Annotated in this window: 185 protein-coding genes and 8 tRNA genes (2 of these 193 cut by a window edge); 72 read left to right on the top strand and 121 right to left on the bottom strand. The window is 36.7% G+C overall.

All coding sequences use genetic code 11. The features are described 5' to 3' along the window. The 3 genes from dnaG to rlmN all read right to left on the bottom strand — a co-directional run. A protein-coding gene (gene dnaG / locus LB076_RS00570; RefSeq protein WP_066336330.1) for a DNA primase crosses the window boundary here: on the bottom strand, nucleotides 1-1045 show its 5' portion. The gene continues 923 nt to the left of window position 1, outside the view; 1045 of the gene's 1968 nt are visible here — the first part of the coding sequence; it begins with the start codon at nucleotides 1043-1045; its stop codon lies off the left edge, out of view. Between the two features lie 134 nt (nucleotides 1046-1179). Continuing rightward, nucleotides 1180-2157, bottom strand: coding sequence for a polyprenyl synthetase family protein (locus LB076_RS00575; RefSeq protein WP_066336327.1), 978 nt, complete (start codon nucleotides 2155-2157; stop codon nucleotides 1180-1182). 67 nt (nucleotides 2158-2224) lie between these two features. Next, complete coding sequence (gene rlmN, locus LB076_RS00580; RefSeq protein ID WP_066336323.1) at nucleotides 2225-3268, bottom strand: dual-specificity RNA methyltransferase RlmN; 1044 nt, start codon at nucleotides 3266-3268, stop codon at nucleotides 2225-2227. A 71-nt stretch (nucleotides 3269-3339) separates the two neighbouring features. On the opposite strand from rlmN, the gene LB076_RS00585 reads away from it, so the two are divergent. Next, a complete protein-coding gene (locus LB076_RS00585) occupies nucleotides 3340-3981 on the top strand; it encodes an O-methyltransferase (RefSeq protein ID WP_066336322.1) in 642 nt (213 codons plus the stop codon). A gap of 114 nt (nucleotides 3982-4095) precedes the next feature. Here LB076_RS00585 and LB076_RS00590 read toward each other — a convergent pair whose 3' ends face one another. The 5 genes from LB076_RS00590 to xrtF all read right to left on the bottom strand — a co-directional run bounded on the left by LB076_RS00590 (nucleotide 4096) and on the right by xrtF (nucleotide 8275). Further along, entirely contained in the window at nucleotides 4096-4776 is a 681-nt protein-coding gene (locus LB076_RS00590; RefSeq protein WP_066336320.1) for a DedA family protein, read from the bottom strand. Between the two features lie 240 nt (nucleotides 4777-5016). Continuing rightward, a complete protein-coding gene (locus LB076_RS00595; protein WP_066336307.1) occupies nucleotides 5017-6372 on the bottom strand; it encodes an MBL fold metallo-hydrolase RNA specificity domain-containing protein in 1356 nt (451 codons plus the stop codon). Between the two features lie 46 nt (nucleotides 6373-6418). Continuing rightward, nucleotides 6419-7249 carry a restriction endonuclease gene (locus LB076_RS00600; RefSeq protein WP_066336304.1) on the bottom strand — a complete coding sequence of 277 codons (831 nt, stop codon included), beginning with the start codon at nucleotides 7247-7249 and terminating at the stop codon, nucleotides 6419-6421. A 59-nt stretch (nucleotides 7250-7308) separates the two neighbouring features. Beyond that, nucleotides 7309-7752, bottom strand: coding sequence for an exosortase F system-associated membrane protein (locus LB076_RS00605; protein ID WP_066336302.1), 444 nt, complete (start codon nucleotides 7750-7752; stop codon nucleotides 7309-7311). Then, nucleotides 7733-8275, bottom strand: coding sequence for an exosortase family protein XrtF (gene xrtF / locus LB076_RS00610; protein ID WP_066336296.1), 543 nt, complete (start codon nucleotides 8273-8275; stop codon nucleotides 7733-7735). The genes LB076_RS00605 and xrtF overlap by 20 nt, the downstream gene beginning before the upstream one ends. A gap of 74 nt (nucleotides 8276-8349) precedes the next feature. Here xrtF and LB076_RS00615 point away from each other — a divergent pair, with 74 nt between their 5' ends. The 6 genes from LB076_RS00615 (at nucleotide 8350) to LB076_RS00645 (ending at nucleotide 14417) form a co-directional block, all read left to right on the top strand. After that, a complete protein-coding gene (locus LB076_RS00615) occupies nucleotides 8350-8805 on the top strand; it encodes a GAF domain-containing protein (protein ID WP_066336295.1) in 456 nt (151 codons plus the stop codon). 152 nt (nucleotides 8806-8957) lie between these two features. Then, the gene (gene rpsO, locus LB076_RS00620) at nucleotides 8958-9224 is read left to right on the top strand and encodes a 30S ribosomal protein S15 (RefSeq protein WP_066336287.1); all 267 of its coding nucleotides are present in this window, start codon (nucleotides 8958-8960) and stop codon (nucleotides 9222-9224) included. A 217-nt stretch (nucleotides 9225-9441) separates the two neighbouring features. Continuing rightward, nucleotides 9442-11583 carry a polyribonucleotide nucleotidyltransferase gene (locus tag LB076_RS00625; RefSeq protein ID WP_066336286.1) on the top strand — a complete coding sequence of 714 codons (2142 nt, stop codon included), beginning with the start codon at nucleotides 9442-9444 and terminating at the stop codon, nucleotides 11581-11583. Between the two features lie 254 nt (nucleotides 11584-11837). Then, nucleotides 11838-12701, top strand: coding sequence for a sigma-70 family RNA polymerase sigma factor (locus tag LB076_RS00630; RefSeq protein ID WP_026707723.1), 864 nt, complete (start codon nucleotides 11838-11840; stop codon nucleotides 12699-12701). A gap of 311 nt (nucleotides 12702-13012) precedes the next feature. Beyond that, nucleotides 13013-13675: a ribulose-phosphate 3-epimerase gene (gene rpe / locus LB076_RS00640; protein ID WP_066336282.1), complete on the top strand. Its 663-nt coding sequence runs from the start codon at nucleotides 13013-13015 to the stop codon at nucleotides 13673-13675. A 220-nt stretch (nucleotides 13676-13895) separates the two neighbouring features. Continuing rightward, on the top strand, nucleotides 13896-14417 hold the full coding sequence (locus tag LB076_RS00645; RefSeq protein ID WP_066336281.1) for a tetratricopeptide repeat protein: 522 nt from the start codon (nucleotides 13896-13898) through the stop codon (nucleotides 14415-14417). 244 nt (nucleotides 14418-14661) lie between these two features. Here the strand turns inward: LB076_RS00645 and LB076_RS00650 are convergent, their stop codons facing one another. The 16 genes from LB076_RS00650 to LB076_RS00725 form a co-directional block, all read right to left on the bottom strand. After that, nucleotides 14662-15261, bottom strand: coding sequence for a hypothetical protein (locus LB076_RS00650; RefSeq protein ID WP_232505662.1), 600 nt, complete (start codon nucleotides 15259-15261; stop codon nucleotides 14662-14664). A gap of 452 nt (nucleotides 15262-15713) precedes the next feature. After that, nucleotides 15714-15787 (bottom strand) — tRNA-Arg (locus tag LB076_RS00655). Nucleotides 15788-15865: 78 nt separating this feature from the next. Beyond that, a complete protein-coding gene (locus LB076_RS00660) occupies nucleotides 15866-16315 on the bottom strand; it encodes a GatB/YqeY domain-containing protein (RefSeq protein WP_066336435.1) in 450 nt (149 codons plus the stop codon). Between the two features lie 192 nt (nucleotides 16316-16507). Beyond that, nucleotides 16508-18460 (bottom strand): cell division protein FtsZ, encoded by a 1953-nt coding sequence (gene ftsZ, locus LB076_RS00665; RefSeq protein WP_066336274.1) that lies wholly within the window; start codon nucleotides 18458-18460, stop codon nucleotides 16508-16510. A gap of 59 nt (nucleotides 18461-18519) precedes the next feature. Continuing rightward, nucleotides 18520-19905, bottom strand: a complete 1386-nt coding sequence (gene ftsA / locus LB076_RS00670) for a cell division protein FtsA (RefSeq protein ID WP_066336273.1) — start codon at nucleotides 19903-19905, stop codon at nucleotides 18520-18522. A 7-nt stretch (nucleotides 19906-19912) separates the two neighbouring features. Continuing rightward, nucleotides 19913-20635 (bottom strand): cell division protein FtsQ/DivIB, encoded by a 723-nt coding sequence (locus LB076_RS00675; protein WP_066336271.1) that lies wholly within the window; start codon nucleotides 20633-20635, stop codon nucleotides 19913-19915. Beyond that, nucleotides 20622-21971 (bottom strand): UDP-N-acetylmuramate--L-alanine ligase, encoded by a 1350-nt coding sequence (murC, locus tag LB076_RS00680; protein ID WP_066336432.1) that lies wholly within the window; start codon nucleotides 21969-21971, stop codon nucleotides 20622-20624. The genes LB076_RS00675 and murC overlap by 14 nt, the downstream gene beginning before the upstream one ends. A 23-nt stretch (nucleotides 21972-21994) precedes the next feature. Beyond that, the gene (gene murG, locus LB076_RS00685) at nucleotides 21995-23086 is read right to left on the bottom strand and encodes an undecaprenyldiphospho-muramoylpentapeptide beta-N-acetylglucosaminyltransferase (RefSeq protein ID WP_066336269.1); all 1092 of its coding nucleotides are present in this window, start codon (nucleotides 23084-23086) and stop codon (nucleotides 21995-21997) included. 26 nt (nucleotides 23087-23112) lie between these two features. Next, nucleotides 23113-24432 (bottom strand): FtsW/RodA/SpoVE family cell cycle protein, encoded by a 1320-nt coding sequence (locus tag LB076_RS00690; RefSeq protein ID WP_066336267.1) that lies wholly within the window; start codon nucleotides 24430-24432, stop codon nucleotides 23113-23115. 35 nt (nucleotides 24433-24467) lie between these two features. Next, on the bottom strand, nucleotides 24468-25799 hold the full coding sequence (gene murD / locus LB076_RS00695; RefSeq protein ID WP_066336264.1) for a UDP-N-acetylmuramoyl-L-alanine--D-glutamate ligase: 1332 nt from the start codon (nucleotides 25797-25799) through the stop codon (nucleotides 24468-24470). 1 nt (nucleotide 25800) lies between these two features. Next, a complete protein-coding gene (gene mraY / locus LB076_RS00700) occupies nucleotides 25801-27030 on the bottom strand; it encodes a phospho-N-acetylmuramoyl-pentapeptide-transferase (protein ID WP_066336252.1) in 1230 nt (409 codons plus the stop codon). Nucleotides 27031-27036: 6 nt separating this feature from the next. Continuing rightward, nucleotides 27037-28500, bottom strand: a complete 1464-nt coding sequence (locus tag LB076_RS00705; protein ID WP_066336249.1) for a UDP-N-acetylmuramoyl-L-alanyl-D-glutamate--2,6-diaminopimelate ligase — start codon at nucleotides 28498-28500, stop codon at nucleotides 27037-27039. Then, nucleotides 28497-30500 (bottom strand): penicillin-binding protein, encoded by a 2004-nt coding sequence (locus LB076_RS00710; protein ID WP_066336247.1) that lies wholly within the window; start codon nucleotides 30498-30500, stop codon nucleotides 28497-28499. Before LB076_RS00710 ends, LB076_RS00705 begins: the two co-directional genes overlap by 4 nt. Beyond that, nucleotides 30491-30838: an FtsL-like putative cell division protein gene (locus LB076_RS00715; protein WP_066336429.1), complete on the bottom strand. Its 348-nt coding sequence runs from the start codon at nucleotides 30836-30838 to the stop codon at nucleotides 30491-30493. Before LB076_RS00715 ends, LB076_RS00710 begins: the two co-directional genes overlap by 10 nt. Nucleotides 30839-30845: 7 nt before the next feature. Continuing rightward, entirely contained in the window at nucleotides 30846-31754 is a 909-nt protein-coding gene (rsmH, locus tag LB076_RS00720; protein WP_176699286.1) for a 16S rRNA (cytosine(1402)-N(4))-methyltransferase RsmH, read from the bottom strand. After that, complete coding sequence (locus LB076_RS00725; RefSeq protein WP_066336243.1) at nucleotides 31729-32202, bottom strand: division/cell wall cluster transcriptional repressor MraZ; 474 nt, start codon at nucleotides 32200-32202, stop codon at nucleotides 31729-31731. Before LB076_RS00725 ends, rsmH begins: the two co-directional genes overlap by 26 nt. Nucleotides 32203-32591: 389 nt before the next feature. Between LB076_RS00725 and LB076_RS00730 the strand changes: the two genes are divergently transcribed. Both LB076_RS00730 and yihA read left to right on the top strand, forming a co-directional pair. Beyond that, a complete protein-coding gene (locus LB076_RS00730; protein ID WP_066336238.1) occupies nucleotides 32592-33356 on the top strand; it encodes an alpha/beta fold hydrolase in 765 nt (254 codons plus the stop codon). A 43-nt stretch (nucleotides 33357-33399) separates the two neighbouring features. After that, nucleotides 33400-34014 (top strand): ribosome biogenesis GTP-binding protein YihA/YsxC, encoded by a 615-nt coding sequence (yihA, locus tag LB076_RS00735; protein WP_066336236.1) that lies wholly within the window; start codon nucleotides 33400-33402, stop codon nucleotides 34012-34014. Between the two features lie 117 nt (nucleotides 34015-34131). Here the strand turns inward: yihA and LB076_RS00740 are convergent, their stop codons facing one another. The 7 genes from LB076_RS00740 to LB076_RS00765 all read right to left on the bottom strand — a co-directional run bounded on the left by LB076_RS00740 (nucleotide 34132) and on the right by LB076_RS00765 (nucleotide 39729). After that, the gene (locus LB076_RS00740) at nucleotides 34132-34728 is read right to left on the bottom strand and encodes a phosphatase PAP2 family protein (RefSeq protein WP_066336232.1); all 597 of its coding nucleotides are present in this window, start codon (nucleotides 34726-34728) and stop codon (nucleotides 34132-34134) included. Then, nucleotides 34728-35054, bottom strand: a complete 327-nt coding sequence (locus tag LB076_RS00745; RefSeq protein ID WP_066336230.1) for a Sec-independent protein translocase subunit TatA/TatB — start codon at nucleotides 35052-35054, stop codon at nucleotides 34728-34730. Before LB076_RS00745 ends, LB076_RS00740 begins: the two co-directional genes overlap by 1 nt. A gap of 109 nt (nucleotides 35055-35163) precedes the next feature. Next, nucleotides 35164-37404 (bottom strand): M1 family metallopeptidase, encoded by a 2241-nt coding sequence (locus LB076_RS00750; protein WP_066336228.1) that lies wholly within the window; start codon nucleotides 37402-37404, stop codon nucleotides 35164-35166. A 65-nt stretch (nucleotides 37405-37469) separates the two neighbouring features. Next, a complete protein-coding gene (locus LB076_RS00755) occupies nucleotides 37470-37973 on the bottom strand; it encodes a DUF6702 family protein (RefSeq protein ID WP_066336226.1) in 504 nt (167 codons plus the stop codon). Continuing rightward, complete coding sequence (gene bamP / locus LB076_RS00760) at nucleotides 37970-38725, bottom strand: BamP family beta-barrel-assembly machinery protein (RefSeq protein ID WP_066336224.1); 756 nt, start codon at nucleotides 38723-38725, stop codon at nucleotides 37970-37972. The genes LB076_RS00755 and bamP overlap by 4 nt, the downstream gene beginning before the upstream one ends. A gap of 81 nt (nucleotides 38726-38806) precedes the next feature. Next, nucleotides 38807-38965 carry a hypothetical protein gene (locus LB076_RS13810; protein WP_157776662.1) on the bottom strand — a complete coding sequence of 53 codons (159 nt, stop codon included), beginning with the start codon at nucleotides 38963-38965 and terminating at the stop codon, nucleotides 38807-38809. Then, nucleotides 38953-39729: a carboxypeptidase-like regulatory domain-containing protein gene (locus LB076_RS00765; RefSeq protein WP_066336221.1), complete on the bottom strand. Its 777-nt coding sequence runs from the start codon at nucleotides 39727-39729 to the stop codon at nucleotides 38953-38955. The genes LB076_RS13810 and LB076_RS00765 overlap by 13 nt, the downstream gene beginning before the upstream one ends. A 143-nt stretch (nucleotides 39730-39872) precedes the next feature. Here LB076_RS00765 and pepE point away from each other — a divergent pair, with 143 nt between their 5' ends. Continuing rightward, the gene (pepE, locus tag LB076_RS00770) at nucleotides 39873-40580 is read left to right on the top strand and encodes a dipeptidase PepE (protein WP_078055303.1); all 708 of its coding nucleotides are present in this window, start codon (nucleotides 39873-39875) and stop codon (nucleotides 40578-40580) included. Between the two features lie 38 nt (nucleotides 40581-40618). On the opposite strand, the gene LB076_RS00775 is transcribed toward pepE, so the two are convergent. From LB076_RS00775 to LB076_RS00785, 3 genes are all read right to left on the bottom strand, one after another. Beyond that, nucleotides 40619-40691: transfer RNA gene (locus tag LB076_RS00775), tRNA-Gly, on the bottom strand. 133 nt (nucleotides 40692-40824) lie between these two features. Then, a tRNA-Gly gene (locus tag LB076_RS00780) sits at nucleotides 40825-40897 on the bottom strand. Nucleotides 40898-41226: 329 nt separating this feature from the next. Further along, nucleotides 41227-41967 (bottom strand): murein L,D-transpeptidase catalytic domain family protein, encoded by a 741-nt coding sequence (locus tag LB076_RS00785; protein WP_066336218.1) that lies wholly within the window; start codon nucleotides 41965-41967, stop codon nucleotides 41227-41229. A 259-nt stretch (nucleotides 41968-42226) separates the two neighbouring features. Here LB076_RS00785 and gpmI point away from each other — a divergent pair, with 259 nt between their 5' ends. The 11 genes from gpmI to pruA all read left to right on the top strand — a co-directional run bounded on the left by gpmI (nucleotide 42227) and on the right by pruA (nucleotide 57287). Continuing rightward, nucleotides 42227-43744: a 2,3-bisphosphoglycerate-independent phosphoglycerate mutase gene (gpmI, locus tag LB076_RS00790; RefSeq protein ID WP_066336215.1), complete on the top strand. Its 1518-nt coding sequence runs from the start codon at nucleotides 42227-42229 to the stop codon at nucleotides 43742-43744. A 104-nt stretch (nucleotides 43745-43848) separates the two neighbouring features. Next, nucleotides 43849-44526 (top strand): TetR/AcrR family transcriptional regulator, encoded by a 678-nt coding sequence (locus LB076_RS00795; protein ID WP_066336212.1) that lies wholly within the window; start codon nucleotides 43849-43851, stop codon nucleotides 44524-44526. Nucleotides 44527-44529: 3 nt separating this feature from the next. Next, on the top strand, nucleotides 44530-46194 hold the full coding sequence (locus LB076_RS00800) for a peptidase domain-containing ABC transporter (RefSeq protein WP_066336210.1): 1665 nt from the start codon (nucleotides 44530-44532) through the stop codon (nucleotides 46192-46194). 3 nt (nucleotides 46195-46197) lie between these two features. Further along, nucleotides 46198-47547: an HlyD family secretion protein gene (locus tag LB076_RS00805; RefSeq protein WP_066336208.1), complete on the top strand. Its 1350-nt coding sequence runs from the start codon at nucleotides 46198-46200 to the stop codon at nucleotides 47545-47547. After that, nucleotides 47547-48944: a TolC family protein gene (locus tag LB076_RS00810; RefSeq protein ID WP_066336205.1), complete on the top strand. Its 1398-nt coding sequence runs from the start codon at nucleotides 47547-47549 to the stop codon at nucleotides 48942-48944. The genes LB076_RS00805 and LB076_RS00810 overlap by 1 nt, the downstream gene beginning before the upstream one ends. 43 nt (nucleotides 48945-48987) lie before the next feature. Next, nucleotides 48988-49806, top strand: coding sequence for a type I methionyl aminopeptidase (gene map, locus LB076_RS00815; protein WP_066336204.1), 819 nt, complete (start codon nucleotides 48988-48990; stop codon nucleotides 49804-49806). 54 nt (nucleotides 49807-49860) lie between these two features. Continuing rightward, the gene (locus LB076_RS00820; RefSeq protein WP_066336202.1) at nucleotides 49861-50631 is read left to right on the top strand and encodes a class I SAM-dependent methyltransferase; all 771 of its coding nucleotides are present in this window, start codon (nucleotides 49861-49863) and stop codon (nucleotides 50629-50631) included. 146 nt (nucleotides 50632-50777) lie between these two features. Next, nucleotides 50778-53684: a DEAD/DEAH box helicase gene (locus tag LB076_RS00825; protein WP_066336201.1), complete on the top strand. Its 2907-nt coding sequence runs from the start codon at nucleotides 50778-50780 to the stop codon at nucleotides 53682-53684. Between the two features lie 97 nt (nucleotides 53685-53781). Next, the gene (locus tag LB076_RS00830; protein WP_066336199.1) at nucleotides 53782-55032 is read left to right on the top strand and encodes a type IX secretion system plug protein; all 1251 of its coding nucleotides are present in this window, start codon (nucleotides 53782-53784) and stop codon (nucleotides 55030-55032) included. 81 nt (nucleotides 55033-55113) lie between these two features. Continuing rightward, nucleotides 55114-55500, top strand: a complete 387-nt coding sequence (gene apaG, locus LB076_RS00835; protein WP_066336196.1) for a Co2+/Mg2+ efflux protein ApaG — start codon at nucleotides 55114-55116, stop codon at nucleotides 55498-55500. A gap of 158 nt (nucleotides 55501-55658) precedes the next feature. Continuing rightward, on the top strand, nucleotides 55659-57287 hold the full coding sequence (gene pruA, locus LB076_RS00840; protein WP_066336194.1) for an L-glutamate gamma-semialdehyde dehydrogenase: 1629 nt from the start codon (nucleotides 55659-55661) through the stop codon (nucleotides 57285-57287). 128 nt (nucleotides 57288-57415) lie between these two features. Here the strand turns inward: pruA and rsmG are convergent, their stop codons facing one another. Then, nucleotides 57416-58045: a 16S rRNA (guanine(527)-N(7))-methyltransferase RsmG gene (gene rsmG, locus LB076_RS00845; RefSeq protein ID WP_066336192.1), complete on the bottom strand. Its 630-nt coding sequence runs from the start codon at nucleotides 58043-58045 to the stop codon at nucleotides 57416-57418. 115 nt (nucleotides 58046-58160) lie between these two features. On the opposite strand from rsmG, the gene LB076_RS00850 reads away from it, so the two are divergent. From LB076_RS00850 to LB076_RS00870, 4 genes are all read left to right on the top strand, one after another. Continuing rightward, nucleotides 58161-59258 (top strand): fatty acid desaturase family protein, encoded by a 1098-nt coding sequence (locus LB076_RS00850; protein WP_066336190.1) that lies wholly within the window; start codon nucleotides 58161-58163, stop codon nucleotides 59256-59258. A 61-nt stretch (nucleotides 59259-59319) separates the two neighbouring features. After that, a complete protein-coding gene (locus LB076_RS00855) occupies nucleotides 59320-60507 on the top strand; it encodes a pyridoxal phosphate-dependent aminotransferase (RefSeq protein ID WP_066336187.1) in 1188 nt (395 codons plus the stop codon). A 302-nt stretch (nucleotides 60508-60809) separates the two neighbouring features. Next, the gene (locus LB076_RS00860; RefSeq protein ID WP_066336184.1) at nucleotides 60810-61262 is read left to right on the top strand and encodes a ferritin-like domain-containing protein; all 453 of its coding nucleotides are present in this window, start codon (nucleotides 60810-60812) and stop codon (nucleotides 61260-61262) included. 354 nt (nucleotides 61263-61616) lie between these two features. Further along, a complete protein-coding gene (locus LB076_RS00870) occupies nucleotides 61617-63158 on the top strand; it encodes a S28 family serine protease (RefSeq protein WP_066336179.1) in 1542 nt (513 codons plus the stop codon). Nucleotides 63159-63281: 123 nt separating this feature from the next. Here LB076_RS00870 and LB076_RS00875 read toward each other — a convergent pair whose 3' ends face one another. Next, a complete protein-coding gene (locus tag LB076_RS00875) occupies nucleotides 63282-64145 on the bottom strand; it encodes a helix-turn-helix domain-containing protein (protein ID WP_066336177.1) in 864 nt (287 codons plus the stop codon). 87 nt (nucleotides 64146-64232) lie between these two features. On the opposite strand from LB076_RS00875, the gene LB076_RS00880 reads away from it, so the two are divergent. The 3 genes from LB076_RS00880 (at nucleotide 64233) to fabD (ending at nucleotide 66535) form a co-directional block, all read left to right on the top strand. After that, nucleotides 64233-64595: a DUF983 domain-containing protein gene (locus tag LB076_RS00880; RefSeq protein WP_066336175.1), complete on the top strand. Its 363-nt coding sequence runs from the start codon at nucleotides 64233-64235 to the stop codon at nucleotides 64593-64595. 140 nt (nucleotides 64596-64735) lie between these two features. Beyond that, entirely contained in the window at nucleotides 64736-65452 is a 717-nt protein-coding gene (locus LB076_RS00885; protein WP_066336173.1) for a pirin family protein, read from the top strand. Nucleotides 65453-65659: 207 nt separating this feature from the next. Next, nucleotides 65660-66535, top strand: a complete 876-nt coding sequence (fabD, locus tag LB076_RS00890; RefSeq protein WP_066336170.1) for an ACP S-malonyltransferase — start codon at nucleotides 65660-65662, stop codon at nucleotides 66533-66535. Between the two features lie 110 nt (nucleotides 66536-66645). Here fabD and galE read toward each other — a convergent pair whose 3' ends face one another. Together galE and LB076_RS00900 are read right to left on the bottom strand one after the other, a co-directional pair. Next, entirely contained in the window at nucleotides 66646-67662 is a 1017-nt protein-coding gene (galE, locus tag LB076_RS00895) for a UDP-glucose 4-epimerase GalE (RefSeq protein WP_066336166.1), read from the bottom strand. A gap of 43 nt (nucleotides 67663-67705) precedes the next feature. Further along, nucleotides 67706-68836, bottom strand: a complete 1131-nt coding sequence (locus tag LB076_RS00900; RefSeq protein WP_066336164.1) for a DegT/DnrJ/EryC1/StrS family aminotransferase — start codon at nucleotides 68834-68836, stop codon at nucleotides 67706-67708. A 179-nt stretch (nucleotides 68837-69015) separates the two neighbouring features. Between LB076_RS00900 and LB076_RS00905 the strand changes: the two genes are divergently transcribed. After that, nucleotides 69016-70257 (top strand): 3-deoxy-D-manno-octulosonic acid transferase, encoded by a 1242-nt coding sequence (locus LB076_RS00905; RefSeq protein ID WP_066336424.1) that lies wholly within the window; start codon nucleotides 69016-69018, stop codon nucleotides 70255-70257. 398 nt (nucleotides 70258-70655) lie between these two features. Further along, complete coding sequence (locus LB076_RS00910) at nucleotides 70656-70880, top strand: hypothetical protein (RefSeq protein ID WP_066336163.1); 225 nt, start codon at nucleotides 70656-70658, stop codon at nucleotides 70878-70880. Between the two features lie 107 nt (nucleotides 70881-70987). Here the strand turns inward: LB076_RS00910 and LB076_RS00915 are convergent, their stop codons facing one another. The 4 genes from LB076_RS00915 to mutS all read right to left on the bottom strand — a co-directional run bounded on the left by LB076_RS00915 (nucleotide 70988) and on the right by mutS (nucleotide 74403). Continuing rightward, entirely contained in the window at nucleotides 70988-71335 is a 348-nt protein-coding gene (locus LB076_RS00915) for a YegP family protein (RefSeq protein WP_066336161.1), read from the bottom strand. A gap of 89 nt (nucleotides 71336-71424) precedes the next feature. Then, a tRNA-Leu gene (locus LB076_RS00920) sits at nucleotides 71425-71510 on the bottom strand. Between the two features lie 78 nt (nucleotides 71511-71588). Then, nucleotides 71589-71661, bottom strand: a tRNA-Gly gene (locus tag LB076_RS00925). Between the two features lie 129 nt (nucleotides 71662-71790). Continuing rightward, on the bottom strand, nucleotides 71791-74403 hold the full coding sequence (gene mutS, locus LB076_RS00930) for a DNA mismatch repair protein MutS (protein WP_066336159.1): 2613 nt from the start codon (nucleotides 74401-74403) through the stop codon (nucleotides 71791-71793). Between the two features lie 160 nt (nucleotides 74404-74563). Between mutS and LB076_RS00935 the strand changes: the two genes are divergently transcribed. After that, entirely contained in the window at nucleotides 74564-74998 is a 435-nt protein-coding gene (locus tag LB076_RS00935; protein ID WP_066336156.1) for a DUF1573 domain-containing protein, read from the top strand. Nucleotides 74999-75070: 72 nt separating this feature from the next. Then, complete coding sequence (locus LB076_RS00940) at nucleotides 75071-75601, top strand: RNA methyltransferase (RefSeq protein WP_066336153.1); 531 nt, start codon at nucleotides 75071-75073, stop codon at nucleotides 75599-75601. Here the strand turns inward: LB076_RS00940 and folK are convergent. After that, a complete protein-coding gene (gene folK / locus LB076_RS00945) occupies nucleotides 75591-76736 on the bottom strand; it encodes a 2-amino-4-hydroxy-6-hydroxymethyldihydropteridine diphosphokinase (RefSeq protein WP_066336151.1) in 1146 nt (381 codons plus the stop codon). The genes LB076_RS00940 and folK overlap by 11 nt on opposite strands. A 134-nt stretch (nucleotides 76737-76870) precedes the next feature. On the opposite strand from folK, the gene sppA reads away from it, so the two are divergent. Together sppA and LB076_RS00955 are read left to right on the top strand one after the other, a co-directional pair. Further along, nucleotides 76871-78631: a signal peptide peptidase SppA gene (sppA, locus tag LB076_RS00950; RefSeq protein WP_066336148.1), complete on the top strand. Its 1761-nt coding sequence runs from the start codon at nucleotides 76871-76873 to the stop codon at nucleotides 78629-78631. A 217-nt stretch (nucleotides 78632-78848) separates the two neighbouring features. After that, on the top strand, nucleotides 78849-81497 hold the full coding sequence (locus tag LB076_RS00955) for an AsmA-like C-terminal region-containing protein (RefSeq protein ID WP_066336145.1): 2649 nt from the start codon (nucleotides 78849-78851) through the stop codon (nucleotides 81495-81497). 98 nt (nucleotides 81498-81595) lie between these two features. Here the strand turns inward: LB076_RS00955 and LB076_RS00960 are convergent, their stop codons facing one another. Continuing rightward, complete coding sequence (locus LB076_RS00960; protein WP_066336142.1) at nucleotides 81596-82393, bottom strand: DUF2797 domain-containing protein; 798 nt, start codon at nucleotides 82391-82393, stop codon at nucleotides 81596-81598. Between the two features lie 96 nt (nucleotides 82394-82489). Between LB076_RS00960 and LB076_RS00965 the strand changes: the two genes are divergently transcribed. After that, on the top strand, nucleotides 82490-84007 hold the full coding sequence (locus LB076_RS00965; protein WP_066336140.1) for a GH3 auxin-responsive promoter family protein: 1518 nt from the start codon (nucleotides 82490-82492) through the stop codon (nucleotides 84005-84007). A gap of 39 nt (nucleotides 84008-84046) precedes the next feature. Here LB076_RS00965 and serB read toward each other — a convergent pair whose 3' ends face one another. The 4 genes from serB to LB076_RS00985 form a co-directional block, all read right to left on the bottom strand. Further along, nucleotides 84047-85282: a phosphoserine phosphatase SerB gene (gene serB / locus LB076_RS00970; protein WP_066336138.1), complete on the bottom strand. Its 1236-nt coding sequence runs from the start codon at nucleotides 85280-85282 to the stop codon at nucleotides 84047-84049. 156 nt (nucleotides 85283-85438) lie between these two features. Continuing rightward, entirely contained in the window at nucleotides 85439-86671 is a 1233-nt protein-coding gene (clpX, locus tag LB076_RS00975; protein ID WP_066336136.1) for an ATP-dependent Clp protease ATP-binding subunit ClpX, read from the bottom strand. Between the two features lie 88 nt (nucleotides 86672-86759). Then, on the bottom strand, nucleotides 86760-87434 hold the full coding sequence (gene clpP, locus LB076_RS00980) for an ATP-dependent Clp endopeptidase proteolytic subunit ClpP (protein ID WP_066336133.1): 675 nt from the start codon (nucleotides 87432-87434) through the stop codon (nucleotides 86760-86762). 399 nt (nucleotides 87435-87833) lie between these two features. Continuing rightward, nucleotides 87834-89159: a trigger factor gene (locus LB076_RS00985; protein WP_066336126.1), complete on the bottom strand. Its 1326-nt coding sequence runs from the start codon at nucleotides 89157-89159 to the stop codon at nucleotides 87834-87836. A 395-nt stretch (nucleotides 89160-89554) separates the two neighbouring features. On the opposite strand from LB076_RS00985, the gene LB076_RS00995 reads away from it, so the two are divergent. The 3 genes from LB076_RS00995 (at nucleotide 89555) to LB076_RS01005 (ending at nucleotide 92157) form a co-directional block, all read left to right on the top strand. After that, on the top strand, nucleotides 89555-90400 hold the full coding sequence (locus LB076_RS00995) for an alpha/beta hydrolase (RefSeq protein WP_066336119.1): 846 nt from the start codon (nucleotides 89555-89557) through the stop codon (nucleotides 90398-90400). Between the two features lie 23 nt (nucleotides 90401-90423). Further along, complete coding sequence (locus LB076_RS01000) at nucleotides 90424-91122, top strand: DUF4386 domain-containing protein (RefSeq protein ID WP_066336116.1); 699 nt, start codon at nucleotides 90424-90426, stop codon at nucleotides 91120-91122. A gap of 132 nt (nucleotides 91123-91254) precedes the next feature. Then, nucleotides 91255-92157, top strand: a complete 903-nt coding sequence (locus LB076_RS01005) for an IS1595-like element ISFlsp2 family transposase (RefSeq protein WP_066336114.1) — start codon at nucleotides 91255-91257, stop codon at nucleotides 92155-92157. Here LB076_RS01005 and LB076_RS13580 read toward each other — a convergent pair. Further along, nucleotides 92124-92330, bottom strand: a complete 207-nt coding sequence (locus LB076_RS13580) for a transposase (RefSeq protein ID WP_232505663.1) — start codon at nucleotides 92328-92330, stop codon at nucleotides 92124-92126. The genes LB076_RS01005 and LB076_RS13580 overlap by 34 nt on opposite strands. A 329-nt stretch (nucleotides 92331-92659) precedes the next feature. Here LB076_RS13580 and LB076_RS01010 point away from each other — a divergent pair, with 329 nt between their 5' ends. The 13 genes from LB076_RS01010 (at nucleotide 92660) to LB076_RS01070 (ending at nucleotide 121149) form a co-directional block, all read left to right on the top strand. Then, entirely contained in the window at nucleotides 92660-97402 is a 4743-nt protein-coding gene (locus LB076_RS01010; RefSeq protein ID WP_066336111.1) for a hypothetical protein, read from the top strand. 45 nt (nucleotides 97403-97447) lie between these two features. Then, nucleotides 97448-99577 (top strand): fibronectin type III domain-containing protein, encoded by a 2130-nt coding sequence (locus tag LB076_RS01015; protein WP_066336104.1) that lies wholly within the window; start codon nucleotides 97448-97450, stop codon nucleotides 99575-99577. Between the two features lie 5 nt (nucleotides 99578-99582). Continuing rightward, nucleotides 99583-107121, top strand: a complete 7539-nt coding sequence (locus LB076_RS01020) for a T9SS type A sorting domain-containing protein (protein WP_066336100.1) — start codon at nucleotides 99583-99585, stop codon at nucleotides 107119-107121. Between the two features lie 86 nt (nucleotides 107122-107207). Further along, on the top strand, nucleotides 107208-108611 hold the full coding sequence (locus LB076_RS01025; RefSeq protein ID WP_232505664.1) for a PKD domain-containing protein: 1404 nt from the start codon (nucleotides 107208-107210) through the stop codon (nucleotides 108609-108611). A gap of 58 nt (nucleotides 108612-108669) precedes the next feature. Continuing rightward, a complete protein-coding gene (locus LB076_RS01030; RefSeq protein ID WP_066336098.1) occupies nucleotides 108670-109032 on the top strand; it encodes a four helix bundle protein in 363 nt (120 codons plus the stop codon). After that, nucleotides 109029-114779: a hypothetical protein gene (locus tag LB076_RS01035; protein WP_066336097.1), complete on the top strand. Its 5751-nt coding sequence runs from the start codon at nucleotides 109029-109031 to the stop codon at nucleotides 114777-114779. The genes LB076_RS01030 and LB076_RS01035 overlap by 4 nt, the downstream gene beginning before the upstream one ends. Nucleotides 114780-114781: 2 nt before the next feature. Next, on the top strand, nucleotides 114782-115237 hold the full coding sequence (locus tag LB076_RS01040; protein ID WP_066336094.1) for a hypothetical protein: 456 nt from the start codon (nucleotides 114782-114784) through the stop codon (nucleotides 115235-115237). Nucleotide 115238: 1 nt separating this feature from the next. After that, on the top strand, nucleotides 115239-116216 hold the full coding sequence (locus LB076_RS01045) for a hypothetical protein (RefSeq protein WP_066336091.1): 978 nt from the start codon (nucleotides 115239-115241) through the stop codon (nucleotides 116214-116216). A gap of 2 nt (nucleotides 116217-116218) precedes the next feature. Then, on the top strand, nucleotides 116219-116908 hold the full coding sequence (locus LB076_RS01050; RefSeq protein WP_066336090.1) for a hypothetical protein: 690 nt from the start codon (nucleotides 116219-116221) through the stop codon (nucleotides 116906-116908). Nucleotides 116909-117067: 159 nt separating this feature from the next. Next, nucleotides 117068-117634 (top strand): REP-associated tyrosine transposase, encoded by a 567-nt coding sequence (locus LB076_RS01055; RefSeq protein WP_066336081.1) that lies wholly within the window; start codon nucleotides 117068-117070, stop codon nucleotides 117632-117634. Further along, nucleotides 117624-117914: a hypothetical protein gene (locus LB076_RS01060; RefSeq protein ID WP_066336075.1), complete on the top strand. Its 291-nt coding sequence runs from the start codon at nucleotides 117624-117626 to the stop codon at nucleotides 117912-117914. The genes LB076_RS01055 and LB076_RS01060 overlap by 11 nt, the downstream gene beginning before the upstream one ends. 2 nt (nucleotides 117915-117916) lie before the next feature. Continuing rightward, nucleotides 117917-118600 carry a hypothetical protein gene (locus tag LB076_RS01065; RefSeq protein WP_066336073.1) on the top strand — a complete coding sequence of 228 codons (684 nt, stop codon included), beginning with the start codon at nucleotides 117917-117919 and terminating at the stop codon, nucleotides 118598-118600. Between the two features lie 134 nt (nucleotides 118601-118734). Then, nucleotides 118735-121149: an outer membrane beta-barrel family protein gene (locus LB076_RS01070; protein ID WP_232505665.1), complete on the top strand. Its 2415-nt coding sequence runs from the start codon at nucleotides 118735-118737 to the stop codon at nucleotides 121147-121149. 431 nt (nucleotides 121150-121580) lie between these two features. Here the strand turns inward: LB076_RS01070 and LB076_RS01075 are convergent. From LB076_RS01075 to LB076_RS01130, 12 genes are all read right to left on the bottom strand, one after another. Continuing rightward, a tRNA-Glu gene (locus LB076_RS01075) sits at nucleotides 121581-121652 on the bottom strand. A gap of 232 nt (nucleotides 121653-121884) precedes the next feature. Beyond that, entirely contained in the window at nucleotides 121885-124314 is a 2430-nt protein-coding gene (locus tag LB076_RS01080; protein ID WP_066336071.1) for a heavy metal translocating P-type ATPase, read from the bottom strand. A gap of 83 nt (nucleotides 124315-124397) precedes the next feature. Next, entirely contained in the window at nucleotides 124398-124958 is a 561-nt protein-coding gene (locus LB076_RS01085; protein ID WP_066336060.1) for a helix-turn-helix transcriptional regulator, read from the bottom strand. 74 nt (nucleotides 124959-125032) lie between these two features. Further along, entirely contained in the window at nucleotides 125033-126247 is a 1215-nt protein-coding gene (locus LB076_RS01090) for an efflux RND transporter periplasmic adaptor subunit (protein ID WP_066336057.1), read from the bottom strand. Nucleotides 126248-126249: 2 nt separating this feature from the next. Continuing rightward, nucleotides 126250-127497, bottom strand: a complete 1248-nt coding sequence (locus LB076_RS01095; RefSeq protein ID WP_066336054.1) for a heavy metal-binding domain-containing protein — start codon at nucleotides 127495-127497, stop codon at nucleotides 126250-126252. Continuing rightward, nucleotides 127494-128753, bottom strand: a complete 1260-nt coding sequence (locus LB076_RS01100) for a TolC family protein (protein WP_066336050.1) — start codon at nucleotides 128751-128753, stop codon at nucleotides 127494-127496. The genes LB076_RS01095 and LB076_RS01100 overlap by 4 nt, the downstream gene beginning before the upstream one ends. Then, nucleotides 128740-130677 carry an efflux RND transporter permease subunit gene (locus LB076_RS14105; protein ID WP_066336048.1) on the bottom strand — a complete coding sequence of 646 codons (1938 nt, stop codon included), beginning with the start codon at nucleotides 130675-130677 and terminating at the stop codon, nucleotides 128740-128742. The genes LB076_RS01100 and LB076_RS14105 overlap by 14 nt, the downstream gene beginning before the upstream one ends. A gap of 7 nt (nucleotides 130678-130684) precedes the next feature. Then, complete coding sequence (locus LB076_RS14110; RefSeq protein WP_066336046.1) at nucleotides 130685-131965, bottom strand: efflux RND transporter permease subunit; 1281 nt, start codon at nucleotides 131963-131965, stop codon at nucleotides 130685-130687. A 50-nt stretch (nucleotides 131966-132015) separates the two neighbouring features. Next, nucleotides 132016-132588 (bottom strand): DUF3347 domain-containing protein, encoded by a 573-nt coding sequence (locus LB076_RS01115; protein WP_066336039.1) that lies wholly within the window; start codon nucleotides 132586-132588, stop codon nucleotides 132016-132018. 132 nt (nucleotides 132589-132720) lie between these two features. After that, complete coding sequence (locus tag LB076_RS01120; RefSeq protein WP_066336037.1) at nucleotides 132721-133092, bottom strand: hypothetical protein; 372 nt, start codon at nucleotides 133090-133092, stop codon at nucleotides 132721-132723. Between the two features lie 96 nt (nucleotides 133093-133188). Next, entirely contained in the window at nucleotides 133189-133533 is a 345-nt protein-coding gene (locus tag LB076_RS01125) for a phage holin family protein (protein WP_066336035.1), read from the bottom strand. A gap of 34 nt (nucleotides 133534-133567) precedes the next feature. Beyond that, nucleotides 133568-134332, bottom strand: a complete 765-nt coding sequence (locus LB076_RS01130) for an alpha/beta fold hydrolase (protein WP_066336029.1) — start codon at nucleotides 134330-134332, stop codon at nucleotides 133568-133570. A 200-nt stretch (nucleotides 134333-134532) separates the two neighbouring features. Here LB076_RS01130 and LB076_RS01135 point away from each other — a divergent pair, with 200 nt between their 5' ends. Further along, on the top strand, nucleotides 134533-135900 hold the full coding sequence (locus tag LB076_RS01135) for a hypothetical protein (RefSeq protein ID WP_066336027.1): 1368 nt from the start codon (nucleotides 134533-134535) through the stop codon (nucleotides 135898-135900). Between the two features lie 54 nt (nucleotides 135901-135954). On the opposite strand, the gene LB076_RS01140 is transcribed toward LB076_RS01135, so the two are convergent. The 3 genes from LB076_RS01140 to LB076_RS01150 form a co-directional block, all read right to left on the bottom strand. Beyond that, nucleotides 135955-136794, bottom strand: coding sequence for a DUF4249 domain-containing protein (locus tag LB076_RS01140; RefSeq protein WP_232505666.1), 840 nt, complete (start codon nucleotides 136792-136794; stop codon nucleotides 135955-135957). A gap of 21 nt (nucleotides 136795-136815) precedes the next feature. Continuing rightward, nucleotides 136816-139107, bottom strand: coding sequence for a TonB-dependent receptor (locus LB076_RS01145; protein WP_232505667.1), 2292 nt, complete (start codon nucleotides 139105-139107; stop codon nucleotides 136816-136818). Nucleotides 139108-139361: 254 nt separating this feature from the next. After that, entirely contained in the window at nucleotides 139362-140075 is a 714-nt protein-coding gene (locus LB076_RS01150; protein ID WP_066336020.1) for a pyridoxine 5'-phosphate synthase, read from the bottom strand. Nucleotides 140076-140190: 115 nt separating this feature from the next. Here LB076_RS01150 and LB076_RS01155 point away from each other — a divergent pair, with 115 nt between their 5' ends. The 8 genes from LB076_RS01155 (at nucleotide 140191) to murI (ending at nucleotide 148479) form a co-directional block, all read left to right on the top strand. Then, nucleotides 140191-140847, top strand: a complete 657-nt coding sequence (locus tag LB076_RS01155; RefSeq protein WP_066336018.1) for a CBS domain-containing protein — start codon at nucleotides 140191-140193, stop codon at nucleotides 140845-140847. 50 nt (nucleotides 140848-140897) lie between these two features. Beyond that, the gene (locus LB076_RS01160; protein ID WP_066336016.1) at nucleotides 140898-141782 is read left to right on the top strand and encodes an NAD kinase; all 885 of its coding nucleotides are present in this window, start codon (nucleotides 140898-140900) and stop codon (nucleotides 141780-141782) included. A 174-nt stretch (nucleotides 141783-141956) separates the two neighbouring features. Then, nucleotides 141957-142640, top strand: coding sequence for a type IX secretion system protein PorG (gene porG, locus LB076_RS01165; RefSeq protein ID WP_066336012.1), 684 nt, complete (start codon nucleotides 141957-141959; stop codon nucleotides 142638-142640). A 4-nt stretch (nucleotides 142641-142644) separates the two neighbouring features. Next, nucleotides 142645-143385, top strand: a complete 741-nt coding sequence (gene uppS / locus LB076_RS01170) for an undecaprenyl pyrophosphate synthase (protein ID WP_066336009.1) — start codon at nucleotides 142645-142647, stop codon at nucleotides 143383-143385. Further along, entirely contained in the window at nucleotides 143318-146044 is a 2727-nt protein-coding gene (locus LB076_RS01175; protein WP_066336007.1) for a BamA/OMP85 family outer membrane protein, read from the top strand. The genes uppS and LB076_RS01175 overlap by 68 nt, the downstream gene beginning before the upstream one ends. A 34-nt stretch (nucleotides 146045-146078) precedes the next feature. Continuing rightward, nucleotides 146079-147053, top strand: coding sequence for an OmpH family outer membrane protein (locus LB076_RS01180; RefSeq protein ID WP_066336005.1), 975 nt, complete (start codon nucleotides 146079-146081; stop codon nucleotides 147051-147053). A 32-nt stretch (nucleotides 147054-147085) separates the two neighbouring features. Beyond that, the gene (locus LB076_RS01185; protein ID WP_066336001.1) at nucleotides 147086-147586 is read left to right on the top strand and encodes an OmpH/Skp family outer membrane protein; all 501 of its coding nucleotides are present in this window, start codon (nucleotides 147086-147088) and stop codon (nucleotides 147584-147586) included. 116 nt (nucleotides 147587-147702) lie between these two features. Further along, a complete protein-coding gene (murI, locus tag LB076_RS01190; RefSeq protein ID WP_066335999.1) occupies nucleotides 147703-148479 on the top strand; it encodes a glutamate racemase in 777 nt (258 codons plus the stop codon). Between the two features lie 27 nt (nucleotides 148480-148506). Here murI and LB076_RS01195 read toward each other — a convergent pair whose 3' ends face one another. Continuing rightward, nucleotides 148507-149025 carry a gamma carbonic anhydrase family protein gene (locus LB076_RS01195; protein WP_066336419.1) on the bottom strand — a complete coding sequence of 173 codons (519 nt, stop codon included), beginning with the start codon at nucleotides 149023-149025 and terminating at the stop codon, nucleotides 148507-148509. Nucleotides 149026-149275: 250 nt separating this feature from the next. Between LB076_RS01195 and LB076_RS01200 the strand changes: the two genes are divergently transcribed. The 4 genes from LB076_RS01200 to LB076_RS01215 all read left to right on the top strand — a co-directional run bounded on the left by LB076_RS01200 (nucleotide 149276) and on the right by LB076_RS01215 (nucleotide 152040). Beyond that, nucleotides 149276-150175, top strand: coding sequence for a NifU family protein (locus tag LB076_RS01200; protein ID WP_066335997.1), 900 nt, complete (start codon nucleotides 149276-149278; stop codon nucleotides 150173-150175). Between the two features lie 96 nt (nucleotides 150176-150271). Further along, entirely contained in the window at nucleotides 150272-150472 is a 201-nt protein-coding gene (locus LB076_RS01205) for a dodecin family protein (protein WP_066335995.1), read from the top strand. 220 nt (nucleotides 150473-150692) lie between these two features. After that, the gene (locus LB076_RS01210) at nucleotides 150693-151106 is read left to right on the top strand and encodes a hypothetical protein (RefSeq protein ID WP_066335993.1); all 414 of its coding nucleotides are present in this window, start codon (nucleotides 150693-150695) and stop codon (nucleotides 151104-151106) included. Between the two features lie 100 nt (nucleotides 151107-151206). Beyond that, nucleotides 151207-152040: a mechanosensitive ion channel family protein gene (locus tag LB076_RS01215; RefSeq protein WP_066335990.1), complete on the top strand. Its 834-nt coding sequence runs from the start codon at nucleotides 151207-151209 to the stop codon at nucleotides 152038-152040. 2 nt (nucleotides 152041-152042) lie between these two features. Here the strand turns inward: LB076_RS01215 and tsaB are convergent, their stop codons facing one another. The 3 genes from tsaB to LB076_RS01230 all read right to left on the bottom strand — a co-directional run bounded on the left by tsaB (nucleotide 152043) and on the right by LB076_RS01230 (nucleotide 155591). Continuing rightward, on the bottom strand, nucleotides 152043-152711 hold the full coding sequence (tsaB, locus tag LB076_RS01220; RefSeq protein WP_066335971.1) for a tRNA (adenosine(37)-N6)-threonylcarbamoyltransferase complex dimerization subunit type 1 TsaB: 669 nt from the start codon (nucleotides 152709-152711) through the stop codon (nucleotides 152043-152045). A gap of 141 nt (nucleotides 152712-152852) precedes the next feature. After that, nucleotides 152853-154148 (bottom strand): efflux RND transporter periplasmic adaptor subunit, encoded by a 1296-nt coding sequence (locus LB076_RS01225; RefSeq protein WP_066335967.1) that lies wholly within the window; start codon nucleotides 154146-154148, stop codon nucleotides 152853-152855. A gap of 6 nt (nucleotides 154149-154154) precedes the next feature. Beyond that, a complete protein-coding gene (locus tag LB076_RS01230) occupies nucleotides 154155-155591 on the bottom strand; it encodes a TolC family protein (RefSeq protein WP_066335965.1) in 1437 nt (478 codons plus the stop codon). A 290-nt stretch (nucleotides 155592-155881) separates the two neighbouring features. Here LB076_RS01230 and LB076_RS01235 point away from each other — a divergent pair, with 290 nt between their 5' ends. Beyond that, nucleotides 155882-157285 (top strand): DUF4403 family protein, encoded by a 1404-nt coding sequence (locus tag LB076_RS01235; protein ID WP_066335959.1) that lies wholly within the window; start codon nucleotides 155882-155884, stop codon nucleotides 157283-157285. A gap of 15 nt (nucleotides 157286-157300) precedes the next feature. Here LB076_RS01235 and LB076_RS01240 read toward each other — a convergent pair whose 3' ends face one another. From LB076_RS01240 to porU, 13 genes are all read right to left on the bottom strand, one after another. Then, nucleotides 157301-157537: a hypothetical protein gene (locus LB076_RS01240; RefSeq protein ID WP_066335957.1), complete on the bottom strand. Its 237-nt coding sequence runs from the start codon at nucleotides 157535-157537 to the stop codon at nucleotides 157301-157303. Beyond that, complete coding sequence (locus tag LB076_RS01245; protein WP_066335955.1) at nucleotides 157530-158069, bottom strand: DUF420 domain-containing protein; 540 nt, start codon at nucleotides 158067-158069, stop codon at nucleotides 157530-157532. Before LB076_RS01245 ends, LB076_RS01240 begins: the two co-directional genes overlap by 8 nt. A 5-nt stretch (nucleotides 158070-158074) precedes the next feature. Beyond that, on the bottom strand, nucleotides 158075-158761 hold the full coding sequence (locus tag LB076_RS01250; RefSeq protein WP_066335954.1) for an SCO family protein: 687 nt from the start codon (nucleotides 158759-158761) through the stop codon (nucleotides 158075-158077). 1 nt (nucleotide 158762) lies between these two features. Then, nucleotides 158763-159413 (bottom strand): hypothetical protein, encoded by a 651-nt coding sequence (locus LB076_RS01255; RefSeq protein ID WP_066335952.1) that lies wholly within the window; start codon nucleotides 159411-159413, stop codon nucleotides 158763-158765. 75 nt (nucleotides 159414-159488) lie between these two features. Beyond that, complete coding sequence (locus tag LB076_RS01260) at nucleotides 159489-159839, bottom strand: cytochrome C oxidase subunit IV family protein (RefSeq protein ID WP_066335950.1); 351 nt, start codon at nucleotides 159837-159839, stop codon at nucleotides 159489-159491. 17 nt (nucleotides 159840-159856) lie between these two features. Next, nucleotides 159857-160885, bottom strand: a complete 1029-nt coding sequence (locus tag LB076_RS01265; protein WP_066335949.1) for a cytochrome c oxidase subunit 3 — start codon at nucleotides 160883-160885, stop codon at nucleotides 159857-159859. 42 nt (nucleotides 160886-160927) lie between these two features. Then, nucleotides 160928-161515: a cytochrome c oxidase subunit 3 gene (locus LB076_RS01270; RefSeq protein WP_066335946.1), complete on the bottom strand. Its 588-nt coding sequence runs from the start codon at nucleotides 161513-161515 to the stop codon at nucleotides 160928-160930. Nucleotides 161516-161517: 2 nt separating this feature from the next. Then, a complete protein-coding gene (cyoE, locus tag LB076_RS01275) occupies nucleotides 161518-162420 on the bottom strand; it encodes a heme o synthase (RefSeq protein ID WP_176699285.1) in 903 nt (300 codons plus the stop codon). A 155-nt stretch (nucleotides 162421-162575) separates the two neighbouring features. Further along, nucleotides 162576-164690 (bottom strand): gliding motility protein RemB, encoded by a 2115-nt coding sequence (locus LB076_RS01280; protein ID WP_066335941.1) that lies wholly within the window; start codon nucleotides 164688-164690, stop codon nucleotides 162576-162578. Between the two features lie 567 nt (nucleotides 164691-165257). After that, the gene (locus tag LB076_RS01285) at nucleotides 165258-166892 is read right to left on the bottom strand and encodes a pyruvate dehydrogenase complex dihydrolipoamide acetyltransferase (protein ID WP_066335939.1); all 1635 of its coding nucleotides are present in this window, start codon (nucleotides 166890-166892) and stop codon (nucleotides 165258-165260) included. 7 nt (nucleotides 166893-166899) lie between these two features. Continuing rightward, nucleotides 166900-167898 carry a pyruvate dehydrogenase (acetyl-transferring) E1 component subunit alpha gene (gene pdhA / locus LB076_RS01290; protein ID WP_066335937.1) on the bottom strand — a complete coding sequence of 333 codons (999 nt, stop codon included), beginning with the start codon at nucleotides 167896-167898 and terminating at the stop codon, nucleotides 166900-166902. Between the two features lie 454 nt (nucleotides 167899-168352). After that, the gene (gene porV, locus LB076_RS01295; RefSeq protein WP_066335936.1) at nucleotides 168353-169531 is read right to left on the bottom strand and encodes a type IX secretion system outer membrane channel protein PorV; all 1179 of its coding nucleotides are present in this window, start codon (nucleotides 169529-169531) and stop codon (nucleotides 168353-168355) included. A gap of 40 nt (nucleotides 169532-169571) precedes the next feature. Further along, a complete protein-coding gene (gene porU / locus LB076_RS01300; RefSeq protein WP_066335935.1) occupies nucleotides 169572-173414 on the bottom strand; it encodes a type IX secretion system sortase PorU in 3843 nt (1280 codons plus the stop codon). Nucleotides 173415-173622: 208 nt separating this feature from the next. Here porU and gldJ point away from each other — a divergent pair, with 208 nt between their 5' ends. After that, on the top strand, nucleotides 173623-175299 hold the full coding sequence (gene gldJ / locus LB076_RS01305) for a gliding motility lipoprotein GldJ (RefSeq protein ID WP_066335933.1): 1677 nt from the start codon (nucleotides 173623-173625) through the stop codon (nucleotides 175297-175299). A gap of 69 nt (nucleotides 175300-175368) precedes the next feature. Next, nucleotides 175369-176655 (top strand): UDP-N-acetylmuramoyl-tripeptide--D-alanyl-D-alanine ligase, encoded by a 1287-nt coding sequence (locus tag LB076_RS01310; RefSeq protein WP_066335931.1) that lies wholly within the window; start codon nucleotides 175369-175371, stop codon nucleotides 176653-176655. A 112-nt stretch (nucleotides 176656-176767) separates the two neighbouring features. On the opposite strand, the gene LB076_RS01315 is transcribed toward LB076_RS01310, so the two are convergent. From LB076_RS01315 to LB076_RS01350, 8 genes are all read right to left on the bottom strand, one after another. Beyond that, nucleotides 176768-176842: transfer RNA gene (locus LB076_RS01315), tRNA-Val, on the bottom strand. Nucleotides 176843-176929: 87 nt separating this feature from the next. Next, a complete protein-coding gene (locus tag LB076_RS01320) occupies nucleotides 176930-178150 on the bottom strand; it encodes a bifunctional folylpolyglutamate synthase/dihydrofolate synthase (protein WP_066335930.1) in 1221 nt (406 codons plus the stop codon). A 55-nt stretch (nucleotides 178151-178205) separates the two neighbouring features. Further along, nucleotides 178206-179003, bottom strand: a complete 798-nt coding sequence (locus LB076_RS01325; RefSeq protein ID WP_066335929.1) for an energy transducer TonB — start codon at nucleotides 179001-179003, stop codon at nucleotides 178206-178208. Nucleotides 179004-179036: 33 nt separating this feature from the next. Continuing rightward, entirely contained in the window at nucleotides 179037-179429 is a 393-nt protein-coding gene (locus LB076_RS01330) for an ExbD/TolR family protein (protein ID WP_066335922.1), read from the bottom strand. A gap of 70 nt (nucleotides 179430-179499) precedes the next feature. Continuing rightward, entirely contained in the window at nucleotides 179500-180204 is a 705-nt protein-coding gene (locus LB076_RS01335; RefSeq protein WP_066335918.1) for a MotA/TolQ/ExbB proton channel family protein, read from the bottom strand. Between the two features lie 207 nt (nucleotides 180205-180411). After that, nucleotides 180412-181638 (bottom strand): Glu/Leu/Phe/Val dehydrogenase dimerization domain-containing protein, encoded by a 1227-nt coding sequence (locus LB076_RS01340; RefSeq protein ID WP_066335915.1) that lies wholly within the window; start codon nucleotides 181636-181638, stop codon nucleotides 180412-180414. Nucleotides 181639-181722: 84 nt separating this feature from the next. Next, the gene (locus LB076_RS01345) at nucleotides 181723-182310 is read right to left on the bottom strand and encodes a chalcone isomerase family protein (RefSeq protein ID WP_066335914.1); all 588 of its coding nucleotides are present in this window, start codon (nucleotides 182308-182310) and stop codon (nucleotides 181723-181725) included. A gap of 107 nt (nucleotides 182311-182417) precedes the next feature. Beyond that, nucleotides 182418-183485 carry an anhydro-N-acetylmuramic acid kinase gene (locus tag LB076_RS01350; RefSeq protein WP_066335913.1) on the bottom strand — a complete coding sequence of 356 codons (1068 nt, stop codon included), beginning with the start codon at nucleotides 183483-183485 and terminating at the stop codon, nucleotides 182418-182420. Between the two features lie 224 nt (nucleotides 183486-183709). Here LB076_RS01350 and LB076_RS01355 point away from each other — a divergent pair, with 224 nt between their 5' ends. Together LB076_RS01355 and LB076_RS01360 are read left to right on the top strand one after the other, a co-directional pair. After that, complete coding sequence (locus LB076_RS01355; protein ID WP_066335912.1) at nucleotides 183710-184849, top strand: acyl-CoA dehydrogenase; 1140 nt, start codon at nucleotides 183710-183712, stop codon at nucleotides 184847-184849. 147 nt (nucleotides 184850-184996) lie between these two features. Next, nucleotides 184997-185779 (top strand): DUF3050 domain-containing protein, encoded by a 783-nt coding sequence (locus LB076_RS01360; protein ID WP_066335909.1) that lies wholly within the window; start codon nucleotides 184997-184999, stop codon nucleotides 185777-185779. Nucleotides 185780-185867: 88 nt separating this feature from the next. On the opposite strand, the gene LB076_RS01365 is transcribed toward LB076_RS01360, so the two are convergent. From LB076_RS01365 to LB076_RS01395, 7 genes are all read right to left on the bottom strand, one after another. Next, entirely contained in the window at nucleotides 185868-186185 is a 318-nt protein-coding gene (locus LB076_RS01365; protein WP_066335907.1) for a 2Fe-2S iron-sulfur cluster-binding family protein, read from the bottom strand. 170 nt (nucleotides 186186-186355) lie between these two features. Next, on the bottom strand, nucleotides 186356-186595 hold the full coding sequence (locus LB076_RS01370; RefSeq protein ID WP_066335902.1) for a NifU family protein: 240 nt from the start codon (nucleotides 186593-186595) through the stop codon (nucleotides 186356-186358). Between the two features lie 34 nt (nucleotides 186596-186629). Further along, the gene (locus LB076_RS01375) at nucleotides 186630-187760 is read right to left on the bottom strand and encodes an Mrp/NBP35 family ATP-binding protein (protein WP_066335900.1); all 1131 of its coding nucleotides are present in this window, start codon (nucleotides 187758-187760) and stop codon (nucleotides 186630-186632) included. Nucleotides 187761-187974: 214 nt separating this feature from the next. Beyond that, nucleotides 187975-188304, bottom strand: coding sequence for an MGMT family protein (locus LB076_RS01380; RefSeq protein WP_066336416.1), 330 nt, complete (start codon nucleotides 188302-188304; stop codon nucleotides 187975-187977). A gap of 11 nt (nucleotides 188305-188315) precedes the next feature. Next, nucleotides 188316-188942 (bottom strand): LysE family transporter, encoded by a 627-nt coding sequence (locus tag LB076_RS01385; protein WP_335583362.1) that lies wholly within the window; start codon nucleotides 188940-188942, stop codon nucleotides 188316-188318. A 60-nt stretch (nucleotides 188943-189002) separates the two neighbouring features. Then, entirely contained in the window at nucleotides 189003-189680 is a 678-nt protein-coding gene (gene trmB / locus LB076_RS01390; protein ID WP_066335895.1) for a tRNA (guanosine(46)-N7)-methyltransferase TrmB, read from the bottom strand. Nucleotides 189681-189783: 103 nt separating this feature from the next. Continuing rightward, nucleotides 189784-190287, bottom strand: a complete 504-nt coding sequence (locus LB076_RS01395) for a nuclear transport factor 2 family protein (protein ID WP_066335889.1) — start codon at nucleotides 190285-190287, stop codon at nucleotides 189784-189786. A gap of 159 nt (nucleotides 190288-190446) precedes the next feature. Between LB076_RS01395 and LB076_RS01400 the strand changes: the two genes are divergently transcribed. After that, nucleotides 190447-192033 (top strand): L,D-transpeptidase family protein, encoded by a 1587-nt coding sequence (locus tag LB076_RS01400; protein ID WP_066335887.1) that lies wholly within the window; start codon nucleotides 190447-190449, stop codon nucleotides 192031-192033. A 92-nt stretch (nucleotides 192034-192125) separates the two neighbouring features. Here LB076_RS01400 and LB076_RS01405 read toward each other — a convergent pair whose 3' ends face one another. The 17 genes from LB076_RS01405 to LB076_RS01490 all read right to left on the bottom strand — a co-directional run bounded on the left by LB076_RS01405 (nucleotide 192126) and on the right by LB076_RS01490 (nucleotide 219727). Continuing rightward, entirely contained in the window at nucleotides 192126-192440 is a 315-nt protein-coding gene (locus tag LB076_RS01405; RefSeq protein ID WP_066335885.1) for an HPF/RaiA family ribosome-associated protein, read from the bottom strand. Between the two features lie 223 nt (nucleotides 192441-192663). Then, nucleotides 192664-194778 carry a prolyl oligopeptidase family serine peptidase gene (locus tag LB076_RS01410; RefSeq protein ID WP_066335879.1) on the bottom strand — a complete coding sequence of 705 codons (2115 nt, stop codon included), beginning with the start codon at nucleotides 194776-194778 and terminating at the stop codon, nucleotides 192664-192666. 235 nt (nucleotides 194779-195013) lie between these two features. Next, a complete protein-coding gene (locus LB076_RS01420; protein WP_232505668.1) occupies nucleotides 195014-195313 on the bottom strand; it encodes a VanZ family protein in 300 nt (99 codons plus the stop codon). Between the two features lie 79 nt (nucleotides 195314-195392). Then, nucleotides 195393-195773 (bottom strand): glycine cleavage system protein GcvH, encoded by a 381-nt coding sequence (gcvH, locus tag LB076_RS01425; RefSeq protein WP_066335877.1) that lies wholly within the window; start codon nucleotides 195771-195773, stop codon nucleotides 195393-195395. 85 nt (nucleotides 195774-195858) lie between these two features. Next, the gene (sov, locus tag LB076_RS01430; RefSeq protein WP_066336405.1) at nucleotides 195859-203019 is read right to left on the bottom strand and encodes a T9SS outer membrane translocon Sov/SprA; all 7161 of its coding nucleotides are present in this window, start codon (nucleotides 203017-203019) and stop codon (nucleotides 195859-195861) included. Between the two features lie 24 nt (nucleotides 203020-203043). Beyond that, nucleotides 203044-203625, bottom strand: a complete 582-nt coding sequence (gene ruvA, locus LB076_RS01435) for a Holliday junction branch migration protein RuvA (protein ID WP_066335874.1) — start codon at nucleotides 203623-203625, stop codon at nucleotides 203044-203046. A 72-nt stretch (nucleotides 203626-203697) separates the two neighbouring features. Beyond that, nucleotides 203698-205983 (bottom strand): NADP-dependent malic enzyme, encoded by a 2286-nt coding sequence (locus LB076_RS01440; protein WP_066335871.1) that lies wholly within the window; start codon nucleotides 205981-205983, stop codon nucleotides 203698-203700. A gap of 262 nt (nucleotides 205984-206245) precedes the next feature. Continuing rightward, entirely contained in the window at nucleotides 206246-207169 is a 924-nt protein-coding gene (gene queG, locus LB076_RS01445) for a tRNA epoxyqueuosine(34) reductase QueG (protein WP_066335868.1), read from the bottom strand. A 101-nt stretch (nucleotides 207170-207270) separates the two neighbouring features. Next, nucleotides 207271-208293 (bottom strand): Holliday junction branch migration DNA helicase RuvB, encoded by a 1023-nt coding sequence (gene ruvB, locus LB076_RS01450; protein WP_066335867.1) that lies wholly within the window; start codon nucleotides 208291-208293, stop codon nucleotides 207271-207273. Nucleotides 208294-208378: 85 nt separating this feature from the next. Further along, nucleotides 208379-210175: a cytochrome c oxidase subunit I gene (locus tag LB076_RS01455; RefSeq protein WP_066335866.1), complete on the bottom strand. Its 1797-nt coding sequence runs from the start codon at nucleotides 210173-210175 to the stop codon at nucleotides 208379-208381. Between the two features lie 27 nt (nucleotides 210176-210202). Then, nucleotides 210203-211357 (bottom strand): cytochrome c oxidase subunit II, encoded by a 1155-nt coding sequence (locus LB076_RS01460; RefSeq protein ID WP_066335860.1) that lies wholly within the window; start codon nucleotides 211355-211357, stop codon nucleotides 210203-210205. Between the two features lie 19 nt (nucleotides 211358-211376). Continuing rightward, nucleotides 211377-212735 carry a cation-translocating P-type ATPase gene (locus LB076_RS01465; protein WP_066335858.1) on the bottom strand — a complete coding sequence of 453 codons (1359 nt, stop codon included), beginning with the start codon at nucleotides 212733-212735 and terminating at the stop codon, nucleotides 211377-211379. A 27-nt stretch (nucleotides 212736-212762) separates the two neighbouring features. Then, nucleotides 212763-213308, bottom strand: a complete 546-nt coding sequence (locus LB076_RS01470) for a c-type cytochrome (RefSeq protein ID WP_066335856.1) — start codon at nucleotides 213306-213308, stop codon at nucleotides 212763-212765. 7 nt (nucleotides 213309-213315) lie between these two features. Beyond that, nucleotides 213316-213840: a DUF3341 domain-containing protein gene (locus LB076_RS01475; protein ID WP_066335855.1), complete on the bottom strand. Its 525-nt coding sequence runs from the start codon at nucleotides 213838-213840 to the stop codon at nucleotides 213316-213318. Continuing rightward, on the bottom strand, nucleotides 213833-215236 hold the full coding sequence (gene nrfD / locus LB076_RS01480; RefSeq protein WP_066335853.1) for an NrfD/PsrC family molybdoenzyme membrane anchor subunit: 1404 nt from the start codon (nucleotides 215234-215236) through the stop codon (nucleotides 213833-213835). Before nrfD ends, LB076_RS01475 begins: the two co-directional genes overlap by 8 nt. A gap of 37 nt (nucleotides 215237-215273) precedes the next feature. Then, nucleotides 215274-218327 carry a TAT-variant-translocated molybdopterin oxidoreductase gene (locus LB076_RS01485; protein WP_066335851.1) on the bottom strand — a complete coding sequence of 1018 codons (3054 nt, stop codon included), beginning with the start codon at nucleotides 218325-218327 and terminating at the stop codon, nucleotides 215274-215276. Nucleotides 218328-218407: 80 nt separating this feature from the next. After that, entirely contained in the window at nucleotides 218408-219727 is a 1320-nt protein-coding gene (locus tag LB076_RS01490; protein WP_066335850.1) for a c-type cytochrome, read from the bottom strand. A 217-nt stretch (nucleotides 219728-219944) separates the two neighbouring features. Between LB076_RS01490 and LB076_RS01495 the strand changes: the two genes are divergently transcribed. Continuing rightward, the gene (locus LB076_RS01495) at nucleotides 219945-220334 is read left to right on the top strand and encodes an SPOR domain-containing protein (protein WP_066335847.1); all 390 of its coding nucleotides are present in this window, start codon (nucleotides 219945-219947) and stop codon (nucleotides 220332-220334) included. A 397-nt stretch (nucleotides 220335-220731) separates the two neighbouring features. On the opposite strand, the gene infB is transcribed toward LB076_RS01495, so the two are convergent. From infB to rimP, 3 genes are read right to left on the bottom strand one after another with little or no spacing between them, the layout of a single operon-like run. Further along, the gene (gene infB / locus LB076_RS01500) at nucleotides 220732-223626 is read right to left on the bottom strand and encodes a translation initiation factor IF-2 (RefSeq protein WP_066335845.1); all 2895 of its coding nucleotides are present in this window, start codon (nucleotides 223624-223626) and stop codon (nucleotides 220732-220734) included. A gap of 48 nt (nucleotides 223627-223674) precedes the next feature. Further along, a complete protein-coding gene (nusA, locus tag LB076_RS01505) occupies nucleotides 223675-224928 on the bottom strand; it encodes a transcription termination factor NusA (RefSeq protein ID WP_066335842.1) in 1254 nt (417 codons plus the stop codon). Nucleotides 224929-224941: 13 nt separating this feature from the next. Further along, the gene (gene rimP, locus LB076_RS01510; RefSeq protein ID WP_176699284.1) at nucleotides 224942-225406 is read right to left on the bottom strand and encodes a ribosome assembly cofactor RimP; all 465 of its coding nucleotides are present in this window, start codon (nucleotides 225404-225406) and stop codon (nucleotides 224942-224944) included. A 173-nt stretch (nucleotides 225407-225579) separates the two neighbouring features. Between rimP and LB076_RS01515 the strand changes: the two genes are divergently transcribed. Continuing rightward, nucleotides 225580-226404 (top strand): universal stress protein, encoded by an 825-nt coding sequence (locus LB076_RS01515; RefSeq protein ID WP_066335838.1) that lies wholly within the window; start codon nucleotides 225580-225582, stop codon nucleotides 226402-226404. A 200-nt stretch (nucleotides 226405-226604) separates the two neighbouring features. Here LB076_RS01515 and LB076_RS01520 read toward each other — a convergent pair. The 5 genes from LB076_RS01520 to odhB all read right to left on the bottom strand — a co-directional run. Then, nucleotides 226605-226689, bottom strand: a tRNA-Ser gene (locus tag LB076_RS01520). 54 nt (nucleotides 226690-226743) lie between these two features. After that, the gene (locus LB076_RS01525) at nucleotides 226744-227775 is read right to left on the bottom strand and encodes an asparaginase (RefSeq protein ID WP_066335837.1); all 1032 of its coding nucleotides are present in this window, start codon (nucleotides 227773-227775) and stop codon (nucleotides 226744-226746) included. Further along, nucleotides 227759-228901, bottom strand: a complete 1143-nt coding sequence (locus LB076_RS01530; protein ID WP_066335836.1) for a 1-acyl-sn-glycerol-3-phosphate acyltransferase — start codon at nucleotides 228899-228901, stop codon at nucleotides 227759-227761. The genes LB076_RS01525 and LB076_RS01530 overlap by 17 nt, the downstream gene beginning before the upstream one ends. Nucleotides 228902-228961: 60 nt before the next feature. Continuing rightward, nucleotides 228962-229729, bottom strand: coding sequence for a TatD family hydrolase (locus LB076_RS01535; RefSeq protein WP_066335834.1), 768 nt, complete (start codon nucleotides 229727-229729; stop codon nucleotides 228962-228964). A gap of 403 nt (nucleotides 229730-230132) precedes the next feature. Then, nucleotides 230133-230686, bottom strand: the end of a protein-coding gene (gene odhB, locus LB076_RS01540; RefSeq protein WP_066335832.1) for a 2-oxoglutarate dehydrogenase complex dihydrolipoyllysine-residue succinyltransferase. The gene runs 664 nt beyond the window's last position; 554 of the gene's 1218 nt are visible here — the last part of the coding sequence; its start codon lies beyond the right edge, outside the window — the gene reads right to left on this strand; the stop codon is at nucleotides 230133-230135.

Consider the following 230686-nt stretch of genomic DNA (forward strand, 5'->3'; position numbering starts at 1 on the left):
TTTTGGCAAAACTATCTGGATCTTCTCCATCCGGAAAAGTACATATTTTAACATTCATTCCTTCTTCGAGAATCAGGTCTATCCCACGGATAGAAGCCCGAAGCCCAGCTGCATCTCCATCAAAAAGTACGGTAATGTTTTTGGTCAACCTATTAACTAAACGAATTTGATCTGGAGTCAAGGCAGTACCCGAAGACGCTACCACGTTTTGTATTCCGGCTTGATGGAACTGTATTACATCGGTATAGCCTTCCACTAAATAGCAGTTATTCAACTTGGCTATGGCTTGTTTGGCCTGAAAAATACCATACAAAACCTTGCTTTTATGGTAAATATCACTTTCGGGCGAATTGAGGTATTTTGCCGCTTTTTTATCATTGGTCAGGATGCGTCCACCAAACCCTAGGACCCGACCAGACATGCTTTGTATAGGAAACATCACACGACCCTTAAAACGGTCAAAAGGTCTGTCTTCTCTAGCAATGGTTAGTCCGGTGCTTTCTAAAAACTCTAGTTTATAGCCTTTACCCAATGCTTCTTTGGTTAGGGCGTCCCAGGTTTCGGGAGAGTATCCTAAACTAAATTTCTCGATGGTTTCGGGAGTAAATCCTCTTTCTTTAAAATAAGACAATCCGATAGCCTTTCCTTCTTCGGACTTTAAAAGGGTTTTATGGTAATATTCTTTGGCAAATTCAGACACCAAATACATACTCTCTCTAAGATCGGTGTTTGCTTTTTCGGCGTCGGTTAATTCCGTTTCTTCTATTTCAATATTGTACTTATTGGCCAAATACCGAATGGCTTCGGGATAAGTAAAATGCGAATGCTCTATCAAAAAAGCTACTGCATTTCCTCCTTTTCCGGAGCTAAAATCTTTCCAAATACCTTTGGCTGGCGAGACCATAAACGATGGAGAACGCTCATCCGAAAAAGGACTCAACCCTTTGAAATTACTACCGGCGCGTTTTAAATTAACAAAATCACCAATAACCTCCTCTACTCGAGCGGTTTCAAAAACGGTATCTATCGTGGCTTGTGAAATCAATTTATTTGGGGATAAAAGTTATAAAAAAATCAAAGTTACAACGTTTTTAAACGCAATACTACTGCGCAAATACGCAAAGTATGTGTATTGGTTTGCAATTGGAACTGTGGTGTTTTTTTTAATATAAAATAGGATTATTTTTTTCTTTCAATTACATAATTAACCATCAGGATTAAGGCATCCTTAAAATCCGAATTGGGATAGTTATTTAATAAAAGTAAGGCTTCTTGCTGAAATGCAATCATTTTCTTTTCGGCGTAAGCCAAACCTTGGTGTTCTTTGACAAAAGCAATGACTTCTTGGACTCTTTTTTTATTTTTGTTATGGTTTTTTATGGAGTTAATCAACCACGATTTTTCTTTTGAGGTACAGTTATTTAAAACATGAATTAAGGGCAGGGTCATTTTTTGCTCTTTGATGTCTATTCCGGTGGGTTTGCCAATTGCTTCTTCGGTGTAGTCAAATAAATCATCTTTTATTTGGAATGCCATACCGATGAGTTCTCCAAATTTACGCATATTTTCTACCTCCGCAGCATCTTCTATTACAGATTGTGCCCCTAGAGCACAGCATGCGGCAATGAGTGTGGCTGTTTTTTTTCGAATTATTTCGTAATATACCGCCTCTGTGATATCTAATCTACGGGCTTTTTCTATTTGCAATAATTCGCCTTCACTCATTTCTCTAACGGCTACAGATATAATTTTGAGCAAATCAAAATCTCCGTTATCAATAGATAGCAACAACCCTTTAGAAAGCAGGTAATCTCCCACAAGTACTGCTATTTTGTTTTTCCAAAGTGCATTGATCGAAAAAAAACCTCTGCGCCTATTGCTGTCATCCACTACATCATCGTGCACTAAGGTGGCGGTATGTATTAGTTCTATAACGCAGGCACCGCGGTAGGTTCTTTCGTTTACAATTCCGGCGGTGACCATTTTGGATGTCAAAAAAACAAACATCGGACGCATTTGTTTTCCTTTTCGGTTAACGATAAAATAGGTTATCCGGTTCAGCAATGCTACTTGTGAGGTCATGGATTCGTAGAACTTTTTTTCAAAAAGTTCCATTTCTTTAAATATGGGCTGTTTTATTTGGGAGGTAACGTTCATTTGTATTTCAAATATACTGTTTTAAATAAAGACGGCTTTTATTTTTTTATTTAAGTAGACCATTTTTTTATCCTTCTTTATTGGCTAGTTGCCCACAGGCAGCATCAATATCTTTTCCTCTGCTTCTGCGAACTTTAACTACAATACCGCTTGCTTCTAAGGCTTTTATGTACCTATTGGTTGCTTCTTCTGAGGCTTGTTGGAACTCGCCATCATCAATCGGGTTGTATTCTATTAAATTTACTTTGCAAGGTACGTATTTACAAAATTTAACTAGTGCGTCTACAGATTCTTTATTATCATTTATATCCTTCCAGACTACGTATTCATAAGATATTTTTGACTTGGTTTTTTGGTACCAATATTCTAGCGATTCTCGCAAATCAGCCAATGGAAAAGCGGCGCTAAAAGGCATAATTTTGGCACGAATTTCGTCAATGGCAGAATGCAACGAAACGGCTAATTTAAATTTGACATCATCATCGGCAAGTTTTTTTATCATTTTAGGCACGCCAGATGTAGATACCATAATCCGCTTGGGTGACATACCCAAACCTTCCTCGGAGGTAATCATTTCGATGGCCTTCAAAACGTTGTTATAGTTCATCAACGGCTCTCCCATGCCCATAAAAACAATGTTAGAGAGTGGGTGGTTATAATACAAACGACTTTCTTTATCTATAGCCAGGACTTGATCGTAAATTTCGGCAGGTTCTAAATTTCGCATTCTTTTTAATCTCGCTGTAGCGCAAAAATTACAATCCAAACTACAACCTACTTGACTCGATACGCAAGCTGTTGTTCTGGTATTAGTAGGTATCAAAACAGACTCTACTACTAACCCATCATGCAAACGAACGGCGTTTTTGACTGTTCCATCTTCGGAGCGCTGCATGGTATCTACCTTAATGTGATTGATCACAAAATTGCGTTCCAACATAGCCCGTGTTTCTTTAGAAATATTGGTCATGTCTTCAAAACTATGGGCGCCTTTGCTCCACAACCACTCGTAAACTTGATTTCCTCGAAAGGCTTTGTCTCCACTGGTTACAAAAAAATTGCGTAAATCTTCTTTAGATACTGCTCTGATGTCTTTTTTCTCGGTTTGCATGTTGCAAATTTAATGACTATTTGTTGATTTGTTGTTTTGATATTTTGATAACTTTGACAAAAATTTAAAAAATGCATTTTATTTCCACCGAATTAGAAGATTACATTGAGCAACACTCCCAAGCAGAACCAGAATTACTTGCTGCTTTGAACAAAGAGACCTACCAGAAAATTTTGCTGCCTCGGATGTTGAGTGGTCATTTTCAAGGCAGAGTACTAAGCATGCTATCCAAATTGATCCGCCCTACAAATATTCTCGAGATAGGAACGTATACTGGTTATTCGGCTTTGTGCTTATGCGAAGGTATACAAGCCCAAGGTGTATTACATACCATTGATATTAAAGAAGAGTTGGTAGATTTTCAGCGTAAACACTTTGACAAATCGCCATGGGGAAAGCAAATTGTGCAACATCTGGGAGAGGCCACTAGCATTATACCCAATTTGGACGCAAAATTTGACTTGGTTTTTATAGACGCCGATAAAGAAAATTACATTACCTATTTTGAGATGATTGTTCCTAAAATGAATCCAGGCGGAATCATTCTATCGGATAATGTGCTGTGGAGCGGCAAAGTATTAGAGCCATTAAATCCAAAAGATACAAGCACTAAAGTATTGTTAGAATACAACGCTCTATTAAAAAATGATCCTAGAGTAGAAACGGTTTTGTTACCCATCCGTGATGGCCTGACGGTAAGCAGAATATTTTAGCTAACCTATAACTAATGTATTCCAAAAATAAAAGCTCTCTAAAATGGAGGTGTTATTTTTGGAATATACTAATATTTAGACCTTACAAATTGAAATTCTGTTTTGGGACATTACTTACTCTATTATGGTAGTTTTTTTAGCAAATTTAAGAATTACCGGTAATAATGTAATTACAACTAAGCCTATAACAATTAACTCTATGTGTTCTTTTAGATTGATACCATAATTAGCTAATAAAAAACCATATAAATAATGCCCTGCAAAAATCAACGTGAAAGACCATAAAAAAGAACTCAAAATATTATAGAACATAAATTTCTTTTTTTCCATAGAAACAATACCTGCTACTATAGGTGCAAAAGTCCTGAAAATTGGCAAAAATCTTGCAAAGATGATTGCTCTACCACCATGTCTTTCAAAAAAAGCTTTAGATTGGACTAAATATTTCTTTTTGAACCAAAAAGTGTCTTGTTTGTTATAAAGATAGTATCCGCTTTTGGAACCAAACCAGTATCCTATAATATTACCAAAGATACCTGATATGGCTACCATGGTAGACAAAAGTACTACGTTTATAAAATCACTTTCTATAAAAAACACATTCTCGATTAGTTCGCGATTATAAATTCCTGCCAAAAAAAGCAAACTATCCCCTGGCAAAAAGAATCCTGCAAAAAGCCCTGTCTCTGCAAACACAATAAACAAAACAATATATATACCTAGTTTGATCCCGTTTACATCAAAGTGAATGTAAAAAAGTGGGTCTATTAAATTTTTCCAATCAAAACTGTTCATCCTTCCGTGTTTTTATTTTAAAATATTTTGAGCGTGAAAGTAAGTATTATTTATTTCAACAGCAATTTATTGTTTTATTTTAAAGTTTAATTAACTATAAATTTTTACAAGTAACCCAACAACAAAAGAGCGCTGCAAAAAAATCTTAAAATCAATTAAAAATTTATGCAATCGGTGTCACAATCCTAAAGAGGTAGTGTTCTGTAACAACAAATATAAAATTGGTTTTTTGCAACCAAATTAAAGCACCATTTCTTCGTTCATCAAAGGCACGCAGCAATCATAGCCGTATTCTTGATTAATTTTTATTCTAAGTTCGTCTGCAGCTTGGTTTTCGCCGTGTACCAAAAATACTTTTTTAGGAGTGTTTTTTAATTCCGAGAGCCAATGGAGCAAATCCTTTTGGTCTCCGTGTGCAGACAAGCCTTTTATTTCCATTATTTTGGCTACAACTGGGTAGTATTTTCCGTAGATCTTTACCTCCTTAGCGCCTTCTACTAATTTTCTGCCTCGGGTTCCTTCGGCTTGATAACCTACAAGCATAATGGTTGTTTGGGGCTGACCAATATATTCTTGCAAGTAATTTAAGACTCTACCTCCGGTTACCATCCCGCTTGCCGCAATAACCACTTTGGGTTGTTTGTTATCTATAGCCGCTAGTGTATCTTTATAATCGGTAATCATGGTAAACATTTTGCCCATAGCAACGCAGTCTTGCAACGTGCTTTTGTGCCAACTACTATTGTTCAAGAAAATAGAAAACGCATGCACTCCCATAGGTGAGTCTATTATATAAGGAACGTCTGGTATTTTATTTTCGTTTTTTAATTGCCACAATAGGTACATTATGCTTTGTGCGCGCTCAATTGCAAAACTCGGTATAATAAATGTTCCTTGGTTGTTTAAAGTAGCATTGATTGCTGCGGCTAATTCTAACTTCGCATTAGAGTCTGGATGCAGGCGGTTGCCGTAGGTGCTTTCTAAAAAAACATAATCGGCATTTTTGGGTTTTGTAGGCGGAAACATTAAAACATCTTGGTCTCGACCAATATCTCCCGAGAAAAATAGGGTTTTATCCTCTAGCTCCAACGCAATACTACAAGCACCGATAATGTGTCCGGCGTTAAAGAAACGTGCCGAAATATTTTTGGTTAACAGTATTGGCTGCTCGGTTTGGATAACATGAAACAACGGAAATACGTTCAAAGCCTGCGCCACCGTATAAAGTGGCTTGGCTACTTGGTGCTTAGAGAATTTTTCTTTATTGGCTTTTTTGGCTTCTTCTTCTTGAATTTTGGCACTGTCACTCAAAATTAATTTAGCAACTTGCATGGTGGGATTGCTGCAGTATATTTTGCCCGAAAAACCTTGCTCTACCAACAACGGCAACCAACCACAGTGGTCTAAATGACCATGGGTCAATAAAACACAATCAATTGTACTGGCCAAAACAGCCAAGGGTTTCCAATTGAGTTCTCGCAAGGGTTTTATGCCCTGAAACAATCCACAATCTATTAAAATTCTCTTCCCGTTGCTTTCTAGTAATGTTTTGGAGCCCGTTACCGTACCTGCTCCTCCAATAAAGGTAACTTTCATCTGGTTATTTTTTAATTAAATTATAAAACAAGTTCTAAATTACGCTCTAACAATCTGGACATAATTCAGAAACTTCTTTCAACACTCTTTTTATTCTAGTGGTACTCAAGCCTATTTTATGCAAAACCAACGCATTGCAAGCTAGTTCTTTGACTAAAATAATTTCTAAAGAAAGCAATGTATCTTTTTCGGCTCGCAAAAGAGTCGTTAAGCAAGTTACAGGATATAGGCATTGCCCATCGTTTTTGGTTTTTAGATTATTGTTTTTGGGATAATTCCAGCTCAAAAGATGCAAGTTTACACACTCGGCATAAGCAATAGCATCTCCCGTAAACCGATTATTGGTGGCAATCCAACATTGAGATACGGTATCTTTTCCAGAAAAAATAGCATGGGTTTGTGTTGCAACATCCTTAAACCTAGAGTGGATATACAATGGCACTTTAACATCCGAGGCTGCATTAGTGCTTCCATGAAACTTACACTCTACCATAGCAATACGGTTGTTTTTTTGGATTAAAACATCCATTTCGTGAGATACACATTGCCCTTGCAGGGTTTGGTTCAAGATGGTTTTATAGCCTTCTTCTACAAAAAGGCGGGCAATATATTTTTCAAAAAAGAATCCTGCAGGCCCAAGCAACAACAATGCTGCCTTTAGATTGTATCTTGCAGCATGAGAATCTGCTTGTTTTTTTAAAAGAGAAAACGCCTTTTTATATATCTTTTTGGTAGAAATGCCCTCGTAGACTGTCTCTTGTATTTTAGCCAAGATACCTTCTACTACTTTGTGGCTTGCTCCGGATTTTAGCAGCGAGGCTTGGAGTTTTTTGGCGTCAAAATCTACTACTTGGCCTGAATTTTTGATAATTTTCATTTTCTAAAAAAATTAGTTTCCTTGCAACAATTAGATCTTAAAGATAACGGAAAATAAACTCATTTGTTTGTTTTTTGGTAATAAAAAGCAGGAATAAACAACAGTACAAAAAGCGGCTGAATCAAAAAACGTCTTACATAAAACAAACCCAATGTATTTACTGGTTCCCAAAAAGACACCAAGAGGTAGAACCAAAAAACCAACACCATAAAGAAAAAAACATACAAAAAAGCAGCAAATTTAATCCATGCAATTTCTTTAAAAACAACATACAGCAAACCCATAGAGAACAGCATATTTAAGGCATACCTAAAGACCAACCCCAAAAACAACTGTAAGGCATTGTATGGTGGTAGCGGAGCCGTTTTGAAATCCGTCTTAAAATAGTTCAAAAAAGGATCGTAAAATAACTCGTCTTCATAAACACGTACTCCTATCAGCAGCAAAACCAAGAGCAAGACAAGCACTATGGCAAGATAGCATTCAGACTGTTTTTTTAGCATAATCCAAAATTTTAGTAACCCACAAAACCCACAAAAGAAACACCACTCCATATATAAATAACGGAAAAATGGTTCCGTGCCATACTGCTGTCTGTTCTGGATATGCATCCAACAAAACAACCAAAAGTGCAATACGCACTACATTGAGCCCATAAATGACCAAACTACCCATACAAATAAAAAGTAAAGTGGGTTTTATTTTTCCTGAAAAGGCAACAATAAAAGACACAAATAAAATAATTATGCTAATGGCATTACAGCCTTCAATAATACGGGCAATATATTTTTGTTTATAAAACACCATAACCGAAGCTCCTTTGTCTTTTAAAACCAGTACGTCCATATCCAAAACACGCATCAACTGCTGTGTATTTTGAGATACGAGCTGCGTAATGCCGTCTATTTGGTTCTGTTGGAATCCGCCGAGGTACAACTGATAAACTACCGTAAGCAAAATATAGGTCAAAAAAAACTTTGCCAAAAACAACAAAAAAAGCTTATGTGCAATAAAATAGTGTTTCAAAGGATCTTTTTTTTAACAAATTTATGCAATTTATAAGACTAACTTTAAATACTTTTGTATAAAAATAGCCAAAAATGACCTTTGAAGAATTACAACCAGAAGTAACCGCAATTACTACCGCCGTTTCTCTTTCTAGAGAAGAAAAACTACTCGCTATATGCCAACTTTTAAATAAACAAATTGCGCATTATAATTGGGTAGGCTTTTATTTTGCAAATCCAGAGACCAAAACCCTACATTTGGGTCCTTATATAGGTGCACCAACAGACCATACCGTAATTCCGTTTGGAAAAGGAATTTGTGGGCAAGTTGCAGTTTCAAATGCTAATTTTGTGGTGCCGGATGTAGCCGCTCAAGACAATTATATTGCTTGTAGCTTGACCGTTAAATCCGAAATTGTAGTCCCTCTATTTGTAAATGGACAAAATATTGGACAAATTGATATTGATAGCCACGAAATAGACCCATTTACGGAGGCTGACGAACGTTTTTTAGAATTTGTTACTCACGAAATTGCCAAGCTGTACTAAAAACAAGAAAATTCCACCAGAACCGGTTAAGCATCCGTTAGGCTAATAAAAAATTTTATATTTATTATTTATTTATAAAAATAAACAGTACTTTTGCAGCCGTCCTACAATAGCTGTAGTACATACATAAAAATCATTAAATAAATATTGGAATGTATTTAACTAAAGAAGTAAAAGAAGAAATCTTCGCACAACACGGAGAAAAAACAAACACTGGAAAAGCAGAAGCACAAATTGCTTTATTTACTTTCAGAATTAGCCACTTAACAGAGCACTTGAAAAGAAATCGTCATGATTACAACACAGAGCGTTCTTTAGTATTATTAGTAGGAAAAAGAAGATCTTTACTAGATTACTTGAAAAAGAAAGAGATTAACAGATATCGTGAGATTATCAAAGTATTGAATATCAGAAAATAATCAATATAAAAAAGAGGTGCGCAAGTACCTCTTTTTGTTTTTAACCCCCTAGCCACACAGGCACCATAAAAAAGGCTATTTTTATAGATTACACAAGCATCCTCTTGGGGTCGGGAGCTTAAAAAAAGTTTGGTTTTTCATTGGGTTTTAGGCATTAACTACGCAAACAACAACTACAACACAACTAGAACCCAGGTTTAACTAAAAAATTAAATTTATGATTCCACAATTATTTGTAGAAAGTATCGATTTAGGTGATGGAAGAAACATCACAATCGAAACAGGTCGTTTAGCCAAACAAGCAGACGGATCTGTAGTAATTAGAATAGGTAAAACGGTTATATTAGGAACAGTAGTATCTTCTAGAAAAGCAAGTCCAGGTATCGACTTTTTACCCCTTACGGTAGATTATCGCGAAAAATTTGCTGCAGCAGGACGTTTTCCTGGTGGTTTCTTTAAGAGAGAAGCAAGACCAAGTGATAGCGAAGTGTTAACCATGCGTTTAGTAGACCGTGTTTTACGTCCGCTTTTTCCGGATGATTACCATGCCGAAGTTCAGGTAATGATTCAATTGATGTCTCATGACGAAGATGTTATGCCAGATGCACTTGCAGGTCTTGCAGCATCAGCAGCATTAGCTTTGTCTGACATTCCTTTTGAAACATTAATATCTGAAGCAAGAGTTGGTCGTATCGACGGGAAATTTATTATTAACCCAAGCCGTGCTCAATTAGAATTATCTGACATCGATATGATGATTGGAGCTTCTATGGATTCTATCGCAATGGTAGAGGGTGAAATGAAAGAAATCTCAGAAGCAGAAATGCTGGAAGCAATTAAATTTGCACACGAACATATTAAAAACCAAATTGCTGCTCAACTACGTTTGCAAGCTGCTTTTGGTAAAAAAGAAGTTCGTACCTACGAAGGAGAAAGAGAAGACGAAGCTATTTACGCTAAAGTAAAGGCAGCGTCTTACGATAAAATTTATGCTATTGCAAGCAAAGGTTCTTCTAAACAAGAACGCACAGCAGCCTTTGAAGAAGTAAAAGAAGAAGTGAAAGCATTGTTTACGGAAGAAGAATTAGCAGTTGATGGCGATTTAGTTTCTAAATACTTCAAAAAAACCAACAAAGAAGCCGTACGTAACGTAACCCTAGATTTAGGAACACGTCTAGACGGAAGAAAAACTACCGAAATCCGACCTATCTGGTGTGAAGTAGATTATTTACCATCAGTACACGGATCGGCATTATTCACCCGTGGAGAAACGCAAGCATTGGCTACAGCAACTTTAGGGACCTCTAGAGAAGCCAACCAAATTGACTCGCCATCACAACAAGGTGAAGAGAAATTCTACTTACATTATAACTTCCCTCCTTTCTCAACTGGTGAAGCGCGTCCTTTGAGAGGAACTTCAAGAAGAGAAGTAGGTCACGGAAACTTGGCTCAAAGAGCGTTAAAAAACATGATCCCTACGGATTGTCCATACACCATTCGTGTGGTTTCTGAAGTATTAGAGTCTAACGGTTCGTCTTCTATGGCAACTGTTTGTGCTGGAACACTATCTTTGATGGATGCTGGTATCCAAATGATTCGTCCCGTTTCTGGAATTGCCATGGGATTGATTACTGACGGAGAGCGTTTTGCTGTATTGTCTGACATTCTTGGTGACGAAGATCACTTAGGAGATATGGACTTTAAAGTAACCGGAACTTCTGTAGGAATCACTGCTTGTCAAATGGACATCAAAATTGATGGATTGAAATACGAGATTATGGAAGCGGCACTTGCTCAAGCTCGTGATGGTCGTTTGCATATCCTTGGAAAATTAATCGAAACTTTAGCTACTCCAAAAGAGGATGTTAAAGCTTACGCTCCAAAAATTATTACAAGAAGAATCCCTAATGCTTTTATTGGTGCCTTGATCGGACCTGGTGGAAAAGTGATTCAAGAATTGCAAAAAACTACCGGAACTACCATTGTTATCAATGAAGATCCTGCTACTGAAGAAGGTGTTATTGAAATTTTAGGAACTGATCCTGCTGGAATTGAAGCGGTATTGGCTAAAATTAAATCCATCACTTTCAAGCCTCAAATGAACGAGTCTTATGAAGTAAAAGTAATCAAAATGTTGGATTTTGGTGCTGTTGTAGAATATGCCGAAGCCCCAGGAAACGAAGTATTATTACACGTTTCTGAGCTAGCATGGGAACGCACCGAAAATGTTTCGGATGTGGTGAACATGGGCGATGTTTTTCAAGTGAAATACTTAGGTATGGATCCAAAAACTAGAAAAGAAAAAGTGTCCAGAAAAGCACTTTTGCCAAGACCTCCTCGTGAGGACAAAAAAGAGTAATCAGATCTTAAGTTTACTAAAGGTTTATTTATAAAAAATCCCGTTTCATGTATTTGAAACGGGATTTTTGTTTTTTTTGCATTAGGGATGGTAGCGGCATCCTTTGATAGAATGCAATGGAATCAAAGATACAGCGGACAGCCCGACCGTAGGGAATGCCCTAAAAATTTAATTTATTTTAGACTCTTTTGTAACTTTTAAGCAACTTTATACGTATAACTACTTGTACACTTTAAAACAGAGGAAACAACACTATGAGACAACTTAAAATCACCAAGCAGGTAACCAATAGGGAAACTGCATCATTAGACAAATATTTACAAGAAATTGGAAAAGTTGATCTTATTACCGCTGATGAAGAAGTAGAATTGGCTCAAAAAATTAAAGCCGGAGACCAACGCGCTTTAGAAAAACTAACCAAAGCCAACCTACGTTTTGTGGTATCGGTAGCAAAACAATATCAAAACCAAGGGTTAACATTGCCAGATTTAATTAACGAAGGAAACCTTGGACTCATAAAAGCCGCACAACGTTTTGATGAAACACGTGGTTTTAAATTCATTTCGTATGCAGTATGGTGGATCCGTCAATCCATTCTGCAAGCCTTGGCAGAACAATCCCGTATTGTACGTTTGCCATTAAACAAAATTGGCTCTATCAACAAAATCAACAAGATGTACGCTTTATTAGAGCAATCTAACGAGCGACCACCATCTGCGGAAGAAATTGCCAAAGAATTAGACATGACCGTAAATGACGTAAAAGAGTCCATGAAAAACTCTGGCCGTCACCTATCCATGGATGCACCACTTGTTGAGGGAGAAGATTCTAATCTTTATGACGTTTTGCGTTCTGGAGAATCTCCAAACCCAGACAGAGAATTAATTCACGAATCCTTACGCACTGAAATTGAACGTTCTCTAGAAACCCTAACTCCTCGTGAGGCAGATGTAGTACGTCTTTATTTTGGACTAGGAGACCAACACCCAATGACCCTGGAAGAAATTGGCGAAACCTTTGACCTGACCAGAGAACGAGTACGTCAAATTAAAGAAAAAGCCATCCGTAGGTTAAAGCACACCTCCAGAAGTAAAATACTAAAAACATATTTAGGTTAAAAAAAACAGCAGCCATAACGGTTCTTTTTTTGGACTAACAACAAAACTCCGGCTAATTACCGGAGTTTTATTTTTTTAAAATAAAGCCAAAAACAATTGGGCGTAACCCTCCGTAAAAACTCCGGGTCGGGCTTTACGCTGCAATCTTTTTTAAGCATTACGCTACGCTCCATACTAAAAAAAGGATTTACACTCCAATCCCTTACGCAAGAGCCTGCAACCAAAATAAAAAAAGCTTTACAATTAGCTGTAAATAAACTAATTTTGCAACACCAATAACTAAAAACAACACAGCAAACTATACCCCAAAAATGAAAAATACCCTAATAGCACCATCCGTACTAGCAGCAGACTTTGCAAACCTACAACGCGATATAGAAATGATTAACGCTAGTGAGGCCGATTGGTTTCATATTGACATTATGGATGGCGTTTTTGTGCCCAACATATCCTTTGGTATGCCCGTACTCGAAGCAATAACCAAACACGCCAAAAAAACCATCGATGTACACTTGATGATTGTAGACCCAGATCGATACATCAAAACTTTTGCCGATTTAGGCGCCACTATCCTAACCGTACATTACGAAGCCTGTACCCACTTGCACAGAACCCTACAGGCTATAAAAGCCGAAGGAATGCAAGCTGGAGTTGCCCTAAACCCACACACCAACATTGCCCTATTAGAAGATGTAATCCAAGATATTGATCTAGTGTGCATCATGAGTGTAAATCCTGGTTTTGGAGGGCAATCTTTTATAGAAAACACCTACAAAAAGGTCCAAAAACTAAAAGAATTGATTGTCCAAAAAGGCGCCACTACTCTCATAGAGATTGACGGAGGCGTTACCAACAAAAATGCCGTTCAACTAGTTGAAGCCGGAGCAGATGTTCTGGTAGCAGGTAGTTATGTTTTTAAAGCCCAAAACCCTACAGAAACGATAGCCGATTTAAAAAATTTAACTAAAAATTAAACCATACCGTTAATTTTTACTTTATCATAATACAAGCATAAAAAACTTAATATAACAATAGTTTTAAAATCCCCATTAAAGCGTATTGTTTATTAAGTTTTTTTTTCGAAATTTGCATTTGGAAGCCTATTCTTTTATATAATCCAAAATTAAAGCAACAGACAACCTATTGTTTTACAGAAAATTAAACCATAACCTACACATTTACCCTAATAACCTAATGAACAAAATTTATATTATCTTAATGCTGACCGCCAGCATCCATTTGTTTGGTCAGGCTAGAACAGCAAACGATTATTACATATTGGGCAAAAATCAAGAATTATTACAAAATTATAAATTAGCTATTAAAGATTACGCCAAGGCCATTGCCCTGGAGCCACAGTTTGAAGAAGCCTATTTTTCAAAAGCAATGGTGGAGAGAATTTTAAAAAAATACCAAAATGCAATTGAGGATTTAACCAAAGCAATTGCATTAAATCCAAAATCACGAAAAGCATATTATTTTAGAGCCAACACCAAAAACATCCTTAAAGACTACCAAGGATCTCTTACTGATTTAGACAAATGCATCGCTATTGATCCCAATTATGGTCTTGCTTATAATAGCCGTGCAGAAACAAAATTTGCTCTCAAACAAAAAGAAAGTGGCTGTGAAGATTTATTAAAAGCCGCATCTTTGGGCTATCCTTATCCGTTTGATTATATCGAAAACAACGCCTGTAAAAACAGTCTATTATAAAAAAACACCAATCTAATTATCCTGTTTTGTACTAATTTAACGGTTTTCTTTAAGACAAAAAAAGATTCCAAAACAAGCCCCTAGACTGCAAGCCTAATTTGTTTACGGCTTGACTCCCAAATAAAACATGGTGGCTTTAAAAACGGATCGCTTTTGTTATACCTAAAAAAATCTTTCGCTAAAAAAAAGAAAGTACATTCTAAAAACATAAAAAAACCTCGCAAATCCTGCGAGGTTTTATTTTTTATATTTTGACTTGGCTCCAATTTTCGCCCGATTTAATTCTTCTGATTTGCATTTCGCTTACTCCAAATTGTTTGGCAATCATCTTCAACCTTGTCTTTTGTTCTGCTTTGGCAAGAATTTTTTTTATGAGCATCACTTTTGTTACCGTTAATTTTCTACCGTTTGCTTCAAGATTATGTTTTATTAAATTAAGTCTTGCCTGCTTTACATAGGGGCTTTTTTGACTATGTTCTAGCATTTCTTCTTTTGTAGCCCACTTTAAATTTCTATAGTCATCATTATCCCGTTTTCGGTCTAAATGTAAAACGTAAATTTGGTCTTCGGAGGTCTTTGGAATAAAATATTCTGCCACAAGTTTAGAGACAAAAAAATGTTTGTTTTTAATGTTACCATCCTTATAAATTTTATAACGAAACATTTTGTACCCATCACTCATTCCTCCTTTTAATTCTCTTCCAAATTTTATATCGTCTACAAAACTGATTAATCTTCCTTTATTGGAAACGGCATACCGTAATTTTAATTTCTCTGGAATTGTTATTTCTTTAAACTCTTCATTTGGGTAAACTCGGATTGGTTTCATGACATCAAGTTTCATAAATAAATTTGTTTTAGTTTTTAAAATTCATATACTTATTTGTTTTTTTTTCGTTGCACAAACTGACAACTAACGATCTTCAAAGCGTTATTTAATTTTCCCCAATTGTGTTGGTCCAAGTTTAGGCTGTGCTTGATTACAGTTTGGACCCCATTAGCAATGGCTGTTAGATAATTGTTCCCAAAAACTACTTTCCACTCTTGTAGGCGCACTTTAACGGATTATAAATACAATATAATATTAGATTATAGTTTTGCGTATTAAATAGATCCTGTACATCGTTATCCGGTTGCAAAAAACCAGGTAGCTGGATAACTGATTTTGTAAGATACCACAAATTTAAGAAAGATACTTACCACCAAAAAAAAAGAGGTTGTTTTGCTGAAAATGTAGCAATACTATAAAAACTAAAAAACCTCGCAGGATATTTGCAAGGTTTTTTGTGTTGTGTGTGACCGCGAAGGGATTCGAACCCCCAACCCTCAGAGCCGAAATCTGATATTCTATCCAGTTGAACTACGCAGCCAATTTTGTTGCTAATTTTGAAAAATAAAAAACCTTTTATAAAAATTAAAGTCAAGTTTCAAAATTAGCAATAAATATTTTATACTAATAATTTTTTTACAATAGCTGAGATTGTTTTACCTTCGGCAGTTCCTCCTAATTGAGCAGCTGCTAAACCCATTACTTTACCCATAGAAGCAATACCTGACGCTCCTGTTTCTGTAATTATTTTTGCAACTACAGCCTCTACCTCTGCTTCGGTTAATTGGGCTGGTAAAAACTTTTCAATAACTGCTACTTGAGCTAATTCGGGCTCGGCTAAATCCAGACGGCTTTGTTCGGTAAAAATTCTAGCGCTTTCTTTTCGGGTTTTAACCAACCTTTGTAACAATTTCACTTCTTCTTCTTCTGAAATTTCTACTTTAGATCCGGAAGCGGTTTGAGCCAACAAAAGTTCTGATTTAATGGCTCGTAATGCCTCTAAAGCTACAGTGTCTTTGGCTCTCATGGCGGTTTTCATTTCGTCCATGATATTGGTTGATAAACTCATATATTTTGTTTTTTTGTGGTGCTGTTTTTTATTATAATTTCTTTTTTTAATAAAAAACACTGTATTAGGTCTTAAATCCTAGAAATAGTCTTCAAAGAAATCCTGTCTAAGTAATACGCTACAAATATAAAAAATTAACCCGAAATTTATGGTTTAATTTCGGGTTAATTTTTGTTTTATAGACTAAAAAAACTAATCCACATTATCATGCAAATACGAATTATTAGAACGCAATTGCAAATCGTTGTTACTATCGGTACCTACGGATATTCTGGAGTTGGTATTGTTGGCAGGGGTATTGGATACATCTATACCCAACCTTTTGTATGCTGGTTCTTTTTCGTATTCATCAACTTTAGAAACGTTATTGTGAAATTTATAATTGAACTCTTTTAATTTTTTTCTTCTTTCGTCTGCACGCAAACGCAAGGTTTCTTCAATGGTCATTTCCATAGGAGAAATTTCTTCCTTTTGAGAAGTGTCTCCCAAAGAGGTGTCGACTTGTTTCATTGTAATATTTAACTCCGCAGGTACTTCTTTTTCTACGTTTTTGGAAACAGGTTTGGAGGCCAATAATTCATTTTCAGCTTCCATGTATTCTTCTAAAGAATATTTAATGATACCGCTGTCTGACAATTCTGTTACTGGCACAAAACTTACAGGTTGATTTACTTGGATCTCACGGGTTTCGTTGGTTAGTTCAAAAACCTCTGTGTCTTCTGTTTTTGTGACAGCGTTTGGAGTTGGCAACGGCAAATCAAACGAAAAAACAGTTTGTTCTTGCTGTTTAACTGGTGCTTCTGGCTCGGATTGTGGTCTCTCTGCTTGTTTAGGAGTACTAATGGTGAAATCAAAATCGGTAGAAGGAGAAACAATCTCAAAGTCTACGTCTAAATTGTTTATAAATGCAGACATGGCCATCAGTTCTTCGTTACCAGCAACGGGAACTATTGGTTCTGGGGCTGCGGTAATTGGTTCCGATAAATCCTCTTCGTCTTCTATAAGGTCAAAAACAACTCTTTGATCTGGGTTGGATTTTGGGGTTTCGGTATGCAAATTAAACCCTGGAATTTCATTTTTGGTTAAATTGTAAACGCTTTTTTGTTCTTCTTCGAGGGTATGGATTATTTTTTTAGGTTCCGTATTTACGATACCGTTTTGTTGTTCTATATCAAAACCAGTTGCAATAATGGTTACTGCTATGGCATCTCCTAGGGTTTCGTCTTCACCAACACCCATAATGATATTAGCATTATGGCCTGCTTCGTTTTGTATGTGATCATTTATTTCACCAATTTCGTCTAATGTAATCTCATTAGAGCCAGAAACGATGAGCAACAATACGTTTTTGGCACCGGTGATTTTATTATCATTTAACAAAGGTGAATCTAAGGCAGATATAATTGCTTCTTGGGCTCTGTTTTCGCCAGAAGACACCGAAGACCCCATGATGGCAGTACCGCTATTAGACAACACTGTTTTTGCATCTCGTAAATCAATATTTTGAGTGTAGTGGTGTGTAATAACCTCGGCAATACCTCTAGAGGCAGTTGCCAAAACTTCATCTGCTTTTGAAAATCCTGCTTTAAAACCTAAGTTTCCGTACACTTCTCTTAATTTATTATTATTGATAATAATTAATGAGTCTACTTGTTTGCGTAATTTTTCTATTCCTATCTTGGCTTGTTCTTGACGCACTTTTCCTTCAAACAAAAAAGGAAGTGTTACAATACCTACGGTAAGAATTTCTCTTTCTTTGGCTAATTGTGCAATTACTGGTGCAGCTCCCGTACCGGTTCCACCACCCATTCCGGCGGTAATAAACACCATTTTGGTATTGCGATCCAACATTTTTTCGATCTCAGAGATGCTCTCAATAGCGGACTGCTGCCCTACTTCGGGGTTTGCTCCTGCTCCAAGTCCTTCGGTTAGGTTTACTCCTAATTGTATTTTGTTTGGAACGGCGCTACTTTGTAATGCTTGCGAGTCGGTGTTACAAACAATAAAGTCTACTCCTTTGATTCCTTGTTTGAACATGTGGTTTATTGCGTTGCTTCCGCCGCCACCGACACCTATTACTTTAATTACATTTGATTGGTTTTTTGGTAAATCAAATGAAATACTTCCAAATTCTGAGTTGCTCATCTTGTATTTGGTTTTTGATATTATTATAATTAATTATTTTATTTAATCGGACAGGTCCGTTACTCTGCGTTGTCTAAAAAATCTTTAATCTTATCTACATAACGATCAAAAAAAGATCGTTTTATTTTGTCTCCTGTAGATTCTTCTTTCTTTGCATTGTTATCATTTTCTTGTGCTGCCATTTCCTGTTCTTCTCTATGCGCTAAAGTTTCTCTTGGAGTCACTGGAGCTTGATACACTGGTTTTGGCGGTACTATGGCATCTAACCTAACCGCACTGTTGGTTTTATTTTCAATACTATTCATGACCAAACCTACTGCTGTGGCATACAACGGACTTGAAAATTGTTCGTCTGAGTCTCCTGCCAAGTGTTCGTTAGGATAGCCTATTCTGGTATCCATACCGGTGATATATTCTACCAATTGCTTGATATGTTTAAGCTCTGCGCCACCACCTGTGAGTACAATACCTGCTATTAATTTTTTACGAGGATCCTCATGACCGTACGCTTTTATTTCTGTAAATACTTGCTCTACTATTTCTACTACACGAGCATGAATAATTTTGGACAAGTTTTTCAACGAAATTTCTTTAGGTTCTCTTCCTCTTAATCCTGGAATAGAAACAATTTCATTGTCTTTATTTTCGCCTGGCCAAGCAGATCCAAATTTTATTTTTAGTAACTCCGCTTGTTTTTCTATAATGGAGCAACCTTCTTTGATATCATCAGAGATCACATTTCCTCCAAATGGAATTACGGCGGTATGCCTGATTATTCCATCTTTAAAAATAGCCAAATCGGTTGTTCCGCCTCCTATATCAATTAACGCAACTCCTGCCTCTTTTTCTTCTTGACTTAAAACAGCGTCCGAAGAAGCTAATGGCTCTAAGGTAAGCCCAGATAACTCAATACCAGAACTTTGTATGCATCTGCCTACGTTACGAATGGAGGATGCTTGGCCTACTACAACATGAAAACTAGCTTCCAACCTGCCACCATACATCCCTATTGGTTCTTTAATCTCGGATTGCCCATCAATTTTAAATTCTTGCGGCAATACGTGTATTATTTCTTCTCCTGGCAACATGGCCAGTTTATTTACTTGGTCTATTAATAGTTGGATATCTGCTCCACCGATAACTTCCTCTGGGTTGTTTCTGCTAATATAATCGGTGTGTTGTATGCTGCGGATATGCTGCCCTGCAATACCAACTACTACATCTTTGATTTTGTAACCAGAATTAATCTCTGCTTCTTGCAATGCCTGTTGTATGGACTGAATGGTTTGGGTAATGTTATTTACTACACCTCTGGCTACACCCAAGCTCTTGGATTTGCCTACTCCTAGAATTTCTAGTTTTCCATATTCATTCTTTTTGCCTATCATGGCAACAATTTTGGTTGTCCCAATATCTAGACCCACTGCAATGTTCTCTTTTTCCATTATCTATTTATTTAGTGCAAACTACTTGTTTTGTAAATCTGAGATCAATTTTTTTATAGTTATATAACGAATTGTCTAAAACTGCTTTCTGAAAAAAAGCTTTGTAATCCTGAAATTTGCGTTCTACATTAACTGTAGTCCCAAAATCTATTTGATAATCAAAGTTTCTGTTAAACATTTTTAAACTCCCGTTAGGCATAATTTGAATGGCTATGATGTTTTTTTTTAAAAAATCATCGTCATAAATCCTGCGAAACAAATCCATTAATGCTTCGTTATTTTTTTTATTTATCACTCCCGAAACAAGCGGAACTCTTGCTGTAAAATTGTTAGACAACGGCATTTTGGTCCCTTTATAATCCATATAAAAGGAGTTATTTCCGTCCAAAACACGCACTATCGGAGTCTTTTGTATGACAACTGCCTTAAGCACGCCGTCAATACTCACAGACACCTCTGACTGCTCTATGCTATGGTTAGAGTTGAGTGCTTTTTCTAGCGTATTCAAATCTAAGCTAACTTTTTGGATAGCAGAAGCACTAGCTTTACTTTCTATCAACAATTTATTAACCACCTCTTTTTTCAAAAAAAGGGCATTATCTCCTTCAAAAACAACCACGGATTTGATGAGTTTTCTGTTTTCATTTCGCTTTGAAGTAAAGGAAAACAAAAAAAGCACCAGTACTACCATAAGCAATAACCTGCTGTTTGTCCAGTTAATCATTTTCATGTAATGCTTCTTTTATAATGCTTACTATTTCTCCTATATCTCCAGCTCCTATGGTTACAACAACTGCTGCATCACTGGCAAGAATTGTAGGCACTACTTCATTTTTTAAAATTATTTTTTTATCCTCATTGGTCATCTTATCTAATAACCAAGCAGAGGTAATTCCCTCTATAGGCAACTCCCTTGCTGGATAAATATCTAATAAAGCAACTTGGTCAAAATTAGAAAGACTCCTTGCAAAATCTTCGGCAAAATCTCTGGTCCTACTAAACAAGTGAGGCTGAAAAATCGCTAAGACTTTTTTGTCTGGATACAACTCTCTCACAGCTTGATGCACCGCATCAATCTCTGTGGGATGGTGTGCATAGTCATCAATATAAACCCTGTTTTTAGATTTATACTGGTACGAAAACCGTCTTTTTATTCCTTTAAATGACTGCAACGCTTTTGCAATAGCCTCGGTTGGGGTACCGAATGTTTTTGCCATAGCAATTGCCATCATGGCATTCATTAAATTATGCTTGCCTGGAAGTCCAAAACGAAAATCTTTTAGGATCTCAGTAGGTGTCTGGACATCAAACAGGTAAATTCCTTCTTCTATACGTATATTAAATGCTTTATAATCTGCTATTTGGTTTACTGCAACAGTTCTTCCTTTTAGGGGCAAATCATTGGTGATAAACAAGTTGTCTTTGGATGCTATCTTGGATGCAAAGGCTACAAAAGAGGCCTCAATGGCATCGCTCGTACCGTATATATCCAAGTGGTCTGCATCCATTGAGGTTACACACGCAATATCCGGGTGCAAATGTAAGAAAGAACGATCGAATTCATCGGCTTCTACCACAGTAATTTTTGTTCCATTACCAATTAAATTAGAATTATAATTCTCCACTACTCCTCCAATAAATGCAGTTACGTCAGCACCAGATTCATACAATATATGACCTAGAATTCCGGAGGTTGTTGTTTTGCCATGCGTTCCTGCAACGGCAAAGCAAAAGCTGTCTTTGGTTATCCAACCCAAAACCTCGGCTCTTTTTTGAACATAGTAGTGGTTTTGCAAAAAATAATTCCACTCTGTATGTGCCTTAGGTACCGCAGGAGTGGTAACCACCAAGGTAGTCTCTGCAGTAAAATTAACTGGAATCAAGGCTATATTGTCTTCAAAATGAATGGAAATCCCGCTTTGTACCAACGCATCGGTTAATGCGGTTGGTGTTTTATCATAACCCGCAACTTGCTTGCCGAGGTTTTTAAAATAACGCGCTAGGTTACTCATACCGATTCCACCGATTCCTATAAAATAAACGTGATGTATAGTGTCTAAATTCATTTTTGTTTGCATGTATACTTAATTTATTTTTGAAGCAGTTTTACTATTTCGGCAACAATCTCTTTGGTAGCATTTGGTTTAGCCAAAGCCTTGCAATTTTGACTCAATTGTTTTTGCTTGACGGAATCCAACAACAGTTCTTTAAAAACCAATGCAAATACCGCATCCAACTCGTGTTCTTTTACTATAATTGCGCCTTTTTGGCTGGCAATTGCCTGTGCGTTTTTGGTTTGATGGTCTTCGGCTACATTAGGAGAAGGAATAAAAATCACTGGTTTTCCTACGATACATAGTTCTGATACCGAGGAAGCTCCTGCTCTAGAGATAATAATATCTGCTGCTGCATAGACATAATCCATTTTTTCAATAAACGGAACTACCTGTACGTTGGTGCCATTGTGTTTTTTGTATTCTTCAAAATACAGCGTACCACACTGCCAAATTACTTGCACATTTTGAGATAAAATGGTCGGTAATTCTTTTTCTAATAATTGATTTATTCGTCTAGAACCTAAACTTCCACCAAGCACTAGCAAGGTTTTTTTGCTAGTATCTAAAGCAAAGTAAGCAGATGCTGCTTCTCTTTTTTGGGTTATTGCAATTAAATCTTGACGAACAGGGTTGCCCGTTAAACGAATTTTTTCTTTTACAAAAAAACGTTCTAAATTTTCATAGGCAACACATATTATGTTTGCTTTTTTGCCTAAAAGCTTGTTTGTTATTCCTGGATACGAATTTTGCTCTTGTATAACGGTCGGAATATTCATCATCGCTGCCATTTGCAATAGCGGCCCACTGGCAAAACCTCCTGTTCCGATAACTACATTGGGCTGAAATTCTCTAATAATTTTTCTTGATTTCCATAAGCTATCCAATAGTTTGAATGGAAACATGGCGTTTTTTAAATTGATTTGACGTTGCAAGCCAGAGATCCACAAGCCTTTTATGGCATATCCAGCTTGGGGCACTTTTTGCATTTCCATTTTGTCTTGAGCGCCTACAAATAAAAATGTAGCGTCCGGAAAACGCAGTTTTAATTCATTGGCAATAGCAATGGCTGGATAGATATGCCCTCCTGTGCCGCCGCCGCTTAATATGAATTTGTATTTTGCCATCTTAATTTTGTTGTTCTTAATTCTATTTATTTTCCAAAAACCGCTTCCATAGGGTTTGCTGCTTTGTCTTCTATGGAGTGGGTTTGTTCTAAATTACCATCTCCATCTTGTTCTGGAACATCTTCTAATTCACTTGCTAGTTGCTGGTCTATCACTCTCTGTAGTGCTTCTTCTCTTTTGGCAGCTTCTTTTTGTTCTTCTATAATTTCGTCCTCTTTTTTGGTAACGCTTATAATTATTCCTAATGCAAAGCAGGTCATCCAAATAGAACTACCTCCACTACTAATCAAAGGTAAGGTTTGTCCGGTTACTGGCAATAATTCTACTGCAACTGCCATATTAATCATAGCCTGAAATATCATAGGAAAACCAAGCCCCACTACTACTAACTTACCAAAAAGCGTGCTTGCTTTGTGAGAAGCTATAACAAATCTAAAAAAGAGTAACAGATACAACCCTAAAACTCCTAAACCGCCAATTAAGCCATATTCTTCGACAATTATGGCATAAATAAAATCCGAAGAAGATTGAGGCAAAAAGTTCTTTTGCACACTTTTTCCTGGGCCAAGGCCGTAAATTTTGCCCGAAGCAATGGCTATTTTTGCTTTTTCAATCTGATAATCGTCTTCATCTGGTTTGTCAGTGGTAAAATTCTCTATCCTGCTGCCCCAAGTACTTACTCTGCTAAAGAATCTAGAATCTGGAAATGCTTTGGCAATCAAAATAAAAAAAGCAAACAATACGATTGCAGAACCAATTATTAAAGCCGTAAATTTTATGGGATACTTACCCACAAACACCAACATAATTACCATCGAAAAAATAAGTGCCGTGGTAGAGAAGTTGGCGGGCAAAATCATAGCTAATGTAACAAACACCGGCCCCCAAAGCTCTTTTAATGAAGCTTTAAAATCTATTGGCTCGGATCTGTTTTTAGACAAATACCTAGCCACATACAAAAACAACACCAGGGATGCCAATGTAGAGGTTTGAAACGTAATTCCTACAAAAGGTATTTGGATCCAGCGGCTTGCATTTGCTCCTGCAATAACGGTTCCTTTGACTAAGGTGTAGGCCAACAAGAGCCATACAACTGGCAAGGCAATTTTAGATATTCCTCTAAAATAATGGTAGGGTATTTTATGTACTAAATAAATAATCAAAAAACCAATACATATATGCGCTAGGTGCTTGACTAAGTAGCCTAACGTATTACCTGTTCCGTGCCCCAAGTAGGCTAAATTGCTACTGGCACTAAAAACAGGCATAAAAGAAAACAGTGCTAATAAGGCCACAAATGACCAAATAACCTTGTCTCCTTTTAAATTTTTAATTAGTTGTTTCATTTTTTATTTTAAAAATTTAGATTACAAATCTAAAATTATAAATTTTGTACTGCTTGTTTGAATTGGTTCCCTCGGTCTTCGTAGTTTTCAAACAAATCAAAACTAGCACAGGCTGGCGATAACAAAACGGCATCTCCTTTTTCGGTCAATCGTTGTGCCAATTTTACGGCATCTTGCATGGTATTTGCTTCAATCATAACGTCTACAACGGTGCCAAATGCGTCAATTATTTTTTTGTTATCGATACCTAAACAAACAATTGCTTTTACTTTTTCGCGCACTAAAGACATTAGCTCGTTATAATCGTTTCCTTTGTCTACGCCTCCTACTATCCATACTGTTGGCGCATTCATGCTATCTAATGCAAAGAAGGTAGCGTTTACATTGGTAGCTTTGGAATCATTAATATATTGTACGTTCTGTATTTTAAGCACATTCTCTAAACGGTGCTCCACTCCTTGAAAATTAGATAAACTCTCTCGGATTGTTGCTTTTCTAATTTGCATCAATTTTGCTACAGATGTTGCCGCCATTGCATTTTTCATATTATGTTTACCCTCTAAGGCAATCGTCTCTGTTTCTATTGTAAAATCGTCTTGATTTATTGCTACTTTCATGATGTTGTCTTTTATATAGGCGCCTTCTTCAAAGGTTTTTGTTAATGAAAAAGGAATTAATTTTGCTCTTGTTTTATTGTTTTGTAACCATGTGGTGATGGCTGGATCATCGGCGTCATAAATCAGATAATCTTCTTCGGTTTGGTTTTTGGTTATTCTAAACTTTGAATCAATATAGTTTTCATATTTATATTCGTACCGATCCAAATGATCCGGACTAATATTGGTTATTATGGCTATATGTGGCTTATAATCGATAATGCCGTCTAGCTGAAAACTGCTTAATTCTAAAACATAGGAATCATAATTAGCCTCGGCTACTTGCCATGCAAAACTCTTTCCTATATTTCCTGCCAAACCTACATTTAAACCTGCGGATTGTAACAAGTGGTATGCCAGCATGGTTGTGGTAGTTTTGCCGTTGCTACCCGTAATTCCAATTGTGGTTGCTTTTGTAAAAGGAGCTGCAAATTCTATTTCAGAAATCACAGGAATACCTTGGGCAACTAGCTTTTTTACAATTGCTACTTTTTCTGGAATACCAGGGCTTTTCATCACCACGGTAGCGTTTAGAATTTTAGCTTCGGTATGCTGCTCTTCTTCCCATTCTATTGCATTATCGGTAAGAACTTGTTTGTAGCTATCTTTTATTTTTCCAAAATCCGACACAAAAACTTCGTATCCTTTTTGCTGACCCAAAATAGCGGTTCCAACACCACTTTCTCCTGCTCCTAAGACTACTAATCTCATATTATCTTAATTTTAGTGTAACAATGGATAGGATGGCCAACATGATGGCAACAATCCAAAACCGAGTGACAATCTTGCTTTCATGATAGCCTTTCTTTTGATAATGATGGTGCAAGGGAGACATTAAAAATATTCTTCGTCCTTCTCCAAAGCGTTTTTTGGTATATTTAAAATAACTTACTTGTAGCACTACGGATAAATTTTCTACCAGAAAAATCCCACACAATAACGGAATCAACATTTCTTTTCTTACTGCAATGGCCAGAACGGCAATAATTCCTCCAATGGTTAAACTACCGGTATCTCCCATAAAAACCGAAGCTGGATAGGAGTTGTACCACAAAAACCCAATTAAAGCCCCTACAAATGCCGCAATAAATACGGTCATTTCGCCAGAATTAGGAATGTACATGATATTTAAGTAATTGGAAAAAATAATATTTCCAGAGACAAAAGTAAAAATCCCCAATGCCAAAACAGATACAGCAGATGTTCCTGCTGCTAAACCATCGATACCATCGGTAAGGTTGGCACCATTTGAAACAGCAGTGATAATAAAAATAACTATCGGTATAAAAACCAACCAAGCCCATTTTTGGTATCCTTCTCCGGTCCAGGCTACTAATTCTGCGTAGTCAAATTCGTTATTTTTAAAAAACGGAATGGTGGTTGCTGTAGATTTTTCTTCGACTGGAGCAGGACTAATAACATAGCCTGAAGTTACTTTAAAAACATCTGTTTTGCCGGTATCTGTCCTAACGGTTACTCCTGGATGAAAATACAGTACCGTACCTACAATTAAACCCAAGCCTACTTGTCCAAATACCTTAAAAATTCCTTTAAGCCCTTGTTTGTCTTTTTTAAAAATCTTGATATAATCATCTACAAATCCAATGGTTCCCATCCAGAGTGTGGTTACAATTAACAAAACAATATAAATGTTATGTAATTTTGCAAACAATAAAACCGGAACTAGCGTGGCAAAAATAATGATCAAACCTCCCATGGTAGGTGTGCCTGCTTTTTCATTTTGTCCGGCCAATCCTAACTCTCTAACGGTTTCACCTACTTGTTGGTTTTGTAAAAACCGAATGATTCTTTTTCCATAAATGGTAGATAACAGCAAGGAAAGCATAAATGCTATTGCAGATCTAAAGGTGATGTACTGAAATACTCCAGCTCCAGATAGATTTAATATTTTGTCTAAATATTCAAATAAATAATACAGCATGTTTTACTATTTATGTAGTTGTTCTAAAATTTCTTTTACTAGTTGCATGTCGTCAAAATCGTGGCGTATGCCCTTAATTTCTTGATAGGTTTCGTGTCCTTTGCCGGCAATTAAAATAATATCTTTGGGTTGCGCTAATTGGCATGCGGTTTTGATGGCTTGTTTTCGGTCCGTAATGGTCAGTATTTTTTTATAATTTTGAGCTGCAACTCCTGTTTCCATTTCTTGAATAATAGCCTCTGGATCTTCTTCCCTAGGGTTGTCCGAAGTCAGTATTGCTTTATCACTTAACTCTGAGGCAATACCAGCCATAATAGGCCGTTTTGCTTTATCTCTATTTCCGCCACAACCCACTACGGTGATCAATTGTTCGTTATGGGTACGGATATCTTGAATTGTTTTTAAGACGTTCTCTAATGCATCCGGCGTGTGTGCATAATCAATGATGGCCGTGATATTGCTATCCGAAACAACATATTCAAACCTTCCAGATACACTCTCTAAATTGGATAACAACCGAAGGGTTTCTAGTCCCTCTAACCCTAAAGCTAAGGCGGTGCCGTAGATCGCTAAAACATTATAAGCATTAAAACTGCCTATGAGCTTGACCCAAACTTCATTGGAGTTTATTTTTAATAACAAACCAGACAATTGATTTTCAAGTATTTGTGCCTTATAATCTGCATAGGTTTTTAGGGCGTAGGTGCTTTTTTGGGCTACCGTGTTTTGTAACATTACGGCTCCATTTTTGTCATCTATATTGGATAATGCAAAAGCGGATTTAGGTAAATTATCAAAAAAAGACTTTTTTACGTCTCTATATTCTGCAAAAGTAGGATGGTAATCTAAATGATCGTGGGATAGATTCGTGAAAACCCCTCCTGTAAAATGAAGTGCTTCGGTTCTTTGTTGGTGTATTCCGTGGGAACTCACTTCCATAAAACAATAAGCAACTCCTTTGGCAACCATTTCGTGCAAATAATGGTTGATAGTAATGGAGTCTGGTGTGGTATGTGTGGCTTTATATTCTTGGGTATCTACCATGATTTTTACCGTAGACAACAAACCTACTTTGTAACCCGCTTTTTGAAACAATTGGTATAATAACGATGCTACAGTGGTTTTGCCATTAGTACCTGTGATGCCTACTAGTTTTAATTTCCCGGAAGGGTTACCAAAATAATTAGCTGCCATATAGGCCAACGCTTTATTGGTGTCTTTTACCTTTATGTAAGTAATACCCTGCTCTAGTTTTTGGGAGAGTGTATCACAAATTATAGTTTTGGCTCCTAACGCAATGGCTTTTGAAATAAAATCGTGCCCGTTAGATACTGTCCCTCTAATGGCTACAAAAACATCGTTTGGCACTATTTTTCTGGAGTCAAATTCTATTTTATTGACTGCAATATCTGTAGCACCGTTTACGGCTTCAATGGCTACTTTGTATAATATGTCTTTAAGTACTATCACAATAATTCGAGTATTATGGTTTTGTTGTTTATAGCTCCTTGATCTGTAGCATTAGATTGCGTTTTGACTTTTCCGATCCCTTTGGTTTTTACGTTAAATCCTAAGTTTTCTAATAATGCAATTGCATCCATGCCTGGCATCCCTTTAACATTAGGAATGCGTTTTTTGGATTTTTGTAATGCCGTGTAATATGCATTATAGCTTTTATCTTGCTTTACTATTTTTTTGTTTAAATCTGTTATTTCATTGGTAGACGGGGCATCTGTGAAGATTTTTTGTGCAATTCTTTTAAAAACGGGCCCAGCAACACCTGCTCCATAAAAATCTCCTTTGGCCGTACTTGGTTTATGAACCACTACAATACAGGAGTATTTAGGATGATCTGCTGGAAAATAACCCACAAAAGAAGAGGCATAATACATTCCGGCACCGTTACGTTTGCCATAGTTTACTTGTGCTGTTCCGGTTTTGCCTGCCATCGAAAAATCTTTGGAATACAACTTGGATGCAGTTCCTTTTTTGACCACATTAGCAAGGACTACTTTTAATTTTTTGATGGTCTCTGGTGAGCATATCCGGGGGTTTATTACTTCGGTGTCTACCTTTAAAATGGTTTTATTCCATTCTTTGATTTCCGAAATAAATTGTGGCTTTACCATAACGCCATTATTTGCTACTGCATTATAAAACGCCAAGGTTTGCATCGGTGTTATAGAAACTCCATAGCCAAATGCCATCCATGGTAGAGAAATAGTATTCCAAGATTTATCTTCAGGTTGGGGTATATACGGCCTTCCTTCTCCTTCAAAATCCATTTTTAATTTTTTGTTTAATCCGTAAGAATTTATGTGGTCTACAAATTGAGCTGGATTATCCTTATAGTTTTGATAGACCGCTTGAACCATTACCGTATTGGAGGATAATTCAAAACCTCTTGCCAAAGAAATTTTGCCGTAACCGCCTTTACGAGAATCTCGAACTGCTTTTCCAGAATACCTAATTTCGCCCCCAAAGGTGTTATAAACCGTGCTGGTATCTACTAACTTGTCTTCCAAAAGTGCCATCATGTCCACTAACTTAAACGTGGAACCTGGTTCATGAGATTCTGCTACGGCATAGTTGGTGGTTTCGTAGTAGCTGCCGTCACTTGCTCTTCCTAAATTAGAAATAGCTTTTACTTTTCCGGTTTCGGTTTCCATAACCACAACACAACCATGGTCTGCCTCAAATTCTTGCAACTGCTTCAATAAAGCATGGTGCGCAATGTCTTGAATGTATACATCTATGGTAGAGATTACATCATACCCATCTTGAGGATCTACCTCGTTAACATCTCGTATGGGTTTCCATTGTCCTTTGGCAATTTTTTGCTTAAGAATTTTCCCATCTTTGCCATTTAAATATTTTCGGTAAGCCCACTCAATGCCTTTTCCGTCCAAAACTCCGTTGGAATTCAGGCGTTCATAACCAATGGTTCTTTCGGCTATTTTGCCTATCGGATGCTCTCTTACGGTTTTTTGCTCCACTATAATGCCACCTTTATAGGCTCCAAGCTTAAATAGTGGAAAACTTTTTATTTTGATATAATCCGTATAACTCAAATTGCGCGAAATCAAATAATATCTATTGTTATTTGCTCTAGCTTTTCGTAATTCATTTTGGTAATGGCTGCTTGGTTTGTTTAAAAAACGAGCCAAGGAGTCGGATAACGGCCCTATGTTTTTCTCAAATACGGCTGCTTTGGGCGCCACGGCATCAAAACGTATTTCGTAATTAGGGATAGAGGTGGCTAACAGACTACCATCAGCAGAATAAATATTTCCTTTATTGGCTGGAATAACAAAATTCTTGACGGTTCTTTCTTTGGCTAATTTTCTATAATAGGCCCCTTCAACCCACTGGATGTTAGTTAATTTCACAGCAATGCCTATTGCCATCAAAAAGACTGCAAATGCAACTAGATAAATTCTGTAGGATATATGTTTATCTTCTACTGCCATATTTTTTTTAAAAAACTCTTTTCTTCTTCTTTTTTTACTTTAATTTTTACTGGAGGAACCGTGGCCGGAAAAATGTTTTTTACAATCATTTTTTGAGAAACCGTAGACTCCATCCGTAACTTCATTAATTGAGAACGACGGTCCACAAATTCAGAACGCAATTCTTTCACCTCATTGGTTAGCGCTGCAATTCTAAATACTTTTTGCTCAAAGCGCTGCGTATTTGCAATCATTATAATTGCCAAGAGAATAATAAAAACAATAAAACGCCAATTTTTGATTGCATCATCGTCAATCAAAAATTTTGCTTTTAGTATGTCATACACTCCTGTTTTCATTACGGCATTATATTTTTTTGGCAATTCTTAATTTTGCACTACGGGCTCTATTGTTTGTTTTTATTTCTTCGGGACTAGGTATAATTAGTTTACCGATGGTTTTAAAAGGAACCGAAAAATTACCAAAAAAGTCTCTCTCTGGTTCTCCCTCAAACAACCCATTTTTCATAAATCGTTTTACCAACCTATCCTCTAAAGAATGGTAAGAGATAACGCTCAACCTGCCTTCGGGGTTTAAAATCTCTAAGGATTGCTCTAAAAATTCTTTTAAAACATCCATTTCTTGATTTACTTCAATCCTGATGGCTTGATAAATTTGGGCCAATATTTTATTTCTTACTTTCTCTGGCAGGTATTTTGCCAAAACCTCTTTTAGCTCGTCTGTGGTTTTAATTGGGCATAGTTCTCGAGATGCAATAATAGTTCTTGCAAGAGCAGGTGCACTTTTTAACTCGCCATAATCCAGAAATACTCTTCTTAGATTTTCGTCATCGTATTCGTTGACAACTTTATAGGCGTTTAAATTGTTTTTCTGACTCATTCTCATGTCTAGTTCTGCATCAAAACGAGTAGAAAACCCTCTTTCTGGAACATCAAATTGATGGGAAGAAACGCCTAAATCACCTAATATTCCGTCTACACTTTTTATGCCATTAAAACGTAAAAATCGTTTTAAATGCCTAAAATTTTCATTTATTAGCACAAAACGTTCGTCCGCAAGAGCGTTAGCCAAGGCATCTTCGTCTTGATCAAAAGCAAACAATTTGCCCTCCGGCCCTAGCCTTCTTAAAATTTCTTTAGAGTGTCCTCCACCTCCAAAAGTTACATCTACATACACACCATTGGGCTTAATATCTAAGCCATCTACGGATTCTTGAAGTAAAACTGGATTATGATATTCCATTGTCATCGTCATTTAAATTTCCCATTACATCTTCTGCTAAATCAGCAAAATCTAGATCTTCGCCACTTATTGATTTTTCGTACAAATCTTTGTCCCAAATCTCTACGATAGTAACCGCCGATGAAAAAACCACCTCTTTGGCAATACTTCCAAAAAGCATCAAATCCTTAGGCACTAACAACCTGCCTAAAGAGTCTATTTCTACAATTTTTACCCCAGCAGTAAACCGACGAATAAAATCATTGTTTTTTTTAACAAAGCGATTGAGTTTGTTTATTTTTTGCATCATTACATTCCATTCTTCCATAGGATACAACTCCAAACAAGGCTGAAACACCGAACGCTTCAAGACAAATCCGTCTTGAAGTGAAGCTGCCAACTGCTTTTTAAGGGGTGCGGGCAACAAAACCCTCCCTTTTGCATCGACCTTACATTCGTATGTACCAACAATTGAGTTCAAAAGAATAATTTATAAAATGATTGAGGCAAAAATATGAAATTTTTACCACTATTTACCACTATATCCCACTTTGTTGATAAGTTTACCCACATTACAATCAAAACCCTTAATTTTTGGACAATCAACTACTTAACTCCGAATTGGCTTAAGTGTAAGAATATTCACAGTACTCAAAAAGGAGTCAAAAACACCAGTCCTTTTTGAAGCCACAAAGGGTGTTTTAAAGCCTTGCTAAAATTTAAAAAAAGAGCCAACATAGAACTATTAAATGCTTTAGAGACTCAAAGAGCCCAAAATCGAAAATAATCTGTTTAAAAAAAGTTAGCAAAAATTCATTTTAATGTATTAAATCCTATATTTGTCAAAATTGAAAATTCGGATTTTAACACATGGAAAAAAACTATAAAAAAGAAGGTAAATACAGCTATTATGAAGCTGGCGAAGGAACGCCTATTGTAATTTTACACGGTCTGATGGGAGGGCTAAGTAATTTTGATGCTGTAGCTAGTTACTTTTCTGAAAAAGGGTATAAAATAGTTATTCCAGACTTACCAATTTACACCCAGAATATCTTAAAGACTAATGTCAAAAGTTTTGCTAAATACGTCAAAGATTTTATTACTTTTAAAGGATTTGATAACGTAATCCTTTTAGGAAACTCCTTAGGAGGACATATTGCATTGTACCATACCAAAATGTATCCCGAAAAAGTAATTGGTTTAGTAATTACTGGTAGCTCCGGGTTGTACGAGAGTGCCATGGGGGACAGTTATCCCAAAAGGGGCGATTATGAATACATCAAAAAGAAAGCAGAAGATGTTTTTTATGACCCTAAGGTAGCCACACCAGAACTCATCGACGAAGTATATGCCTCTGTGAATGACCGCATAAAATTAATTAAAACCCTTACAATTGCCAAGAGTGCCATACGCCACAACATGGCTAAAGACCTGCCTAACATGAAGGTTCCCACGTGTATCATCTGGGGCAAAAATGACAAAGTAACTCCTCCGGATGTGGCCGAAGAGTTCAACAAACTGCTTCCTAATTCTAGTTTATACTGGATCGATAAATGTGGTCATGCCGCAATGATGGAACAACCCGAAGAGTTTAATAGACTACTGGAAGAGTGGTTAACTACAACCAATTTATAAGCATTTTTTTAGAAAAAAAAGAAAGGCCTCAAAAAATAAAAATATGAAAATCAATACTGCCGAATTTGTAATTAGCAATTCTGATGTTACTAAATGTCCCAAAGATTTTTTGCCAGAATACGCATTTATAGGTAGGTCCAATGTAGGAAAGTCTTCCTTGATAAACATGTTGACCAATCACAAAAAATTAGCAAAAACATCCGGAAGACCCGGAAAAACGCAGTTAATAAATCATTTTTTAATCAATAACAATTGGTTTTTGGTAGATTTGCCAGGTTATGGCTATGCTAAGGTATCCAAAAAAACCAAATCTGTATTCCAACAATTTATCACGGATTATTTTGAAACCAGACAACAGCTTGTTTGCGCCTTTGTACTGATCGATATCAGACACGAAGCCCAAGGAATCGATATTGAGTTTATGTCTTACATGGGAGAGAGCGAAATTCCGTTTTGTATTATTTTTACAAAAGCAGACAAAATTAGTAGAGTAAAAATTGACTCGCATATTGCTTCGTACAAAAAGAATATGTTTGCCAACAATTGGGCCGAAATGCCCCATTATTTTGTCACCTCAGCAACAGAATCTATTGGCAAAGAAGAGCTTTTAAGCTACATTGACGAAGTTAACCAAGAGGTGTTTAAAAACAAACAATAATTTTTTAAACAAAATTAAAAACAAAAAAACTAGTAGAATTTCCTGTTAAAGGTTTGTTCTACTAGTTTTTTTTAGGCTAAAAAGTAATTCAAAACAAGGTCTTTCACTCCTTAATTATTAATTTACTGGATTACCGTTGTGTTTGGAAACAGCCTTTGGAAAGTATTTTTTTTGTAAATTTTGAAACAACCAAAAAGCCAAACAACCGGATGTTGCCCCAAAAAGGTAGCCCGTCAGAATATCTACCGGATAGTGTAATCCTAAATAAATACGGCTGTAAGCAAACACTAAAGACCATAAAAACAATACATAAGCGTATTTAAAATAATGTTTGATATTGTGGTAAATAAATACAGAAACCGCCATACTTGTTGCTGCGTGACCCGAAAAGAAACTGTAAGAACTCCTGGATTGAACAATCCTGATACTGTCTTTGATAACTGGATTGTTGCATGGGCGCAAACGCTGAAATCCGTTTTTAAATAAATTGGTTACTTGGTCTGAAAAAGTTATTAAAACTGCTATTGCAAGCAACAGATACAAGGTTTGTTTTATACCTAATTTTTTAAGCATAAGGTATAACAACACCAAAAATAACGGAGTCCAATTAAGTTGTCTAGTAATTCGCAACCACAACCAATCATATGTACTAGAGCCGAGCCCATTGAGATAAATAAATAATTGTGTATCTAGGGATAGTAATTGTTCTAGCATTACATGTTGCGTTTTACAGGTCCTGTCACTTCTTGGATGTCTTCTTTTACTTTATTGGCCTGAATTATAGAATCTCCTAAGAGATCCTCTTTTACTTTACTAATTTCAGAATGTATATTTCCGCTCATATCCGACAAGGATTTAGCGTCTAAACCATTAGACTCGGCTCCTTTTTGTATCTCGCTCTTGATATCATTTGTTGCATGCTTTAGCTGTGCCATCGCTTTTCCCATAGTACGAGCCATTTCTGGAACTTTGTCGGAACCAAAAAGCATTAACACAATAAACATAATGAAAACTAATTCTCCTCCTCCTATGCCAAACATAATTTTTACTTTTTATTATCGCAAAGATATTAATTTTTGAATGCTTCTGTTTTAAATTGATCACAAAAAAAAGACCCAATTAAGTGTCTTTTTTTTTGTAGAATTCTATTTAATCAAATTTAGATTTTAGCGATTCTTTAGGCCATGTATTGTTAGTTAGATCAATATCTGCTGTTTCTAATTCTGGGTCTAACTGGATTTTTTTAATAGCCTTTTCGGTAGCATATACCTTTACGGCATTTTGGTTGTTTTTTCTCCAAATCTGGGCTGGATATTTAAAATTTTCAACCGTATCGTCTTCATAGGTAATAGCAACAAGTATAGGCATTAACATTCCTCCTGGTTTGTTATAAGTTACTTGATAAAAATACTTTGGTGTTTTAAAGGCATCTTTTTCTGTATCCGAAACAGTAGCAACATATTCTGCCAACAGGGTTACATCTTCTATTTTTAATGCTTTTTTATCTCTAGCACGCAGTTCTTTATTATCTTCTTCAACCAAATAAACAAAAGGGCCTTTTTCTAGATCAAAACGGCCTTTTTTAACCCGACTGTTTTTTAATTCTTGAGTAGGAGTTTCTGTAACGTAGTATTGCTTTACATTACTAATACCAATATCTACCACATCTGTGGAATAAAACCAGCCTCTAAAAAACCAGTCCAAATCTACCCCGGAGGCATCTTCCATGGTTCTAAAGAAATCCTCTGGCGTAGGATGTTTAAATTTCCAACGGTTAGCATATACCTTAAATGCATGGTCAAATAATTCTCTGCCCATGATGGTTTCTCTTAGAATATTTAGACCCGTTGCTGGTTTGGCGTAGGCATTATTCCCAAATTGAATGATCCCTTCCGAGTTAGACATAATTGGTTCTAAAAATTTTTGATCCCCACTCATGTAAGGCACAATTTTTCTGGCAGGACCTCTTCTGGAAGGAAAATTGGTTCCTAACTCCACTTCTGCCATGTATTCCATAAAGGAATTTAAACCCTCGTCCATCCAAGTCCATTGTCGCTCGTCTGAGTTTACAATCATAGGAAAAAAGTTGTGTCCCACCTCATGGATTACTACTCCAATCATAGCGTTCTTGATTTGCTCGCTGGTATTTCCGTTTTCATCAGGACGACCAAAGTTCCAACAAATCATAGGATATTCCATTCCTTGGTCTGCCGCAGATACCGATACAGCCTTAGGATATGGATAGTCAAAGGTATGTGCTGAATAACTTTTTAGGGTATGCGCTACGGTTCTTGTGGAGGTTTCTTCCCATAATGGGTTTGCTTCTTTAGGATACACCGAAGCAGCCATAACTACCTTATCGTTTAGCTGTACTGCCATGGCGTCATAAATAAATTTTCTGGAGGTTGCAATACCAAAGTCACGAACATTTTTGGCACTAAACTTCCAGGTTTTTTTCTTATCCGAAAAGCCTTTTTCGGCTATTTCGGCTTCTTGTTGGGTAACTATAATTACTGGTTTGTCAAATGTTTTTTGAGCCAATTCGTATCTTTTTAGTTGTGCAGCTGTAAACACCTCACTCCTATTGGTCAGTTCTCCGGTTGCCTCCATGACATGATCTGCTGGTACAGTGATATTTACATCAAAATTACCGAATGGTAAAGCAAACTCTCCACCACCCCAAAACTGCATGTTCTGCCATCCTTCTACATCATTATATACTGCCATTCTGGGATAAAATTGCGCTATAACATACAATCTATTGCCTTCTTTCTCGAAGAGTTCATAACCAGAACGCCCGCCTTCAGTTTGGTAATTATTGATATTATACCACCATTTTATTGCAAAAGAAATGCTAGTTCCTGGCTTTAATGGACTTGCTAAATTGATACGCATCATGGTGTGGTTGATGGTATAGGATAAAGGAGCTCCTTTAGCGTCTTTTACGTGTTCTATAACAAAACCACGTTCCAATTCTTTTTTTAGAAATTTGTCGGCAAAATTACTTGGCGGAAAAGTTTGTTCCATTTTTTCGCTCTCCGCCAAAGGAGTCTGAGAGTCTTTAGCCATTTGATTTTGATCTAACTGCACCCACAAATACTCTAAACTATCCGGCGAATTATTATAATAGGTAACGGTCTCAGAGCCATGAAGTTTTGCATTTTTATCATCTAACTCAATATCCATTTTATAATCCGCTTGTTGCTGATAGTACGCAGGTCCAGGGGCTCCAGAAGCCGTACGAAACATATTAGGGGTAGCCAATAAATCATACATTTGGCTAAATTTGTTGGTATCATACCTTCCGGACTGGGCCGTGTTTGCGGTGGTTGCTTTTTCTTGGGCGATTAATAGTACCGGAAAAAGTAATAAAAGAGTGATTTTCTTCATGCTAAGAATTCAAAATTATTTAAGTGCGTGAAAATACTGTTTTTGTACAAAACAGCCATACCAATTTAAAGTTTTAACATCTGCCTAGCATTGGATGCTGTAAAAAGATGGCTTTGCTTGTCTCCAAAGCCTGTAAAGTGAACTATATTTTGTTGTTCTGATTCCAAATCCATTAAAACCGCATTATACACCTCTAGACTCTTTATCTTCCGAAGATCTTTAATACTAAGATAGCAAACTAATACATCACTGGCTACTTCTTTGTTCAAAAAATGCATCGGTTGCGCTACGCCATTTACTTTTATTACCAACTTTTCAGAAAGGTATTTTTGGAGCAAGGCTACTTCTTGGGGAGTTTCTTTTGGAGTCCCCAAATGGGTAGAAATTTGGTATTTTTTTTCTAATGCTTTGTTTATATCATCCAAAAAAATACGACTCGTGATTTGAAGCATTTTTTTATCCGAAGCATAATTTATTTGGTAAATACCCATATAAAACTTGTGCGCCGCAAAGGAAGTGAGTGCCAACACAGAAAAAAGCACCAATACGGTTAGGGTTGTTTTTTTCATTCTTCAAAAGTACGTATGGTTTTAAAATCTTTGTTTTTGGAGACCAAAAAATCCATTAACAAAAACCGATCTTCTGGCTCTAAAAATTCTCTAGACTGCTTATCTTCGGATGCATACCACAAAAACAAATCTATTTCGTCTTTATTTAATTTCAGATCTCTTTCAAAAAACAACGGATCAAAATTAATTTTTACATATTGTGAAAAAGCAATATCGTTGAGTGTTTCGGCTTGTATTTTGGATTCTTTTTTAAGAATTTTTTTAATTTCTTTAAAAATACGCACAAAATCCATACCCAATTCTATGCTCCCATCAGAAGGCATTGCACTATTTTTGGGAGAAGATTTTTGGTCCTCAAAATATTTTTTATCTACAAAACGTTGGGAGCTCCCGCTTAACGCATTAACTTTTAACCTATTAGAAACCACTACTTCTTCGAGCTCATTATTGGCTATATTTAAAGACACCCGAAAACTTTTTTCTAGACAATTAGCCGCCGTTAAAACCAACTTTTTAGGTTCAAAAGTCACGCTAGTAAACACCAATACATCTTTTGGCTGGGCCAAAAGATCAAAAAAACCGTCTGTGGTTATATTGGTTCTAGTTTGGGCAGTAATGTTAATAACATAGCCGTTTTCTGGCGCAATAGAAGCATTAACTACCTGCCCGTGCAAAGGTTTTCTGTTGTCGGCTTGTGCAAAGCTCATTTGAAAACATAACAGTAAAACACCAATTTTAAGTACTCTTTTCATCTTTATTTATTTTATTCTATTTTTTGATCAAAAACCTATTACAAACCACCTGAATTTTTTGTTTTTATCTACAAAAACATTTTAAAAAACACTAGTTTGTTGTAAAGTTACAGGTTTTAGAACCAAAAAAGCCAAAAGAGCAATTTGTTTTACAAAAAGAAAAAAATTTCTGAAGCTTTCCCAGATGCTTTCTTTTAGAGGTTTTGACTCACAAGCATCTTGTTTAGTTAATCCTGACATGCAATTATTTTTTGGTACTCTACCGCCAGCTCTCCTAATAAAAAGGTGGTTATGGTAGTGTTTTTTTGCTCCAAAATAATGGTGAATTTAGTGTTTTCTACAGCAAAGTACTGAAATCCTTTTACATACTCTACCGGAATATGCAGTTTATGCACAAAATGATTGGTATCAAATAGCGTTTGGAGCAGCTTTAAATAGTGCTCTTTTTTTTCTACTTCCAGTTCTTTTTTTAACATAGCAGTTCGTCCAGACAAAAGATTAAACAAAGCATCTGCACTAACAGAACCACCTGCCATGGAACCTACATCAGGGGTTGGATCTAATCCGGTTGCTGTTTTTAATCGTCTCTGAGCAGGAGTATACTTTTTTTGTTTATCGGATACAATCCCTAAAGCCACAGCATTAATATTGTTATAGGTTTTTATAACTACTTCATCTAAGTGCTGCACCTCAGGAACCATCTTAACCAAAAGCTTTGTAGTGACAAAATTGGCATCTGCCAACAAAATCGAAACTTTTTTATATCCCATTGCCGAAAACAACAACGTTTCGCCTAGAGTAGCCTCGATCTCAAAATCTCCACTTGAGTTGGCTACAACTGCTTTTTCGGTTTGCAAATGGATTACATAAACCCCATCAATAGGCACTGCATGTACATCTGTAACCGTTCCTTTTATTTTAAGTACGGTTTTTTCTTGCGCAAAAACATTTATGGCAAGCAAAACAAACAAAAAAATAAACTTTATCTTAGTAGTATCACGCATATAGGGGTATGAGTGGGCAAAAATACCCTATTGTATTCCAAATTAATTACCAAATACTTGGTAAATAATTGTTAATAAAAAAAATCCAACCCAGCATAATGCCTTCGGATTGCATACCTTTAGATCCTAAAATTTATTTTGAGATGAAAAATATAATCATTGCCAGTACTTCTACCCTGCACGCAGGAGGCTACTTAGAATACCTATTACCAGAGTTGAGCAACCATTTTAAGGATTGCAAAACAGTGCTTTTTATCCCTTATGCAAGACCTAGCGGCATTAGTCACGAACAATATACTGCAAATGCAGCCTTGGCTTTTGCCAAAATTAATATTGCCATAAAAGGAATTCATGAATTTGAGGATGCAGCTATGGCTATCAAAAATGCTCAAGGCATATTTACCGGCGGAGGCAATACTTTTTTATTAGTCCAGCAATTATACCAATATAATATAATGCACGTTTTAGCAGATACGGTTAGCAGCGGAACTCCGTATCTAGGCACTAGCGCAGGGAGCGTAATTTGTGGTTTGAGCATGCAAAACACCAATGACATGCCTATTATATACCCACCTAATTTTCAGACTTTAGGTTTAATTCCGTTTAATATCAATGCGCATTATTTAGATCCCGATACCCAATCCCAACATATGGGAGAAACTCGCGAAACAAGACTTAAAGAATTTCATGTTTTTAATACCATTCCGGTATTGGGATTACGAGAAGGTAGCTGGCTAGAAGTCAAAGCAGGCAAAATCATTTTAAGAGGTGGCCTAAAAGCACGCCTTTTTGAGGCAAACCAAACACCTACAGAACTAGAGAATAACAGCGACTTGAGTAGTCTTAAATAAAAAAAGCCGAAACAAATACATGTTTCGGCTTTTTAATGAGCGAAAGACGAGGCTCGAACTCGCGACAACCAGCTTGGAAGGCTGGAGCTCTACCAACTGAGCTACTTTCGCATTAACAGGGTGCAAATATACAAACTTTTTTTATTTTAATGCAAATTTTTTCTAAAAAAAATAAATAAAAAAAACACATTGCCCTCTATAATACGAGAAAACCGAAACAAATCTGTTTCGGTTTTCTTTAAAGAGCGAAAGACGAGGCTCGAACTCGCGACAACCAGCTTGGAAGGCTGGAGCTCTACCAACTGAGCTACTTTCGCATTACTGTGGTGCAAATATACTCATAAATTAAACTTAGAAACAAATTTTTCAGCAAAAAAATTTACTTAAAAATCACTTTATTTTCTAATCTATTTAAAATTAAAACATTACAATTGTATATTTTTAGCTTTCTCAAACTCTATTTTACTTACCAATTGTATTATTTAGGTATTTTTCTCTAGTTTTAGTGGGGCTGTTAGCCATAAAAACTATTTTTAAAATGGTTTGCTACCTAAACTAATACCAAATTAATGGTTCTAAACAACCAAAAGCCAATTTTACACTAGTATAAAATTGGCTTTTGGGCTACAATGTGTAGGTTTAGCAATTATGAAATCAATTGGGATGCTATTTTATAGGTATTGGATGGATAGTAAATAAACAAACAAGATTTATCTTTAATTGTTTGTATAATTTGATTGGTCAAAGCAACCGGAATAGCAGGACAACCTAGGCTTCTGCCCAAACGGCTGTTGTTTTTAATAAAATGCTCCGATACATAATCCGCACCATGTATAACCACTGCTCGGTCTCTTGCGTTGCTATTAATGCCTTTTTCTAAACCATCTAATCGTAGTGACTTTCCGTGTTTGCCTACATAAATCTCGCCTGTGGCATAAAACCCTAAGCTACTCTTAAAAGAAGACGAAGCATTAGAAAAACTAGAGGCATACTCCTGCCCTGTGTTTTTGCCGTGAGCAACTAAGGTATTAAATAAAACGGTATTGGTTTTAAGATCAATCACCCACAACCTATTGGAATTGGAAGACATGCTAAAATCAATTACGGTCAAAACCTCTTTATGTACCAAACCTTGTTCTTTGAGCTGTTGGAATCCTTTTAACGCTTTGGCAAAAACTTCTAATTTGGGCAAAACAAAGCTATTGGAGTCCAAACTTTTGTAAACAATTTCTTCCTTTGTTTCTAAGGGTTTTGTAGTAACGGCTGCAAATTCTGTAGGTTTAGAATTTTGGGCGGGTTTAAAATTTTTTGCTTCAGTAGTTACTAAATTGGTTTGGAATACTAAAAAAAGCATCCACGCTAGTGCTGGAATAAAAGTATAATTCATTGAGGCTAATTAGGTTAAAAGATGATTTGGAATGGTAAAGTTATAAAACATATTGCTAATATTATAATTTTGAAGTCAAAAAAAACAATATTCTATTTATTTTTAAAATTATTTCTTACAAAAACCATATTCTGTATTGTTATTCAACGTCTTAACTTTAGTTTTCGGCCAAAAAACTGCTGTTTTCAGGACTCAATAAGCCTCTTTTTACGTTAAGAAGATTTATAAATACGTTATCTTTGTTCAAAATTAAACCGATATGAACAAAAAAGTTATACTACTGATTTTGGACGGTTGGGGCAACTCTCCGGACCCTAAAGTTTCTGCTATAGATCATGCCAATATCCCTTTTATAAAAAGCCTTTACCGAAACTATCCCAGTGCAGAATTACGTACCGATGGACTACATGTTGGACTTCCTGAAGGACAAATGGGCAACAGCGAAGTAGGCCACATGAATTTAGGTGCTGGACGTATTGTTTACCAAGATTTAGCCAAAATAAATTTGGCAGTAGCCAATAAAACACTAGCACAGGAGCAAGTGCTTAAGGACGCTTTTCAATACGCTAAGGACAACCACAAAAAAGTTCACTTTTTAGGATTGGTTTCGGATGGCGGCGTACATTCGCATAGCGCACACCTTCGGGGGTTGCTTGATGCCACACAAGATTATGGGTTGCAAAACGTATTTGTGCACGCATTTACAGACGGTCGAGATGTGGATCCTAAATCGGGTAAAAAATACATCCAAGACTTAGAGAATTATATGGCTACTACCTCCGCAAAATTAGCCTCTGTTGTGGGGCGTTATTATGCAATGGATAGAGACAAACGCTGGGAAAGAATTAAACTAGCCTATGACTTATTGGTAAACGGTATTGGAACCCACTCCAAAAACGCCATTGTTAGTATTGAACAAAGCTATCAAAACGAAATTACGGATGAGTTTATAAAACCCATAGTAATGGTAGACGAAGACAACCAACCCGTTGCAACTATACAAAAAGACGATGTGGTGGTTTTTTTTAATTTCAGAACCGATAGAGGCCGAGAACTAACAGAGGCTTTGTCTCAACAGGATTTTCATGAACAAAACATGCACCAATTACCGCTGTATTACGTCACATTAACCAATTATGACGAAACCTACAAAAATATACACGTTGTTTATAACAAAGACAACCTTACAGAAACTCTCGGAGAGGTTTTAGAAAAAAACCACAAAACCCAAATTAGAATTGCCGAAACAGAAAAGTATCCACACGTTACTTTTTTCTTTTCTGGAGGTAGAGAAATACCTTTTAGAGGAGAACATCGAATATTAAAAAACTCCCCGAAAGTAGCCACCTACGATCTACAACCCGAAATGAGTGCCTACGAACTCACCGAAGCATTGGTGCCTGAATTAGAAAAAGAAAACGTAGATTTTGTATGTTTAAACTTTGCCAATGGAGACATGGTAGGCCATACCGGAATTATGGAAGCTGCCATCAAAGCCTGCGAAACAGTAGACCAATGCGTACAAAAAGTGGTAACCACAGCACTAGCCCACCAATACACTACCCTAGTGATTGCCGACCACGGCAATTGCGAAACCATGCTAAATCCGGATGGTAGTCCCAACACAGCGCACACCACAAATCCGGTACCGGTTATACTAGTAGATCCAGATATAAAAACAATACATAATGGTGTACTTGGAGATATTGCACCAACCATATTAGAACTAATGGGACTACAAAAACCGCTGGTTATGACCCAACATTCCTTATTATAAGATCACATGCCTAATCAAAACTATCCTTCGGGATGGTTTTTTTTTATGTAAAAATATTGTTTATAATAGTATTACTATTATATTTGTATAAAGTTATATTAATTATGAAAGATTTAATTGCAACCATCAAAATTCAGGTCAACCAAAAGATCTATGTAAAAGATCCCGAAACCTCTCTTTTGGGCAAAAAAATAATTCAAGAAAGTATTTTATTGATTGATACCATTGGTTTTGAAAATTTTACTTTCAAAAAATTAGGAGAAAAGATACAGTCTAACGAAAGTTCTATTTATAGGTATTTTGAAAACAAACACAAACTAATGCTGTACCTCAGCTCTTGGTATTGGAGCTGGATGGAGTATAAATTATTTTTTGCTACCAACAACATTGCAGATCCGTTTGAAAAACTAAAAAAAGCCATCACTATTGTCACCGAAAAAATTGAAGACGATACGGCCACAAAACACATCAACCAATCTGTTTTGAACAAAATAATTATATCCGAATTTACCAAAACACTTCTCACCAAAGAAGTAGATGAAGAAAATAAAGAAGGCTTTTTTTTGATATACAAACGCGTAATTAACCGCATTATTGATTTAATTATTGCCGTAAATCCAGAATACCCCTTTTCTAAAAGCCTAGCCTCTAACATCATTGAAGGCGCTTTGCACCAGCACTTTTTAAAAAACCATCTAAAAACCATCACTAGCTGTAACCAACAAATTAGCCCAACAGACTTTTATATTCATCTTGTGACCACCGTTCTAAAAAACAACTAAGCAATGACTCCATTAAAACGATTTTACAATTTATTAGCTTTAGACAAAAAAGACATCTACCAGCTCTTCTTTTATGCTATTTTTGCTGGATTGGTCAGTTTATCCTTACCATTAGGCATACAAGCAATAATCAATTTAATTCAATCCGGACGCGCCAGTGTTTCTTGGATTATTTTGATATTCTTGGTAGTTATAGGTGTTGGCTTGGTAGGCGTGTTATCGTTGATGCAGTTACGGATCACCGAGAGTTTACAACAAAAAATATTTATTCGCTCTTCGTTTGAATTTGCGGTACGCTTACCCAAAATAAAATTTGAAGAGCTATACAACACCTATCCTCCAGAACTCGCCAATCGTTTTTTTGACACCATGGCCATTCAAAAAGGCACCTCCAAATTATTGATTGATTTCTCGGCAGCCTTATTACAAATTGTCTTTGGTATTGTACTATTGTCCCTTTATCATCCCTATTTTATATTGCTGGGTATTTTATTGATTGTAATGCTTTATTTTATTTTCAAATTATCCTACCATCCTGGTTTAGAAACCAGTTTAAAAGAATCCAAGTACAAATACAAGGTAGCACAATGGCTGCAAGAAATGGCCCGTAATAATTCTAGTTTCCGAAACCAAATCAATTTTGATTTCGGACTACAAAAAAACGACCAATTGGTAACTGATTATTTAAAATACCGAGAAAAACACTTTAAGGTTATTAGAAAACAGTTCCGTCAATTAATTTTATTTAAAATAATCATCACCACGAGTTTGCTTTCTATTGGAGGCTATTTGGTACTCTCACAACAGATGAATATTGGACAATTTGTTGCCGCTGAGATCATCATACTACTAGTTATCAATTCAGTTGAAAAAATAATCTTAGGCTTAGAAACCTTTTATGACGTACTAACCTCGGTAGAAAAAATAGGCCAAGTAGTGGATCTAGATTTAGAACAAGAGTACGACCAAGAAAACACCAACTATTGTTATACCGATATTAGTTTAGAAACCGAAAACGTAGATTTTAAATTTCCGGAATCCAAAAACAATGTATTAAGTGCCATTTCTTTAAAAATAGAACCCGGAGAGCGTCTGATTATAAATGGCGATAATGGTGCCGGAAAAACAACTTTAATCCGGATTCTTTCGGGCTTGCTCAAGCCTACTGCTGGTAGTTTTTGCATCAATGACAATACCTTCAAAAAAATGGATTTAAAACAATACCGATCCCAAATTGGAAGCGTGATACATGGCGAAACTCCTTTTGAAGGCAGTTATCTAGAAAATATTACCTTCAGAGATCCCAATATTAGCCAAGAAGATTTAAAATGGGCATTAGATGGCATACAGCTAACGGGTTTTATAAAATCGTTGCCAGAGCGTCTGGACAGCCCTATTTATCCCGAAGGAAGGCAACTATCGTCTTCCAATGCACAAAAAATACTATTGGCTAGAAGCATCATCCACAAACCAAAGATTTTGTTTTATGAAGATCCAACCGATAGCATGGACCCAAAGGTAGCCAACGAAATTATTGATTTTATTACTGCCAAAGAAAACCAATGGACCGTTATCGTTTCTTCCAAAAACCCCTACTGGAAAACCAAGTGTACTAGAGAGATTATCCTACAAAACGGACGTATTCAACACGATTCAAAAAAGTTATAACCCATGCTCAATATATCCAACAACAACAAAACAAATCCGCCAAGTCTTGAGAAATTTGAGACCATCAAAAACCTGTACACCAATACCAATTCAAGAGCTTTGAACAAAATTATTGTATCGGTTTGCATCTTGGGTGTGCTTATTTTATTTCTTCCCTGGACCCAAAACATCTCTGGATCTGGATCCGTAACTACCCTAAAACCAAACCAAAGACCCCAATCCATACAAAGTGTGATTTCTGGCCGCATTGAAAACTGGTATGTTCAAGAAGGTGATTTTGTAAACAAAGGCGATACGATTCTTTTTATTTCGGAGATAAAAGAAGACTACATGGATCCTAATTTGGTAGCCAATACCCAAAAACAAGTCCGTGCCAAAAAAAATGCTTTAGAATCTTATGGGTCTAAAGTAAAAACCATGAGCGGACAAATCCAAAACATTGAAAGTGAGAAAAACCTAAAATTAAAACAAGCCCAAAATAAAATCCAACAAGCGCTTTTAAAAATAAAAAGCGATAGCATGGATCTTGTTGCCGTAAAGACACAATTTAAAATTGCAACTACCCAATTGGATCGTGCCGTTCAGCTTCATAAAGAAGGCCTAAAACCTCTCACAGATGTAGAAGACAAAAGACTAAAACTGCAAGAAGTAGACGCCAAAATTATCACCCAAGAAAACAAATACCTGAGCAGTCAAAATGAATTTATCAACGCCAAGGTAGAAACCAACAGAATAACTGCAGAATACGCCGAGAAAGTATCCAAGGCCCAAAGCGAACAATTCACCGCCTTGAGCAACCAGTTTGACACCGAAGCACAGGTAAACAAACTAGAAAACCAATACACCAATTACAGCATACGCAACGGCATGTATTATATCAAAGCCCCACAAAGCGGGTATGTAAACCGGATTTTACAAGCTGGTATTGGGCAAACCATCAAAGAAGGAACCGCAATAGTAAGCATCATGCCGGCAGCATACGATATTGCCGTAGAAACCTACGTAAGCCCAATGGATTTGCCCTTAATAAATAAAGGCGAAAAAGTACGTATTTGGTTTGATGGATGGCCTACTATTGTTTTTTCGGGCTGGCCGGATGTATCCTACGGAACTTTTGGCGGCAAAATTGTTGCCATCGAAAACTTTATCAGTGACAACGGAAAGTACCGCATTTTAATTGCGCCAGATCCAGAAGAAGCCTCTTGGCCCAAAAAAATAAGTATCGGCTCCGGCGCAGAAACTATTGCCTTGTTAGATACCGTTCCGATCTGGTTTGAGGCATGGCGAATTTTAAATGGCTTTCCGCCAAATTATTATAAATCAGACACCAAAACTACTAAAGAAAAAAAATAATGAAACCACTTCTTATCCTTTTTCTATTTTTAGGATCTGTTGTTTTTGGACAAACTCCCACCACCAATAATTTAAAAGAATTTACTTACAATGAGTTTTTGGGTTATGTCAAAAAATACCATCCTTTAGTTAAAATAGCTAATTTAGAAATCAATAAAGCCCAAGCTAATTTGATGGCAGCTCGTGGTGGTTTTGACCCTAAAATTGAAGTTGATTTTAAAGAAAAACAATTTAAAGACAAAGAATATTATTCGATACTGAACAGCAGTTTCAAAATCCCTACTTGGTATGGCATCGAAATAAAAGCGGGTTTTGACCACAATGATGGCATATATTTAAATCCCGAAAACACCGTTCCAAATCAAGGACTAACCTCTTTAGGAATTACCGTGCCGTTAGGACAAGGTTTGTTTATCAATCAAAGAATGGCCGATGTTCGCAAAGCCAAAATCCAATTAAAACTCAGTCAAGCCGAAAGAAAACTACAAGCAATTGCCGTTTTGTATGATGCCTCTATTGCTTATTTTAATTGGAAAAAAACCTATAACGAAGTTGCACTATACCAAACCTACAGCAACAATGCACAAATTAGGTTCAAGGGGATCAAAGAATTGATAAAAGCAGGGGACAAACGCGCTATTGACAGTATAGAGTCTGGGATCAGTGTAAAAAACAGACTGCTCAATCTGGAGGATTCTAAATTAAAATTAAACAAAGCCAAACTAGAGTTAGCAACCTTTTTGTGGTTAGAAAACACCATTCCGTTAGAACTAGCAGATAGTTTGGTTCCCGAAAAAGATATCGCAAACAGCATTCAAGAAACACTAAAAACAAATGATTTAGTAAACACCGATTTTACCCTAGAGAACCACCCAAAGATTAACGCACTTCAAAACAAAATTGAAATTCTGACTGTAGAGAAAAAACTAAAAGCCAACCTGTTGTTGCCAAAAATGGACCTTGGCTATTCTTATATTGCAGAACCAAGTTATATAGACAACTACCAATTTGAAAATTACAAAATTGGTCTAAATTTTTATTTCCCTTTATTTTTACGAAAAGAACGTGGCGGTCTAAAACTAGCACAATACAAAATTCAAGAATCTGAATTGGCATTAAATCTAGAACGAATGCAACTTTCTAACAAAATTAGTGCCCAGAAAACAGAAATTCAATCCTTAGAGATCCAAAATAAAATCATTAAAAGCCTAGCCGAAGATTATGCCGTTATGCTACAATCCGAAGAACGCTTATTTAGCTTTGGCGAAAGCTCTCTATTTGTAATCAATAGCCGAGAAAATAGTTTAATCAGTGCCAAGTTGGCTTCAATCGCTTTAGAAAACAGGTATTTTAACTCCAATGCTGTACTTTTTAAAATTATGGCTAATCCGGATTAAATAATTTAAAAATTGTACTTTTGCCAACTGAAAATAAGACAATATGATTATAGTTAAATCCCGTGAAGAAATTGAATTAATGCGCGAAAGTGCCTTAATTGTATCAAAAACATTAGGAATGATTGCTTCTGAAATCAAAGAAGGAGTAACTACATTACATTTAGATAAATTAGCCGAAGAGTTCATCCGGGACCATGGCGCAGTACCTAGTTTTTTAGGTTTATACGATTTTCCAAACTCCTTATGCATGAGTCCAAATGCACAAGTAGTACACGGAATCCCTAACAATACGCCACTACAGAACGGAGACGTGATCTCGGTAGATTGTGGGGCATTTAAAAATGGCTACCACGGAGACCACGCCTATTCGTTTGAAATTGGCGATGTAGCACCCGAAACCAAAAAATTACTACAGGTTACCAAAGAATCTTTGTATGTAGGTATCCGCGAGTTTAAAGCCGGAAACCGCGTAGAAGATGTAGGTAATGCCATCCAAAAATATACCGAAGCGCATGGTTATGGCGTGGTGCGCGAATTAGTAGGACACGGTTTAGGGCAAAAAATGCACGAAGATCCAGAGATGCCAAATTACGGAAAACGAGGACGCGGAAAACTATTTGTAGAAGGAATGGTAGTAGCCATTGAACCGATGATTAACCAAGGAACACGCAACATCAAACAACACAAAGACGGCTGGACAATCACTACTGCAGACAACAAACCTAGTGCCCACTTTGAACACGATGTGGCCTTAGTAGATGGCAAACCAGAGTTACTTTCTACCTTTGCCTACATCTACCAAGCACTTGGAATTGTAAGCAATGAAGAAGAAGAGTTTAGAAAAGTGCCATTGGTATTGTAACAGAAATAACTTGCTGCTAATGGACATGACCCAACATTAATTTTATTATAAAACTTGAAAAAACTATTCAAACTCGTACTCAATACCATCCCTCGCCCAATACTTATTCGGTTAAGTTATGTTGCACGGCCTATTTTGGCATTGACCTTAAAGGGAACTACGTTTACGGATCCTATTGACGGCAAAAGTTTTAAAACATTCTTGCCGTATGGTTACGGAAACCAGCGCAACAATGTACTTTCGCCAAGCACACTTTCGTTGGAGAGACACCGCTTGTTGTGGCTATACTTAAATGATCAAACTGATTTTTTTACTTCTAAAGAAAAAAAGAAAGTCCTGCATTTTGCACCAGAGCAAGCTTTTTACAAACGGTTTCGCAATCAAAAAAATCTGGACTACACAACAACCGATTTGTTTTCGCCGCTTGCCGATGTAAAGGCTGACATTTGTGACTTGCCATTTGAGGACAATCAGTACGATATTATTTTGTGCAACCACGTTTTAGAACACATTCCAGAGGATACTAAAGCCATGCAAGAGCTCTACCGCGTATTAAAACCTGGCGGAATGGCTATATTGCAAATTCCGCAAGATTTAAATCGGGCAACCACCTTTACAGACGATACCATAACGGATCCAAAAAAGCGTGCCGAAATATTCGGACAATACGATCATGTGCGTATCTATGGACGGGATTATTTTGATAAATTAAGACATATTGGTTTTCGGGTTGTCGAAGAAGCGTATACCACCAAAATTGCACCCGAATTAGTAACGAAATATTGTTTGGCTCCAGGCGAAATTATTCCTGTTTGTTTTAAATAAGCAAAATACCGACGATTTAAATTTTACCCTTAAGGGATTTTGCGAGTATAGAGTCGAACACTTCATTTCCATAATCCCTGAATGGTAAAATCTGTAATTACTTCGCTTTTGACCTAGCAACCTTCAAAAACCTAATAGCCTTAATTTTGACCACTGCATCCAAATTTCCGTTTTGTTTTGACTTGAATTGGGATGTCAAAAGCAATTTTTACACTCCTACAGCTTATGTGGTTGCTACCAACCAACCTATAACTTATTTAGATAAAAAAGCCACCCCCGAAGTTCTCAAAAGCCTTGGGATTGATGTTGTTGACTTAGACAAATCCATCCAAAAAGTACTTGCCATTTGTGATAGCCTGCAAGCCGAGATACTCGCTAAAAAATTCAGCACAGCCAAAGCAAAAAAATCTCTGGAGGAATTATCCAAAGATCCTAAAATTGCCTTGGGGATACAGCGGTATCAAAACGCAAAACTAGCCGAATTTTTAAAACTGGTTCAAACCCATGATTTTGCACTTTGTTTTGCTTTAGACCAAGATAAAAATTTTAGAAAAAGCCAAATCACAACCCAAAACCAACCCTTAGAAGCTAAAATTCATTTTCTAAAAACCGATCAGGGTATAGAATACCGCTTGCAATTGCAAGACAATAAAGAATCCTTTGCTCTTTGGGACAAAAAAATAACCATCCTGCTCCAGGACCCAGCTTGGTTGCTTATAGACCGCCAATTGCTGTTTCTTCAAGCAATAGATGCCAAAAAAATATACCCATTTTTGACCAAAAAAACCATCACCATTCCATCTCGGATGGTGGCGGACTATTTTCAAAAATTTATCAAAGATATTGTCCAGAAAGTAGATGTTACAGCAGATGGTTTTGAAATTATCCAACGCAATACCCTTGTTTCTTGCCAGCTTGAAGCAGTACATGATTTTTTTAAAAACAGCTATTATCTTCATTTTCGCTTGGATTATAACGGCTACATATTTGATAGCTCCAAAAACAAAACAAGCCATTCCGAAGTGGATATAGACCATCCCGAAAACATAAAAGTCATTCAATACAAACGAAATCCAGATGCCGAAATACTTTTGGAACAAAAACTAAGTCATTGGGGTTTGGAGAAAACCGAAAATGGCTTTTTTAGGCTTTCGCCAAAATCTAAAAACACAGAACGATACGCTACCATTCAATGGGTTATAGAGCACCAAGAACAGTTAGAATCTTCCGGATTTAGTTTGGATAACCTTACCATCGATGGAAAAAAAATACAACTCACAAAACCCCTAATTCAGTTTCGGAACCAAACTCAAAAAGATTGGTTTGATATCCAAATCACTATTTGTTGCGGCAAATTTACCTTCAATTTTATAGAGATTATACCCAATTTAAAACAACAAAACCAGCTGTACCTATTGCCTGATGGTAGTTGTTTTTTGATTCCTAAAGAGTGGATGCTGCACTATGCGCCGTTAGCAAAACTAGCCAAGATACACCAACAAGTTTTGCAAGTACCCAAAAACAACTACGCTATTCTTCAAGAAATACCAGAATTACAACTGGATTTAAAAACCCCAATAGTTCCAGAATTTAGCCCATCTGCTTTAGTGAAAGCTACATTGAGACCCTATCAAATTCAGGGTGTAAAATGGCTCCTTGAGCATTACCAAAATGGCATGGGCGCCTGTCTTGCAGACGATATGGGTTTAGGTAAAACCCTACAAACCCTAACCGCCTTGGTTGCCGTACAAGAACAATTAGAAAACCAACAAGCTGAGGCAGAACAACTCGATTTGTTTGGCAACAACCTACCACAGACCAAAGAATATTTAAAAGTTTTGGTAGTACTGCCCTCTTCGTTAGTGTTCAATTGGTACCACGAAGCCCGTAAATTTACACCACATTTGCGGAGGATACAATATATTGGCAAGGATCGAAAATGGATTGCCAAAAAATTAATGCGCTACGATTTAGTATTTACCAGTTATGCCATTGCATCCCGAGATATTGCTATTCTAAAAAAACATTCGTTTCGATTTTTGATTTTAGACGAAAGTCAATATATCAAGAACAAAAAGTCCAAAATATTCCAAGCAATACATCAAATACCTGCTGCAAACAGGATTTCTTTGAGCGGTACACCTATTGAAAATTCTTTGGATGATTTATGGTCTCAGATGGAATTTATCAATCCAGACATACTAGGAAGCCATTCTTTTTTTGTTCAAAATTACAAGATCCCTATTGAAAAAAACAAAGACAAAACCGTTTTGGCAGCACTAAAAACCGTGATTAGTCCGTTTATTTTAAGACGAACCAAAGAGCAGGTATTAGACGATTTGCCCGAGCTTACAGAACAAATTTATTATTGCGATATGCCCAAAGAGCAAGAAAAATTGTACGACGAAGAAAAATCCAAAGCCCGCAATGCAATCCTGGGTACAGATGCTACTAAAAGGGACAAAATTAACATACTCAATAGCTTGATGCGCTTAAGACAACTAAGCAACCATCCCAAAATGATCGATGCTAATTCGGAGATAGATTCCGGAAAATTTCATGCCGTAACCAATTATTTGAGTACTTTGATTCCATCCAAACAAAAAACAATTGTGTTTAGTTCTTTTGTTTCTAATCTGGATTTTTATAAAAATTGGTGTCTTGAAAACCACATTAAATTTTGTGAGCTAACTGGCGCAACGAATCCAAAAGACCGCGAAATTGCTGTAAATAACTTTCAAGAACAAGACGAAATTTTGTTATTTTTTATTTCGTTAAAAGCAGGTGGCGTAGGGCTAAACCTAACCAAGGCATCTTATGTTTTGTTTTTGGATCCATGGTGGAACCCTTTTGCTGAAAAGCAAGGAATTGGTAGAGCACATAGAATAGGACAGGTACAGAAAGTGCATGTGATCCGTTTTATAACCAAAAATACGGTAGAAGAAAAAATTATTCAATTGCAAGAAAGCAAAAAACTACTATCGGATGCGCTTTTGGACGAAAATTATATTGGCCACGAGATAGAAGCCCATTTGGAATACCTTTTGGAATAAAAACAAAAAACAGATAGAATGGCAACCTAAAAACTATCTTTAGAATTGTAAGCTAATTATTCCCTATATTTAAGCCCTCAAAAAACACGTTAATTTCATGACAAAATTAATCCCGATACTGCTTCTGGCTTCTGTGCAGCTCTTGTTGGCACAGGTACAAAAAGAGGTGGCTGCTCCGTTTAACATCAAAACCATTACATTTGTACAAAACAACCAAAATAGCATTCCTATTTTTCCATTAGGATCTGGCTTTCAATTGCAATTTGATGATTTGTATGGTAACGAAGCCGATTATTATTACGAAATAAAACACTGCGACTATAATTGGGTGCCTACAGCAATTGCCAAAAACGAATACTTAGACGGTTTTGACAACCAACGCATCCAAAATTATAGCAACTCCTTCAATACCTTGCAGCTTTATTCTCACTACACGCTAGCACTACCCAATGCAAACACTTTAGGGCTTAAATTAAGTGGCAACTATTTGCTTACTATTTTGAATGATGCGAAAGAAGTTGTTTTTTCTAGAAAATTTATTCTTTATGAAGAACTTGCTAACGTACCCATGCAGGTAAAAAGAGCGCGAACTATTGGCAATTTACCCTACAAACACAACCTAGAATTTTCGGTCAACTCTAAAGCAATAAATTTTCAAAACCCATTAAAGAACCTAAAAATAGTTTTACTACAAAACGGAAAATTTGCCACAGCCATACAAAATATAGTACCGCAATACACCTTGGGTGCAGAATTAATTTATAAATACGATACCGAAACCCAATTTTGGGCAGGGAATGAATTTTTGTTTTTTGAAAACAAAGACCTCAGAGCCTCCGGCAATAACGTATCGTATATAGATGCCAGCACGGCCATTTACGGAAGTCATTTGTTTACCAATACTGCCCGAGCCAACTTTCCGTATAGTTTTACCCAAGATACTAACGGAAGCTTTTTGGTCCAAAACTTCCGAGCTAGCAACATGGCCATCGAAGCAGACTATGCTTGGGTTTATTTTAGTCTATCTGCTCCCGCATTTGGGTTGGATAAAAATATTTATATCACTGGTGCATTTAACAATTATGTTTTAACAACAGAAAACAAAATGGAGTACAACCAAGCCAAAGGTATTTATGAAAAAGCCCTTTTAATCAAACAAGGCTTTACTGGTTTTGAATATACCGTTGCAGATAACAAAGGTACTATTGATCTAGAAAATGCTATTGACGGCAATTTTTACCAAACCGAGAACAACTATACTGCTCTAGTTTATTATAAAGAAAATACCGGGCGCTATGACCGAGTTATTGGCAAGGGTACGGCAAACTCCTTAACTATTGTCAATTAAAAATTTACTCTCAAAAACAACAAAACGAAATCAATTTTTTGTACTTTTGTAATCCTAACACACTCACACAACCTAATTTATATGGTTTCTCAAATAACAAGAGGCATAAAGATATCTGTTTCTACTAGTTTTGAAGGCACGTACTTCAAGAACTACAAGATTCATTTTGCCTTTAGCTACGAGATAACTATTGAGAACCACAGCAAAGATTCGGTACAACTAACTTCGCGCCATTGGGAAATTCATGACTCTTTAAATAACATTGAGATTGTGGATGGCGAGGGCATCATTGGCAAAAAACCAGTCTTGAAGCCTGGAGAGTTTCACACCTACAGCTCCGGATGTTTACTTTCTTCTCCCTATGGAGCAATGAAAGGCCATTTTAACATGATTAACTTTACTTCTACAAAAACCTTTAAAGTATTGATCCCAACTTTTAAGCTTTGTGCTCCATTTGCTTTAAATTAAACCTATTTCGTAAATATATTTAATTTTCTTATCTGGTTTTAAATTATCCTTTGTACTTTTGTTTCACAATAAGTTTTTTGCAATATTTTGCTTAATTTTTATACATTTTAAATGTCTAATCTCTTCTGTACAACCTACAGATAAACAAATTAAATATCATGCTAAAAGGATTTTTTCACGTACCAAAAGCGGTAAATGAACCGGTAAAAGGGTACGCACCTAACTCCCCTGAAAGAGCAGCAGTACAAGCAGCTTACACTAAAATGTGGAACACTAAAATTGACGTACCATTATATATTGGTAGCGAAGAAATTAGAACCGGAAACACTAGAAACATGTCTGCGCCACACGATCATAAACACATCGTAGGAACCTATCATCTAGCCGAAAAAGCACACGTAGAAAAAGCGATAGCCAACGCTTTAGAAGCAAGAACAGCTTGGGCTAATATGGCTTGGGAACAAAGAGCAGCAATTTTTTTAAAGGCAGCAGAACTGGTAGCAGGACCTTACAGAGCAAGAATAAATGCCGCAACAATGATTGCGCAATCTAAAAACATCCACCAAGCAGAGATTGATGCTTCTTGCGAATTGATTGACTTTTTACGTTTTAACGTAGAATTCATGACACAAATTTATGCAGACCAACCTACCTCTACTTCCGATGTTTGGAACCGTTTAGAATACAGACCTCTTGAAGGTTTTGTTTATGCAATTACTCCATTTAACTTTACTGCAATTGCCGCCAACTTGCCTGCAAGTGCCGCCATGATGGGTAACGTAGTAGTATGGAAACCAAGTGATAGCCAGATTTTTTCTACTCAAATAATTGTTGAAATATTCAAAGAAGCAGGAGTACCTGATGGCGTAATCAATGTTGTTTATGGTGATCCATTAATGGTTACAGACACTGTTTTGGCTAGTCGTGATTTTGCAGGAATGCATTTTACTGGTTCCACACATGTATTTAAAGACATCTGGGCAAAAATAGGAACCAACATCCACCACTACAAAACCTATCCAAGGATTGTAGGAGAAACAGGAGGAAAAGATTTTATAGTTGCACACCCTAGCGCAAACTCAAAACAAGTTTCAACAGGAATTGTACGTGGTGCTTTTGAATTTCAAGGTCAAAAATGTTCTGCTGCATCTAGAGCCTACATCCCACAAAGTTTATGGCCTTCTGTAAAAGAAGAAATTATCACGGATGTAAAATCTATGAAAATGGGATCTCCAGAAGATTTTGGCAACTTCATCACTGCAGTAATACACGAAGGTTCATTTGATAAATTAGCAAGCTATATCGATCAAGCCAAAAAAGATGCGGATGCAGAAATTATTGTTGGAGGAAACTACGACAAATCGGTAGGGTATTTTATTGAGCCAACCGTTATTGTAACCACTAACCCACATTATGCTACCATGGAAACCGAATTATTCGGACCAGTAATGACCATCTTTGTATACGAAGATGCAAAATGGGAAGAAACACTAGAATTAGTAGACACTACATCAGAGTACGCCTTAACAGGAGCCATTTTTAGTGAAGACCGTTATGCAATTGAAGTAGCAACCGTAAAATTACAAAATGCTGCTGGTAACTTCTACATCAATGACAAACCAACAGGAGCAGTTGTAGGACAACAACCATTTGGTGGTGCTAGAGCCTCTGGAACCAATGATAAAGCAGGTTCTCCATTAAACTTATTACGTTGGGTATCTCCAAGAACCATCAAAGAAACATTTGTAACTCCAGTAGATTACAGATACCCTTTCTTGGGAGAATAAACCAACTTGAGAGTGTAAAAGTCGAAAGTCTTACAGAACTTTACAACCATAAAAAAGCCGAATCTAAAAATTTAGATTCGGCTTTTTGTTTTATCTTTCTCTAACAAATATGCCTTTTAGCTTTAAGACTATACCACAAACTTTAAGGGCAAATGCACCACTTTTTTGGTTTCAAAAAACGCATCCTCAAAAAAATCGGCTAGATTATATTGAGTTGCTTTTGGAAAATCTTCTAACTCTTGGGTCAAATCGCCTCCTTTTAGGTACAAAATCCCGTTTTTCAAAGCGTGTTTGTGTTGTTTTTTGATTTTAGTTTTAACCCAAGAAACAAAATCCGGCATATTGGTAACGGCACGACTTACAATAAAATCAAAATCTCCCTTAACATGCTCTGCACGCAGTTGTTCGGCCTTAACATTTTTTAATCCTAAAGCATCTACCACCCCTTGAACCACTTTAATTTTTTTGGCAATAACATCAATCAAATAAAAACGCGTGTCTGGAAAAAGAATAGCCAAAGGAATGCCTGGAAACCCACCACCGGTTCCAACATCTAGAACATAGGCTCCGGGTTCAAACTTCATTATTTTGGCAATCCCTAAAGAATGTAAAACATGTTTGGTATATAAGGCATCTATATCTTTTCTAGAAATAACATTTATTTTTTCATTCCAGTCATGGTATAAAAAATCTAATTTTTCAAATTGCTCTTTTTGAATATCCGTTAAATCAGGAAAATACTTTAAAATCTCGTCCATCGTATTATTTTTTTAACAAAAGTACTCATTTTAATACTTAAATAAATAACTCCATTTTGCAGAGTTGAAAATTTTAATATTTATCTTTGGAACTTATTACAACTTTATATTTTATATGAATACAAATGCCCCAACTTTTCCAAGACACGATGCCTTAAAGTTTTTTAAAATTTTAAACAGCCGTGTAAACGATTATTTTAAAGAAAACAATCTTAAAAAAACAGGAAACTGGAGGTTGCATTTAAAAACCTTAGTAATGTTTACGCTATTCTTAGCACCTTACTTTCTATTGCTAGTCTACACAACGATTCCTTTTTGGTTGCATCTTGTATTAAGTGTAGTTATCGGTATCGGTATGGCAGGAGTTGGCATGAACGTTATGCATGATGGCAACCACGGATCCTATTCTAGCAAACCCTGGCTAAACAAAATCATGGGCGGAAGCATTTATATTCTGGCAGGCAATGTCTATAACTGGCAAGTACAACACAATGTATTGCACCACACCTACACCAACATACCAGGTCATGACGAAGACCTAGATGCCGGACGAGTAATCCGTTTTACCAAACATGCAGAGTGGAGTACATTTCATAAATTCCAACACTATTACGCTATAATTCTTTATGGACTACTAACCATCAACTGGTCTCTAACTACTGATTTTAAACAAATGGGAGGGTACCTCAAAAGAAAACTATCCTACGGCTCCGCCCCTAATCCTACCAATTTATGGATTGGATTAGTACTATCTAAAATTGTATATTTTGCTTTTTGGCTCGTAATACCTATGTTGTTTATAACATGGTGGAAAGTCTTAATTGGTTTTTTTGTGATGCATTATACAGCAGGATTAATCCTAAGTTTGGTCTTTCAATTGGCACACGTAGTAGAAGAAACCGAAAACCCAATGCCAAATGAACTTAACGAAATGGACAACACCTGGGCAATACACCAGCTCTACACCACTACCAATTTTGCACCCAAAAACTGGTTGCTCAACTATTATACCGGAGGATTAAACCACCAAATAGAACACCATTTATACCCCAACATTAGCCACGTACACTATGGCAAAATTGCAGATTTTGTAAAACAAACCGCAAAAGAATGTGACCTACCCTATTTAGAATACAAAACCATGACCAGCGCACTAATTGCCCATATCAAACACCTCAAAGACTTAGGTCAAAACCCCGCTTTGACTGTATAATTTCAGACAAAAGCAACCCCTTATATACAATAGCAAAAAAATAACTACAACAAGCATTAAGATGAATCCACTTTCAGACAGAATCAACAATTTATCCACGTCGCAAACCCTAGCAATGGCGGCATTAGCAAGAGAACTAAAAGCACAAGGCAAAGATATAATTAGTTTAAGTCTAGGAGAACCAGACTTCAACACACCCGATTTTATCAAAGAAGCCGCAAAATTAGCCATTGACCAAAACTACAGCACCTACTCTCCAGTAGAAGGATATGGCGAACTCAAAGAAGCCATTTGCCGAAAATTCAAAAGAGACAACAACCTTGACTACCAACCCGCACAAATTGTCGTTTCTACAGGAGCAAAACAATCCTTATACAACATTGCACAAGTACTATTAAATAACGGCGACGAAGTAATTTTGCCTGCACCATATTGGGTTTCCTATTTTGAAATCATCAAACTATCCGGAGGTATTCCCGTAGAAGTACCAACCTCAATAGAGAGTGACTTTAAAATCACACCCGCACAACTAGAGGCTGCCATCACACCCAAAACAAAAATGATGTGGTTCAGCTCGCCATGCAACCCAAGCGGATCCGTATACAGCAGAGAAGAACTAACCGCCCTAGCCAAAGTATTAGAAAAACACCCACAAATATATGTAGTTGCCGATGAAATATACGAGCACATCAACTTTTCAGGCACCTTTTGCAGCATTGCCTCCATACCTGGCATGCTAGACAAAACCATCACCGTAAACGGAGTAGCAAAAGCCTTTGCCATGACCGGATGGAGAATCGGATACATAGGCGCCCCCGAATTTATTGCCAAAGCCTGCACCAAAATCCAAGGCCAAGTAACCTCAGGCGCCAACAGCATCGCACAACGCGCCACCATAACCGCCCTAGATGCAGACCCAAGCGTTTTAAAACACATGGTAAACGCCTTCCATAGCCGCAGAGATCTAGTAGTTGGATTACTACAAGACATCCCAGGCATAAAAATCAACGTACCCGAGGGCGCCTTTTACGTCTTCCCAGACGTATCGTCATTCTTCGGAAAAACATTAAACGGAACCGAAATCAAAAACGCAATGGATTTATCGATGTACCTTTTGGCCCAAGCCAATGTAGCAACCGTAACAGGAGATGCTTTTGGTAACCCAAACTGCATCCGTTTTTCTTACGCAACCAGCGATGCTATTTTAAAAGAAGCTTTAAAAAGAATCAAAGACGCCCTAGCACACTAGCCAAAGCACCCCCATACAAGTCAATACCTGACTTACCAACACACAAATGCCTCCAGATTTCTAAATCTAGAGGCATTTTTTATTTGGGCGTGCCAACACCTAAAAAAGGGGCTTACCCAAATTGCGGCCACAAAGCCCCTCTTTTAGGTGCTGTCGGGCTATCCGCGCTACTTCGGTAGCTAGCTCCTATCCCTCACGCAATCCTACAATTTTGCAACAAAAGTCAAAAATAATATAAAACAAAATCCTTAGACTCCTCCCATCTTTGTATTGTATTAAATAACCAACTAAAAACATTAATCATGACAAACACAGACGACAAAAGAAACGAAATCACCAGCACCCTCGAAGGATTAATTGCCATTCTAGAAGACGGAAAATTAGGCTACACCAACGCCGCAGAACACGTAGAGGACCCTGCCATGCAAACCGAATTCACACAATACGCCAGAGAACGAGCATTATTCATTGTAGAACTACAAGACGAAATCAACAAAATAGGCAAATCTACAGACACCTCAGGAGGCGATCCCTTGGGAGCACTACACCGCGCTTGGATAGACATCAAATCCACCTTTACTAGCGGAGATACAGAAGCCATCATCAACGCCTGTATAACCGGAGAAGAAGCCGCAATTGAAAAGTACGAAACAGCATTACAAAACCAAAACCTACAACCCGCTCAAAAAGCAGTAGTAGCTAAACAACTAAATAGCATACAAGCTATTTTAATGAAATTAAACCTAAACAGTTAATTAGTTACTAACTCAAACGCCAAAAATTAGTAAACACTACCTCAAGGAACCTCCTTGGGGTATTTTATTTTTGTACCAAAAAATCCAATCCAAATCCAAATCTATCCTGCTAATTAGTTCTTTTTTAATCCCACAGAGTTCCCTAGCCCACAGCAACAAGCCCTCTAAAAATAAGGCCAGAACAGCTCTTAAACACCAACAACCAAGTACAACCAAAGTAATCTTAACTATTTATTACAACGATATTTAACCTCAAAAACTGGATAAAATAACACCATTAAAAGATAAAATAACAACTCTTTGCTAGCAACTAGATCCCTACATTTAAAAAATATTTAACAATACTATCTTAAAATGAAAAAAATACAACATCTAATACTCTTATCCTTTTTGCTCTTAAGCACCTATTGCATCCAAGGACAAAACCTAAAAACAAAACTAGAAAATTTATTTCCAGAAGCTACCATCACCTCCATAAACAACCTGAGTGGCTATTCGGAGTCCTTTCAATTAATCTTAAAGCAACCTCTAGACCACCAACACCCAGAAAAAGGAACCTTTGACCATTATATATATCTTTCGCATCTGGATTACAACAAACCCATGGTTATAGAAACCCATGGTTATGACACCCGAAACATCAAAAGCGAAGTTAGTCAGTTGCTAAACACCAACCAAGTAGCCGTAGAATACCGGTTTTATGGCCAATCCAGACCCAATCCAATACCTTGGGAATATTTAACCAATGACCAAGCATCGGCAGATTATCATGCCATAGCGGTGAAATTAAAAGAGTTATACAAAGGCATCTGGATCTCTACCGGAATCAGTAAAGGTGGAGAAACAGCCTTAATTTATAAATCAAAATACCCCAATGATGTAAGCATTAGCGTGCCCTATGTAGCACCCATAATCAACACCCTAGAAGATACCAGAACCAATGACCGCATCAACACCAATGGTACGGCTAGTTGTAGGGCAAAAATCGTAGAATTTCAAAGAGCCATTTTACAAAATAGAGCTGCCATCATGACCCAGTTTAGAAACTATGCCACCTATTACGGCATAACTTACAATGAGGTATCCATGGACGAGGCGCTAGAATATTCCGTACTAGAATTTCCTTTTTCGTTTTGGCAATGGGGACATAGCTGTAGCGCGATACCCTCTAAAACAGCTTCGGCAACAACCCTTTTTAATTACTTAAATCAAGTAGCAGGAGTAGATTTTTACGGAGATTATCAATACGAAAAATACCTACCTTCCTTTTACCAACACATGGCAGAACTGGGCTATTATGGCTTTGATTTTACTCCAGTAAAAGACTTACTAACAGTAGTCACCTCTACATCTAATAATAGATTTGCACCCAAAAACACTCCAGCATACAATCCAAACTACATCAAAGAAGTCCGTAATTATCTAGAAACAAAAGGGGAAAAAATAATGTATATTCACGGCGGATTAGACCCATGGGGAGCTTGTTTAGTAAATCCAAACACCTCCTTAGATTACAAAATAATGACTTTGACCGGCGGAAGTCACGGAACCCGAATTGGGAGTTTTCCCTCTTCAGATCAAACCATGATGATCACCACCCTGAACCGCTGGCTAAACGAAGCGACTTTAGGCGTTACAAATCCCGCTTTGGAACATTCGGAAATCCTGATTTATAGCCCCGAAAAGGATGGTTTATATACCCTAAAAACCAACAAACCAAACCAAAGCTACACAGTAAAGGTGTTCAATGCATTAGGGCAACTTGTTTTAGAAAAAAACAAATCCGAACAAGCCACCACAAGCATTGATCTTAGAGACAAACAAAGCGGTATGTATCTTTTTAAAATAAAATTCACTGCTAATGGCACCGAAATAGTCAAAAAAGTAATTCGATAAATTTGTTTAAAATACTATAAAAAAGGGTTGGTAAAATACGGTATTTTACCAACCCTTTTTTTGTAGCTATTCCGGTGGTTTTTTTACGTATCTACTAAAAACTAGTAGCAACCATTAGTTAAATTATTCTCTCTGTGTTCGAAACACCTTTGGAGTCTTGCCTGTGTGTTTTTTAAACAAACGCACAAAATAAGAGTAATCTTCGTAACCTAAATGGTTTGCAATTTCATTTACCGTTAGGTTTTTGTCCATCAGCATGCGCTTGGCCTCTAATACCACTCGTTGCGCGATTACTTCGGTTGTGGTTTTTTGCAACATTTCGTTACAAATCCTGTTGAGATGTTTGAGACTAATATTGAGCGCATTGGCATAAAACGAAGCTGTTTTTTCTTGGGCAAATTTAGCTTCCAACAACTGCCCTAATTGTTTTATTTTACCCATATATGCGGGTGCATGTACTCCTCCAGAATCCTGGTATTTTCGGGCCAGCTCTATATGTATAATATCCAATAAATTCAAAATTTTATCTTGCGCAAAATTTTTAGGAGCCTGACTCTCTAAAAGCATCATTTTGAACAAAGGCTCCAATGCTTCGGACTCGGTTGCACTCAAAACAATCTCCGATTTGGTATGCGCCGAATAATAAAAAGCAAAGCCATCTAGATCTTTTTGTCCAAAATACAAATTATACATCTCTGGAGAGTAAAAAACCACATATCCCTCTATATCCTCAGATAAACTCCAGTGATGCATTTGCCCTGGCTGCAACACAAATACACGATGAGGCTGGATGTTGTATGTATTAAAATCAACATTGTGCGTGCCAGAACCAGCGGTAAAAAACACCAAAACATAAAAATCATGACGGTGCGGTTGCTCTACAAACCGATGCGTTATTAAATGGTTTTTGAAGGTATTGATATAAAAATCACTGTTGACCGAATTACAATTAAAGCGCTGAATACTATAAACAGGATATTTTTTCATTTCAAAAATGTCTTTATTGTGCTATAACTAGCGAAGATATAAAATACCTCCCACAGAACCACAGCGTACCTTTGTAAAAAAAACAAAATGGCAACTACATTAGTTCATATTCTAAACAACACCTGCCCTCACTGCCATGTAGGCAAGGTTTTTGACGAAAAAAATATATTTTTAAATATTGGTTTTCCAAAGATGCATCCTACTTGCTCCCATTGCCACCATAAATTTGAAAAAGAGCCCGGTTATTTTTTTGGCGCCATGTATATCAGTTATGGATTAACTGTAGCCCAAGCTATTGCAACCTATATAATAGCCCAATTTTTCTTTCCGGTAGCATTTGATCTAAGAATCATTCCTATTATTGCTTTGGTAATCCTTGCTTTGGCCTCTTTCAACATTCGTTTTTCGAGGCTATTATGGATCTATATGTTCAAAAATTATTCTATGTAAAAAACACCTCTACAAAAGTGTATTCTGTTTTGGGTTAGGCAAACCAAATTGGAGTTAATTCTTTTTTAACACCCCAATTTAAGCCTAATTTGTAATTCAAAATGTAAATTTGTGCTTTACACATAAATCCCTTTATACCAATGAAAAACACAGTACTACACAAAGCAAACACCAGAGGCCATGCGGACCATGGATGGCTAAATGCCTACCATAGTTTTAGTTTTGGAAGCTGGTTCCATCCCGATAGAGTGCAATTTGGGGCGCTACGGGTTTTAAACGACGATACTATTGCTGGCGGAATGGGTTTTGGAACCCACCCTCACAATAATATGGAGATCGTCACCATTCCGCTTGAGGGAGATTTGGCACACAAAGACAGTATGGGAAATGCCCAAACGATTCCAACTGGTAGCATTCAGGCAATGAGTGCTGGTACTGGTGTGGAACATAGTGAGTTTAATCCCAATGCCAACCAACCCACCAAACTCTTGCAAATTTGGGTTTTTCCGAATACAAAAAACGTAGCGCCACGCTACCAACAAATAGATATAAACCCAGAGGACAGACACCAAAAATTTCAACAAATTCTTTCTCCTAATCCAGAGGACGAAGGGGTTTGGATCCATCAAGAGGCGTGGTTTCATTTGGGCAAATTAGATTCGGGAAGCACGCATACCTATGCTTTAAAAAAACAAGGCAATGGCGTTTATGCTTTTATCCTTTCGGGAAAAGGGACTATTAATGGCCAAAAACTAGAAACAAGAGATGGTTTTGGAATCTGGAACACCGCTACGTTGGAGATAGAAACCCAGACCAAGATGGAAATTTTGTTGATAGAAGTTCCGATGGATTACTAATCTGGAAGGTAATTATTTGAAATTCGGGATAGTATCTCTAGCCCTGATGGAAGCAAAAATCCTTTAAGGCCAGGGTTTGGCCTTAAAGATTGTAGCGTACAGCAGGAGGGATTGCTCTTGCAAAGAAACAAAAGTTGGTGCTCCTAAAAAAAATAGTATTTTTGCCTCCGATTTAATTAGAAGATCTTTAATTTTTAAATAAGATAAATGAAAGCATATGTATTTCCAGGTCAAGGCGCACAGTTTACAGGAATGGGCAAAGAGGTGTACCAAAACAGTCCACTAGCAAAGGAATTATTTGAAAAAGCAAACGAAATATTGGGATTCCGAATCACGGATATCATGTTTGAAGGAACGGCGGAAGAATTAAAAGAAACTAAGGTTACACAACCTGCGGTGTTTTTGCATTCGGTTATTTTGGCTAAAACTTTGGGAGCAGATTTTAAACCCGAAATGGTGGCTGGGCATTCGCTTGGAGAGTTTTCGGCGTTGGTTGCCAATGGTGTTTTGTCTTTTGAGGATGGTTTAAAACTGGTTTCGCAACGTGCTTTAGCTATGCAAAAAGCGTGTGAGATCAAGCCCTCAACCATGGCTGCGGTTCTAGGATTGGCGGATTTGGTGGTAGAACAGGTTTGTGCAACTATACCGGGTGTGGTTGTGGCTGCAAACTACAATTGTCCGGGGCAGTTGGTGATTTCGGGCGAAACTACTGCCGTAGAAGCGGCTTGTGTAGCCATGAAGGAAGCTGGCGCAAAAAGAGCTTTGGTATTGCCTGTAGGTGGTGCTTTTCATTCGCCTATGATGGAACCTGCTAGAGAAGAATTGGCTGCAGCTATTGAGGCAACTACATTTTCTACTCCTATTTGTCCCGTTTATCAAAATGTGACTGCTACTGCGGTATCGGATCCAGAACAGATCAAGAAAAATTTAATTATTCAGTTGACTGCTCCAGTAAAATGGACGCAATCTGTGCAACAAATGATTGCCGATGGTGCCACTTTGTTTACGGAAGTTGGCCCCGGAAAGGTATTGGCTGGTTTGATTGGCAAGATTAATAAAGATGCCGTAACGGCAAATGCCTAGCATTTCAGGAACTAGTTGCTGAATATTGGTATCCCTAAAACAAATATCCCCAACTATCTATATTATTGACAGTTGGGGATATTTGTGTTTATAAGGTTTTGTGCAGAACTTTAGTTGTTCCGAACTTTTTGCTCCCATTTCCAAGCGCTTTCCATTGCTTGCTCTAGCGTGAAGGTTGCTTTCCAGCCTAAGATTGCATTTGCTTTGTCTGTATTGGCATATGCTTGGGTGATATCTCCTTCTCTACGGGCTACTAATTTGTAGGGTAGTTTTTGGTTGCTTACTTTTTCAAAAGCATGGATTACTTCTAGAACGGAGCTTCCGGTACCGGTGCCAAGATTAAAAACCTCTACTTTTTGTTGGTTTTTTTGATCCAATAGCCTCTGTAAGGCAATAACATGGGCTTTTGCCAAATCTACTACATGGATATAATCTCGTACTGCGGTTCCGTCTGTTGTTGGGTAATCACTTCCGTAAACGGATAACTCGTTGCGTAATCCTATTGCGGTTTGTGTGATAAAAGGAACTAAATTTTGAGGTACTCCCAGAGGTAGTTCTCCTATTTCTGCGGAAGGATGGGAACCAACAGGGTTAAAATAACGCAACAAAATAGCATTAATATTGGTAACCTTAGCGGTATCTATAATAATTTCTTCCCCTATTTGTTTGGTGTTTCCGTAGGGAGACATGGCTCTTTGTATGGGTGCATCTTCGGTAATGGGCATTTTTTCGGCTTGACCATACACCGTACAAGAGGAACTAAAAATAATGCTCGCGCGGTCTTTTTTGTCTAGCTCTTGCAAAAGATACACTAGTGCATTTAGGTTGTTTTCGTAATACAATAACGGATTTTGAACACTCTCTCCCACGGCTTTGGAAGCCGCAAAATGGATCACGCCCGTAATATCGCGATGTCTATTAAAAAAATCTTGTACTTTGGCTTTTTCTCTTAAATCTAATTTTTCAAAACTAGGCACTTTGCCTGTTATGGCCTCAATTCCTTCTAAAACTTCTAATGAGCTGTTAGACAAGTCATCTATGATTACTACCCCAAAACCTTGGTTTTGCAATTCTACAACGGTATGAGAACCTATAAACCCTAAACCTCCTGTTACTAATATCTTCATTTTGTTATTTTTAAAACCAATACTGGATCTTGGTTGGGATTCGCTATTTTAAAAACTCTAAAACGCTTTCTGTTATAAATTGTATTTGCTCGCCATCTAATTCTGTGTGCATCGGCAAAGACAACACTTCTTGAACCAATTGGTTGGTTACCGGAAAATCTTTTTCGTGGTAGCGGCTATCTGCATACGCCTTTTGAGAATGCAACGGAATTGGGTAATAAATAGCACACGGAATTCCTTTGTTTATTAGGTGCTGCATCAGACCGTTTCTGTCTGCATCTATAATTCGTAAGGTGTATTGATGAAATACATGGCAATCGCAATCTCCACAAATTTGTGGCGCTATAATGTTTTTGTGGCCTTCAAATGCCATAGAATATTTTCTGGCTGCATCTTGTCTGGCGCTATTGTATGCGTCTAACAAGGGTAATTTTGCGTTTAAAACCGCTGCTTGAATGCTATCCAAACGGGAGTTTACACCTACTACATCATGGTGGTATCTTTCATACATACCATGATTTACGATACCACGCAAGGTATGTGCTAGAGCATCATCGTTAGTAAAAATGGCACCGCCATCTCCGTAACAACCTAGGTTTTTGGACGGAAAAAATGAGGTTGCTCCAACATGCCCTATGGTTCCTGCTTTTTGCTTGGTTCCGTCTGTAGATTTGCAATTGGCTCCAATGGCTTGTGCATTGTCTTCAATAACGTACAAATTATGCTTTTTGGCTAGTGCCATAATTGCCTCCATGTTGGCTGCACGACCAAACAAATGCACGGGAACAATGGCCTTGGTTTTTGGTGTGATGGCTTTTTGGATCGCTTCCAAAGAAATATTCATGTTGTGCATCTCTACATCTACTAACACTGGAGTTAGTTGCAATAAGGCAATTACCTCAACGGTTGCTGCAAATGTAAAATCGGCTGTAATTACTTCGTCTCCGGGTTGCAAACCTAACCCCATCATGGCAATTTGTAGCGCATCGGTACCATTGGCACACGGAATTACGTGTTTAACTCCCAGATACGTTTCTAATGATTTTTGAAATTTGTGCACCTCAGGCCCATTGATATACGCATTGGTATCTAAAACCTCTTGGATAGAAACAGTTACCGTTTCTTTTATTTTATCGTATTGACTTTTTAAGTCAACCATCTGTATTTTTTTCATGCAATAAAAGTTATATGCAACAAAATTAAGAATTAATAGCTAGAATAAATTCAGAATACCTTTTTTATTTAAATCTAAACCAGCACCTCTTAAATTGCTTGCAAAACCAAAAGCCATAACACCTTTAATGACTAAAAATAAATATAAATATGTATTTTAGCCTTCCTAAAAATAACCCCATGTTTTTTATTTACAACGCCTTCGTTTTTCTAGTTTCTAAAATTCTAAATATAGTTGCTCTTTGCAACCCAAAAATAAACCTTTTTGTAAAAGGCAGAACCGTTGTTTTTAAAACTTTAGAACAAAAAATACAATCCAACGATCCAACCATTTGGTTTCATGCCGCTTCTTTAGGAGAATATGAGCAAGGGCTGCCCGTTATGGAGGCCGTCAAAGCAACCTATCCGGATCATAAAATTGTACTTAGCTTTTTTTCTCCTTCGGGATATGAAGTCCGTAAAAACAATTCTGTGGCAGACGCTACGGTTTACCTGCCCTTGGATAGCGCACAAAATGCCAAAAAATTTCTAGATTTGGTGCGCCCGGAATTTGTTTTCTTTATCAAATACGAATATTGGCCCAATTATTTGAACGAATTAAAAAAACGGCACATCCAAACCTACTTAATCTCTGGAATATTCCGAAAAAACCAAGCTTTTTTTAAATGGTATGGTGGTTTTTACCGCAAGGCGTTAGATGCCTTTACGTACTTTTTTGTACAAAACGAAAGTTCTAAAAAACGACTCCTAACATTGGGCAAAACAAATGTTGCTGTTTCTGGTGATACGCGCTTTGATCGTGTTGCTACACTTTTAGAAAAAAATAATACCCTGGATTTTATAGCTTCTTTTAAAAACAATGCCCTGACCATTGTTATAGGAAGCTCTTGGCCCAAAGACGAAAATATCTGGGTAGAATACATTAACCATTGCCCAGACAACGTGAAATTTATTATTGCGCCGCATAATATCAAAAAAGACGCAATCGCCGAATTAAAAACAAGCATCCAACGCAAAACGGTTTTATTTTCGGAAAAAGAAGGAAAAAACCTCGCAGCTTATAATGTGCTCTTGGTGGATACCATTGGCTTACTTACCAAAATTTACAGCTATGCGGATATTGCATATGTGGGTGGCGGATTTGGGAACCCAGGAGTACATAATATACTCGAACCAGCAACCTTTGGTGTTCCGGTACTGATTGGCCCAAACTACGCCCATTTTGCCGAAGCGGTAGCACTAGTTAATTTAGGTGGCTGCAAAAGCATTTTAAATCTAAAAGAGCTGCAAAAAGTAGTAGATGATTTGCTTTTAAACACCGCTTACCGTAGCGAAACTGGACACATTTGCAACACCTTTGTAACCATGAACAAAGGAGCAACAGCCATTATTATGAAAAATATAGATACAACCCATTTGTAAGCAAACACAAACAAACTCTTGACTTAGCCATCAAGCCATACATCCCGAGCCCAAAATACACCAATATCAAAGCCTAATCTTAGCAAAAACAAAAGGTTATTCCGCCTAAAAAAAAACAACCACTACACACCACTAAGCAATTCAAAAACAAGAAATTACCACCAAAAATTACCCGAAAAACAACGCTACCAACCGCCTTATAAAGCAACAAAAAACATCTTAAAATTTAAATCCTAAATTCTGTTTTTTGTTTTTATTTTTTTGACAGAAATTCACTATCTTTGACTAAGACAAAAAAGAAGAATTATTTTTCAAAAAAAAATTCAAAAAAAAATTTACATATCAAAAAATTTATATCTTTGCGTCGAATTAATAATTAACCTTTATATTAAATTAAGATGAAAAAAGTATTTTTAAGTTTAGCTGCTGTTGCTGTATTGACTGTTGTATCTTGTAAAAAAGCTGACGCTGCTGCTGAAGACGCTACTGCTGTAGTTGATTCTGCTGCTGTTGTTGTTGATTCTGCTGCTGCTGTAGTTGATTCTGCTGCTGTAGTTGTTGATTCTGCTGCTGCTGTAGCTACTGATGCTGCTGCAACTGCAACTGAAGCTGCTGCTCACTAATTAGAATTAAATTCTAAAATTAAAGCCATCCGCGAAAGCGAGATGGCTTTTTTATTGCAATCTTATTTTTGGAACAGAACCCCTTTTTTATTACCAAAAGAGCCTACTTAGTCTGTAAATTCAAAATAGTTATTTGAAAAATCCAATATCTCCGCTTTAGAGCCATATTTTACAATTTCGTCAATTCCTTTTTGAACCATTAATTCTGTACTGTATTTTCGACTTGTAGCCACCACTACCTCATCCAGAACTACTCTAAAAAAAAACCGGTCCTTACTGGTTTTAAACTTCACAAAAGAACAACTAGCAAAAGCCAATTTTAAACGTTCGGCATCTGCTTCACAATCCATCCGTAACTCATAAGCATTGCTTGTAAAGATTGTCTTTCCTTTTCTAGACATCAATTCAAACTTATAATCTCCGCTAAATCGTTTTGTAATTACCAAAGAAGCCATAGTACAGCGTATTGTTATTTTTAAATTAAATAATTTTTTTTGAAGACTTAAATTAAACAAAAAAAACCTCTTCTAAAGAAGAGGTTTTGTACTCAGAGCGGGACTTGAACCCGCACGAACATTGCTGTTCACTGGATTTTAAGTCCAGCGTGTCTACCAATTTCACCATCCGAGCATAATTTTATTTTAAAGTTTTGGTTTTTTATCCTTAAGAAAGACAAACCTAAAAGAACTCTAAACACTTGTGGTGTAGAGCGAAAAACGGGGCTCGAACCCGCGACCTCGACCTTGGCAAGGTCGCGCTCTACCAACTGAGCTATTTTCGCATTTTGTAAGCTTGCTATACATCCTGTGTATTGCGGTGGCAAATTTAAGACATTTATTCGATTAAACAAGCCTTTTAAACATAAATTTTTTAACTATTTTACAATGTGCTGAAAATCTATTAATTACAATTATTTATTTTTTTGGGTTAGCATTCTTTTTATCTCATTTAATTTCATCAGAGCTTCAATTGGCGTTATGGTGTCCACATCTAGGCTTAAAATTTCTTCTTTTATTTCTTCCAACAAAGGATCATCTAGGTTAAAAAAGCTCATTTGCACACTATCCTGGGCTTCTTTTACACCATGTAGAACTTCGTTAGAATGGTTTTTCTCTAGTTTTTTTAGGATTTTTTGCGCCTTTAGTAACACAATTTGAGGCATCCCTGCCATTTTAGCAACATGAATACCAAAACTATGCGCACTACCACCTTGGACTAATTTTCGGACAAAAAGAACGGTGTCTTTTAACTCCTTTACCGCGACGTTATAGTTTTGGATACGGGGCAATGTTGTGGTCATCTCGTTTAACTCATGGTAGTGGGTGGCAAAAAGCGTTTTGGGCCTTGAGGGATGCTCGTGCAAAAATTCTGCAATAGCCCAAGCAATGGATATTCCGTCATAGGTACTGGTTCCTCTACCTATTTCATCTAACAAAACCAAACTTCGTTCGGAAATATTATTCAAAATAGAAGCTGTTTCGTTCATTTCAACCATAAATGTTGACTCTCCCATAGAGATATTATCCGAAGCTCCTACTCTAGTGAATATCTTGTCTACAATACCCATTTTTAAATGCTCCGCCGGAACAAAACTTCCCATTTGTGCCAAAAGTACAATTAAGGCTGTTTGTCGTAAAATTGCTGATTTACCAGACATATTGGGGCCAGTTATCATAATTAACTGCTGGGTTTCGGGGTCTAAAAAAACATCGTTGGCAATATAGGGCACGCCAATTGGCAATTGTTTTTCAATAACAGGATGTCTTCCGTTTTTTATCTCTAAAATCACTGTTTCTGTTAATTCTGGACAGCTGTACTGGTTCTCGATAGCCAATTGAGTAAAGGAACACAAACAATCCAATTGAGCAATAAGAGATGCGTTTAATTGTACTGGTTTAATATAGGCAGCAATCCAGGCTACCAATTCTTCAAATAAGGCCGTTTCTATTTTATGTATTTTTTCTTCGGCACCTAAAATTTTAACTTCATATTCTTTTAATTCTTCGGTTATGTAGCGCTCTGCATTGACTAGCGTTTGTTTGCGAATCCATTCTGGAGGCACTTTGTCTTTATGGGTGTTTCTAACTTCTATGTAATATCCAAAGACGTTATTGAAAGAAATTTTTAAAGAACTAATACCTGTACGCTCGGATTCTCTAGCTTCAATTGCGTCTAAAAATTCTTTGCCAGAACTGGATATGGCGCGCAATTCATCTAATGTTGCACTGACTCCTGTAGCAATAGCATTTCCTTTGGCAACAGCCACAGGAGCATCTTGATTTAGGGTTGTTTTTATTTTTTCGCGTAGCAAATCACAATTATGCAGGCTATCTCCTATCCTTTTTACTGCCTCTTGCGGGCTAGACAAAGCCAACGTTTTTATGGGCAATATAGCATCCAAAGATTCTTTTAGATACACCACTTCGCGCGGAGAGACTTTGGCGGTGGCAATCTTGGATATTAAACGCTCTAGATCTGCAATTTGCTTAATTTGGTTTTGTATTTGCTGCAGCACAACTTGGTTGGCTTTCAAATAAGAAACAACCTCATGGCGTTGTTTTATTTTAGAAGGCTCTTTTAAGGGTAGTGCCAACCACCGTTTGAGCAACCGTCCTCCCATTGGCGAGAGGGTTTTGTCTATAACCTCTAATAAGGTAACGGCATTGGGGTTGTAACTATGGTATAATTCTAAATTCCGAATGGTAAAACGATCCATCCAAACATAAGCATCTTCGGCTATGCGCTGTAATGCTGTAATGTGCTGTAATTTGTTATGTTGGGTTTCAGACAAATAATACAAAATGGCTCCTGAGGCTATTATTCCTTCTTTTAAATCTTCTATTCCAAATCCTTTTAGAGAAACAGTTTGAAAATGTTTTGTAAGTATCTCGAAGGCATAATCTTGTTTGTAAACCCAATCTTCTAGATAAAAACTATGGTAATTCTCACCAAAGGCTTGTTTAAAATCTGCTTTGTTATTCTTAGAGACCAGAACTTCGGAAGGACTAAAATTTTGTAATAATTTATCTACATACTCTGCATTGCCTTGTGCTGTGAGAAACTCTCCGGTAGATACGTCTAAAAATGAAATCCCGATGCTTTTGGTGGTAAAATATAGGGATGCCAAAAAATTATTTGTTTTGGATTGCAAAACCTCATCATTCATGGATACTCCTGGAGTTACTAATTCTGTAACACCACGTTTGACAATGGTTTTAGTCATTTTTGGATCTTCTAGTTGGTCACAAATTGCCACCCGAAGCCCTGCTTTTACTAATTTAGGCAAATAGGTATTGATGGAATGGTGCGGGAAACCAGCAAGCGCAGTCTCGGTGGCAGATCCCGCACCTCGTTTGGTTAAGGTGATGCCCAGTATTTTGGAAGCCCGAACAGCATCTTCTCCAAAGGTTTCATAAAAATCCCCAACCCGAAACAACAAGCAAGCATCTGGATACTTTCTTTTAATTTCATTGTACTGTTTCATCAATGGGGTTTCTTTAACTACTTTATCTTTAGCTGCCAATTTTGTTTGTTTAAATGGTTGATTCTCTAAGCAGCGAATTTAATTATTAAATAGCAAAAAACAGGTACTTGCAAAAAATTAAACTTTTTTTAAGTAATTTTTAAGGTATTGGCATGATTTTTTCTTTAGATTTGTTTAAATAACTTTAACCACAATCAAAATGAAAAAAATACTTACAATTGCCATGCTAGTTGTTTTAGGGATAACAACTTCTCAAGCTCAAAAAACGATCAAAAAAGCAAAAACTACCACCACTAAAGTTGCAGGTGCAGGAATGGTGTTTGATAATGACACTATAGATTATGGAACTATTGCTCACAATGCCGATGGAAACCGTGAATTTGTTTTTACAAACAATGGAAAAAAACCTTTAATAATCACTAGCACACAAGGATCTTGTGGTTGTACGGTTCCTACGTCTCCAAAAGAACCAATTGCTCCAGGAAAAAAAGGAGTTATTGGAGTAAAATATGCCACCGATAGAGTTGGTCAATTTACCAAAGCAGTAACCGTAACTTCAAATGCAGAAGGGCAACCTACTAAAATACTTACCATCAAAGGAACAGTACTTGCAGAGGATGCTGCAAAAAACTAATAATTATTACACCACTTATACTAAAGCTTCCTTTAAAACCGGAAGCTTTTTTTTTATGAATTTACTATCAAAATGAGAAAATTAGAAAACAACGAACTAGGGCGAAAGAGCATTGAAGCCTTCAAAGAATCTGTCAAAACTCCGGTTATAATACTCCTAGAAGACGTACGTAGCCTACACAATATAGGTTCCGTATTTAGAACTGCCGATGCTTTTTTGATCGAAAAGATTTATTTATGCGGGATTACTGCTACGCCTCCTAACAAAGAAATCCATAAAACAGCACTTGGCGCAACAGACACTGTAACTTGGGAACACCGCAAAAACACTCTGGAGCTAATCCACGAATTAAAAAACAACAACATAATTACCCTAGCAATAGAACAGGTAGAAAGTGCCGTTTTTTTGCAAGATTTTAAAGTAGACAAAAATGCCAAATATGCTATTGTTTTTGGCAACGAAGTACATGGCGTAACCCAAGAGGCAGTAGCTTTATGTGATGGTTGCATTGAAATACCGCAATTAGGCACCAAACACTCCTTAAACATTGCTGTTAGTGCTGGAATTACTATTTGGGATTTATTCAAACAATTTAGAGCATAACTGTTGCTAATTTTTGATTTATTTGTTCTAAAACATACCAATAGTCTTCTTGGTTTTTTACAAAATCTTTATTAGAGATGTCAAGGATCAAAATATCCCAATCCGTTTGTGAGTGTATGTAATCCAAATACCCTTGATTCACTTTATCCAAATATGCTTTGGTGATATTTTGTTCGTACTCTCTACCACGTTTTTTTATGTTATGCAGCAATTGATCGGAACTTTGGTGTAAATAAACATACAGATCTGGTTTGGGTATTTGCTGGCAAAGAATACCAAACAAATCTTTATAGAGTTGGTACTCTAGATCCGCCAAAGTTATTTTTGCAAATAACAGCGATTTTAAAACATGATAATCTGCCACAACAAAATCTTGAGAGAGATCTAACTGGGCTAAATTGGTTGCAAGTTGTTGGTGCCGATCCGCCAAAAAAGATACCTCTAAAGAAAAAGCATACCGGTCTGGATCTTGATAAAATTTAGGCAAAAACGGATTATCTGCAAAACGTTCCAAAACAGCTTTGGCGTCAAAATCTTGGGCTATTTTGGTAACCAATGTTGATTTTCCAGCTCCTATATTGCCTTCAATTACTACATAGGCAGCTTGCTTGAAAGGCATTTCGTCTGTGGGATTATAGAGTTTGCTAATAGCCTTACAAACGCTTTGATCCGCAGAGGCAGCAACTAATTGCTGAATGGTTTTTTGCAAAACAGGATGTTTCCATTGGGGAGCTAAATCTGCCACTGGATATAAAACAAAATTTCTTTGTTCCAATAAAGGGTGCGGTAGTTGCAACTGGTCTGTATTTATAATTTGTTGGTCCACAAAGATCAAATCAATATCGATCAATCGCGCTGCATACCCTGGACTGTTTTTTCGCAGCCGTCCCAACTCTTTTTCTATTTTTAGAACCTGATCCAAAATTTGCTCCGCTGTCTTAAAAGTATGCACCAATAAGGCACAATTATAAAAAGCACTACTATCAAAACCCCATGAGGCAGATTCATAAAGTGCCGAAACACCAACCACCGTTCCTAGGCTTTGGTTTATACGTTTTATACTGTTTTCTATATTTTCAAGGCGGTTTCCTTGGTTACTGCCTATAGACAAAATGACCTGATGCTGTACTTTCATATTAAGTACAAATTAACTAAAAGAATTTTAGAATAACCTTATATTTGCACAAAGTGTTGCAGTTGATATTGCAAAAACCACCATAAAAACAGTACCTAATTAGTATTGTTGGCAACTTATTAAAAAAAATAATTATGAAGTTTTTAGGAAATGTACTGGCCACCATTGTGGGTTTATTTGTCTTCATTATGCTGTTTTTCTTTGGCATTTTATTTATTGGTGCTGTTTTTGGCGGCAACTCCGAAACTGTGACCGTAAAAGAAAACTCCATAATTGAGCTAGATCTAAAAAATATAGAATACGATTACGCCGGAAAATACCAAGAACCCTGGATGGCGATGTTCTCAGACACAGAAAAAGTAGGTCTAACAGACATCCTTACAGCCATTCAAAAAGCCAAAACAGATCCAGACATCCAAGGAATATCCATTTTAAACAACCACTACTCCTTAGGTATGGCACAAAGCAAGGCTTTGAGAGATGCTTTGGCTGATTTTAAAAAATCCAATAAATGGGTATGGGCATACGCCAACACCTATTCTCAAAAAGAATACTACATTAATTCTGTTGCCAACACCATTTATATAAATCCGGTAGGAGAACTGGACTTCAAAGGACTCTCTTCTGAGATTCTGTTTTTTAAAGATTTGCAAGAAAAATCCGGCATTAAAATGGAAGTAATTCGCCACGGAAAATACAAAAGCGCCGTAGAGCCCTTTTTAGAAAACAAAATGAGCCCAGCCAACAGAGAACAAATCACAGCACTACTACAGGCTGTTTGGAGCACCGTTACCACAGCAGTATCCGAAAGCAGAAACCTGCCCGTTGCCAAACTAAATGCAATTGCAGACGGTCTCTTGGCACGAACCCCCGAAATGGCCAAAGCACAAAACATGGTCGATATAATTGCCTACGAAGACGTGTATCATAACAATATTAAAAAAGCATTAAAAGTAGACCCAAAAGAAGATTACAACAAAATAGGAATTATTGCCTACACCCAAAAAACCCTTACCACCTCTACTCCCGCCTCTACCGCCAATCAAATTGCTGTAATTTACGCTCAAGGCGAAATCCAAAGCGGCGAAGGAGATGTTAACACCATTGGCGAAGGCTCCATGCGTCGTTCCTTACAAGAAGCCCGAAAAGACAAAAACATAAAGGCAATAGTCCTGCGCATTAACAGTCCTGGAGGAAGTGCCTTAACCTCTGATTTAATTTGGAGAGAAGTAGAACTTACCAAAAAGACAAAACCCGTTGTAGTTTCGATGGGAAATTATGCGGCTTCGGGCGGCTATTATATTGCCTGCAATGCCTCTAAAATATTTGCTCAAAACAACACCATCACTGGTTCTATTGGCGTTTTTGGAATTTTACCTAATTTTCAGGAACTAACCAAACGCGTAGGTATACATGTAGAACAAGTAAATACCAATCCAAATGCCGCAGCCTATAGCCCATTTGTACCTTTAGACCCCACATTCAAAGCAGTAACTCTAGAGAGCGTAGAACACATTTACAAAACCTTTGTTACCCATGTGGCCGAAGGTAGAAAAATGACTTTTGAACAAGTAGATGCCATTGCACAAGGACGCGTTTGGTCTGGATCCGAAGCTCTAAAAATTGGTCTTGTAGACAAAATAGGAGGTCTCGATGTTGCTATTAAAGAAGCCGCAAAGCTTGCCAAAATAACGTCCTACACAACCCAAAATTTTCCAGAATACAAAAAAGATTTTAACGACTTGTTGGCTAATTTTCCGATGGGAAAAATAAAAGCCTCTTTTATAAAAGAAGAAATAGGAGAAGAAAACTACCAATTGATGCAAAAAATAAAAAACTTAGAAACCCAAAAAGGCATACAAACCAGAATGCCCTACACCATAACGATTCATTAAAAACATATTTGATGCTGCTCTAAAAAAGGCTGTTTTACCAATGGTAGAACAGCCTTTTTTGAGTACAGAAAAAGTAATCCGAAATACGCATTTGGCCATACCAATATTTATAAAATTTTAAAAGTAATTTTAACTCTAAAAATGTTATTTTTGTGTTCAAGCACAGCAATATTGGTATTGCTCAACAACTAAGAAAAACTTAAAAAATCAGACTATTATGTTTAAAAAAATTGCCCTGATACTTGCTGGACTTTTGCTGCTAACTATAGTAGCCCTTTTTGCAATTCCTTATTTCTTTAAGGACCAAATTACTGCCAAAATAACCAGTATCTTGAACGAAAAAGTGGATGCAACAATACGCTTTACAGAAGCAGATTTGAGTTTATTCAAAAACTTCCCGAATGCCAGCTTTACCTTAGATAGTTTGGTAATTATTAACAAAGCGCCCTTTGAAGGCGATACCCTTGTGGCTTTTGGAGAGCTAGAGCTACGAATGTCTGTTAAAGAACTTTTTAAAGACAAAAACCAACCCATGCACATTCAGGGAATTAGAACCAAAAACGGTGTAGTAAATATTCTTTTTAACAAAGATGGCGTAGGCAATTATGATATTGCCCTCAAAGACAACAACAAAAAAGAAACCAGCCAAGATGCGCCCCTTTCTTTAAACATCCAAAACTACAAAGTAGACAATCTGAGGTTTAAATATTTTGATGCAAGCTCAAAAATAAAATTAGTTTTAGACAGCATCCAACATGAAGGAACCGGAGATTTCACGGCCTCCATACTCGATTTAACTACCAAAACCACCACCAAAGTTTCTCTGGATATGGATAAAGTAAACTACCTAAAAAACGTAGCCTTGACTCTAGATGCCGTTTTAGAAATTGATTTAGAAAAAAGCAAATATACCTTCAAAGAAAACAAAGCCCTAATCAACCAATTGCCATTAGAGTTTGATGGATTTATCCAATTAGCCGAAGATGGACAAGAGTATGATTTAAAATTTAAAACCCCTACTTCCTCCTTCAAAAACTTTTTGGGCGTGCTCCCAGCAGCCTATTCTGCCAGCCTTGACAAAGTCAAAACAACCGGCGATTTTACCATTGTAGGTTTTGCCAAAGGAAAATACACCCAAACTACCGTACCTAAATTTAATATTGAAATTGCCTCAAACAACGGCTCTTTTAAATATCCGGACCTACCTAAATCCGTACAAAACATTGTACTAGACACCAAAATAATCAACGAAACCGGAATACTCAACGATACCTATGTCAATCTAGACAAACTATCTTTTAAAATAGACCAAGATATCTTTAACGCCAAAGCAAAAATCACTAACGTTACCCAAAACGCCATTGTAGATGCCATGCTCAAAGGAACCATCAATTTGGCCAACCTATCCAAGGCCTATCCTATTGCGTTAGACAAACCCTTATCCGGAATTTTAAAAGCAGACGTCACCACCAAATTTGACATGCAATCCGTAGAAAAAAGCCAGTATCAAAACATCCAAAATGCAGGTACAATGAGCCTGTCTGGTTTTAAATACACAGACGAAAACGGAAAAGCATTAAACATTAGCACTGCCTTGGTACAATTTAACCCAAGCCAAGTAAACCTAAAACAATTTAATGCCACCACGGGCAAAAGTGACTTGAGCGTTAGTGGTGTTCTAGAAAACTTTTATGGCTTTCTATTTAAAAACCAAGAACTAAAAGGAAACTTCAGTTTGGTATCCAATCAATTGGCCGTAACTGATTTTATGACCACTCAAACACCGCCGACCACTGCCAAAACTCCTCAAAAAGAAGCCGAAGCCATGAAAATACCTGCTTTTTTGAATTGCAGCCTTTCGGCAAAAGCCAATACCGTGTTGTATGACAACTTGATACTAAAAGACGTTTCGGGAAAACTACTTATAAAGGACGAAAAAGTAACCATGGAAAACGTAAAAACAGCCATCTTTGGTGGAAATATTGGCCTAAATGGATCCGTATCTACCAAAGGAAAAGTGCCCACATTTGACATGAATCTAGGGCTTAACCAAGTAGATATTGCACAATCTTTCACCCAATTAGAGTTACTCAAAAAAATAGCACCAATAGCCGGAATCATCAACGGAAAATTAAACTCTACCATTAAATTAAATGGAAACCTAACCACAGACTTTAGTCCAGATCTAAAAACCCTAACAGGAAACCTAATGGGCCAGTTGGCCTCTACCTCTGTTAATGCTAGCAACTCCACCGTATTGACCAGTTTGAGTAATACTATTCCGTTTTTAAATTTAGATAAAATCAACTTTAACGACCTAAAAGCCGCAATCAGCTTTAAGGATGGCAAGGTCAACGTAAAACCATTTGACATCAAATACCAAGACATAAAAGCCTCTATAGGAGGAAGCCATGGTTTTGATCAAAACATGAATTACACCATCAAATTAGATGTTCCTGCAAAATATTTGGGCACCGAAGCAAATGCATTGATAGCAAAACTAAGCCCAGCAGATGCCAAAAAATTGGACAATATCCCCGTTAATGCCTTAATGACCGGAAATTTTTCTAACCCAAAAATCACTACCGATATGAAAACGGCAGCAACCAATTTGACCAACCAATTAATCCAACAACAAAAAGCTAATTTAATCCAAAAAGGGACTTCCCAATTAAATACCCTGATTAACAAAAACAAAAAACCAGGAGATACCACAAAAACGGTACTACCTACAACCAAGGCAGAGGTACAAGAGAAAGTGAAAGAAAAAGTACAAGAAGAAGTGAAAACCAAAGCCACGGATTTAATCAACGGTTTTTTTAAGAAAAAGAAAACGGCAGAGCCAAAACCCGAAACAACCCCTTAGTTTTTAGGATTTTTAATTCCCATCAAAAAAAAAGGAGTACACACTAGTGTTTAGTGTGTACTCCTTTTTTTGGGTATTATAGGGATGGTTTTTAAAATTTATTGCATGGTTAGCCGTACCACATAGCCTTCGGAACTACGTATATTAAAAACCGTTCCGTCCTCAAAAATAAGATACTGTCCTTTTATACCGGTTAATTTTCCTGCAAAAAAAGGCGTTTTCTCTAAACTTAAACTCTTCACCTTGGTCGGATATTCTAAAACTGGATAATGCATCTGGTACAAATCATTTTTATTCAAAAAGAAATATTCCCTTGCTTGCTCTGGAATACGGCTTTCTAAACGCATCCGTTCTGCAACCAAATCTACCTCTTCTACCGCATTTGTCAACATTTTTCGCCAGTTAGTCTTATCGGTATAATACGCCTTTAGGGCAACCTCTGTTATCCCGGCCAAATACCGATTGGGCAACTCCACAATAGCAATAGCAGCATTGGCACCTTGATCAATCCATCGGGTGGGGATTTGGGTATTTCGGGTAACCCCTACTTTTATCTCGCTTGAAAGCGCCAAATAAACAACATGCGGTTGTAGTTGCACTTTTTGCTCGTAGGCTAAATCTCTATCGGCAATACCTAAATGCGCTGTACTGAGCTCGGGCTTCAGGATCCAATCTCCTACAGCAGGACTAGAATAAAAACAGTCATAACAAAAACCTTGGCGAAAAATCTTTTTCTTTTTTTGGCAATTTAAACACTGGTATCCTACAAATTCTAGAGCAATATCCTTGGATAGTAATTGGTTTACATTCAAAAAATTATCTTCAAAAACCAGATAATATTGAATTGGGTTTCCGTATTCGGTTTGCATTTTAGTCAGTACGCCTTCGTATTGCATTTAGTTATATCTTTAAAGCCTAATGTTGAACAAAAATTGTTATTTTTGGTAAAGTTATCATTCGTAACGCATAATTCATAACCCAAATTTTAAAAAATGCCACTTACCATTATCAATTCCTTCGCCTCCTGGGTTTTAAAACAACGAATCCATCAAATAGAGTTGTTTTTAAAATACCCAAATGAAGTGCAAGAAGAATTGCTTATGCATTTAATTGCTGCTGCAAAAGATACCGATATGGGACGGGATCTTGAATTTAGTTCCATAAAATCATACGCCACATTTGCGCAAAGAATTCCTATTGTAACCTACGAAGACATACACCCTCTAATTGAACGCACCCGCAATGGCGAACAAAACCTATTCTGGGGAACTCCTATAAAATGGTTTGCCAAATCCAGTGGTACCACCAATGCCAAAAGCAAATTTATCCCCGTTAGCAGTAGCGCACTCGAAGATTGCCATTACAAAGGAAGCAAAGACCTGTTGTGTTTGTACCTAAATAATAACGAAAACTCCGAACTCTTTAAAGGCAAAAGCTTGCGTTTGGGAGGCAGTTCACAAATTCACGAAAACAACAATACCTTTTTTGGAGACTTATCGGCTATTTTGATAGAAAACATGCCTATCTGGGCAGAATTTAGCAGCACACCAAGCAGCAAAATTTCGTTAATGAGCGAATGGGAATCTAAAATGGCCGCAATCATTAACGAAACCAAAAAAGAAAACGTAACGAGTTTTGCAGGAGTTCCTTCCTGGATGTTGGTATTAATGAACCGCATGCTCGAAGAAACCGGAAAAACCAATTTGTTAGAACTTTGGCCAAATCTAGAAGTTTATTTTCACGGAGGCGTAAATTTTGAACCATACAGAGAGCAATACCACAAAATAATCCCTAAAAAAGAATTTAAATACTACGAGATATATAATGCCTCCGAAGGATTTTTTGCCATTCAGGATCTTAATTATTCTAGTGACTTATTATTGATGCTTGATTACGGAATTTTTTATGAATTTATTGCCATGGACACGTTTGATACTCCTAACCCAAAAGTGGTTTGTCTAGCAGACGTAGAGTTGTTTAAAAACTACGCCATAGTTATTACCACCAACTCTGGATTGTGGCGCTATTTAATAGGAGACACCGTACGTTTTACGTCTTTGAGTCCCTACAGAATACGAGTTACCGGAAGAACCAAACACCACATCAACGTTTTTGGCGAAGAATTAATGGTCGAAAATACCGATCAAGCCATTGCGCATGCCTGCAAAATGACCCAAACTCAAGTAGTCGATTATACCGTTGCTCCAGTATTTATGGAAGGCAAACAAAAAGGAGCTCATGAATGGATGATTGAGTTTAAAAAACCGCCAGAATGCATCCCAACGTTTCAAAAAATACTTGACACTACTTTGCAATCTTTAAACTCCGATTATGAAGCAAAAAGACACAACAACATGACTTTAAACCCTTTGGTTATACACATAGCCCGAGAAAATTTATTTTATGACTGGCTCAAAGAACGGGATAAACTCGGTGGCCAACACAAAATACCCAGACTATCCAACCAAAGAGCGTATTTAGAACAACTTCAGGATATGCAAAACAAGTAGTTTCCATAAAGCTATTTTTTGCAGCAATTTTGCCTGAAATTATTCTTCGATTCTCATGTCAATATACCTGTCGTGGTATCCTAGGAGATACAAAACGCCATCTAGCCCTAAACTAGAAATCGTGGTAGCAGCATTCTCTTTTACAGCAGGTTTGGCGTGAAATGCGATGCCTAATCCTGCTAGATTGAGCATAGGCAAATCATTGGCACCATCTCCTACTGCGATGGTTTGTTGGATATGCAACCCTTCTTTTTGGGCAATGGCCTGAAGCAATTCGGCTTTCTTATTCCCGTCTATTATCTCCCCCAAATGTTTGCCAGTTAATTTACCGTCTATAATTTCCAATTCATTGGCATACATATAATCAATGCCTAGTTCTTTTTGTAAATAACGACCAAAATACGTGAACCCTCCGGATAAAATAGCCGTTTTGTACCCATAATATTTCAGCGCCTTCATCAAGCGGTGTGCTCCTTGAGTTATGGGCAAGTTTAGGGCTATTTTTTGCAAAACAGATGCATCCAACCCTTTGAGCAAAGCCATTCGTTGTTTAAAGCTTTCGCTAAAATCTATCTGGCCATTCATGGCTTGTGCAGTAATGGCTTGTACTTGTTCTCCTACACCAGCTAGTGCAGCAAGCGCATCTATCACCTCTGTTTGAATCAAGGTAGAATCCATATCAAAGCATACCAAACGCCGGTTTCGTCTATACATAGTGTCTTCTTGAAAAGAAATATCTACTTCTAATGCTTGTGCGGTTTCCATAAATTTTTGGGTCAATAAGGCCTTGTCTAAAGATTTTCCGGAAACAAATAATTGCACACAAGAGCGAGGATACGACTCTTTTTCTACAATAGAAATCCTACCGGTCAACCGTTTAATGGCGTAGATGTTTAAATCTTGATTGGCTAGTATTTGCGTTACCGCAGACAACTGTTGTGCCGTTATAGAAACGCCTAAAATATTAATGAGGTACCGTTTTTTGGATTGGGCTTTTACCCAAATTTCATAATCTGGGACAGAAATAGACGTAAATGTAACTGTAACGCCTAGTTCATAGCCTTTAAATAAAATTTCTTTTAAGATCGCAGCCGAAGAGGCTCCGGTGCGCACTTTAAACAAAATCCCTAAGGATAAAATATCGTGTATGTTGGCTTGTGCAATATCCAAAACAATGGCTTGGTACTTGGCCAATATAGCCGTTAAACTGGCGGTAACTCCTGGTTTGTCTTGGCCCGAAACTTTTAACAAAATAACTTCTTTATCTTCTATCATCCGGATGCTATTGTTTAGTTAGTACTAACAAAATTCGGCAATCTTAGGCGTATAAAAAAGAAACCGTTTGGTTTTTAATACTAAATTAATAGCGTAGGGCATAAAAAAACCTGTTCCGATCAAGGAACAGGTTTGAATTACCGAAAACAGCTTTTTTTAGGAAGCTATTTCTAATCGTTTTAGTAAATTTTTACTCAAGGTTTCTTGGGCATATTCTTTGTCAATGGCTAATTTTTTGTCTTCCGAACTTGGCAATTCATACATGGCATCGGTTAGAATGGCTTCGCATAAAGAACGCAATCCACGAGCTCCTAATTTGTATTCTAAGGCTTTATCTACAATAAAATCCAAGGCTTCGTCGGTAATACTAAAAGCTACCTCGTCCATCAAAAATAATTTTTGGTATTGTTTGATTAAGGCATTTTTGGGTTGTGTCAAAATGGCACGCAAGGTTTTTCTGTCCAAAGGATCCATGTGTGTCAATACGGGCAAACGACCAATGATTTCGGGAATTAATCCAAAATCTTTAATGTCTTTTGGAATAATGTATTGCAATAAATTGTCTTTATCAATGGTATCGGTATTTTTGGATGTAGAATATCCTACTGCTTGACGGTTCAATCTTTTAGATATAATTCGTTCAATTCCGTCAAAAGCACCTCCAGCAATAAAAAGTATGTTTTGTGTATTTACCTCCACAAACTTTTGGTCTGGATGCTTGCGTCCTCCTTTTGGTGGTACGTTTACAACCGTTCCTTCTAATAATTTAAGTAGGGCTTGTTGCACGCCTTCGCCAGATACATCCCGAGTGATAGAAGGGTTGTCTCCCTTGCGAGCAATCTTGTCTATCTCGTCAATAAAAACAATTCCTCTCTCTGCTTTGGCAACATCATAATCTGCTGCTTGCAACAATCTAGTGAGAATACTCTCTACATCTTCTCCTACATAACCCGCTTCGGTGAGTACCGTTGCATCCACAATTGCCAAAGGAACGTCTAACATTTTGGCAATTGTTTTTGCCACCAATGTTTTTCCGGTTCCGGTTTGCCCAACCATAATGATGTTGCTTTTTTCGATCTCTACCTCATCTTCTTCTTGCTGTTGCATCAAACGTTTGTAGTGGTTGTAAACCGCAACTGACATTACTTTTTTGGTTTGATCTTGTCCAATTACATATTGGTCCAAAAAAGCTCTAATTTCTTTTGGTTTTTTTAATATCAAATCTGAGGCTGCGTTAGCACTCCCCGCAGATTTTATTTCCTCGAGTACAATTCCGTGTGCTTGCTCAATACATTTATCACAAATATGGGCATCTATCCCAGCTATTAGCAACTGTGTTTCTGGCTTTTTTCTGCCACAAAACGAACATTCTAATTTTTCTTTCGCCATTTTTTTTAGTCTAAAGTCATCAAGTCATAAAGCCAAAAGTCTTTAGCATTGCTTTTGACTTTTGACTTTTAACTTTTGACTATATTTTTTATCCTCTTCTTAAAACTTCGTCAATCATTCCATATTCTTTAGCCTCGTCTGCAATCATCCAATAATCGCGCTCGCTATCGTTGTGTACTTTTTCAAAGGTTTGCCCAGAGTGCTGCGAAATGATTTTGTATAACTCGTCTTTGAGTTTCAACATTTCACGCAAGTTTATTTCCATATCTGTTGCCACGCCTTGTGCGCCTCCAGATGGTTGGTGTATCATTACTCTTGAGTGTGGCAATGCAGAACGTTTTCCTTCTGCTCCTGCGCACAACAAAACAGCTCCCATGGATGCAGCCATACCGGTACAAATGGTTGCTACATCTGGTTTGATGTACTGCATGGTGTCGTAGATCCCTAGTCCGGCATACACGCTTCCTCCTGGAGAGTTTAAATAGATTTGTATGTCTTTGGAGGCATCTGCACTTTCTAAAAACAACAATTGTGCTTGTACAATATTGGCAATTTGGTCGTCAATACCCGTGCCCAGAAAGATAATTCTGTCCATCATCAATCTAGAGAACACATCTAGTTGGGAGATATTCAACTGGCGTTCTTCAATAATATAGGGTGTCATGTTTGTAGGATTCATTGCTGCTACAATTTTATCGTAATACATGGCATTTACTCCTTGGTGTTTTGTTGCAAACTTTTTAAATTCTTTACCGTAGTTCATGTGTATGGGTTCTAAGTTGTACTTTATTATCTAATCGTAGTGTCTCTATTGCAAAGGTCGTTCCTATTTATAGCTATGCCAATATGTCTTGTTTTTTAGCCCAGGTAGTAGTGAAAAGCTTTTTGAAAGTTGTTTTCTGGTTTTTTTTATTGTTGCAAAGCGACCAGAGGAAGCTCTTGCAAGAATTGTAAAAAAACGAAAACAACTTTCAAAACTTGTAACGGATAACTGGATTAGCTCCTAAATTATAAATAACAAAAGAGCGCCAAAAATATTTTTCTGACGCTCAAATATACCTATTTTTTATTGTATTTCGTCTGTTATGTAATGCTAAAATTGCAACCATCTTGCCCCAATTGGACTTTTGATTTTAGATTTTAGATCCCGCCAGACTAGTGATTATTCGCCGTAGGATGCTGCAATGAACTCCTGGTAAGTAACCTCTTTGGTGGTTGGTTTTGCTTTTTCTTTAAACAATTCCAATAATTTTTCGGCCACAACTTGGTCTGATAATTTTTTTACTTCTTCTTGGTTGGATAGTACTCTGGCTACAATTCCTTGTACTTCTTCATCCGTAGGATTGGTTTGTCCGAACTGGGCCATTTGTTGGCGAATGTTTTTGGCTGTAAAGGTTTTTAAATCTTCAAAAGTGATTTTAATATCCGATTGTGTCATTGCTTTACCTTCGATCAACTGAAAACGCAATCCTTTTTCAGAACGTGCATATTCTGCTTCTGCTTCTTCTGGAGATAATTTTTTCTCGCCTACGGTTTGCAACCATTTTTTCAGAAATTCTGTTGGTAGGTCAAACTTGGTGTTTTCGATTAAAAATTCGGTTACATCGCCCAACAATTTTTGATCTGCTTGTTGTGCAAATTGGTTCTCTGCATCTTCCTTGATTTTTGCTTTCAATTCGTCCAAAGTGGCTACTTTGCCTTCTCCAAACAATTTGTCAAACAATTCTTGGTTCAATTCGGCAAGTTCTGCCGTGTTGATCGCCTCAATAGTAAAGTTTACAGCAACATCCAAACCATGAACTGCATCATGACTTACCTTCATAACGTCCATCAATTGGTGGTCGTCCTCAAACAAGCCTTTTGTATTTACGGTAACTACATCGCCTACTTTTTTGCCCAAAAACAAATCAAAAGTTGCTTTGTCTTTAAAAAGATCTGCAGCAATTGTAGTTGCGTTATTAATTTCTTTTTCTTCGTTAGAGAACACGCCCGTAACATCCGAATCTGCTGTAACAACCTCTTGTGGTACTGCTTTTCCAAATTGTTTTTGGATGCGTGTCACTTGGTCATCAATCAATTTATCATCTGCAGTAACCACATATTTTACAATATCGTTAGCTGCGTCTAAATCCAATTCAAAGTTAGGAACCAAACCAATTTCAAACTCAAAAGTTAATTCTTCTGCATCCCAATCCAAATCGTCATTTTCTTTAGCAATAGGAGATCCCAAAAGGCTCAATCTCTCCGATTGTACATAACGCTCTAAGGCCAAATCTACTACTTTTTTAACCTCTTCTTGCTTAATACCACGTCCGTATTGTTTTGCAACCAGATCCTTAGGCACTTGTCCTTTTCTGAACCCTTTTACGGTTGCCAATGGCATTTTTTCATTAATTCTTTTGGCTACTTGACCTTTATAATCCATGTGCACAACTGTCATTACAATTGTTTCGCTCACAGCGTCTATTGCTACTCTTTTGATATCCATCTTCGTTCTTTAATTTACATTATAAATTTGGTGGGCAAAATTATAAAATTTTTCCAAGCCAACCAAGCTTTTTAATCCCGAACCCGCCAGATGCCCCACAGAGCAGACACCTCCATGCAAAAAGCGCCCCAAAGCCCCATATTTTGGGCGTGCCCCTACGCAAAAAACTCCGGGTCAGGCTGTTTGTTCCCGCTTTTATGGTTTTGCCTAAACGGCCAAAACCATAAAGAGCTCCACTGCCATCCTTCACGCAAAAAACCTCACAAAAACATTGCAACCAAATACAAAACAGCAACTTACAAAAAAACCAATACCCTAAAACATTCTAAAATTAAAGCCTTAATTAATTTAAAATTTATATTTTTGGTAAACGCATTACAACCAAAACAAACCAAATGAAATCAAACCACACTAGCCTTTCTAGAAAAATCCAAAAAACCATTAGCCTGTTTGTCCTTGCACTAATTTTGCTAAATTGTGCCAACAAGCCTGCAAAACTTGACCCAATACCCAAGCACACCACCTTTACTATACACTCCCAAGAATGCAAAGAAACCAGAGTCATCAACGTTTGGACCCCAGAAACCTACTCCACCAGCCAAGATTCTCTAAATGTAATCTATATGGCAGATGGTGGTATCAAAGAAGATTTTCCACACATTGCCAACACACTAGCACAACTTATAGAAACCAAACAAATACCCCCAACACTACTTGTAGGCATTGAAAACACCCAACGTAGACGCGATTTAACAGGTTTCACAGAAGTAGAAAAAGACAAGGAAATTGCACCCATAGTTGGAGGTTCTGCTAAATTTAGAGCCTTTATTGCAAATGAGCTTTTTCCGGAAATAAACCAACGATACCGCACTACGGTCAAAAAAACCCTCATCGGAGAATCTTTATCTGGTCTTTTTGTACTAGAAACTTTTTTCATGAACCCCGAAATGTTTGACAACTACATTGCATTTGATCCCTCTCTATGGTGGAATAAACACTATCTAATAACCACCGCAAACCAACACTTATTGCCGAGTTATAAATCCCAAAAAAAAGTCTGGTTCACTAGTTCTAAAGCAAAAGACATATCTCTTTACACTACGCAATTAGCAACCATCTTAGAAGCCCAAAATAATAGCAATATAAAATGGAACTATACATACAACCCTCAAGAAACGCATGCTACAATCTTTAGAGCCACAAAAGAAAAAGCCCTAATCTGGACCTTAAAACAAGAATAAAACCCCTAAACCAGTAACCGTAAGTGTACACAACATCAAAAAAAAGGTATTCCCCTAACAAAACAGCTAAAATTGCAGGAGCATTGATCCTTGCAGGAATAGTATTTGGGATCTTAAGCATTGCCCCATCAGTGGATGGCACGGCATTTTTGACAGAGAGTTATCCAGACAGAATCGCAGTATTTAGGGCTGCTTTTTTTCAATTCCTTTTGGTTCCCATCTATATCGGTTTTGCAATTACACTCTACCAAATGGCATGGACTTACAACCGAAGTATTGCTATTGCCTTTGTTGGTTTTCGATTAATTGCTGGAGTTTTTCAATTGCTAGGAGTTATTTTATTGCCCATTTGTATTCATTTGAGTTACCAATACCTTCATACAACAGATAGCAATTTGGCATTGTATCAAAATATAGGAGAACTACTCAAGCTCTTCCGAGATCTCTGCAATCATTTAGGAGTGATGCTTGCAACGGGACTAAGTAATTTATTATTACATACCGTTTTTATTAAAAAAAAATCCCTTCCAAGCAAGCTCTTGATTTGGGGCATAATCAGCAACCTGCTATTGCTATTTGGTAGCTTTTTAATTCTTTTTCAACAAATAAAAGTACTATCTATAACCTACGCTCTTTTGACCATACCCATAGTAGTTCAAGAAATTGTTTTGGCAATTTGGCTCCTACTAAAAGGATTTAAAACAAAAGCTACAAATACTTAATCTGTGCTAAAATTCAGATACATATTTTTTATATATTGCATTGGATCAAGTGCAAAAGTTGGGGACTAGGCAAATAAATTTATTGAGTTAGTCATTCAATTTCTGTATATTTATACCTTTAAAATCAAGGATATGGAAGTGTTTGAAGGCCAAAGCATACTAAACTTTATAAAAGAATTGCCAAATGATGAAACTTGCAAAGCTTATTTGGCGCAAATAAAATGGAAAGACGGTTTTAAATGTATGAAATGTGGTCATACTAAAGGATGTGAAAAATCAGGATATAATTATCAATGTTATAGCTGTCAACATGTGGAAAGCGCAACTACAAATACATTGTTTCATAAGGTAAAGTTTGGTTTACACAAAGCCTTTTGTATCGTATTTGAAATGACAACCAGTAGCAAAAGTGTATCAAGTATTCAAATGGGAAAACGTTTTGATATTCGTCAAGGTACTGCTTGGTATTTTATGCAAAAAGTACGTAAAGCAATGCAAAGCAGTCAGAAATATCCATTGTCAGAAATAGTTCATGTAGATGAATTTACTGTGGGAGGAAAAGAAGAAGGTAAACAAGGAAGAAGTTATGATTCTAAAAAGAAAAAGGCAGTAATAGCAGTAGAATTAAACCAAAAACATCAGATAAAAAGAGTTTATGTGAAATCTATTGATGACTATTCTTCAAAATCATTAACTCCAATTTTTGAAGAACACATAAGCCAAACTGCGAATATAGTTACCGATAAATGGAGAGGATATGAACCTCTAAAAAAGCTTTATAATATTGAACAGAAATTAAGTGATAATGGGAAAAATTTCAAGGAACTACATATTGTGATCATGCAATTGAAATCTTGGATTAGGACAATACCTACCCATGTTAGCAAATGGCATATTCAAGCTTATTTTGATGAATTTTGCTTTAGAATAAACCGTTCACGATTTAAAACAAGTATTTTTCATAAATCTATAGAAAGAATGATAAATGACAAGCCGATTTATCAAAAAGATATTAAACAGATGCTAAATGTATAACTCAATAATTTAGTTAATCTAAACAAGAAGAAATCTACTTTTCTTACTCCTCTAAATTGATTTCTAAAAGCTTTTATTTTAGCATTAAAAGATTCTGCTGAAGCATTTGTACTTCTTTTATCGAAGTAGTTTAAAATAGAGTCATAATTTATCTTGATTAGACATTGATGCAATGCAATAGTTATTAAAAAAACATCTTTAAATTTTGTGTATTTAAAAACAATAATTTTGATTATGTTTGTTTTCTTTTTGGGTAATTTTCGTTTTTAGAACTTAAAATTAAGTTATAAAGAATGGTATGAAAAAACATTTTTTTTATAAGCTATGATAATAATCAGATTTTGTTTGATGTATCTAAAATTTAATCACACGAAATCTTGTTTAATAAACAAATTGATTATGAAATAAATTGATTATGAAATAAATTGAATAAGGATTAATTAAAAAGACTCGCAATAAAACCGCTATACTAAACTTAATGTTAACATTAGTAAAATAAACTATGATAAAAAAAATTACCTTATTTTACATTTTCATCTTCTTGATTCTTCCATTTTCGGCTAGTATAACGGCAAAAAACAATCCAATTGAAACAGCCAAAAAAAAGCAATTCTCTACTAAAGTTATTAAGGAGATTCAACTTTCTGATCGAATCCCTTTTTCAGACAAAAATTCAACAAACAGTATCAGCACATTCGATGAATCTTACATCCGACAACATTTGTTTACAGATACTATAACTAACGAAAAAATTCTTCAGGCCAAAGCGGTAATGAATGAAATTGAAGCTCGTCAAAACTTCATTGATTTAGTTTCTCCAGATGACCTAATAACACTTCCTGTAGGTATCAATAAAAAGATCGGTAATATTACTTACACCTTAGCGATTAGTAAGGCACGTTTTACACCCGAATACACTGAAATTACAGCCTTTGTAAGAATAACGATACAACAATCAGACGAACAAGGGAGACAGAAACAACTTTTTTTTGGCGCTGACAACATAAAATTATCTCACAGAGGAGGAATCTATGGTGAAGCAAATCTAGCACTCTTAGGTGACATGCCTATTCCTATTAATGGAGGGAATACAATGGTAATTTTAAGAGGAGGATTTGACATGAAAACTAGCGATATTACAAATAAAACCTATGTCACTATTGATTGTAGTGGTTTTAAAGAACTAGGAATAAGTGCTGACGTCGTATTTTCGAGAAACATCCTTGAACCTGTAGACACATCGTATCATGTGATTCCGAAAATGAAAATTGAGGATCCAAATTATCATTCGTCACTTGTAACGGGTCATTTTAAAACAGTAGTAAGTGATTGGAGCGATATACTCGTAGAAATCAGTTTACCTCCATTTCAGTTAACTAAAGAAGGAAGCACGGATGGCACCGGAAAAGCAGGGCTTATTTTCGCATTAAATACTGCTGTATTTGATTTTAGTGATATCCAAAATTCACCAGAAATAAAATTTCCGAAGGAATATCAAAAATACCTCATTCCTGGCAACGAACAACTATGGAGAGGTGTTTATGTAAAAACGTTAAAAGTCATTTTGCCTGAGCAATTTAAAAAGAGAGCCAGTAAGGAAAGGGTAGCGTTCCAAGCAACAGATCTATTAATTGATGGACTTGGTGTTTCAGGTAATTTTTCAGTTGACAACATTTTACCTATAACTGAAGGAGACGCTTCAAAATGGCAATTCTCCGTTGATCACATTGAAGCATCCTTCGTTATGAACAATCTCACAGGTGCTAGTTTTAACGGGAAAATTGTTTTACCAGTAACTAGTGAGCTCACTGAAGACGAAGCACTAGCCAAAGATGCAATCGCTGTAAAACAAAAAGCATTAGTATACCAGGCTATAATTGACCCTACTAATGATGAATACTTACTAAAAGTAACCTCAGACACACCCATATCCTTTAATGTTTTCCAGGCCAAAGCAATCCTAACCAGTAACTCATACGTAGAATTAAGAGTTTTAGATAAAAAATTCAAGCCAAGAGCAGTGCTTCATGGTAGTCTTACAATTCAAGCTAGCAATTCAACAACAGATACTACTAAGAAAACTGTAAATTTTAAGGGAGTAACATTTCAAAACTTACAACTACAAACAGAAAGCCCATACTTCAAAGTTGACTATTTGGGATATGCTGGCGAGGTTAAATTTGCCAACTTTCCCGTTACAATTTCAGAAATAGGCTTGACTGCTAATGATACCGAAGCCTCCCTTCGTTTTGCAATTGATGTTAATATGATGGATAAAGGATTTTCAGGCGGGACTTCTTTATCCGTTATTGGTAGTTTTAAAGAAAACCAAGGGCTAACTCGTTGGAAATACGATCGTATAAAAATTAACCAAATTTCAATAGAAGCCGACTTAGGCGCTATAAAAATGAAAGGGTTTGTAGACATAAAAGACAACGACCCCGCATATGGCAATGGATTTTACGGAAAACTAGATGCGGATTTTAATAGCATAAAGGTCTCTGCTTCCGCTTGGTTTGGAAAAACTGACTTTAGGTATTGGTATGTTGACGCTTATGTTGACCTCTCTAATTCACCTGTTAAAGTATACATTGGACCAGCGATAGTTAACGGTTTTGGAGGAGGAGCATACTACAAAATGACCAAGAAACCAGGCGAATACTCCGCTGCAATTCCATCTGGATTATCGTATATTCCAGATATCAATTCAGGATTAGGCTTCAGGGCTTTGATAGGGTTTGCGCTCGCAAATGAAAAAGCCTTTAATGGTAAAGTAGGGTTTGAAATGGCATTTAATACTCATGGCGGCCTTAACAGGGTCTTATTCTTTGGAGAAGGACATATTGTAAAAGCTTTGGACTTTAAATTTGGAGATAAATTCAAGGACAAGCTAACTAAAATGGAAAATAAAATCAATGACTTAGGCGCTAAAAATATTTTAATGGATAAATTAAAAGAGTCTAATTTAGTAGAATATAGCAAAGTAGCGTTTCCGCAAGATGGGTTGACTTTTGATATTGGTATTGATGCTAACTTTTCGATGGAAATGGATTTTCAAAATCATGTCTTTCATAGTGAAATGGAGGTATTTATAAATACTCCTGGAGGTTTATTTCAAGGTGTTGGACCTAGAGGAAGAGCTGGAAGGGCTGTATTTCATGCAGGTAGTGATGAATGGTTCTTACATGCAGGAACCCCATCTCATAGAGTTGGTTTAAAATTAGGCCTAGGAAGTTTTAAACTAGAAGCCACCTCTTATTTAATGATTGGAGACAATATCCCTGGTAGTCCTCCCCCTCCTGCAATTGTAGCTGAAATACTCCATCTAGATGCTCAAACACTAAATTACATGCGTGATTTAAACGCTCTAGGAGACGGACGTGGTTTTGCGTTTGGAATGAATCTGAGCTTAGATACCGGAGACATGTCATTCTTAGTATTTTATGCCCGTTTTCAAGCTGGACTAGGTTTTGATATTATGATCAAAGATTACGGAGAATCAGCCTGCGAGGGAACTGGACCAATAGGCATCGATGGCTGGTATGCCAATGGTCAAGCTTATGCCTATTTACAAGGAGAATTAGGTATAAAAGTAAAATTACTTTTCGTTCGAAAAAAAATACCCATCATAAAAGCCGGTGCTGCCGTCTTAATGCAAGCAAAATTACCTAATCCTTCCTGGTTCCGAGGATACATGGGAGGTTATTTTGATTTATTAGGAGGTATGGTAAAGGGACGCTTTCGATTTAAAATAGAACTTGGTAAAGAGTGCAAGCTAATCGATGGAGCCCCTTTAGGCGGAATGAAAATAATTTCGGATGTAAATCCAAAAGAAGGCACTACGGGTGTAGATGTCTTTACAGTACCACAAGCAGTTTTTAATACCCGAATCAATACTCCTTTTGAATTAGAAGATGATAACGGTACCAAAACCTATCGGATTCTATTAGATAAATACAGCGTAACAAACAACGGAAAACCTATTGAAGGAACTATAGTGTGGAATGAAAACAAAGATGCAGCCAACTTTATTTCGACAGACGTTTTGCCTCCAAACAGCTCAATATCAGCGAGTATACAAGTAAGCTTCCAAGAAAAAAAAGGACAAACATGGGTTACATTAATACAAGATGGTCAAATTGCTAAAGAACTAAAAAACATTATTTTTACTACCGGTGAAGCACCCGATTATATTCCTGTTAGTAATATTGAATTTTCTTACCCATTAGTGAATCAACAATACTTTTATCAATCAGAACGAAACAGTGGCTACCTGAAGTTAAAAAGAGGGCAACCGTACTTATTTCCACCATTATCCAATTGGACTCAGCAGATCAATTTTGAAAGTGATGCAGGTATTGTCAAAGCATCTGGGCTTTCTTATAATCAAGTACAAAGACAAGTACAGTTCAATTTTGCAAAAATGATCAATAGTAAAAAATATACTATTAGAATTGTAAGCAAACCTCCTGTTGAAGCTGACAATACCACTATGAAAGAAGTGAAATATACAGCAACTGGTTCTGATCAAGAAGGCAATTCTATCGAAGTTAAAAATCGTGAAGCCGAAGCCGTAATCAAGGATGCAACAACGGTAGATGTATTAGTTTACAATTTTTCGACCAGTGCGTACAATACCTTTGCAGAAAAGGTTCATGATAAAAGGATAACCAACAACTATTTAGAACCAATTTACTCTGATGTTCATGCTATCCAAACGGATGTAAAAGCCTCTGAACGATTTAGTTTAGCAGAACTTATAGGAGGACCAACAACTAATTATGTACCTATGATAAATGTAGAAGCCATATTAGACGATACCTATTTTACAAATATCATCTATCCATTAATCTATCAAGGATATCCTTTACAACCAAAATTTACAGTGAATAGAAATACCGATCTATTAGGAATCGTGCCAAAAAAAGGGATTGACGTTTTAACTTGGTACACCAGTTATCTGGAGAACAATCCTACATTTCCATTACTGGATACAAGGATGCCATTTAGATATAATTTACTTTTGTATTACAAACAAGATTTTATGGCCATTCAGTATAAAATTATAAATACCTATTTAAATAATGCAACACAATATCAAACGGAGATACAAAAGTATAGTTACATAATCAACGGTGTATTCCCTTCTATAAAAAGAGGCGACTATAAAATAAAAATGCAGTACACCATGCCTGGAAATATAAAAGGGAGCTCAAGTATATTTACGTATACTAACCCATTTTAAAGGTCAGTGTATTAGAGTCAATCATAAAAACAAACACATTATAATATGTATTTAAACAGAAACCTATTAGTATTGCTAATTATTGTATTTTGTTTTACAACAGGAGTTGATGCGCAGCAAAAAGATTCTCTTACTACTCAAGAGCCTCAAATCATGGTAACAGCAAGACCAAATCAAGACGGAAAAATAATGGTGCGTTGGGCGGTCACTACAGCCAAAGCCTGGCGTAAATTAAATGTCTATGGATATGAATTAAAGCGTTACACAATCATTCGTAATAAAATAACTTTGCAGCAACCTATCGAAAAAAAGCTTGGCGTATTCAAACCTAAACCTTTGGAACAATGGGAAAAAATAATCCAGAATAATGATAATGCAGCAGTGATGGGGCAATCATTGTATGGTGAAAAGTTTGAATTAGGCGGTATCAAAGATCTTCAGTCCATCATAAATTTGTCCGAAGAGCAAGAACAACGTTTTACATGGGGTTTATATGCAACAGATCAAGATTTTGAAACAGCACTAATGGCCGGATTAGGATATATTGACACGGAGATCAATCCTAATGAAAAATATGTATACAAATTAACCTCCCTGGTACCTGAGAGCGAAATGCTTATCAAGGAAGGTGGAGTTTTTATTGGAATGCAAGATTATGAAGCACTGCCTAAACCACTTGATTTATCTGGAACTTTTTTAGAAGGAAAAACAATGTTAAGCTGGAACTACGCTATCCACAAGCAATTATACAACAGTTATTTTATAGAACGTTCAGATGATGGCATTACATTTAAAAGACTAAATGATTTACCTATAACCACTTTAAATAATAGTGATAAATCAGATGCCAAACGTATGTTTTACATTGACTCTATTAGTAATGGCAAAACCTATCATTATCGTATCCTTGGCAAAACTATTTTTGGAGAAATAAGCCCAGCTTCCGCTATTGTATTTGGCAAAAGCGAAAAACTGTTAGCTTTTGTACCACATATTACCACCAAAAATTATTTGGATGACAAACGAATTATATTAGAATGGGAATTCCTTGAAGAAGGAAATAAAGAAATCAAAGGATTTGAGCTAAACCGATCTGATAAAGCCAACGGAGATTACGAGGTAATTATTAAAAACATACCGCCCAATGCCCGAAAAATATTGTATGATAATTTGCAACCTACTAATTATTTGACAATTACGGCTATTGGTTTAATTGGCAGCAACCGTACCTCTTTTCCTGCTTTAGTTCAGCCAGTAGATTCAATACCGCCAGCAAAACCAGTAGGTTTTACTGGCAGTATCGATAGCCTTGGAGTCGTTACATTAAAATGGGAGGCTAATAAAGACAAAGATATTTTAGGCTACCGTATTTTTAGAGGGAATAATAGAAACGAAGAATACTCTCAAATTACTATTTCTCCGCATTTATCTACAGTATATTTAGACAGTGTTGGGGTAAAAAACCTAAACTCAAAGGTGTATTATACCTTGATTGCTATTGACCAGCGTTTTAATATGTCTGAGTCTTCGGATATATTAGAAATAAAAAAACCCGATTTTATAAAGCCTACCCAACCCATTTTTAAATCCTATCAAATAAAGGATCGTAAAGTAATTATGAACTGGACAAGCAGCTCTAGCGAAGATGTAATAACACATGAGATCTACAGAAAAGAAAAAAAAAGTCCCGATTGGGTTTTACAGTATACCGATGGCAGGTACAAAGGGGTAAGTACACAGGGAGGCATTCGAACTGAAAATCTACCTATTGAAACCTGGACAGATGATCAAATTGTTGAGGGCAATCAATACAGTTATACCATTGTAGCAATAGACAATAGTGGCCTAAAGTCTGATCAAGCTCCAGCCTTAACAGTTATCATTCCCAAAACAACCTTGCCCCCTGCAGTAAAAGGAATGCAAAGTTTTGTTGACAAAACCAATCATTATATAGAGTTATATTGGTCCATGTACAAAGAGATTAATGTTGCCGAAATAGCTATTTATAAAGGTCAAAAAGACAAACCCATCACCTTGTTTCGTAATGTATTGCCCTCTGTAAACCGCATTGTAGATGAGCATATACAGCCCAATAATGAATACACGTACTTACTAAGAGTAGTATTTAAAGATGGACGCATGAGCGAAATCACGGAACTAAATGTAAAATATTAAGCATCATGAAAAAATTAGTATACCTATTATTGTTTTTACCAATTCTATGCTTTGGACAAGATTACGGATATTTAGTTGAGTCAAAAATTACAGGTTATTATCATGGTAATGTCGGATATTTGAATATTTTATCCGACGTTGGTGATAAAGGCCATGTAGGTTCGGTGGCTAATGGATCAACGCAAGGAAGAGTTACCTATGATTATTTTCAATTCCAAAATAATTTTACTAAAATAAACCTACATTTTAAATCTATTGCAATTGCAATGCTAGAATTTCCAGACTGTCGTATAGAAATAAATAAAGAAACAACAATTACTGATTTTACTAAAAATAGTTGGTATTTAGGTGGATGTAATTTTGAGTTTTCTGTTTATCCAATTCATATTGATAAACCTGCGGAGAGTACAATATGCATAACCGATAAAATAACATTAAGGACAGGCTACCATTGGCAATACAATAATGATCCTAATTCTCTTGATTCAGAATGGAAGGATTTTGATGCTACGTTTCAGGAAAAACAAGAAATAAGTTTTTCCCCACTTGAAATTCTAGGGGTTAATAACAAAAACTTTGTCGGACCTATAAAATTTAGGACGGGCTATAATGGTAAATTTACCAATATAGAAACTTATAACATTATTACTTGCTCTCCAGAACTTTTGGATTTTAAAACAACCCAACCTAAATGTTCTGCTTCATCAGATGGAGGGTTTCAAATGATATTAAAATCAAATCTAACTGCTGGTAAAAAATTAGTTACAAGTTTGTTTTTTCAATCAGATTCAACTATTGTACCAAATATCTATTCGCTTTATGACCAAGACAGTACCAATGACTTAGTTGATAATAAGAACAATACATATACTTATAATTGGCCACTAAGCAAAGCCATACCCTCCGGCACATACAAAGTACGATACCAAGCTATTGATACCACCGCAATAGATCCAACTTGGGATAGCTTAGAGGGAACTGAAGATGGTTTTACCATAGAAAATATCGAACCGGTACTATTCTCAGCAACAAATAGTAAACATGTTTCCTGTTATGGCGGCAATGACGGCCAGATTACAATAACTGCCAGTGGCGGTACGGGCAGTTATCAGTATCAATTAGATGGCGGTACTTTGACGTCATTTACAACTGGAGAAACCCCAACTATTAGTGGGTTTTCGGCGGGGAAACACAATATCAAAGTACGTGATGGAAATAACTGTATCGGCCATACAGCAGCTAACAATGAATCCGTTGATGTTACTATTGATCAACCTTCAACAGCATTAACAATAAGTCAAGTCATACCTTTGGACCCTTTACAGCACAATAGCAAAGACGGCTCTATAAAATTTGACCTCACCGGCGGTACAATAGACTACACCCCAGTTTTGAAAAATGGGACCATTGTTGTACCAACTACAGTTACAAAAACGGTAACGAATACTGTTCATCATTTTGAATTATCTGGCATTGGAGCAGGATCCTATACCCTTGAAGCAACTGATGCTAATGGTTGTGTTATCATTCCGCAATCTATATCTTTAAACAACCCCGCTCTATTAGAAGTAAGTATAAACCAAAAACAAGCCATTGCCTGCTATGGAGAAAAAGGCGCACTAGAAGCCAATCCAAATGGAGGTCCTTCCGGAACTGACTATACGTATCAATGGTATGCAGTAATTGGAGGAGTGGATACCGAATTGACCTCAAAAACATCGAAAATTTTAGAAAACATTCCAGCAGGTATCTACAAAGTAGCAGTAACAGATGATAATAAAATCACTCAGTTGTCTGCCAACTTTCCTTTATTTCAACCCTTAGCACCATTAACTATTAGTACCACAACTACAGACATATCTTGTTACGGTGGTAATAATGGCGCTATAGTGACCACCGTTACTGGCGGAACGGCACCTTATACATACAAATGGAACGATCTTACGACAACAGGAACAAAAGATAGAGCTATGCTCCAAGCAGGAACATATAACCTACTAGTAACTGATGATCATGGTTGTACTACTACTGAGGAAATAATTTTTAAAAATCCACCAATAGATCCGCTGTCAATAACTACAAACAATATTCAACCGCTTACCGTTCCTGGCGATAGCACTGGAGCAATAGCAACCACAGCACAAGGAGGAACAGCACCTTATACTTACAGCTGGATAAAAGATACGGATGTTACCGTCTATAGTACAGATAAAGACATCACAAATCTTACAAAGGGCCGATATGCGCTAACAGCTAAAGATAAAAACGGTTGTACTGTTACCTCAACCTTTGACCTAATTGACCCACAACTGCTCGAAGTAGCTATACAGGAACAAGCTATAACTTGTTATAATGCTTCAAACGGTACCTTGACAGCTACCGGTGCAGGTGGAACTCCATTTGCATCTGAACCCTACACCTATGAATGGTTTAAAGAAACCGGCGGCGTATATGCAACAATAGGACAAAAAAATCGTACCGCCACAGGGCTTTCTGCTGGAACGTATAAAGTAATCATTAAAGATTTTTATGACATTACAGCCCAGTCTATACTCACAATCAGCGAACCTGCTCCATTAGTTGTCACCTATACCCAAGCAAATGTACTATGCAAAGCAGCGGCGAATGGAGAACTCAAAATTATTGCCTCAGGAGGTACACCGCCATATACTTATGCACTAACTGATAGCAACGGACTGACTAAAGGAAATACTACTACCATAAACGGATTAGCAGGGGGTACCTATACATTACAAGTGACAGACCATAATAACTGTGAAAATGTAAAAACTATAGTGATTACTGAACCTGCTAATACCCTTGCAATCAGTATTAACGGTCAAAAAAATCCTAGCGCATATTTGGCTACAGACGGTCAAGCCACCGCAATTGTGCAAGGAGGCACAGCCCCTTACAGTTATCAATGGAAAGACTCTTTGGGCAAGATCGTTGGATCTACCGCAACTGTGACAGGAATTAGCGACGGTCAATACACCCTAACAGTAACCGACGCTAATTATAACTTAACTACAATAAATACGGGTTGTACAGCCAGTACGACAATTAAACTAATTGCCCCACCCGTATTGACTGTGGCGATTGGTATCGAAAATACTATTTCCTGTTTTAATGATAACGATGGTATTTTAAAGGCAACTGGAAACGGTGGTATCCCGCCCTACACCTATTCCTGGTATATAAAAGATGGTTCAAACAGCTATATGCCAATGACTTTCACACAACCTAGCATTACAAATGTAGCTGCTGGAACTTATATAGTACAAATTACCGATGCCAACAGCATAACACGAAGCTCTGAAGAGCTACTGTTGGCAGCACCAAACAAACTACAAATTGAAACTGTAAATACGACCGATGCCCTTTGTTACAACACCGCTACCGGAGGCATAAGCATAAATGTTACAGGCGGAACTCTTCCATATACTTACGCATGGAGCAATAATAAAATAACAGCAAACAATACCGATATTTCGGCTGGGTTTTACAACATAACCGTTACCGATGCCCACCTGTGCAAAGTAGTATTAAACAATATAGAAGTCAAACAACCATTGGCGCCACTAAGTATAGCAACTGTTGATAACAAAATGCTTTCTGGATTTGAAACAGCAGATGGCTCAGTAAGTGTGATCGCAACTGGAGGAACTAGTCCTTATTCTTACCAATGGACAAAAACCGGTTCTGATGTAGTAATTGCTACAAGTAACAGTGCTCAGGGATTAAATGCAGGTTCTTATCAACTAACCATTTTAGACAAAAACAGCTGTTCATTTGTACAAAATTTCCTTGTTGAACAACCAGAAAAGCTTCAACTTACAATTGAACAAACGGCATTTAATTTATGCTATAACGATACTAATGGAATACTACATGCGAATGTTACAGGTGGGGTAAAACCATATCAATACAACTGGTACGCAATTGCCAACCCTACTCTTAATTTAGGCAGTGAACTTGACTTAAAAGATAGAGAAACAGGAACCTATGGCCTCACGATTACGGATGCTAACAACATTAAAGCGACTTCACAGCTCACCATTATACAACCCACCCAACTAACGGTTGTTCCAACTATTACAAATGTATTGTGTTATGGCGCTAAAACCGGAAGTATTACATTAACCGTATCGGGTGGTAGCGGAGATTACACCTATTCTTGGGGCCCTCAAAAAACAACATCATTTTTAAACAACTTATACAAAGGTACTTATACCGTTACCGTTACAGACAAAAACAATTGTAGTTCAACTAACAGTTACGTCATTGATGAACCTGCACAACCACTACAAATAAGTAATTACGCCCTAACAAAACCACTAGGTTATGGACTGTCTGACGGCTCAATTACAGTAACTCCCATTGGTGGATCAAATAAATATAACTATGCCTGGTATGATAGCTCAAACTCTGCTTTGACGCAAACAACGGCTACGGTTGTTGGCATTCCTGCAGGCACTTATAAATTAATATTAACAGATACAAATAATTGTACAGTTGAGCAACTTTTTATAGTAGATGAAATACCTGAAATACAACTAACAATTACCGAAACACCTATTGCATGTAAAGGTGGAAATGGCACTTTAAATGCAAACGCAACTGGAGGTTACCTTGCAACAGCTGCTCAATATGATTATAAATGGTACAACAGTGCCGGTGTAAAAATGGAATCCATCGCTAGTTTTACTACGAAAGCAGGCAGCTACTATCTAATTGTAACAGATAGCAATGGCATCAGTAAACGAAAAGATTTTACTTTAAGCGAGCCTCCTTTATTACAGATTACAAATGCAACCTTAACAAATGTTTTATGTTATGGAGAACGCACAGGAGCTATTGAACTTACAGTATCTGGTGGAACTGGTAATTATACGTACTCTTGGTCAAATAGCATAAACACTCCAAACATTACCGCTTTATCCGCAGGTATATATACCGTTACTATCACTGATGAAAACGGTTGTACAATAGAGCAAAGCTACAATATCACTGAACCGCCAATATATGATTTTACAGCTATCAGCTTGACACGTCCTTCAGGAACACAATCTAACGGAACAATTACCATCAAGATAAAAGGAGGAGTGGCGCCATATAGTTATAGATGGACAAATGACAACGGCCTAATAGTTACTCAAGAAACGGCAACATCAAGCACAAGTAATATTGCTAACAATTTACCTGCTGGTATTTATACCATTGCTGTAACTGATGCTTTGGGCTGTATCTTGAAAAACACATATAACCTCGCAAATCCGGGAGAACTGATTGCAAACATTGTATTGAAAAACCCAGTAAGCTGTTACGGAAATAGCAGCGCCCAAATTGAGGCAATAACCGTAGGAGGTGTAGGCGGAAATGTTTTTACCTGGTACAATGCAATCACAAACACAAAAATAGGTACAAATAATGTTTTACTTACTAATGTAGCACCAGGGTCTTATTACCTCATCGTTAATAATGCAGATGGTATTTCTGAAAAAAGCGAAACATTAATCGTTACCCAACCACAGGCAGTAGCAGTTACTTACATAATGAATAATGTAAGTTGTTTCGAAAAAAATGACGGAGCAATTACATTAACAGCTACAGGCGGAACCTCAACTTATGAGTATCGAATGAAAATAGACAACAATCCTTATGGAGCTTGGACATCATTTTTAACAACAAATACAACAACCTTTACTAACCTACCGAAAGGCAGGTACCAAATTCAAGTACGTGATGGAAATCAATGTTCTTACAACGAAAATAATTCTTTGAAAACCATTGTTATTGACATTACTCAGCCTAGTGTATTAACCATAGTTTCCAACACTACAACTCAGGCTACAGGTTTTGGTCTTTCTAACGGTTCGGTTACCTTAGCTATAAATGGAGGAACACTTCCATACAATTATGTGTGGTTTGATGCTAAGGGAGTCTCACAAAATTCGGTAACAAATAGTTTGAAAAATGTTACTGCTGGAGTGTATACTGTTACTGTAACTGATGCACAAAACTGTACTATTTCTAATACATACACTATAAGTCAACCACCGCTACTAGTAGTAACGGTTAGTGCCCAAAACAATATTCTTTGTTACAACGACAAGAACGGAAGCCTAAGAGCTAACGCTACTGGAGGAGCTCCTTCTACAGCTTCAGCTCCCTATCTTTATGCTTGGTATAAACAAGAAGAAACTAATCCAGTAGGCAATCAAATCCATTTAGATCATATTGGTACTGGCTCTTATTATGTAATTGTAACAGACAAAAACGGAAACACAACTCAAAGTGAGACTTATCAATTACAGCAACCGCAACAATTAACAGCAACACTAAGCGACACCTACACTTATTGTGGAACGGAAAATGACTGGACTATTATAACAAACATACAAGGAGGAACTTCACCTTACAAATACAGTTGGAATACGGGTGAAACCACTCCAAATCTTACCAATGTAAAACCAGGAAACTATCTTGTATTTATTACAGATATTAACGGTTGTAAAATCATGCAAACCTACACTATTGCTTTGCCAAAAGTACTTGATTTGAAAGCGGTAGTAACACAGTTGAATTGTAGCGATGCTTGCAATGCAAAAATTGATTTAATACCAACAGGAGGCATAGCACCGTACAGCATCAATTGGAACACTGGTAAAAACACGACTTCAATAAGCAATCTTTGTTCAGGTACTTACACGGCAACTGTAAAAGATCAAAAAGGATGCGAAGTTCAAGTACGTTATGAAATTACAAATCCAAGTCCGATTGTTGTGAACTTGGGTAGTAATAAAACACTGTGCAACAATCAATTTCAAAATTTAGACATTACAATTCCAGATGCTGCAGCAACATACCAGTGGACTTCAACAAATGGTTTTATAAATAGCACCCCAAAAGTAACCTTGACTGATGCTGGTGTTTATACGGCCAAAGTAACCAATAGTCAAGGATGTACGGGCACGGGCAGTATCGAGATCTTTAAAACCAATGCTGGTATTAATTCTCAATTCTTACTTACGTCACAAGCGTTTGCCAATGAAGAAATAATTTTGGTAAACACCAGCAACCCCATAAGCGCGACAGTAGAATGGATTTTACCGAGAGGTGCTGAAATCGTTAAAAAAACGAACGAAACCATTACAATTAAGTTTGTTCAAGCAGGTGCGTATCAGGTAACATTGCGCTCGTTTCTAGGAGAATGTCAGCAAGATTACACTAAACCTATTATTGTTGAAGAAGCAAGGTTACTACCTGATATTGGTGACGCAACGACTCCTTTTATCATTGATTTTGTACCGCATCCTAATCCTACAACTGGAGCGTTTACTGTAGATATAAAATTACAAGAACCAGCCGCCATTTCGTTACGTCTTTACAGCTTGAACTCTGGACAACCAATAAATGACAAACAAGTTAATAATGCAAATGTGTATAGCGTAGATTACAATGTGAATTTACCCGCTGGAATCTACTTTTTATTGCTAGAAACTCCAAAAGGAAATGAAATTCGAAAAATTATAATTAAATAATGAGAGCAGTTAAAAACACATGTAGTAGTCGGCAGGGCTTTATTAGTATAAAGAATATTGCGAATCACTATTTAAAACAACCAGCTATGAATTATGGCAAAAGAAAAAATAGGCGATCTGTGCTGGATTCTTTTAAAATGATGGGTACTGCCTTGACGTGTTTACTTGGCATAACACTCTTTATGTCTAGCTGTACAAAAGAACAGGCAGTACCTATTACTATTGATTTTAGTATTGAGGTAGTAAATAATGATTACTCGGTACCCGTCCTAGTGAAAATTACCAATAAAACAGTTGGCGCAGACACCTATGATTGGTTCTTTGAAGGTGCTGAGACAACCAGTTCTACCAAACAAAATCCAGGAACCGCTGTCTACACAAAAAAAGGCAACTACATTATAAAATTAACAGCGAAGAACCGCGATGGAATTGTTGAAACTAAAGAAATAACAATTGCTATAAACGATAAAATAGCAACCGGTTTTACCACCGCTATAGTCAAAGATACTTTTTCTCCTATGGAAGTCGCATTTACGAATACCACAACAGGAGCAAGTTCATACAAATGGACTTTTGAAAATGGTACTCCTGCAACATCCAATAGTCAAAACCCAACAAACGTTATCTTCACTGAACCTGGAGATCACACCATAACATTAGAAGTAAGTAACGGCAAGGAAACCTACCAACTGCAAAAAACAGTTACTGTAGCACCTTATTTAGCAGCCGCATTTGAGTACCAATTGGCATTCGAAGATGATGATTTACAAGCGCCACTAAGCTTAACTATGACTAATAATAGCGTGAGTGCCACTAGTTATACTTGGACTTGCATAGGAGGAAATCCATCAGTGAGCACAGCAACAAACCCTAAAATTACCTTTGCAACAGCAGGAACCTATACACTAAAACTTGAGGCTACTAATGGTAAAGAAACTAAAACTGCAACCAAAATCATAATAGTACTATCGAACACAAATTTAAGAACTTTTAGTAATGTGAAGCTAGGAATCAACACCGCACATAGCTCGAATGCTACAGCTGCTTTTTTCTCTACAACAACACGTGAGCTGTACAACAGTCAAGAAGTAAATAATTCTAACGGGCCTTTGATCGATATCGCTTTTTACGGACTTAGTGCTGCTTTTTCTTTCAACAAATTTATTGCACCCGATCAAGTACAGACTTTAAGCTTTAACGCAATCCCCAACGCCACACATACTCAGTTTATCAATAGTCAAGAATCCTGTAATTGTTCAAGCTCTTTATCTGTAGCACAATTTGATGCAATGACTACTGATGCCGCATTGTCCAATTTAACAATTAGCGAAACAGCTGGAGGATTACAAGATTTTGACAATAGCATAGTACCACGTATCGTGCTATTTAAAACTCAAGATGGGCGAAAAGGAGCAATAAAAATTAAAAGCTTTATTGCCAATGGCGCAAATTCTTATATTGTTGTTGATATAAAAGTGATGAAAGAGTAAGTAGATTGTAGTAGGCAGGCTTCAGTTTGGAATGAATATTAGACAAAAATTCTAATTTATGTATAAAGAATTAATGGCATATCAAAAGGCAATAAAGTTAGCCATGCAAGTATTTGAAGTGTCCAAAGCATTTCCTAAAGAAGAACGTTATTCGCTAACCGATCAAATAAGGAGAAGTTCCCGATCTGTTTGTGCTAATATTGCCGAAGGATACAGAAAACGATTGTATGAAAAACATTTTATTGCCAAATTATCTGATGCAGATATAGAAAATAGTGAGAGCACCGTTTGTCCAGATTTTGCAGTTGGTTGCAACAACCTAACAAAAAACACACATCAAGAACTACTTGCCTTCACCGTAGAAACAGGCAAGCTATTAGGATATAGGATTCAAAATCCTGAAAAATTTAGTAAAAAATGAAAAAAATACTCCAAACTATAATCAACACATTGCAACTCGTAAACTGCATACTACATACTGCATACCGCATACTGAACAACCTAAACCGAACACTGAAAACTGAAAACTGCAACCCGAACACCGAACACTGCAAACTGCATACTGCAAACTGCATACTGCATCCTGCCTACTGCCTACTGCTCACAGTATTCTTATCATTACTAACCTTCCAGCAGGCATCTGCCCAAATTTACCCTATTCAAGTAAATCCGCAGTTAATACCGCCATATAGCTTAAAACTATCTGATTATCAAACCACCAGCTCCGAAAAACTATTTGTCAATATCCTATTGACAGACACACAAGAAATAGGCCGACGCGTGCGACTTAAAATGCGCATCGAAGGCAATGGTTATAACATTCAAAATACAGATGTTGTTGCAGGAGCAACACCAATCTATTTGGATGGAGGAATTAATCAACGGCTATCAAACTTGGATTTACGTCCTTATTTTGAACTCAATAACCTTTTGGGAATAGCACCCCAACAATATACACAACCCTTACCTAGTGGTAGGTATGATTTCTGTTTTGAAGTATATGACTTCTTCTCTGGGCAACTGTTGTCGCGCAAAAGTTGCTTCTCAGTTTATTTAATTCTTAACGACCCTCCTATTCTTAACCTGCCTTTTCGTGGCGACTTAGTAACAGCCAAAAATCCACAAAATGTAATTTTCAGCTGGACACCTCGCCACCTCAACGCCACAGGAGTTCAATATGAATTTACGCTAAAAGAATTATGGGATACTACCATAGATCCGCAAGCAGCATTTTTGAGCAGCCCACCACTTTATCAAACTACAACATACACCAGTACCCTACTTTATGGCCCAGCAGACATTCCGCTTTTAGAAGGAAAAAAATACGCTTGGCAAGTACGAGCCATCGTAAGTGACGGGATCAGCGAAACCTCGGTTTTTAAAAACAATGGCTGTAGCGAAATCTTTAATTTTACGTACCAGGGCAATTGCGAAGTGCCGAAATTTGTTATGTCTGAAGCACAAAACACGCAAACGGTTCAAATTACTTGGTTGTATTCAGATCATATTAGATACCAAATCCAGTATCGTAAAAAAGGCTATGGCGACGCAGATTGGTTTAATTTATATGCTTACAATCAACAAAGTACTATTCATAATCTTGAAGCTGCAACTACCTATGAATTTAGAGTAGGTGGTGAGTGTACACCCGAAGGCGGTTTTGCCTTCTCTGGCAAACAAGAGTTTACTACACCTACCGAAAATGAAACTGCTTATTACAACTGTGGTATAATGCCGCAGATAAAAATAAAGAACAACACTCCTCTTCCTAGTTTAAAAAAAGGAGAAACTTTTACCGCCGGTGACTTTCCTGTTGTAACTGCAGAAGTAAATGGTAGTGGTGGCAACTATTCAGGTTGGGGATACATAACCCTTCCCTTTTTAGAAAAATTAAATAAGGTAATTGATATTGCTAACAAAGTAAGTGACGGTGCTGTAAACGTTGGGAAATACACTAGAATAAAAGTAGAATTTAAAAGTATTCAAATCAATACCGATTACGAACTAACCCAAGGTATAGTAGAAACAAGCTACGATCCAAAATGGAAAGGGATCCTTGATACCGATGCAATCATTGAAGACTTAGCAGGCCTAAACGGAGAAATAACCACTTTTGACGCTACCAAAGTAGAGTTACAAGGCGTAAAAGTTGTTGATGGTCAAGTAGTTTTAATCAAGGAAAACGGCACCCAAACCACTATTGACAGCAAACTACCAGTAGTAATAGTCGATAAAAGCGGTAAAACCTTTACCGTAAACGAGCAAGGACAAGTTACCGAAGGACAAGCAGCAGATGGTGGCGCACCTAATAGAAGCAACACCACAGGTGTAGACAACGCAGGCAATGTGAACTTGATATCATCTAAGGATGTAGAAGTACTATTTGAACCAGGCAACGGCAAATATACCTTTGACACCAACCCCAATCAAGACAAAAGCCTATCGACTAATGCCGCTCATAATAGCACTTACGAAACCATTAAAAAAGCCGATGGCAGCAATTATTATGTGCACTACAAAGCGGTATCTGATGCTCCTTTTAAAGAAGATGAAATAAATGCTAAAGTTTCTTTTTCGAATGGAAAAACAAAAGAGAACCTTGTCTTTAAAACACAAAACGGAAATGCAGTAGCACCTACATGGTCTGGTAATGTAGCGACATTTAAGCTAACCAAACAATTTGACTACGCCAAGGATGCTATTATAGCCACTGTAAAACCAGCCGACTCTACAGCCAAGTACGAAATAGCTGGTAAAATAGACCTATGGCATCTTACCCCTAAGAAAGTCAATGTAGTGCTTGTGAGTATCAATGATGCGCCAATTCCTAGCGATGCAGCAACAAAACTCAATGAAATATACAATAAAGCAGGAGTCAGTTTCAATGTAAGTACCATTAAGAAAAAGATTACCAACACTTGGGGTACTACTATAGTAACAGGAGATAGTGACGCGTTAAATACGTACACCAATGGGCAGCAACTTGTGACCCAAGCGGTAATAAATGCATTGGGTAGCGAGTATAAAACCGATACCTATTACATGCTTTACACTAATGAGAAAGCTAGTAATAGTGATGCTGGATTTATGCCCCTGTTGAGACAGTTTGGGTTTGTGTTTAATGGAGCCAACCGCACGTTAGCACATGAATTAGGTCATGGTGTATTTGGCTTGAAGCACCCGTTTACTAAGGATGCTGACCAACGCAAAACCAACTTGCTAATGGATTATGGTGGAGGTGAACTCTTGAGCCATAACGATTGGGAGATGATATATGCGCCAGGCTTGCAGTTGTACCAGTTTACGCAAGGGAGTAGTGCGGGGGCTTTGGCTGAAAAAAAATGGGTGGCTCCTGATTTTAAGACTGTTTTTTTTGTTAATGATGCGAAGAGCATTTGTAGTAATTCTACTTACCCAAAAGGTACTGTTGGAGGAGTTTCTTTAAATGGTAAATGTTATACTGCCAAATTTGAGAATGACATTTTTAAAGGCTTTTTTAACGGATCGGATTCTTTACCTGGCTATATTGATAAAACATCAGAAATAAAATCATCGGACATAGTCAATCTCTATGTACACAAAACAGTTTGTGGCCCAAACCCAACTTACCAATTAGAATGGAATTATGTTAAGGAAAACAAAGAAAATATAAATTACGATGATAAACAAAGTCTAGAGAATTGGACCTGTTCAACAAAAGGAGATTTCGATTCTGAGTTTTTTACTATTTCAAATTCAGAATTACCTCCAGGCGTAAAAACTGTAAGCGCTACCGAAATCGATTCAGAAACAATTCAAAAAGCAGTAACAAATTTAAATGCATTAATTGCCAAAAACAATAACAGTTACGCTTACAGTACAGAAATGAGTAATAATGAGTTAGGGCATATTTATAATAACGACAGAATATTAAGCGATGAGGCAATAAAATTAGATCATCGATTAGTTTACCTCTCGGATTACTCAAAAACACTAAATAAACCAGTTAATATCTATATTTTATATCAAGATGTAAATATACTTATGACAGGTAATTGGAACGAATACGCAAAAAAGGTTTTTGAAAAGAGTAACCTTAAGGATGCTATAGGAGGAGGAGTGCTAATTACAGTTCCCATTTTGTCAGTTCGAAGTGAAGTAGGCAATAGTGTCTTTGGTGCAACTTATAATATGCCTGGTTTATATGCTTCAGGTGTTAGTATAGCTACAGATAAAATAATTAAACAAAACGCTGTAGATCATTATAAAAACAATTTTTATTATGTAGGAATTGAGGATAATCAGGTTTTAAATTTCATCCAAGATGTATATACACAAACTTATAAACCGTACGTAATATATTACGGCTACAAAGCAGCAGATGGTAGTATACCGTTGCCAAGAAAGTTTAAAAATGAAGACAGTAAATATTTACCAGGTAATAATTTTGTTAAAAGTATTATTTTAAACAAGAATAAATACTATGACTTAGTAGAAGCTTTAACAGAACCTAAAAAAAGATTAGTTATTGGTCGAGGAATTGTAGCTAATGAACTTTATGAAACCCAGCTTTTAGATTATGAAATAAGAAGAGCTGATTATATAAGCCAAGGGGCTTTGCGTAGTAACGCAGATTTAGTTCCCGTTGATAATTCAATAAACTTTAAAGAAAGTCAATTAGACGATAAAACAGTATGTAATTATGTAAAAGAATACGCCTATCAAGGTGGTTTTGACAATTGGATATCAGATTTAAGAGTGTATTATGGAGGTACTGATGACGAGCTTCCTATTTATAAATTTGACCAGACATACAACAAAGATAAGTTAAGCACTATAGACCCTTTAGTTTATGGAGCTATTGATGTAGCCTCCTTTGCAGCTAGTTTTGTTGCTGCCGACGCCGTGCCCGAAAGTTTTGGTTTAGCTTATGCCGTTTGGCGTAATGACATAACAAACACAGCCCTGTACACGGGGTCAATCGTGGCTCCTTTCTTGGCAAGTGGCGAGTTACGATTAGGGCAAACTGCAATGAGAAAAATAGGAAAAGATGCTAAAATATTTTACAACGGTCTATCCTATGGTTTATCTCAAGACGGAAAATTAACACTTAACACTAACTCTTTTGTAAAAGGAAGAATGTTAGAATTTTTTAAATTGTCAGATAATGCGATTACTAATGTAGAATTAGATGTATTCATTAGGACATTTAAAGAAGGAAAAGTAACAAATCAACAATTAAAAACTATCCTTTCTGAAGTTGATGAAGCAAAGAGAGTATTGTTAATTAAGAATGTAAAAGTAACTTCAGAGTTAGTATCAAAATTAACAGGAATAACAAAAAAACTTCACGAACGTCTCTATTCTGGAGGAATAAACTTTAAAGAAGAAGGTAATATAATCAAATATTTTACCAAAGATGGAAAGGAAGAAATTGCTAAAATAGAAAATGGAATCTTTAAAGTATCCAAGACAAAACCAAATATCCCCCCTCCATCAAAATATTTAGATGCAGAATATATTACAAGACATCTAAATAAATTTGAAACAGAGGGTGCCGGTTTTATAGCTGTGAAGAGTTGGACTGAAACAGGGAGATTCCCTGCACTTCCAGCGCGAAAATTTGTAGGTTTAAGAAGTGAAATGGATGCAATTATTCTGAAATACGAAAAAACAGGAGATTGGAAAGTCCTAAGAGACGAATTAAATTTAGGAGCTGCTACGGATTTATCAAAAGAAGAAATTTACTATATTAAAATTAACGGTAATGATTCGAGATTTAAATTTGATATACATACCGGAAATGAAGCTGGCGCAATTCCAGGCGAATGGGTATTTGGAGGAGCTACAAAAAACGGTATAAATGAAGCAGCTCTTGTGGGCTGTGAAACTTGTATTCATAACAATCAAATGGACAATGTAATTGATTTCTTTGGCAAAAATAATACTAAGAAAATTAAAACCTTAGAAATCATCGATTCAGGTATAGAAACCTTTTTTACAAAAATTAAAAACGAGTTCCCTAAGTTAGACGAACTATTAAAAGGAAATGATGCATTAAAAAAATCAATTTATAAAGATTTTGAAAAAGCAGAAAACACAGTATTAAAAGTTTTAGAAAACGAAGAAACATTTAAAGTGTATCAACAATATAAAGCGATCGACAAAGACGCAATTATTTGTAACTAAACATGGAAAAAGAAAATAGCAACTTATTACAAAAAGCAATAATCAATAAAAATTTATTTGATTTTGCATTAGGCAACGGCGAATATTATTTGACTGATAGAGAGTACGGTACACATTGGACTTTAGGCATTTGGTTATATCACATTATTCCATGTTTAGAAAAAAACGAAGGAATAAATGAAATAAATGATATGTTTGAACAATTGATTAATACTACTACACCAAAAAGCATAGCAACAAATGACAGTTTGTTAATGCATACCTATACTTATGTAAGTTTACTTCAAAGTGGTAGAATAAAAAACAAAGTTATCAAAGACGCAACTATAATTGAGGCAATAGAAAAGTTATCAACTTATTTTGAATTTTTAAAAACAGCTGACTCGCATAAGTACGAAGAAGATATTTATATTTTTAATTTACTCAAAAATAGATTTCACGAAATAAAACCCCAATAATATGCAACAGATTAAAAAAATGTTTTTTATACTCTTATTGCTATTCATAAATAGTATTAGTGCGCAATGTTGGTTTAAAGAATTGCTGATAGAAACTAATTCTAATGCTAAATTAAGTGCTTATTTTAAAAACGCATCAAAAGAAGAGTTCAACGCTTATAAAACACTCCAAACGAATGGCAGCAAATACATAAAAACCAACCCAACATATATAGAGAAATTCTCGAAACTAAGCCCAGAAAATCAAGCTAAAATTGCCCTATTTAACGATGATAAAGTAGGTTCTACACTTACTAAGTTTTTAGACGATTGTGATACAGATTTTTTAATCTATATCAACAACCCTGAAAATCTGATACAAGTAAAAGGATTTCTTGCTCATAAAACTGGAATGCTCTCAACAGAAGAAAGTGAAAAATTAGCTGAAATGCTTCGAAGGCTAGATGAGATTCCAAGCGATAAAGCTAGAAAGTGGCTAGATTATGGTGCAAATCAAGCAGTATTTAAAACAAACCGAGAAGCTGGAACTGCCTTTGGTAATTTAATAAAAACGCAACTGTCTGATGCAAATTCTGAAGCTTATACAACATTAGCTAAGCATTTAAATGATTTAAACCCAAAGATCAATTTAGATGAATATTCTATATATTCGCAAGTACAGTTATGTTTAACCAAAAATTGCATTGATAAAGGCCAATTTTGGATTCCTGATTTTATGTTAGTTAAAGTAAGTCAAGACGGATTAGGGAAAGACTTTCTCGAAACCATCATAATTGACTCAAAACTATCGGGCTCTACTGGTTGGACACCCAACCAAAATACAGCAAAAAAAATGGATGGATGGAGTATCAAAGCAATAGGAAATGAGGCTTTAATTAAAGGGAGTAGAATTGAAGACTTTGACGTAAAAAGTTCAATAACTAAAAACGGTGATTTTATAAAATTGTATAGTGAAAGTGGAATTTTAAAAACTAAATAATCATGAAATTTAACGAACAAATATTTAACATCTTTAAGTCTTTTTTTGCAGAAAAAGGATATCCAGATTCAAAATATTACGAACATAATGGTGCTTTAGACTATTACAGAAAAGACAAAAACAATATTCATTGGATTACCATTACCCTTGATATAACAAAAAAAGCTTTTGTCGATGTATATGGTCAAATATCATTTTTGGAAGTAACAAATATTCTTCAAAAATTCATTGAAATTAGAACAAATCCTTTTGAAAAAATAGTTGTTAATTATTATTTATATGAAAATAGAGAAAAATGGACGGATGTATGGAAAGCATTAAAAGCAGCTTCACCATTAAAAACCAAAGAAGACATTGAAATTTTTAAACAAAACATCTCCAACCACGTAGACAACTACATAGTACCCTTTTTCGAAAAAATCCCCAATTTACAAGCAGTAAATGATGAGATTTTGAATAGGGTGCCACAATCTTTGTATACAAAATATATTCCTGGAGAAACTCATTTTAAAGTTTTAATTATAATGAAACTTTGTAATAATTTAAAATATGACGATTTTAAAATTTGGGTAATTAATACGTACACTAATGCTTATAAAGCAGATCCGAACAAGTATGGCAAAGATTACGAAACCTTAAAAGCATTGTTAGCATATCTAGATAGTGGAGAGTATAAGAAAGATTTAGTTTGATATCAAAGCAATTGGAAATGAAGCTTTGATTAAAGGTAATGATGTTAATGGATTCCCCCCGCTACCGCACGAATCCTTTCGTGTGGTTCATGAAGTTGAACACTAACATAATTTTAAAACTAAACTTCCTATATTTACTTCAACCTTAAAACAACAACTATGAGTAGAAATTATAAGTTTTATAATCCGGAGGGTTTGTATTTTATAAGTTTTGCTGTTGTAGGTTGGTTGGATGTATTTACTCGTAATGAGTACAAAGATTTATTTCTTGAAAGTCTAGCATTTTGTCAAAAGAACAAAGGATTAGAAATTCACGCTTGGTGTATAATGAGTAATCATGTGCATTTAGTTTTTAGAAGTATAAACGATCAAAATCCTGAGTTATTGATTGGAGATTTAAAGCGATTTACTAGTCGATCGATTGTAAAAAGTATTCAAGAAAATCCAAGGGAGAGTAGAAAAGAATTCTTGCTGGATTTTTTTCAAAAAGAAGCCGAGAAAAGTTCCAATGTAAAACACAATCAATTTTGGAGGCACGATAACAAGCCTATCGAATTGTGGAGTAATAAAGTGATTCAGCAAAAGATAGATTATGTGCATAATAATCCTGTAGAGGAAGGTTTAGTTTATAAAGCGGAAGATTATGTTTATAGTAGTGCTATTGATTATTCAGGTGAAAAAGGATTAATAGACGATGTAGTTGTTTTTAGAATGTATGGTATTTAATGATAGCGAACCACACGAAGGGATTCGTGCGGCAGCGGGGGGACCAAATGGTAAATATCTCGAAACGATTATAGTTGACTCAAAACTATCTGGCTCTACTGGTTGGACACCAAACCAAAATGTAGCAAAAAATATGGATGGTTGGAGTATCAAAGCAATAGGAAATGAGGCTTTAATTAAAGGGAGTAGAATTGAAGACTTTGACGTAAAAAGTTCAATAACTAAAAACGGTGATTTTATAAAATTGTATAGTGAAAGTGGAATTTTAAAAACTAAATAATCATGAAATTTAACGAACAAATATTTAACATCTTTAAGTCTTTTTTTGCAGAAAAAGGATATCCAGATTCAAAATATTACGAACATAATGGTGCTTTAGACTATTACAGAAAAGACAAAAACAATATTCATTGGATTACCATTACCCTTGATATAACAAAAAAAGCTTTTGTCGATGTATATGGTCAAATATCATTTTTGGAAGTAACAAATATTCTTCAAAAATTCATTGAAATTAGAACAAATCCTTTTGAAAAAATAGTTGTTAATTATTATTTATATGAAAATAGAGAAAAATGGACGGATATATGGAAAGCATTAAAAGCAGCTTCACCATTAAAAACCAAAGAAGACATTGAAATTTTTAAACAAAACATCTCCAACCACGTAGATACTTACATAGTACCCTTTTTCGAAAAAATACCAGATTTACAAGCCGTAAATGATGAGATTTTGAATAAATTATCTTTTGAAGAATACCCAAATTTTATATCTGGAAATTGTACTTTAAAAGTTTTGATTATAATGAAGCTTTGTCAAAATACAAAATATGAAGATTACAAACAATCCAAAGACAAAGACTATAAAATGTATGTAAATCAAAATCCCTCAATGTGGCAATCGTCGTACGATGCTTTTCTTTCACTTACAGAATATTTAGATAGCGGAGAGTATAAAAAGATTTAGTTTGATATTCCCCGCTACCGCACGAATCCTTCCGTGTGGTTCGTCAATAAAAACAACAAGCATCAATCACATAATAAAAAAACAATAGTGAATCCATTTTGAGAGCAACATTTAGTATAAAAATAAAGTTAGTCGTGCTATTCCTAGCCATGACAACTGTAGGTTTTTCTCAAAATGTAGATTTAGAGAATATAGGCGGTTTTATAGGTAGAGGCAAACCCTTAAAAATAAGTGGTGCAGTGTCTGCCAATAGCATTTTTTATGATTCCAATCAAAGCAGCGGTAGAGCACCATTTACGTATTATTTGCAAGGGAGTCTTAATGTTAGTTTTATGGCATTGAGTATGCCGGTGAGCTACAGCTATTCAAACCAAGGTGCGAATCTGGATTATCAAGTGCCCTACAAATTTAATCGCTTGAGTTTGCATCCCAAATACAAATGGATACAAGCCCATATAGGTGATGCTAATATGAGTTTTTCGCCTTATACCTTAAGCGGTTATCAGTTTACAGGGGGTGGAGTAGAACTCAGTCCCAAAGGGCATTTTAAAATTGCTGCCATGGCGGGACGTTTACTAAAAGCTACGGAGGATACTGGAGACGAACGCACGGTTCCTGCGTTTTCTCGTTTTGGCTATGGGGCCAAGATCAACTACGAACAAGAAAAATACAGCCTAGGAATTATAGCGTTTTATGCTAAGGATAACATCAATTCCCTGATAGCGGTCCCAGACAACAAAGGAGTCACTCCCAAGGAAAATTTAGTAGTAAGTATTGATGGGTCCTACAAAATAGTAGATAACTTAAAAATAAAAGCAGAGTATGCCTCTACTGCCATCACCCAAGATCTACGTGCAGCACCCACTGCTACTACAGGCACAGGCATAGCTGGAAAATTGTTTAACAATAGAGCCTCAACAGAACATTATGCGGCCTTAAAAGCCGGTTTTGATTACAACTTTAAAGGTTCATCGCTAGGCGTTACTTATGAGCGTATTGATCCAGGTTACACCACCTTAGGCGCTTATTTTTTTAATAATGATTTCGAAAACATCACTTTAAATACCACCACACAATTATTCCAAAATAAATTAAACCTGGCTTTTAATGTAGGTTATCAAAAAGACGATCTTGAAAACCAAAAAGAACAAGGAACACACAGAACGGTAGGCTCGATTAACGCGACATTTAATGCGACTCAAAAATTAATGTTAACCGGTTCCTATTCTAACTTTAGCAGTTACACCAATACTAAAGTCAACCAATTTGATGTGATTAACAATACTAACATCATGGGAACTATCAGCGACCAAATGGATTTTAAACAAATATCACAAAATGCGAATTTGAACGTTAACTATTCGATTTCAAAAAAAGAAACTGTTCAAAAAAACCTAAACATCAACTACTCACTTACAGATGTAGCCAATGCACAAGGCGGCATTGTAAGGATTGGTGATGCTTCTACCTTTCATAACATGAATACCTCGTACACTTTAGGATTTCCTAAAAAAAACACCAATATAACAGCAGCCTTAAACGGAACCGTAAACACGATAGGAAGAGAAAATGCTACCACTTGGGGCCCTACCGTTAACGTAAACAAGAAATTTTTTGACAAAAAACTAAACACTGGACTTTCTAGCTCCTATAATTCCAGTCAAGGGAAATCTGGCTCCACAGCAGTAACTAATTTTAGAGCCAATGCCTCCTACATTTACAAACAAAAACACAATTTCAACCTTAGCGCCATACAATTGTTTCAGTCCTCAGTCAAAACAAACAATCGCAGTTTGACCGTTACTTTTGGCTACAACTACAATTTTGACATTGGAAACATCAAATTTAACTTCGACAGAAAACCCCAAGTTGAAGCAGAAGAAGCAGAAGCAGCACAAAAATTAAAAAATAAAAAAGACAAGATTTTTTCGTTTGCCTATAGAACCCATTTGTTTTCGGGCACTCATGACAGCATTAGTAAAGTCATTACAAACCTGCTAGAAACCCCAGACTTTAAAGGACTAAAGGATGTAGATGGCATTACTACAAAACTTGCACTACTAGAAAAAACCTTGCATCTTGATGAAGAAAAACCCGATAAAGGATATAAAAATACTGCAGTACACTATTTGGACTATTTGTATGAAAACAAAGATTACATTGATTCGTACAACAATTTGGTGTTTAGCAGTTTGAAAATCTTATACAAAGACGCCGCCAGAATCGATATTGCCATGGAAGAAGAATCGATAAAAGCCCATGCTTACGTTAACAACTTACGTGCTAAAGGAAAAACCATTAGCGAAAAAACACTGAAATACCTTGAAGTAAAGGACAAGAAATACAATGCCCACAAATGGATGCAGGAACAAATGAATGATTTGACCTATGGAGATGTCGCGGATGATAAAGGATTATTGAAGGACTTTAAAAAAGCAAATCTTTCAAAAGTATTTGAAATGCTACAAAAAGGAAAAAAACAGACCGAAATAGAAATCTACCTAGAAGTACAACTTGCTGATTTTTATCATAAAAAATCATCCTTATAACACAACAAAAGCTATATTTCAAAAAGAAATGATCTATGAAAAACATAAAGTTAAGAAGATATACTTCTTATAATCTAAGCACGGAAACATCTGCCGAGTTATTCCATGCAGAGATAAAAGCATTTAGAAGCCAATTTAGAAGAGCAAGAAATGTGGAGTTCTTACTTTTTTAGGCTAAATACTATTTATGCTTAATTTTTGCTACTCCACAGGTTTTAGGATTGATCCCAGGTTTTGGGATTGATCCATTTATGTCTTGATCCATTGATCCGTTTTGGGATGATGATTTAAACCCCACAAAAAAAGCCTCAAAAAATACATTTTGAGGCTTTTAGATATTTTATAGGAAGTAAATTGAAATTAACCCACTAAACTAAACAGCAAAGTCAATTTTTTAAAAAAAATATAGATTCTAATCTATTAGAATAGTGTAGCCCGTAGCGGAATCGAACCGCTCTTACATGGATGAAAACCATGCGTCCTAACCGATAGACGAACGGGCCATCATTTTTTTGATTCGGGTGCAAAAGTAACACAATTTTTCAGTTTCACCAAGTCAAAATACAAAAAGTCTCCCGAAATTTTACTTTTTTACTTCCCAGAAATGCTAATCTATTCATAACTAGCTTTTATAGTATCCAAAAAGGCAGCAGGTATTTTTATTTTTCCAAACACCAACTACCACTTTCTGGACTATTTTTAGGTCTTTAAAAAAGGATCGGGCACCAAAACAAGCTACAAATGCATCTTTCGTAACCGCAACGCATTTGCAATTACAGATACCGAACTAAAGCTCATGGCCAAAGCAGCAATCATTGGCGAGAGCAACAACCCAAAAAAAGGATACAAAACTCCGGCAGCAATAGGAATGCCTAACACATTGTAAAAGAACGCAAAAAACAAATTCTGACGAATGTTTTTCATTACTCCATGACTGAGCTTTTTGGCCTTAACTATTCCCTGTAGGTCTCCTTTAACTAAGGTGATTTTGGCACTCTCTATGGCAACATCTGTTCCGGTACCCATAGCGATACCTACATTAGCCTGTGCCAAAGCAGGGGCATCATTAATCCCATCACCTGCCATGGCTACTATTTTGCCCTGAGCCTGTAAGCGTTTAATTTCGTCGCGCTTATCCTCTGGCAAACAACCTGCAATAAAAGAAGTTAACTGCAGCTCATTGGCCACCGATTTTGCGGTGTTTTCGTTGTCTCCTGTAAGCATAATTACCTCTATTCCTTGGCGCATCAACTCTTTGATGGCTGCTGCACTGGTGTTTTTAATGGCATCCGTAATGGCTACATATCCCAAAACTACTTGGTCTACGGCAATATACGAAACTGTTTTACCTAGTTTTTGTTCTGCAATTATTTTTTGCTCTATATCCTCGGACACCAAGGCATGCACTTGTTGCATTAATTTTTTGTTGCCTAATGCTACTTTTTTGTTGGCCACTGTTCCGGTTACTCCTTTTCCTGAAACGGCTTCAAAATCTGCAACATCGGTCAGGCTCAATTTTTTGGCTTGCGCAAAAGCGACTACGGCTTGCGCCAAAGGATGTTCGCTATATTGGTTGAGCGAAGCGATCTTTTGGAGCAAATCTGCCTCTTGGTTGTTGGTTGCAAAAACTTTTTCTACGGATGGCTTCCCCTCAGTAATGGTTCCTGTTTTGTCTGTAATTAAAACATCCACTTGATCCATTACCTCTAAGGCTTCGGCGTTTTTTATTAAAACCCCAGATTGTGCTCCTTTGCCCACGCCTACCATTACAGACATAGGAGTTGCCAATCCTAAAGCGCAAGGACAGGCTATAATTAAAACCGCAACCGCGTTGATAAATCCATAAATTAAAGCATGGGGTTCTGGTCCATATTTTGCCCAAACCAAAAAAGCAAGTACCGAAACTCCTACCACTGTAGGTACAAAATATTTGGCTATTCTGTCGGCCAATTTTTGAATAGGTGCTCTAGAACGGCTGGCGTCTGTAACCATTTGAACAATTTGCGAAAGCAAGGTTTCTGAGCCTATTTTTTGTGCAACCATCACAAAGGATTGGTTGCCATTTATGGTTCCTGCAACCACGCTATCTCCAACTGATTTATCTACAGGGATAGGTTCTCCGGTGACCATAGACGCATCAATGGTGCTTTTGCCTTGAGTGATCTTGCCATCTACCGGAATTTTCTCTCCTGGTTTTACTCGTAACCAATCGCCTTTTTTAATACTCGCAATAGAGACTACCTTGTCTACTCCATCCACAACCAAAGTAGCTTGGGTTGGAGCCAATTTCATTAATTCTTTGATGGCGCCACTGGTTCTGCTATGGGCTCTTGCTTCGAGTAATTGTCCTAACAAAACCAGAGTCAAAATAACGGTGGTTGCTTCAAAATATAACGGAACGGTTCCGGTTTGGGTTTTAAATTCGGCCGGAAAAGCATCCGGAAAAAACAATCCAAAAACACTAAACAAAAATGCTGCTCCAGATCCTATACCAATAAGGGTAAACATATTTAAGTTGGCTGTTAATACGGATTTCCAGGCACGCTCAAAAAACATCCAAGCTGCATAAAAAACAACCGGAAGTGACAATAAAAACTGCACCCAATCCCAGGATTTTATTGGCATAATTTGCACTAAAGGCGTATTGGGCAACATGGTAGTCATGGCAATTATAAAAATAGGCAGGGTAAAAATTAGTGCTATCTTCATTTTGCGCATCAAATCCGTATAGGTTTTATTTTCTTCTGGATTTGTAGGCTTCATGGATACTAAATCCATTCCGCAAACCGGACAGTCTCCTGGTTGGTCATAGACTTTGTCGCCTTCGCAAAACATCGGACAATAGTATTTGCCTGGAGCAATTTTAGAACTAAAATCTGCTTTGGGTTTAGAGGTTTTTGCGGTGCTGCAGCAGGACCCCTGGTTTTCTAAGGGAGCTTCGGATAAAGGAAGCGTTGCTTGGACACTTTGGATAGAATAATCTCCAACTGCAGTTAGAGCGTCTTGAAGCACGGATATAGCGATCGTCTTGCTGCTAGTAATGGTTGCTATTGGCGGATCCAGAGTTACTGTTGCCGTAACGGATGCAAGTGCATTTAAGGCTTTTTCTACTTTGGTCCTACAGCCGTTGCAAGACATTCCTGTGATTGTATAGGTGTGTTTCATTTTTTGGCTATTTAATTTAGAGTACAAATATCTTACAAAACTAGTATTTGCTGTTACACAATTCTGGAAGTTATTTGTATGTTTTACAAAATATCCAAGGATTTTCTGGCAATTTTCTGGTTTTTTTTGAAAAAAGTGGGTGTACTACCCGTTATTTTTTTAAACTGGTTGCTTAAATGAGCCACGTTGCTATAATTTAATTTATGGGCTATTTCACTTAAAGATAACTCCTTATAATCTAGCAATTCTTTTGCTTTTTCTATTTTTTGAACTATGAAATAATGTGCAATGGTTTGGTTTTCTTTATCAGAAAATAATTTGCTTAATGCGCTATAGTCTTGGTTTAAATTGGTAGAAAGATAGGTGGATAGGTTGGTTTTTATATTCTGATCCTGATAGTGCACTAAATCAATAATGGCATTTTTAATTTGTGCAATGGTCTTACTTTGCTCGTCTTCTAATACCCTAAAACCTAGCTGCTGCAAGGCTTGAGATAGTTGTGTTTTTTGTGTTTTTGTTAGCTCGCAAGAAAGAGTGACTTCTCCTAGTTTTATAGCCGTAATTGGTAGGTGCATTTTTTCTAACTCCAATTGTACAGCCCTCTCGCAACGACTACAAACCATGTTTTTTATATAGAGTTTCATTTGCAAAATTATTTTATTGTTTTATTGTTTTTAGACGTTTTAAATAGATTGTAAAGTATAAAAAGCTACCAGATTTACATTTGCATTCCAGCCATAGGATCCGCACCTTTTCTAAATTGGTACTCACTATTAATGGCATAAGCTCCTGTGATGACCACTCTTTTATTTGGATCTAACTGGGTTTTGATCTCTACGGCACCTCCAGATTCTATTCCGGTTTCTACCCGTATTTTTTGATATACCCCATGCTTTTTTTCTACCCATACATAGGTTGCTTTTTGATCTCTAATAAGTGCATCTGCAGGAATAAACACTGCCTTTGAAGACGTATTATAGAGCGTGGCTACGGCTTGCATACCAGGTTTTAAATCCAAACTTGCATTGGGGATTTCTATCCGGATTAAAAGCAATCTAGACTCTGGGTTGATTTCTGGATTAATAAAAGAAATAGCCGCTTTTATGGTTTTAGACGGATAGTCCACAAAAGCAACCACAGCTTTCTGACCCAAATACACGTTACTGACGTAGTTTGCATTTGCCTCTATCTCTAACCACAAAGTGCTGTAATCTACCAATTGAGTTATAGGGGCACCTTCTGGAATATAACTGCCTTGGGTTGCAAATATTTCTGAAACATAGCCGCTATAGTTGCTATAAAAAGTGGTGTAGGATGCAGCGGCAGCAGCCGAAGTTATGCTTTCAATTTGGGCATTTGTCAATCCGTAAAACAACAATTTTTGCTTGGCAGCATACCAGAGCGTTTTTGCATTTTTACCAAAATCTCCTGGCATGGACAACTGCTTGTAGGCCACAAAATAATCTTGTTTTGCAACAGCGATCTCCTCACTGTAGAGTTGGTAAATCGCTTGGTTTTTGGAAATATAATCTCCTTGGGCTTTAAAATACAGTTTTTCTATTCGGCCGCTTGCTCTTGCAGAAATGTTTTTAATTTTTTCGGGATGCACGGCCAAAACCCCCGTATACTTTTTGTCCAAACTCTTTTGGGTTGCAGCAATTTTTTGCAGGCTTATATTGCCTAATTTAATTTGCTGTTCACTGAGTCTAATTTCATTCAAAGCGGAAGTATCTTTTTTCATGGGGGTTAAATCCATTTGACAAATCGGGCATTTGCCTGGTTTATCTTCTTTGACCTGAGGATCCATCGAGCAGGTATAAAAAATATTTTCTTCGGAATGCGTTGCTGTGGGCTGTTGCTTGTTTTTGGTATTACAAGAAACCCCCAAAACCAATACGATCAATAAAAGGCTAATTTGTAGGGTCTTTTTCATAATTATTTTGTTTTTATAAAGCTTTCGCTATCCATTAAATATGCGGCATTTGCAGCCACACTATCGCGCACGGTAATGCCTTGTGTAACTTGTATAAACCCCTTATTTTCTAAGCCTGTTTGTACTGACGTTGCTTTAAAGCCATTCTTTTTTTTGAGAAAGACTATTTTTTGGGTACCCATGCTTCGTATTGCTTGTTTTTGCAACCAAATTGCTTTTACAGAACCGATGGTTACCTCTGCTTGCAAGGGCAAACCAATAGGGAATTTTAGGCTTTTATTGTTTAAATATACCCGAATTCGGTTGGTTTTTTCGTTGGGATTTAATTGGGTTTCTATAAAATTTATTTTAGCATAAATAGAATCTGTTGCGTGTAACTCTGGGCTAATTTTGACCCTTTGATTTAGTTGGACTTGACTGGCGTAGCCCGGAATTATATTAAAAACACCCCAAACTTTATTGGTATTTAATAATTTAAAAACAACTTGGTTTTTGAGGATATAATCCCCTTCTTTTATATCTAATGAGGTAGCGGCTGTTGGCGTATTTTTGGAATATTTTGGTTCCAAAACAGCGGCAGATTGTACGATTCCGTCTGCGGGACTGTATATGGATAGCACTGGGTGGGCTCTCTTGGTTGTTGCCAAAGATTGGATTTGACCATTCGGCATTCCGTAGAGCACTAATTGTTGTTTTGCTGCTTGTATCATCGTACCATTAGTGGGATCATTAGTAATCAAATACAGGTAATTTTGTTGTGCTGTTAGGAGTTCTGGACTATACAAATCAAACAATTTTTGGCCTTTGGCTATTTTTTGAAATCGATAATACACATACATTTTTTCAATCCTACCGCCAATTTTAGCAGCTATCGTTACGGCAGAATTTGGGTCATAAGCTACTAATCCGGGAAGTTTTATGGTGTTGCCTATTGCGGTATCTTTGGCTGTAGTGCTCTGAAAATCCCCCACTACAAAGGCATCTGTTGGTTGTAACAAATGCGTTATTGCATGGGATTGTGTGGGTTCTTTATGGGCTGTTTGGAGCACCAAATCCATGCCGCATTTGGGACAAACACCAGGTTGGGGGCTAAAAACCGAATCTTGTGGCATCGGACATGTGTAGCTCAATTGGTGATTTTGGCTGGAAAACAAGGAGGTATTATTTGCTTTGGCTGCCAAATAATAAACTCCAAGGGCACTGACAGCACTAACTAAAAACACCAAAGTATATTTTATATTTTTTTTCATAAATTATTGGTTTCCAATTGTTTTTCAATTTCTACTTGGGTACTCAAAATGGCCTGCAATGTATCTAAACTATCTGTTTGTGCACTATTTAAGGACTCCCAGGCATCTAGCACCGCAAACAAGGCTCCAGTGTTATTTTGCCAAGAGATCATTGCGGTGTCGTAATTTTTTTTGAGGGCTGGTATGGTCTTATTTTGAGCAATGTCATACTGTTTTTTAAGGCTTGTTACTTCCTTTTTTAGTCCCAAAAGCAACCCTCTAGTTTCGTTCAAAATCTGTTGCTTTTGCCATTCTAGACTTTGGTTTTTTATTTGTATACTCGCAATAGTAGCCTTATTTATTTTGGTTGACCAAGGCATTGGTATGGTTATCATTCCCATTAAGGAAAATTGTTGTGGACCATCTCCAAAGGCAAACATATGGTCGTATTTTAGTCCAAATTCCGGAAGCAGTTTGGATTTTTCTATTTCGGTTTTTAAGTGGTTTATTACTTTCATTTTTTTTATTGCTTGTATGTCGCTACGGTTTTGAGCTAATGTTACCGTATCGGCTGGCAAAAAGTTGAAATCTTTGAAAACATAATTGGTATCTATTGTAAAATTGGTTCTTATGTCTGTTGCCATCAAGGTATGGAGCAGGATTTTTTTTTGCGAAAGCGAGTTTTCTAACCCAATTATTACGCTCTCTAATGCGCCTACTTGTGATTTGGCTTTATAATATGTAGGCAAACTCCCCAGGGTGTATTGGTAGCGAATTTCCATGCTTTGGATCCAATATTCCAAAAGCAGCAAATTATCTTTGGCTATTTTTATTTTTTTACCCAATACCAATCCTTGGTAGTAATTGGTTTTGGCTAAGGCATACAACTGGTTGGCGGTATGTTTTTTATTTTCTTTCTCTACAGATGCCACGGCCATTAGATAGTTGGCATCTGCTTTGAGCCTAGAACTGTTAGGTATCATTTGGGTAACCCCAACCATATAGGCTCCCATTGCGGGATTCATTGGATTTGCTTTCCACATTTGGGTGTTGTAGGGTGTCATAAAAAACCCCGTACTTAGTTGTGGTGCCATCCAAGTTTTGGCTCCTCGGACAGCTGCATTGCTGCTTTGGATCTCCGCATCGTGTATTTGTAATTGCGGATTATTGTTCTGGATGGTTTTCCAAATAGAATCTAGGGTAAGGATTTGTGCTTTTGCAGGTATACCGATCCAAATCAAACCGCATATAACCAAATATTTTTTAATGTTTTGCATGGATAATTTCTATTTTGCCGTTGGTTTTTAATTCTCTGAGTTTACTCATTTCAAAAACAACTGGCGTTACTAATAATACATAAATAGTAGAGGTAATAGTCCCTCCTATTAAAGGTATCGTGATTGGGATCATGACATCTGCTCCTGTTCCGGTAGACCATAAAATAGGAACCAACCCAAATAAAGCCACCGAAACGGTCATCAATTTAGGACGCAACCTTTTGGCAGAACCAGATATAATATATTCTCGTATTATGTCTTCTGTAAGGGTTTGGCTACTATTGCCGTGTTTGGCTACCATTTGGACCATGGCTTCGTTGAGGTAAATGGTGATTAACATTGCGGTTTCAATAGCTAGCCCAAATAAGGCTATAAACCCTACTGCTACTGCCACAGATAAATTAATACCGTAAAAATATACCATAAAAATTCCGCCTACTAAAGCAAATGGCACTGTTATCATGGTTATAAATGCTTCTTTGAGGGATCCGTAGGTAAAGTACAAAATCATGAAAATTATTAGTATTACCAAGGGCATGATCCAAAGCAAGGTTTGGTTGGCTCTAATTTGGTTTTCCCACTGTCCGCTCCATTCTAGATAATATCCTTTGGGCAATTTGTGCAGCATGGCGTTTAGTTTATCCTGGGCTTCTTTTACGGTGCTGCCCAAATCCCGATCTCTGACATTAAATAACACACTGCCTCTGAGCATGGCATTTTCACTATTTAGCATCGCTGGACCATCGCTAATGGTAATATCGGCTACGGTTTCTAAGGGTATGGGACCAAAATCTGTGGTTTGTATTTGTAGTTTTTTTAGCCCTTCTATACTGTTTCTAAATTCTTGAGCGTATCGTGCGTTAACCGAAAAACGTTGTCTACCGGCTATTGTGGTAGTCAAAACCATACCGCCTATTGCGGTTTGTACCACATTGTTTACGGCATCAATACTGAGCCCGTAACGGCCTATAACTTCTCTTTTGGCAATAATATCAATGTATTTGCCGCCTGTAATGGGTTCTGCAAAAAGATCTTTGACTCCAGAGGTTCCCTCCAACGTTGCTTTTATTTTTTGAGAAAGTACAGCAATTGTATCTAGATTGGCTCCATAAATTTTTATGCCTACATCGGTTCTAACTCCGGTTGCCAGCATGTTGATCCGGTTTATAATAGGCTGGGTAAAACCATTGGTTACTCCCGGGATTTGTAGTTTGTTATTGATCTCTGTTATAATATCCTTTTTGGTTTTTCCTTCTCTCCATTGGGCGTGTGGTTTTAACAAAACAATGGTTTCGATCATGCTAATTGGGCTATTGTCTGTTGCCGTATTGGCTCTACCTGCTTTTCCTAAAACATGTTCTACCTCCGGAATGGATTGGATTAATTTATCCTGAACTTGTAGTATTCTTTTGATTTCAGAATTGGAAATATCGGGCAAGGTAACAGGCATAAACAAGATAGAACCTTCGTCTAGTGGCGGCATAAACTCCGAACCCAACTGCGTAAAGAGTAGTCCTCCAATCAATAAGGCAATACTATTTACTGCCAACACGGATTTACGCCATTTTAGACAAAAAGTCAAAACAGGAGTGTACAGGCGTTCCATTCTTTTATTAATAGGATTTTTGTTTTCTGGGCGCAATTTGCCTTTTAACAAAAAACTAATTAAAACAGGGGTTAAGGTAATGGCTAAAAAGGCATCTACTATGAGGATAAATGATTTAGTCCATGCCAAGGGACTAAAGAGCTTTCCTTCTATACCGGTTAATAAAAATACTGGCAAAAAAGAAGCAATCACGATCAAGGTGGAATAAAACACTCCTGGCCCAACCAACTTGGAGGACTTTTCGATGAGTTGTATCCTTTCTTTGGAAGACAACGGATCGTTTTGTTTTTGGGTTATTTTTTGAATTAATTTTTTCATTGTCTACTTATTGATTTGTATCCAGTTCTTGTTGTCTTTCTGAAATACTCCGGTAGGCATTTTCTACCATTACAATTCCGTCATCTACCACCACTCCTATTGCCAAGGCGATACCGGTTAAGGACATAATGTTAGACGATATTCCAAACGCTTGTAATAAAACAAATCCTATTGCTACCGAAATAGGCAATTGTATCAAAATAATAAGAGCACTACGCCCATGAAAAAGAAACAACAAAACAATAAGAGAAACCACAAGCATCTCTTCTAGCAGGGTGCCCTTAACGGATGCTATTGCTTTTTCTATCAATTCGCTTCGGTCATAAGAGGTTTTAAAGCGTACTCCTTCGGGCAACCCTTTTTGAATTTCTTGCATCTTTTGTTGGACTCCTTGAATTACTTTATTGGCATTTTCGCCGGAGCGCATCACTACAATACCTCCTACAACTTCGCCTTTGCCGTCCGCATCAAAAATACCTAAACGCAAATCTCCTCCCATTTGTACAGATCCAATATCGCGTACTTTTACCGGAACCGAATTGTAATTTTTAAGGGCAATTTCTTCAATGTCTGTGCTGTTTTGTAGGTATCCTAACCCTCTAATGATATAGGATCTGTCACTCATTTCAAACTTCCGACCTCCTACATCGTTATTGTTGGCTTGCACGGCCTTCATTACTTGGTCCATACTAACGTTGTAGTATTGCATTTTTAAAGGATCTAAAACTAGCTGGTATTGTTTTTCAAAACCACCAAAGGAAGCTACCTCAGCAACTCCCGGAACAGTTTGTAGTGCAAATTTTATGTACCAATCTTGCAGTGCGCGCTGCTCGCCCAAATCCATAGTGTTCGTCTCTAAATGGTACCAAAAAATATGGCCCACTCCTGTACCATCTGGTCCGAGTGTAGGTACTGCGTTTTGAGGCAATAATCTTTGGGCAAAATTTAGTCGCTCTACTACCCGAGTTCTAGCCCAGTAGGGATCTACTGCATCCTCAAAAATGACATAAACAAAACTCATTCCGAACATGGACGACGCACGGATGTTTTTGACCTTGGGGATGCCCTGCAAGTTAGAAACCAAAGGATAGGTGACCTGGTCTTCTATCAACTGTGGACTTCTGCCCATCCATTCTGTAAATACAATTACCTGATTTTCGGACAAATCCGGAATGGCATCGATAGGGTTTTGTTGCACACTGTATATCCCCCAACCAAACAAAAAGGTAGCAACCAGCAAAACAAACATTCTGTTTTTTAAGGAAAATGATATTAATTTTTCAACCATGATAGCGTATGTTAAACAAATATTTTTGTGTTAAATGCAGGACTATTGTTTTATAATTCTTGCTGTATGCTTCCGCATGTTAGCATTTCGGATCCATAATACGGATTTTGGATGTCTTGGGTTTCGCTTATCCAATACCCGCTTTTTCCTTGATCATACATCGGACAATAAACATGGTAAAGCTTTTGAGACGTTGGAAACATTTGGATCAAAAGATACATTTGCTTGCTTAGGTCTGCAAAATTTTTTCTCTGAAGTGCAATTGCATCTCCATTGGCTAGTAGTTGTTCTGTAGCTGCTACAGCTGCTTTGGACAGTGTAGTATAGGATTGTTGGTGTTCTGCTTCTATTTTATTTGGATTGGCATTTTTAAAAGCAAGCTGTAGTGCTTGGGCGGCTTGGCTTGCTCCTTGAGCATCCTCTTGTGTAAGCTTGTTTTTGAGAACCAAGTAAGAAGCTACTATATCTGCAATAGAAAAAGACGACACACGCTTTGCTAGAGCTGTAGTTTCGGTTTTTTTTACGGAAGTAGTGCGTGTGGCAGTATCTTTGCAAGAAGACATACTTATAATTACGGATAATACCACAACGGCGGTAATCCCTGTTTTTTGAATTGATTTCATAGGATAAAATTTTTAAAATTGAAATACACGCAAACGAACCAAAATACGAGTAGTAATTGGTGGATGGCAGTGATAATGGATGGAATTGTTTTACTGAAAATTTGACGCACTAAGGGCTATCAAAAAAAGAATTTAGCCTATTTTAGGAATAAGCCAGATAGAAACATATCCTTTTAGGGGAAAGGATACGGATTGGTAAAATTGGTGTTTTGTGGTCGCAAAATTAAAAACTGGCTTTTTTAACTCCAAAGGCAAAGCAGCTACAATTGCTATATTTAGTACTGGTACACTACATAAAGCGCCACCACATTTGCCCGAACAACCTTTGGTGGGCTTGTTTTGAGAAGTAGTTGTTTTTTGGCAGCAACTTTTTGTGTCTTTGGTAGCTGCCATTTCTTTATTACAAGAATTCTTTTTGTTAGAGTTGGTTCCACAGGCCAATACCGATGCTGGCATCAAAAAGAGGCCGATCAAAAGGATTAGTATAATGGAATTTTTTTTCATTTATATTGTACTTAAAGCAAAAGTAACAAAACCTTATCTGTTTAATCTAAAAAGTGTGTTAATATAGCTTTAATAATTTATAATCACAATTTTTTCTTACTTTAAATCTCCCAAAAGAGCATACATTAGTGATTGCGAAATCGAAAGCACTACACTAAATAATAATGCCGTAAAAAACGTATCTACGCTAAAGCCACCTACTATAGCATCACACAAAATAATAATCAATCCATTGATTACCAACAAAAATAGCCCTAAGGTAATAAAAGTTATAGGAAGCGTTAAAAGAACCAATATGGGTTTGATAAATATATTTAATAAACCCAAGACCACCGCAACAACTAAAGCAGTAGTAAAACTAGCAACGTGCACCCCAGTCATTAAATGTGCAATCAGCATTACTAACGCTGAGGTAAGTACCATTCTAAAGAGAAGTTTCATATTTTTATTTTTTAATTTATACTAACTATTGGATTTATTTTTCTAAAAAAATACGCGCTACCTCATAAAATTGTTTTGGGTTTTCGGCATGCAACCAATGTCCTGCATTGGCTATGGTCTCTAGGGTTGCTTCTGGAAAATGTTTCTTTATACCCTCTATGTCTTTATCTAGAATATAATCGGAGTTTGCACCTCGAATAAACAACGTAAGTTTGTTATACTGTGCATCCTCTGGAAGTGCAACTCCTATGGCGTCTATTTTTTTATTAAATACCGCTAGATTAAACCGAAAAGCCAACTGCTTGGGCTCTTGCCAATACAAACTTTTCATCAAAAACTGCCGCGTTCCAAAATCTGTTATATAGTGCTCTAAAGTAGCCTCTACGGTGCTGCGGCTTGGTTTCTGTCCAAAATCTACTGCATTGAGTCCTGCCAAAATGGTTTGGTGGTGCTGCGGATAAAATTTAGGTCCAATATCTGCAACCAGCAATTTGCAAACCAGTTCAGGATAGGTGGTCGCAAACAACATGGCTGTTTTGCCGCCCATAGAATGCCCTATAATGGCGATATTGTTTAAGGCGTGTGCCTGGCAATATGCGTAAATATCCTGTACCATTAATTGATAACTAAATTCTTCCGAATGAAAGCTACGCCCATGGTTGCGCAAATCCAACAAATGGACTTGGTAGCCGTTTGTTGCCAATTGTACGCCAATGGTTTTCCAATTATCAGACATACCTAAAAATCCGTGCAGGATCAAAAGTGGTTTTCCTTGGCCTTCTATTTTTGAATACAACATGGTTTGTTTTTACTAAAATTGAGAAACAAAGATAACAAATGAATTAGTATTTGACCACATTTGCACCAAAACTAATTATTCTAAAAATCACCAAAAGTGGGTATTGTAATTGTTTAAAATTGGATTAACTTTGTAAGTATTTTTTTATATTAATACAAAAAAATAATCGCTTAAAATAGCTTCATTTAAACAACAAAATCATGATTAAAAAATTGGTTCTATTAGGGCTTATCGTAGCTCAATTTACTACTTCTTGTAGTAGTGACAATACGGAAATACTTCCGGAGAATGCAAGCTTGAACGATCAAATTGCAAATTTGATAAAACAACCCTATTCTAAATTAACTCCTGCAGAACAAAAAGTAAAATTGGAAGCAGAAGCCAATGCTATGCTCGTTGAAATGGACCACTCTAAAACTTCGGGTGCTATTGAGGCCATTCAAAATTTAGAAAACCTATTGAATGTTAGTTCTGTTGCTATTTTTAATAACAAAAACAACAACCAAATAACAGACGTCCTTAATGTTGCTGGAACTTACGGGATTTATACCTGGAACAACACTACCAAAGCATGGATCAAAACGGCTTCTAGCTCGGAATTAAAATTTATTTTTCCGGCTAAAGCAAACCAAACAACCAACAATGCTACTTTGGTATCCAAAGCGGTTGAATCTACTGTAAAGGTAAAAATAATAGACACCTACGGACAATGGAATTTTGACACCTATACTTACAGTCAGGATATAAATGATGAGATTTTCTTGCCAACCTCTGTAGACGCTATCTTAACTATAGATAATGTACAAGCTGCAATCTTTACTACCAAAGCCACCTATTCAAACGGAAAAGAAACTCCAGACGAATCTAGCTTTAAAATGGTTTTAAGCGATGGTTACACCTACGAAATGAGTGGCAAAAAAGGAGATTCCAACTCTACTCAATCTGCATTTACGTATAAAAATAAAAATCTAGTTAAATATAATTTTGGAAGTACTGCAAAAATTGATGCGTTATTGCAAGATGATGCCTTGACAGCTTATCGAGGAAAAGCAAATGGATTAGTGGAACTGATGGACAACTTTATTATTGTTGCAGACACAGATCTTGCTGGATTAGCCGATGGCGAAACCGCTTTAGAAAAAAGCTTAACAAACCCTTCTTTTCCGGACTATGCAGATCCAAAAGCAGATTTCAAAGCATACTATACCGCTAAAAATAGTTATAATTTAAAACTCTCAGAAGGCAACGCAGCGAATTACAACAAAAACACGAAGTTAATTTTGGTGTCTAAAAAAGAAGGAACTAAAATAGCCGATGTTGTTATGCGTTCTGAAAAAGGATATAGCCAAACCAATTCTTTGCCAGTATGGGTTGCCAATTCTTACAGCACCAATGGAGGATATTGGTCTTGGAATAACGGAGCTAGTGTTACTACACAAAACTATGATGAAACATTATATTTAAAGTTTAATGACAATACCGAAGTAGAAATGAGCGCTTATTTCTCTACTGGGTTTGATACTCTAGAAAAGAAATTTGAAGAATTTTTAAAATCTTTTGAAAAATAAATCCTTTAAAAAAATAATCCTCTTAAAGCCGAACAGACACTCCTCTGTTCGGCTTTATTTTTTGGCAGGTGTATATACCACTAAAGTACTTTGTCCGTAACCAGCCCAAAGCCCTAATCCGCCTTCTATGTTGGATTTTAAACTAGTGTTAGCTGGATATATCGGATTGCGGCCATTTACAATTTCGTTTTGCCAACTATTCCAAAAATCATACGCGTCTTTATTTAAGGTCTTTAATTTTACAAAAATCAAATCTCCATCTGTAAAATAAGGCTTAAATTTGGTCTTAGGAAAAACTAAAACACCCCTATTTACCTGCATAGTAACGGTGCTTGATACAAAATTAGCGTCATCTAAATTTCCGTAAAACGCTGGGACAAAAATGGGCTCTTCTGTATCAATTCTGGTCGTTATTTGGTAATAATTTTTCTCTAAAACAGGATCTTCAAATGCTACAAAAACATAGCCTGTGGTATCTTGTGGTTTTTTTTTGACATACGTGGCACTTTTTAGAGCAACGGTTGCAGGTATGGTAGTGACCGCTTTAATTACACGATCTAAATAGACGATGTTTAGAGTATATTCTTTTCCAGATTTTCCAACAATACTACTGCCATAGTAAACAAATGGCGGGATCCGATTCGGGTTTCTTTTTAATCTTAATACTTCTGTATTTTCGCCATCCGAAACCGTAACCCGCGCAGATCTAATTACATGATTTAAAATAGTGGTAGAGTCTACTGCCGCCGAAACCGGAATACTACTTGACAAGATCACCTGAGCATACTCTTCTGCCTCAATCCAACCATCCACTACAATCTTAGACTCTATGCGGCTACTGGAATCAAAATCATCTTGTTGACACCCCAAAATGGTAGTGCAAAATAAAAACATAAAAAACTGTTTCATAACTACTTAAAATTGGAACCTCCAGCTAATGGATGGCAAAATGGTGTATAATGTTTTTCTTTCGGGCTGAACGTCTATTTTTTGCTTGTCTGGATCTACAACCACATTCAAAACGGTATAAATGGGATTTTGAATATTAAATGTATTGTATACCGAAAAATTAAGCGCACTTTCTTTTGATGCTGTTTTTATAAAATAATAATTGACAGACCAATCCGTACGCAGGTAATTAGGCATTTGTGCGTTGTTGTATTTCCCGTATTCTTTAACGGGATTGTTGTTTATAAAATACCACGAGGTAGGAGTAGTAAATCTGTTGCCAGAGCTAAAGATTTGAGTAATGCCAAAATCCCATTTTGAATTTAAATCATAGGTAGCCACCACGGCTAGATTGTGTCTTCGATCGTATTTGGCGTAGTACGATTGACCATTGTTTAGCGGATCTAGCTGGCGGTTAGCCCAACTCAAGGTATAACTTAGCCAACCTTTAAACTTTCCAGCGTCTTTTTTTAGCATTGTCTCTAGACCATAGGCCGTGCCTTTGCCTACTAAAACATCGTTCTTAAAGGTAGTAATTTCATTAAATTGAGTCACTCCATACGGATACTCAATCAAGTTATTCATGGTCCGATAAAAGGAGCTTAAAGACCACTCCCATTGGGATTTTATTTTTTGGTTGTAACCAACAGAAAATTCGTCCGAAAATTGTGCAGGAACTCCCTCTGTACTTGCTACCCAAAAATCTGTAGGCACTCCTACACTAGAGGTTGTGATAAGGTTTAGGTATTGATTTTTGCGTGTATAGGAAGCAAAGAGAGCATTGTTTTGTGGTGTTTTATAATTTAGCAACACCCTTGGCTCTGCATGCAAATAGGTGGTTTTGCGATGGTCTGCGCTATAATAGTTTAGGCGCAGTCCAAGCTCAGCAGTTAGGTTTTTAATCAATTGTGGTTTCATGCTGGTATAAAAAGATACCGAATTTGCCTTATTATGCACCTCTTGGGGACGGATAGAACCTGTAGTTAGGTTGTTGACGGTAATTTTTTGGGGTTGCAATTGTTGGTTGGCATACTGCAATCCTGACTCAAAGGGGATGTGGTTAACCCAATACGTAATCGCACTCGAAAAACCAAGATCGGTAACATACGATTTGATGTTCATCTGTACGGTTGCTTGCTCTAGCTCTAAATTGTTTTGATACTGGCTAAAATAAAGTGTATTTGTCAGGACTGTATTTGGGGTTATTTGGCACTGTGATGAGGACGAAATTAAGGTATTGTTCCATTTTAAACTTGCGTGGAGAGCTAGGTCAGGATCGGTTATTTTTAAAACATCACCACTAACAAATGCATCAACAGTTAGTTTGTGTTTTGGAGCTAATGCCGCTATAAAGGTTACATTACTATCTCCAAAATGGTATTTTAAGTCTTTTATGTCGCTTTTGTTGTTCTGTTTAGGAGGTGCTAATAACGGTGTTGCTAGTTGGTCAATGTAGGTTTTTCTGCCGGAGAGATACAGCCCTGTGGTTTTGGAGATCGGTAGCGCGATGGTTGCTTGTGAGGCCAAAAAACCTAGATTGCCTTTGACAGAAAATACCGTTGGGAGTTTTTTGGTGGGCAATACCGCTACCGTAGCGCTTAGTCTGCCGCCGTTTTGGGGATTGGTATTGGATTTATCCAAGTGTACTTCTTGGATGTGGTCGCCATTATAAAAAGGAAAAACACCTAATAAATGCGCCATGCCATATATCGGAGCGTTGGCATACAGCATTAAATTGTGGCCAGGATCACTCCCTCTGATGTATAGATATCCGTTAGCATCTCCGGAGTTTTGTACTCCTGGGGTGAGTTGCAGTATTTTATTTATATCTGTAACCCCCATTAAAGAAGGCACGGCTTTTAGGCTAGCAGGGCTAAAGGTCAGCTTGTTTCCGGACAAAATGCCTATTGCTTTCTTGGGGCTGGTTAGTATAATTACTTCGTTGAGAAAGCTGTTTTGTTTTTTGAGAATGAAGTTTAGACTATCCTTTCGGGAAAAGGTTGCATTGGTATACTGGGATACAAAACCTACATAATGCACTTCTATGCTATAAAAATCTGCTGGCAGAGTAAGCTGGTACTGCCCTACGGAATCTGTACTGGTGGCAAAGCTGTGGGTGCTGGACAAAAAGCTTAGATTGGCTCCTATGAGGGCTTGCTGGTTTTGGTTTTTGACACTCCCGCTTAGGGTTATTTTTGTTTGTGCCAGAGCTATCAAACTACAAAAAAATAGAACTGTTGGGAGTATTACTGCTTTCAATAGCGTGCTTTTAATAAAGAGCCAAGGTAGCATTTTAAATTTTATTTTGTATAAAATGGATGCCTTATAATTGGGTGCTAATTGCGGTTTATTTTGGGATTTATTTTGGGGTTTGCAAAGGTTGTTTTATGGTGGGCTTGCGTGAGGGATAGTAACGAAAATCCTTTTTTAGCTTGGCGCGATAGCGACAGGATAAAAAAGATTGTAGGGTATAGCCCGACCCGCTTTTTTTAGCGGGTCACGCCCTTATGGTTTTATTTTAGTTTTTGCAGATACATGTTCACTACGTTGTCTAGACCGAGGTACAAGGCTTCGGCTATTAGAGCGTGGCCTATGGAGACTTCTAGCAATCCTGGGATGTTTTGTTTAAAAAAAGCAATGTTGTCTAGACTTAGATCGTGGCCTGCATTGATGCCTAAACCCAACTCATTGGCCAAAATGGCTGCTTGTACGTATGGGGTTATGGCTTTGGGATTGCCTAGGCTGTATTGGTACGCAAAGGCTTCGGTGTATAGTTCTATGCGGTCGGCACCTGTTTTTTGGGCTCCTTCGATGATGGCTAATTGGGGATCTACAAAAATGGAGGTCCGGATTTGGTTGCGCTTAAATTCTTGGATCATTTCGGTTAGATAGGCTTGGTGCTGGATGGTGTCCCAGCCTGCCGAAGAGGTGAGCGCGCCTATGGCATCGGGCACTAGGGTGACTTGGTCTGGCCGGCACTCTAGCACTAGGTCTATAAAATTATGTTGGGGGTTGCCCTCTATGTTGTATTCTGTATGTACTATTGTTTTGAGGTCTCGGGCGTCTTGGTAGCGTATGTGTCGCTCGTCTGGACGTGGGTGTATGGTGATGCCTTGGGCTCCAAATCGTTGAATATCGGTGGCTACTTTTAATAAATCAGGAACATTGCCTCCTCTTGCGTTGCGTAAAGTTGCTATTTTGTTGATGTTTACACTTAACTTTGTCATTGAAATACTTTTTGGTTATATCGATGGGTTTATGGACTACAAAAATACAAAGTAAAAGGTGGGGGTTTTTGTGTTTTTTTGATTATTTTGCATAAAAATTGAGGATTTACTAAATATGGAAATTACAAACTATATCACTACTGATTTTAAAGCCATTGACTCCCAAGAGTATGTTGGGGTTGTGAAGGATTTTTTTAATGAAATAAATAGTTCTCACTTTCCTGTAATGGATCAAGGGGTTTTTATTGGTAATTTGTCTGCTGAAGATGTGGAAACGTTTGAGGATGCCAAAAAAATTATGGATTATAGGTATGCTCTAGAAACTTTTTTTACTAGAACAGAATCGCCGTGGTTGGAAGTTTTAGAAATTTTTGCCAAGAACCACGCTAATTTAATTCCGGTTTTGGATAGCAGTAATACGTATGTAGGATATTATGAAATTGAGGATATTATGTCCTTTTTTCATCAAACGCCTTTTTTAAAAGAACCCGGAAGAATTATTAAGGTAAGAAAAGGAATTTTGGATTATTCTATGAGCCAAATCACTCAAATTGTGGAGAGCAACAATGGCAAACTTTTGGGATTGTTTATCTCTGAGGCTACTATGGATACCTTTGAGGTAACTCTAAAAATTAGTCTGGGAGCAATCAATGAGATCATTCAGACCTTTAGAAGGTACAATTATGAAATCACCTCAGAACACCATGAGGACGAATACATCAACAATCTCAAAGAGCGTTCGGATTATTTGGACCGGTATCTTAATATGTAAGCAACAACCAATTGGAGTATTTAACCCTCTTTTAAACGATTACAAACGCAATGAAAATAGCTATTTACGGTCAATATTATCAAAACAGCACCGAGCCTATTATTAAAGATATTTTTGTTTTTTTTAATAAAAACAATGTCGAATTGGTGATCGAATCCAACTTTCTGGAAATGCTGTACGACAAACAAATAATTGAAAGACAATACCAAACTTTCTCGTCCTACACCGAATTAGACCAAACATTTGATTTATTGGTTAGCATTGGTGGCGATGGCACTATTCTAAGAGCCGCTACGTTGGTTAGAGATTCTGGCGTTCCTATTTTGGGAGTAAATGCCGGCAGATTGGGCTTTTTGGCAACGGTACAAAAAGAAGATATTGCTACATTTTTGCAACTTGTGATTGACAAAAAATACACCATTTCGCCCAGAACTTTGTTGAGTCTGACGTGCAATCCACCAAATCCAGCTTTACAGGATATTAATTTTGCCATGAACGATATTTCTATAAGTCGTAAAGACACTGCCTCTATGATAACCATAGACACCTACCTTAATGGCGAGTTTTTAAATTCGTACTGGGCAGACGGACTGATTTTGTCTACTCCTACAGGATCTACAGGCTACTCCCTTAGTTGCGGCGGACCAATACTAACTCCGGATGTAAAAAGCCTAGTCATTACTCCTATTGCGCCGCATAATTTAAACGCAAGACCATTGGTCATCCCGGACCAAACAGAAATCGAATTACGGGTTTCTGGCAGAGAAGAAAATTATTTAGTATCTCTAGATTCTAGAATTACTTCGGTAGAGAATGAATCTATATTGACCATAAAAAAAAACCCTTTTAAAATAAACATGATTGAAATACCCGAAGAAACGTTTTTAAAAACCCTCCGATCCAAACTACTTTGGGGTGAGGATAAACGAAATTGATCTATTTATTTCCATCTCGGTATATAATTAGAGGCTTTTTTTCGTTTATACAAAAACAACTATTCTATTTAGATCCGGTAAATTGTTTATTCTCAAAATAATAAGCACATTTAACGCATTGGGCATGGATTAGTAGTGATAATTATTATATTTGCACGCAATTTTTAAACCATTATGAATAAATTCTCCGCTCTTTTACTAAGTTTCTTTTTAAGCATGTCTATGTATTCTCAAATTCACGAATTAGGGGTGTTTTTGGGCGGTAGCAACTACATTGGTGATATTGGCCCTACAACCTATGTGGCTCCAAATAAAATGGCCTATGGATTGCTTTACAAATGGAACAAAACCACCAGACATTCCTTTAGACTCTCTTACACACAATCGGAACTAACGTCTAATGATTTGGATTCTAAAGAACCGAGCAGAGAGCAAAGAGCCTACCGTTTTGACAACACTGTCAAAGAACTAGCCGTAGGGATTGAATTTAATTTCTTTGAATATGATCTAAGCAAACTAGACAACCAATTTACGCCATACCTATATACAGGCCTTACGTACACACAATATGATGGATTGTTTTTTGTAAACAACCTAACCAGATACGATTCCGAACATGGAACCGTAGCCATACCGATCACCCTAGGGATCAAAACAAATTTAAATAGCCGCTTTGTGCTGGGTCTTGAGGTAGGTGCTAGATACACCTTTGCTGATGATATAGACGGAAGCAATCCTACCAATGATGGATTAAAAAACATAAGATTTGGAAATACAAATAATAACGACTGGTATGTTTTCTCAGGTATAACCCTAACCTACACCTTTGGATCCAAACCATGCTATTGTGTAAAATAAAAAAATGAACTTACTAGAGAATATAGATCCCGAAAACCTACCCAGCCATCTAGCCATTATTATGGACGGAAACGGACGCTGGGCAAAAAAACAAGGCTTATTAAGAGCCTTTGGCCACGAAAACGGCACCAAATCTGTAAAAGTAATCATTAAAGCTTGCGCCAAATTAGGCATACAAAACCTAACCCTATACGCTTTCTCTACAGAAAACTGGAACCGACCAAAATTAGAAGTAGACACTTTAATGAAGATCCTAATAAAGTCTTTAAAAAAAGAACTCCCTACCTTGGTAGACAATAACATCCGGCTCAATACCATAGGTAATTTAGAGAAAATGCCAGAATCCGCTCAAAAAGAATTGTTGGATGTCATGCAAAAAACCCAAAACAATACCCGCATGACACTGACCTTAGCCTTGAGTTATGGATCTAGAGAAGAGCTCGTAAATGCCGTAAAGAACATTAGTTATAAAGTTAAAAATAATATAATTTCAATGGAGGATATTGACGATTCCATTATAAATCAGCATCTTTACACGCAAAATTTACCAGACGTAGATTTATTAATCCGAACAAGTGGAGAACATAGAATAAGTAATTTTTTGCTTTGGCAAATAGCGTATTCAGAATTGTATTTTACAGATGTTTTATGGCCTGATTTTAAAGAACAAAATTTATATGAGGCCCTTATTAGCTATCAAAAAAGAGAACGTAGATTTGGAAAAACAAGTGAACAAATTAAATAAAATTTTAGTGTTGAATAAAAGTATCAAAGCAGTCCTTTCCTTAGTTTTGCTAGGGAGTTTTTCACAAATCAAAGCCCAAGAACGAGTACCTTTTGACCAAGGAAAAAAATACATATTGGCAAATGTTGCCGTGACCAACGAGATTAGCTTTAATGAGCAAACGGTAGTGACCTTTGCAGGACTTCAAAAAGGACAAGAAATCACTGTTCCGGGAGAAGAAATAAGCGGTGCCATAAAAAAATTAGGAAAATTAGGTCTCTTTGATGAGATATCTTTTTATATCAACCGAATTGAAAACGATAGCATCTACCTAGATCTAGATATTAAAGAACTTCCAAAACTAAAAGAAGTAAAATTTGTTGGCGTTAAAAAAGGTAAAATTGAAGCCTTAATAAAAGACAACAACCTAACCAAAAATAAAGTAGTTAACGAAAATTTAATTACCACCACCAAAAATTATATTGAAAATAAATATAAAAAAGAAGGCTACTTTAACACCAAAGTAAACATAAACACCACCAAAGACACTACAACAACCAACGAAGTAAACCTATTGGTTAGTGTAGATAAAGGTGAAAAAATAAAGATCCACAGTATTGCTTTTGCAGGAAACGAAAAACTCTCTGACAAAACTTTGCAAAAAGCAATGAAAGACACCAAGCAAAAAAAAGTATTCCGAATCTTTAAATCTTCTAAATTTATTAAAGACAAATACAAGGCCGATCTAGAAAAAGTAGTTGCCAAGTACAAAGAAAAAGGCTACAGGGATGCTCGTATTATAACCGATTCTGTAACTTACAATAAAGATAAAAAAGGACTAGACATAAAAGTCCAATTAGAAGAAGGCAATAAATACTACTTCGGAAATATCAAATTTCTGGGCAATACCGTATATTCGGACCAATATTTAAGCAGAATATTAGGTGTTAAAAAAGGAGAAACCTACAACGGAGTGTTACTAGAAAAAAGAATTGCGGACAAATCCAAGCCAGACGGTCAAGATATAACCAATTTATATCAAAATAATGGGTATCTGTTTTCTAACATTAACGCCGTTGAGGTAAAAACAGCAAACGACACCATTGATTTTGAAATCCGTGTAACCGAAGGGCCTTTGGCTTATTTCAATAAAATTACCGTTACGGGCAATGACAAAACTAACGATCGGGTTATTTATAGAGAACTCCGAACCAAACCAGGAGAAAAATACAGCAAAGAAGAATTAGTTAGAACCATTAGAGAAATTGGACAACTAGGATTCTTTGATCCCGAAGCCATTAATCCTTCCTTTAAAAGTGTAGATGCATCGGCAGGAACGGTAGATATTGAATACCAATTGGTCGAAAAAGGATCCAGCCAAATTGAACTACAAGGTGGTTACGGCGGAGGTGGCTTTATAGGTACTTTGGGGCTTTCGTTTAATAATTTTTCGGTACGAAACCTCTTTAATAAAGAAGCCTACAAACCATTACCAATGGGAGATGGTCAAAAAGTATCGCTTCGTTTACAAGGAAGTACTTTTTTTCAAACCTATAGCGTCTCTTTTTCAGAGCCTTGGTTCGGACAAAAGAAACCCGTACAATTTAGCTCATCCATTTCGTATAGCACCCAATTTTTAAACAACTTCCAAACCCGAAAAGCGGACAAAAGCAAGAGTTTTGACATCCTGACGTTATCTGTTGGTTTGGCTAAAAGACTTACGGTGCCAGACGACTTTTTTGTACTATCACAGTCTATCAGTTACCAACATTATAGCCTAAATAATTACAACACTGGATTATTTACCTTTGGAAACGGAACCTCCCGAAACCTTGCTTACACCATAGGATTATCTCGCAATAACAAAGGCGTTAACCCTATATTTCCAACCTATGGTTCAGAGTTTAGCATTACTGCAAAAATGACTCCGCCTTACAGCTTGCTTAACGGGATAGATTATGCCACTCTAGGAGACAAAGAAGAATATAAATTAAAAAGCAAAATAGATGTTTTTGATCCTGCTGGAAATGTTGTAATCCCAAAAGGATCTTATCTGGACGCACAAGGCAACAAAGTAGCCACGTATCAAGAAGCAGCTCCAGATGCAGCCATAGTAGACCAAAAGAAATTTAACTGGTTAGAATACTACAAGGTTAAATTTAAAGCAGACTGGTATACCAAAGTGTATGGCAAACTAGTATTAAAAACATTAACTGAATTTGGTTTCATGGGTGCCTACAACCAAGACCGAGGATTGGTACCGTTTGAAAGATTTTATGTAGGTGGAGACGGTTTAGCAAACTACTCTATGGATGGCCGCGAGACGGTGCAACTAAGAGGATACCCTAACAACTCTTTAACCCCAATGAATGCCACTGGAGAACAAATTGGAGCCACGGTATACAATAAATTCTCTTTAGAACTAAGGTATCCAATTACCTTAAAATCCTCTGCGTCTATCTACGCTTTAGCCTTTTTAGAAGCAGGATCATCGTATCTGGATTTTAAAACCTACAACCCATTTGATTTAAGCCGTTCTGCGGGAGTAGGTCTACGTGTATTCATGCCTGCTTTTGGATTATTAGGTATTGATTTCGGACACGCTTTTGACAAATTGCCTCTTGGACAAACCCAGCCCAAAAAATGGGAGACGCATTTTATCATAGGGCAGCAGTTCTAAGAACGGATTAACCATTTTCTAATACTATAAAGTTATGAGAAAACATTTTTTATGTATACTTTTAGTGCTACTTGCTAGCAAACAAGTACATTCGCAAGCTAGAGGCACCAAAATAGGCTACATTGACATGGAGTATATTTTGCAAAATGTACCTAACTATTCTGAAGCAACCGTACAGTTAGAACAAAAGGTACAAAAATGGAAGCAAGACATTGAATCCAAAAAAATAGAAATCAATAAAATCAAAGACGCTTTAAAAGCAGAAAAAGCCTTATTAACAAAAAACTTAATTGAAGAACGAGAAGCCGAAATAAAATTTCTTGAACAAGAGATGTTAGACTACCAACAAAAAAGGTTTGGAATTAATGGGGATTTGATGCTCCAAAAAGCACAAATAACCAAACCAATACAAGACCAAGTTTTTACAGCAGTTCAAGATATAGCCGAAGCCAAGAAATTTGATTTTATCTTTGACAAATCTTCGGATTTAACCATGCTCTTTGCCGCCCAAAGATTTGACATCAGTGACCAAGTATTGCGCCTGCTAACTAGAGCAGACAAAAGAGAACAGCTTACCAAAAAACAACTTGCCGATCAAGAAGCAAAAGAAAACAAAGAGGATACCGTAGCTGACAACGAATTTTTGTCCGAAAGACAAAAAGCATTAGAAGAGAAAAAAGCGGCAAGAGACAAAATCATTGAAGAAAGAAAAGCCGCACAAGAACAAAAACGTAAAGAATACGAAGATCGTAGAGCAAAAATGCTAGCAGATAGAGAAGCACAAAAAAATGGCACGGTTTCTGCAAATACCAATACAGCAACCAGCACTAGCAACAAGCAAGAAGACGCAACCAAATTATCCAATAATGCTGCACAACAAAAACTGGAAGAAGCAAAAGCGGCAAAATTAGAACAACGCACAAAAATTCTAGAAGACCGTAAAAAAGCACTAGAGGAGCGTCAAAATAAAATACGCATACAAAGAGACTCAATCAAAAACGCTAAATAAACAAAAAATTAATACTTAATATTTTAAAAACGATGAAACAAATCAAAACTTTAGTAATTGCTGCATTTTTAATTTTAGGGGCAAGTCAAACAATCCATGCTCAAGCAAAAACTGCTCATGTAGATGTGAGTGAAATTATGTCTAAAATGCCTGCCATGCTAGATGCACAAAAACAATTAGAAAAATTGAGTGCCACCTACGATACCGATTACAAAAAAATGGTAGAAGAATACCAAGCAAAATTAAAAAAATACGAAGCAGAATCCGCAACCGTAACAGATGCTATAAACGGAGAACGCTCTAAAGAAGTACAAGACATGCAAAAAAGAATTGTAGACTTTAGAGATAATGCTCAAAAAGAATTACAACAAAAAGAATCCGACATTGTTAAACCACTAATGGAAAAAGTAAGAACTTCTATCCAAAAAGTTGGAAAAGCTAAAGGGTTTCAATATATCCTAGATGGTTCTACTTTGCTACTTGCAGAAGGACCAAACTTAACTACAGATGTAAAAAAAGACTTAGGATTCTAAAAAAACCTTTATCTCATAACGCAAAACCACTCTTCCTTAATGGATAGAGTGGTTTCTTTTTTTGGGGCCATTTATTTTTTTAGGATTTTAAATCCAGAGCACGTAACTTTGCTTTGATGAACAACAACAAACCCATAGGAATATTTGATTCTGGCATTGGAGGCACTTCGATCTGGAAAGAAATACACCAGCTACTTCCAAATGAAAAAACTATTTATTTGGCAGATAGCAAAAACGCTCCCTATGGTCAAAAATCCAAAGAAGAGATTATTGCTTTAAGCAAAAAAAACACGGAATTATTACTAAAGCTAGACTGCAAACTCATTGTGGTAGCCTGTAACACCGCCACTACCAACGCCATCTCGGAACTACGAGAAAACTACAACGTGCCATTTATTGGTATAGAACCTGCTATAAAACCTGCCGCAACTAATTCAAAAACCCAAACCATTGGTATTCTAGCAACACAAGGCACTCTTAGTAGCGCACTGTTTTATAAAACCACCCAAAAATTTCAAGACACTACCATAATTGAACAAGTAGGAAACGGTTTAGTACAGCTTATTGAAAACGGCGGAATACACTCTGCCGAAATGGAAGCATTACTACGCTCCTACCTAACCCCTATGATTGCTGCAAATATAGACTACCTAGTACTGGGCTGCAGCCACTATCCGTATTTGATACCGCAAATCAAAGCAATTCTGCCAGAGAACATCCAAATTATAGATTCTGGCGAAGCAGTAGCAAAGCAAACCCGAAACCTATTAAATGAAAGCATCGGCTGCACTAGCGCAACTTGTAGCGAGCCTGTTTTTTATACCAATACCGATCCAAAAGTATTGCAAGAAATCCTAGGCAACAAATACACGGTATTTAAAAAAGACTTTTAGAAGACCTTCCGACAAATCTTTTTTTTGTTAATCCTGTTCCTGAAACCAGCTAGAATACAGCACATAATTATTTGAAATTCTTTCAATTTCGCCAGCAAAATTAGATTGGTCTATATCTTTGACTTTTTTGGCCGGAACGCCTGCCCAAATTGTTCCAGAAGTAACTACCGTGTTTTGAGTAATAACCGCACCCGCAGCTACAATTGCGTTGCTTTCTATAACACAATTATCCATCACTATTGCTCCCATACCTATCAATACATTGTCATGAATGGTGCAACCATGTACAATTGCATTGTGCCCTATCGAAACATTATTACCCACAATAGTAGGATGTTTTTGATACGTACAATGCACCACGGCACCATCTTGAATGTTTACCTTGTCTCCAAATTGGATACAATTTACATCTCCTCTGATTACGGCATTAAACCACACACTGCATGATTTTCCAAAACTAACCTCTCCAATTATGGTAGCATTTTCGGCTACATAACAGTCTTCCGGAATGCGCGGTGTTTTTCCGTTTATTGTTTTTATTAACATACTTTTTGTTTTTTGAATACAACTAAATTTAAACCCTTTTTTGACGCCTCTCAAAATAACCAACAAATATGGCGAACCATTTTTACTGTAAATGCAACTTGATTTTTTTTATAAAACAAAAAAACCAGCTCCAAAACCAGCCAACAGCTTTTAATTATTTAAAATAAAGTTAATTTATCTATTTATATACCAAATATAGCTATTCAAAGAAAATAACTTCACTAAATTTGTAAAATATACTCAAAAAACCATGACAAAAATCACCATAAAGGAAACACAAAATCCAACCATATTAAAATTTGAATTTGAAGATTTCATTACGCAAAACCAAAGCTTTGAATTTAAAAATATTGACGATGCCAAATCCTCCCCTTTGGCTCAAAAATTATTTTACCTTCCGTTTGTTAAAACCATATACATTTCCGGAAACTTTATTGCCGTAGAAAAATACAGCATTGTAGAATGGGAAGATGTAAAAGATGCTGTAGCAGAACAAATAGAAACATTTGTAAACGATGGCGGAAGCATTATTACCATCGAAGAGAATAAAACCAAAAAACAGCCTATAACGGTCTATGGAGAAACAACTCCTAATCCATCAGCGTTAAAATTTGTAGTCAGTAAAATGCTGACCAAAAACGCTATTGAATTTAAAAACATTGATCAAACAGGCCCATCTCCTTTAGCAAAAGAATTGTTTAAATTTCCTTATGTTAAAGAAATTTTTATTGACGAGAATTACCTCTCTGTTACTAAATACGAAGTAAACAATTGGGACGAAATCACGCTAGAATTACGCAGTTTTATCAAACAATATATCGAAAATGGCGGAATTGTTTTGGAAGAAAGCTTGGTGCAAACTATTGAAAAAGAGGAAAAAGTTAAAGATGAAAAATTTGATTCTCTAGACGAAATTTCGCAAAAAATAATCAACATTCTAGAAGAATATGTAAAGCCAGCAGTTGCCGCCGATGGAGGAAATATTGCTTTTGAATCGTATGATGCCAACACCAAAACCGTAAAAGTTATTCTACAAGGCGCTTGTAGTGGTTGCCCGTCCTCTACCTTTACACTAAAAAGCGGTATCGAAAACATGCTCAAAAGCATGCTTAATGACGAAAAAATCAATGTTGAAGCGGTAAACGACTAAACAATCCGTATTTTATTTTTGTGTAAAACAAAAAATAATTTTTTAAGTAGCCAAAAAGGGCTATATTTAGACTTTAACCAATAAAACAACTAAATTATGTCTGTATTAAAAGTTATCGAAGTACTATCTGGATCCGCTACAAGCTGGGAAGATGCAACACAAAAAGCAGTAAGCAAAGCCTCAAAATCGGTTAAACACATTAGATCGGTATACGTACAAGATCAAAGCGCAACCGTTAAAGATGGTAAAGTATCGGAGTTTAGAGTAAACCTAAAAATAACCTTTGAGCTAGAATAATTTTGTTTACAACCAATACTAAAAACGTTTCTTTGAAACGTTTTTTTCATTTTATGTCAATTTCTGTTTAAAAAAAACAGCTAATGCTTATTTTAAACCCCGTACTAGAACCAACAAACAGCATTCTAAATTACGTAGCAACAACAAAATAGTAATGCTCTTTTAAACCAAAAAACATAAAAAAAGCGTACTATTGTAGCCTAATTAAACCAAAAAAACAATGGGAGTTACATCATTTTTTAAAAATTTATTTGGCACAGCCAAAGAAACCACTGCAGCACTTAGTGAAAAAGCCGAAGCCTTTACAGAAGATGCTATGGCAAAAGTTAAAGAAACCGCAAATGACGTTGCAGACAAAGCTGAAAATGCATTTGATGACGCCAAACAAGCAGCGGCACCATTATTGGATAAAGCAGATGATTTTGCAGACAAAGCAAAAGAAACCATCAGCAACTATTCTGACAAAACAGCAGAAGCACTAGAAGACACCTTCGAAAACGTTAAAGACCATGCAAAGAATGCCATGGATAAAGTAGAAAATTTTGCGGAAGACGCAAAAGAAGCCATTGAGGACAAAATGGAAGATTTTACCTCCAAAAAAACTGCCGCAGAGCCTACAAAAATTAAAGAATAAAAGCACCTTCGAAAATAAGGACTCAAAAGTATTAATGCTTACTTTTGTATTACAAACACCAACCTTCTCTCTTCGGGAAGGTTTTTTAATATTCCAAAAAATGACTCCAAATATCCATAATGCCACAAGCTATCTTAGTGTTTATTTCAAAGAATTTATTGGCTATTCTCCCAAACTAATTACGGCCTTTGTAATCCTTTTTATTGGTTTGTATGCCATCCGAATCATCAATAGACTTATTCGAAAAATAATGATCAAAAGAGATCTGGACCCTACATTGACTAAATTTTTGGCTGATATCCTATTGTGGGCGCTTAGGATCCTGTTGTTTGTAACCTTTATTTCAAAATTAGGCATTGAAACTTCTTCTTTTGTCGCCATTTTGGGAGCCATGGGTTTGGCTGTTGGATTGTCCTTGCAAGGATCGTTATCTAACTTTGCTGGAGGAATGCTAATTATTCTATTTAAGCCCTTTAAGGTCGGACACACTATTGAAGCTCAGGGAGTTATTGCAACCGTTTGCGAAATACAAATTTTTGTAACCCAATTAATTACCGCAAACAACCAAACTATCTTTATCCCTAACGGTATTTTGTCCAACGGCATTATTACCAATTACTCTCTTTTACAACAACGTAGAGCAGACCTGACCTTTTCGATTTCGTATGATTCGGACATTAAAAAAGCCAAAAACATTATTTTAACCTTACTGAAAAACAATCCTAAAGTACTAGAAAATCCAGAACCAGAGGTTTTTGTAAAAAATCTAACCGATAGCGCCATAGAACTTGCAGTAAGACCTTGGGCAAAAACAGAAGATTATGGCGCTGTATTTACAGAAACGCTTGAGAGTTGCAAAATTGCTTTTGATACTGCAGGGATTAACATACAGCCTTTTGTTAAAGAAATGTCTCAAAGCAATTCTCCTTCTTAATATTATTTTTTAGAAACCGTAATATTAAAATCTTTGAGGTAAAAAGGTTCAAAATAAGCTACATCTACGGTTTCTTTTAGTTGGTATTTTGCAAAACTGAGGCTACTCATTGCTTTGGCAGAAGGATATTTTATAGCTTCTAGAAAAGTAAAATTATCTTTACTTAGAATTGCTTTGCATTTATGAGCACAATCTCCTACAAAATAAACAGGTTGTTGGAATGTTTCAAAGGAGTTTTCGGTTATAATTTCTGCCATCGTATTGCGGACTATTTGCAAATCTTTGGTATAAATAGCACTATATACTTCCATTCTTCGAGCATCTATCATGGGTAGAATTATCCCTTCAGAGATGGTTGCTTGGGCCGCCAGCACCTTCAAGGTGTCTACAGCTATCAAAGGGATGGACAAAGCGTAACACAAGCCCTTAGCTGCCGAAACACCTATACGTAAACCCGTGTACGAACCCGGCCCCTGACTTACCGCTACTGCACTTAAGTCTGTAAAACCAATACCAGCTTCTTTCAAACTTTTTTCGATAAAAACATGCAAACGTTCAGCATGAGAATAGCCTTCTTCAGCAATTTCATTACAAACCAAAACCTTTCCTTCTTTTGCTATTGCTACAGAACAGTTTTTTGTAGCAGTTTCTATATTTAATATGTAGGCCATTATTTTATATCGTTTGTTTTTAATCTGTTTTTATAGTGCCACAAAGAAAACTAAAAGCAAGTAAATAAACAATTCTATTATAAAACAAAAAAATCGCTTAGTGGTTGCTACTAAGCGATTTTATACTAACAAAATATTGGTTTATTTTTTACTGTCTTTATCGTCTTTATTAAGGGTTATCTTATCTCCAGAATTCAATTCTTTGGTCACCGTAGTGTATGGTCCCGTAACTACTACGTCTCCTTTTTTAAGCCCGCTCAAAATTTCAATATTACTATCGTCTTGTATTCCGGTTTTAATAATTCTTATTTTTGCTTTATCGCCTACTTTAACAAATACACATTCGTATTTTTTGTCACTCTTTGCGGCTCGTTCTTTGTCTTGAGCAGTATCTAACATTTCTATCTCTTTAACGGCTGCCGTATCGGATTTTATTACTACGGAGCTAATTGGCACGTTGGTCACATTTTTCTTGGTTTTGGTTATAATATCTACCGTTGCAGTCATTCCTGGTCGGAAAGGAGAATAGGTTGCTGGCTTGTCCTTAAGCAGGTCTTGATAAGATGCTTTTATAATGCTTACTTTTACCTTAAAATTGGTCACCTGATTGGCTGTTAGCGCACTACTTGCTGAATTAGAAATACTAGTTACCACTCCTTTAAATTTCTTTTTAAAATAGGCATCTACCTCTACATTGGCTAGATCTCCTACTTTTATTTTTACAATATCGTTTTCGTTTACATCAACCTCTACTTCCATATTGTTTAAATTGGCTACTCGGAGTATTTCGGTTCCAGTCATTTGCTGGGTACCCAAAACACGTTCTCCGAGCTCTACATTAAGCATCGATATAGTTCCGTCTGCTGGGGCATAAATCACGGTTCTGCCTAGATTATCTTTGGCCTCGTTTACCGATGCCGAAGCGCTTTGTACATTGAAATAAGCGGTTTCTTTAGTAGCCTTTGCCACTTGGTAGGTTGCGGTTACTTTATCCCAATCGGATTTGGATATAATGCCTTTTTCAAATAAAATTTTATTTCTATTATAATTAGATTTTGCTTCGTTCAATTGGGCATTAGCTTGATTCAATCCTGCTTTGGATCCAGACAAACCCGCCACGGTTCTGTTTAAACTTGAGGTATATAAATCTGGGTTAATTTTTACCAACAAATCTCCTTTTTTAACCAGCTGTCCTTCTTTTATAGGTAATGAAATTATTTCTCCAGAAACCATCGAAGCAATTTTCACTTCGGTTTCTGGCTGTATTTTACCCGTTGCCGAAACAGTCTCTACAATGGTAGCTTGTGTTACAGTGGCTACCTCTACAGTAACTCCTTGGTCTTTATTGCCTATAATTCCTGCTTTAGATAGCACAAGTAACAAAACGATGAGAGCTATTGCTCCTCCAACAATATAATAAATTGTTTTCTTTGACATAATGAATTAGTTTTGAATGATCGGAATTCCAAAATAGAATTCGAGTATTTTTATTTTAAAAATGTAATCGTATTTGGTTCTTAGAACTTCAGATTGGGCGTTAACGAATAAAGTTTGGGATTGATTTAGATCAAAGGAATGCAACATCCCTACCGCAAATTTTTCTTTAGCATAATCATACGCTCCTTGCCTTGCCTCTTGAGCACTTAGGGCCGCTTCATACGCTTTTAGCGCTCCTTTTGCATCCGTAAAGGCGGCATACACGTTTCTTTGTAAATTAAGATTTTCTTGTTCCAAGGCTATTTTAGATCGTTCTAAACCCACCTTAGATCGCTCTATGGTATTGCGTGCCGAAAAACCGTTAAAAACAGGAATACGAAGTTGAAACCCAAATGACTGGCCTTTATTATTGTTAAATTGATCCATAAATGGCGCTGGCCCTCCTAATAATCTAGTAAAATTGGGTGCTAAAACTTTTTGATTGGTTCCTTCTACAAATCCAATTGCAGACGTTGGGTTTAGTGCATCCGGAATTACTCCAGTTATCCGATCACTATATGCTACCCGAGAACTAAAACCATAAAACGCTTGTAGAGTTGGCATCAATCCTCCTTTGGCTATTGCCAGATTTTTTTGTGCTATTTCTAAATTGGTTTGTGCTATTTTTAAGGTAGTTCGTTCTTCTTTTGCCTTGTTATAAATTGCGTTTACATCTTGGTTCAAAATACTGTTCTGCGTTGCTAAAACAGCGTTATCTGCTACGTCAAATTTTGCAAATTCGTCTAGCTGCAACAGTTGCGCTAAACTTAATTTGGATAATAGCAAGGCATTTTCGGAAGCTATCAGGTTTTGATTATTGGTCGCTAAAGTAGCTTTAATATCTAACAAATCGCCTCTAGGAATGGTTCCTGCAGCAACCAATTCTTCTGAACGGGAGAGTTGTTTTTGATTAAAGGACAATTGTTCTTGTTGCACTTTTAAATTTTCTTTATTAAAAAGCACTTGCAAAAAAGCATTAGCAACATTCAAGGCAATGTCTTCTTGCATTTTAGTCCATTGGTATTTTGCAGCCAGAATACCCAACTTTGCTTTGCGAAAGGCATTCTGATTTTGTAGTCCTTTATAAATATCTATACCAACATTGGCTCCAATAGACGTAAATTGTGTAGTCTGATTTTGCAACAAACCAGTGGTTATATCTTGGTTTAAACCAATATTCCAGGAGTGAGAAGCCGAGGTATTTAAGGAGGGTAAAAAAGCTCCGAATGCCCCTTTTTTGTCTATCTCCGCTACTTGGCTATCTAATGCTGCTTGTTGGATAGAAATATTGTGTTCAATGGCATGTGCAACGCATTGTTCCAGTGTCCATTTCTGATCCTGTGCGTTAGAGGACATGCTAAAAGCAACGAGTAAAATTAAGGGAATCCAAATGGTGTTTTTCATGTCTTTTTTATGGATGTGTAACAAAGCTATCACACAAATTTAATATTTATATACTAACTAAAATTTATTTTCTGCTTTTTTATTACCCAATATCTTATTGTTTAAAGTTAGGGTAACCTCTATTAGATTCTTATAAGGCAATAGCGCTCCAAACACCCAACTTATTTTTTTTTAATAGAAAGCCATAACTTAGGTTGACCTATGAATAAGACTTGTTTGACACATAATTGTTACAGTTTTATCCAAAAACATATTTCTTTTAGTAATTTTACAACTTAAAAAAACACCAAATGGCCAAATACCTCTTCGTTTTAAGTGCTTTGTGTGCGCTACTTACTAACTGTGCAACAACACAAAAAATAGACACTCTAAAACCCGAACCCGATGACGCCACACCTCTAGTATATGACAATCCTGCCTCATTTATCCACTTGCCAATTAGTATCAAATTAAAGGATATTGAAAACCAAACCAATAGCGTATTGAATGGTTTAATTTATCAAGACACCGATATAACGGACGATAACATCGAAATAAAAATATGGAAATTAGCGCCAATAACCATTCAAAATGAAAATGCTGTTTCGGGCGAAAAAATACGAACCATTCTCCCTCTAAAAGCCATTGTAAAATACCGAATAGGCACCAAAACCTTGGGCGTTCCCCTCTACAATATACAAGAATTTAACTTAAACGGAATGGTTACCTTAGTTAGCGAAGTAAACCTAAATAACTGGAAATTAAACACTAAAACTAAATTAAAATCATTAGAATGGAACCAAAGCCCTACGATGGTTTTATTTGGCAAAAACGTTCCCGTTACCTACTTAATGGATCCAGCCATCCAACTATTTAAGTCCAAAATTGAGACTGCCATGGATACAGCCATAGAAAATTCTATGGATTTTAAACCAAATGTATTGGCTGCTTTAGAGAAAATTTGCCTGCCCTTTCAAATGGATGCAGCTTACGAGAGCTGGTTTCGGGTTGTTCCTACCGAAATATACAGTACTGCTGCCAAACTAAAACAAGATACATTTTCCTTACAAATGGGTATGAAATGCACCATGGAAACCTGGATAGGGCAACAGCCTGAAACAAAATTTGACGCTACAAAAATTGTATTAAAACCAGTTACTAAAATTCCTAATCAAATAACCGCTACTATTGTGGCGGTATCTACTTATCTGGATGCCTCCAAAATAATTCGTAAAAATTTTGCCGGTCAAGAATTTCAATCTGGATCCAAAAAAGTACAAGTGCAAGATGTAACCCTATGGCACAAAAACGGAAAGATCGTCGTGGCTTTGGAACTCACAGGCAGCATCAACGGAAAGATCTACCTAACAGGATCTCCGCAATACGATAACAAATCAAAAGAAATATACTTTGGTTCTTTAGACTATGTCTTGGACACCAAAAACAAATTGATACGCACAGCAAATTGGCTTGCGCAAGGGTATATATTAAATAAAATTAAAGCGAGTTGCCGCTATTCTATAGAGTCCAATTTAGAAGAAGGCAAACATACTATGCAGAAATACTTGCAAAATTATTCTCCAATGGCAGGAGTGTATGTTAATGGTAAAATGGAAACACTGGCATTTGATACAATTCAAATCACCAAAAACGCCATTATAGCTTTTATTAAAGCTAATGGCCAAGTCAATATTACCGTAGATGGACTAAAATAAACTAAAATGGGTTCGTTATACTTGCTTTTTGTTCTTGTATAACCGATAAACAGCATAACCAATAACTGCTACCAGAATATAAGGTATGGCCATCAAATACACAATTCCGTCATTTACAGCTTGTGCCTGAATATTGTTATCTTCGCCCCCTAAAGCCGCTCTACACATCGCACATTGGGCATGCATATTGGCAGAAAACAAAACAAATAAAAGGAACAAACTACCTAACCGAAACTTAATTGTATTACACATAATAAGGAGCTATCATTAAATAAACTATAACACCAGTTACAGCAACGTACAACCAAATAGGAAACGTTATTTTGGCAATTTTTTTGTGGGTATCAAACCGCTCTGCCAACGCTCTAACATAGGTAATTAAAACCAATGGAATGATTACCACAGACAAAATAACATGCGTGATTAAAATAAAGTAATACACATACCGGACAAATCCTTTTCCTCCAAATGGAGTAGAATCGGAAGTCATATGATAAGCAACATACATTCCCAAAAAAAGTACCGAACAGCCTATTGCTGCTTTCATCAAATTTTCGTGTCTTTTTCTATTGCCGCTTTTGATGGCAATCACCGCCAAAACAAGCAATATGGCAGTAATAGCATTAACACTAGCATAAATCGGAGGCAAAAAAGTAAGGGGTGCCACATCAAAACCCAACTTTCTTAGATTCACTCCAAAAAGAAGCACAACTACCAACGGAATTGCAATAGATAAAATCACAATCCACTTTTTATATTTCTGTTCTAAATTTTGCTTACTCATAACTACTATTCTTCTAATAATAAACTAATATCTTGCTGTAGGTCCCTAACCCCTTTTTTATCCAACCCGTCATAATATAAAATAGGATTTCCAAAAGCATCCTTTCTGCAACGGATATTTCCTTGTTTATCAATTAAAGCAAAAAGACCCGAATGCTCAAAACCTCCAGCTACTTTGGCATTAGCAGCAGCATACAAATTAAACCCTTTGTTGGCTAAATCTAAAATAGCATTACGATCTCCAGTCAAAAAATTCCAATTTGCAGAGCGAACACCTAATAATGCCGCATGTTCTTTTAAGACCTCTGAGGTATCTTTTTTAGGATCTATAGTGATAGACACAATCCCAAAATTAGGATTACCAAAAAACTTCTTTTCTACCAACAACATACTCTGATTCATTTTTGGACAGATAGAAGGACATGTAGTAAAGAAAAACTCTAAAACATAGACCATATCTTTGTAGTCATTATTGGTGATTGTTTGGTTATTTTGGTTTACTAACTCAAATTTTGGAGCCACACCTATAACCACTAACTTTTCTTCTTTGACAGAAGCAGTCACTACCTTATCCAAACGATCCGCTTTAACCACTTCGCCATTTTGAATTCTGGAAATAATCTTTGGAATGGCATAGATTCCAAACACCAAAATAATAAAAGATATACCTATATACGATTTATTCTTAAACATATTAATTTTTTAAAAGTTGTTTAGTAGCATTGCGATTTTTTTTGAGTGCTGCGCGATATTCATAGAGTATAATCTTAAAATCATCTAGCATTTCGTTACTTAATTCCGAAGGATGAAAGGTATTGTAACCCTCTTTATATTCTTTTGGATCTTTTCTGCCTCTTAGATTTTTCTTTTTATCAATAATATAAACATTGGGCGTGCCAGAAAACGCATCTAGTTTTTCAACTAAGTGTAGTTGTTTGTAGTATGCAGCAATATTTTCGGGAGTGGTAAAAACAAAGTGCCATTGAGAAACGTCTGTAAATTCATCTAAGGCATCCACAATACTTCTAATATCTTGTTGTGTTCCTAAAGGACAAACCATCACAAACTGCAAATCTTTAAAGGTGTGGTAGCGTTGGTATATTTTTTGATTAAGGTTAAACAAATTACCTCTATTTTTAAGAATTTCAGATCCTGAAAAACCCAATATAGTTACTTTGTTATTCAAGGTTACTTTTTCATTATTTAAAGATTCCCAATTACCCAAATCCGGAATATTAGCAGTAACCGTTGGCAAGGTAGTGTAACTATTTACCCCGGATGCAAAAAAAAGATACGCTACAATTGGAAGTATAAAAAGAACAAAGAGGACACTATTTTTTTTCATTATGATGTGAAATTTTTAATTACAAAAATAAAAAAAAGGTACGCAATGCGTACCTTTTTTGTGAATTAATATATGTTAAAAATTCCATTTAATAGTTGAATTTTTAAAAACCCCATAAATATAATGTCCTTCGGTGAGAAAAATAAAAAGAACATATACTATTAAGAATACAGTAGGCAATACTATTGCCCATCTCAAACTGCTTTTTTCTGCTCCTAAGTGCATAAAAGACCATACAATGTAGTATGCTTTTAAAACAGTCAAAATATAAAATACCCAGTTTAGCAAATTCATTCCTATAAAATAGTTCAGGTGCAAAAAGTCTGGCTTAAGTATTCCTAAAAACACTTCTATAATTGTAACGGCAGATAATATTCCGAAAACTTTCCAGATTCCAGCAGTATCCGATACGTGTTCGTGTGACATAATAATAATTTTTTAAATTAAACTAGATAGAAAACGGTAAATACAAATACCCAAACTAAATCAACAAAGTGCCAGTATAAACCCACTTTTTCAACCATTTCATAGCTTCTTCTTTTTTCGTAAGTACCAATCAGTACATTAAAGAAAATAATGATATTAATAATCACCCCTGAAAAAACGTGAAATCCGTGAAATCCAGTAATAAAGAAAAAGAAATCGGCAAACAACTTGTTACCGTATTCGTTTCTAACCAAGTTAGCTCCTTCTACAACATAATGCGCCTGACTTAATCTAAGGATAGATTCTTCTCTAGTCAAAACCGTTTTGTGCTTAAACTTACTTAAATCATGATTGATTTTTGGGTCTTTTGCAGTTTCGGGAGTTGCCTCATAAAGAGACTCCGTACGAATTAAAAGATCCGGATGTGCTTTAAAACCTGCTTGCACTTCGGCAACAGAATAAGACGGTAAAGCAGGTTCACTAACAAACCAACTTCCTTTATCTCTAGTGTGCTGCACACGCTCTTCGTGTAAATTTGCTGCAAAATCAGCCAAAGCAACTCGGTTGCCCTCTTTGTCTACAAACTGTAGCAAACTACCTCCTTTGGTTTCTACGGCACCGTATTCTCCTTTTATAAAGTTTTTCCATTCCCAAGCTTGAGATCCAACGAAAATCAAACCACCAATAATGGTCAAAAACATATAAACGGCAACTTTGTTTTTTTTCATTTGATGCCCTGCATCAACAGCCAAAACCATTGTTACAGACGAAAAAATCAAAATAAAAGTCATTAATGCCACATAATACATCGGTGCCGATACACCATGCATAAATGGAAAGTGTGTAAACACTTCATCGGCCACTGGCCATGTTTCAATAAATTTAAATCTAGAAAAACCGTAAGCTGCTAAAAATCCAGAGAACGTTAAGGCATCAGACATGATAAAAAACCACATCATTAATTTACCGTAACTTGCTCCCATTGGCTCATTGCCGCCTCCCCAAGTTTTTTCTTCACTATTTGCAGTAGTAACTGTCGCTTCCATAAAAGTTATTCGTTAAAAAGTTCCCAAATTTACGTTTTTTTCTTATTTAAAGAAATATAAAAATACAAATAAATAAATCCACAAGAAATCAAGAAAGTGCCAGTACATCGCACCTAGTTCAATTCCAAGAGTTTGACTCGAATTGTATTTTTGTTTAAAATGATTATAAATTATAATTAGCAATGAAATTAGCCCTCCAGCAAGGTGCATTAGATGCACAACGGTCACAATATACAAAAATGTAGTTGTAATAGAACTCTCGCTACCGGTGAAATAATACCCATTTTCTACAATTTGTCGGAATCCTGCAAATTGCAAAACAACAAACACTATTCCGAGCGCTAAAGTAGACAAAAGAAATAGAGTAGTCTTACTTTTATCGTCTTTTTGAATGGATTTTTTTGCCAAATGAATGGTAATACTACTGATCATTATCACAAGTGTACTGTAATAAAAAGCGGTAGGCAATTCAAAATCCTTGAGCCAATCTACTCTGGACTTACTTACCACAAAAGCACTGGTAAGCCCTGCAAACATCATAATCATACTGACCATAGCAAACAACAAAATCAATTTATAGGATCTTGCCGTACGTAGCTTCTGCTCATTTGTTGTCATTGTCATTTCCATAACTATCTTAAAAATTTATCTATTATATACACTAATTGTAGCAAACTAATATACGAAACACTAACCAACATTAGCGTTCTTGCGGCTTTTGGAGTTCGTAATTTATATAACCTTACAGCATAAAAAAGCATCCAAACCCCTAATAAAAACACCAAAACTGCTGCCCATGGCGTTATAAAAAGTCTTCCAGTAAAACCTAAAGAAGGCAATAATGAAGCTATAATTAGCCATACCGTATACAAAATAATCTGCAAGGCTGTTCCTTTGTCTTTTTTGGTGGTAGGCAACATAAAAATACCCGCTTTTTTATAATCATCATATAAAAACCAACCAATAGCCCAAAAATGAGGAAACTGCCAGAAAAACTGAATTAAAAACAACGTCCCTGCCTCTATCCCAAAGTTGCCAGTTGCTGCAACCCAGCCCAACATAAAGGGTATTGCTCCCGGAAATGCGCCTACAAAAACCGACAAAGAGGTAACGGTCTTTAAGGGGGTATAAACACTGGTGTATAAAAATATAGACACCGCACCAAACATAGCCGATTTAGGATTAATATAATAGAGCATACTAATTCCAATTACAGTTAGCAGACTAGCCACCACCAAAGCCACCCGAGGAGACATCCTACCGGAAGGCACTGGTCTGTTTTTGGTTCTATCCATCAATGCATCTAGGTCTTTCTCAATCACTTGATTATAGGCATTGGATGCGCCTACCATGCAATAACCACCTATAGTCAACAGAATTAAAACGCTCCATTGAAAAGGATTTTCGTCATTTACCCCTAAAAAATAACCCGCAATAGAAGAAAACAACACACTAATTGCAAGTCCTGCTTTAGTGATTTCTTTAAAATCTAAAAAAACAGATTTAAAGGAAAAAGTATTTTGTGTAGTATTCAAGACGGATTGTATTAGGTTTTTTTAAAACTGCTGCAAAGGTACAAATTAGATAGAGAACTAAGATTGTAGATGCTGTATTTTTTTAATATAATTACATTTCCAAAAAAAGAGCATCTTCTATAAAAGAGAATCCAAAAACTAGTTCATTGACCGAATCAATAATCCAAATACCAATTAAAAACATCTGTACGGACTCCTAGTGTAAACCAATTGGTCGCTTGATTAAAATTGGTTGTGGTGTTTTGAACAGGATCCTGACTTCGGTAACTATAATTTCCAAATAATTTTAAATTTGTGGTTGGATTAATTAAATAACCCATTTGTAAATCGGCTATAAAAACAGCCGTTTTATTACCTTGTCCTACTTTAACCCCGGCATCATACGGCCTATTATCGTCATAATCTTTATAGATATTCCCTCCATAATTAAACCCATCTTCGGTGGTATCCAAATCCAAACCGCGCTTTGCAACCGTTATTTTTGCATCTGCAAAATACCTGCCTTTATAGTAGTGTGCAATAGCCAGAAATTCTTTACAATTTCCGCCCCATTGATGCCCTAAACTTTGGTTATTATGTCCATAATTAGTCAGTGGATTGCTATGAGAATAAACATATGGCCGTACATGGTTGTACTCTAGTTGCAACAACAAATTAGTCACCGCAAAGGCATTATAATACTTAAGCCCCAACTGGTACGCAAATTTATTCTTCCAACTGTTTTTTACACTCCGGACCTCGCCCAGCGAAAACTCATCCACTAGCAATTGTCCGTATAGATTAACTGCATTGCTGTATTTGTACTTATAAGTGAGTCCCAAAAGAGCATTTCCGGTTCGTGCAGAAGAAGCAAACTCTACCGCACGATAAAACAATATAGGATTTACAAAACTGGCATCAAAACCTCTATTGTTGGTATTGGTCCAAACTACGGATTCAAAAAAACCTAAATTCAGACGGTTAGAAACATTCCAACTCAAATAATGGTTGGCCATAAATTTAGTAGCATACGTTCTCTCCAACGAAACCTCCGGGCGCACATCCTTTAGCCACATATAGGTATTTGTATATTTAAGCTTCCAAAAATTGGTGTTTATTTTAAAATACGGATACACACTAGCGCCATCACTAAGTAACAAAGACCGATAACCATCTCCTATAAAATTTCTTCCATATCCGAGTTGTAAATCAATATTTTTGCTTGGCGCAAAAGTTATATTGGCTTCGGCCATCGGAAAATCATACGAATCCGTTTTGAATTCTTTGGCAATTCCAATCCCGGGTATTATTGCCGGATCCCCACCTACTGGTTTGATCGATTCGGCATACCGATTAAAATAACTCGCAAAACGACCTTGACTCTCAAAAATTGTAGTTGTGAAGCTAAGATTTTTACCCAAACCTCCCTTAAAATTAACCGCCCTTGTATTCACATAGGTGTAAGACGACTTTAGATCACTAGATTTTCCTAACTGTAAATCCACCATAGGATTTAGCACAAACCAATATCCATCTCCTTGTATTTGGACCATGTTTTCATTCCAAAATTTTCTGCCCCACCATCCTGATACCTTTTTATTACGTATTTTATTTGCTTGATCTATACTATAATACTTAGATACCTCAGCATACGAATAGGGTTTGGAGGCAGTATGGTTATTGCTTCCAATTTTATTTAAAGCACCATCAAATTGTGCATAATAACTATGCGAAAACGGAATAATGAGATGGCTTTGCAATTCTGGATTGGTGTATTTGTAATAAACCAAACTATCCAACTCCGTAAGTGGTGCAGAAGCTGCAGGCAAAATAGCTGCATTTGCGAGCTGCTCTGATGCTATTTGCTTACTACTCTTTAGCGGAATAGATATTGAGATCGTGTATTTAGAATACACCGGACTTCCGTTATAAGTTGATGGACTAATCTTAGGTAATTTTGCAAAAACACGCTTGGATTCTGCCAACAAAATTGGGTCTACTGCATTTACATAAATTACTTTAAAAACACCCTGGGCATCCACCTCAAAAAGCACCTTTACAACTCCTTTAAAATTATTTTGAACCAAATTTTCTGGCACCACAAAATTATCGAAAACAAAATCCTGAACTTGGGTATAAAAACATTTTTCTAACGCAAGAGACGTTATATTTTGGCATTCTGAGAAAACCGGAAAACGAGTCAAATTCAGGTTAGCATCTTGGTTGTTCGTTTGACTAAAAACCACAAAAGAAAAGAACAACAAATAAAAAGTCAAGCGCATTTTTTTCATAAATATCTATATTGTGTTTTAGTATTCTTGTTTTTCTAGATTCCTTAACAATTGCATGAATCCCAAAATATTCCGATGTATTTTAGTCCTATCTAAAGCTTTAATCTGCAAAAGCAAGCCATTCTCTAACGGCCGAAGACATGCCATTTCCGTCAAAATTGTTCAGCTTGCCTCCATAGTTGTAACTATTTATCTGTAGTTTTTACAAAATGATTTGCAACTCCTTAGAAACAAAAATACAGCTTATATCTAAAATCGTGTTCTATTAATCGGATTACTTTACAGCCTAAAAAGTGGCATACACTTACTCTTTTAAAAAAAACCGCTATAAACGAACATTCTAATTTTTAACCTGAAACAAATTATATTTTTTTTACGGATCTACTACACAGAACAAATGTTTCGTCTAAATTTAATAGTACAGCCGATCAAACACACAATTGGCTTGGCTACACTAATGAGCACCCTTGCTTAGGTGTTTTTTTTTACTATAAAAAACCCCCAAAATAGCAGCTGCTTTTTTGGGGGCGTTCTAAAGATATTTTAATTCATTCCAAAAAAAGGCATCTATGCAAGCATGGTTACCGGATTTTCTATGTATTGTTTTAAAGTCTGTAAAAACTGTGCTCCCGTTGCTCCATCAATGGTACGGTGATCACAAGCTAGAGATAGCATCATGGTGTTTCCAACCACTATTTGACCATTTTTAACTACAGGCTTCTCCACAATTGCCCCCACAGAAAGAATGGCAGAGTTTGGTTGGTTGATGATCGAGTTAAATTCTACAATACCAAACATACCCAGGTTAGAAACCGTAAACGTGCTTCCTTCCATTTCAGAAGGGGTTAGTTTTTTGTTCTTGGCTCTTCCGGCCAAATCTCTTACACTGGCACCAATTTGAGACAAACTCATGGCATCCGTGAATTTTAACACCGGAACAACCAAGCCGTCTTCTACGGCTACAGCAACTCCAATATTAACATGGTGGTTGATGGTAATGGCATCTTCTTTCCATTGGGAGTTAATTTTTGGGTGTTTTTTTAACGCCATTGCACATGCTTTGATAACCAAATCATTAAAAGAAACTTTGGTATCTGGAACACTATTAATTGTTGCTCTTGACTTCATTGCATCATCCATTGCAACCTCTATAGTTAGGTTATAATGTGGTGCCGTAAATAAAGACTCCGCCAATCTTTTAGCTATAATTTTTCGCATTTGCGAATTCTTGATCTCTTCGGTAAAAACTTCTCCTGTAGGCACAAAAACCTTAGCCGTTGTTGCCTCGGCTTTTGGAGCTACTGCTGGGGCCTGTACTGCCGCCGTAGTTGCTGCTGGAGCCGTGAAATTTTCGACATCGCTTTTTATAATACGACCGTTTTCGCCAGAACCTTTTACTTGCTGTAAAGAAATCCCTTTGTCACTTGCTATTTTTTTAGCTAGTGGTGAAGCAAAAATTCGTTTGCCTTGAGTCGTTGTCTCTGGAGCAATGGATTCTTCTTCTTGAGGCGCAATGGTTTCCGAAGCAACTGTTTTAGCTGCTGCTTGTGGCTTTGCTCCTGCTTTAAAATTAGAGGCAATACCAGAAACATCTGTTCCTGCTGGACCTATTATTGCTAGCAAGCTATCAATTGGCGCAGCATTTCCTTCTTCAATACCTATATACAACAAGGTACCTTCGTTAAAGGATTCAAACTCCATGGTAGCTTTGTCTGTTTCGATCTCGGCAAGAATATCGCCTTCCGAAACTGCATCGCCAACATTCTTGAGCCATGTTGCCACAGTTCCTTCGGTCATTGTATCACTCAAACGAGGCATGGTAACCACCACGACACCTTTTGGCAATTCGGAGGTATTTGCTACTTGCTCTTCTGTAGTAGAGATTGGGTTTTCTGGAGCCTTTGCTGTTTCTTTAGACTCCGTTGTGGCAGTATCACCAGAAAGAATTCCAGAAATATCTTCGCCCTCTTTACCAATAATTGCCAATAAAGAGTCTACTGCTGCGGTTTCGCCTTCGGGAATACCGATATGCAATAACACTCCTTCATTAAAGGATTCAAATTCCATAGTAGCCTTGTCTGTTTCAATTTCAGCAAGGATATCGCCTTCAGAGATTTTATCTCCTACTTTTTTAAGCCAAGTTGCTACCGTTCCTTCCGTCATTGTATCGCTCAAACGAGGCATTGTTATAATTGTTGCCATAATTGATTTATAGTTTATGAGGTATAAATGGATAGTTTTCTTGTTCGTAGACTACGTCATACAATTGTTGTTTGTCTGGATATGGAGATTCTTCTGCAAAATCCACACATTCTTGCACTAAGTCTTTAACTCTTTGGTCAATTGCATCAATCTCTTCTTGTGTAGCGTATTTTTGATCTTTGATTACATCTAAAACTTGTGTAATTGGATCTATTTTTTTGTATTCTTCTACTTCTTCTTTAGAACGGTATAATTGCGCATCAGACATTGAATGGCCTCTATAACGGTACGTTTTCATTTCTAAAAAAGTAGGACCATCACCGCGGCGTGCTCTATCTATTGCTTCGGTCATTGCCTCAGCTACCTTTACTGGATTCATTCCGTCAACTGGACCACAGGGCATCTCGTACCCTAAACCAAGTTTCCAAATATCGGTATGGTTAGCTGTTCGTTCTACAGAAGTTCCCATGGCATAGCCATTGTTTTCTACAATAAACACTACAGGCAGCTTCCATAACATGGCCATATTAAATGCTTCATGCAAAGAACCTTGTCTGGCAGCACCATCTCCAAAATAAGTCATGGTTACACCTCCGGTTTCAAAGTATTTGTCCGCAAAGGCTAATCCTGCCCCTACAGGAATTTGACCTCCTACGATACCGTGACCTCCAAAAAAACGATGTTCTTTAGAAAAGATATGCATGGATCCACCCATACCTTTAGAAGTACCTGTAACTTTTCCTAAAAGTTCTGCCATAATTCTTTTTGGATCTACTCCCATACCAATTGGCTGCACGTGGTTTCTGTAGGCCGTAATCATTTTATCTTTAGTCAAATCCATGGCATGCAATGCCCCTGCAAGAACCGCTTCTTGACCATTATATAAGTGTAGAAATCCTCTAACTTTTTGTTGAATGTATAATGCAGCAAGCTTGTCTTCAAACTTTCTCCAAAGTAGCATGTCTTCATACCACTTCAAATAAACCTCTTTTGTAACTTCTTTCATCTCAATTGTTCTTTTTTGCTAAAGTTTTTTATTGTTTATCAATTACCATACGCAAAAAAGTTTCCTCCCACAAATTTGCGAATCGCAAAAATAAGACATTCAAACTTAGAAGTAAAATTTAAAAGCTAGTTTTCTTATTTTTTTACAATAAGTTTTTATCAAACCGTAATGGCAGTAGGTTTTTTTTAAGAAAGCAATATGCAAACTGCTCCCAATCGTACCTTAAAACAGATCCCAACAGAAATTTGTTACCTAATTCTCTAGTTGGTCATTACCTTCCTGCAAAAGCTATAAGAAGAATAAATACCTGAGGTGATGGCAATTTTTTAAATCTTTACCTCTAGCCAAATACTTTTTGTTTACTAAAAAAACAAGCCGTTTATTATACAAAAAAAATCCAAACTTCAACTGGGTGAAATTTGGATTTGGTATGCTATTTTAAATTTACAAAAAATTAATACACTTCGTATTTGTCTCCAAAATTAAATGTTAGCGAAAAACGCAAGGTATTTTCTAATGGGTTTGGCACTTTTGAAGCAGAGAACAAGTACGACACATCTACTTTAACCACATTGTATTTAAACCCTGCTCCTAGAGAAAAATATTTTCTAGCTCCTTTTAATTGGTTTTCTGTAAAATAACCCGTGCGCAATGCAAAAGAATCTTGGTACATATATTCTGCACCAACAGCATAGGTAACCTCTTTTAACTCTTCGCCAAAGCCATCTGGTGCGTCACCCAAGGATTTGAAAACTCCAGAAACCCATCCAATGGAGCGGTAATCTTGGTTAGCAATCGTTCTGTCTTTAGTATCAACAACACCATCCGCATTTAAATCTACTCCAAATTGCGGCGTAGGAACCAATAGTTTATTTAGTTCTACATTTACGGTTACTTTGTTGTAATCATCTAATATAAAATCAAATCCTGTTCCAAGTTTTAAATTTGCAGGCAAAAAATTTCCGCTTATTTTATCGTTGTCATAGTTGATTTTTGGCCCTAAATTTTGGATATTAAATCCTGCTCGCCATCTTCCGTTAAAGTTGTTGTAATACACCTCTTCGGATTGATAAAAACCCGCCACATCAATCGCAAAGGAGTTTGCTGCCGAAGCATCTACATTTTCGGAAGCGATCTTGAGGTTGGATCTAATGTATCTTCCGGCTACTGCCATAGAAAATTTTTCGCTTAATTTCAAAGAATAAGAACCATCAAGAGCAAGTTCATTAGGTGATACTGTTCTAAATTGTTCGTCAGGATTTTCGGTTTGTCTTAATTCTATGTCTCCAAATCCAAAAAAACGCAAACTCGTGGCAAAAGCACTTCGCTCACTTATTTTATTATAATAGGTAGCTTGCCCTAACGAAATATCGTTTGCTAAATCGGTTAAATATGGCGTGTAGCTTACCGAAAAACCTTGTTTATCCGTAGAAAAAGCATATTTTGCAGGGTTCCATTGTTGCGAAAAAGCATCTGCAGAGGTTGCTACCCCTATATCTGCCATACCTGCGGCTCTAGCATCTGCAGAGACCATCAAAAATGGGACGGCGGTTGTAATTACTCTATTGTTTTCTTGTGCTTTTGCAAAAGTAAATGCAAATAAACAGCTTGTTAAAAGAATTAATTTCTTCATTTTTAAATTTAAAATTTTATTAAACAACTATTATGTTTCATTAAAGCAAGACTAATTTTTCTATTTTTTCGGCCTTTTTATTAGTCAGACTAGATTTTACGGTAAGTCGGTAAACATACACGCCTTTACCCATTTTATTACCAAAATCATCCCGACCATCCCAAGTAATTTCTTTAGATAAAAACCCTTGCGTGGTTATTATTTGATTTTTTGTCCAAACTACTTTTCCGGTTATGGTCATAACTTGTATTTGCACGTTTAAGGGTTCGTATGGCCTGTTGTGGGTAAACCAAAACTCGGTGTAATTTACAAACGGATTGGGATAATTCAATACGTGTGTTAAGGAAATGGTATCTTCGCCAACTACTACAAATTGAATTTCTACAACAACAGGATTGTTATAAACATCCCACGCTTTGAAGGACAATGTATGCAATCCTGGAGCTAAATCACGCAGCGGAAAACGCAAACTCCCTTTGGTATAATCATCTAAATTGGTCTGATAATAATCATTTAAGATATAGGGATTACTTACATCTCCATCTAAAACAGCTACTATATCATGCCCTATACCACTTGCGGTATTGATCCCATTTTCATCTTCAAGATATGCCACTATAAACGGCGAACTGTTGGTGACACCACCCGATACAAATGTTTCGTCGTTCATATATAACTTTACTTTGGGATTATTATTGTCTTGTGGTGCATTTTCATTTACACCACCTATTTTTATACTTAGATCAAATCCTGCAGTATCTTGTAATGTTTCTTGTTTTTTGGCATAAAAACTTATTTTTCCGGTATCCACAGGTATTTTTATATCTCTTGGCACAACAAGTCCAAATTCAAAAGAGCCATTCTTTACAGAAGCATTTCCTCTAAAGATGGTTTCCCCCAATGTTTTAAATTCTATCGGCGTGGTGGTACCATCATTATTCAAGGTGGTTCTTTTTATTATTTTATCAAAAATAGTGGCAGATAATACGCCGTTGTAATTGTTTAGCAAAATACCGTTTTGATCCGTTACCTCACCTGTTATTTTAATTTTGGCCAACGATTTAAAAATTTCTGTAGGTTGGTCCACAGGAACATCATTTACTTTAGTAAGCCTGATTTTTGGTTTTGCTATGGCTAATTTTAATGCTGGATCCCCAATGTAAAAAACCACGTTAGTGGAAGAATTAGGAGTGCTGTTTTTGGCAATTCGTAATGTTTCGGCAATACTATACTCTGTGGCATCGTTATAACCAAATAATTTTTCAGTTAGCACGTCATTAAAATTCTCGGCATTGTACTGCCCTATTGAGCGCACTGTTGTAATCATGGCTATCGCTCCTCCTTTAGGATTCCAATAGGTATATTCTCCTGCGGTAGGACGCAATGGGTTATCAAATCTAGAAAACTCACAAGTAATGGTCACAAATAACGGATACTTGTACTGGTTGTTTAGGGTTTGTCCGTCTGATTTTTCCCATATCCGTTCGGAGGCCAAACCATCTTCTCCTCCGTGTCCTAAATAATTAAACACCAAGGCGCCTTTTTCAAAAGCGTCAAACAAGTCTTTTCTTGCTTTAGGATACCGAAAACCTCCCGCAGAAGCTTCTTGCGTATACGCATCCAAAAATATTTTATCTACATTAAAAAATGGTTTTTTGGAGGTTATCAAATCTGCTAACGTATTTTGTCTGGTTTGCAAATTAGAATCTGTTGTGTTATCGGAATCATCCGAAATTATCACCAAATTGTTTCGCCAATTGCCATACGACTCTTTTTGATGGTACTCAATGACTTTGTTCACCATTGCTTCGGCTTGCGCAACACTACTAACCAACATTCTACCTACAGCAATATCAATACCACCAAAATTATTGATTATATTTCCTTCGGAGGCATCCATCAGTCCATAAAAGTCATCCGAAGCAAAGGAGTTTTCTCCAGAAGAATTACTGTTTAAAGCATGGTAAATAGGGACTATATTGTTATTATTTAGTATTCGGTCTTTGTAATCATAGGAGGCATCTCCAAAAAGATTTACATATTTTATTTTTTTACCTAATGAAGAACCATTGTCATAAATGTATTTTATACAATTCCGGATTGCCGCAATATCTTGTTTTCCAGAAGAAAATTCTTGATAAATATTCTCCAAAGCCAATACCTTTACATTTAGATTACTATTTTTTCTATGAAAGTCTGCTAATTTTTCGGCAGGACTAACCAATGCTGCAGGAGTAACAATCAGATAGTCAATATCCTCAAAACTCCCTTGTTGGTTTTTAAAAATAGTTCCTTTTATATTTTGATTTACTACACGAGATCTACCATCTTTCATGGGGGTATAAAAATCCGAATTATCAAGGGCAATGTATTTTTTGACGGCGCCTAGGTTTGCCTTAAAAGAAAAAACATCTTGATTTAAATTAATCACTTTTTGCACATTATAGATGTCGGTCACATCCCAGACCTGAGAAATTTGACGCGCATTACCGATGGTATATTGTGCGGTTTCTAAAGAGCCTCTTGCTAAATCGTACTGAAACTGAAATTGTTTTCCAACACCTTGAAGCTTTCTTCTGGCTACCAATTGTATATAATCCAAATATCCTTTAGAACCTGGAACACCATTGTTGTTGTACTTGATCTTAACTTTGGTGGTTTCGGCCCCTAAAAAAGAGGTGTTATTTGGCAAAGAACGACTATAGAAAACCGTTTGCGAGCCATAAATTAGAGGCGGAAAAGGAAAGCCCCCTAAATCCGTTCCATTGGCACTGATCTGAAAATCTGTAAAAGTATATGCCGCCGAGGCCACAACCAGCTTTATCTTTACTGGAATTGTTGGATCCAAATTAGGAAAATTAAAACTAAACTCTTGCTCTTTATTAATATCAAAAGCCGCACCAAACCATTGCCTACCTAAATGGCCGATATTGGTTTTGTCTTCTTCATAAAACTGGTAATCATCAAAAGAAGTAATCTCTAAAGTACTTGCCTCTGTAGGCAAGACCATCTCTGCAATGCGCTTGCCTGGATCCCCAGAAGTAGTTACATAATAGTAAGACCTGTTGCTATACAAATTAATACTCGTTTGACTCTCTTCATTCCAAGTATCTACTCCTTCTGCATAAAATAAAATATAGTCTTCGGCATCAAAAACACCGTCTGCTTCTCCAACAACCTGAATGGCATTTTCTGCCAAATCATTAGGATACGAAATCCCATTAGTGAGCGGCAACATCCTGCCTCCGTTACCAAAAATTTTAATTCTTTTGGGATCGGTAGCATTCAAATCCATCCCTAATCCTTGCAAAAAACTTTTAGAGATTTTATAAACACCCGATTTTTCAACATAAAAACGGTACCAATCCTGGTTAGCAAGAACGGAATTACGAATACCACTTTGGGATCTATCCGTAAAATTATTGGACTTGCTATACGCTGGATTATTAGAAATTACAGAATAGGTAAAAGAAGTAATTCTTTGAAAGCTACCCTCTCTTTTGATAATAGGACTAATTGACAAAAAAGAGTGCGACTGACCTCTTGAAGTAGTATTGGATACGATAGGCAATACCTCTGAAGGCAAATTGGCAACAGACAAATCTCCTAATGCACTAGCAGGCAACGACTCATACACCACGTTAGTAAGCACTACACCGTTGGTCGTTAAGGGATAAGAACTAATCAGATTGGTAGTAAAAAAAACTTTTTTTTGATCCGAATCATAGTAATATGCTTTCCCTGAAAAATACGGAACAGTAAAACTCGAAGCACCAGAAGGGGTCTTGTTGTTTTCTAACCAGTTAATCTGCACGTGTATCGGGGACTGAGCCTGCGAAATAAAACAAATGAGTAAGGTAAAAAGTAGCAGTAATTTTCTCATTGTTATTTCTTTAAAGTGGTTGTTTTACACTAAATGTATGCAAAAATAAATTAATTAGTATAAAACTAAATAATAAATTGTATAATTTTGCGTTTGAAATATAGAATTCACCCTTGAATTTTCGAAGCAGTAAAATTATTTAAATTGGTATTGCCTATTAATTGTTAATTATTATATTGCAACACCAAATCATTACCTTTAAAATATTATGAAAGTAAACAAATTTATGACCTTAAGATTAATGTTATCCACGATAATGGTCTTAGGTTTTGCTAGTTGTAGCAAAAAATCTAGTTCAAGCAACACCTCAAGAGCTACAGGTTGGAATGTAAATGGCAAAAAAACTTCTGGTAAACAAGAGGCTGGTCCGGGTCTAGTTTTTGTAGAAGGAGGAACTTTTACAATGGGTAAAGTACAAGATGACGTAATGCACGACTGGAACAATACTCCAACACAGCAACACGTACAGTCTTTTTATATGGACGAAACCGAAGTAACCAACTTTATGTATCTAGAATACCTAGATTGGCTAAAAAGTGTTTTTCCTCCAAGCGAAGAAAGCTACAAGCATATTTATGAAGGAGCCTCTCCAGATACTTTAGTATGGAGAAATAGATTAGGATATAACGAAACAATGACCAATAACTACTTAAGACATCCTGCATACGCAAACTACCCAGTTGTAGGCGTAAACTGGATTCAAGCAGTAGAGTTTAGCAAATGGAGAACAGACCGTGTTAACGAGGCAATATTAGAGAAAAAAGGCTATTTGAAAAAAGACGCTAAAAGCAATGATGTAACTGCAGAAAGCTCTTTCAGCACTGAGACTTATTTAATCTCTCCAACTTCTACCTACGGAGGAAACGAAGAACTTGTTTTAAAGAAAACCGACAAAAGAAAAAAACCAAAAACAAGCAAAGACGGCGCAGTTGAAGAAGAAAAAAACGTGTACGCACAACGTTCTTCTGGCGTAGTATTGCCAGAATACAGACTTCCAACAGAAGCAGAATGGGAATATGCAGCAGCTGCAGATGTAGGTCAAAGAGAATACAATATTTATAAAGGACAAAAGAAATATCCTTGGTCCGGAAGCTACACTCGTTCTGGAAAAAGACAATCAAAAGGAGACCAACTAGCCAACTTCAAACAAGGTAATGGAGATTATGGAGGTATTGCAGGATGGTCTGATGATGGTGCCGATATTACTAATGAAGTAAAAAAATATCCAGCAAATGACTTTGGTTTATACGACATGGCTGGTAACGTTGCAGAATGGGTTGCGGATGTTTACAGACCAATTGTAGATAATGAAGCAAATGACTTTAACTACTTTAGAGGAAACCGCTATTCTAAAAACAAAATGGGTAAAGATGGTAAAGTAGAGATTGTTACTCTAGAGACCATGAAAAAAGACACCCTAAGTAATGGTAAAGTAATTGTAAGATCTTTCCCTGGTCAAATAGCACAAGTTCCTGTTGACGAAAACGAAACCTATTTAAGACAAAACTTTGACAAAAGCGACAACATCAACTACAGAGATGGAGACAAACAATCTTCTAAATACTATGATTTTGGAATGTCTGAATCTAACAATGATGACGAAAGCGCTACCAAAAAAATGTACAACTCTCCTAAACACAATGTTACTACAGATAGTTTAGGATTGATGGTTCGAAAATATGATAAATCTAGCAAAAGGACTACACTTATCAATGACGACGTTAGGGTTTACAAAGGAGGATCCTGGAGAGACAGAGCCTATTGGTTAGATCCAGCACAAAGAAGATACCTTCCGCAAGATATGGCTACAGATTACATCGGATTTAGATGTGCCATGTCAAGAGTTGGACCAAAATCTGACAAAAAAAGATCCCCACGAAATTAAAACAATAGAATAACCCCTATTTAACAACAGCCCTTTGATTAGGGCTGTTGTTATTTTAACCCTTTTTTGATGGATACAAATCACATTCATGAGTTATTTTTAAAATGCAAATCCGTTTCCATAGACACCCGGAAAATTGAAGTCAATTCCTTATTTATAGCTATAAAAGGAATTCATTTTGACGCCAATACTTTTGCAGAAGAAGCACTAAATAAAGGTGCAAAATACGTACTAATTGATAATAAAGACTATTACATTGATGCGCGTACAATTTTAGTAAAAGACAGCCTAATAGCGCTGCAAGAATTAGCCAAATACCATAGAGACTACCTAAAACTCCCCATCATAGCCTTAACAGGAAGTAACGGAAAAACCACCACAAAAGAACTTTTATACACTGTGCTTTCAAAAAAATTTCGGACTGTAGCAACACTCGGAAATCTAAACAACCATATTGGAGTTCCCCTAACACTACTATCTTTCAACTCAGAGACCGAAATCGGCATTGTTGAAATGGGCGCTAACCATAAAAAAGAAATTGCCTTTTTATGCGAATTAGCTACTCCAGATTATGGCTACATTACTAATTTTGGCAAGGCACATTTAGAAGGCTTTGGTGGCGAAGCAGGTGTAATTGAAGGTAAAAGCGAAATGTATAGCTATTTAGCTAAGAATAAAAAAATGGTTTTTTTAAATCTAGACGATCCCATTCAGGTTGAGAAAACAAAGTCCATCCAAAGTTACTGCTTTGGAACCAACAATACTACCGCCGATATAAACCTACTAGAGATTCACGCTGCTCCTTTTGTAACAATCAAATATAGCAACCATACCATAAAAACACAATTAATCGGCCTCTACAACGCCTATAATATTGCCGCAGCAATAAGTATAGGTACTTACTTTAAAATAACAGCAACGAGCATTCAGGAAGCTCTAGAAACATACACACCCAACAATAACCGGTCCCAGCTAATCCCTAAAGGCAGCAATCAAATTATACTAGATGCCTACAACGCTAACCCTAGCAGCATGGTAGTGGCAGTGGCAAATTTCTTACAACTAGACACTACAAATAAGTTTCTAATTTTAGGTGATATGTTTGAACTCGGGACCCAAAGCAAAGAAGAACACCAAGCCTTAGTAGACTCTCTTTTAGGCAACACGGAAGTTACGTGTTTTTTTATAGGCGAAGCTTTTTACGATTGTAAAACCAACGTACCACATTTTGTATTTTACAAATCTTTTGAGGATTTTAAAAGCTACCTAAAGAAAGGCAAAATCACCAACGCTAATCTATTGATCAAAGGATCTAGAGGCATGGCATTAGAACGAACTTTAGAATACCTGAATTAAAGCAATCTGAATTAAAATGAAAAAGCCATCAAAATTTAATTTTGATGGCTTTTTCATTTTTAAAATATTTTTTAAAAAAAACTCCAAAATAAATTTTGGAGTTTTGATTTTGTGGGCGATGAGGGGTTCGAACCCCCGACCCCCTCGGTGTAAACGAGGTGCTCTGAACCAGCTGAGCTAATCGCCCTAATGCAACTTAGTTGTTTTCATTTCCTTATTGCGAGTGCAAATATAAGACTGTTTTTTGAATATACAAGCATAAAACTAAAAAATTTTATAAAATTTCTGCAACCACAAAAGTACTCCCTCCTATATATATAAAATCTTCTTTATCCGCCCTAGCATTTGCCGCAGCATAAGCATTTGCAACAGAATCATATACACCTCCAAACAAGCCATATCTACGTGCTTTTTGAGATAAAACTACTGCTTCTAAGCCACGCGGATTATTTGGTTTAGAAAAATAATAAATTGCATCCGTTGGAAGTATCGGAAGTATTTCATCTAAATTTTTGTCCTGAACCACACCAAAAACAACATGTAGTTGTTTAAAGTTTTCTTTCTGAACTTGATTAAAAACAAGTTCTAGGCCATTTTTATTATGTGCTGTATCTGCAATTACTTTTGGCTGGGATTGAAGTTGCTGCCACCTCCCTTGCAAAGAGGTATTTTGAACCACTTTTAAGAGTCCTTTTTTTATAGAAGTATCGGATACAACAAATTTATTTTGCTGGTTTATAATTGCAAGAGTTTGCAAAACTGTTTTTATGTTATTAACCTGATAATCTCCTAATAAATCCGATGGCAATGTTTGAGCAATGGTATCTGCCGCAAAATAGATTGCTGCTTGTTTTTCTTGTGCTACCGATTGAAAAACTTTTTTAGTCTCCAGAGTGTACTCTCCAATTACCACTGCTGTGTTGGGCTTTATAATACCTGCTTTTTCTTGCGCAATTACAGCCAAGGTATTTCCTAAAAACTGGGTATGATCCAAGCCAATATTCGTAATTACAGAAACTAATGGAGTTATCGTGTTTGTGGCATCTAGTCTACCTCCCATACCAACTTCTATTATGGCAATATCTACTGCTTCTTTCAAAAAATAATCCAAAGCTAGACCAACGCTCATTTCAAAAAAACTAAGATCATTGGCTTCAAAAAAACGTTGGTTTTCATGGATAAAACTACATACAAAATCCTCAGAAATAACCTTTCCATTTATTCGTATTCGTTCTCTAAAATCTTTTAAATGTGGAGAGGTATAAAGTCCCACCTTATAGCCTGCCTCTTGCAGTACAGAAGCCAACATGTGCGAGGTGGATCCTTTACCATTGGTGCCTGCCACATGAATAAATGGCATGGCTTTGTCTGGATTTTTTAAGTGGTCCATCCACAAATACGTGTTGGATAAATCTTTTTTATAAGCCGAAGCTCCCTGAAGCTGATACATAGGAAGTTGCTGGAACATCCAATTTATAGTTTCTTGGTAATTCATTTGGTACTAATTAAATTATAGAATAAAGCATGGAGCTATACGTTTAGAAAAAAACTTATTCTCCTAACTTAAAGTTTACGGTAATAAACCCAATCTGGTTTTCTGGAGCATTTACATCGGCTTGCCACTTATATTTTCGGGCTGTAGCCAATGCTGGTTCTACCAAACAAGGGTTGGTATTGGTGGTTCCTTTGGTATATTTTGCTCCTATTACATTTCCGCTACGGTTTACGGTAATCTGAACCACTACGGTCCCAAATTCATTGCATTTTTGCATTTCTTTTCCTCGGGAGCTAATCGTTCTTCCGTTTAGTCCCCAACCATTTCCGGTTCCGGAACCGGATCCTGAGCCATAATAGCTATTCGCGTATGGATTGCCATTTAAACTCCCTTTGTCCCCTGGCGCAGTATCATTTCCTTCGCCTCCAGCTGCTTTTCCGTCAGATTTTGGGCCATTGATCAAACTAGATAAGGCATCCGAAGTACTCTTGGACGGCTTTGGACTTTCTTTGGACTTGGGTTTTTCTTCTTCTTTGGCAGTTTCTTTGGTGGGTTTTGCTTTTTTAACCTCTTTCATAACTACAGCATCTTGGGTGTTTTGAGAAAGCACCTCATCTTCACTGGATGCGGCTTGTTTTGCAGCCGTTGGTTGTGGAGCAGACGCTATGGCTTCAGTGGGTTGTTTGTCTCCAGAACCAAATTCTGTGGTTCCAAAATTGATGGCAATTCCGTTTTCGGGTGGTGGATCTAAAGAGGTTAATCCTAAATAAAAAAACAAAATAAACAGAATCACAAAAAGCACGGATGTGATGGCAAAGGATTTTTTCTCTTCTTTTGTTTCTAAATATTTCATGAAATAGTACTTCTTTTGGATTACAACTCTAGCTTACTTGGGTCTGACTGCTAGAACTACTTTAATTTGATTTCTGTTTGCTATATCTAACACCTGTACTGCTTTCTCAATTGGAACCCCTTCTTCTGCTCTTAAAATTATAGCTTTGGTACTATCTGAACCAAATATGGCAAGCAATTTTGACTCTAAATCTGCTTCAGCAATAGGTTCTTTGTCTATAAAAAATTCTAACTTTTTAGTTATACTTACCGCTATATTTTTATTGCTATTGGTTTTTCCTTTTGCTTTAGGCAATACTAAATCCAGGGCATTGGTGGTTACCATAGTAGATGTTAGCATAAAGAAAATTAGCAACAAAAAAACAATATCGGTCATAGAAGACATATTGAATTCTGGACTAACTTTATTTCTTCCTCGTAAATTCATGTTAAAATAGGTTGGTTGTTTTTAGAATAGTAAATCGGGAGGCATAACCTGGCATTAAACCAGATGTCTCTTAGGCAGGATCATTCAGTAAGTCTAAAAAATCTACTGCATTGGCTTCCATCTGATGTACAATTTTATCGGTCTTAACAACTAAATGGTTGTATCCTACATAGGCAATAATCCCTACTACTAATCCTACCACAGTAGTGGTCATTGCGGTATAAATTCCTTCCGAGAGTGCTCCTACTTCTATTTGACCACCGCCGCTTGCCATTTTATGAAAAGCCTGGATCATCCCTACTACCGTCCCTAAGAAACCAGTCATTGGACCTGCTCCAGAAATAGTAGCCAACATACTGACATTCTTTTCTAACTTATAAATCTCTAGCTTGCCTGCGTTTTCTATGGCAGTATTTATATCGTCCAAGGGCTTGCCTATTCTGGATATTCCTTTTTCGATCAATCTCCCTACGGGAGATTTGGAGTGCGCACAAAGCATCTTGGCATTGTCAATACGCCCGTTTCTAATGTTTTCTCTTATTTGACTCATAAAAGTACTATCTATCTTGGAGGCAGCATTAATAGCCATCAATCTTTCAAAATAGAGATAAAGTGCCACAAAGAACATGATAAACAAAGCAGACATAATAAGCTGACCTGCTAATCCCCCACTGGTTAATAATTCTATAATAGACAACGTTTTTTCAACGGGTACTGCCTCTGCTAAACTTTCTTTTGCTACAGACAAAGTGTCTGCTTGTAACATTAAACTCATACAATTATTATTTAGTAATGAAACGCTAATATATTATAAAAATTGCTTCTTTTTTTATCTATAAAAAAAGAAACGGCTAACTTGTGCCACTCTTTAATAATCCAACAACAACAGCGGTAGTACTAAGATTAGTGTTGCTATAAAAAAAGCTGGATATATTTAAAAACACATCCAACTCTTATGGCTGCTTTAAAACAAATCGTTTAATTAAATCAGTTGTTTTAAAGCTATCTCGAACGCAGTGGCGCTAATTTTAGTTTTGCTCGAACTTGCCGCATGGGCTTTGATTAATGCGTTTTGGATGGTTTGTGAGGCATCCGCAAAAATGGCTTCGTCTGTCATTAATACTTTCTTCTCCATAAAATAAGCAAATACCCTTGCCATCCCACAATTGGAAATAAAATCCGGAATAAGGCTCACTTTGTTATCTACATCTTCCATGATGGATCCAAAGAAAATTTCTTTGTCTGCAAAAGGAACATTAGCACCACAAGATATTACTTCGAGCCCGTTACTTATAAGGCTGTTAATTTGTTCTTGTTGCACTAGTCTAGAGGCAGCACATGGTGCAAATATCTCTGCTCCTATGGTCCAAATCTGGCGGTTAATTGCATCAAAAGACAACAATTCTGGAGCAACTAATTGGTTGCCATTTTTGGCTAAGAACAATTGTTTTATGGCTTCAAATGAAAAACCGTCTTTATTAATTAGACCTCCTTCTCGGTCAATAATTCCTACAATCTTGACGCCCATATCGGCTAGATAAAATGCCGCGGCAGATCCAACGTTTCCAAATCCTTGCACAATGGCTTTTTTTCCTTTTATCTCTCCGCCATAAATAGTGTAATAATGCTGTACTGCCTTGGCTACACCATAACCTGTTATCATGTCTGCAATGGTATATTTGTGAGCAACATCTGGAGAAAATTGTGGATTCTCAATTACCTTAACCACTCCTTGCCTTAATTGGCCAATTCTATTGATCTTGTCTGCCTCAGTGGGTCTAAAATGACCGTTAAAAACACCCTCTTGCGGATGCCAAACTCCACATTGCTCGGTCATGGGGATTACTTCATGTATTTCGTCTACATTTAAATCACCACCGGTACCATAATAACTTTTTAGTAAAGGCGAAACCGCTTTATACCAACGCTGTAATACGGCTTTTTTTCGGGGGTCATTTGGATCAAAATTTATTCCAGATTTGGCCCCACCAATTGCAGGTCCGGATACCGTAAATTTCACTTCCATGGTTTTGGCCAAAGAGAGTACCTCGTTTTTATCCAAGCCTTTTCTCATTCGTGTACCGCCACCAGCAGCCCCACCTCTTAAGGAGTTAATCACCACCCAACCTTCGGCTTCTGATTCAGAATCGTTCCAGTGAAAAACAATCTCAGGTTGTTTATTCTCAAATTTATTTAGTAACTCTTTCATTATCTTAGGTTATATATTTTGTAAATATAAAAAACCAATAATGCAAAGCAGCTATAAAAACACAAAAATCACCGCTTGATAGTGTTATTTACGTATCCCTAATAAATCATTTTTTAAATCTTTATCGACTGGATCCTCAGATAACCAAATTCCAAAAAAAGCTTTTTTGAACTCTAAACCTGTGATTTTTCCTTTATAATCGTTGTTTTTATTAATCCAAATAGATGCATCCAATGGGTTAAAGGTTAACTCAAAGACATCTCCTACTTTGGTTTCTTCGGTGCTTAACAAATCTTTTAATTCTCGGAGTTCATTTCTAAATCTTCTAATACCTACTTTTCCAACTGATTTTTCCATTCCTTTTGCCAAAGCTTTAGATAGTTTTTTAGAACTAATTAAACCCGAAGTGATATGCAACGTGATGGCCATTTCTGTTTCGCTAGCCAATATTTGTTTGGGATCTTGAGACAGTTGTGTTAAATATAGTGCTTGTATGTAGAGATCTTTAAAAAATTTGGAACGTTGCCCAATGCCATTTAAGGCCATTTTTTTTTCTTTGAACTCTAATGTTCTAGGAATTTCAACACCGTTGACAACAAATTTCTTTTGTGCAGTTGCTACTGTAAATTGCAATGCCATGAGTAATGTAAATAGAGATAATCGTTTTTTCATACTAGAATTTTAAATTGTTTTATTTTGAGCGCAAAAGTAATCTATAATTTTTAATCCTTCTTAAAAAAAAGAGTCCTAAAATTGGTTGCCAAACAAATGCACAAAATTCAATATTCATAAATCATGCCAGAACTATGATCTTTAATTGCTCCAGTGACGCTTTTGAGCACATTATTTTTATTTTGTAATTTCAAAACCCCTAAGAGACCAAAAATCAAGGCTTCTTTATATTCTATAATTTCTTTTTCTGGCAAAATTATTTCTAATTCTGGCAAAACATCTTGCAAGCAAGATACCAAATAGGCATTATATGCTCCTCCACCTGTTAGCAACAAACGTCCTTTTTTTGGAGGGAGCGCCATTGCTATCTGATGTGCCACATGAATGGTAAAGGTCTTTAACTTATCTACTTGTGTTAAAGGATAGGACTCAATAATAGGCAAAATAACTTGATTCACAAACTCTAAGCCTAGGGATTTTGGGGGTTGTTTTTTATAAAAATCCAATGCGTTTAATCGCATCAATAGCTCTTGATGCACTTTGCCTTGTTTTGCCAAAGCGCCTTTGTCATCATAAGCGTATCCCAATTGATTGGCATACAAATTCAGCACTGTATTTACCGGCGAGATATCAAAAGCCAATTGCTGGTTGTTTGCCCTAAAAGAAACATTAGAGAACCCGCCCAGGTTGATACAATAGTCATACTCTGAGAACAATATTGCATCTCCAATGGGAACTAATGGCGCGCCTTGTCCGCCCAATTTTACATCCTGGATCCTAAAATCACAAACTACCCTCTGACCAATCAGTGAGGCAATAACAGGAAGATTGCCTATTTGTAGGGTGATGCCATTTTGAGGTTGGTGCAAAATAGTATGGCCGTGAGAACATACTGCGTCAAGATTCTCAATTTGGTGTTGTGCTATAAAACTAGAAATGGTTTCCGCCAGCAAAACCGTGTAGCGCACGTCTAGCTCTTGCAATTGTTGAGCAGAGTAGTTTACGGCTTGTTTTAAATCCGTAACCCAATCGGCACTATAGCCAACCGTTTGGGCTGCTTTGATTACAAAAGACCAGCTATCTTGACAAACCGAAAACGCTATATGCGCCAAATCTACTCCATCTAAGGAGGTTCCAGACATTACTCCTATTACATTAAAATATTCTTTTTTCATAAATCAAAAATTAAATCACTATTGAAAACCTCAACAGAAAAAAGTATCTTTGGATACTTGCTACTAACAAAACCAAGACGTTTTTGGATCCGCCTCAAAACAAAATGCCTTAAGCCCTTGCAAATGCCCTAAATGTAAAACCAAAATTACACTAAAAACTTTGCAAATTATACCACTATAAAGCAATACCTAATTACAATGTTTAATTACTAAAAAACACTACTATGGATTTTAATTTGACCGAAGAGCAGTTAATGATTCAACAAGCCGCTAGAGATTTTGCCAAAAGCGAACTTCTACCTGGTGTAATTGAGAGAGATGAAAAATCCCAATTCCCTACAGAACAAGTCACAAAAATGGCTGCACTTGGTTTTTTAGGAATGATGGTAGACCCAAAATATGGTGGTTCTGGTCTGGATAGTGTCTCGTATGTATTGGCTATATCCGAAATTTCTAAAATTGATGCTTCGGCGGCAGTAATCATGTCTGTAAACAATTCTTTAGTTTGCGCTGGTTTAGAAAAATATTGCAACGAAGAACAAAAACAAAAATATTTGGTTCCGTTAGCAAAAGGAGACGTTCTTGGGGCATTTTGTTTATCCGAACCCGAGGCAGGATCGGATGCTACTTCCCAAAAAACAACTGCCATAGACAAAGGTGATTATTATTTGCTAAACGGAACCAAAAATTGGATAACCAATGGAAGCTCTGCAAGTACCTATATCGTAATTGCACAAACCGATGTAGACAAAGGACACAAAGGCATCAATGCTTTTATCGTAGAAAAAGGCTGGGATGGTTTTGCAATTGGCCCAAAGGAGAAAAAAATGGGCATCCGAGGTTCTGACACCCATTCCTTGCTGTTTAACGATGTGAAAGTTCCTAAAGAAAACCGAATTGGCGCCGATGGATTTGGGTTTCACTTTGCCATGGCGGTATTAAATGGTGGAAGAATTGGAATTGCCTCACAAGCACTTGGCATTGCTACAGGCGCTTATGAGTTGGCTCTAAAATATTCTCAAGAAAGAGAAACCTTTGGAAAACCAATTTTTAAACACCAGGCAATTGCGTTTAAACTAGCCGATATGGCTACCCAAATAACGGCAGCCAAAATGCTGTGTTTTAAAGCTGCTTTTGAAAAAGATGCAGGCATGGATATTTCGCAGTCTGGAGCAATGGCTAAATTATTTGCTTCCCAAACGGCAATGGACACCACTATTGAAGCGGTACAAATCCATGGCGGCAATGGCTATGTGTCAGAATACCATGTGGAGAGAATGATGCGTGATGCCAAAATCACACAAATATACGAAGGCACCTCAGAGATCCAACGCATTGTAATCTCTAGAACCTTACTAGATTAGTGAATAGCGAGAAAGTGGCTCTATACCATTCTAAAAAATGCTTTTGCAAAAAGGTATCGAATACTTTATTTATAAAAAAAACAAAATTGATTCTAAAAGCGCACTCGAAACAAGAAGCTTTTTTATCTTTGCTCAAAATAAAAACCTATGACCATTGAGAATATCAACAACAAAATCCAACCTCAAAAAGAGGCGTTGTTGCAGCACCCATTATATAAAAAAGTAAAAACGGTTCCGGATTTAAGATGTTTTGTTGAAAACCATGTGTATGCAGTATGGGATTTTATGTCTTTATTAAAAGCATTGCAATCCAAGTTGACCTGCACTACTACTCCTTGGTTTGCTACCAAAAATCCCGAAACTCGTTATTTAATCAATGAAATTGTACTTGCCGAAGAGTCGGATTTAAGTAGCGATGGCCGACGCCAAAGTCATTACGAAATGTATATTGAAGCCATGCAGGAATGTGGCGCAGATACCTCTGAAATAGAACTTTTTTTGTCCCAAATTCATTCTTTACAAAATATATTTGTTGCCATAAAAACCAGTAACTTACATCCTAACATCAAAGCTTTTTTGGACTTTACCTTTAGAGTAATTGAAGAAGGCGCACCGCATGAAATTGCGGCAGCTTTTACTTTTGGTAGAGAAGATTTAATCCCGAGTATGTTTACGGCTATTTTAAAAAATTTTCAGGACAATTTTCCGGATACTAATTTAGACAAATTGATCTATTATTTTGAAAGACATATTGCATTGGATGCGGATGAACACGGCCCTATGGCAATGCAAATGATTGCAGAACTTTGTGGGAATGACCCTCAAAAATGGGCCGAAGTAGAACAAGTTTCGATCCTTGCTTTAGATAAAAGAATGGGGCTATGGGACGCTATTGAAGCTACTATTGCTGCAAAAACATCTGTCGTTTAATATTATTTTAAAATCCCAAACCACACCATTGGATTTAAACTTATACTAAAAATCCCAAGAGTAAAAAAGGATACTCTTGGGATTTTTTTTAACTCTCGGGAGCCAATTCTAACTCTAGTCCTTCTAAGGATTCGGTTATTGGTATTTGGCATCCTAAACGGCTGTTGGACTTTACATAAAATGCCTCGGATAACATGGCTTCTTCATCTTCTCCCATTTCTGGCAAAGCTACGGCATTGAGTACGTAGCATTGGCAAGAGGCACACATGGCCATTCCGCCACAGGTTCCTTCTACCGGAAGCTCATAGGCTTTGCACAATTCCATGATGTTCATGGCCATATCGGTTGGGGCTTGCAATTGGTGCACTATGCCTTCTCTATCTTTTATTTTTATTAATACATCCATTGGACTTTGGGTGTTGGTTTTAAAATTTGGTGTTGGTCTGGTTCTCGAAATTGCAGGAAGGATAGCAGCTGGCTACCGAAGTAGCGCGGATAGCCTGACCCATTTTTATAAGAAGGCTCCTAGACGCAAACTGCGTTAGCCTTTTTATAAAAATGGGGCCTGCCCAATACTTACAATAGGTTTACAACAGTCTCTATTTGAGGTGCAAATTTTTTAATAGTAGTTTCTACTCCTGCCTTGAGTGTCATTTGGTTTACACTACAACTTGTACAAGCGCCCTCTAGTCTAACCTTGACGTGTTTGTCTTGTTCGATGGCTACTAGGGTAATGTCTCCGCCGTCGGATTTTAAGAATGGTCGGATTTCTTCGAGTGCTTTTTGAACTTCTATGGTTAATTCTTCTGTTGTCATTTGGTTATTTTTAAAGATTTAAGGTGGTTAAATCTTATTGTTTTTTTACGGCTGCACATCCTGCCATGGTGGTGATTTTTATGGCCTCGGTAGCGGGTAGGCTATCGTTTCTTTTTATGGTTTCGGATACTACGTTTCTGGTTATTTCTTCAAAAACTTTGGCTACTATGGATTCTGACTGTAACGCTGCTGGACGGCCATAATCTCCGGCTTCTCGTATGGATTGTACGATAGGTACTTCGCCTAGAAAAGGTACTTCTAAATCTTGGGCTAGGTTTTGTGCGCCTTGTTGGCCAAAGATATAGTATTTGTTTTCTGGTAATTCTTCGGGCGTGAAGTAGGCCATGTTTTCAATTATTCCTAATACTGGGACGTTTATAGCTTCTGACAAGAACATCGAAACCCCTTTTTTGGCATCTGCTAAGGCTACTGCTTGCGGGGTGCTAACGATAACTGCTCCGGTGATCGGCAAGGATTGCATGATGGACAAATGGATGTCTCCGGTGCCTGGCGGTAGGTCTATTAGCATAAAATCTAGTTCTCCCCAATCGGCATCAAATAGCATTTGGTTTAATGCCTTGGATGCCATAGGACCTCTCCATATTACGGCTTGACTTGGTGCTGTAAAAAAGCCTATGGATAGCATTTTGACTTCGTAGCTCTCTACTGGTTTCATCTTGGATTTTCCGTCTGTGGTAACCGAGATTGGCTTTTCGTTTTCTACATCAAACATAATAGGCATAGAAGGACCATAGATATCTGCATCTAGGATACCTACGCTAAAACCCATTTTGGCCAAGGATACGGCTAGGTTTGCGGTAACGGTAGATTTACCTACGCCTCCTTTTCCGGAAGCTACGGCAATGATGTTTTTGATACCCGGAATGCTTTTGCCTTTTATTTCTGGCTTTTCGGGGGTTTGTACCTTACTGTTTATTTTGATTTTTGCCTCTGGAGAGACCAATTCTAGAATGGTTTTTTTGATGTCTTCTTCTGCACGTTTTTTGATGTGCATTGCTGGGGTATGCAGCACTAGGTCTACTACTACTTCGTCTCCAAAAGTGATTACGTTTGCTATGGCACCGCTTTCGACCATATTTTTTCCTTCGCCAGCAATAGTAATTGTTTCTAGAGCTTTAAGAATTTCTTTTCTATCTAATTTCATTATAATGGTACTATTATCAATTGGTATTTTGGGTAAAATATTGTATTTATCTAATCTGATTTTAGATTACAAAGATAAAGGATTAAGTTCTTAATTTAAAGAATTTAAAGTGTATTTATTGCCCGCAGTATTGGGGCTGCTAGCGGCATACGGTATAAAGTAGGATTTTTGGGTTGTTGGCATGTCCTGGGGAGAAGTATATGGAGTCTAAAAACTACTCCTGACGTACTTCTGGCTCCCAGAAATGTTTTTTAAAATCCATTATTTGATTGTCAACTACCTCAATCCCTTCGCTTTCTAATAATTGCTGCATGAGATTGGTTCCGTCAAAATGAATTTTTCCGGTAAGCAATCCGTTGCGATTTACTACTCTATGTGCTGGCACGTCTGCTAGTCCGTGGGAGGCATTCATTGCCCAACCTACCATTCGGGCGGATCTAGCGGCGCCTAGTGCTTTGGCAATGGCTCCGTAAGAGGTTACTTTGCCAAAAGGGATTTGACGAGCAATACTATATACTTTTTGAAAAAAATTATCCTCGGCCATTTTAGGTGTTTTTAGTGCAAATACCATCTAATAATATTAAACAAGGTCATAAGAGCAATAATCCCGGTGATGCTGCCTATTATTAGATTCATGTTTTTTAGGAGGTAATCTGCTTTGTTTTCTATACTTTGAAAAAAACGAATATACACATAGAATACTAAGCTTGCGCCCAATACCACACCGCTTACAAAGGTAACTATGGAGCTGGTGTTAAATAAAAACAAATGGTAAGAAGAAAGCGTTATGGTTACAAAAACGTAGTACGGTATTGGAAAAAAATTTAAAACCGAGAGCAGCATTCCTAAAAAAAAGCGTTTGCGTTTGCTATTTTTGATGATGGTTGTTTTTTTGCGTTTTGGTTTTTTTGCTATCCACAAAAAATAAATAGCTAAGGCTCCAAAAACACCAAAACCCAGTTCCCGCAATAAGAGAACGATATCTGGCCGTACATTAATTATTTCTGCAAATAGAACAGCGCCATAGGTTTGAAAAAAGATAATGATAAGTGCTCCTAGAATAAACCAAAAGGCATTTTTGGGTCCTTCTTTTAAGTTTACTTTTGCTGCTGTCATATTGATCAATCCAGGTGGAATAATCCCTATCACTGCTGTAATAAAACCAAAAAACAGGGGCGCCATAATGTTCATCTAATACCAATAAATCATTAAAATAAATCTTAATCTTGTTAAAAATACGTTTTATTCTTTAATCTTAAACCGAATGTAGGTTATTGCTTTATTAATTTGCAAATATTGTTTTTCGTAAAAGGTTTGAAATGCAGTAACCTCATGAGGGCTTCCTTCGTTTACGTATACGTTGTGGTTGGCATACAATACCTCATGGCCTTCGCCGTGGAGCAACCCAAGGGTATATCCGTGCATGAATTCACTATCGGTTTTAAGGTTAACTACGCCGTCTTTTTTGAGTATTTTTTTGTACAATTGCAAAAACTCCGAATTGGTCATTCGGTGTTTGGTTCTTTTGTATTTGATTTGCGGATCCGGAAAAGTAATCCATATTTCGTCTACTTCGTTTTCTGCAAAAATATGGTTAATCAATTCTATTTGGGTTCTAATAAAGGCTACATTGTGCAAACCGGTTTCTACTGCCGTTTTTGCACCACGCCAAAAACGGGCTCCTTTAATATCTATTCCTACAAAATTTTTGTCTGGATAGGTTTGGGCTAAACCTACAGAGTATTCTCCTTTTCCGCAGCCTAACTCTAATATTAATGGATTGTTATTTTTAAAAAAATCGGTATTCCACTTTCCTTTTAAAGGGAACAAATCGCCTACTACCTCTTCTCTGGTTGGTTGAAAAACGTTCGTAAATGTTTCGTTTTCCTTAAATCGTTTTAACTTATTTTTGCTTCCCACTTTATTTAAAATATTTGGGCAAAATTAACGAAATATAATAAGACCGAAGTGGTTGAGCCTAAAAAATATTTTTTTAAAACCATCCAAAGCCCGTAACTGGCTGTTATTTTAGCTTTTTTAACAAGTCTTCTTCTAATGGGGTTTTAATTTTAACCACTTCGGAGGTGTTGTCATTGGGTACAGTCATGGACAAAACGTAGTGCTTTATTTTCCAGGTTTTTCCTGTTTTTAGGAGCACTCCAGAACCACGACATATTTTCATTTGGGTATCTAACAACTCATCAAACCAAGCTATTTTTCCGGTTTTATCAAAGTAAATATTTCGTATAATGGCCTTGAAATCCCAGGCTTTTCCTTGATCAAAGTAAGGTTTTGCATAGGCTTGAAATGCTGGCTTACTCCAGTTTTCGGTAGCATCAGTACCTATAAAGATTGCATCTTCGGTAAGGCTACCAAAATATGCTTGGTAATCTGCCTGCGCTGCTGCTTTATGCCAAGCGTCTAGCATCTGATGAATTTTTTCGGACTCAGAGAGCCGTTTGTTGCATTCTGTGCTAAAAGAAGAGAACAGAAAGAATACGGCTAGAAATAAACTGCTGTTTTTCATGATTTAAATTTATAAATACAACTAATGAGTGCTTTTTGCTGCTTTTTGACAAAGATAGCTTTTAGTTGTTACGTAATTTTATAGCGCTAAAAATAGGGAACTAATTGTCTATTTAGTGTATTTTTACAACACTTTATTCTTTTTTTTAAAATTATGAACATGAAAAAATATCCTATTTATTTAATGTTATTCCTTTGGTTGTTTTTAATTGTTTTTGCCTCGTGCAAAAAAAAAACAAATCCAGTTCTAGCGGCTCAAGCATCTGTTGCCAAGATAGACTCTAGCAAATTTCCGTTTGACAGTACCCAAGTAGCCGCTTTCTTTGATAGCCATCCGTTATTAAAAAAATACCAACCGGATGTTAAAAATCTGTACCAAAAACAGGGCTATCACTATGTATGGCATACGGAAAATGGAATTAATGAATTTGCAAATGTTATACACAACAAAATCAACAACCTTGGCCAAGAAGGGATCCTTGCTAAAATTCCGTACAAGCCAGAATTTGATCTAATCTATGAAGTTGCTAAAGATTCCAAACAACCCAATAGTAACGCCGAATTACTCACCACGGCCTTATACTTTTTTTATATTGACAAGGTGTACCATGGTTTGGACACCGCAAAATCGGAGGAGATGGAATGGTTCTTGCCTCGAGAAAAACAATCCTATGAGATGTATACGGATTCTTTGCTGGTAGATTTAACCCAAATTAAAAAGGACAAAAAAAACTTGTTTGGCCAATATTATTTACTCAAAGAGTATCTTAAAAAATACCGAAAAATAGAACAAAATGGTGGTTGGGATAGTATTGTAATGCCTGCCAACAAAAGAACACTGCAAGAAGGAGATAGCGCTCAAGCCATAGTCCAACTTAGAAACCGATTGTATGCCACTGGAGAGATAACAACAAATTCTAAAAGTGCAGTTTATGATGCCGCTTTGGCAAAGGGAGTTTTGCAATTCAAAAAAAGCCGAGGCAATAACCCTACTACCCTTGTTTCGGCCACAAATATTAAGGATTTAAATACTCCAGTTACTGCATTAATAAAAACCATTGTGGTAAATATGGAACGCTGTAGATGGATTTCAAAAAACATTGCGCAAGCCAACGAATTAATTGCGGTAAACATTCCTGCGTACGAGCTTACGTATATCAAAAACAAAAAAGTGGTACTGACCTCTAATGTGGTTGTAGGCAAAACACTCAACAAAACCGTTATTTTTAGCGCCCCCATGAAGTATATTGTTTTTAGCCCTTATTGGAATGTCCCAAATAGCATTATTCAAAAAGAGATTTTGCCTGCCATGAAAAAGAACCGTAACTATCTGGCCAAGCATAATATGGAATGGAATAACGGCAGAATCAGACAAAAACCTGGGCCTCGAAATTCTTTGGGTCTTGTTAAGTTTTTGTTTCCGAACTCTAATGCTATCTACCTGCACGATACGCCATCCAAACATCTTTTTAGCAGAGAAAAAAGAGCTTTTAGCCACGGCTGTATTAGGGTTGAAAAACCGACTCAGCTTGCCAACAAAATCATGGAGGAAGACACCAACTGGACACCCGAAAAAGTGGATCAAGCCATGCATAGTGGCAAAGAAACGTGGTATACTCTAAAAAACAAGATACCTGTTTTTATTGGTTATTTTACGTCTTGGGTAGATTCTGAGGGTACGTTACATTTTTATGAGGATGTTTATAATAGAGACGCACCATTGGCTGCTTTGTTGTTTGAAGAATAAACACCTATTATATTTCATTTTGGATCAGCACTAAAAAGGCCGCTATTTAGAAATAGCGGCCTTTTGATTTTATAGAATTTGTCTGCTTGTTGTTAGAATGCTTTTTGTTTTTCAAAAGTAGTCGCTAGGGTTTTCTTGATTTTGTCTAACGCACCTCTAAAGGCTTTTTCTACGGTGTCTGCATACTCTGTAACTACTACTGGTTGTAGTTTTGCAGGACGCACTTCTATCAAACAACGTTTGTCATTGACTCCTGGTTTGGCACTATTTTCATCACCTACGTGAACCTCAACGCGGGTGATTTTGTCTTCAAATCGTGCTAATGCAGTTTCTAGTTCTGAAGCAAAGTATGCTTCTACTCTTTGGTGTCCTTCAATATTGTTGTCGGTGTTAAATTGTATTTTCATGGTGTTTTATGTATTTTAGATTATCTCAAAGTTAACGAACAACTTTCCAAAAAACGAAGGAATTAGTATAATTTTATGAAATAAACGCAATTGCAAAATAGAGCGCATTTAGACCTCTTGGTTTGTTATGAATGCTACTCCCTAGCCCTGATGGAAGCGGCATCCTTTTGCTTTTTGGTTTAAAAAGCAAAAGATATAGCGCACAGCAGGTATCTGCTCCAAATTATTGTTTGGGTAGGGATTCAATACCCATGTTGTATAGAGCAAAGGCTTGGATGTCTACATTTTCTTGAATGGTGGCTGCTACTGATTTTCCGGCACCGTGGCCTGCTTTGACATCAATACGGATCAGGGTAGGACGGGATCCGGTTTGTTTTTCTTGCAATGCTGCTGCAAATTTAAAACTGTGGGCTGGCACTACTCTATCGTCGTGGTCGCCAGTGGTGATCATGGTGGCGGGATATTGGATGCCGGGCTTGACGTTATGCACCGGCGAATAGCCTTGGAGGTATTGGAACATTTCGGGGCTGTCTTGGGCGGTTCCGTAGTCATAGGCCCATCCTGCGCCTGCGGTAAAGCTATTGTAGCGCAACATATCCATAACTCCTACCGCTGGAAGGGCTACTTGCATTAAATCTGGGCGTTGGGTCATGGTGGCTCCTACTAATAAACCGCCGTTGGAACCGCCTCGGATGGCCAAGAATTGGGTCGAGGTGTATTTTTGAGCTATTAAATATTCGGCGGCGGCAATGAAATCATCAAATACATTTTGTTTTTGCATTTTGGTGCCTGCATCGTGCCATTTTTTTCCGTATTCTCCTCCTCCTCTTAGATTAGGAACGGCATAAATACCGCCATTTTCCATCCAAATGGCGTTGGATATGCTAAAACTTGGCGTTAAACTGACATTGAATCCGCCGTAGGCATACAGCATGGTTGGATTTTTCCCGTTCAATTGAAGGCCTTTTTTGTAGGTAATAAGCATGGGTATTTTGGTGCCGTCTTTGGAGGTATAAAATATTTGTTTTGAGGTGTACTTTTGGGTATTGAAGTCAATGTTTGGCTTGGCGTAGAGGGTGGATTTTCCAGTTTTGGGATCTAGGGCGTAGATGGTGGTTGGGGTGGTGTAATTTGTAAATGAATAATATAGAGTGGTATCGGTTTTTTTTCCTGCAAAACCTGTTGCGGTTCCTACGGCTGGCAATTGGATTTCGCGAAGCATTTTTCCCGAAAAATCGTATTGTTGCACCATCGAAACGGCATCTTTCATGTAGGTAGCAAATAAAAATCCGGCTCCGGTTGAAGGCGAGAGTACATGGTTGGTCTCTGGGATGAGCGTTACCCAGTTTGCGAGGGTTGGTTGGCTAAAATCTGCCGTTACGATGCGCTTGTTAGGCGCTTGGTAGTCTGTTTCGATATATAATTTATTGCCTTTTGTGGTCAGGATGCTGTGGTCATTATTAAAATCTTCTACGAGGGTTACAATTGGACTGTTGGGGGTTTGGAGGCTTTGCAAATAGAGCGCGTTGCCATAGGTAGAATTTGCCGCCGAAATGACTAGATAAGCGCCGTCTTCGGTGACAGAACCGCCAATGTAGCGCCATTTTTGGTTTGCTCCAAAAATTACTGGATCGTTTTTTTGAGCGGTTCCGAGTTTATGATAGTATAGTTTGTGTTGGTCTGTTTTTGCCGAAAGTTCGCTGCCTTTTGGTTTTTGGTAGCTTGAATAATAAAATCCTTCGTTTCCTCTCCAAGATAATCCGCTAAATTTAATATCCACAAGGGTGTCTTCAAGAACTCTTTTGGACAAGGCATCTAGGATGATTACTTTGCGCCAATCACTACCTCCTTCTGAAATTGCATAGGCTACTTTTGAGCCGTCTTTAGAAAATTCAAGCCCTGCCAGTGAGGTGGTGCCGTCTTTGGAAAAGGTATTGGGATCTAAGAATACTTCTTGTTTACCGGAGGCGTCTTTTCGGTACACTACGGACTGATTTTGTAATCCGTTGTTTTTATAAAAATAAGTGAAATTTCCTTCTTGAAATGGGGCACTTAATTTTTCATAGTTCCAGAGTTTTTCCATTCGGGTTTTTAATGCTTCCCGAAAAGGAATTGGATCTAGATACGCTTGCGTTACTTTGTTTTGTGCTTGTACCCAAGCGGCTGTTTCTTCAGAGCGATCGTCTTCTAACCAACGGTAGGGATCTGCAACTTCGGTACCAAAATAAGTATCTACCACCTGCCCTTTTGGGGTTGCGGGATAGTGTAGCGGTTTGGGGTTTTGTCCAAAAGCGACTATTGTAGGAAATACTGCCATTATTAAAATTATTTTTTTCATTATGGTTGGTTTTTTGGTTGGTTACAAAAATACGAAAACAGTTGCATTTTTTAAGACGGTAGCGATGCGGTCTTTTTATTTTAAATACAAGAACAAGGATTGCGCTTTGTTACTAGCTGTTTTATCTTTGTTTGGTTTTTATAAAAAATACTATAGGCATTTTGTTGGTATAAAAAAGCCCCCAAAAAGTAAATTACTATTTGGGGGCGGTCTAAAAATAGACGGTTTTTTTTTATTATTTGTTTGTGTTCTGCAATTTAATTTTATCATAAAGCAACACCAACAACACCGCTAAGATAGCACCAAAAATATTAGCCAAAACATCTAAGGCATCTGCATGACGGGTAGTTGTAAGCCGTAGCTGTAGCATTTCTATCAGGATTCCAAAAAAAACAGAAAACACAAAAGAAACCAACAGAGGTTTATATTTATTAGCATTATTTATTTGAGTTCTAAAAAACAAAACCCAAAGTAATGTAAACACAAAATGAAAAAATGCATGTATATATTTATCTAAATTTGCAATGGTTATCACCGGGAGGTTTGTGCTTTGGGTTAAGCACAAAAACAAGACAATTCCGGACCAGAGTATTGCAATTAAAAAAAAACATAATTTACGCACCAATTAAATCTTTGTATGCTTCGCTTGACAATAAACTATCAAAATCTGCTACATTGGATACTTTAATTTTTATCATCCAACCTGCTCCGTATGGGTCTGAATTTACAGTTTCGGGAGTACTCTCTAAAGCGTCATTGAATTCTACTATTTCTCCTGCTAAAGGTAAAAATAAATCCGATACCGTTTTTACTGCTTCTACAGATCCAAAAACCTCATCTTTTTCGAGAGTTTGGTCTAAGGTTTCTACTTCTACATAAACGATGTCTCCTAATTCTTTTTGGGCAAAATCTGTAATTCCTACTGTAGCTACATCTCCATCTAAACTAACCCATTCGTGATCTTTAGTGTACTTTAAATTTGCTGGTATACTCATAATTAATATTAATTGATAATTGATAATTTTATTTATTTGACAAATGTAATAATCTTCTGTTCAAATATGGCTGGGATTTTCAAAATTAATTTCCAAAATTGTATCGCAGGGTTAATCCCGAACGAATATTGGTTAATGGAAATGAAGTAGAAATAACTGCTTTGGAAAAAGAATGATCGTAATAGAAAATGGCGGTTAAATTTTTGCTGAAAGAATAATCTGCAGTGAATTTTAAGGCCCAAATGTTTTGCCCTCCTGCCAATTGGTTGTTGTCATAATCTAAATAACGCACTATGGTTTGGTTGTTTCTGTATGAAAAATCTAGTTTCATGTTAATGTCTCCTTTAATGATTCCGGTAGGGTTGTCTGCCAATCTAGAAGAAAATATAACGTCTTTGAAACGATATCCCACACCCACAACGTATTCTAACCCTTTAACTTCGGTCAATAGATTGTTGTCAAAACTCATGGATAATGCTCGGTCTTTTTTGATTTCGGTAAGTATTTTTAAGGAACTCTTTAATTCAAAATCCATACGAATTAGTGGGCTAAATTGTTCTACTAAATTGATGTTGGACAGAATGGTTTTGTTGTAAAAATCCCCACTATCATCTACACCATTAGGATCGTTATCATATTTAAAATTAGAACGGTATTGGTTTACGGTATAGGATGCTCTATAGTTATGCTGTAATGAAAAACGCTTAAAGTTACGCTTAAACAGATCATAACGCATCAAACCATTGTATTTTACGGACCAATTGGGTATCGGAATGCTTCTAAAAGCACCTAAAGACACGCCCGACGCATCGCTGCCTGAATATGCTGCCAAGAATGCAGGCAACAACACTGCTTGGTTGTTTTTGCTATAGCCTAAAGGATAGCCATCTGGATCTAAATTGGCTGGATTAGCGATATCTATGCCTTTTTGGGTGGCCAGTCTATTGGCTATCGCCAAACGGTTGTTTCTAAAATCTTGGAAAGCTGCGGAGGCATTTTCGTTGCTGGCAGAAAAGGATGTTTTTATCAAAACTGTCGATATGGAGAACATTCCGTACGTGTAGGGCGACAGCGAATGGTATATGCCGTTGGGAGACACGTCGTATTGTTCGGAATAATTCTCAGAATAAGAACGGTCTGCATTTAGGTCTATTTTTAAGTCTGGGAACAAATCTATGTTTGCCGTAGCTTTAAAGGTTTTATTGGTTACTTGGGTGTAGTTTTGATTAAAATTGTCATAAAAAGTTAACCAGCCTTTTCGGGCAGCTTCGTAACGCACGTCTTCTTGGCTTCCAAAAATAAATCCTAAAGAAGGTCTTGAAGACCCCAAGAAACCAACACTAGGTGTATATCCTGGCAGTACGGTTCCGCTATTTTCGTTATAATTTAGTTGTATGTTTTTTACACTGGTTGCCAGTCCAATTAACACATCTGCAAAAGGACTACTTTGTACTTGGGGTGTAGCCGAAGAGACTATTTTGTCTCCTGGTTTTGGTATAACTGCTTTGGGTTTTTTGGCTGCTTTTTGACCACTCTTGGTTAGACCAATATATTTGTAAAATTGATCCATACTAAAATTAGCATTCCAGTTATTGGAACGTGCATTTTGGACCGTATTTCCTAAATCTGGTATGCCTGAGCTTTCTAATTGAGAAAACGCATTGGATGCTTTTTGCCAACTATAGTCTCCCGTATACGAATAATTTGCTTTTACAAAGGCCAACAACGGGATTTTATTAATTGGAATATCATAGTTTAAGACCACTTGTTGCATGTGTTGGTTTGGGTCTCCAATATCCCAATAACTATCCCAGATAGTAAAACTATCTATGGGTTGGTTGTCTTCGTTTAAATAACTTTTTACCACATTATTGGAAGATGCGGTATAGCTTAATTTTAAAGATTTGGTCAGGTTGTAATTAAATCCGTATTGGTAATTAAACAAAAAGTTTCGGCGGTATAGGGGATCCAAGCCAATACCTTCGACATCCATTTGTCTGAATTGTTGGCGGTTGTATTGTCTATTAATATTGGTATTAAAAGATATATTGGTAGGTAAATAATTAAAGTTAAAATCGCTTAATAGCTTCCAATAGGTACTTTTTTTCATAAACTTGGTTTTCTTGAAAGGCTCTACTGGCTTAGAATCAAAAGCATAAGCATAATCTACCGCAGAGTTGGAGAGTTGGTCTACGTAGTCTTCTATTTCAAAATCATGACGCGATACTTCGTTATACGATTGAGAAAAAGTAAAATTTTCTACATCGTATATATGTGGTTTTTTTTCTGCTTCTCGTTGCTTTCGTACCCCAATGAAATTAATACTCGTTCTTTTGGTATAGTCTATAGCTCTATTTTTAAAATTATCTTTGGTAGCTGGATCCGTGGTGTTATCCAAGAGTTGTTTTAGTTTAATATCTTGATTGAACGGATCGTACTGAGGCGTAATTACCTCTTCGCCTACAGCATAATTAAAGGGCAAATTAACGCCCCATTTGACTGGTAATAATTTTCCTAGATTGATATTGGTAACAATATTGTATTGTTGTATGTCTTCTCGGCTTCTTTGGTTAGAACCTTGCTCTAAGCTACCAAAACCAATAGTGCTTTTTCTTCCGGTGGCAGATACCGTGGCAAAATCTGCAAAATTAGTATCTAGATTTACTATTGCAGCGGCACCACCTTTGTTGTCCATCTCGGCCAATCGAAGTTCATTGAACCAAACCTCTCCTTTAATATCCTGAATGGTTTCGTTATTTTTGACTCCAACCATTAAAGTTCGTACCATCCCAAAATTAGGATTTCCTTTTATCCCTAATCGTAATTTATTGGGTTTATTGGCTGCAGATCCGTTAAGTTGTTCCTCGTTTTGGTAGTAAATCCCGTCTTGTGGCAACGTGCTTAAATCCACACTCATGGCTTGCACTTTTAATTGGGTCAATAAATCTAAAGACAAATCTATTTCATTGGCTTGAGGCCAAACCACCTCGGCACTCAAAGCGCTACAATTGGTTGCTGAAGAACCACTTGGCACGGTTACCTTTAAGGGCAATTCTATTTGATAAAAATTTTCGGTAAAATCATTTCCAAAACGAATAAAACCTACCATTTGATCGTCTCGCAAACCTACTTCTCCCGTTAGAGATTCTGCATGCAAAAACATTTTAAGTTTTTTAAATTGACGCATGTCTATGCTTACATTTTTAAAAACTGCTCTAGCATCTTTTGGTTCCAATCCAGTGCCTGCTACTCGTAGAGAGAGTGCTTGTTCGTTTTGATTGATAACCGTATTGTTATTGTACAATTGCTCTCTTTGTACCCCTGGTGGGATGACATAATTTACTGGGCAACGCGCATTATTTTCTTGTACATTTACTGCCAGAACATCTAGATCCGTACCATCATCCGCTACGTTGGTATCGGTATAATCCAAGGTATTGGTGTATCTTCTCCATTCTCCTCTTACTAAATCTAGTGATCCAAATCGTAACGTAACAGCTTCGTTAAATCCTGTCATAAACATTCGCATAAATCGAATGGATCTAAAATCCGATATAGTACCAATGGTATTCTCGGGTTGCGAAACCGGTATTTTAAACTGCAACCATCGTGCATCTGTAACTTGGCCGTTAGCAAGAGTTACTTGGGTGTTTCGGATATCTGTAATGTTATTTTGTCCAATCGCCATGTTGGGTTTTACATCAATACTGTATTCATAATACGCATTGATGGTGTTCATGGTGTTGTCTTTATTAATATCTTCCACATCTGGAACCGTTGTTGCGGCTCTATTGGGGTCATTAATATCTACCGCCGAATTACCCTCTAGACCATTATAGTCTTTATACCTTTCGATTATATTTCCTTTGGTATTCAGATAATACGTATAATCATCTGCTGCTGGATCTGCCTCGGAGGCAAAATTGGTATACACATTTGCTTCGGACCCATTATTCAATCCATCCAACCCTATATCTTGGTTTTTTCTGTTAGAAGCATTATTGTCAAAGGCATAAATTAAAGATTGCGAAGCGGGCACATCTCCCCATAAAGGTCTCGGGTTAACCACTATTTGATCTGGCCCTAGACCATTTTCGTATTGTTTACGACCATCTTTTAATATATCTTCGGAAATTTCTCCTAAATTAAAATAAATTTTACCTGTATTTGTAGGTGCAATTTCGCCTTTGCCTACATAAGGATCTAGAATCCAAAACTGGATATACTCCACATTTCCTTGTTCAAAATTAGTAGAATTAATGCTTCGGGTAATTCCTCCAAAATTATCTTTTGGAGCTAGATTAAAATTCGCATTATTATTATAAGGCCCTCTTTCTAAAGGATAATAACTCAAATTTAAGGTGTTTACTACTTGAGTCTGGCCTTGAGCAATATCGGTCAGTGGATACAGCTCTTCACTGAAAACTCTTCTGGTTGTATTTAAAGATAAATCATCATTGGTAACACCCGATGGCTTTGAGGTATAAAAAATAGGATCTATGGTGTACCATGCTAATTTGGCTCTTTTAAAACCATAACTCAAGTCTGTGGCATTTGCGTTAAAATCATAATTGCTTTGGATGTTTTTTTCAGGGGTTGAAGACAAGTTCCAAGAGTAAGCAGAACGCATATCAATGGTGGATTGAGATCCTTCAAAATCATCGACATAAAGTGTGGACTCTCCTTGAAAATCTGCAGCACTAGGTGTATTTGGCTTTAAAAAAGCAACCTCTCCACGTACAGAAAGATTAGAAGGAACATCCGTATCTAGGTTGGGCAATTTATTTACTAATCTGGTAAAAAAGGGAATTTCTGTAGAATAATTAGTATTAAATCCAAAGATGGTGTTGTTTACAGATTCTTGACCATAGGAAGATTTTTGTGTGAAAGGTTTTTCGGTCATCTTTAACAATGTAGCGCCTACTAAAAATTTATCCGAAATTTTATGTTCTACATTTACGCCCATAAATCTGCGGGTTTGTTGCCCAAAAACAGAATTATTTTCTAACGAAATCTCAATTGGCGTATTAGAAGCCTGCAAAGAAGCGTCCAGAATTTGCACTCTCCCTAGTTGGTAGTTTACGCTATAATCAATCCCTTCGACCAATATTCTACCAGCTGCGGTAACTACTACAGATCCTTGTGGCACATTAAAAGCACCAATAGGTATACCATCACTACCGGTGGATTTGTATTTTCCTCTTAAAAGAAATTTGTTTTTGTCACTATCTTGCAATGCACCCGATTGGGTATTGCGGTACATGTTTCTAAAAACATACTTTTTTTGGTTGGCATTATAGGTTGTTGGATCCTTATAATTTTCTGCCGATTGTGGATTGGATAGTTTTGAAAACAAAAGCTCTCCAAAGGGTTCTTTGGTGGTAAAAATAATGCGCCCTGTTTGGGAGTCTATGGTTACTCCCGATAAAAAATCAAAAAAACCATCTCCACCAGCTTGTGGGTCATTGTTGTAATTTAATCGATCCAGATTAAACACTTTCAACAAAGTGGTTTCTTTTACTTTATTTTCGGGCAAAGGATTTGCTGGGAAAGGCACTGGATTACCGGCACTGTCTTTGGCCTCGGATATATAATTTATTGGCGAAGGATCACTATAGAGTATGTTAAACCTAAAGTCATCCTGCTTTATTTGATAGGCTCCAGGTATTTGATAAATGTTTTTCATCATCAAATTCCAGATAGGATCTTTTACATTGGTGAGGTTGCTTTTTAACATTTTTAAAACCAAACTTTGTGTAACAATGGCCTGATTAGAGGCATTGGTTCCGGTAACTACTGTAGGATTTACGCCATCGTTACCAAACTCTCCTACTTGATAGACTTTGTCTCCTATGGTATATTCGTAGGCTACGGCAAGTACTTCGTCGTTTGCTAATCTTTGTTGTAACGAAATGTATCCTAATTGGGCGTTGTAGGTAAATTCGTTTGCGTTTAATTTTCTTGCGTTTTCTAATTTAGAATAATCTTGCCCTTCGCGCACGGTAACATTAAATCCGGAATTGGCTGTAACAATTTCTCTGATTTTTGGATTTAACAATCCTGATCCGGCTTCAATTTGCGCTGGATCATAGCCGTTATTCCCATTATCCGAAGGCGTGTTGGCGGGTTTATTAAACATTCCGGTTGCTGGATTCAAGACTACAACCTCATTATCAGCCAAACCAGTCCATTGGCTTTCACCTAAATCTTGTAGTGCAATAATGTTTCTTAAATTATTAGAATTGGTGTTTATTCTGGTTTGTTTGTTGGTAACCCAAACTTCAATTCTGGTAATTTGAACTCTACTATCAATAAAAGGATACTTTTTGAGCGAAGCATCGTATTTATTTCTAAAATATTGTGATAAAAAAAAGTGTCTGTCATTGTCGTAATCCAATGCAAACATCTCATAATTCTGAATGGTTCCTCCGTCTTCGGCCACAATGCTTTTGGTTTGTGATTTTTGTTCCGAAAAAACCCCGGTAATGGTTGTTTTACCAAACTGCAATTGTGCCTTCACACCAAATAAACTTTGGGAGCCACGTATTAAAGAGCTATTTAGCGGCAAGCTAACATTACCTACTTCTATTTTTTGAATAATATCGTCTTCGGTAGGAGTGTATTCTAACTTAATTAAGTTTTGAAAAGCAAAGGTAGACTGCGTATCGTAGTTTGCATTTACATTTAGTCGTGTCCCTACTTTTCCCATCAAACTCATGCTGATTCTTTGGTCAAAGTCAAAGGATAAATTGGATCTATTTCGCGGAGAAAACGAGGGATTGTCTTGTTTTGTATAGCGCGCACCCAAATCCATCTCTACTGATCCGGTGGGTTTAACGTCTATGGTATTGCTTCCAAATATAGATTCAAAAAGGCTCGAATTTACGTAGTATTTAGGCAATAAATCTTTTTTGGCTGCTTCACTACCTTCTTTTTTGCCGTCAATGGCATCAGTTTTTTTCTTAAAATAATCCCGCATCGATTCTTTTAAAATCAAATTTTGGTATTCTTTGGGAGTCAACACTATGGGGTGAATGATAGAGAATCCGTCTATGGATTTTGTATAAATGTATCTATCCGTAACTGGGTCATAGGTGTAGGCATCCACAATACTTTGTGGGTCTTTTATTTGAATTTTTCCATAAGTAAAACCGGATTTCGTTGTATCTTGTGTTTCTTTTTTTACTTGGGCTTTAGTTAGAAAACTACTAAATAAAACCAATAGAAAAATACCAATTTTTTGCATACCCATTTTCGTATTTACAAACTCTTATAGAGCTTTTAATGCTTTTTTAATAATCGATTCTACAGAGGCTTCTGGATCTTCTTTTATAATTTTTTCAATAACTCTTTCGGAGGCTTTGCGCAAAAAGCCTAAAACTTCTAATGCGGATAACGCTTCATCCCTATTTGTATTGCTTTGAGACATAGAAACTTCGTCTAAATCATACAATTTGAGCATTTTTTCTTTCAGATCTAGAATAACTCTTTGTGCTGTTTTGCTACCAATTCCTTTTATGGATTGAATGGCAACTACATCTGCAGATCCTATAGCGTTGATAATTTGTTTTGGCTCTAATGAGGACAACATGGTTCGTGCAATACTAGCTCCAATTCCGGATACGGATAATAGCATTTTAAAGATCTCGCGTTCGGATTTTTCAACAAATCCAAATAAGGTATGGGCATCTTCTTTGATCTGAACATGGGTATACAATTTGATGTAATCTGTTGTAGGCAACAAAGAGTAGGTATGCAAGGAAATATGTACTTCGTAACCAACTCCTGCACAATCTATTACTACCTGGGTAGGGGTTTTCTCGACTAGTTTACCCTGTAAATGTCCAATCATTGAATTTTAATTTTATTACAAAAAAAAGCTTACCATAACAAAAAATTATGGTAAGCAATATAGTATTTTATTTTATTTAATAGTCTGCTTTTTTTGCTTTTCTTGTGCGTCTATAACTGCAATAGCAGCCATATTTACCATTTCTTCTACGCTTGCGCCTAATTGAAATATATGCACTGGCTTGCCTAATCCCATCATGATAGGCCCTATTGAGTCTACTTTATTTAGTTCTTTTAGCAATTTGTACGTAATATTTGCAGCATCTAAATTAGGAAAAATTAACGTATTAACTTTTCTGCCTGCTAATTTAGAGAAAGGGAATTTTTCTTTCAGCATCTCTGGGTTTAAAGCAAAATCGGCCTGTACCTCTCCATCTATTATTAAATCTGGATGGTTTTTATGCAAATAAGCCACTGCTTCTCTAACTTTTGAAGCACTATCACTATTAGAAGATCCAAAATTAGAATACGAAACCATGGCAATAACTGGCTCTACTCCAAACATTCTGGCCGTTTTTGCTGTCATCACTGCTATCTTTGCTAGTTCATCCGCTGTTGGGTTAATGTTTATGGCCGTGTCGGATAAAAACATAGGACCACGAGAGGTCATCATTATATTGGTTGTTGCAACTATGGATGCGCCCGGTGCCTTATCTACTAATTGCAACATGGGTCTCACTACAGAGGAGTAGCTACGAGAGTGTCCAGAAACCAAAGCGTCTGCTTCTTTTTCATTAACCATCATGGCTGCAAAATAATTGCGCTCTCGCATTAATTTTTGCGCATCATATAATGAAATTCCTCTTCTTTTTCTGGATTCCCAATAAATACTTGCAAAACGATTGCGTCTTTCTTCTTCTTCTTTTATTTTAGGGTCAATTATCTCTAGATCTGCATCAAAGCCTAATTCTTCTTTTAGTTCTAGTATAATCTCCTTGTTCCCTAATAAAATAGGGTGTCCTATTCCTTCTTCTAAAACAATTTGCGCTGCTTTTAGAACGTCCAAGTTGTCCGCCTCTGCAAATACGATACGTTTAGGATCTGTTTTGGCTCTATTGGTGATCAAACGAACCATTTTGTTGTCATTCCCTAAACGATCCAAAAGCTCTTCTTCGTATTTATCCCAATCTGTAATTGGGTTAAGGGCTACTCCGGATTCCATTGCTGCTTTTGCAACCGCTGGCGCCACTATGCTGATTAATCTTGGATCAAATGGTTTTGGAATGATATAGTCTCTACCAAATACTAATTTAGTCTCGCCATAAGCAACGTTTACTTGCTCTGGCACAGATTCTTTTGCCAAAGAAGCTAGTGCTTTTACTGCAGCCATCTTCATGGCTTCGTTAATTTTTGTGGCACGAACATCTAGTGCTCCTCTAAAGATATACGGAAATCCAAGAACATTATTAACTTGGTTAGGATGGTCGGATCTTCCGGTTGCCATAATTACGTCCTTACGTGTGGCGATGGCTACGTTGTAGTCAATTTCGGGGTCTGGATTAGCCATGGCAAAAACAATTGGATTGGCTGCCATACCTAACAACATTTGCGGAGTCATAATATTTCCGGAAGAAAGTCCTAAGAAAATATCTGCTCCAACTAAGGCTTCTTCAAGGCTTAGTTGCGCACTGTCTTTGGCATATTTTAATTGCTTTGTTGATAAAGTAGCATTGTCTTTGGTTAACAATCCTTTGCTATTAAACATCAAAATGTTTTCCATTTTAACCCCTAACAAAACATATAAATCCGCACAAGCCAATGCGGCGGATCCTGCTCCAGAAACCACCATCTTTACCTCTGCTGCTTTTTTATCTGCTAACTCTAACGCATTGATCAAAGCTGCCGATGAAATAATAGCTGTTCCGTGTTGGTCATCATGCATTACCGGAATGTTTAATTCTTCTACCAGCCTACGCTCTATTTCAAAAGATTCTGGTGCCTTGATGTCTTCTAGATTTATTCCTCCAAAGGTTGGGGCAATATTTTTTACTGTCTGGATAAATTCTTCAATATCTTTGGTGCCAATTTCAATGTCAAAAACATCGATGTCTGCAAAAATCTTGAACAACAGTCCTTTTCCTTCCATTACTGGCTTAGAAGCCTCTGGTCCAATATCCCCCAATCCTAGAACTGCGGTTCCGTTGGTGATTACAGCTACCAAATTACCTTTGGCCGTGTACTTATAAACATTGTCTATGTCTTTGGCTATTTCTAAGCAAGGTTCTGCTACTCCTGGGGAGTAAGCAAGAGATAGGTCTCTTTGGGTTGCATATTTCTTAGTAGGTACTACTTGAATTTTTCCGGGAGTGGGCTTTGCGTGGTATAATAATGCCTCTCTTCTTTTGCTATTTTTATTCATTTTTTTACATTTTATTGTAGCTTACAAAGATAGCGGTATTGATTTAAATACAATGTGTTTAGAATTATCTTTTATAAATATACCGTTACTATTTGTTTTATAAAATCATTCTTAATCCGTAAGGACTCTCTCACAACACAAAAAGAATCTCGCACAAAATACCTATCTAAAACTCTTTAGGGATTTAAATATTGTCATCTAAAATTTCTGATTTATTGCTATGTACTAAAACAAGAAAGCGATTGAATACTACAAATAGTGGTTATTTTAAAAAATCTATATTCCGCTGGAGTCCTTTAAACTTGGTTCTTTTTATTGGGGAGTCTTTAAAAACAACTCTAAAGGTTTCTTCGGTGATTTCTTCCCAGTCTTTTTTGGATAGAGATAGGATTTCTGGTTTGGCATTAAATAGAGGCTCTTGGTGGGGTTTTGAAAATCGGTTCCAAGGGCAAACATCCTGGCAAATATCACAGCCAAATGCCCAATCATTTAACTTTCCTTTCATTTCTGGCGGAATGTTTTCTTTCAGTTCTATGGTATAATACGAAATACATTTGCTACCATCTACTACATGTGCCGATACGATTGCTTCTGTAGGGCAGGCATCTATACAGGCGGTGCAACTACCGCAGTGGTCTGTGGTTGGGGTGTCGTATACGAGCTCTAGGTCTAGTATCAACTCGGCAATGAAATAAAAAGAGCCTACTTTTTGAGTAATTAGATTGCTGTTTTTGCCTATCCAACCTAAACCACTTTTTGCTGCCCAGGCTTTGTCTAAAACCGGAGCCGAATCTACAAAAGCACGACCCGATACATTGCCTATGTTTTCTTGGATGGAAAACAACAGCTCTTTTAATTTATCTTTGATTACTTGGTGGTAATCTTGTCCGTAGGCATATTTGGATATTTTGTACGTGTCGCTATTTTGAATTTCTGATGGGTAGTAATTAAGGAGCAAGGACACAACACTTTTTGCCCCCTCTACTAACAAGGTTGGATCTAGGCGTTTATCAAAATGGTTTTCCATGTAGGCCATTTGTCCGTTTTGATTTTTTTGGAGCCATTGTTCTAGTCTTGGGGCTTCTTGTTCTAAAAAACCTGCCTTGGAGATGCCACACGAAAGAAATCCGAGACGTTTTGCTTCGGACTTTATGTGTTGGGTGTATGTTTGTTTTGTGGCAATAATATTTCTCTGATTTTGGGAACCCTAGCCCTGATGGTAACGGCATCCTTTTATTCTGGGGTTCAGAATAAAAGATATAGTGCACAGCAGGAAATGGCTTGGTATTAAAATAATCCTCCTTGGGTATTTGCTTTTATTTTTCCTAAATGGCGGTAGGCTTTGTCTGTGACTTCTCTACCTCTTGGGGTTCGCATAATGAACCCTTCTTGTATTAAAAATGGCTCGTAGACTTCCTCTATTGTTTCGCTGCTTTCTGACACGGCGGTTGCTAAAGTACTGAGTCCAACTGGTCCACCTTTAAATTTATCGATGATGGTTACCAGAATTTTGTTATCCATTTCGTCTAGTCCGTGTGCATCTACGTTCAGGGCTTTTAGGGCATACTTGGCTATAGTGATATCTATGGTTCCGTTTCCTTTTATTTGTGCAAAATCACGTACTCTACGCAATAATGCGTTGGCAATACGGGGTGTTCCGCGGCTTCTGCCGGCTATCTCTACGGCTGCTTCCATGGAAATAGGCATTTTGAAAATGGTGGCGCTTCTTTCTACTATGGTTGTTAGCAATTCGGTGGTGTAGTACTGCAGACGTGAGGCTATCCCAAATCGGGCTCTCATGGGGGCAGTTAGTAGTCCGGAGCGGGTGGTGGCTCCTATTAATGTGAAGGGATTTAGGTTGATTTGTACGGTACGGGCATTGGGCCCAGATTCTATCATGATGTCTATCTTGAAATCTTCCATGGCGGAGTATAAGTATTCTTCTACAATGGGACTTAAACGATGTATTTCGTCAATAAATAAAACGTCTCTTTCTTCTAGATTAGTTAACAATCCTGCTAAATCGCCTGGTTTGTCTAGCACTGGTCCTGAAGTGATCTTAATACCTACATTTAATTCGTTGGCCAGTATATTGGCTAAGGTTGTTTTACCTAAACCAGGAGGGCCATGAAATAGGGTATGATCCAAGGCTTCTTCCCTTTGATTGGCAGCTTCTACAAAAACTTTTAGATTTTCTAATACCTGATCTTGACCAGAAAAATCATCAAAAGAGAGTGGTCGGAGTTTTTTCTCTATGTCTAATTCTTCGGAATTGTATCCGTTGGTGGTTGGGTCTAAATTTTCATTCATGGAACAAAGATACTATAAAGTTTTATGCAAATAAAAATGCCTTTCTAAAAACATAGAAAGGCATTTTTGTGGATTTTATGGAATTTTAATGGTGTAAAACTTCTTCACCTGGTTTCATGGGTACTGTCTGAGGCACAAAGTCTTCGTGATGACCTGGATTGCTATAATCATAAGGCCATCTGTGTACTTCTGGAATTTCTCCAGGCCAGTTTCCGTGGATTGCTTCTACTGGTGTAGTCCACTCTAATGTATTGGATCTCCATGGATTTTGAACTGCTTTTTTTCCATAAAAAATACTTGAAAAAAAGTTGTACAAAAATACCAACTGAAAGATTCCTCCTATTAATGCAAAAGTGGTAATTAAAACATTTACGTTTTGTAAATCATCAAATAATGGAAAATTGGTATTGGTATAGTAACGTCTTGGTAGACCTGCTAAACCTATAAAGTGCATCGGAAAGAAAACTCCGTAAGCGCATATTGCGGTTACCCAAAAGTGAACATATCCTAGGTTTTTATTTAACATTCTTCCGAACATTTTTGGAAACCAGTGGTAGATACCTGCAAACATTCCGTAAAGAGCAGAAATACCCATTACTAAGTGAAAGTGAGCAACTACAAAATAAGTATCGTGAACGTTAATATCTAAGGTACTGTCTCCAAGAATAATCCCCGTTAGTCCACCAGTAATAAATGTGGATACTAAACCAATAGAAAATAACATGGCTGGATTTAATTGTAAGTTACCTTTCCATAACGTAGTTATATAATTAAATGCTTTTACGGCAGATGGAATAGCAATCAACAGGGTTGTAAAGGTAAATACAGAACCTAAAAATGGATTCATACCGGATACAAACATATGGTGTCCCCAAACAATGGTAGACAAAAATGCTATGGCAAGAATAGACATAATCATGGCACGGTAACCAAAGATTGGCTTGCGAGAATTGGTTGCAATTACTTCGGAAGTGATTCCTAAAGCTGGCAATAATACAATATAAACCTCAGGGTGTCCTAAAAACCAAAATAAGTGCTCAAATAAAACCGGAGAACCTCCTTGGTAATGTAAAACTTCTCCAGCTATATAAATATCCGAAAGGAAAAAAGAGGTTCCAAAACTTCTGTCAAATATTAGCAATAAAGCTGCTGATAATAAAACTGGAAACGAAACCACACCAATGATGGCTGTTACAAAGAAAGCCCAAATGGTAAGTGGCAATCTTGTCATAGACATTCCTTTGGTTCTTAAATTGATAACCGTTACAATATAGTTTAACGATCCCATTAATGAAGATGCTATAAATAAAGCCATGGATACTAACCATAATGTCATTCCCATTCCAGAACCTGGTATTGCTTGTGGCAAGGCACTCAAAGGAGGATAAATAGTCCAACCTGATGATGCTGGTCCTGCCTCAACAAATAAAGATGACAACATGATGATACTGGATAAAAAGAACAACCAATATGAAACCATGTTCATAAATCCTGACGCCATATCACGGGCACCAATTTGTAAGGGTATTAATAAGTTACTAAAAGTTCCACTCAGGGCTGCAGTTAAAACAAAGAATACCATTATGGTACCGTGTATGGTAACTAAGGCTAGATAAACATCGTTTGTCATTACGCCATCTGGAGCAAACTTATCCCCTAGTAAAACATTAAATATTTTGAAAGACTCTTCAGGCCATGCTAATTGCATTCTAAAAAGCATCGACATTCCAACACCGATGATTCCCATTATAATACCTGAAATTAGATATTGTTTAGCAATCATTTTGTGATCCATACTAAATATATACTTAGTAATGAATGTCTCTTTATGATGATGTTCGTGTTCGTGATCGTGTCCGTGATCGTGACCTTCTACTGACATATATGTATACTTTAAATTCTTAAATAATTATTTTTTTGCAATAACCGAAACAGCAATAGTATCTTTCATATTCGCAGATACATTGTCTGCTAATACTTCTGTTTTTGCTGGAGTTGCTGCCTCTTTTACTTGTTGCGCTAATAGTACTTGTTCTGCTAACCATTTTTTATAATCCTCTGGAGTATCAACTATAATTTTCATTTGCATGTTATAGTGTGAAGTACCACAAATTTTATTACATAAAAGTAAGTAGTCAAAAGTATATGGGTCTAAAGCTGTACCACCTTTAGCAACTATATCAGTACTTTTCTTAGCTCGAAGCGCATTGATATTGGCAACTTTCTCTACCATATACGGTAATTCTCTGTACTCAGCAGTGGTGTATACGGGCTCAAATGCAAATTCCGTAACCATACCAGGAACACAGTTCATTTGCGCTCTAAAGTGAGGCATATAAGCAGAGTGCAATACATCTTGAGATCGCATTTTGAAGTGTACCTTTTTCCCTTTTGGAATATGCAATTCAGATACAACAATATCATCTTGAGCATAAGGATCTGAGAGATCAACTCCTAGAGTATTAATACCCTCAATGTACCTAACATTTGCTTTTCCTAGCACATTATCTTCACCAGCGTAACGAGCAGTCCACTTAAATTGTTGCGCATAAAGCTCTACAACTACAGTGTCTTCTTCTTCATCAATAAACATGATGTTAGTCCAAGCATACAAACCGTAAAGGATTAAACCAGCTAAAACAATTGCAGGAATAATACTCCAAACAGCTTCCAATTTATTATTATCTGCAAAATATAATGCTTTTTGGCCTTTTTTACCTCTGTATTTAAACGCAAAATAATGCAATAAAACTTGTGTAATAGCCTGAACTATAAACAAAAGAACCCACGAGATATTCATAAGATTATCTACTAATGCTCCATGAGCAGAAGCAGGAACTTTAAGAACCAAACCACCCCACGATATCAAACCATATATTGAGAATATATAAATGAAAGCTAAAAAGCCAAACATTAAATACCCTTGTACATTGTTATCATTATCATTTGCTACTTCAGAACTGTCAGAACGAGAACCTACCTGGGTAAGATCAAATATCTTTGTCAATTGCCATAAAGCAACAGCCAATAAAACTAAAACTATAATTACCAACAAACTTGTCATCTGTTTATTTCTTTAAAAATTAATAATGAAAATGTTTACTTTCTTCTATAAATGGATTTCTTTTTGGCAATAATGGCGCTTTAGTCAATGCAGTAAACACTGTAAAAATAAACAACCCAAGAAAGAAAAGTACCGATGCAATTTCTGGAATACCAATAAACCATCTGTCTCCAACAGTTCCTGGCATAATCATATTGAAGAAATCAAGATAATGACCGGCTAAAATAACTACTCCAGCCATTACAATTACCCAACTAATTCTTTTGAAATCTGTATTTATTAAAATTAATAAAGGGAAAACAAAATTCATAACCACCGCACCAAAGAATGGTAAGTTATATAGCTGTATTCTGGTTATAAAATAAGTAATCTCTTCTGGTATGTTAGCGTACCAAATTAACATAAATTGAGAGAACCATAAATAAGTCCAAAATATACTAATACCAAACATGAATTTTGCCAAATCATGTATATGGCTAGAATTAACATATTCTAGAAAACCTTTTGATTTTAAATACACCGTAACTAATGCTATCATAGTGATTCCGCTTACAAAGAAACTAGCAAAAACATACCATCCAAAAAGCGTACTAAACCAGTGAGGATCAATAGACATAATCCAATCCCATGACATGATGGATTCTGTAACTATAAAGAATACTAGAAAACCAGCAGTCATTTTAAAGTTCTTTTTGTAATATGAATTGTCATTAGATTGGTCTTGCGCTAAACAATTTTTGGTAGAATAATATCTATAAAGATTCCATCCAATTAAAAATATAGCGGCTCTGATAATCCAAAAAGGAAAATTTAAATAACCAGATTTGTTAGCAATAAGTTTGTCATGCGCAACGACTTCTGGATCCAACCAAATAAATAAATGGTTAAAATGCAATCCACACAATATTAATATAACAAAAAATATAGCAGACCCATAAGGCAGATATGCGGTTATTCCTTGCATTACTCTAAATAGCACTGGAGACCACCCTGCTTGAGCTACTTGCTGTATTGCATAAAAGGCTAAAACACCCATAGCAATAAGCATAAAGAAAATACAAGCAACATACAAAGCAGCCCAAGGCTTGTTTTGCAATTGATGTAAAACGTGAGTTAAGTGTTTTTCATGTTTTGCTACTTCTTTAGCATCGTGAACACTACTTCCATGCGCAGCATGTTCAGTTGATGCGTTATCCGAAGGTGTCGCTTCAGCGTGTTGTGTAGTTTCTCCATGAGTTCCATGATTCTCTGCAGCTAGAAGATTTTCCACTTCGTGAATATCTTTTGGTGCACTATAAAAACCGTAACCTATACCTAATATACCTACGGCCATTAAGATCAAAGAAAGAGTTTTTAATTTACTTGAAAATGTATACATATCTAATACGATCAGTTTGTTCAACAATTATAATTGGCTTTTTAGTTTAAGGACATAGTCAGCAACTAACCAACGTTCATGTGCACTTAATTGATTTGCATGTGAACCCATTGAGTTTAATCCATAAGTCACAACAAAGAAAACACTACCTTCAGAAATCACCCTGTCTTTATAACTAGGCACTCCTAAGAACTTTTCTCTTTCTACTAATTTACCTTTTCCATTACCAGTTGCACCATGACAACTAATGCAATAAATATCATACAGATCTTTTCCTTTATCTGAATTTCTATCTAAAGAGTCTAAAGGAGATACAAGATTAGCCTTAGCCAACTCATAACCAGCAGTAGTATTCTCATAATCAAAAGGTTCAAAACCTCTATTTATAGTTCCCTTAGCAGGTAACTGTGCTTCTTTTCCATTTTTAAATGCACTGGATTCCGAATAGGTTTCGTAACCTACAGATTCATACATATTAGGAAAATACTGGTAATTTGGCGCTTTATTATTATGGCACGAAGCTACTAAAATAGTAATGCCTAATAATAGTGTTATTTTGTATAGGGTTTTCATATCTAAATTAATTCTTTTCTATTACTTTAACTTCTACAGCTCCCGTATTTTGGAAAAAAGAAACTAACTCTTCTTCATTATTATTAATGGAAACCTCCATTAAAAAGTGATCATCTGTAGTTCTTACATCCGGGTTTTCTGCTTCTTTAAATGGCCATAGTTTACTTCTCATATAAAAAGTAAGAACCATTAAATGCGCAGCAAAAAACACCGTCATTTCAAACATAATTGGAACAAAAGCAGGCATATTTTGAATAAAACTAAAACTTGGTTTACCACCAATATCCTGAGGCCAATCTTGAATCATTATATAATTCATCATTGTAGTAGCTACCGTTATACCTACGCAACCATACAAGAATGCACAAATAGCCAATCTTGTAGGTGCAAGTCCCATAGCTTTATCCAAACCGTGAACTGGAAATGGCGTAAAAACTTCTTCGATATGATGATGAGCTGCTCTAGTCTTTTTAACCGCATCCATCAATATATCATCGTCATTATAAATGGCGTATATTACTTTATTATTCATGATGTGAATCTTTATTTGCTTCTCTTTCTCTTTTATAATTATCTCCTGTCCCTTTCAATATTGTTTTTACCTCTGCCTGAGCTATAACAGGGAATGTTCTAGAGTACAATAAAAACAACACAAAGAAGAAACCAATTGTTCCTATAAAAATACCAATATCTACAAATGTTGGTGAAAACATTGTCCATGAAGATGGTAAGTAATCTCTATGTAATGAGGTAACAATAATTACAAATCGTTCAAACCACATACCGATGTTTACCACAATCGAGATAACGAACGAAAACATAATACTGGTACGTAATTTTTTAGACCACATAAATTGTGGAGAAAAAACATTACAAGTCATCATCGACCAATATGCCCACCAATAAGGCCCTGTTGCTCTGTTTAAGAAAGCATATTGCTCATATTCTACTCCAGAATACCAAGCTATAAATAATTCAGTAATATAAGCAACTCCAACAATAGAACCCGTGATCATAATTACTATGTTCATCAATTCAATATGTTGCAATGTAATATAAGCTTCTAGATTAGACACCTTTCTCATAATAATAAGTAAGGTATTTACCATTGCAAATCCTGAAAATACAGCACCAGCAACAAAATACGGAGGGAAAATTGTAGTATGCCATCCAGGAATAACTGAAGTAGCAAAGTCCATCGATACAATAGTATGTACTGAAAGTACCAGCGGTGTTGCAAGACCTGCAAGCACTAAAGATACTTCTTCAAATCGCTGCCAGTCTTTAGCGCGTCCACTCCAACCAAAACTAAGTATAGAGTAAATTCGTTTATTAAATGGGGTGATAGCTCTATCTCTAAGCATTGCAAAATCAGGTAATAAACCAGTCCACCAGAAAACTAATGAAACGGATAAATAGGTTGAAATTGCAAATACATCCCAAAGTAATGGGGAGTTAAAGTTTACCCATAAAGAGCCAAATTGATTTGGAATTGGCAACACCCAGTAAGCCAACCAAGGACGTCCCATGTGTATGATTGGGAACAAACCCGCTTGTACTACTGAGAAAATTGTCATTGCTTCGGCAGAACGGTTAATTGCCATTCTCCATCTTTGACGGAATAATAATAGAACCGCTGAAATTAGTGTTCCTGCGTGACCGATACCTACCCACCAAACAAAGTTTGTGATATCCCAGGCCCATCCAACAGTTTTGTTTAATCCCCAAGTTCCTATACCTGTAGATATGGTATAAATAATACAGCCAATTCCCCAAAGGAAAGCAGCTAGTGCGATTGAAAACACAATCCACCAATGTTTATTTGCTTTTCCTTCAACAGGCGCAGCTATATCTACTGTTACGTCGTGATAAGATTTATCACCTATAACTAAAGGTTTTCTAATGGTTGCTTCGTAGTGAGACGACATAATCCTTTATATGTTTCTTAATTAATAATTTTTTTTACTAGGTATTTCTAACTTTAACATGATAAATCACATTAGGCTTTGTTCCAACATGCTCCAACAAATGATACATTCTATCATCGGCTGCTAATTTTGTTACTTGGCTTTCTGTATCGTTAACATCTCCAAAAACCATTGCTCCAGTAGAACAAGCATTTGAACATGCAGTTTGAAATTCTCCATCAACAATAGACCTGCCTTCTCTTTTTGCTTTTAAAATGGTAGCTTGTGTCATCTGAATACACATAGAACATTTTTCCATTACACCTCGAGAACGAACGTTTACATCTGGATTTAATACCATACGTCCTAAATCATCATTCATGTGGTAGTCAAATTCACTGTTTTTGTTATACAAGAACCAGTTAAAACGACGCACTTTATAAGGACAGTTGTTTGCACAATAACGCGTACCTACACATCTATTGTAAGCCATGTGATTTTGACCTTGACGGCTGTGTGAAGTTGCAGCTACTGGACAAACAGTCTCACAAGGAGCATGATTACAATGCTGACACATTACCGGTTGGAAAGAAACTTGAGGATTATCTCCTGCTTTTTCCATTTCGTTAAAAGTAGACAAAGAGCTAGACAATCCAGCGATGTTTTCTTTTCTTTCGTTATCTCCTTCAAAAGTACTTTCAGAAGAATAGTATCTATCAATACGCAACCAGTGCATATCACGACTTCTTCTTACTTCGGATTTACCAACTACAGGAACATTATTTTCGGCATGACAAGCGATAACACAAGCACCACAACCTGTACAGGCATTTAGGTCAATCGATAAATTAAAGTGATGACCTATAGAACGATCAAACGAATCCCATAAATCAACCGTAGTAGCCTCTACTTCTTCGTGGTTCAAAGACACCATTGGAACTTCATTCCAAACCTTAGCGTCTTGAGTATTGAATATCTCTAAAGTAGTCTCTTTAATGATATCCCCTCTACCCATTAAGGTTTTTTGACCTTGAACACAAGCAAATTCATGTTCTCCAGAAGCTTTTTCTAAAGTAACTGCTTGCAATTCATTAAAATCTTTATATAAAGCGTAAGCATTAACACCTACCATCATTTCTTCTTTAAGAGCTGCCTTACGACCGTACCCTAATGCTAAACCAACGGTCCCTACAGCTTGTCCTGGCTGAACAATTACAGGAACATTCTCTAGCGTAACTCCATTAGCAGAAGTCAAAGTAACATAGCTTCCGTTAAGACCACCATTAGCTACAATCTCATTAGACAATCCCATTTCTTTTGCATCTGCATTAGAAACAGTAACATAATTATCCCACGAAGTCCTTGTAATTGGATCTGGAAATTCTTGCAACCAAGGATTGTTTGCTTGTTGCCCGTCTCCTAATCCAGTTTTGGTGTACAATACCAATTCTAACCCCTTAGCAGATTTAGATTTAGATAATGTTGCAGCAGCAGTAGCGTAATCTACATTCGCAGCTGATAACCCCTGTGATCCAGACACTAAAACACCATCATGAAGCACTTTATTCCAAGTTGTTCCTGAGATAACACCAGCAGAATTTGCTTTGATATACCCGTAGAAATCACTTGTATTACCATTTAAAGACAATAATACGTCTTGAAATTGCTTAGTATCAAACAAAGGTCTTATTGTAGGCTGCGTCAAACTATACGTGCCTTTAGTAAGACTTAAATCACCCCAAGACTCTAAATAATGCGGTACAGCTGCAGCTACAGTACTCAACAAAGCTGTTTCGTCTTCTTTTATAGAAAAAGCTACAGAAGTAGTAACTTTTTTAAGACCCGCAACAAAAGATGCTGAATCAGCCAGTGTATACACTGGATTAACACCGCTCATGATTAAAGTATGTACGCTACCAGCTTGCATATCTTTAATTAATTGTGCCACTTTTTCATTAGATCCTTTTCTAATCTGTCTCGTACCAGAAGTACTAAAAGCAGTACTAGCCAAGGCTTGATTGATAGCTAAAACTAATAATTGTGCGTTTTTATCTTGAATACCCGAAACTAAAACTCCATTTGCCCCAGCAGCTTTCAATTGTTGGCCAGCTTTGGTAACTTCGTTTTTAAATTTAGCATCTAAACTAACTGGAACCGCAGAACCAGTAACTAAATTGTATAAATGTACTAAGGCTTGTTTTTGATTTGCAACAGACATAGCTAAACGCTTATCCGCAGCAGCTCCAGACAAAGTCATATTAGCTTCAATCTGAAAGTGTCTAGACATTTTTCCGTTTTTAGGAATCCTACCTTTTGCATATCCAGAGTCAAAGCCTCCTCCTTGCCAATCTCCAAGAAAATCCGCTCCTACAGAAACAATCAGAGATGCTTTTGAAAAATCATAATCCACTAAAGCTCTCTCTCCATAAACTGCTTCAAAAGCATCTAAAGCTTCTGAAGAAGAAACTGCATCATACACTACATGCTTAGCAGTAGGATTCAAGGCAATAAATTCAGAAATCAACTTTTCAGTAGAAGGACTAGCCAAAGTATTGGTTAATAAAACTACTTGAGCATTTTTTGATTTAGCATCCGCTAAACTGGATTTAATTTTTGCATCCACTACAGACCATGTTGCTGGTTTCCCTTGCATCTTTGGCTCTTTCAAACGCATATTATCATATAAAGACAATATAGACGCATGAACTCTAGCATTAGCAGCAAATTTTGCTCCTGAAATAGTATTATTATCTATTTTAATAGGACGCCCTTCACGTGTTTTAACAAGAAGATTTGCAAAATCAAAACCATCAAATACCGAAGTTGCATAATAATCCGCAACTCCAGGAATGATTTGTTCTGGTTGTAATACATAAGGTATCGACTTGTTAACAGGTCCTTCGCACGCAGCAAGAGTAGCTGCCGCAGTACTAAACCCTACGTACTTTAAAAAATCGCGACGTGATGTTGAAGAGGATGACAAGGCACTCTCATTTCCTAAAAATTCATCCGTAGGAATAGCTTCAACAAATTCGTTATTTTTAAGCGTCTCAACAATAGAACCATTTTCAAGTTCTTCAACACTTTTCCAGTATTTTTTGTTTGATGACATTGTATATAAATATTAAAATCTTAATTATTTTTATTTGCTCTATTGTTCTTTAATTATTCCGATGTACGGATCAATCAAGTTTAGTAATGGCACTTACCACATTCTAAACCTCCCATTTGCGCTGCAGTCAATTTATCTACACCGTATTTTTTAGAAAGCTCTTCGTGAATTTTGGTGTAATATGCATTTCCCTCCATCTTAACATCCGTTTTTCTATGACAATCAATACACCAACCCATTGTTAAAGGAGCAAACTGCTTTTGTATCTCATAGGTTTCAACTGGACCATGACAAGTCTGACATTCAATTCCCGCTACAGTTACGTGTTGTGAGTGATTAAAATATACAAAATCTGGCAAGTTATGTATACGCACCCATTTTACTGGCTGTGTTTTTCCTGTATACGATTGCGTTGTTTTATCCCAACCAACTGCGGTATATAATTTTTGTATTTGCTCATCATAAAAAGCTTTGCTGTATTCTGGAGTAGCAGTGGTTTCAGCAACCTCCGAAATGTTTTTATGACAGTTCATACACACATTCAATGAAGGAATACCCGCATTTTTACTAACCCTAGCAGCAGAGTGACAATATTTACAGTTAATTTCATTATCCCCAGCATGTATCTTGTGCGAGTAATGTATTGGCTGTATTGGCTCATAATTTTGATCCACACCCACTTGCATTAAAAACCCATAAACAAAATAAGCACTAGCCAACAACAACAGTATAGAAGTCACTAAAACTAAAAACTGGTTTTTAGCAAATGCCTTCCATATTGGAGTACTAGCAGCCTTATCGGCCACAACAATACCATTAGCCTTTGCAACCTTAGTCAATACTTTATTTACCAAAAACAACATCACTACCAACATCATCATTACCAAAGCCAAAGCTCCTAATATAATAGTATTAGAAATCCCACCTTGATCCGTAGCACCTGCAACAACAGCACCAGGCAATGGCGCAGGAGCCTGCGCTTTCTCCTCAGAGGTATACGCTATGATATTGTCTATATCATCGGTAGATAATTGAGGAAAACCAGTCATTACTGCCTTGTTGTTTTCTTCAAAAAGCTTCACAGCCACTGGATCCCCAGATTTAATCATTTCAGAACTGTTGTGTATCCACTTATAAAGCCAAGCCATCTCATGTTTACTAGCAATACCCCTAAGAGCAGGCCCAGTTGATTTAGCATCCAACTTATGACAAGCAGCACAGTTTGAATTAAAAAGTTCCTTCCCTTTAACAGGATCAGCACTTTGCGTAGCTACAGGAGCTTCAGTTGCCTCTGCTGAAACAGCATCTTGCGCAAATGAAGTTAAGGAAAACGTTAGCATTACAGTAAAGCTGAACAATAGTTTCCTTGAGATCGAATTATGGTTACCCACCTTTTTCATAAAATATAATGATTATCTAATAAAAATTGACACAGTTTTCTTTATAAAAAATTATAAATAAACCATTCCTTTATTTTAAACTGCTACAAAAATACGACTTAAGAACTATTCTCAAAACCTTAAAATAGTCTTAAATTCAATTTATATTAATTCTAAATAATATTTATCTTTTAGATTCTCTCATTATGTACTATTTTTGCTTAAAAACCATCCTGTTATGAAAAACATACCCATTAAAACCACCTTATTTGTATCCTTTCTATTTTGCGTAAGCCATACCACCTTACAAGCTCAGGACCAAAATACTAGCATTCGTCAAGACGCAAAATTCACACAATTATTAAACGAAAAAAGAAAGATAAACCCAACAATAGCAGCAAACGAGCGATACAAAATCCAAGTATTTAGTGGCGACAGCGAAAAAGCAAAAAAAGCACTCTATGAATGCAAACAGCAATTTAGCGAGCTAGATGGCACCATCGTATTCAACACCCCAAATTATAAAGTCTGGATAGGAAACTTTAGAACCAGAATAGAAACCGAAAGAAACATGTTAGAAATAAAAAAGAAATACCCCAATGCCTTTTTGATCAAACCTCAAAAATAAATTCAAACACCAAACCACCAAGCCACTTCCACAAGGACAGTGGCTTTTTTTGGCTGTGTCCTCCACAAAAGTTCCGGTCGGGCTATCCGTTATATCATTTAGAATGCTCCAAAAAAAGCATTCTAAAAGGATGCCACTACTATCCCTCACAGAAACAACCAAACCCACAGAACACCTCTAGACAACAAAACACGATCCTTTTCAAAAAAAAAATAAAATAAAAAAGGCATCATCAAAAAAACATCCGATACCGAAAATAAAAAGCAAAAGCGCTAAAAGACCTTCTAAAACTAGCCTCAAAGACTACATAGTCAAAAATACATTCAACAAACAAAACGATTTAAAACACAAAAAATCCCGACGAATCGGGATTTTAATAAGCTATAAGAATTAAATTTTATTTTAATTTCTTTTTAATAGCTACCTCATGGTAGGCTTCTATAACATCTCTTTCTTCAATATCATTGTACCCTTTAATCTGGATACCACAGTCATATCCTTTAGCTACTTCCTTAACATCGTCTTTAAAACGTTTCAAGGCCACTAACTCTCCAGAATGAACCACAACACCTTCTCTAATCACTCTAATTTTGGCATTTCTGGCAATCTTACCATCCATTACCATACAACCAGCAATAGAACCTACTTTAGAAATTTTAAATATCTCTCTAATTTCTGCAGTACCTAAAACTTCTTCTTTCATCTCCGGAGCTAACATTCCTTCCATGGCGTCTTTCAGGTCATCAATTGCTGCATAGATAATAGAGTAGTAACGGATATCGATTTCTTCTTTGTCTGCTAATTGTCTTGCATTTCCTGCAGGACGAACATTAAATCCGATAATGATAGCATCCGAAGCAGAGGCCAACATTACATCTGTTTCTGTAATTGCTCCAACTCCTTTATGTATAATGTTAATTTGAATTTCTTCGGTAGATAATTTAGAGAACGAATCAGACAACGCCTCTACAGAACCATCCACATCTCCTTTAAGGATTACATTCAACTCTTTAAATTGACCAAGAGCAATACGGCGTCCAATCTCGTCAAGTGTAATGTGACGCTGCGTACGTACCGATTGTTCACGCATCAATTGCGAACGTTTTGCAGCAATTTGTTTGGCTTCTTTTTCGTCTTCAAAAATATTAAATTTATCTCCTGCTGTAGCAGCACCGTCCAAACCTAAAACCGATACTGGCGTAGATGGTCCCGCTTCTAAAACAGAATTCCCTCGCTCATCATGCATGGCTTTAATTTTTCCGTGATGCTTACCCGCTAGCATGTAATCACCAATTTTAAGCGTACCGTGTTGTACCAAAATAGTAGACACATATCCTTTCCCTTTGTCCAAGAAAGCCTCTACTACAGTTCCCTGTGCTGCTTTGTTTGGATTAGCTTTTAGATCCAAGACCTCTGCTTCCAAAAGTACTTTTTCTAATAAATCTTTTACTCCGGTTCCAATTTTAGCAGAAATATCATGCGATTGGAATTTTCCACCCCAGTCCTCAACAAGTAAATTCATACTTGCTAATTTTTCTTTGATTTTTTCTGGATTTGCATTTGGCTTATCTACTTTATTGATTGCAAATATAATTGGCACACCAGCTGCTTGCGCATGGCTAATGGCCTCTTTGGTTTGTGGCATGATATCATCATCTGCCGCAATCACAATAATTGCAATATCTGTAACTTGAGCTCCACGCGCACGCATTGCCGTAAAGGCTTCGTGACCTGGCGTATCCAAAAAGGCAATTTTTTGCCCATTATCTAGCGTTACGCCGTAGGCTCCAATATGCTGTGTAATTCCTCCAGACTCTCCAGCAATAACGTTTTCTTTACGGATATAATCCAATAAAGAGGTTTTACCGTGATCTACGTGACCCATTACAGTAACAATTGGCGCTCGGAATACTAAATCTTCTTCTTTGTCTTCAACAACCGCAATTGCTTCTTCAATATCTACGGTGATGAATTCTACTTCATAACCAAATTCATCCGCAACAATAGTTAGTGTTTCTGCATCTAGACGCTGGTTCATGGTTACCATGATTCCAAGAGACATACACGTTCCAATAACTTTTGTAATTGGCACATCCATCATAATGGCTATTTCACCAACAGTAACAAATTCAGTAACTTTTATCGTTTTACTTCCTTCATCCAATGCTTTTTGTTCCTCATCTGATTTCTGACGATGGGTATCTCTTTTGTCTCTTCTGTATTTAGCTGCTTTAGATTTTCCACCTTTTTTACCTTGTAGTTTTTCTAAAGTTTCGCGTATTTGATTTTTAACCTCTTCTTCGGTAGGTTCCACTTTGGCAACAATAGCAGGCCTGTTTCCTTTTACAAATCCAGGTCTAGAGCTTCTGTTGGCATTATATCCACCACCTCCAGTATTTGGCGTAATTTTATTTGGATTAGGAGTACCAGGGGGTCTAGGAGTACCGGGCTTTGGAGCTATTCTTTTACGCTTATTTTTGTTGGCGTTATTTGCCCCAACAGCACCTGGCTTATTAGGCGTAATCTTTGGTTCTTCCTTTTTCTTTTTAGGCTTATTGAATTGCGATAAGTCAATAGTTTGCCCAGTGAGTTTAGTCCCTGATAATTTTTGGTATTGCGTAGCTATAGCTTCTTCAGCGGGCTCCGTAGATTCTGCTACTTTAGGAGCTTCATCAACTTTAAGAGTTTGTGCCGCAACTGGAGCAACTGGCTTAACAGCCTCTTTTGCTACTGTTTGCTTTGGAGCTACAACTTTTTGCTCTTTATTTACTTCTTTAACTTCCACAACAGGTTTTACTTCTTTTGTATCTGAAACAGGCTTTTCCTGCACCGACTCTTTTGGAGCTGGTTTTTCAGCGGAAACTACAGCTTCTGGAGCTTCAGTAACTTTTTCAGCTTTTGCTTTGACTGGTGTTGGTTTTTTGGGATTGAGATCTATTTTACCAACCTGTACAGGGCCAGTTACAACGGCTCTAGCCTTAATAACTTCTTGCTGTTGTTTTAGGTTTTCTTCGTCTTGCTTGCGTTTCTCCTCTATTTCTTTCTCTCGCTCCACACGCAAAGCTTCTTTTTCTTTCCTTTTCTCTTCTCCTACTTCTTTTGAAGCTTCTTTTTTCCCTCTGTCACCTGCAAATTGACCGCACAGAACATTGTATACATCATCAGAAATTTTTGTGTTTGGATTAGCTTCAATAGCAATCCCTTTATCTTTTAGATAATCCACAGCTCTTTCCAAAGAAATATTCAATTCCCTTAAAACTTTGTTTATTCTAATAATTCTCTCTTCAGACATAAAACCTTTTTATTATTACCTTTTTCGTTGTGTTGTTAGAAGCATCGATTAACTATCAAATTCTTCCTTCAATATTCTCATTACATCTAGAATTGTTTCCTCTTCTAGGTCTGTTCTTCTTACTAAATCTTCTACCTCTTGCTTTAGGATACTTTTTGCTGTATCTAAACCAATTTTTGCAAATTCAGCAATAACCCATTCTTCTATTTCGTCCGAAAACTCTGTCAACTCAACATCGTCTTCATCTGCGGTTGCACCTGCAACATCGCCTTCGCGTATTACGTCCAATTCATAACCAGTCAAAAGACCTGCTAATCTAATGTTATGTCCACCTCTACCAATTGCTTTGGAAACCTCTTCTAACTTCAAGAAAACATCTGCTCTTTTGGTTTCTTCGTTAATTTTAATCGAAGACACTTTTGCAGGGCTTAAAGCTCGAGTGATAAACAATTGAATGTTACTAGTAAAATTAATAACGTCTATATTTTCATTTCCTAATTCACGGACAATACCATGAATACGGGATCCTTTCATACCTACACAAGCACCTACAGGATCTATTCTGTCATCATAAGTCTCTACGGCTACTTTTGCTTTTTCGCCTGGTATTCTTACCACGTTTTTGACCATAATTAAACCATCAAAAACTTCTGGAATTTCTTGCTCAAATAATTTTTCCAAAAACTTCTCCGAAGTTCTAGACATAATAATTTGAGGTTTATTGCCTTTTAATTCTACACTCTCTATGATTCCACGTACATTGTCTCCCTTGCGGAAAAAATCCGAAGGAATTTGTTTTTCTTTTGGCAAAACAATCTCATTTCCTTCATCATCCACCAAAATTACAACTCTTGGACGTACATGATGCACTTCTGCGGTATAAATTTCGCCAATTAAATCTTTAAAATGTTTATAAAGGTTGGTATTATCATGTTCATGTATTTTAGAAATAAGATTTTGACGTAATGCCAAAATTGCTCTTCTTCCTAAATCAATTAATTTTACTTCTTCAGAAACCTCTTCGCCAATTTCAAAATCCGCTTCAATTTTTCTTGCTTCTGTTAGAGTAATTTCTTCGTTTTCAAAATCTAAATCTTCGTCCGCAACAATTACTCTTCTTCTCCAAATTTCCATATCTCCTTTATCCGGATTTATAATAATATCGAAATTGTCGTCTGAACCGTATTTTTTCTTTAATGCATTTCTAAATACATCCTCTAAAATTGCCATAAGCGTTACACGATCAATGAGTTTATCATCTTTAAACTCTGAGAATGAATCGATTAATGCTAAATTTTCCATGCGAATTCTTTAATTAAAATGTTACTGTAACAATTGCTTCTTTAATATCTGCGTAAGGAACTTCAAGTCGCTTTTGAACGGTTTCTTTTCCTTTACCAATTTTTTTTGGTTCTCTAGCTTTCCATGACAAAATTACAAAATCATCATTAGCTTCTACTAATTCTGCCTCTATATTTTCTGTAGCCGTTTTCAAAATCAGCGTTCTACCTACGTTTTTCTTGTATTGTCTGACCAATTTTAAAGGCGAACCTACCCCTACTGAAGCCACTTCGAGAGAGAAATCTTGCTCTTCTCTATCTAAATTATTCTCAACAAAACGACTCAAATCAATACAATCTTGCAATGCAACACCGTGATCCCCATCAATTGCTACAATAACCTTAAAGGCTTCTGTAATAGTACAGTCAATCAGGAAAAGCGATGGCTTATCCGAAAGACCTTCTGTCAACAATTTACTTACTTTTTCTTTAAATGTCATATTTTTATAAAAAGAGGGGACAATTAGTCCCCTCATTATCTAGATTTTAATAAATAACGGTGCAAATATAGTGTTTTTTTTATAAACCAAATTGATTGATTGCTGTTAAAATATTTCATATCTTTATAGAAACATTAAAAAAAAGATATTTCTTATAATTTAACCCCCTATTTATGAAACAAATTTTAGTCCCTACCGATTTTTCGGACCATGCAGAAGCTGCCTTAAAAATTGCTGCCCAAATTGCCTCTAAAAACAATTCTGAAATACTATTGCTACACATGTTGGAACTTCCAAACCAGATGAGTGATGCAATATCTGCCTCAGCGAGTATCCCTGAAGTCATGCTTTTTATTCAAAAAGCCAAAGACAAACTTAGAGAAACACAGGAAAAGGAATACCTAAAAAATATCAAAGTATCTCATTATCTGCAGTTTGAAAAAGCCCACGAAGGAATACTTAGTTTTAGTCAAGAATACAATATTGACCTAATTGTAATGGGTTCTCACGGAGTTACCGGTATTGACGAAGTCCTGATTGGTTCTAATACAGAGAAAATTGTTCGCTCTTCAAATACCCCAGTTTTGGTAATTAAAAAAGAAACCAAAGCAATTGAAGGCACCAACTTTATATTTGCTTCTGATTTTTCTAAAGAGAACGAAAAGCCATTTTTAAAAATGATCGAATTTGCAAAAATATTTGATGCACATATTCATTTGGTATTGATTTGCTCTCCAAATAGTTTTAAAACTACCGCTGCGGCAAATAAAATAATGGCTAATTTTATAAGCAATATGGGCTTAAAAAACTACAGCACGCATATTTATAACGATACCAATATTGAAAAAGGAATCCTAAATTTTGCAGAAAGCGTAAAAGCAGATCTTATTGGTCTTTGCACGCATGGAAGAACCGGAATGTCTCACTTTTTTAGCGGAAGCATCGGTGAAGACATAGCTAACCACGCACATAGACCTGTAATTACTTTCAAAATTTAAATATAAAATATTTTTATTTTAGTTCAAAAAAGCCCCTTTTAGTCCAAGACTCTAAAGTGGCTTTTTTGTTTTTAGACATAGCACGGATCAGAGAGACTGCTCTTAGGATTTATTTTTTGATATAAAAAAAACACCCAATACTACATATAAAAATGTAAAATTGGGTGTATAAATTACAACTTATGCATAAGTTGTGAACGCAGAGAGGAAGGGATTCGAACCCTCGATATGTTGCCATATACACGCTTTCCAAGCGTGCGCCTTCAGCCACTCGGCCACCTCTCTAATTGGGATTGCAAATAACACTAAAAAAAATGAATTACGAAAGAAAAAACGAAATTATAATGCAATTTCTCCACGCAAAGAAGTTTCAAAAATAGATTTAAAGTTTTTGGAGCAAGTATTTTGCCCCAATAAGTACATTAATTTGGTTATTGCCGCTTCGGTGGTGATGTCTTTGCCAGAAATTACTCCTATTTCTTTCAGTACTGTACTGGTTTCATATTGCCCCATATTCACACTACCACCAGAACATTGGGTTACATTTACGATATGGAGTCCGTCCAAAATGGCTTTTTTTATAAGTTCTAAAAACCAATCTTGAGTGGGAGCGTTGCCAGAACCATAGGTTTCCAAGATTACTCCTTTTAAATTAGGGATCGCCAAAATAGCCGATAAAACGGCCTGACTCATCCCCGGAAACATTTTTATGATAACCACATTGGTATCCATCGTTTTATAAACTTGGAAGGATTGGTTGGTTTTGGGCTGAAAAAAAAGTTCGGAATTGCATTTTAAATGCACCCCTGAAGCCACCAACTCTGGATAATTTGGTGAGGTAAATGCCTTAAAATGTTCGGCATTAATTTTGGTGGTACGATTGCCACGATAGAGTTTGTACTCAAAATACAAACAAACTTCGGTTATTATTGGCTTGCCATTTTCGGACAAAGAGGCAATTTGTATGGCTGTTATAAGGTTTTCTTTGGCATCTGTCCGCAAATCCCCTATTGGCAATTGGGAGCCCGTGAATATTACGGGTTTACTTAAATTTTCGAGCATAAAACTCAATGCAGATGCAGAATACGACATGGTGTCGGAGCCATGTAAAACAACAAAACCGTCAAAAGAGAGGTAGTTTTGCTCGATAACAGTTGCAATATTACGCCACTGTTCGGGATCCATATTGGAAGAGTCTATTGGCTCATCAAAAGAATGGGTTTCTATTACACAGTCTAGTTGTTTTAACTCCGGTATTTTTTGTAATAACTTATTAAAATTAAATGTTTTGAGAGCACCGGTTTCAAAATCTTTGCTCATTCCGATGGTTCCACCGGTATATAGTAATAAAATTCTAGCTTTTGGATGCATCTTGAAGTTTCAATTTATTGAAAACGGGATTAGCATACATATGGAGTATGCCTTGTAATGCTACTGGATTTTCGGCATCAATACGCATTTCTAATCTGCGTTCAAAAAGCGATTTCTCATTCTCTGTGTACAAATGCGCATACGTATTGGTATGGTTTAAAATATCGTAAGCAATATAATTTGTTGGCCACAAGGTATATCCTAGCAATACCGAACGATCAATCTCTAGCGCCAAGGCCTGAACTTGCTTGTTTGTATTATCTAGTTTCTCTTTGATAACGTCAATTTCTTTATCCAAAACATCTCCAACATGGATATGGATTCGTTTTTTTTGTCCCAAAATACCACTTAATAGGGTATTAAAGTCTTCGTTTTTGTCTTTTATATACACTTCGTTTTTGGATTCGGCCATCAATTGCGGAATTTTCAAAACATCTGTAGGATCGTATTCGTACGAAATAGATACTGGAACTATCTTTATTTTTTTGAAATAATCCATCAAATTGGAAGTATCCGAACCCATTGCTAGCATTTTCAACACCCCAGGATTGGTAGCGTCATTCCCGTCTTTGGTTCTTCCTTCGCGTTGGGCTATCCAAACAGAACGGTTTTCGTGCTGTATTAAATGTCCAATGTATTCGGAAAGCAATTTGGAACTGGATAGCATTTCTCTAGGAGTCAATCCTCTTTGTACCAAGAAATTACGATTCATTTTGGCCAAGGTGTTCAAAAAATCTTTTTGAACCAAATTATCTCCTATTGCAGAGGCAGTCATCACTAATCCTTTTTCAAACAAACATACATTTAGTAATGTGGTGTCCAAAACAATATCTCTATGATTGGATACAAATAAATAGGCTTGGTTTTTTTCTAATTTTTCAAAACCAGAAGTAGTTAAGCCTTCGGAGCTTTTTTCTAAAACCTTTTGAATGGTGTAATAAATGAAATTGCACTGAAAATCCCGTATAGAATGGGTTTTTGTAAGCTGCTCTTTCCAGAGGGCATCGGCAGTGTCCGGAAACGCAAAATTCATCATCGCCTTCATCATGGGATGATTAATTACATTTAAAATGGCCTGATTAATCTCAGAATCATAAAACGGCCTAATAGCGTCAAACTTTTGCATTTTGGTTATTTTAGGTGGCAAATGAACAAAAAAAATATCAATTTATACGGAATTACGCTCTTAAATACCAAAAATTACTTTAGAATTTTCTGTGGTTTTGCGTGCTATTTCCTCTTCTGAGAGGTTGTAAATTGTAGCCAGTTTTTTTACAATAGGAGATAAATAACTGCTTTCGTTCCTTTTACCTCTGTAAGGTAGCGGTGCTAAATAGGGCGAATCCGTTTCTAAAACCAACTGCTCTAGTGGTATTTGATTTAAAAATTGGTCTATTTTGCCGTTTTTAAAAGTAACTACGCCGCCTATTCCTAATTTCATGTTGTACGAAATTGCCTGAAGTGCTTGCGCATGATTTCCGGTAAAGCAATGAAAAATTCCAAATAAATCTGCTCCTTTTTCTTCTTCAAGAATTTCAAAAACGGCATCAAAAGCCTCTCTACAATGAATAACAATAGGCAATTTATACTGTTTTGCTAATTTTATTTGGGCTCTAAAAACGGCTTGTTGTTCTTTTAAATACGTACTGTCCCAGTACAAATCGATACCTATTTCGCCTACGGCATAAAATTTTCTTTTGGCTAATTGTTCTTTAACATGTTGCAATTCTTGCAGGTAATTTTCTTTTACATACGTAGGATGCAATCCCATCATCAAAAAAACATTTTGCGGATAGCTAGCCTCAAGAGCATACATAGCTTTGGTTGACGTGGAGTCTATAGCAGGAACGAAGAACCGTGTGACTCCAGAATCTAGAGCTCTCTGCATGGTCTCTGCTCTATCGGAGTCAAATTCTGAGGCGTATAAATGGGTATGGGTATCTGTAAGTATCATGTTGCTGTTTGTTTAAAAACGCAAAGTTAGCCTTTTGAATTGTTTTTTGATGGTTCTGAATTTATATTGCATTTGAAAATTAGTATCAAATTAGGAAAAACCTACCAGATTTTCTTAAAAAAGAGCGTTATAAAAAAGTAAAGTTTACCGTTACTAAAACACAATATCTTTTAATTAATGGCACAAAGGACTTGTTTTATTCTAGACACTGGTGCTTCTGATTGCTGCATTGGTTATTTTGGATTTATCGCATAGCAAGAACGCTTTGATTGAACATAAAGCAAAACGGGTACATGGAATTATCGGGGGTAGGTAGAAACAGTAGTAAAAGCAATAAAAAAAACCGTTTAATTTCTTAAACGGTTTTTTTTATTGCTTTAGTTGTAAAGACAAAATAAAAGCATTACAATTCCAAAGCTTTTTTAGGATTGTTATCCAAAAGTAATTCCATTGGGTTCTCTAATGCTTCTTTAACAGCTACCAAGAAACCTACAGACTCCCGACCATCAATAATACGGTGGTCATAAGAAAGTGCTACATACATCATAGGATGAATTTCTACTTTTCCGTTTACTGCAATTGGACGCTCAATGATGTTGTGCATTCCTAAAATTCCAGATTGTGGAGGGTTGATAATTGGAGTAGACAACATCGATCCAAATACACCACCATTGGTGATGGTAAAGGTTCCACCGGTCATATCATCAACCGTAATTTGTCCGTCTCTTGCTCTAATTGCTAGTCTTTTGATTTCTGCTTCTACGCCACGAAAGCTTAGGTTTTCTGCGTTACGAACTACGGGTACCATTAATCCTTTTGGTCCGGATACGGCTATGGATATATCGCAAAAATCAAAGGCTATTTTATAATCGCCATCCATCATAGAATTTACATCTGGATACAATTGTAGTGCGCGGGTTACTGCTTTTGTGAAGAAAGACATGTATCCCAAACCTA

It is taken from the genome of Flavobacterium crassostreae, assembly GCF_001831475.1.
Lineage (GTDB): Bacteria > Bacteroidota > Bacteroidia > Flavobacteriales > Flavobacteriaceae > Flavobacterium > Flavobacterium crassostreae.

Excerpts from the sequence above, each read along its gene's own strand:
- LB076_RS00575 (WP_066336327.1), bottom strand. The coding sequence starts at position 2,157 with ATGAACGTTACCTCCCAAATAAAACAGCCCATATTTAAAGAAATGGAA.
- rlmN (WP_066336323.1), bottom strand. The coding sequence starts at position 3,268 with ATGCAAACCGAGAAAAAAGACATCAGAGCAGTATCTAAAGAAGATTTA.
- LB076_RS00585 (WP_066336322.1), top strand. The coding sequence starts at position 3,340 with ATGCATTTTATTTCCACCGAATTAGAAGATTACATTGAGCAACACTCC.
- LB076_RS00590 (WP_066336320.1), bottom strand. The coding sequence starts at position 4,776 with ATGAACAGTTTTGATTGGAAAAATTTAATAGACCCACTTTTTTACATT.
- LB076_RS00595 (WP_066336307.1), bottom strand. The coding sequence starts at position 6,372 with ATGAAAGTTACCTTTATTGGAGGAGCAGGTACGGTAACGGGCTCCAAA.
- LB076_RS00600 (WP_066336304.1), bottom strand. The coding sequence starts at position 7,249 with ATGAAAATTATCAAAAATTCAGGCCAAGTAGTAGATTTTGACGCCAAA.
- LB076_RS00605 (WP_066336302.1), bottom strand. The coding sequence starts at position 7,752 with ATGCTAAAAAAACAGTCTGAATGCTATCTTGCCATAGTGCTTGTCTTG.
- LB076_RS00615 (WP_066336295.1), top strand. The coding sequence starts at position 8,350 with ATGACCTTTGAAGAATTACAACCAGAAGTAACCGCAATTACTACCGCC.
- rpsO (WP_066336287.1), top strand. The coding sequence starts at position 8,958 with ATGTATTTAACTAAAGAAGTAAAAGAAGAAATCTTCGCACAACACGGA.
- LB076_RS00625 (WP_066336286.1), top strand. The coding sequence starts at position 9,442 with ATGATTCCACAATTATTTGTAGAAAGTATCGATTTAGGTGATGGAAGA.
- LB076_RS00630 (WP_026707723.1), top strand. The coding sequence starts at position 11,838 with ATGAGACAACTTAAAATCACCAAGCAGGTAACCAATAGGGAAACTGCA.
- rpe (WP_066336282.1), top strand. The coding sequence starts at position 13,013 with ATGAAAAATACCCTAATAGCACCATCCGTACTAGCAGCAGACTTTGCA.
- LB076_RS00645 (WP_066336281.1), top strand. The coding sequence starts at position 13,896 with ATGAACAAAATTTATATTATCTTAATGCTGACCGCCAGCATCCATTTG.
- LB076_RS00650 (WP_232505662.1), bottom strand. The coding sequence starts at position 15,261 with ATGAAACTTGATGTCATGAAACCAATCCGAGTTTACCCAAATGAAGAG.
- LB076_RS00660 (WP_066336435.1), bottom strand. The coding sequence starts at position 16,315 with ATGAGTTTATCAACCAATATCATGGACGAAATGAAAACCGCCATGAGA.
- ftsZ (WP_066336274.1), bottom strand. The coding sequence starts at position 18,460 with ATGAGCAACTCAGAATTTGGAAGTATTTCATTTGATTTACCAAAAAAC.
- ftsA (WP_066336273.1), bottom strand. The coding sequence starts at position 19,905 with ATGGAAAAAGAGAACATTGCAGTGGGTCTAGATATTGGGACAACCAAA.
- LB076_RS00675 (WP_066336271.1), bottom strand. The coding sequence starts at position 20,635 with ATGAAAATGATTAACTGGACAAACAGCAGGTTATTGCTTATGGTAGTA.
- murC (WP_066336432.1), bottom strand. The coding sequence starts at position 21,971 with ATGAATTTAGACACTATACATCACGTTTATTTTATAGGAATCGGTGGA.
- murG (WP_066336269.1), bottom strand. The coding sequence starts at position 23,086 with ATGGCAAAATACAAATTCATATTAAGCGGCGGCGGCACAGGAGGGCAT.
- LB076_RS00690 (WP_066336267.1), bottom strand. The coding sequence starts at position 24,432 with ATGAAACAACTAATTAAAAATTTAAAAGGAGACAAGGTTATTTGGTCA.
- murD (WP_066336264.1), bottom strand. The coding sequence starts at position 25,799 with ATGAGATTAGTAGTCTTAGGAGCAGGAGAAAGTGGTGTTGGAACCGCT.
- mraY (WP_066336252.1), bottom strand. The coding sequence starts at position 27,030 with ATGCTGTATTATTTATTTGAATATTTAGACAAAATATTAAATCTATCT.
- LB076_RS00710 (WP_066336247.1), bottom strand. The coding sequence starts at position 30,500 with ATGGCAGTAGAAGATAAACATATATCCTACAGAATTTATCTAGTTGCA.
- LB076_RS00715 (WP_066336429.1), bottom strand. The coding sequence starts at position 30,838 with ATGAAAACAGGAGTGTATGACATACTAAAAGCAAAATTTTTGATTGAC.
- rsmH (WP_176699286.1), bottom strand. The coding sequence starts at position 31,754 with ATGACGATGACAATGGAATATCATAATCCAGTTTTACTTCAAGAATCC.
- LB076_RS00730 (WP_066336238.1), top strand. The coding sequence starts at position 32,592 with ATGGAAAAAAACTATAAAAAAGAAGGTAAATACAGCTATTATGAAGCT.
- yihA (WP_066336236.1), top strand. The coding sequence starts at position 33,400 with ATGAAAATCAATACTGCCGAATTTGTAATTAGCAATTCTGATGTTACT.
- LB076_RS00740 (WP_066336232.1), bottom strand. The coding sequence starts at position 34,728 with ATGCTAGAACAATTACTATCCCTAGATACACAATTATTTATTTATCTC.
- LB076_RS00745 (WP_066336230.1), bottom strand. The coding sequence starts at position 35,054 with ATGTTTGGCATAGGAGGAGGAGAATTAGTTTTCATTATGTTTATTGTG.
- LB076_RS00750 (WP_066336228.1), bottom strand. The coding sequence starts at position 37,404 with ATGAAGAAAATCACTCTTTTATTACTTTTTCCGGTACTATTAATCGCC.
- LB076_RS00755 (WP_066336226.1), bottom strand. The coding sequence starts at position 37,973 with ATGAAAAAAACAACCCTAACCGTATTGGTGCTTTTTTCTGTGTTGGCA.
- bamP (WP_066336224.1), bottom strand. The coding sequence starts at position 38,725 with ATGAAAAGAGTACTTAAAATTGGTGTTTTACTGTTATGTTTTCAAATG.
- LB076_RS13810 (WP_157776662.1), bottom strand. The coding sequence starts at position 38,965 with ATGTCAGGATTAACTAAACAAGATGCTTGTGAGTCAAAACCTCTAAAA.
- LB076_RS00765 (WP_066336221.1), bottom strand. The coding sequence starts at position 39,729 with ATGCGTGATACTACTAAGATAAAGTTTATTTTTTTGTTTGTTTTGCTT.
- pepE (WP_078055303.1), top strand. The coding sequence starts at position 39,873 with ATGAAAAATATAATCATTGCCAGTACTTCTACCCTGCACGCAGGAGGC.
- LB076_RS00785 (WP_066336218.1), bottom strand. The coding sequence starts at position 41,967 with ATGAATTATACTTTTATTCCAGCACTAGCGTGGATGCTTTTTTTAGTA.
- gpmI (WP_066336215.1), top strand. The coding sequence starts at position 42,227 with ATGAACAAAAAAGTTATACTACTGATTTTGGACGGTTGGGGCAACTCT.
- LB076_RS00795 (WP_066336212.1), top strand. The coding sequence starts at position 43,849 with ATGAAAGATTTAATTGCAACCATCAAAATTCAGGTCAACCAAAAGATC.
- LB076_RS00800 (WP_066336210.1), top strand. The coding sequence starts at position 44,530 with ATGACTCCATTAAAACGATTTTACAATTTATTAGCTTTAGACAAAAAA.
- LB076_RS00805 (WP_066336208.1), top strand. The coding sequence starts at position 46,198 with ATGCTCAATATATCCAACAACAACAAAACAAATCCGCCAAGTCTTGAG.
- LB076_RS00810 (WP_066336205.1), top strand. The coding sequence starts at position 47,547 with ATGAAACCACTTCTTATCCTTTTTCTATTTTTAGGATCTGTTGTTTTT.
- map (WP_066336204.1), top strand. The coding sequence starts at position 48,988 with ATGATTATAGTTAAATCCCGTGAAGAAATTGAATTAATGCGCGAAAGT.
- LB076_RS00830 (WP_066336199.1), top strand. The coding sequence starts at position 53,782 with ATGACAAAATTAATCCCGATACTGCTTCTGGCTTCTGTGCAGCTCTTG.
- apaG (WP_066336196.1), top strand. The coding sequence starts at position 55,114 with ATGGTTTCTCAAATAACAAGAGGCATAAAGATATCTGTTTCTACTAGT.
- pruA (WP_066336194.1), top strand. The coding sequence starts at position 55,659 with ATGCTAAAAGGATTTTTTCACGTACCAAAAGCGGTAAATGAACCGGTA.
- rsmG (WP_066336192.1), bottom strand. The coding sequence starts at position 58,045 with ATGGACGAGATTTTAAAGTATTTTCCTGATTTAACGGATATTCAAAAA.
- LB076_RS00850 (WP_066336190.1), top strand. The coding sequence starts at position 58,161 with ATGAATACAAATGCCCCAACTTTTCCAAGACACGATGCCTTAAAGTTT.
- LB076_RS00855 (WP_066336187.1), top strand. The coding sequence starts at position 59,320 with ATGAATCCACTTTCAGACAGAATCAACAATTTATCCACGTCGCAAACC.
- LB076_RS00860 (WP_066336184.1), top strand. The coding sequence starts at position 60,810 with ATGACAAACACAGACGACAAAAGAAACGAAATCACCAGCACCCTCGAA.
- LB076_RS00870 (WP_066336179.1), top strand. The coding sequence starts at position 61,617 with ATGAAAAAAATACAACATCTAATACTCTTATCCTTTTTGCTCTTAAGC.
- LB076_RS00875 (WP_066336177.1), bottom strand. The coding sequence starts at position 64,145 with ATGAAAAAATATCCTGTTTATAGTATTCAGCGCTTTAATTGTAATTCG.
- LB076_RS00880 (WP_066336175.1), top strand. The coding sequence starts at position 64,233 with ATGGCAACTACATTAGTTCATATTCTAAACAACACCTGCCCTCACTGC.
- LB076_RS00885 (WP_066336173.1), top strand. The coding sequence starts at position 64,736 with ATGAAAAACACAGTACTACACAAAGCAAACACCAGAGGCCATGCGGAC.
- fabD (WP_066336170.1), top strand. The coding sequence starts at position 65,660 with ATGAAAGCATATGTATTTCCAGGTCAAGGCGCACAGTTTACAGGAATG.
- galE (WP_066336166.1), bottom strand. The coding sequence starts at position 67,662 with ATGAAGATATTAGTAACAGGAGGTTTAGGGTTTATAGGTTCTCATACC.
- LB076_RS00900 (WP_066336164.1), bottom strand. The coding sequence starts at position 68,836 with ATGAAAAAAATACAGATGGTTGACTTAAAAAGTCAATACGATAAAATA.
- LB076_RS00905 (WP_066336424.1), top strand. The coding sequence starts at position 69,016 with ATGTTTTTTATTTACAACGCCTTCGTTTTTCTAGTTTCTAAAATTCTA.
- LB076_RS00910 (WP_066336163.1), top strand. The coding sequence starts at position 70,656 with ATGAAAAAAGTATTTTTAAGTTTAGCTGCTGTTGCTGTATTGACTGTT.
- LB076_RS00915 (WP_066336161.1), bottom strand. The coding sequence starts at position 71,335 with ATGGCTTCTTTGGTAATTACAAAACGATTTAGCGGAGATTATAAGTTT.
- LB076_RS00935 (WP_066336156.1), top strand. The coding sequence starts at position 74,564 with ATGAAAAAAATACTTACAATTGCCATGCTAGTTGTTTTAGGGATAACA.
- LB076_RS00940 (WP_066336153.1), top strand. The coding sequence starts at position 75,071 with ATGAGAAAATTAGAAAACAACGAACTAGGGCGAAAGAGCATTGAAGCC.
- folK (WP_066336151.1), bottom strand. The coding sequence starts at position 76,736 with ATGAAAGTACAGCATCAGGTCATTTTGTCTATAGGCAGTAACCAAGGA.
- sppA (WP_066336148.1), top strand. The coding sequence starts at position 76,871 with ATGAAGTTTTTAGGAAATGTACTGGCCACCATTGTGGGTTTATTTGTC.
- LB076_RS00955 (WP_066336145.1), top strand. The coding sequence starts at position 78,849 with ATGTTTAAAAAAATTGCCCTGATACTTGCTGGACTTTTGCTGCTAACT.
- LB076_RS00960 (WP_066336142.1), bottom strand. The coding sequence starts at position 82,393 with ATGCAATACGAAGGCGTACTGACTAAAATGCAAACCGAATACGGAAAC.
- LB076_RS00965 (WP_066336140.1), top strand. The coding sequence starts at position 82,490 with ATGCCACTTACCATTATCAATTCCTTCGCCTCCTGGGTTTTAAAACAA.
- serB (WP_066336138.1), bottom strand. The coding sequence starts at position 85,282 with ATGATAGAAGATAAAGAAGTTATTTTGTTAAAAGTTTCGGGCCAAGAC.
- clpX (WP_066336136.1), bottom strand. The coding sequence starts at position 86,671 with ATGGCGAAAGAAAAATTAGAATGTTCGTTTTGTGGCAGAAAAAAGCCA.
- clpP (WP_066336133.1), bottom strand. The coding sequence starts at position 87,434 with ATGAACTACGGTAAAGAATTTAAAAAGTTTGCAACAAAACACCAAGGA.
- LB076_RS00985 (WP_066336126.1), bottom strand. The coding sequence starts at position 89,159 with ATGGATATCAAAAGAGTAGCAATAGACGCTGTGAGCGAAACAATTGTA.
- LB076_RS00995 (WP_066336119.1), top strand. The coding sequence starts at position 89,555 with ATGAAATCAAACCACACTAGCCTTTCTAGAAAAATCCAAAAAACCATT.
- LB076_RS01005 (WP_066336114.1), top strand. The coding sequence starts at position 91,255 with ATGGAAGTGTTTGAAGGCCAAAGCATACTAAACTTTATAAAAGAATTG.
- LB076_RS01010 (WP_066336111.1), top strand. The coding sequence starts at position 92,660 with ATGATAAAAAAAATTACCTTATTTTACATTTTCATCTTCTTGATTCTT.
- LB076_RS01015 (WP_066336104.1), top strand. The coding sequence starts at position 97,448 with ATGTATTTAAACAGAAACCTATTAGTATTGCTAATTATTGTATTTTGT.
- LB076_RS01020 (WP_066336100.1), top strand. The coding sequence starts at position 99,583 with ATGAAAAAATTAGTATACCTATTATTGTTTTTACCAATTCTATGCTTT.
- LB076_RS01025 (WP_232505664.1), top strand. The coding sequence starts at position 107,208 with ATGAATTATGGCAAAAGAAAAAATAGGCGATCTGTGCTGGATTCTTTT.
- LB076_RS01030 (WP_066336098.1), top strand. The coding sequence starts at position 108,670 with ATGTATAAAGAATTAATGGCATATCAAAAGGCAATAAAGTTAGCCATG.
- LB076_RS01035 (WP_066336097.1), top strand. The coding sequence starts at position 109,029 with ATGAAAAAAATACTCCAAACTATAATCAACACATTGCAACTCGTAAAC.
- LB076_RS01040 (WP_066336094.1), top strand. The coding sequence starts at position 114,782 with ATGGAAAAAGAAAATAGCAACTTATTACAAAAAGCAATAATCAATAAA.
- LB076_RS01045 (WP_066336091.1), top strand. The coding sequence starts at position 115,239 with ATGCAACAGATTAAAAAAATGTTTTTTATACTCTTATTGCTATTCATA.
- LB076_RS01050 (WP_066336090.1), top strand. The coding sequence starts at position 116,219 with ATGAAATTTAACGAACAAATATTTAACATCTTTAAGTCTTTTTTTGCA.
- LB076_RS01055 (WP_066336081.1), top strand. The coding sequence starts at position 117,068 with ATGAGTAGAAATTATAAGTTTTATAATCCGGAGGGTTTGTATTTTATA.
- LB076_RS01060 (WP_066336075.1), top strand. The coding sequence starts at position 117,624 with ATGGTATTTAATGATAGCGAACCACACGAAGGGATTCGTGCGGCAGCG.
- LB076_RS01065 (WP_066336073.1), top strand. The coding sequence starts at position 117,917 with ATGAAATTTAACGAACAAATATTTAACATCTTTAAGTCTTTTTTTGCA.
- LB076_RS01080 (WP_066336071.1), bottom strand. The coding sequence starts at position 124,314 with ATGAAACACACCTATACAATCACAGGAATGTCTTGCAACGGCTGTAGG.
- LB076_RS01085 (WP_066336060.1), bottom strand. The coding sequence starts at position 124,958 with ATGAAACTCTATATAAAAAACATGGTTTGTAGTCGTTGCGAGAGGGCT.
- LB076_RS01090 (WP_066336057.1), bottom strand. The coding sequence starts at position 126,247 with ATGAAAAAGACCCTACAAATTAGCCTTTTATTGATCGTATTGGTTTTG.
- LB076_RS01095 (WP_066336054.1), bottom strand. The coding sequence starts at position 127,497 with ATGAAAAAAAATATAAAATATACTTTGGTGTTTTTAGTTAGTGCTGTC.
- LB076_RS01100 (WP_066336050.1), bottom strand. The coding sequence starts at position 128,753 with ATGCAAAACATTAAAAAATATTTGGTTATATGCGGTTTGATTTGGATC.
- LB076_RS14105 (WP_066336048.1), bottom strand. The coding sequence starts at position 130,677 with ATGAAAAAATTAATTCAAAAAATAACCCAAAAACAAAACGATCCGTTG.
- LB076_RS14110 (WP_066336046.1), bottom strand. The coding sequence starts at position 131,965 with ATGGTTGAAAAATTAATATCATTTTCCTTAAAAAACAGAATGTTTGTT.
- LB076_RS01115 (WP_066336039.1), bottom strand. The coding sequence starts at position 132,588 with ATGAAATCAATTCAAAAAACAGGGATTACCGCCGTTGTGGTATTATCC.
- LB076_RS01120 (WP_066336037.1), bottom strand. The coding sequence starts at position 133,092 with ATGAAAAAAAATTCCATTATACTAATCCTTTTGATCGGCCTCTTTTTG.
- LB076_RS01125 (WP_066336035.1), bottom strand. The coding sequence starts at position 133,533 with ATGAAACTTCTCTTTAGAATGGTACTTACCTCAGCGTTAGTAATGCTG.
- LB076_RS01130 (WP_066336029.1), bottom strand. The coding sequence starts at position 134,332 with ATGTTGTATTCAAAAATAGAAGGCCAAGGAAAACCACTTTTGATCCTG.
- LB076_RS01135 (WP_066336027.1), top strand. The coding sequence starts at position 134,533 with ATGATTAAAAAATTGGTTCTATTAGGGCTTATCGTAGCTCAATTTACT.
- LB076_RS01140 (WP_232505666.1), bottom strand. The coding sequence starts at position 136,794 with ATGTTTTTATTTTGCACTACCATTTTGGGGTGTCAACAAGATGATTTT.
- LB076_RS01150 (WP_066336020.1), bottom strand. The coding sequence starts at position 140,075 with ATGACAAAGTTAAGTGTAAACATCAACAAAATAGCAACTTTACGCAAC.
- LB076_RS01155 (WP_066336018.1), top strand. The coding sequence starts at position 140,191 with ATGGAAATTACAAACTATATCACTACTGATTTTAAAGCCATTGACTCC.
- LB076_RS01160 (WP_066336016.1), top strand. The coding sequence starts at position 140,898 with ATGAAAATAGCTATTTACGGTCAATATTATCAAAACAGCACCGAGCCT.
- porG (WP_066336012.1), top strand. The coding sequence starts at position 141,957 with ATGAATAAATTCTCCGCTCTTTTACTAAGTTTCTTTTTAAGCATGTCT.
- uppS (WP_066336009.1), top strand. The coding sequence starts at position 142,645 with ATGAACTTACTAGAGAATATAGATCCCGAAAACCTACCCAGCCATCTA.
- LB076_RS01175 (WP_066336007.1), top strand. The coding sequence starts at position 143,318 with ATGAGGCCCTTATTAGCTATCAAAAAAGAGAACGTAGATTTGGAAAAA.
- LB076_RS01180 (WP_066336005.1), top strand. The coding sequence starts at position 146,079 with ATGAGAAAACATTTTTTATGTATACTTTTAGTGCTACTTGCTAGCAAA.
- LB076_RS01185 (WP_066336001.1), top strand. The coding sequence starts at position 147,086 with ATGAAACAAATCAAAACTTTAGTAATTGCTGCATTTTTAATTTTAGGG.
- murI (WP_066335999.1), top strand. The coding sequence starts at position 147,703 with ATGAACAACAACAAACCCATAGGAATATTTGATTCTGGCATTGGAGGC.
- LB076_RS01195 (WP_066336419.1), bottom strand. The coding sequence starts at position 149,025 with ATGTTAATAAAAACAATAAACGGAAAAACACCGCGCATTCCGGAAGAC.
- LB076_RS01200 (WP_066335997.1), top strand. The coding sequence starts at position 149,276 with ATGACAAAAATCACCATAAAGGAAACACAAAATCCAACCATATTAAAA.
- LB076_RS01205 (WP_066335995.1), top strand. The coding sequence starts at position 150,272 with ATGTCTGTATTAAAAGTTATCGAAGTACTATCTGGATCCGCTACAAGC.
- LB076_RS01210 (WP_066335993.1), top strand. The coding sequence starts at position 150,693 with ATGGGAGTTACATCATTTTTTAAAAATTTATTTGGCACAGCCAAAGAA.
- LB076_RS01215 (WP_066335990.1), top strand. The coding sequence starts at position 151,207 with ATGACTCCAAATATCCATAATGCCACAAGCTATCTTAGTGTTTATTTC.
- tsaB (WP_066335971.1), bottom strand. The coding sequence starts at position 152,711 with ATGGCCTACATATTAAATATAGAAACTGCTACAAAAAACTGTTCTGTA.
- LB076_RS01225 (WP_066335967.1), bottom strand. The coding sequence starts at position 154,148 with ATGTCAAAGAAAACAATTTATTATATTGTTGGAGGAGCAATAGCTCTC.
- LB076_RS01230 (WP_066335965.1), bottom strand. The coding sequence starts at position 155,591 with ATGAAAAACACCATTTGGATTCCCTTAATTTTACTCGTTGCTTTTAGC.
- LB076_RS01235 (WP_066335959.1), top strand. The coding sequence starts at position 155,882 with ATGGCCAAATACCTCTTCGTTTTAAGTGCTTTGTGTGCGCTACTTACT.
- LB076_RS01240 (WP_066335957.1), bottom strand. The coding sequence starts at position 157,537 with ATGTGTAATACAATTAAGTTTCGGTTAGGTAGTTTGTTCCTTTTATTT.
- LB076_RS01245 (WP_066335955.1), bottom strand. The coding sequence starts at position 158,069 with ATGAGTAAGCAAAATTTAGAACAGAAATATAAAAAGTGGATTGTGATT.
- LB076_RS01250 (WP_066335954.1), bottom strand. The coding sequence starts at position 158,761 with ATGTTTAAGAATAAATCGTATATAGGTATATCTTTTATTATTTTGGTG.
- LB076_RS01255 (WP_066335952.1), bottom strand. The coding sequence starts at position 159,413 with ATGAAAAAAAATAGTGTCCTCTTTGTTCTTTTTATACTTCCAATTGTA.
- LB076_RS01260 (WP_066335950.1), bottom strand. The coding sequence starts at position 159,839 with ATGTCACACGAACACGTATCGGATACTGCTGGAATCTGGAAAGTTTTC.
- LB076_RS01265 (WP_066335949.1), bottom strand. The coding sequence starts at position 160,885 with ATGGAAGCGACAGTTACTACTGCAAATAGTGAAGAAAAAACTTGGGGA.
- LB076_RS01270 (WP_066335946.1), bottom strand. The coding sequence starts at position 161,515 with ATGGAAATGACAATGACAACAAATGAGCAGAAGCTACGTACGGCAAGA.
- LB076_RS01280 (WP_066335941.1), bottom strand. The coding sequence starts at position 164,690 with ATGAAAAAAATGCGCTTGACTTTTTATTTGTTGTTCTTTTCTTTTGTG.
- LB076_RS01285 (WP_066335939.1), bottom strand. The coding sequence starts at position 166,892 with ATGGCAACAATTATAACAATGCCTCGTTTGAGCGATACAATGACGGAA.
- pdhA (WP_066335937.1), bottom strand. The coding sequence starts at position 167,898 with ATGAAAGAAGTTACAAAAGAGGTTTATTTGAAGTGGTATGAAGACATG.
- porV (WP_066335936.1), bottom strand. The coding sequence starts at position 169,531 with ATGAAGAAATTAATTCTTTTAACAAGCTGTTTATTTGCATTTACTTTT.
- porU (WP_066335935.1), bottom strand. The coding sequence starts at position 173,414 with ATGAGAAAATTACTGCTACTTTTTACCTTACTCATTTGTTTTATTTCG.
- gldJ (WP_066335933.1), top strand. The coding sequence starts at position 173,623 with ATGAAAGTAAACAAATTTATGACCTTAAGATTAATGTTATCCACGATA.
- LB076_RS01310 (WP_066335931.1), top strand. The coding sequence starts at position 175,369 with ATGGATACAAATCACATTCATGAGTTATTTTTAAAATGCAAATCCGTT.
- LB076_RS01320 (WP_066335930.1), bottom strand. The coding sequence starts at position 178,150 with ATGAATTACCAAGAAACTATAAATTGGATGTTCCAGCAACTTCCTATG.
- LB076_RS01325 (WP_066335929.1), bottom strand. The coding sequence starts at position 179,003 with ATGAAATATTTAGAAACAAAAGAAGAGAAAAAATCCTTTGCCATCACA.
- LB076_RS01330 (WP_066335922.1), bottom strand. The coding sequence starts at position 179,429 with ATGAATTTACGAGGAAGAAATAAAGTTAGTCCAGAATTCAATATGTCT.
- LB076_RS01335 (WP_066335918.1), bottom strand. The coding sequence starts at position 180,204 with ATGAGTTTAATGTTACAAGCAGACACTTTGTCTGTAGCAAAAGAAAGT.
- LB076_RS01340 (WP_066335915.1), bottom strand. The coding sequence starts at position 181,638 with ATGAAAGAGTTACTAAATAAATTTGAGAATAAACAACCTGAGATTGTT.
- LB076_RS01345 (WP_066335914.1), bottom strand. The coding sequence starts at position 182,310 with ATGAAAAAACGATTATCTCTATTTACATTACTCATGGCATTGCAATTT.
- LB076_RS01350 (WP_066335913.1), bottom strand. The coding sequence starts at position 183,485 with ATGAAAAAAGAATATTTTAATGTAATAGGAGTAATGTCTGGAACCTCC.
- LB076_RS01355 (WP_066335912.1), top strand. The coding sequence starts at position 183,710 with ATGGATTTTAATTTGACCGAAGAGCAGTTAATGATTCAACAAGCCGCT.
- LB076_RS01360 (WP_066335909.1), top strand. The coding sequence starts at position 184,997 with ATGACCATTGAGAATATCAACAACAAAATCCAACCTCAAAAAGAGGCG.
- LB076_RS01365 (WP_066335907.1), bottom strand. The coding sequence starts at position 186,185 with ATGGATGTATTAATAAAAATAAAAGATAGAGAAGGCATAGTGCACCAA.
- LB076_RS01370 (WP_066335902.1), bottom strand. The coding sequence starts at position 186,595 with ATGACAACAGAAGAATTAACCATAGAAGTTCAAAAAGCACTCGAAGAA.
- LB076_RS01375 (WP_066335900.1), bottom strand. The coding sequence starts at position 187,760 with ATGAAATTAGATAGAAAAGAAATTCTTAAAGCTCTAGAAACAATTACT.
- LB076_RS01380 (WP_066336416.1), bottom strand. The coding sequence starts at position 188,304 with ATGGCCGAGGATAATTTTTTTCAAAAAGTATATAGTATTGCTCGTCAA.
- LB076_RS01385 (WP_335583362.1), bottom strand. The coding sequence starts at position 188,942 with ATGGCGCCCCTGTTTTTTGGTTTTATTACAGCAGTGATAGGGATTATT.
- LB076_RS01395 (WP_066335889.1), bottom strand. The coding sequence starts at position 190,287 with ATGAAAAACAGCAGTTTATTTCTAGCCGTATTCTTTCTGTTCTCTTCT.
- LB076_RS01400 (WP_066335887.1), top strand. The coding sequence starts at position 190,447 with ATGAAAAAATATCCTATTTATTTAATGTTATTCCTTTGGTTGTTTTTA.
- LB076_RS01405 (WP_066335885.1), bottom strand. The coding sequence starts at position 192,440 with ATGAAAATACAATTTAACACCGACAACAATATTGAAGGACACCAAAGA.
- LB076_RS01410 (WP_066335879.1), bottom strand. The coding sequence starts at position 194,778 with ATGAAAAAAATAATTTTAATAATGGCAGTATTTCCTACAATAGTCGCT.
- gcvH (WP_066335877.1), bottom strand. The coding sequence starts at position 195,773 with ATGAGTATACCAGCAAATTTAAAGTACACTAAAGATCACGAATGGGTT.
- sov (WP_066336405.1), bottom strand. The coding sequence starts at position 203,019 with ATGCAAAAAATTGGTATTTTTCTATTGGTTTTATTTAGTAGTTTTCTA.
- ruvA (WP_066335874.1), bottom strand. The coding sequence starts at position 203,625 with ATGATTGGACATTTACAGGGTAAACTAGTCGAGAAAACCCCTACCCAG.
- LB076_RS01440 (WP_066335871.1), bottom strand. The coding sequence starts at position 205,983 with ATGAATAAAAATAGCAAAAGAAGAGAGGCATTATTATACCACGCAAAG.
- ruvB (WP_066335867.1), bottom strand. The coding sequence starts at position 208,293 with ATGAATGAAAATTTAGACCCAACCACCAACGGATACAATTCCGAAGAA.
- LB076_RS01455 (WP_066335866.1), bottom strand. The coding sequence starts at position 210,175 with ATGTCAGTAGAAGGTCACGATCACGGACACGATCACGAACACGAACAT.
- LB076_RS01460 (WP_066335860.1), bottom strand. The coding sequence starts at position 211,357 with ATGACAAGTTTGTTGGTAATTATAGTTTTAGTTTTATTGGCTGTTGCT.
- LB076_RS01465 (WP_066335858.1), bottom strand. The coding sequence starts at position 212,735 with ATGTATACATTTTCAAGTAAATTAAAAACTCTTTCTTTGATCTTAATG.
- LB076_RS01470 (WP_066335856.1), bottom strand. The coding sequence starts at position 213,308 with ATGAAAACCCTATACAAAATAACACTATTATTAGGCATTACTATTTTA.
- LB076_RS01475 (WP_066335855.1), bottom strand. The coding sequence starts at position 213,840 with ATGAATAATAAAGTAATATACGCCATTTATAATGACGATGATATATTG.
- nrfD (WP_066335853.1), bottom strand. The coding sequence starts at position 215,236 with ATGTCGTCTCACTACGAAGCAACCATTAGAAAACCTTTAGTTATAGGT.
- LB076_RS01485 (WP_066335851.1), bottom strand. The coding sequence starts at position 218,327 with ATGTCATCAAACAAAAAATACTGGAAAAGTGTTGAAGAACTTGAAAAT.
- LB076_RS01490 (WP_066335850.1), bottom strand. The coding sequence starts at position 219,727 with ATGAAAAAGGTGGGTAACCATAATTCGATCTCAAGGAAACTATTGTTC.
- LB076_RS01495 (WP_066335847.1), top strand. The coding sequence starts at position 219,945 with ATGAAAAACATACCCATTAAAACCACCTTATTTGTATCCTTTCTATTT.
- infB (WP_066335845.1), bottom strand. The coding sequence starts at position 223,626 with ATGTCTGAAGAGAGAATTATTAGAATAAACAAAGTTTTAAGGGAATTG.
- nusA (WP_066335842.1), bottom strand. The coding sequence starts at position 224,928 with ATGGAAAATTTAGCATTAATCGATTCATTCTCAGAGTTTAAAGATGAT.
- rimP (WP_176699284.1), bottom strand. The coding sequence starts at position 225,406 with ATGACATTTAAAGAAAAAGTAAGTAAATTGTTGACAGAAGGTCTTTCG.
- LB076_RS01515 (WP_066335838.1), top strand. The coding sequence starts at position 225,580 with ATGAAACAAATTTTAGTCCCTACCGATTTTTCGGACCATGCAGAAGCT.
- LB076_RS01525 (WP_066335837.1), bottom strand. The coding sequence starts at position 227,775 with ATGCATCCAAAAGCTAGAATTTTATTACTATATACCGGTGGAACCATC.
- LB076_RS01530 (WP_066335836.1), bottom strand. The coding sequence starts at position 228,901 with ATGCAAAAGTTTGACGCTATTAGGCCGTTTTATGATTCTGAGATTAAT.
- LB076_RS01535 (WP_066335834.1), bottom strand. The coding sequence starts at position 229,729 with ATGATACTTACAGATACCCATACCCATTTATACGCCTCAGAATTTGAC.